This is a genomic window from Palleronia sp. LCG004 (assembly GCF_032931615.1).
In the GTDB taxonomy this organism is placed as follows: domain Bacteria; phylum Pseudomonadota; class Alphaproteobacteria; order Rhodobacterales; family Rhodobacteraceae; genus Palleronia.
Map to the genome: position 1 here is coordinate 449,353 of NZ_CP136759.1, position 230,686 is coordinate 680,038.

Here is a 230,686-nt window from a genome sequence, read left to right on the forward strand (position 1 = left end):
CGAGATCGCGCAGCGCGTCGTCCTCCATCGACCAGAGCCCGTCGCCTTCGTGGCAGAAATACTCCATCCCGATCGAGGCCGTCTCGGGATCGGCCAGCATCTCTTTGGACCAGGCCCGGAAATTCTGGATGCGCCCGACCTTCACGTCCGAGCTGTGGACGTAGATCCAGTTGTCGGGAAAGGGGTCCGCGTGATCGAGGCAGAGCGTCACGATCAGGAAGTCGCGGTATCTGAGCCGGGCGGCGGCCTCGCGCACCTCGGCGGGCGGCGGCGGATCGAAGGCCGCGATCAGGTCGTCGACGGCCATGGAATTGACGAAATCCGACCCGTCGATCCGCCGCGTCTCGCCCGGGCCGCCCTCCTCGGTCCAGGGGCGCACGTCCACACCCGTCACCCGCATGCCGTCGCGGTGGATCGCCGTGACCTCGGTCTGCATGTCGACGCGGCCGCCGCGCTCGGTCACGATCTCGCTCACCCGCTCCCACATCATGCCGGGCCCCAGGCGGGGATAGCGGAACTTCTCGATCAGCGAGGCGGTGTCGTTGGCCCCGGTCACGGCGTTGATGACCGCCTTCGGCAGCGAGAGGTTCTTGATCCTCTGCGCGGCCCAGTCGGCCTGGATCTGGTCGGGCGGAATGCCCCAGACCTTCTCGGTGTAGGTGCGGAAGAAATGCATGTAGAGCCGCCCGCCAAAGCGGTTGATGACCCATTCCTCGAAGGTCTCCTCGCGGCGGTGGGGGCGCATCTTCCACTTCACGTAGGACATTGCGATCCGCGACGCCTCGTAGGGGCCGAGATTGCCGAGCGCATTGAAGATCTTGAGCGGATAGTCGAAATACCGCCCCTTGTAGTAGATCCGGCTGGTGCGCGGCACGGTGATGAAATCGTCGCCCAGCACCTCGGTCCACATGTCCTCGACCTCGGACACCTTGGTGAAGAACCGGTGCCCTCCGATATCGAAGCGATAGCCGTTATGCGATTCGGTGCGCGAGATGCCGCCCACGATCCGCCCCGCCTCGAAGACATGGACCGGCCGCTCCGCCCCGCGTTTCTGCAGCTCGTAGGCCGCCGTCAGGCCGGCCGGACCGCCGCCGATCACGACGATCGGCGCATCCGGGGAAAGGGTCGATTGGGATGAGTTCGGCACTGGCAAGGACTTTCGGTCGGACATCGGTTTGGAGGCGGACACATGTCCCGGACGTCTTGTCCTTCCGGCACCGCGGCATGCAGAGGTCTGGCCCCGTCATTCTCGCGGATCCGGGACCGGGATCGGCCCTCGCAGGTGGTTCGCAGTTCGGTTAGCGTGCAGACTTCCCTATAGGGGCAGAACGCCCGCAATGGAAGGAGTGCGCGCGCGCGATGCATCGATCCCTCGCCACATCGTGGTCCGATCCGGCCCTGGCCGACGCGACGATCCTCTCCTGGCGCGCGGCGGCGGCGGCGTTCTGCCTGTCGGCGCTGCTCTGCTGGCCGATGCTCGTCTTCGGCGGTCCGATCGTCTTCTTCGATACGGGCCTCTATATCGGCAACGGGGCCGAGCTGTGGTCTCGGTTCGCGGACGCGCTCGGCTGGAGCGGTTCGGTCGGCGATGACGCGGCGCGCCCGGAAATCGGCCAGCTCCGGTCGGTCAGCTACGCGCTCTGGAGTTTCGTGACCTCGCGCACGTTCCTCTGGGCGCGCGCCCCGGCATTGCTCCAGACCTGGATGACGATCCTGATGCTCATGGTGCTGATCCCGCGCGGCACGCTCCGGCGGCCGCTCTGGATGATTCTGTCGGCCATGTGCCTCGCCGCCGTCACGACGCTGCCCTGGTACGCCTCCTACGCGATGCCCGACCTTCTCGCCGCGACGCTCGTCCTCTTCTACGCGGGGCTCGCGACGCGGCTCGACCGGGCGGGCTGGGGCTGGCGGGTCTTCCTTCTTGCCGTGGGAAGCTTCGCGGTCTCGTCGCATTACGGCAATATTCCGCTCGCCGCGGGCCTCGCCGTCATCGTCGTTGTCCTCAGGCTCGCGCGCGGGCGGCTCGCGGCATGGCATGTCGCCTGGGCCGTCCTGCCGATCCTCGCGACCCTCGCGCTCAATTCGGCCGGCAGCCAGGTTTCGGGCGGCGGCGGCTCCAGCATTGCCCCGAAGCGCCTGCCGATCCTGCTCGCCCGATCGGTCGCCGACGGACCCGCGCTCGACTATCTCTCCGGGGCCTGCCCGGCGGGGGCCGACCTCGCGATCTGCAGGCTCATGCCCGAGATCCCCGGTGACGTGGAGACGTTCCTCTGGTCCGATGCGGGCATACAGGGGCTCGATGCCGAGGGCCTCGCCGCGATCCGCGACGAGGAGATCGCGATCCTCTGGCATGCCTTCTTGGCCTATCCCGGCCGCCAGGCCGAGGCGCTTCTCGGAAACGCCACGCGGCAGCTCTTCGAGGTCGGCACCGACGATCTCTATCCCGCGCTCAGGGGCGATCAGGAAGAGATGCGCGCCTATCGCGACAGTTTCACGATCCTCGCGGTCTTCGATCCGGTCGTGAAACTCGGCACCTTTCTTCTTTGCGCATTCGCCCTCTGGCTCGCGCTCGCCCGGATCTATACGAGGGAGGAGGCGCTGGCGCTTGCCGTCTGCCTCGCGGGGATCCTCGGCAACGCGGCGATCTTCGGCGGGCTTTCGGCCCCGGTCGACCGCTACCAGTCGCGGCTGGTCTGGGTCGTGCCGGCGCTCGCGCTTCTCGCCTGGTCGCGTCACGCGGCCGGACGATCCATCCGACACCGAGGGAGATCCCCGTGAGCCGACTCTACGACAGCCGAAAGCGCATTCTCGTCACCGGGGGGGCGGGCTTCATCGGATCGCATCTCGTCGATCGCCTGCTGGGCGAGGGGCACGAGGTTCTCTGCGTCGACAACCTCTTCACCGGCACCAAGCGCAACATCGAACATCTGCACGACAACCCGCGATTCGAGTTCATGCGCCACGACGTGACCTTTCCGCTCTATGTCGAGGTCGACGAGATCTACAATCTCGCCTGCCCGGCCTCGCCGGTGCATTACCAGCACGATCCCGTCCAGACGACCAAGACCTCGGTCCACGGCGCGATCAACGTGCTGGGGCTCGCCAAGCGGCTCGGATGCAAGGTGCTGCAGGCCTCGACCTCCGAGGTCTACGGCGACCCCGAGGTGCACCCCCAGGTCGAGGGCTACTGGGGCCACGTCAATCCGGTCGGGCCGCGATCCTGCTACGACGAGGGCAAGCGCTGCGCCGAGACGCTGTTCTTCGACTATCACCGCCAGCACGGTGTCGAGATCAAGGTCGCGCGGATCTTCAATACCTACGGGCCGCGCATGCACCATGCCGACGGGCGCGTGGTGTCGAACTTCCTCGTCCAGGCGCTCAGGGGCGAGGACATCACCCTCTTCGGCGACGGACGTCAGACGCGGTCCTTCTGCTATGTCGACGATCTGGTCGAGGGGCTGGTTTCCCTGATGGCAACGGGGCCCGAGGTCACGGGGCCGGTCAATCTCGGCAATCCGCACGAATTCACGATGCGCGAACTGGCCGAGCGGGTCATCGCGCTGACCGGGTCCGGGGCCGAGATGTCCGAGCGTCCCCTGCCACTCGACGATCCGCGGCAGCGCCGGCCCGACATCACCCTTGCCCGCGATCTTCTGGACTGGACCCCGAGGGTCGAACTGGCCGAGGGGCTGGCCGAAACCATGCACTACATGAAGCGCCGCCTCGCCGAACTCGACGAGGTGACGCGGACATGAGGTCCGATCCTCCGATCGCCGTGGTCGTGCCCGCCCATCAGGCCGAGGGCGAGATCGGCGACTGCATCGCCGCGATCCTCGCCTCGGGCTTCACCCGCGAGGAGATCCTGGTCGTCGACGACGGGTCGCGCGACCGGACCGGAGAGATCGCGCGCGGGGCGGGCGTGCGGGTTCTGCGCAACGACACTGCCCTGCGCCCGGCGCGTGCGCGCAATGCCGGTGTCGCCGCGACGGCCTCGGACATCGTCGTCTTCGTCGATGCCGATGTCCTGATCGCGCCCGGCGCGCGGAACCGGATCGTGCGCTTCTTCGCGGACCATCCCGATCACGTGGCGATCTTCGGCTCCTACGACGCCGCGCCGCCGGCGCGCCAGCGCGCGGTCAGCCGGTATCGCAACATCCTGCATCACTGGGTGCATCAGACCTCGCGCCCCGAGGCCGCGACCTTCTGGACCGGCTTCGGCGCGGTCAGGCGCGCGGGGTTCGACGCGGCGGGCGGACTCGATCCCGATTGGGAGGATATCGAGGACGTGGAACTCGGCCTCAGGATGCGCGCGGCGGGCGGGCGCATCCTGCTCGACCGCGATCTCCTCGCCACCCATCTCAAGGACTGGACGATCCGCGGCATGATGCGCACCGACCGCAGGGGCCGCGCTGTGCCGTGGACACGGCTCCTCCGCTCGGGGCGGACGGGGACGGGCGATCTGAACCTGACGGGGCCGCGCCGCTTTTCCGCGCCGCTCGTGGCGCTACTGCCGTTCGCGCTGCTCGCGGGAATCGTCTGGACGCCCGCGCTCTGGATCGCGCTGGCGCTCTTCGCGGGCTATCTCGCTCTCAACGCACGGCTCTTCGCCTATCTCGCGCGGGTGGCGGGCCCGGGCCTCGCCCTCCGCTCGGTGGCCTACCACGCGCTCCATCTTGTGGCGGCGCTCGCCGGATACGTTCAGGTCCGTCTCTTCGAGCGATCGGGCCCCGCGCGCTGAGCGCGTGCCTGCCGGGCATATCCCGACACCATCGCGGCCTGCGACAGGAACAGGAGCGCCGATTGCGCGACCCGCGCGCGCCCCTCGCGCCCCAGCGGATACCGCACGAGATCGCCGTAGAACTTCAGCCGCTCGAATTTCGGCCGTGCGTCGCCGCGATCGTCCATGACGGTATGCAGGTGCCGCGCGCCGCGCCCGTAATTGCTGTGCTGGCGCAGGAAACTTCGCAGCGTCATCGCATGCGCATGCCCCACCACCGCATCCTCGGCGAAGACGAGCGTTCCGCCCGCCGCCCGCCAGCGCAGCCCGAAATCGCGATCCTCCGCCGCGGCGAGGGGAAAGCTCTCGTCGAAGCCGCCCATGGCCAGGAAATGCGCGCGGTCGCAGGCGATGTTGTTGGAGGTGAAGAACGGCATCTCGCCCGAGGCCGCATCGAAATACTCGTAGAGGAAATCGCAGAGCGACTGGCTCGCCGCCGCGTAGGTGTCGTCCTCCAGCAGGTTGACGACCCGCCCGCCCACGAGCCGTCCGGCCTCGCCGTCCTGCGCCCGTCGCATCGCGTCCACCCAGCCCCTCGCCGGGCGGCAATCGTCGTCGGTGAAGAGGACGAGCCGCCCGCCGCTTTCCGCCACGCCGCGGTTGCGCGCCGCGGCCGGTCCGCGATTGTCCTGCCGCAGACAGGTGACGCGCGGCCCGAACGGCGCGCAGACGGGCCCGAGCGGCTCGGGCGAGCCGTCATCCACGACGATCACGTCGAAGCTGTCGTCGGGATCGTCCATCAGCGCCTCGAGACAGGCGCGAAGCCTGTCGGGCCGGTTGAAGCTCGGGATCACGACGCTGGCGGTCAGATCGTCCATGACGCTCTCATTCATGCTGGGCTCGGCGCGCGGATGCGCGCGATCGGCGCGACAATCGCAGATGAGGGCCGGGCGTCAACGGTGACGGGGCGCGCGCGCCATCTTCCTTGAAATCCCGCCCTCGCCGCATGAAGGTGCTTCGACGTAAGGTCGGTCGAGGGAGGAAAGACCATGGCGACAGGCGCGCAGGACGCGGCCGCGATCCCGAACATGTCACTTGAGATGCGCGCGTGGAACATCCGCCGCAAGGCGCTCCGCATGGGCGAGGTTCAGGGACAGGGATATATCGGTCAGGCGCTCGGCATCGCGGACGTGCTGGCCGCGAGCTATTTTCACGCTCTGAACCACCGGCCGGACGATCCCGAATGGGAGGATCGCGACCGGTTCTGCCTGTCGATCGGCCATTACGCGATCGCGCTCTATGCCGCGCTGATGGAGGCGGGGATCCTGCCGGAGGAGGAGCTCGAGACCTACGGCATGGACGACAGCCGGATGCCCATGTCGGGCATGGCCTCCTACACGCCGGGGATGGAGATCACGGGCGGATCGCTGGGCCACGGGCTCGGCATCGCGGTCGGCATGGCGATGGGCCTCAAGCGCAAGCAGAGCGACGCCGTCGTCTACAACCTCATGTCCGACGGCGAATGCGGCGAGGGATCGACCTGGGAGGCCGTGGCCTCGGCCGTGCAGTGGAAGCTCGACAACCTGATCTGCCTCGTCGACTTCAACGACCAGCAGGCCGACGGCAAGGTGACCGACGCGCTCGCCCGCGTGCCGGAGGAGGGGAAATGGGCGGCCTTCGGCTGGCACGCGCAGCGGGTCGACGGCAACGACATGGAGGCGGTGGTCGCGGCCCTCGACACTGCGCGGAGCGCCGATCACGACGGGCCGCGCGTCGTCATCTTCGACACCACGATGTGCAAGGGCGTCGATTTCCTCGAGAGCCGCGAGATCACCCATTTCGTCCGGGTGGAGCCCGACGAATGGCAAAAGGCGCTCGACGTTCTGGAAGAAGGAAAGCCGCAATGACCGTCGATTCCATCAAGCGCAAGTACGAGCCGCGCCGCGTCATTCCCAAGGCGGAACGTCAGGCGACCTCGGCCATGATCGCCTCGCTCGACGCCGAGGGCTACGACACCGTCGCGGCGCCCTTCGGCCACGCGCTGGTCGAGGCGGCGAAAAAGGACGAACGCATCGTCGGCCTCTCGGCGGACCTTTCGAAATATACCGACCTGCACATCTTCGCGAACGAGATGCCCGACCGCTTTTACCAGATGGGCATGGCCGAACAGGTGCTCTTCTCGGCGGCGTCCGGGCTCGCGCGCGAGGGATTCATCCCCTTCGCCACGACCTATGCCGTCTTCGCCTCGCGCCGGGCCTACGATTTCATCGCCATGGCCATCGTCGAGGAGATGCTGCCGGTCAAGATGATCTGCGCGCTTCCGGGGCTCAGCACGGGCTACGGTCCCAGCCATCAGGCGACCGAGGATCTCGCCATCTTCCGCGGTCTGCCGCATCTGACGATCGTCGATCCGTGCGACGCCGACGACGTGCGGGGCATGGTGCCCCAGATCGCCGCCGATCCGGGCCCCGTCTATGCCCGCCTGCCGCGCGGCAAGGTCCCCTCGGTGCTGACGCGCCACAAGCCCGATTACAAATTCGAGCTCGGGCGCGCGCAGATGATCCGCGAGGGCCGAGACGTGCTGGTCGTCTCGACCGGTTTCATGACGATGCGCGCGCTCGACGCGGCCGAGGTGCTGGCCCGCGACGGCATCGACGTGGCCGTGCTGCACACGCCGACGATCAAGCCGCTCGATACCGAAACGATCCTTGCCGAGGCGCGCAAGGGCGGGCGGCTCGTCGTGACGGCCGAGAACCACACCATCATGGGGGGCCTGGGCGAGGCCGTCGCGCGCGAGCTGCTGACGGCGGGCGTGCACCCGACCTTCCGCTCCATCGCGCTGCCCGACCGGTTCCTCGAGGCGGGCGCGCTGCCGACGCTGCACGACATGTACGGGATCTCGAAGGACAAGGTCGTGGACCGGATCCGCGGCTGGGTATGAGGGAGGAACGAATGGCACTTCTCGATGGAAAATTCGCGATCTTGACGGGGGCCGCCTCGGCGAGGGGGCTCGGCCGCGCGACGGCCGCGATGTTCGCGGAACACGGGGCGACGGTCGCGATCCTCGATCTCGATGCGGCATCGGCCGAGGCCGCGGCGGCCGAACTCGGGGGCGATCACGTGGGTCTCGCCTGCGACGTCACCGACAAGGCCGCCTGCGAGCGCGTGGCCGCCGATCTGGCCGGGCGCTGGGGCCGGATCGACATCCTCGTCAACAATGCGGGCATCACCGAACCGCTCAGGATCATGGACGTGGAGCCCGCGAATTACGACGCGGTGCTCGACGTGAACCTGCGCGGCACGCTCTACATGACGCAGGCGGTCCTTCCGGGCATGCGCGCGGCGGGGACGGGCAGCATCGTCAACATCTCGTCCGTCTCGGCGCAGCGGGGCGGCGGCATCTTCGGCGGGCCGCATTACGCGGCCGCCAAGGCGGGGATCCTCGGTCTCACCAAGGCCGTCGCGCGCGAGGTGGCCCCCGACGGGGTGCGCGTCAACGCGATCTGTCCGGGCTTCATCGCGACCGACATCACCGCGGGCAAGCTCTCGGACGCGCAGAAAGCCCAGGTGCTGGCGGCCATTCCCGTCGGCCGCGCGGGCGAGGCACGCGACGTGGCGGGCTGCGCGCTCTTCCTCGCCTCGGACCTCTCGGCCTATTGCACGGGAACCGAGCTCGACGTGAACGGCGGCTCGCACATCCACTGAGGCCGGGTCCGGGCCGCCTCCCGCGGCCCGGACGCCCTCAGCAATCGAGGACGATGTCGCTCAGCGGGCGGCTCACGCAGGGCAGGATGAAGCCGCGGTCGATCTCGCGCTGGCGGATGCCGCCGTCATGGGCCATCCGCACCTCGCCCGAATGCTTGAACGTCTTGCAGGTCCCGCACATGCCGCGCGAGCAGGACGAGGGCAGGGGAAGCCCCGCCGCCTTCACCGCGCCCAGGATGGTCGAGGTCTCTGGGCAGTCGAAGGTCCTGCCGCTCTTGGCGAAGGTCACGGTCCTGACGGGCGTCTCGTCGGTGGCGACCCATTCCGTCTCGGCGGCCGAGAAATCGAAGCTCTCCTCGCCATAGCGGTCCTCGGGCACGCCCGCCTCGCGCGCGGCCGTCCGCACCATCGCCATGAACTCCACCGGCCCGCAGCAGAGCACGGTCCGCTCGGCGAAATCGGGCAGGATCCGCATGAGCATGCCCTCGTCGGGCCGCATCGCGCCCGGCCCCCGCGTGGGCACCTGCGTCACGACGAGCCGCGGCAGACGCCGCCTGAGCGCCGCGATCTCGTCCGCGGCGATCATGTCCTCGGGCGTGGGGGCCGCCTGGATCAGCACCGCGTCGAGGTCGATCCCCCGGTCGGCCGCCGTCCGCAGGATCGACAGCATCGGCGTCACGCCGCTTCCCGCCGCGATCAGCGCATAGGCCCCGTCGCCCCATTTGGCCGGTCCGAAGCTGCCCGAGGGCCCGTAGCCCTCGATCGTGCCGCCGACGGCGAGCGTGTCGTGCAGGATGTTCGAGCCGTGGCCCGCCTGCCGCTTGACCGTGATCTCGATCCCCGCATCCCGCGCGGCGGAGGACGCGATGGTATAGCACCGCTCGATCCGGCCGTCCGGCGCGTCGATGCGGAAGGTCATGAACTGGCCCGGATCATGTTCGATCCGGCTGCCATCCTCGGGGGTCAGCAGGAAGGTGCGCACGCCCGGAACCTCGTCCCAGGCGGCGCGGCAGACGAGCGTGCCCCAGCGGTCGGGGGGAAAGCGGCGGCGACGCCGCGCGCCCCAGGCGGCGAGGTCGGCCTGCGTCATGCGCGATGACCATGCGCCGCCATGCGGTCGACATACCATTGCGTGAAGTCGCTGAGCTGCCGCTCGGTGAACCTGGAATACGGGCCCGGGCGATAGCCGACCGACGAGGCCCCCTCATGCGCGATCTTGACGAGGGCCGCATCCTCGGCATTCGTCGCCGACCAGACCGAGATCAGGTTCTCGAGGTCGTAATCCTCGCCCTCGACCGCGTCGCGGTGGACCAGCCACTTGGTGCGCACCAGCGTCCGGTCGGGCCCCAGCGGATAGGCCGCGAAGACCACCGCGTGATCCGACATCACGTGGTTCCAGGAGTTGATCCCCCAGAGATGCACGTCCCCCATCCAGGGCTTGTCGGCCTGTCCCAGCGGCAGGCTGACCGCCGCGCGGGTATCGGGCGTCTGGCTTTCGCCCAGGCCCGCGATGATCAGCCGCTGGGTGCGGAAATTCGTGGGCCAGTCCAGCGTGTGCTCGACCGCCTCGTAGTCCAGCCCCTCGGCCTTCCAGTGCTCGCCGTAGCGCGCATAGGCATCGAGCAGCGCGTTGGCCTCGGCCTTCTCGGTATCGGTCATGCCCTCGGGGTCATAGCCGAAATCGGCGGCGTGGAAGGACAGGCTCAGCTCGGGGTGGTTCGACGCGCAATGATAGCATTCGCGGTTGTTCTCCATCACGAGCTTCCAGTTGCCCTCCTCGATGACGTCCTGCTCGAACGCGATCTTCGAGTTGCGCAGGTCGTAGGTGGCGAGCCGCGGCTCCATCACCTTCTCGAGCTCCGCGATATCCTCGGGCGGGTTCTCCGACAGGCAGGCATAGAGAATGCCGCCCACGTCGCGCAGCGCCACGGGACGCAGGTGGTGCAGGTCGCGCTCGAAATCGACGCCCATATGCGGCGCGAGGGCGAGCGCGCCGTCCAGGTCGTAGGTCCATTGGTGATAGGGGCAGACCAGCTTGCCGACCACGCTGCGTCCGGCCGGGACCAGCCGCGCGCCGCGATGGCTGCACACGTTGTGGAAGGCGCGGATCGCGTCGTCGTCGTCGCGCAGGATGACGATCGACGACGGCCCGATATCGACCGAGATCACGTCGCCCGGCTCGGGCACGTCGCACGACACGCCGACCGCGATCCAGTGCCGCGCGAAGATCGTGTCGCAATCGGCGTCGAAGGCTTCCTGCCCGGTATAGAGCGCCGCGGGAAGCGTGTATCCCGGCCGGTATTCCGAAAGGAGCGTGGCGACATCCGCGTGCTTGCGGGCTTGGAGCATATCGAGCATCTTGGCGTTCCCTCCTTGGAAAACAGGGCCAAGGTAGCTTGACGTGATTCTGTCACAACTGCACAAATGGGGTCGTGATCCATACGCGCAGGTTATGGATCGGGTCGTGAAAGCCCTCCGATGCACCGACTGAGACGCAAGATTCCGTCGCTCTCCGCCCTGATCTCGTTCGAGGCCGCGGCGCGCTGCGAAAGCTTTACGCGCGCAGCCGACGAATTGGGCGTCTCGCAGGCCGCCGTCAGCCGGAGAATCAAGACGCTCGAGGACGAGATCGGCGTCGCGCTCTTCACCCGCGCCAACCGCCATGCCTATCTGACCGAGGAGGGCGCGCGCCTCTACGCCGCCGTGATCGGGGCCTTCGACGGGCTCGCCGATGCGGTCGAGGCGACGCAGGCCCCGCGCGTCGATCTGACCGTCGCCGTCTCCGTGGCCTTCGGTCATTTCCGACTGCTGCCCGCGCTGTCGGCCTTTCGCGAAAGCGCGCCGTCGCTGGGCCTCAGGGTCATTTCCGAGGATATCTGGAACGCACCGCGCGATCGCCAGATCGACGTCGCGGTCCGCTACGGGCGCCCCCCCTTCGCGGGCATGACCGTGGTGGGATCGCTGCGCGAGGCCATCGTGCCGGTCTGTGCGCCCGATCTGGCGCGCCAGCTTGCGGGCATCACCTTTGCCGAACTCGCCGGGCAGGGCCGCGCCGCGCTCATCGACAGCGATGCGCCCGAGCCGAGCTGGCTCGACTGGACGCGGTTCCTCAAGCGCAGCGGCTGGTCCGGTCCGATGGCCAGTCCGCGTCTCAGGTTCAGCAGCTATTCCGATTCCGTCTTCGCCGCGATCAACGGGCAGGGCGTGGCGCTGGGCTGGACCGGGCTTCTCGAACGGCCCCTGTCGGACGGCCGGCTCGAACCGCTGGACCTGCCCGCGCTCTGGCCGGAGGAGCGGCAATACATCGTCGTGCCCGATCACGGCCGGCGCACCTACAACGCGGACGTTCTGATCGACTGGATGGAAAAGACCTTCCGCCTCAGCGACGGGCGTTGAGCGGCGGGCGGGCGGGCGGTTGCGCGCGGGGTGGCGGCTGCTAGGCTCCGCGCCACACGACGCAAGCAGGAGGTCCGCCCGCGTGGAGAAGCCCAACATCCTCATCCTCATGGTCGATCAGTTGACGGGAACGCTGTTTCCCGACGGGCCGGCCGAGTGGCTGCACGCGCCCAATCTGAAACGGCTGGCCGAACGCTCGCGCAGGTTCCGCAACTGCTATACCGCCTCGCCGCTCTGCGCGCCGGCCCGCGCGTCGTTCATGTCGGGGCTGCTGCCCAGCCGGACGCGCGTCTACGACAACGCCGCCGAATTCGCCTCCGACATCCCGACCTACGCGCATCACCTGCGCAGGGCGGGCTGGCGGACCTGCCTGTCGGGCAAGATGCATTTCGTGGGCCCCGACCAGCTCCACGGGTTCGAGGAACGTCTGACGACCGACATCTATCCGGCCGATTTCGGCTGGACCCCCGATTACCGCAAGCCCGGCGAGCGGATCGAATGGTGGTATCACAACATGGGGTCGGTGACGGGATCGGGCGTGGCCGAGATCACGAACCAGATGGAATACGACGACGACGTGGCCCATTGCGCGAAATCCTGGATCTACGACGCCGCGCGGGGGCAGGATTCGCGCCCCTGGTGCCTGACGGCCAGCTTCACCCATCCCCACGATCCTTACGTGGCGCGTCGGGAATTCTGGGATCTCTACGAGGATTGCGACCATCTGATGCCGCAGGTCCCCGAGATGCCCTACGAGGATCACGATCCCCATTCGCAGCGCATCCTCGACGCGAACGATCGCGGGAATTTCGACGTGACGCCCGAGGATGTCCGCCGCTCGCGGCGGGCCTACTTCGCCAATATCAGTTATCTCGACGGCAAGATCGGCGAGATCCTGAAGGTCCTCGACGATACGGAACAGGAGGCGATCGTGCTCTTCGTCTCCGACCACGGCGACATGCTGGGCGAGCGGGGGCTGTGGTACAAGATGAGCTTCCTCGAAGGCTCGTCGCGCGTGCCGCTGATGATCTCGGCACCGGGGATGGAGGCGGGGCTCGACGAGACGCCCGTCTCGACCATCGACGTCTGCGCGACGCTCTGCGATCTGGCGGGCATCGATATCTCCGAACTTTCCCCGTGGACGACGGGCGAGACGCTCGTCCCGCTCGGGCAGGGCGGCTCGCGCGACAGCCCGGTCGCGATGGAATACGCGGCCGAAGGGTCCTACGCGCCCCTCGTCGCACTGCGGCAGGGACGCTGGAAATACACCGCCTGCGCGCTCGACCCTGAACAACTTTTCGATCTGGTTGACGATCCGCACGAACTCATCAACCTCGCGGCCCGTCCGGAACACGCCGAAACGCTGGAGAGGTTTCGCCGCGAAACCTCCCGCCGGTGGACCCTCGACCGCTTCGACGCGGAAGTGCGCGAAAGCCAGGCGCGCCGCTGGGTCACCTACGAGGCGCTCCGGCAGGGCGGATACTACCCATGGGACTATCAACCGCTGCGCGTCGCGTCGGAGCGGTACATGCGCAACCATATGGATCTGAACGTTCTGGAGGAGACCAAGCGCTTTCCAAGGGGCGCGTGATTCCAAGGGAAACGGATTAATGTGCCGGAGGGCGCGGCGACGGGGGTCGCCGTGCCCTTTTTTATGTGGGGGGAGTGGTACGAACGTCGCGATTGACTTTCCGAGTATTTCGGTCAGGAATGGATCGAGCGATCCGACAGGCCCCATCCGAAGCGAGTTCCCCCATGATCCGAGCGACCTTTCCCGAGACAGAGACCGGCCATCCGCGCGGGGCCGCGCCCGTGGGGCAGCTGAGCGAGCTTCCCGCGCTGGAGAGGGTGGCGATCGGGCTCGACCGTGCGTGGTGCGATGGCGGGGAGGGCCGGGCCCTGATCGCGCGGGAGATCGCGCGGGTGCTGCCGCCGGCGGAGGTCTTTGCCGCGGTGGAAGAGTTCGACGACCTGATGCGGACGATGATCGCCGGTCAACGGCGCAGGATCATGCGCCACGGGCTCGAATGTCCGTGCTTCTGCGGGGACGAGGCGGCGTTCGCGCAGATGATCGCGGCGGCCGCCATGCGCGATCGCGACGATGCGATGCTGTTCGCGGCGACGCTGGTCTCGGGGCCCGCGGCCTTCAGGCTGGTCGCCATCGCCGAGGCGCTCGGTCAGGTGTTCCTGCGGCTCGCGCGGTCGGCGGGGCCCGCCGCGCCGCATGCGGGATGCGGCGCGACGCGGCACTGAAACGTCAGAGCGCCTTCAGAAGCTCGCGCGTGGGCCATGCATCGACGGGCATGCCGAGGCGGCTCTGTTCGGCACGGATCGCGGACCGCGTGCCCGCGCCCAGGATGCCGTCGATTTCTCCCACGTCATGGCCGCGTGCGGCCAGCCGCTCCTGAAGCGCGCGCATCTCGCCGTCGGACAGGGCGGGGGGAGGATTACCGGCATCGAAGACCGGCGCACCGTCGAGACGATTGGCGAAGTAGGCCGCCGTCAGCACATAGGTAAAGCTCTGGTTCCATTCAAAATAGACGTCGAAATTCGGATAGGCGACGAAGGCGGGGCCGAACCGTCCCTGAGGCAGGATGATCGAGCCCGGCAGGTCGGGCCGGTCGAATTCGCCATCGCGTGCCGCGACACCCAGCGAGCGCCATTCGGACACCGGGCGGGTCGTCTCGAGCCCCGTCGCGGCCCAGTCGAAATCCTGCGGCAGCGTGACTTCCTCGAGCCATGGCTCGTTCGGCCGCCAGCCCAGCGATTGCAGCATCTTGCCGCCGGACATCAAGGCGTCGGGCACCGATGTCTTGAGCAGGACATGACCGTCGCCATCGCCGTCCACGCCGTTTTCGAGGATGTCCTCGGGCAGCATCTGGACCATCCCGATTTCGCCCGCCCAGGCCCCGGTCGTGGTGTCCGGGTCGAGATCGCCATGCCGGAAGAGTTCGAGCGCCGCGAAGACCTGGGGCAGGAAGAGCTCGGGGCGTCGGCAATCATGGGCCAGCGTCATGAGCGAGTTGACCGTGTTGAAGTCGCCCTGCACAGCGCCGTAATCCGTCTCGAACGCCCAGAAGGCGAGAAGCACGCCGCGGGAGACGCCGTATTCGCGCTCCACCCGGTCGAACACGTCGTCGTGGCGCTGCGCGTTGGCGCGCCCGCGCTCGATCCGGTCGTTCGAGATCAGACGGCGCGCGAAATCGGTGAAGGGCAGGGTGAAGACCCCCTGCCGACGATCCGCGTCGATCGTGCGCTGGTCGAAGCGCGTGCCGTCGAAGAAGTCGCGCGCGACGCCCGGATCGGTGCCGCGGGCGACGGCCTCCTGTTCCATCGCCGCGCGGAAATCGTCGAAACTGCCGCCGCAGGAGACCTGCGCCGACGCCCCTCCGGCTGCGAGGGCGAGGGTCAGGGTGGCGAATGCGAGACGCATGGGCGAGGCTCCGGTCTGGGGATGTCGGCCGAGGAGTAGCATCCCGCGCGCCCGTCACAAGTCACGGGGCCGTCACGTCACCGGCAGCGCGACATCCCGCCCATGCGGCTCCCACCAGTCGAGGTCCGGATTGACCGGAATGATCCTGTTCGGATTGATGGTGTCGTGGCTGTAATGGTAGTGCCGAACGATATGGTCGAAATGCACCGTGTCGGCGATCGTGCCGCCATCGGGCGTCTGCCACTGATAGAGCTCGCGCGTGTAGGCCCAGAGATTCGGGTAGTCGATGATGCGCTTGCGGTTGCACTTGAAGTGCAGGTGATAGACCAGATCGAACCGCACCAGCGTCGAGAAAAGCCGCCAGTCGGCCTCGGTGATCCTGTCGCCCAGCAGGTAGCGCCGTTCGGCCAGGATCGATTCGAGCCAGTCGAGACTGTCGAAGAGCGGAAAGACCGCCGCCTCGTAGGCTTCCTGCGTGGTGGCGAAGCCGGCCTTGTAGACGCCGTTGTTGACCGTTTCGTAGACGCGGTCGTTGATCGGGTCGATCTCGTCCTGCAGATCCTCGGGCCAGTAATCGTCGGTATTGCCGGTGATCCCGTCGAAGGCCGAGTTCAGCATGCGGATGATGTCGGCCGATTCGTTCGACACGATCGTCTCGCGTTCGAGATCCCAGAGGATCGGCACGGTGACCCGGCCCGTCGTCTCCGGATCGGCCCGGAGGTAGATGTCGCGCGCGAAGGGCAGGCCGTAGACCTTGTCGCCGGTCGTGCCGTCGAAATCGGTATCGAAGGTCCAGCCGTCGCCCAGCATGTCGGGATGCACGACCGACACGTCGATGATGTCCTCGAGCTGCTTGAGCTTGAGGAAGAAGAGGGCACGGTTGGCCCAGGGACAGGCATAGGACACGTAGAGGTGATAGCGGTTCGGCGCGGCCTCGAACCCGCCTTCGCCCGTCGGGCCGGGGCTTCCGTCGGGGGTGATCCAGTTGCGGTAGTCGGAGGTCGATCTCTCGAACGCGCCGCCGGTGCTTTCGGTGTCGTACCAGACGTCCTTCCAGACGCCGTCGATCAGCTTGCCCATGCCAGGTCTCCATTCTTCGTCGCTGCGGGACCTAGCACGCCGGATGCGGGCGTCCCGCGCGCGATGAACCGGTCGTGATCGAATCGCACCCGATCGGTGCATCTTCCCCCTTGTCGAGACTTGATTTTTTGCCCGTTTGCGTCACCTTGGATCGCAACGGGGGAAGGGGGTCGAAATGGACGAATTCTGTCTCAGCGACATCGACATGTCGCTTGCACGCGATCGCAGGGCACCCCCCGTGACGATCGTCTCGAACGGCCATCGCATGCCCGTTCGCCGCCGCTGGCGGACCGGATTTTCGGTCGAAGGGCAGTATCTGCGTCATCTGCGCGGCCTCGTCGAGCTCTACGAGGGGGACCGGATGATCGGCTGGTGCCTCGTCTCCCATGATTCGAGCGACGGTAACGAGCACCGGTTCGAGTTCAAGCGCGTCACGTGGTGCGACGAGAGCCCTCCCGTCGATTTCGACGCGATGCCGGAGGATGTGGACGACGGCGGGATGCCCGTCCTCTAGCGCGGAAGCTCCATCAGGGCGTCCGAAAGGGTGCAGTCGCGGATCACGTCCGCCCCGCAGCGCCGCGGCGCGAGATCACGGTCGAGGCAGATCCGCACCTCCTGGATCCGGTCCGCGCGGCAGGTGACCGTCACGCCATCCGCAAAGAGCGCAGAATCGGCCGCGACGAAAGCCTCCTCCACCGCGCGGGCGGGGAGCCGGAGGGGGCGATCCGCATCCCGCAGGGCGGCGGGGCGGCGGACGGCCTCGAACGCGGCGCGGGAGGTGGCGAAATACGTCTCGGGCGGCAGGCCGGTGCACCGACCGTGCTTTTTCCACTGATGCCAGGCGGCTCCTCCGTCGCCCATGATATCGGCCATCGCCGCGGTCTCGCGCCGCGAGGGGTCGCGCGTCACGCGCTCGCAATATTCGGGGTAACCGGTCTCGTATTGCGGCCAGAGCCCGTGCAGCACCCAGCCGAACCCTGCCGCCTCGTCGCATTGCGGCGAGCCGCGCTCGCGCCCCGTCAGCGCGCACCACGTCGGCGACCACGAGAGCGACAGCACATAGTAGTCGAACCGCCCCGCGCGGTCCTGCGCGTGACCGGCCGGCGGAAGGACGAGCAGTGCGGCGAGAAGCATCCGGAACATTTGGGGTCTTTCCTTGGGAGGCACATTTCCCTATATGATTTTCCGAAGTTCCCCGACACTGCGAACTTGGGTCCCTTTCCGGGACCCGGCCCCTGGACCCGGGCCACGGGGAAGCCTTGTTTGAACGATGGAGCGCTCGCGATGTCCGATAAACCGATCATGGCAAAGGCCACGGCCGTCTGGCTGGTCGACAACACGACCCTCACATTCAAGCAGGTGGCCGATTTCTGCAGCCTGCACGAGCTCGAGGTGCAGGGCATCGCCGATGGCGACGTGGCCGCCGGCGTGAAGGGGTTCGATCCGGTGTCGAACAACCAGCTCACGCAGGACGAGATCGACCGCGCCGAGAAGGACCCGACCCACAGGCTCAAGCTCAAGTTCAACCCCGCCGCTGTCGGCGAGGAGAAGCGTCGCGGACCGCGCTACACGCCGCTGTCCAAGCGTCAGGACCGCCCCGCCTCGATCCTGTGGCTGGTGAAGTTCCACCCCGAGCTTGCCGATGCGCAGATCAGCCGTCTCGTCGGCACGACGAAGCCCACGATCCAGGCGATCCGCGAGCGCACGCACTGGAACATCAACAACATCGAGCCGATCGACCCCGTCGCGCTTGGCCTGTGCAAGCAGAGCGAACTCGACCAGCAGGTCCAGAAGGCCAATGCCAAGCGCGCGCGCGAAGGTCAGGTCATGTCGGACGATGAGCGCCGCAAGCTCGTCTCGACCGAGCAGAGCCTCGGCGGCGAGGCCGAGCCGAAGATGCCTTCCGCGATCTCGGGGCTCGAGACGTTCAGCCTGTCGAATACCGGCGAGGAGCTCGAGGAGACGGCGCATGACGTGCCCGACGCCGAGAGTTTCTTCAACCTGCCGAACGACGAGGCGGAGGACGAGACCGATACGGACGATGACGACCGCGGCGCTTGATCGGCGCGCGCGACCGCTCCTCTTTGCTTTTCCAAATACGCCGGCCGTCGCGCGGGGCAGGCACCGTCCTGCGGGCGGCGCACTGAGCGCGGGACGGTCGTCATGATCCTCGGGATCGGCACGGACCTTGCCAATATCGACCGGATCGCCGGAACGCTCGAGCGGTTCGGCGACCGGTTCCGCAACCGGGTCTTCACGCCCCGCGAACAGGCCAAGGCCGAGCGGCGCGCCGATGTCGCCGGCACCTATGCCAAGCGCTGGGCCGCGAAGGAGGCCTGTTCCAAGGCGCTGGGAACCGGCCTGCGGATGGGCATCGCCTGGAAGGACATGGCGGTCACCAATCTCGAGACCGGCCAGCCGGTGATGGAGGTCACGGGCTGGGCGGCGGATCGTCTCGCCGCCATGACGCCCGAGGGGTTCGAGGCGGTCATCCACGTGAGCCTCACCGACGATCACCCGTGGGCGCAGGCCTTCGTCGTGATCGAGGCGCGACGTCTGGACGCGCACCGGGGCTGATCGGAACCGGAACCGCGCAGGCCGGATCACGTTCGGGGCCAAGGTCGCCCGAGGACGAGAGGATCCCCCATGCCCCAGACGGAACCCACCGACGCCGAGAAGGGCACGCTTGCCCGCGCCATCACCCGCGCGCAGGGGCTGGCCGAGAAGGGCCACGACGCGCCGATCGTCGCCGCCGTCATGGAAGAGGACGACGTCCTCGCCTGGGGCGACAACGAGGTGCATCTGGATCACGACCCCTCCCGCCATGCCGAGATCGTCGCCATCGCCGCCGCCTGCGAGGCCCGCGAGAGCGCGGATCTGAAGGGATTGACGCTCGTCACGACGCTTCAGCCCTGCGAGATGTGCCTGGGCGCGATGCGTTTCGCGGGCATTTCGCGGATCGTCTTCGCCGCCGGGCGGCCGCATGTGGATGACCGGTATTTCGTCTATCACGGTCTTTCGCTGGAGGAATTCGACGCGGCCAGCGATGGCGGGATCGACTGGGCCGGTCACGTGATGGAGGAGGACGTGCTCAACCTCTACGGCAAGGGGGCGGCAGAGCCCGCCGCTTGACACGTCGGGCCGGGCCAACCATGAAGCGGCGATCTCCACGAAAGGACGCGCGCCGATGGCCAAGGCCGAAAAGAAGGAAGGCATCTTCGAGACGGTGAAGACCGTCGTCTATGCCCTGCTGATCGCCGGGATTTTCCGGACGCTCTTCTTTCAGCCCTTCTGGATCCCCTCGGGGTCCATGAAGGACACGCTTCTCGTGGGCGACTTCCTGTTCGTGAACAAGATGGCCTACGGCTATTCGCAATATTCGTGCCCCTTTGCCATGTGCACCTTCATCGATGGCCGCTGGTTCGGGTCCCAGCCCGAGCGCGGCGATGTCGTGGTGTTCCGCCATCCGGTCACGGGCAGCGATTTCATCAAGCGCCTGATCGGCCTTCCGGGCGACCGTGTGCAAGTGAGGGACGGCGTGCTCTTCATCAACGGCGAGGAGGCCCCGCAGGAGCCGGCCGGAGAGTTCATCGAGACGTTCGAGCAGCAGGGCCCGATCGGCAACCTGCCGCAATGCGCCAACCAGGGCGTGGGCATCGGCGGCGACTGCGTGAAGGAGCGGTTCATCGAGACGCTGCCCGGCACGGACGTATCGCACGATATCCTCAACATCCGCAATTCGCGCCTCGACAACACGGACGTCTACACCGTGCCCGCCGGGCATTTCTTCTTCATGGGCGACAATCGCGACAACTCGACCGACAGCCGGGTCAGCCCCAACGCGATGGGCGTGGGCTTCGTCCCGTTCGAGAACCTCATCGGCCGCGCGGATCGCGTGATCTTCTCGTCGGCGGGCCGCTCGATGCTGTTCTTCTGGACCTGGCGCGGCGACCGCTTCTTCGAGGAGATCGTGTGAAGCTTTCGGCCGAGCAGAAGGCCTTTGCCCTGCGGCTTGGCCACGAGTTCGACGACCCGGATCTCCTGATCCGTTCGCTGACGCACGGCTCGATCGCGTCCGCCTCGCGGCCCGACAACCAGCGGCTGGAATTCCTGGGCGACCGGGTTTTGGGCCTCGTCATGGCCGAGGCGCTGCTCGAGGCCGATCCGCATGCCCCCGAGGGGCATCTGGCTCCCCGCTACAACGCCCTCGTGCGGAAGGAGACCTGCGCCGAGGTGGCGCGCGACGCCGATCTGGGTGCCGTGCTGCGGCTCGGAAGGTCCGAGATGATGTCAGGCGGACGCCGGAAGGAGGCGCTGCTGGCCGATGCGATGGAAGCGGTCATCGCGGCGATCTATCGCGACGGCGGCTATCTGGCGGCGAAACGCGCCGTGCTGCGGCTCTGGGGCGACCGGATCGCCAAGGTCGATGCCGACAGCCGCGATGCGAAGACCGCGCTTCAGGAATGGGCGCAGGCGCGCGCGCTGAACCCGCCCCGCTATGTCGAGACGGCGCGCGAGGGGCCCGACCACGCCCCGCGCTTCACGATCGAGGTCCGCCTCGAGACCGGCGAGACCGAGCGCGCCGAGGGCACGAACAAGCGCGCGGCCGAACAGAAGGCGGCGCAGGCGCTGCTCGACCGGCTCGGGGGGTGAGCGGCACCCACGCGTCGGACAACCTGCGCGGCAGCCTCTTCATGGTGATCGCCATGCTCGCCTTCGCCGTGGAGGACGTGTTCTTCAAATCGGCGACCATGCGGGTCGCGCCCGGCCTCGCGACCCTGATCTTCGGGCTGTTCGGATTTTCGTGTTTCGCCGTGATGGTCACGCTTTCGGGCGGGCCGTTCCTGACGCGCGCGTTCCTGTCCCGGGCGATGTTCTGGCGGTCGGTCTGCGAGGTGGCGGGGCGGCTCTTCTATGCGTTGGCGCTGGCCTTCGTGCCGCTTTCGGCGACGGCCGCGATCCTGCAGGCCGCGCCGCTGGTCGTGACGCTCGGCGCGGTGGTCTTTCTGGGCGAACGGGTCGGGTGGGGGCGCTGGATCGCGATGGGCGTGGGGTTCGCGGGGGTCCTCGTGGTGCTCAAGCCGTTCGGGGCGGATTTCTCGCCCGCGCTGCTTTTCGCTGTGGCGGGGACGCTGGGCTTCGCGGCGCGCGACGTGGCGACCCGGGCGAGTTCGCCGACCCTCTCCACCGGGCATCTGGGGCTCGCGGGCTTCACCATGACGATCATCGCGGGGCTCGTCATCATGGCGGTGGAGCCTGCGGGGCCGGCGCCCGATGCGGGCGCGCTCTTCCGGCTCGTCTCGGCGGGGATCGCCGGAGTGGCGGCCTACTGGGCGCTGACGCGCGCGATGCGGCTTGGGGAGATCTCGGTGGTGGCGCCGTTCCGCTACTCGCGCCTGCTCTTCGCGATCGGATTGGCGGCTCTGGTCTTCGGCGAGCGTCCGGACCTCTCGACCCTCGCGGGCGGGGTGCTGATCGTCGGCAGCGGGATCTACACGCTGGTCCGGTCGGGCCGCGAAAAGAGGGCGTGATCGCCCAGATTCGCGCTCCCGCCGCTCTCGATCAGGCGGGCATAGTGATTCTCGAGACGCTCGGTCCCGTATTCGGGCGTCGCATCGGCATCGTAGCGGCAGGCGACCGGGTCCCAGACCAGCATCGAATGCGTGGCGTAATACTGACCGATCCGCGCAAGTTCGGCCTTCCGCGCCATGGCCGGGGAGACCCGTCCCGCGAGCGACAGGCCCGCGGCGATACGGCCGAGGAGCTGCGGAGGGACCCTGCGAAAGCGTGGCCTCCTCCCGGTGAGGCGGAAGAGGATCTCGGCCTGCGCGCGGGGCGTGAGGGCTGGGCCGGGCCCGCCGACGGGCAGGATGCGGTTCCGCCGGTCCGGATCGTCGAGGCAGCCTGCGAGGAACTCCGCCAAGTCGCGATCGCCGATCGGCTTGCAGGACGTCGCCTCGCCCGTGCCGAAGACGAGGAACGGCTTGCCGTCCCGGACGCGGTCGATCTGACCCGACAGCGACTTGAAGAAGGCGGTGGGGCGCACGATCGAATATGTCATCCCCGAGGCGATGAGATCCGCCTCGGCCGCGAGCTTGGCGTGCTGGAAGGCGAGACGCGGACGGGACACGCAGATCGCCGAGAGGAGCACGGCCTGGCCCGCGCCCGCGTTCCGCGCCGCGGCGATCGCGTCGCGTGTCGCGCGATGATCGATCTCCCACGCCTCGGCGGGTGCGCCGCTGCGCGAGGCGAGGCAGGAGATCACGGCGTCGATCCGCGCGCGCCCGATACCGTCGCGGGCGAGGGCATGCGGATCGGACGGATCGCAGTCCCGCCGGATCGCGCCCTCGGGCAGCGCGCGCGCACCGGGGCGGACGGGGCAGACGACCTCGTGCCCGCGCGCGAGCAGCGCATCGCAGGTCGCGCGCCCGATCGTGCCCGTGGCCCCGAGAAGAAGGATCCGTTTCGCCATCGCAGCGCCGAGCCTAACGGCGCGCGCGCCGTCTGGCCATGGGGCCCGCGATGGGCTAGATCGTTTCCCTGACTTCGCGAAAGGGACCGCCATGACCACACGCGCCGGATTCGTGGCCCTGCTGGGCGAGCCCAATGCGGGTAAATCCACGCTCATGAACCGCATGGTGGGGGCAAAGGTCTCGATCGTCACGCACAAGGTGCAGACGACGCGCGCGCGGATCCGCGGCGTGGCGATGGAAGGCGAGGCGCAGATCGTCTTTGTCGATACGCCCGGCCTCTTCGAGCCGCGCCGCAGGCTCGACCGGGCGATGGTCGCGGCCGCCTGGTCTGGCGCGGCCGATGCCGATATCGTCGTCATGCTGATCGAGGCGCATCGCGGCCTGACCGAGGGGGTCGCCCGGGTGCTTGCGGAACTGCGCGAGAAGACGCTGCCGGGGCCGGTCGTGCTCGCCATCAACAAGATCGACCGCGTGGCCGCGCCGGACCTCCTCGCCCTCACGAAGGAGCTGAACGAGGCCTACGAGTTTTCCGAGACCTTCCTGATCTCGGCCGAGAGGGGCCACGGGGTCGAGGACCTGAAGGCGTGGCTCGGTCAGGCGCTGCCCGAGGGGCCGTGGCTTTATCCCGAGGACCAGATCGCCGATTTGCCGATGCGGATGATCGCGGCCGAGATGACGCGCGAGAAGCTGACGCTGCGGCTGCACCAGGAGCTGCCCTACCAGATCACGGTCGAGACCGAGGGCTGGGAGGAGCGCAAGGACGGATCTGCGCGGGTCGATCAGGTGATCTATGTCGTGCGCGACGGCCACAAGGGCATCGTGCTGGGCAAGAAGGGCGAGACTGTGAAGGCGATCAGCCAGGCCGCCCGCACCGAGCTGGAGGAGTTCACGGGCCGCCGGATCCATCTTTTCCTGCAGGTGAAGGTGCGGCCCGGATGGCTCGACGAGGCCGAGCGCTATTCCGAGATCGGCCTGGATTTCGGCGATGGCGGGTAGGGCGGTCGCGACCGAGGGCGCGCCGTTCCGGGGTCGCTCGTGACGCGGCTGACCGCCGATTTTTGGGTCAGGGCCTATCTCAGGCGGCTCGAGGGGGAGGGGATCCCGGCCTACATCGCCGCGAAGGGCGATGCGACGGCGGGGGCCGTTCTGGTCGTGGTGGCGACGCTCGACGGATCGGCGCGGGCCTTTCAGCGCAGTTTCGACCTTTCGAGCGGGGAGCGCGTCTGGATGGAGCTCGTCTCGGGGACCGAGGCGGACGTGTCGGCCTCGGTGGCGGCGCAGAGACGGATGGATCCGGACCTCTGGGTCGTGGAACTCGAGGATCGCGGGGGACGGCATCTTCTGGGGGAGCCGGGGCTCGAGTGAGCCGCGCGAATGGCCCGCGTCGGGCCGGCGTATTTTGAAAAGCGAAGAGGGCGCGGTGCCGTGATCGAATGGAGCGAGGAAGGCGTCGTCCTTGCCGTTCGCAGGCACGGTGAGGGCAACGCGATCGTCGAGGCGATGACGCCCGCGCATGGACGGCATGCGGGAGTCGTGAGGGGAGGCGGGGGGCGCAGGCTCGGGCCGCTGATCCAGCCGGGCGCGCAGCTGAGTTTCACCTGGCGGGCGCGGCTGGAGGATCATCTCGGGGCCTTCACGGTGGAGCCGGTCCGCTCGCGCGCGGGCGCGCTCGGCGATCCGCTGGCGCTGGCAGGGCTCGCATCGGTGACGGCGCTCCTCGCGCATGTGCTGCCCGAGCGGGAGGCGCAGCCACGCCTCTACGCGGTCAGCATCGATCTTCTCGACCGGCTGATCGTCGATCCGGACTGGCCGCTTTTCTACCTGCGCTGGGAACTGGCGCTGCTGGAGGAGATGGGGTTCGGGCTCGATCTCGGGCGTTGCGCGGTCACGGGCGGGCAGGACGACCTTGCCTATGTCTCGCCCCGATCCGGGCGCGCGGTGTCGCGCGAGGGGGCGGGAGACTGGGCCAGCCGGCTGCTGCCCCTGCCACCCTGCCTCTTGTCGGGCGGTCCCGCCGGCGAGGCGCAGATCCTCGAGGGGCTGGCCGTCACGGGGCATTTCCTCGAGACCTGGCTCGCCCCGGCGCTGGGCGAGCGTCCTCTGCCGCCCGCGCGCGGGAGGCTGATGTCACGGCTCGAGCGGCGGTCGCGCTAGGATCATTTCGCGCTGGCGCGGAGCGCGGGAACCCGACATGGTCCGCGCCATGCACCTGCTGACCGATCTCCTGTCCCCGCATCTCCTGGCGTTCGCCTTCGCCGTGACCTTCGCCGCCGGATTCGTGAAGGGGGCGGTGGGCTTTGCCATGCCGCTCATCATGATCTCCGGGATCTCGGTCGCGATCGATCCACGGCTGGTCGTGGCGGGCATAATCCTGCCGATCGTCTTCTCCAATCTGCTCCAGGTCTGGCGCGCGGGATGGGCCGAGGCGCGAGACGCGTTGATCGAATATCGTCGTTTCGTTCTGGTGGTTTGCTCGACGATCCTGATCTCCGCGCAGTTTCTCACCATCATTCCCGCGCAGGCAATGTATGTCGTGCTGGGCGTTCCGGTGATCGCGCTGTCGCTGGTCCAGCTCGCGGGGGTCCGGTTTCGCGTCGCCGAGGAGCAGCGGCCGCGGTTCGACTGGGGGATCGGCATCGTGGCGGGTGTGCTGGGCGGGCTTGCGGGGACGTGGGGGCCGCCCACGATCCTCTATCTTCTGGCGCTCGACACACCGAAGGCGCGGCAGCTGGCGGTGCAGGGCGTGGTCTTCGGCCTCGGATCCGTGGCGCTTCTGGCGGGTCATCTGCGGTCGGGCGTGCTCGACGGCGAGACGCTGCCCTTCTCGGCATTCCTGCTCGTTCCGGCCGTGCTCGGGATGTGGGTGGGATTCCAGCTGGGCGATCGGCTCGATCAGGTGAAGTTCCGGCGTGCGACGCTCATCGTCCTGATCGTCGCGGGGGCCAACCTCGTCCGGCGGGGCGTGACCGGATGAGAAAGGGCCGGAGCGATCGCTCCGGCCCTCGGTCTCGGTTCAGTGCGCGTGAGGTTCAGCCACCGATTTCGACTTCGGCGTCGTCGGGAAGTTCCGCGTCGCTGTCGTAGTCGAAGTCCTCGGCGCTCTCGATCTCGCTCTCGGTGAAGTCGTCGACCATGAGCTGGCCGTCCTGCATGGTGACGCTGTCGAGCGCGACCGGCACTTCCTTTTCGCCGATGCCAAGGAAGCCGCCGCTCGACATCACGAGGTTCGGCTGGCCGTCGATCTCGACCACGGCGCTGGGATTGCCCAGATTGTCACCATTCGCGAGAACCACGTCCATGTCGAGCAGTTCGCCGACGGTCACCATCTGCATGTTAGCAGCCGGTGCTGCGTCTTCGCTCGGCATGTCGCCGCTATCGCTCTCGGAGGCAGCGCTTTCGGACGAGGTCGTCGCGTCCGGGGATTCGCTGGCATCACTGCTCTGCGCCCCTTCGGTGGCGGCGGCCGTCGTGGCACCCGATTGCTCGGCGCTGTCGGCGGTCGAAGCCTCGTCGGTCGATTCCGACTGGGCCTGCTCGTCGCCGCCGGCATCCGCATCGGACTGCGGTTGCTCTGCTTGCGGCTGCTCCTCTTGCGGCTGCTCTTCGCTGCCGGTCGCGGCATCCGACTGCGACTGTTCCTCGCCCTCGGCATTCGAGCCGGACTGGGCGTCCTCGGTCGGCTGGGCATTGCTCTGCGACTGGTCGGAACCACCGTTTTCCGATTGCTGGTTCGCGCGGCGCTGCTCACGCTCCTCGGCGGTTTCGAACGTGACGGAGGGCTCTCCGGTCTGTTCGATCTCGACCGTGGGGCTGTCGGTCATCGAGAACTGGACCTGCGGATCAGCGGATTGGTAGCTGACTTCGGGCTGGGCCTGTTCGATGTTGACCTGCGGCTCCTGATCGTCGCGGACGATCTCGACCTGCGGTTCGGGACTGGTCGTCTGCACGTCGCCTGACACGTCGGACGAGCTGTCGTCCCCCGATTGCGAGCTGTCGGACGAAGACTGGTCGGAGCCGTCCTCGTTCTGGGCGACGTCGAGGTTGATGTCCAGTTCGGGGTCGGGCTGCGTGACGTTCACGACGGGATCGCCCTGTTCCACCTCGACCTCGGGGTCCTCGCTCGAAACGCTCACATCCGGGTCCTGCGACAGGACGTAAATGTTCGGGGCAGGGATCTGCACGCGCACGACGATCTCGGGGATCTCGACGCTGATCGTGGGCTGCTGCTGGTCAAGATCGATCTGCGCGGGGTTCTCGGTGATGTCGACCTGCGACTGGCCCGGATTCACGCGGACCGTCGGGCCGGGAACCTGCACATCGACGATGGGCTCGGGGATGCGGACGGTCGCCTCGCCTTCGATCGTGGCCTCCTCGGAGGATTCGACCGTCTCGGACGTCTCTTCGCTGTCGCTGTCGCTGGCGGATGCGTCCTGATCGCTCTGATCGGAGGGGTCCTGTTGATCGGAGGACTCCTGAGGATCCTCGCTGTCCTGCGACGATGATTCCTGCGTGTCCTGGGAAGAGGTATCCTGGCTCTCCTGCGACTGGTCGTCGCCCTGGGACTGGATCTCCTCGGCGTAGGTCGTGCATTCCTCGGCGGTATCGTCGTTGATGGCGGTGACGATCGCCTGGGGATCGACGTCGCCGGGCAACGTATCGGTTTCCATGACGACCATGCCGAGGTCACGGCATTCGGCGGTCTTGCCGCTCAGCTGTTCCTCGTTGATCTCGATCGTTTGTGCGTAGGCTCCCCCGGCCAATGGCAGCGTCAGTGCGGTGGTCAGCAAAAGCGACCGCATTTTCGTGGTATTGGTCATCTACCTCTCCTTGATGATCGAGACCCGCAGGCCCCGACCCCTCAAGAAGCTGTGAAAGAGCAATGTTCCGCCTATTGCCCGAAAAACCGAAAATACCGGTTTGCAATGTCCCACGACATAGGGGGTGGATCAGCCCAGGGCGATGGCGCGCACGTCGTCGTCGATATGCGTCTCGTACTGTGCGAAGTTCTCGGAGAACATGCGGACGAGCTTTTCGGCCTGCCGGTCGTAGGCGGCACTGTCCTCCCAGGTGCGACGCGGATTGAGAAGCACGTCGGCCACGCCGCGCACCGCGGTGGGTACGTCGAAGCCGAAATTGGGGTCCTTGCGGAACTGTGCCTTTTGCAGCGAACCGTCGAGCGCCGCGGTCAAAAGCGCGCGGGTCGCCTTGATGGGCATGCGCTGCCCCTCGCCGAAGGCACCGCCGGTCCAGCCCGTGTTGACGAGCCAGCAGGTCGCGCCGTGCTTGGCGATCTTCTTTTTCAGCAGCTCGCCATAGACCTCGGGGCGGCGCGGCATGAAGGGGGCCCCGAAGCAGGTCGAGAAGGTCGGCTGAGGCTCCGTCACGCCGCGCTCGGTTCCCGCGACCTTGGCGGTGAAGCCAGACAGGAAGTGGTACATGGCCTGTGCGGGCGTCAGCCGCGCGATGGGGGGCAGCACGCCGAAGGCGTCGCAGGTCAGCATGATGATGTTCTTGGGATGGCCGCCCATCGCCGTCTCGGAGGCGTTCGAGATGTAGTCGAGCGGGTAGGCGCAGCGCATGTTGGCGGTGAGGCTGTCGTCGTTGAAGTCGAGCTCGCGCGTCGCCTCGTCGTAGACCATGTTCTCGATCACGGTCGCGAAGCGCTTGGTGGTGGCGAAGATCTCGGGCTCGGCGTCGGGGTCGAGGCCGATCGTCTTGGCGTAGCACCCGCCCTCGAAGTTGAACGTGCCGCGATCGGACCAGCCGTGTTCGTCGTCACCGATCAGGACGCGCGAGGGATCGGCAGAGAGCGTCGTCTTGCCCGTGCCCGACAGCCCGAAGAAGACGGCGGTGTCGACGGGATTGCCGGGCGCGTGGTTGGCCGAGCAATGCATCGGCATGATGTCCTTCTCGGGCAGGATGTAGTTCAGCAGGGTGAAGACCGACTTCTTGTTCTCGCCCGCATATTCGGTGCCGCCGATGAGGATCAGCTTCGCGTCCATGTTGATCGCGATCACCGTCTCGGACCGGCAGCCATGCCGTTCGGGGTCGGCCTTGAAGGACGGGCAGTTGATGATGGTGAAATCGGGCGTGAATTCGGCCAGTGCCGAACGGTCGGGGCGGCGCAGGAGGTGCCGGATGAAGAGCCCGTGCCAGGCGAGTTCGGTCACGACGCGCACGTCGAGGCGATGCGCCGGATCCGCCCCGCCGAAGAGATCCTGCACGAAATAGTCGCCGCCCTTCATGTGGGCGAGCATGTCGGCGTGCAGGGTGTCGAACTTCGCGGGCTCCATCGGGGCGTTGTTGTCCCACCAGATCGTGTCCTCGACCGATGGGGTGCGGACGACGAACTTGTCCTTGGGCGAGCGGCCGGTATGCTTGCCGGTCGAGACGAGGAGGGTCCCGCCCTGGCCGATCCGGCCTTCACCCCGCGCGAGAGCGGCTTCGACCAGCTGGGGCTCGGTCAGGTTGTAATGCGCGGCCCCGAGGCCGGTGATGCCCTGATGCTCGAGCGTGTGGTTCGCGTTGCAGGTTCCGTCGGTCATGTTCTCGCCCTCCCATGGAGTGAATCGACGCCCTCCGCGCCAGTCCGATGCGTATCGTTAGCATAACAAAATTCGAAAAGAACAACGTTTTCTATATGTTAGCGCAATCATTCGGGGTTAGCGCAATCGGGGTCGGCTTTCGGAAATGCGGAACAATTCAGCCGACCTTAAGAAGTTTGCCCCCAGATCGTGAACAGTGATTCGAAGATTGCGCCGGTCCCGCCACGGAGATCCGGCCAGTGCGGGAGAGGACTTCATGGCCAAGATCGCCCTCGTCGACGACGACCGGAACATCCTGACCTCGGTGTCGCTGACGCTCGAGGCCGAGGGCTTCGAGGTCGAGACCTACCACGACGGGCAACAGGCGCTCGAGGCGTTCGAGCGCAGGTTTCCCGACATCGCCGTCTTCGACATCAAGATGCCGCGGATGGACGGCATGGATCTGCTGCAGCACGTGCGTCGCAAGACGAGCATGCCGGTGATCTTCCTCACCTCCAAGGACGACGAGATCGACGAGGTGCTTGGCCTTAGGATGGGGGCGGACGATTACGTGAAGAAGCCCTTCTCGCAGCGCTTGCTTGTCGAGCGGATCCGGACGCTCCTGCGGCGTCAGGACGTGCTGTCGGGCGATGCGGGCGGCAAGGTCGAGCCGAGCCAGACCCTCGTGCGCGGGACGCTGACGATGGATCCCGCCCGCCATACCGTCACCTGGAAGGGGCGCGACGTGACCCTGACCGTGACCGAGTTCCTCCTTCTTCAGGCGCTCGCGCAGCGGCCGGGCTTCGTGAAGTCGCGCGATCAGCTGATGGACGTGGCCTATGACGATCAGGTCTATGTCGACGACCGCACCATCGACAGCCACATCAAGAGACTTCGCAAGAAGATGCGGAGCGTCGATGACGAGTTCTCGGCGATCGAGACGCTCTACGGCATCGGCTACCGTTACAATCAGGACTGACCCGGTGGCGACCGCAACACGGGATGCGGGCCTTCTGGCGACGGGACCGGACATGCCGCGCCGCCGGGGCATCGTATCGATCACACGTTCGCCGCTGGCCCGGAGGATCGTGGCGTTCAACCTCGTGGCGATGCTGTCGCTGGTGGCGGGCGTGATGATCGCATCGCCGTTCGACACCGCGTCCCTGAGGCAACGCGAGGCTGACCTTGTCCGCGAGGCCGCGCTCATCACCGGGGCGTTCGAGGCGCAGATGCGCCATGCGTCGGAGCGGGGGATCGAGGCGGACACGCTCGACCTTCTGAAGCTCAACATGGCGGGCGAGGTCTTTGTGTTCGACGCAGGCGGGCGCATCGTGGCGTCCGACCGCGCGCCGAGCGCTGCCTTTCCGGCGGTCCTCGAAAGCGTGCCCGCGACACCCATCAGCGACACGGTCGAGCGCATCATCGCCTCCGTCGCGGGCTTCGCCCGGCCGGAGACGGTGCCCGTCGCAGCCGATGACGTCCGGGAAACCCTTCGTGAACTCGGGAAAGGCCTGGCACCCACGGGCTTCGCCCTCGACTATCTCGTGGATGCCGAGGGCGGGCCAATCGTCGCCGTGTCGGTGCCCATCGTCCATGAAGGGCGGGTCGTGGGGACCGTGGGCCTGACTTCCGGCAAGGGCGAGATCGATCACCTGCTGCGGTTCGGGCGCGAGCAGATCCTGCAGATCTTCCTCGTGGCGGTCGCGATCTCGATCGGGTTGAGCCTGATCCTCGCCTCGAACATCGCCAATCCGCTCGCCGATCTCGCCGCCGCGGTGGAGATCGGGCGCGAGCGCAACACCCGCAGCATCACGTCCGGCCGCGTCAGGATCCCCGACCTGACCAGCCGCCCGGACGAGATCGGCAGGCTTTCGGGCGCGTTGCGCGGCATGGTCGCGGCGCTCTACGACCGGATCGAGGCGAACGAGCAGTTCGCGGCCGATGTCGCGCACGAGATCAAGAACCCGCTGGCATCGCTGCGCTCGGCGATCGGATCGCTGCGCGTCGTCGAGCGGGAGGATCTCCGGACGCGCCTTCTCGACGTGATCGAGCATGACGTGCGCAGGCTCGACCGGCTGGTTAGCGACATCTCGAACGCGTCGCGGCTCGATTGCGAGCTTGTCATGGACGAGGAGAGGCGTTTCGATCTGCTGGCCATGCTGAACGGACTTACCACATATCTGGGCGACGCCGCGCGCGAGAAGGGGATCGACTTCATCGTCAGCCTGCCGTCGCAGCCGATCTGGCTTGACGGGCTCGAAAGCCGTCTGGCGCAGGTCTTCGTGAACCTCATCTCCAACGCGACCTCGTTCTGCGGGCCGGGCGACGCGATCCGCATCTGGGCGCGCCAGCGCGAGAACCGCGTCCTCGTGGTGGTCGAGGATACCGGCCCGGGCATCCCCGAAAGCGCGCTTGGCAAGGTGTTCGAGCGATTCTACTCCGAACGCCCGGAGGCGCAGTTCGGGAACAATTCCGGCCTTGGCCTTGCGATCTCGAAACAGATCGTCGAGGCGCATGGCGGCGTCATCTGGGCCGAGAACATCCAGCCCAACGACGAAATGCCGGGCGCGTTGCCTGCCGGCGCGCGGCTGGTCGTTGGCCTGCCCGTATGAGCGATCCGACGATCCTGCACGCAAGCTGCGTCGCGGTGAGGGAGCGGGGAGTGCTCATCCTCGGCGCATCCGGGCGCGGCAAGTCGGCGCTGGCGCTCGAGCTTCTTGCGCTGGGCGGCGCGCTGGTCGCCGACGACCGCACCTGCCTCGCGCGGCGGGGTGCGGACCTGCTTGCCTGGTCGCCGCCCGCCATTCTCGGGCGGATCGAGGCGCGCGGTATCGGCATCCTCGCGGCCGATCCCGCGCCGCCCACGCGGATGGCCCTCGTCGTCGACCTCGACCGCGCGGAGGAGGCGCGTCTGCCGACCGCACGTCACTGGTCGCATATGGGGTGGTCCGGGCCCTTGATCCTCGGGGCGGATCACCCCCATCTTGCAGTCTCCGTCCTTCAGTATCTAAAGGGCGGAAGAACGGATCTGGAGGACGCGTGACGACCGGGCAGACGCATCTCGTGCTGGTGACGGGGCCCTCGGGGGCCGGGCGGTCGACCGCGATCAACGCGCTCGAGGATATGGGCTTCGAGGCGATCGACAACCTGCCCCTGTCGCTCATCGACCGGCTGGTCGTCCCGGGCGAGACGCGGCGGCTCGCGCTGGGTGTCGATGCGCGCAATCGCGACTTCTCGACCGATGCGATGGTCGCGCTCATCGCGCGGCTGACGCGATCGCCCGAGCTGCATGCCGAGATCCTCTATCTCGACGCGAATGCAGATATCCTGCAGCGTCGCTATTCCGAGACGCGTCGCCGCCATCCTCTCGCCCCGCAGGAGACGCCCGCGGCCGGTATCGCGCGGGAGGCCGATCTGCTGACGGCGGTGCGTGAACGTGCCGAGATCCTGATCGATACCTCGGAGATGAGCCCGCATGACCTGCGCGCCGAGCTCGCGAGGCTCTTCGATCACGGCGACGCGCCGGGCCTTGCGCTGTCGGTGCAGTCCTTCTCCTACAAGCGTGGATTGCCGCGCGGCGTCGATCTGGTCTTCGATCTGAGGTTCCTCAGAAACCCCCATTGGGAGCCGGGGCTGAGGGCGCTCGACGGGCGCGACGCGGCGGTCGCCGAATACGTCGCAAGCGATCCGCGCTTCGACGGTTTCGCGGCGAAACTGATCGATCTGATCCTCACCACGCTGCCCGCGTACCGCGATGAGGGAAAGACGCATCTCGCGATCGCGCTGGGGTGTACGGGGGGCCAACACAGATCCGTGGCGGTGGCCGAATATCTGGCAAAAGCGCTTGCGGAACATGGGTGGCGAGTGTCAACTCGCCACAGGGAGCTCGAACGCCATGCCGCCCTGCAGCGTGGTCAGGCAGGGGAATCTACGCCGTGATCGGCATCGTCATCGTCGCCCATGGGGGGCTCGCGCAGGAATTGCTGGCCGCCGTCGAACACGTCGTCGGTCCGCAACCCGGAATGTGTGCAATCTCGATCGAGCCCGAATGCGACCGTGTCGCCAAGAAGGCCGAGATCCGGGCCGCCGCCGACGCGGTCGATACCGGCGCGGGCGTCGTCGTGGCGACCGACATGTTCGGCGGATCGCCCTCCAATCTCAGCCTCGAGGCCTGCGCGCCCGAGGACCGGCGGATCGTCTACGGGGCGAACCTTCCGCTGCTCATCAAGCTGGCGAAGTCACGCCATCTCCCGGTGCACGACGCGGTCCATGCGGCCCTCATGGCGGGGCGCAAATATCTCGACGCGATGTCGGATCCCGCCTCGAACCTCCGTCTCGCCGGAGCAAAAGGATAGATCATGGCCAATCGCACGCTCGAAATCGTCAACGAGAAGGGCCTGCACGCCCGTGCGTCGGCCAAGCTCGTCGAGACGGTGGAGCGGTTCGACGCCCATGCCGAGATCAGCCGCGACGGCCAGACGGCATCCGGCGACAGCATCATGGGCCTTCTGATGCTCGCCGCATCGCGCGGGACCGAGATCGAGGTCGAGACAGGCGGCCCCGAGGCCGATGCCCTCGCCGACGCGATCGAGGAGCTGGTCCGGGAGAAGTTCGGCGAGGGGATGTAGCCCCCGCCGACCGTCGGATCAGCGCGTCGGAACCGGGTCGTCCCCCCGGTAATCGTAGAAGCCGCGCCCGGTCTTGCGGCCGAGCCAGCCCGCCTCGACATATTTCGTGAGAAGCGGACAGGGGCGGTACTTGGTATCGGCAAGCCCGTCATGGAGCACGTTCATGATCGCGAGGCAGGTGTCGAGGCCGATGAAGTCGGCGAGTTCGAGCGGCCCCATCGGATGGTTGGTGCCGAGCTTCATCGCCTTGTCGATCGAGCGCACATCGCCGACGCCTTCGTAGAGGACGTAGACCGCTTCGTTGATCATCGGCATGAGGATGCGATTGACGATGAAGGCCGGGAAGTCCTCGGCCACGGCCGCCGTCTTGCCGAGCCGTTCGACCACGCCCATCGCCGTCTCGAACGTCGCCTCGTCGGTGGCGATGCCGCGGATCAGTTCCACGAGGCTCATCACCGGGACAGGGTTCATGAAGTGGAAGCCCAGGAACTTCTCGGGCCGATCCGTTTTCGAGGCCAACCGCGTGATCGAGATCGACGAGGTGTTGGAGGTCAGGATCGTCTCGGGCTTGAGCGTGGGGACGAGCTCCGCGAAGATCTTGTCCTTGATCTCCTCGCGCTCGGTCGCGGCCTCGATCACGAGGTCGCAGTTGCCGAGATCGGCGAGCGTCGAGGTCGTCGAAAGGCGGTTCATCGCCTCGTTGCGATCTGCGTCCGAGATCTTCTCGCGGCTGACCTGCCGGTCGAGATTCTTCTCGATCGTCTCGCGCCCCTTCTCGAGCGCCTCAGCGTCGATATCGGTCAGAAGCACCTCGTAGCCTGCCAGGGCACAGACATGCGCAATGCCATTTCCCATCTGTCCCGCGCCAACGACGCCAACGATCTGGATCACCATTTCATAACTCCGATAGTAGAAGGCCGAGCTGACTTCCCCACGATTTCGTGCGATCGTAAACGTTCTCCCGGCTCGTAAGAGTACCCCGACGCAGTCCCTGGTAGGCGTTCTCGTCTTCGATCAGCTTCTGCACCGCTTCATGGATCGCATCTGCGCTGTTCGGCGTGAAGACGACGCAGCCGTCCTTGAGGAATTCTCGAGCCGGTACGACGGTGCTCATCGCCGAGGGGACGCCGTGTGCCGCGGCCTCGAGACCCACGACGGCGAGGCCTTCGTTGAATTCTCTGTTCGTTGGGCAGAGCAGCAGATCGGTGTTTCCAAGTTCGGCATGAACCTCTTCCGCACCGAGACGGCCTAGAATGGAAACGTTCTCGATCGCATTCGTGCGTTCCGACAACAGATCGAGTGCCCCACCATCGCCGATGAAGGTCAAATGAAGTTCGGGGTAGGACGATCGCAGCTTTGTGAAGGCATCGAGAAGCTCGAAGACACCTTTCGCACGCTCGACCCGCCCGAGATAAAGGAGCCGTTGGACTTTGGTCAGCTCCCGCAGAGGATACCGCTTCAGGACCTGAGGATACGGGACACGTATTTTCCTTCCCGCGCCGACCATTCCGGAAACTTGCCGGGCGCTTTCGTGAGATACGCAGATCGCCCCGTCGAGCGCCCGTGAACGGAACGCAAGAACCTTGCGCTTAAGCTTCCAGACGATTGTTTCGGGATTCTCGTCCATTGCCCAAAACGTGTTGTGCGCCGTGAGAACAAGCTTTCGTTCCTTTGCCAGGCGCGCCCAAGCTGAGTTCGGAGCATCGGAGCTGACAATGACGACATCCGGGTCAAACACGGCAACCGCTTCGACCAATGCGGTCGCGTAATTTGCCTGCCCACGAAAATAGGCAAGCCGACCTTTCGCCAGTCGCGGCCTCTCGACCGTCTTGAAGGTAAACTGACCGGTCTCGCCCTTGGGTACTTCGCGCGCAGTGATCACTTGGGCCGAGGCACCCAGCTTTTCTACGAGTTCGTAGAACATCGCCGAATAGGTTGCGATCGGAACGCGCCGGTCATGATGACCGGCGCGCCACTCAGTGTATGTCCCGCCGACATCTCCGGGGCCGGCGAGATAGCTGATCCTGAGCGGCCGGCTCGGGTCGCGGCTCAACTTGCCGATCGCCTCCGAGACGTCTTGCGGCAGTTCGACCACCGGCACGTAGGTCTCGGATGCGGTCATGTCAGAGCTTCTCCGTCAGCTCCGGAACAGCCTCGAAGATGTCGGCCACGAGGCCGTAATCCGCGACCTGGAAGATCGGCGCTTCCTCATCCTTGTTGATCGCGACGATCACCTTGCTGTCCTTCATGCCGGCGAGGTGCTGGATCGCGCCGGAGATGCCGAGAGCGATGTAGAGGTCAGGTGCCACGACCTTGCCGGTCTGTCCGACCTGCCAGTCGTTCGGCGCGTAGCCCGAATCGACCGCCGCCCGCGATGCCCCGACCGCCGCGCCGAGCTTGTCGGCGAGCTTTTCGACCATCGCGAAGTTCTCCTCCGACCCGATGCCGCGGCCGCCCGAGACGACGATGCCCGCGCTGGTGAGGTCGGGCCGGTCCGACTCGGCCACGTGGTCCTCGACCCATTCCGACAGGCCGGGTGCCTCGGCGGCAGGGATCTCGGAGACCTCGACATTTCCGCCAGTGGGGGCGGCGTCGAAGGTCGAGGTGCGGATCGACAGCACCTTCTTGGGATCCTTCGACTTGACGGTCTGGATCGCGTTGCCGGCATAGACCGGACGCTCGAACGTATCGGCATCGACGATGCCGGAGACGTCGGTGATCACCATGACGTCGAGAAGGGCCGCCACGCGCGGCAGGATGTTCTTGGCATCGGTCGTCGCGGGCGCGGCGATATGGTCGTAATCGCCGGCGAGCGAGTGGAGGAGTGCTGCGGTCGGTTCGGCAAGGCGATGCCCGTAGAGCGCGTCCTCGGCGACCAAGACCTTCGCGGCGCCCTCGATGGTGGCGGCCTCGCGACCGGCATCGGCGGCGCTTTCGCCGGCACAGAGAATGGTCACGTCGCCGAGCGGGGCGAGGGCGGTCACGGCCTTCGCAGTCGCATCCATGTTGAGTTTGCCGCCATCGACTTCGGCCAGGAGAAGAACGGCCATCAGAGCACCCCCGCTTCGTTTTTCAGCTTGTCGACCAGTTCGTCGACCGACTCGACGCGGATCCCGCCCTTGCGTTCCGCGGGCTCCGCGGTCTTCACGATCTCGAGCCGCGGCGTGACGTCGACGCCGTAATCCTCGGCCGTCTTCTCCTCAAGCGGCTTCTTCTTCGCCTTCATGATGTTCGGGAGCGAGGCGTAGCGCGGCTCGTTCAGCCGCAGGTCGACCGACACGATCGCGGGCATCTTCACGCGGATCGATTGCATGCCGCCGTCGACCTCGCGCTTGACGAGCGCATGTTCGCCCTCGATGTCGATCTTCGAGGCGAAGGTCGCCTGGCTCCAGCCCATCAGCGCGGCGAGCATCTGGCCGGTCGCGTTCATGTCGTTGTCGATGGCCTGCTTGCCGCAGAGGACGAGACCGGGCTGCTCTTCGTCGATCACGGCCTTGAGCAGCTTCGCGACGGCGAGCGGTTCGATATCCTTGTGGACATCGTCAGAGGCCACGATCAGGATCGCGCGGTCCGCGCCCATGGCGAGGGCCGTGCGCAGCGTTTCCTGGGATTGCTTGACGCCGATCGAGACGGCGACGACCTCGTCGGCGGTGCCGGCTTCCTTCATGCGGATCGCCTCTTCGACGGCGATCTCGTCGAAGGGGTTCATGCTCATCTTGACGTTGGCAAGATCGACGCCCGATCCGTCGCCCTTCACGCGAACCTTGACGTTATAATCGATCACCCTCTTGACGGGGACGAGTATCTTCATCGGCCATCTCCTTTGGTATTCATTTCAGGCCATAACGCGCCTTTCGGCGCGACGACAGCGTAAAACGCAGCACTTATTCCGGATCGCCCTACCGGTTCGCGCCCGGCTGCCAGAGGATGTCCGCACGGCCGTCGTCGTTGGCGAGGCGGGCAGCGCAGAAGCACCAGTCGCTCAGCCGGTTGAGATAGTGCAGCGCGGCCGGATTGACGTCCTCGAGCGTCGCCAGCTCCATCGCCAGCCGCTCCGCCCGGCGCGACACGGTCCGGCAGAGATGGAGCGCGGCCGAAAGCGCGCTGCCGCCGGGCAGAACGAAGCTGCGCAGGGGTTCGAGCCTCTCGTTCATCGCGTCGATCTCGGCCTCGAGCCGCTCGGTCTGGGCGGGAACCATGCGCAGCGGCGTGTATTCGGCCTCGTCGTCGCGATCCATGCCGGGCCGCGACAGGTCGGCTCCCAGATCGAAGAGGTCATTCTGGATTCGCGCGATGCGCTCGGCGATCTCGCCGGTTGCATGAACCCGTGCCATGCCGAAGCAGGCATTGGCCTCGTCCACTGTGCCGTAGGTGGTCACCCGGACCGAGTGTTTCGCCACGCGCGACCCGTCGCTGAGCGCGGTCTCGCCGCCATCGCCGGTGCGGGTGTAGATCCTGTTCAGTACGACCATGGCTCAGCCTCCCATGCGGCGGAAATAGACGAAGATCAGGATCACGACCACGGCAAGCGCCTGCGCGTAGATCCGCCACCGCATGTACTTGTTCGACGTCTTGGCGTTGTCCTCGCCCCCGCGCCCGAAGGACGAGATCCCGAGAATGAGGATCGCCAGGACCGCGAGCACGGCCACGACGACAAGGAGAAAGAGCGGATCGCTGGTCATGAGCCCTCCAATCGAGCGGTGCGGCAGGACCTAGCGGCTTCGCGCACGATTGCGAAGGGGGCGGCCGGCGTCCTGCGTCGCTCAGCCGCGCGCGAGAAGCGCGTCGAGCGCGCGGGAAGGCAGGATCCTCCGGGCGAACGCCATCAGTCGGGCGGGCGTGGTCACGCGGTAATAGGGGCGGGGGTTCTCCGCCTCGAGTGCGCGGATCAGCGTTCTCGTGGCGGCGGATGCGGGAAGCTGGAACCGGTCCGTTCCGGGCGGATCGTAGAGGCGTTTCAGAAGGGTCGCCTCGTACTGCGCGCGCCGGGGCGACGCCTTCCAGTCGATCCAGCGTTCGAAATGTGGAATGGAGTTCGCGCGGATCCGCGAGGCGATCGGGCCGGGTTGCAGCGTGACAACCTTGATGGGCGTGTCGCGCATCTCCAGCCTGAGCGTGTCGGTAAGTCCCTCGAGCGCGAATTTGGACGCGACATAGGCCCCGCGCCAGCGCATCGGCACGTATCCCAGGACGGACGAGCATTGCACGATCCGTCCGTGACCCTGCGCCCGCATGACCGGGATGACCCGCCTCGTCAGTTCATGAAGGCCGAAGACGTTGGTTTCGAAGACCGCGCGCAATGCGTCCGTCGGCAGGTCCTCGACCGCGCCGGGGCAGGCGAAGGCCGCGTTCGAATAGAGCGCGTCCAGCGTTCCATCGGTCTGCGAAAGGACGTCGGACAGGCCGCGCGCGATGCTGTCCGCATCCGACATCTCCATATTGACCGGAGTCACACCGGACGCCGCGAGGCGCGTGGACGTGTCGTCGTCGCGGCAGGTGGCGAAGACTCGCCACCCCCTGAGCGACAGGGTCATCGCGGCATCGAGGCCGATGCCGCTCGAACAGCCGGTGATGAGGATGGAGCGCGCCATGAGGACCTCGGATGGGATCTTCGGGTCCTCATAGGGCAAATGTTCCGCGCGCGAAACATTCCCGGTCGCATCCTCAGCCGGCGGCGGGCCCCACGAAACGGCCGAAGATATAGGCTTCCTGTCCGGTATCCTCCACGCGGATATGCATCCAGCCATTCGCGGTCTCGTCGAGCACTTCGACACGCTGGTCGAGGACGACCTGATCGACGACCTCATCGGCGGTCGACGGCCCCCGGCGGATGTTCACGCGGTTCCCGGTAATGACGTGGTACTGCACCATGGGTGCCGGATCCGCGGTCTGCGGGGTTTCGGTCACGGCCTGTGCGGGTTCGGCGATGATGCCGCCCGCGGCCTGTCCGGTCGCGGCGAGGGCCCGCGCGATCGCGCCGGCCTCGTCATCGAGCGCGAGACGGTTGGGATTGGCGGGCGCGACGTCCGTCGGGGTCGCCGACGCCCGCGCGACGTAGTCACGCCCGGTGCCGTCGCCGTCAAGATCGCGACCGGCCACGGCCATGGTAACGCCGATCATGGCCAGAAGCGCCAATGTCATCCGGATCATGATAGGGGTGCCTCGCAAGTTCGTTTCGGTGGAATCTTGCCGATTGAACCCCGAAACCTCCTAAAAGTTCGTTTGCGTCCTGGAATAAAACTGTTCTTGCCGGTCCCTTCACGCGCCGGTATCCCCGCAACCATGAGTGATGACAGCGTCGAGACAGACGATCCCGCAGGCCCCCTTTCGTCGACCGAATCGCTCGGACGGGCGATCGGCGAGCGGTATCTGACCTATGCCCTCTCGACGATCATGCACCGCGCGCTGCCCGATGCGCGCGACGGGCTGAAGCCTGTCCACCGTCGCATCCTGTTCGCGATGCGCGAACTCAGGCTCGGCTCCAACGGCGGATTCCGGAAATCCGCCAAGATCAGCGGCGACGTGATGGGCAATTACCATCCGCATGGCGACGCGGCGATCTACGACGCGATGGCGCGGCTCGCGCAGGATTTCGCGGTGCGCTATCCGCTGGTCGACGGGCAGGGGAACTTCGGCAATATCGACGGCGATAATCCCGCCGCCTCGCGCTATACCGAGGCGCGGATGACCGAGGCCGCCGAGGCTCTGCTCGAAGGGCTGAACGAGGACGCGGTCGATTTCCGGGAGAATTACGACGGCACGCTGACCGAGCCCGTCGTGCTGCCGGCCTCGTTCCCGAACCTTCTGGCAAACGGTGCTTCGGGCATCGCCGTCGGAATGGCCACCAATATCCCGCCGCACAATATCAGCGAGCTTTGCGACGCGGCCATCCACCTCGTCCGCACGCCCGACGCCCGCGACGAGACGCTCCTCAACTATGTGAAAGGGCCCGACTTCCCGACGGGCGGCGTGATCGTCGAGAGCCCCGAGAGCATGGCCGAGACCTATCGCACCGGACGGGGCGGGTTCAGGCTGAGATGCAAGTGGGAGATCGAGGATCTGGGTCGCGGCCAGTGGCAGATCGTCGTGACCGAGATCCCGTACCAGGTGCAGAAATCGAAGCTGATCGAAAAGATCGCCGAGCTTCTGCAACTCAAGAAGCTGCCGCTTCTGGCGGATATCCGCGACGAATCGGCCGAGGACGTTCGCGTGATCCTCGAGCCGCGCGCACGGTCGGTCGATCCCGACCTGCTGATGAACATGCTCTACAAGAGCTCGGATCTCGAGACGCGGTTCTCGATGAACATGAACGTCTTGATCGACGGACGCACGCCGATGGTCTGTTCGCTGAAGGAGGTGCTGCGCGCGTTCCTCGACCACCGTCGCGACGTGCTGGTCCGGCGCACGCGGCACAGACTGGACAAGATCGACCACCGGCTCGAGGTGCTCGAAGGCTTCATCACGGCGTTCCTCAATCTCGACCGGGTGATCGACATCATCCGCTACGACGACGATCCGAAGCGCGCGCTGATGTTCGAGGATTGGGGGCGCGACCACGTCCGCGCTACGGACGAGAGCGACTATGTCTCGCCGCTGCCCGCAAAGAGCGAGGAGCCCGACCTGTCGGAAGTGCAGGCCGAGGCGATCCTCAACATGCGGCTGAGGGCGTTGAGACGGCTGGAGGAGATGGAGCTCCGTCGCGAACGCGATGCCCTGATCGAGGAACGCGCGGAGCTGTCCGAACTCGTCGCGACGCCCGAAACGCAGTGGGCGCGGATCATCGACCAGCTGAAGGCGACCAAGCAGCAGTTCGGCCGCCTCTATGCGCGGGGCCAGCGCCTCACCCAGTTCGCGGAGCCGGGGGTGGTCGAGGACGTGCCGCTCGAGGCGATGATCGACCGTGAACCGGTGACGGTCGTCTGTTCGCAGATGGGCTGGATCCGGGCGATGACGGGCCATATCGACCTCGGTCGCGAGCTCAAGTTCAAGGATGGCGACGGTCCGCGTTTCATCTTCCACGCCGAGACAACCGACCGGCTGTTGCTGATGGGGTCGAACGGACGGTTCTACACCATCTCGGCAGGCAATCTTCCGGGCGGGCGGGGCATGGGAGAGCCCGTGCGCCTGATGATCGACTTGCCGAACGATGCCGAGATCGTCGAACTCAGGATCCACAGGCCCGGTGCGCGACTGATCGTGGCCTCGACCGCTGGTGACGGCTTCGTCCTGCCGGAGGACGAGGCGGTCGCGCAGACCCGCGCCGGCAAGCAGGTGCTGAATGTCCGCGCGCCGGTGCGTGCGCTGCTCGCCAAGCCCGTCTCGGGCGATCACGTGGCGAGCGTCGGAGAGAACCGGAAGGTGCTGGTCTTCGCGCTGGAGGAGTTGCCCGAGATGGGGCGCGGCAAGGGCGTGCGCATGCAGAAATTCAAGGATGGCGGCCTCAGCGACGCGACGACCTTCACGCTCGCCGACGGTCTTTCCTGGCGCGATCCGGCCGGACGCACCCGGACCGAGAGCAATCTTGCCGAATGGACCGGCAAGCGTGCGGGTTCGGGACGCATGGCACCGCGCGGCTTTCCGCGCGACAATCGGTTCAACTGATGGTGAGCGCGCGTTTCATCGCCGTGCTGGCCCTTGTCGGTCTCGTCTCCTGCGGTGCGCGTGCCCCCGAGACGGAGCGGGCGGAGCTGGGGGATTTCCGGCTCGGCTACAACATCGTGCAGGCCCGCGACGTGGAACGGGGCCCGTTCTCTCGTGCGGCGACCGCTGCGGAGCTGACCGGCGCGATCGAGGCAGCGGTGGAGCGGCGGCTCGCCCGGTATGACGGCGACGGGCTTTATCACATCGGCGTCGCGATCGCGGCCTACGTGCTGGCGCAGCCGGGGTTGCCGGTGATCTACACGCCGCGCTCGGTGCTGTTTCTCGACGTGAATGTCTACGACAACGCGACCGGGCAGCGGCTCAACTCCGAGCCCCATCGCATCACCGTCTTCGAAGGCATGCGCAATGCGACGCCGATCATCGGATCGGGCCTCGTGCGCGGCAAGGACGAGCAGCTCGCGAACCTCGCCGAGGAGGGCGCGCGCGCCATCGAGGCATGGCTCGCGCGCAATCCCGACTGGTTCGTGCCCGACCCGGCGAGCCCGCGGGTCGAGTTCGACCGCGAAGCTCTCGATGCGCGGGCCCAGGCGGCGATTTCCGCCCTGGAATGAGGTCCGGACAGGTCCCGCTTGCGTTTCCGGCATCCGCTTTGTAATCAGCGCGCGTCATGGAAACCGGGCCGGAAGGTTTGCTTTAGGCCCCTTTGAACAGATGAGGCGCTGACCGCGATGGCGAAGGCAAAGTTCGAACGCAACAAACCGCACGTGAACATCGGGACGATCGGTCACGTCGATCACGGCAAGACGACGCTGACGGCGGCGATCACGAAGTATTTCGGCGATTTCCGTGCCTATGACCAGATCGACGGCGCGCCGGAAGAGAAGGCGCGCGGGATCACGATCTCGACGGCGCATGTCGAGTACGAGACCGAGAACCGTCACTACGCGCATGTGGACTGCCCGGGCCACGCCGACTACGTGAAGAACATGATCACGGGTGCGGCGCAGATGGACGGCGCGATCCTGGTGGTGAACGCGGCCGACGGCCCGATGCCGCAGACGCGCGAGCACATCCTGCTGGGCCGTCAGGTCGGCATTCCGGCGATCGTGGTCTACATGAACAAGGTCGACCAGGTCGATGACGAGGAGCTTCTCGAGCTCGTCGAGATGGAGATCCGCGAGCTTCTGTCGAGCTACGACTACCCGGGCGACGATCTTCCGATCGTGAAGGGCTCGGCGCTGGCCGCGATGAACGGCGAGAACCCCGAGATCGGCGAGAACTCGATCCGCGAGCTGATGGCTGCGGTCGACGACTACATCCCGACGCCGGAGCGCGCCGTGGACCAGCCGTTCCTGATGCCGGTCGAGGACGTGTTCTCGATCTCGGGTCGCGGTACGGTCGTGACGGGTCGCGTCGAGCGCGGCGTGATCAACGTGGGCGACGAGATCGAGATCGTGGGCATCCGCGACACGAAGAAGACGACCTGCACGGGCGTCGAGATGTTCCGCAAGCTGCTCGACCGCGGCGAGGCCGGCGACAATATCGGCGCGCTGCTGCGCGGTGTCGACCGCGAGGGCGTCCAGCGTGGCCAGGTTCTCTGCAAGCCGGGTTCGGTGAAGCCGCACACGAAGTTCGAGGCCGAAGCCTACATCCTGACGAAGGAAGAGGGCGGGCGTCACACGCCGTTCTTCGCGAACTACCGTCCGCAGTTCTACTTCCGCACGACGGACGTGACCGGCACGGTTCAGCTTGCCGAGGGCACCGAGATGGTCATGCCGGGCGACAACGTGTCGTTCGGCGTCGAGCTGATCGCGCCGATCGCGATGGAAGAGAAGCTCCGCTTCGCCATCCGCGAAGGCGGCCGCACCGTGGGCGCGGGCGTCGTCTCGAAGATCATCGAGTAAGGTCCGCGCGGGCCTCCGGGGGCAAATCCCCCGGAGACCTGTTCGGCCCCACCGGGCGGCGTATGTCGGGCGAATGGGGATTTGAGTTCGAAAGGGTCCGGGCGCGGCGATGCGCCCGGACCCTTTTTCAATTTTGCAGCAGTTCCTTCATCGGGTCGGCCCGCGTGTATCTCTGTTCGCGACCTAGGCCATCATACCCCGCGGCCGACCGACGTGAAGCCAAGAGCCTGATGGATGCTGGCCAATCCATCGATAGAGCCGTCCCGGAGGCAGGCGATCCCAGATCGGGCTCATGGCATGGACGCCGATGACCGGGGCATTACAAGTTGCCCGGAACGGCCCGGCAAGCAGGAGGAGTCCCGATGACACGCCACATCATCTTCGCCCATCACCTGAGCGGCGATCAGAGAGGCGTGACGATCGCGCCAGACGACATCGTCGCGGCGCTGCGTGATCCTGCGCCGGCATGGCTGCACCTTCAGGCCGACGCTCCGGAGAGCGTCAGCTGGATCGACGAACATCTGCATTACCTCGACCCGGCGATCCGCGCGGCCCTGACAGAACCCGAGACACGGCCCCGGGCGGTGAAGGCCGGAAAGGGAGTCCTGCTGTTCCTGAGGGGGATCAACCTCAATGCGGGGGCCGATCCCGAGGATATGGTCTCGCTTAGGATCTATGCCGACAGCGCGCAGATCGTGTCCCTCTCGCGACGGTCGCTGCGGACGGTCGACACGCTCGCGCGGCGGATCGAGGAGGGCGAGGGCCCCGAAACCGCAGGCGGCCTGATCGCGGATTTTATCGAGGAACTGACGTCCCGGATCGAGACCCAGGTCACCGATCTCGAGAATCGCACCGAGGTGCTGGAGGCGGCCGTGATCGAGGCACCGCTGGCGGAGCATTCGAGCGAGGTCACGGATCAGCGGTTGGAGCTCGCGGATCTGCGGCGTTTTCTGCCGGCCCAGCGGGACGCGGTGAAGGATATGGTCAGGATGGACACCGATCTTCTCGGCACTGCGCAGAGGGTCAGCATCGATGAACAGCAGCATCAGCTCGTCCGGGTGGTCGAGACGCTCGACGCGCTGCGCGAGCAGCTGAGCGCGATCCGTTCGGAGATAGACGGAGCGCGCGACGAGCGGCTGAACCGCAATCTCTATGTGCTGTCCGTGATCTCGGCGGTGTTCCTGCCGCTCGGGTTCATGACGGGGCTTATGGGGATCAACGTCGCCGGCATGCCCGGCGAGCATTGGCCGCCGGCCTTCTGGGTGTTCTCCTTCGGGATGGCGGTGCTCGGGGCGGGCGTGCTCGTCATCCTGAAGTTCCTCAGAATCCTTTAAAGCGGCACGCAAAAAAAAAGAACCCCCGGAGGCAATACTCCGGAGGTTCGGACGGCTCATGCGGCCCGAGATCCGCATGACAGGCTACCTTAGGCAGCAGCCGCGTTAACGCCGCCCTTCGTCGCGATTTCGGTCATGTGGCGATCGCCCTGGTAGGTCTCGTCGAGACATTCCTGGAGCACCGCCGCGTCACCGTCGAGTTCGAGGCGGTTGGCAAACGCCACGAGGCAACCGTAACCTGCGAGGGCGTAATGCACCATGCGCTGATATTGCGTGATGATCATCGCGTCGCGCACGTCATCATCGCCGAATTCCTCTTCGAGCGCGTGCGAGCGCGCTTCCTTCACGAGGCCCTGCATTCCCTTGCAGAATTCCCCGTCGGGGTTGATCCCGTGATCCGAGCAGAGCTTCGAGATCTTCTCCATCCCTTCGGCGATCCCCTTGCCACCGGCGGCAAGCGCTTCGGAAAGCTCCTGATGGGTGGCTGCGTTTCCGAGTTCGGTGGTCGCGTCGAGGGATTGCTGGCAGGCCGAGTAAAGGTCCTGCATTTGATCGAGATAGACGTCTTTGAGGCTGTTGAGGGCCATGGTTCAGGTCTCCCTTCTGCATTCGTTCATATTCGGACTGCGAACAAGGCGGCGGCGGGATTTGTTCCCCCGATCCGGTCTTGACCCCCGGGCGGGGCTGGATTACCCACGCGACCGGATAGGGGTATAGCTCAGCTGGTAGAGCGACGGTCTCCAAAACCGTAGGTCGCGGGTTCGAAACCTGCTGCCCCTGCCAGACCGCTCAGGACGCGCAGCCGTCTTCCTTGAGCGGATCGTGGCCCCAGTTCATCAGCGAATAGCGCCAGGTCGTGTCCTCGACATCGCCTTTCGGTACCTGCGAGCAGTGCCGGTTGATGTATCCGACCACCTTCTGCATCCAGTCCCATTGATCGTCGCTCAGGTCGTCCTTGTTGGTGCGCTTGATGTCGACGATCTTCCGGCCCGATTCGTGTCCTGTCGATTCACCCTTGTCGCTGTCGCCGACGGATTTGCTCTCGTCGGTCTCGAGCCAGTCCTCGAGCTCCTTCGGGGCCATGTTGACGCGGTCGCGCCATTCGTCCCAGATCTCGTCACGTGATTTTGCCATGATGCGTCTCCTTCGACGCTTCAAAGGCAGAGGCGGGGAAGGGGTTCCCCGGGCACCTTGTCGCGGGCAGGCTAGCCGTCGGCCCAGTCCCATGCACCCGGATAGAGATCCATTATGCGGGTGACCTCGTCACGGTCCGACGGATCGTCGGTCGCGATCCGCGCGGCGAGACCGTGCTTCTTGTCCTCGACGACGCCTGCCACGCGAGCGGAAAGCCCGGCCTCGGAGAAGGCGCGGTCGTAGACGCGGGCGATGGCGCGGCGGCGCAGATCCGGTTTGAAGACCTTGCCGACGGCGGTTTTCGGCAGTTCGTCGAGGATCTCGATATATTTGGGCCAGGCGGCGCGCTCGTGGATATGCTCGCGGGAATGGGCCATCAGTTCGTCGACGCTGGCGGTGGCACCGCTGCAAAGCTCGACATAGGCGCAGGGCAGCTCTCCGGAATGGGCATCGGGCTGGCCGATCGCGCCCACCATGGCGACGGCCTCGTGGCCGGCGAGCGCCTCCTCGATCTCGGCGGGATCAATGTTGTGGCCACCCCGGATGATGAGATCCTTGGCGCGGCCGGTGATCCAGAGATAGCCATCCTCGTCGATGCGGCCGAGATCGCCCGTCCGGAGATGCTTGCCGTAGAAGAGATCACGATTGGCATTCGGGTCGGCATATGTGCTGCCGTGATGGACGCCCGGATTGTCGACGCAGATTTCGCCGATACTGTCGACCGGGCAGGGCTCGGGGCCGTCCGGGCCGTTGCGGAAGATCTTGACGTCGGTATGGGGGAAGGCCAGGCCGATGGAGCCGATCTTCTTGCGGCCCTCAGGAGGGTTGCAGGAGACGAGGCAGGTGGCCTCGGTCAGACCGTACCCCTCGCAGATCGTGACATTGGCTGCGGTCTCGAACCGACGGTAGAGTTCGACCGGCAATGGCGCGGAGCCGCAGAAGGCGATCTTGAGCTTCGAGATGTCGGCATCGACCTTCTGCTGCATGAGCGCCGACATGGCGGTCGGCACCGTGATCATGAAGGTGATGCCGTGACGCTCGCAGAGCTTCCAGAAGTTCTTGATGACCCCGTCGCCGCGATAGCCCGCAGGCGTCGGAAAGACGACATGCGCGCCCGAGGCGAGCGACGATCCCATCACGACGATGGCCGCGAAGACGTGGAACATCGGCAGCGGACAGATCATCGTGTCCGTCTCGTCGAAGAGGAGCCTCTGGCCGATCCACCCGTTGTAGATGATGCCGGAATGCTTGTGCTGCGCGAGCTTGGGCATTCCCGTCGTGCCGCCGGTATGGAAATTCGTGCAGATCCGGTCGACCGCGCGATCCTCGAAGTCGAGCGTCTCGTTCTGGCGATCGAGGGCGGCGTCGAAGGCATGGACCTTCGCGTCGTGCCGTCTGTCGAGCTTCGGTCGCAGGAACGGGATGACCAGCTTCTTCACGCCGCTCAGGTAATGGCGAAGGTCGATCTCGATCACGTGGCGGACATTCGGTGCCTCGGCGACGGCGGCCGCGGCCTTCTGCGCGAGGTCGGACCGGGGGAAGCTGCGCAACGTCACCAGAACGCGCGCACCCGTCTGGTTCAGCAGCGACGTGATCTGCGCCGGCTCGAGCATGGGGTTGATCGGCGCCACGATGCCCGCGACCATTCCGCCGAGATAGGTCACGACCGCTTCGTTGCAGTTCGGCAGCAGATACGCGACCTTCTCGTCTTCTGCGACGCCGAGTTCGCGCAGCAGGTTCGCCATCTGAGCGGTACGGGCGCGAAGGTCGTTCCAGCTGAGCGTCTCGCTCTTGTCGTCTGGGCCCGAGGTGAGCTGGAACGTGATCGCGGGGCGGGGGCCGTGCGCATCGGCCGTGCGGTTCAGCATCTGCCAGACGGTTCGCGGCAGGTCGCGTTCCGCCCAGGGGCCTTCGGCCTCGATCGCGCGGCGATCCTCGATGGTCGCAAAGGCCATGATGGTCTTCTCCCCCTTAACCGGCATTCTTGCGAAATGCCGCGTACGTCAGTGAAATCAGAAACGTTTCGTCATGCAAGCGCATCGCGACGGCGGCCACGGCACGGGCATGGCCATCGATGCTATTCCGCGGCGAGATCGGCGGTGAATTGCAGTCGGGCGAGACGGGCATAGAGGCCGCCATCGGCCACCAGCTCGTCGTGGCGGCCCGATGCCACGATGCGGCCGCGTTCGAAGACGAGGATGCGATCGGCCTTCTTCACGGTGGCCAGGCGATGCGCGACGACGAGCGTGGTCCGTCCGGTCGACAACCTGTCGACGGCCCGCTGGACGAGATATTCTGATTCCGCGTCGAGCGCGCTCGTCGCTTCGTCGAGAAGCAGGATCGGCGCGTCGCGCAGGATGGCACGCGCGATGGCGATGCGCTGCTTCTGCCCGCCCGACAGCATCACGCCTCGCTCGCCCACATAGGTGTTGTAACCGTCAGGCAGGGCGGTGAGGAAATCGTGCGCGGCGGCGGCGCGGGCGGCGGCCTCGACCTCGGCATCGGTGGCGTCGGGCCGGCCGAAGCGGATGTTCTCGCGCGCCGAGCTCGCGAAGATCACGGGGTCCTGAGGGACCAGTGCGATGCGGCGGCGGAAATCGCGTCGCGACATCTCTGAAAGCGGCATCCCGTCGAGCGTGATGCGGCCGCTCTGCGGATCGTAGAACCTCAGCAGGAGTTGGATGATCGTTGTCTTGCCTGCGCCGGACGGGCCGACCAGCGCCACGGTTTCTCCCGGTGCCACGTCGAAGGACACGTCGTCGAGCGCGCTCGCGGTGGGCCGCGCGGGGTAGGCGAAGCGGACGTTCTGGAACCCGATGGACCCGGCCGGGGCGGGCAGGGCGGCGGGCGCGGCCGGATCGACGACGGTGTCAGTCGCGGTCAGAAGCTCGACCAGGCGTTCCGTCGCACCGGCGGCGCGTTGCAGCTCGCCCCAGATCTCGCTCAGCGCGGCGACGCTGCCCGCGACCATCACCGCGTAGATCACGAACTGGACGAGTTCGCCCACGCTCATCGCTTCGGCACGAACGTCGCGCGCGCCGACCCAGAGAACGCCCACGATGCCCGAGAAGACCAGCAGGATGACGAGCACCGTCATCACGGCACGCACCGCGATCCGCGTCCGCGCCGATCGGAAGGATTCCTCGGTAACATCGGCGAAGCGGGCGCGGGAAACGCCCTCGTGAGTGAAGGCCTGCACGGTCTGCACCGAACTCAGCGCCTCGGACGCCTCGCCGGAGGAGCGGGCGATCCAGTCCTGGTTCTCGCGGCCGAGACGGCGCAGACGCCGGCCGAGCGTGATGATCGGCACGATCACCAGCGGCACGATCATCAGCACGAGGAGCGAAAGCTTGAACGACGTGAAGAAAAGGAGCGCCAGGCCGCCCAGGAGGATCAGCAGGTTCCGGAGCGCGATCGAGACGGAGGAGCCGATGACCGACAGGATCAGCGTCGTGTCGGTGGTGATGCGGCTGAGGACCTCGCCCGTCATGATCCGTTCGTAGAAGGCGGGCGACATGCCGATGACCCGGTCGAAGACCGCCTTGCGCAGGTCGGCCACGACACGCTCGCCCAGGCGGGTCACGAAATAGTATCTGAGCCCCGTACCGACGGCCATCAGCGCGGCGAGCAGGAAAGCGGCGAGAAAATATTCGTCGAGCAGCCGTTCGGCCGAGGTCTCGAACCCGTCGACGACGCGGCGCGCGGCGATCGGCAGCAGAAGCGACACGCAGGCCGTGAGGACGAGCGCCATGATCGCGACGCTGAGGAGGCCGCGATAGGGTCTGAGAAAGGGCCAGAGCGCGCCCAGGGCACCGATCTTGCGGGATCGTGCGCGGTCTTCGGTGCTTCGGGCGGCCAAGATGTGCCTCGTCTCGGGAAAGGAATGTCGATCTTCTAGGCAAAGGCGCGCTGTGCAGCAAGCGACGGCTGGTCGCGCATCGCTCGCACCGTGTCTCCGGTCCGGCGACGCGATAGTGCCGGGGTCTCAATCGGGTCGTAGCTGGCCCGTGGCGCGACAGGAGGCTGCAGCCGCTCCTATCCGCCGGGGTCGTGTGCGCCCAGGGGAAGCGAGGAGCGCGCGGCGTTGGGAAGCTGACAAATATGTAAGGTTGCCGAAAGTCTGGTGCAGGAGTGCGGTCCTAGATGTCCTGCATCGACACGGAATGCAGCTTTGAAGGAACGACCGCCATGGCCTCAGCCGAACTGAATGCACTGGTCCTGCAGGGCGGCGGAGCACTCGGTGCCTATCAGGCCGGCACGTACTCGGCCCTTGAAAGGGCGGGGTATTCCTTCGACTGGATCGCCGGAATCTCGATCGGTGCCATCAATGCCGCGCTGATCTGCGGCAACCGCAAGGAAGACCGTGTCGCCGCACTCAAGGCATTCTGGAACAGGATCACGTCCAACCTGCCGGTCTCTTCGCCCGTCTGGACGGTCGCCGGTCGCCGGGCGTTTTCGGAACTGGCCGCGACGGAGGTTACCATGGCCGGTGCTCCGGGCTTTTTCCGGCCGCGGCTGCCCATCGCGTTCTGGCCTTTCGGCCCCGAGCGGGCGCTCGGCTTCTACGACACCACGCCGCTTGCGGCGACGCTGAACGAACTGGTCGATTTCGACCTTCTCAACGACAGTGGTCCGCGGCTCTGCGTCGGTGCGACCGACGTGGAGACCGGGAACTTCGTCTATTTCGACAGTCGGACGACGCGGATCGACGCGCGCCACATCATGGCCAGCGGAGCGTTGCCCCCGGGTTTTCCCCCTGTCGAGATCGACGGTCGCCGGTACTGGGATGGCGGCCTCGTGTCGAACACGCCGCTGCAATACGTCATGGAAGAGGCCGAGGGCGATCAGCCGATCTGCGTCCTCCAGGTCGATCTCTTCAATGCGCGGGGCGGGCTTCCGGTCGATGTGATCGACGTGCAGCAGCGCGAGAAGGACATCCGCTATTCCAGCCGGACCCGGCTGACCACCGACCGCTACCGCCAGCTGCACGCGCTCAGCGCCGCGGCCGAGCGGCTGGCCGAAAGATTGCCCGACGCCCTCAAGGACGATCCCGATCTGGCGCTGCTGCGCGGAGCCGGCCCGTCCTGCCCGGTCACGCTGGTCCATCTGATCCATCGCAAGGAAGGCTTCGAAGGCAACGCCAAGGATTACGAGTTCTCGCGGCAGTCGATGTCCGACCACTGGCACTCGGGCCTCGAGGACGTCGAGCGAACGCTGTCCTCCAAGACGTGGAAGTCGCGTGTCCCCGGGGCGGACGGCTTGCAGATTTTCGATCTCGGAACACGCGAACAATAGGGAGATTGCCCAATGAACACGTCCGACCTCGTCTCGCAGGCCTTCGCGATGCCTGTGACCAGCCCGTCCTATCCCAAGGGACCATACCGGTTCGTCAACCGCGAATTCCTGACGATCACCTACCGCACCGACATGGAGGCCCTGCGGAGGGTCGTGCCGGAGCCGCTCGAGATCCCCGAGCCGCTGGTGAAGTACGAGTTCATCCGCATGCCCGATTCGACAGGCTTCGGCGATTACACCGAAAGCGGCCAGGTGATCCCGGTCACGCTGGACGGTGTCGCGGGTGGCTATGTGCATTCGATGTTCCTGAACGACGATGCGCCGATCGCCGGCGGACGCGAGATCTGGGGCTTTCCGAAAAAGCTCGCCGATCCGTCGCTTCGGGTGGAGAAGGACACTCTGGTAGGGACGCTGGATGTGGGGTCCGTGCGGGTGGCGACCGGGACCATGGGCTACAAGCATCGCACCCTCGACCACGACACCGTGCTCAAGGGCTTCGACGCGCCGAACTTCATGCTCAAGGTCATCCCGCACGTCGATTGCACGCCGCGGATCTGCGAGCTCGTCCGCTACTATACCGAGGACGTGACGTTGAAGGGGGCCTGGGAGGGTCCGGCGGGCCTCGAACTGCACCAGCACGCGCTGGCAACGGTCGCGGAACTGCCCGTTCGCGAGGTCGTATCGGCCGTCCATCTGCTCACGGATCTGACGCTCGGCCTCGGCGACGTCGTCCACGACTATCTACGACAGGAAGGATGACGGTCATGCAGACCGAAGAGCATCAGACCCCGATCGCCGCGACCTCGCGCCACAATCTGCCGACACGGCTGGTCCATGCCGGACTCGCGCTGGCCGTCGTCACACAGCTTCTCACCAGCCTCGTGCTGCAACCGGCCGAGGACGGTCACGCGGGAAACTTCTGGTTCGAGATCCACGAATATGGCGGCCTGAGCGCCTTTGCCCTGATCGTGCTGTTCTGGATCGTGCTGACGGCCCGCCGACGCGGGACGCCCGCGGGCCTGCTGTTTCCATGGGTCTCGGGCGAGCGATTGTCGGCACTCTGGTCCGACATCGTGCGGTACGCAGGCGCGCTTCGCCGTCTGCGACTGCCCCCACATGACGATGCGAGCCCGCTGGCCAGCGCGGTGCATGGGCTGGGCATCCTGCTCATCACCGCGATGGCGACGTCCGGCACGCTCTATTACTTCATCGGGAACGGTAATCCCGATGCCGGCGGGCTGGTGGGTGCCACGATGTTCGTTCACCGGACGCTCGCGAACCTCGCCTGGGCGTACCTGATCGGCCACGCGAGCATGGCCGTCCTCCAGCATCTCTTCACCGATTTCAATCTGCGCGGGATGTGGTCCCTCCACACCGCGCCAAAGAAGGAAGCCACGAAATGATGACCCTCAAGGAAAAGGTCTGCATCATCACGGGTGCCGCCAGCGGCATCGGCCACGGGATCGCCAAACGATATGTCGCCGACGGGGCGAGGGTCGTGATCGCCGATCTGAAACTCGACGCGGCGCAAAGGGCCGCGGACGAGCTGACCGCCCAGGGGCCCGGCGAAGCCATGGCCGTGGAGATGAACGTCACCGACGAGGATCAGGTCAATGCCGGCATCGCGAAGGTCGTCGATGCCTGGGGCAGGATCGATGTCCTGGTCTCCAATGCCGGGGTGCAGATCGTCCATCCGATCGAGGATTTCCCGTTCGACGAATGGAAGAAACTGCTGTCGATCCACCTTGACGGCGCGTTCCTGACCTCGAAGGCGGTGATACCGCACATGCAGAAGACCGGCGGGGGCGCGATCATCTTCATGGGCTCCGTCCATTCCAAGGAAGCCAGTGCTTTGAAATCCGCCTACGTGACCGCGAAGCACGGTCTGCTGGGGCTCGCCCGCGTCATTTCAAAGGAAGGCGCGAAGCATGGGATCCGCGCCAATGTCATCTGCCCGGGTTTCGTGAAGACGCCGCTGGTCGAGAAGCAGATTCCGGAACAGGCACGCGATCTTGGCATCTCCGAGGAGGAGGTCGTCAACAGGATCATGCTGGGCGAGACGGTCGATCAGGAATTCACCACGATCGAGGACGTGGCCGAGGTCGCGCATGTCTTCGCGGCCTTCCCGACGAATGCGCTGACCGGCCAGTCGCTGGTGGTCAGTCACGGCTGGTACATGAACTGACCCTGGGCGGAAAAGGAGACACGCCATGGAAAACGAGGACCTTCACGACCGTCTCGAGCTGCTCCGGCGGAAGATCGAAGCCGCCGAGGAAAGGCTGCACGAGCGGGACAATCCACCTCATGACGAGGCGCACCTGACCGCGAGAGAGCTGAAGGAGCGCTACAGGAGATTGCAGGCGCGTGTGAGCGACGAGGTCGCCGATGCCGAAGCGCACGGGCACCACGTGAGCAATCTCGAACGCTCCGTGAGACAGTGGGTCGACAGCTTCGATACCGCGCATACCGCGTCCGACTAGAAAGCAATCACGGACTGAAAAGGAGACCGTCATGTCCGAACTGACCGTCATCGAGGACGATACACCCGAACACGCCAAGACGGCCCGCGCCGACCTTGTGGCCATGCCACGCGAATGCCCGATCGATCTGGCCGGTACCGCGGCATTGCCGGGTGCGCCGACCGGTTGCGGGCTCGGCACCGATGACTTGCATCGCCCGATGCGGGTCTTCGCGGTGTCCCATGGGACGGAGGTCGGCGCATCCGCACCGGAGCAGGCATGACGTCCGTGCTTGTCGTACAGCCGCTTCTGGCTCTGATCGCGGGCATCCTGATCCTGGTGTTCCCGAGGCTCCTCAACTACCTGATCGCCGCGTATCTGATCCTCTTCGGGTTGGCAGGGCTCTTCCCCCATCTCTTCGGCGCCTGAGCGCTCGACCCAACCGGGCGCGAGTCCTAGAAAGGGACCCGCACCCGTTCCATCAGGCCAAGCATGAAACACCTCAAACCGATCATTCTCGTTCTCGCTCTTGTCGCCGTGGGTGGCGGATTGTGGCTGTGGTGGCAGCACGAACGAGTTCATCCGTCCACGGATGACGCCTATCTTCAGGCGAACGTGCTGACCGTCGCCCCACAGGTCGGCGGCGCGATCGAGACGGTCGAGGTCTCCGAGAACCAGCATGTCGAAGCGGGGGATCTGCTGTTCCAGATCGAGACCGACGATCTGGAGGCGGCGGTCGAATCCGCGCAGGCCACCTATGACGATGCACGGATGCAGAACAGCTCGGCGATCACCGAGCTGTCTTCGGTCTCGGCGCAGGTCGACAGCGCGAGGGCCGCGCTGACCGATGCGCAGGATGCCTATGACAGGACGTCAAGGTTGTTCGAACTGGGCGACGTGGCACAGGCTGCGCTGGATCAGGCCACCTCGACCCGCGATCAGGCAAGGGCCGCACTGGACAGTGCGCAATCCGCGCTGACATCGGCGCGCGAGCGGACGGGCGAGGCCGGAGACGACAACCCCGCCGTGCGTGCGGCGGAGGCGCAACTGACCCTCGCGCGGATCAACCTGGAGCGGGCGCGGGTGACGGCCCCCGTCTCGGGCTGGATCGCCAATCTCGATCTCAGGCCCGGCGCGCTGGTGGCTCCGAACATGCCGCTCTTCTCGCTGGTCGAGGACGGGGACTGGTGGATCGACGCGAACTTCAAGGAAACCGATCTCGCGCGTCTGCGCCCCGGTCAGCCGGTGACGATCGAAATCGACATGTATCCGGGCCTGACGCTCGATGGCATGGTCGAGAGCCTCGGTGCTGGGTCGGGGGCGGTCTTCTCGCTGTTGCCGCCGCAGAACGCGAGCGGAAACTGGGTCAAGGTCACGCAGCGCTTTCCGGTCCGCATCGGTCTCGACACCCGCCCCGACGATCCGGCGATGCAGTTGCGCGTCGGCGCAAGCACGAGCGTCACCGTCGATACGTCGGAACTGGACGACGGGCGATGAGCTCCGCCGAGGCGTCGGACGAGGCGGCACCTGCGCCGCGCGGCGGGGCAGGCAAAGCGGTTCGCTGGACGATCGTGCTGGCCGTCGTGCTGACGGCGGTGCTCGAAGTGCTCGACAGCACCATCGTCAACGTGGCGCTGCCGCAGATCCAGGCGGCCTTCGGCATCACCAACGACCAGACGGTCTGGATCCTCACCAGCTATATCGTGGCCTCGGTCGTGGTCATGCCGCTCACCGGGTTCTTCGTCCGGCGGGTGGGGCGGCGGCGACTGATCATCTCAGCCATCGTCGGCTTTGCCACCTTCTCGGCGCTCTGCGGTCTGTCGTGGAGCGTCGAGATCATGGTCGCCTGCCGCCTCGGGCAAGGTATCTTCGGTGCCTTCCTGATCCCGCTGTCGCAATCGATCCTCTTCGACAGCTTTCCCAAGGAAAAACGCGGGCAGGCCATGGCGTTCTTCGGACTAGGCGTCGTGGTGGCCCCCGTGCTGGGGCCCACGCTGGGGGCTCTCCTGACCGAGTACTTCTCGTGGCGGGCGGTCTTCTACGTCAACCTGCCCATCGCAGCCTTTGCCCTGACCATGATGTCGGGAGAGCTGAAATCCGAGGACACCCATGCGATCAGGGTCGACTGGGTCGGTCTCGCGCTCATGGTGGGGGCCATCGCGTCGCTGCAGCTGATGCTGGACCTCGGTCAAAGCCGCGACTGGTTCGCCTCGAAGCTGATCCAGATCGCCGCGATCGCGATGATCGGCTGCGGCGTCGCGTTCGTGGTGCGGGGCCGGGGAAAGGCCGACAACATCATCGATTTCTCGCTGTTCCGCGATCGCAGCTTTGCCGGTGCGAACGTCGCGATCATGGGCTTCGGCGTGGCGATGTTCGGTTCGATCGCGATCCTGCCGCTCTTCGTGCAGGGTCTTCTGGGCTATCCGGTGCTCGATGCGGGGTTCCTGTTCATCCCGCGCGGGATCGCGGCGGGCTTTTCGATGGTGCTGACCGGATCGGTGCTGGTCACGCGGTTCGATCCGCGCAAGCTTCTGGTGCTGGGACTGGTCCTGACGGGGACGGGCAACATGATGCTGGGTCTTCTGAACCTCGATGCGGGTTTCTGGAACCTCGCATGGCCTGGCGTCGTCTCGGGCCTCGGAATGGGGCTGTTCTTCGTTCCGATGTCGACCCTTGCGTTCCAGAATATCGGTTCGGACCGTCAGGACGAAGCCTCGGGCATCTATGGCGTGACGCGGTCGCTGGGCTCGTCGGTCGGCATTGCACTGGTCGGCTGGCAGGTCGCGAGCCGGATGCAGTTCCATTATGCAACGCTGGCATCCGGCATCACGCCTTTCGACGCAGCCGCGAGGGACTGGCTCGCGCCGCTGAACCTCGATCCCGGCTCGGCCGAGGGGGCCGCACGGATCGCCGCGCAGATCCAGCAGCAGGCCAGCTTGCTGGCGTTCCAGGATGCCTTTCTCCTGACGGGGGCCGCGGCATTCCTGATGTTGCCCGTAGTGCTGATACTGCAGCGCCCGAAAGCGCAGGCCGCCCCGGCGATCACGCATTGACGACGCGACCTGCGGCCTAGCCGGATGCCATGATCCGAACGGGGCTCTGCACTGCAATTGTGCAGGCCGGGGCCTCGATCCGGATTGCGGTCAGGTGCTAATCGTCCAGGCGAACGGATTGCTCTGGGTGATGATCCGGTAGCGGATCGCTGGTCGCCGGACGGACAACGGACAATCCGATGGAAAAGCCGATGATCAGGGCGATGACATGACCCGCATCGGCGAGCCGTTCCGGTGCCAGAGCGTATTTCCCCGCCACCATTCCGAGGATCGCGATCAGTTCGTAAGCGCGCTTGCCGTGCGCGGCGATCAGGACTCCGATCAGGCCGAAACCGCCCATGGACATGCCGACATCCGTGATCTTCGACAATGCAGCGAGGCCGGGGATCAGCGCGACCGCCGCCAGCAGGACCAGGGTTGCCGTGAGGTCGATCCCGAAGAACAGCCCGGCAGCACGCGGACTGCCCCAGAGCCATTCCGTGATGCCGATCGCGCTTGCCGCGAAGAGAAGTTGGCGCAGCAGCATGGCCGGATCGTGCGACAGGAATATGGCCGTTACGAATCGGGAGACGTCACCGTCGCGGATCGCATCGACGCCGATCCCCCTGGCCGTGAGCACAGTCCCATCGATATGACCCGAAAAGGTCCCGGCAACGGCATTGGCCGCCAGCATCACAGCGAGGAATGCCAGCGTGAACGGCACCCTCCGCATGCCGGTAGAAGCTATCTGCCCGAGCCGCGGATCAAGGCGCGACATGGACGACAAAGCTCCCAAGCAGCAGGAACAGGGCCATCACGAGCAAGAGCAGAAAGGCTTCGGCCGGGCCGTCATCGTCGGGCAGCCGCTCCTTCAGGTCGATCCGCCTGCGCACGTGCCGCATCCGAAGCCATGCGATGACCACGACGGCACCGCCCGCTGCAAAGAGCAGATAGGTCGACCAATGCGGCACCGAACGCTCGCCCAGCCGGGCGGCGGCAAGTCCGAAACCGACGATCGCAACGGCGGTGCGCACCCATGCGAGGAACGTCCGCTCGTTCGCGGCATGGGTCTGGAAATTGACGATCATCGAAGGCCCTTCCTATTTCATCAATCCGCGCAGCCCGCCCGAGACCAGCACGTTGACCTCATAGAGGATGCGGGGCGCGGCCAAACCGCCGGGGCAGGCGATATAGTTCGGCGACCAGACGGGATCGAACTTCTCCTTGAAGGCGCGCAACCCTTCGAAGTGATAGAAATGTTCGCCATGTTCGTAGATGAACCCGCCGATCCGGTTCCACATGGGTGCGAGCTGGCGGTTCTCGACCCCGGCAAACGGGGCAGCCCCCAGTGACATCCAGCGATAGCCCTCGGCCGCCCCCCTGAGCATCATTTCGGCAAAGAGCGCATCCATGGCAAAATGCGGAGCGTCGGGGAGATAGCGCATGAGGTCGAGCGACAGCTCGTGTCGGCCCGCGCCCTGGAAGAGGTTGGCGAATGCGATGATCCGCCCTTCGGGATCGCGCAGCACGGCCACGTCGAAATTACGAATGTATTCTTCGGTAAAGGCCCCGAGGGCAAAGCCCTTTTCCTCGCCCTGCTTCCGCGCGAGCCATGCGTCGGAGATGTGCCGCAACTCCGGCAGGACAGCGTCCAGTTCTGTACGCGGGACGACCCCATAGGTGAAACCGTCGCGGAGGGCCCGGCCGCGCGCCTGCCGGAGGCCCTTGCGCCTTGAGCCGTCGAGCGTGAAGCCCTGCAGATCGACGCGTGCAACCTCGCCGATCTTCAGGATGGAGAGCCCGAGATCGAGGTAGGTCGGCAGATATGCCGGTGACACCGCGTAGAACGCCACGCGCTTGCCTGCCCGATAGGCGCGTTCGCGCAATGCCCATATCAGGTCCTGTCCGGCCTTCGGGTCGCCCACGGGATCCCCCTTGGCGATCAGCGAAGTCCCGGTATCCGCATAGGTGATGAACGCGGTTTCGTCGTCGGAGACGAGGAACAGCTTGTCACCCGTCAGCGCGATGTTCGCCTCGGTATCCTCGCTTTCCGCCACGAGTTTTCGTACGATATCGGGGATCTCGGGCAGCTCGCGAACCGGAGGGCGGTAGCTGATGAGCGAGTTGACGATGACCGCCGCAAGTACGATGGCAAGGATCAGGCTGGCACGAAGGAAGCGCGATGCATCGCCGTTCCAGCTGAATTGCCACCACAGGGCGTTCCGGTAATCGACGTGATCATAGGCGAACAGTCCGATCCAGAAGATCGCAGCGGCCAGCACGACGATGCTGATGATCCACCGCCGGTCGAGGCGGAACAGGGAAATGCTTTCGGCGCGGTAGAATGCGGGGCGCAGCAATCCAAGCGCGATGAGCGTCGCGGCCATGGTAAGCGCCTCGATCCAGTCAAGCCCCTTGGCAAGCGAGACGACCGAGCCGACAGCGATGAGCGCCATGGCAAAGAGCCATGCGCGGTAGAGCTTTCGGTAAAGCCCCGCCGCCACGACGATCAGCAGGGCACCCGCGAGGCTTCCGGCGAGATGGGAGGCTTCGACGACGCCCAATGGAAAGACATCGCGCAGAAGATCGAGCCGCGTGCCTTCGGCGGGCAGGTTGCCCGAGACGAGCAGGATGATGCCGGCGAGCATGGCAAGCGCCGCGGCAAGGACCGGCACCACGGGTTTGGTCGCGCGCCAGACGACGCCTGACATGGCGTGTAGTTTTCCTCGATTGGCCAAGGCGGCCGCGACGGCCAGCCCGATCGCCGCGATCGCGAAGGGCAAAAGGGTATAGATGAGGCGATAGAGCAGCAGCGACGCCAGAACGTCGGGTCGGCCCGTGGCCCCGAGCCCGGCGATGATGGTCGCCTCGAACGCGCCCAACCCTCCGGGCGCGTGGCTGAGGATGCCGAGCCCGACTGCCGCGAGGAAGACCGTCGCGAAGACGGCGATGTTCGGTGCGATGTCGGGTGGCAGCAGCACGTAGAGGGTCAGGGCGGTGCCTGCGACATCCATGATACCCGCAAGCGTCAAGCTCGCCGCCTGTGCCGGTCCTGGAAGGTCGACGACGTACTCGTCCGATCTGACGCGCCTCCTGCCGGTGGCCAGCCAAAGCATATACGCGGCGAAACCGGCTAGAAGGACCGCGCCGATCGACGTCTCGACGACGGGCGGGATATCGACGACCGCGCCCAATCCCGCGGGATGCAGGGTCAACAGCGCGCCGAAGGCCAGAAGAAGCGCGGATACGAAACCCGACCACGAGATCCCGACGATCGCGGTGACCTTGACGAAGTCGAGGCCGAAGGCGGAATAGACCCTGTATCTGACGGCCGTACCGGTCAGATACGACACCCCGAGGAGGTTCGATATCGCGTAGCCCGCGGCCCCGGTGACCATCGGTACCGCTGCAGGCATTCTGTTCGGTGCGACGATCCGCGTTGAGAGGAAGTCGTAGGCCGCGATTCCGGCAAAGCTCAACAATGTGCAGGCGAATGCCACGAGGAGCAGTTCGGGCCGTGCCGACGCGAGATCGGCCTTCACCTCTGTCCATCGCACGTGACCGGCGAGTTCGTGCAGCACGATGACGGCGATCATACCGATGACGACGGGGATCAGGATCTTTGTTGCCGGGTGTTCGATCAGCCGGATCGCCCGCTTGACGAATGTCGGGGTCTTGATGGTCGCCATCCATGCCTTCCTTGAAAGAATCGGTTCGGTCATTCCTGAATATGCGGAAATGAGTTCTGCCAGCTCGGGAAATCTGGTGGGACCGGCGGGGAGGTCGCCATCGGTTCGCCGAATGTTCAGGACGAGGGCCAGCAGGGGGCCGACGGGACCGTACCCGGAACGAGTTCGCTCATCCCCACCATGTCAGCGCATGTTTCTTGCCGGTTTTGCCAGCATGACCAGCGACAGGCCGGTCGACAGAAAGTTGAGACCCATCATCAGGCCCAATGTCCAGCTTGCGGTCCATGGCCATCCGAACAGGATAACGACACCCGCGGCAAAGGAACAGAGACCGCTGAACACGAGCCATCCCCAGTTCGACACATGCGCGCTGCTGCGAAGCCCGAAGAGGATCGAGAGGATGCCCTCCATCAGGAACGAAAGCATCATCAGCACTGTCAGTGCGGCGATTCCCGCAAGCGGAAAGAGGATGAGGGCGACCCCCACGAGGAACAGGAACCCGAAGGCGGCGAAGCCATAGCGCCATTCCGGCGCGGGCCGGATCGACCGGGAGAACCAGAGGCCAACGGCCCCCCACAGGGTCAGCATCCATGCCACGAGCAACTCGGCCTCGAAAGTCGCCACCCTAGGCAAGAAGATGGCGAGGATGCCGAACGCGGCAAGGATACAGCCGACAACTCTCAGGTTCCTAAAACCGTTCCTTTTCGCGGTCGGGCGCGTCGGCGATCGAGGATGAGTCTGCATTGGAAAAGCTCCCACGGGCCCGAGGGGATCTGTCGGGCACGAGAGAAGACTAGGCGCGGGTCATCGCCCGGATCTCGCTCGAATCTTACTTCGATGCAAAGAAGCCCGTTTCGCTGGCACCGAGGGGCAGGGTCTCGTTAGATGGCGGCAAGGAGATGGATGCAAATGAAGATCATGCTCGCGGAAGACGATGCCAAGGTGGCCGACTACATCGTCGCCGGATTGTCGGAACATGGCCATTCCGTGGATCGGTTCGACGATGGTCGCGATGCGCTCAGCTATTGCCTCTACAACGACTGTGATCTGGCGATCCTCGATCGGATGTTGCCGGGGATGGACGGATTGTCGGTGCTCAAAGCGCTCAGGGCGTCGAACAAGTCCCTGCCGGTCCTTTTCCTGACTGCGCTAGGACAGGTCGACGATCGCGTCGAAGGGCTGGCAGCGGGGAGCGACGACTACCTTACGAAGCCCTTCCATTTCTCGGAGCTCGTCGCCCGCATCGACGCGATCGTCCGCCGCAAGACCGAGACCAGCGTCCAGCCCGTCCTGACCGTGCACGATCTGACGCTCGATCTGATGTCCCGCACCGCGACGAGGCAGGGAAACGTCATCGAATTGCACAGCAAGGAATTCAGCATCCTCGAGGTCCTGATGCGAAATTGCGGGCGTGTCGTCACCCGGACGTTGCTGCTGGAGCGGGTCTGGAACTTCAATTTCGAACCAAACACCACCGTGGTCGAGACGCATATGAGCCGGCTGCGCGCCAAGGTCGACAAGCCGTTCGACACGCCCCTGATTCACACGATCCGAAATACCGGGTATTCCATGCATGGACCGCGGTGACGTCCTTTCGGGTGCCGCCTTCTCGGCAGTCCTGCGCTCGGCTTTCGCGTTCGTCATCGTCCTCGTGCTGTTCGGCTGGGCCGCACTGATCTACGTGGAACGCAGCCTGGTGGCGGAGCTGGGCGACGATGTGGAGCAGCGCTGGCACATCATCGCCACGGACCATGCGAACGAAGGAGAAGACCACGTCGTCGACACGATCACCGAGGTGTCGCGTGTCAGGTCGGGCGGGCACCACGCCGTCGCGATCTTCGGGGCAGCTGACGACCTCCTCGCAGGGAACATCGTGACCCCGCCGGGGGGCGAGGGGCTGCAAGTCGGCCCGCTCGATCATGTCGATGCGATGCCGGGCGACGTCACGCGTGACTACGTCTATTTCTCCGGCCCGTTGCAAGGTGGCACACTGGTTGTCGGTCAGCGGCTGGACCTGCTTTTCCACACGCAAGTTCTCGTCTTTCGAGCGCTCACCCTGAGCGGCTTCCTCGTCGTTCTGACGATACTGGCCGTCGGCTACTATCTGAGCGGCAAGAGCCTGCGGCGATTGCGGGAGATCGAGGCCGCCCTGTCGAAAACCAGCGAGGGGGACATGGCGGTGCGCATTGCGGAAAGCGGCGGCACGACGCAGATCGATCGGATCGCAAGGCAGATGAATCACCATCTCGACCGGTTGTCGCGAATGGTCGCGACCACGCGCAATACCGCCGCCGCCGCGGCACATGATCTGAAGTCGCCGCTCGGCCGCGCCTATCTCTCGCTGGGCAAAGCCACCGAGTTGGTGGAGCGGGGCGAAGATCCCGCCGGTGCGCTCGCCGACACGCAGGACGAACTCGAGAACATGCGTGTCATCTTCGATTCCTACCTTCAGCTTTCCCGCATTGAGGCTGCCGGAGAAGATCACCTGACCAGGCAAGTCGATTTGCGCGCTTTGATCGCCGAACTGGTCGAGACCTTTGCCTTGATCGCCGAGGATGAAAAACAGGGGCTGTCCTTCGAGGTGGAAGAAGGGGAGTACGGGGTCATGGGCGATGGTCAGATGCTGCAGCAATTGGCGGTAAATCTTCTGCAGAATGCGGTCACCCATGGTGGCGATGGCAACATGATCACGGTGGGATTGAGCCGCGCGCCGGGGTGTATCCGGTTCACTGTCGCGGATACCGGGCCCGGAATTCCCGAGGCATCCAGAGATCGTGTCTTCGAGCCGTTCCACCGTCTCGATCCCAGCCGGTCAAAACCGGGAAGCGGCCTCGGGTTGGCACTCGTCCGTGCGATCGCCGAGAAACACAATGGGACGGTCACGTTCGGGGACAATCGTCCGGGGCTGATCGTCGAAGTCGACCTTCCCGCAGTCCTCCATCGCTGACCAATCGCCGCGTGAGGCTTTGCAGCTTGCTTTGGCTCGGCCTAGCCGTGGCCCTGTCGGGGGCGATAACCAAACCTGCATCAAGGCCGTCCACGCGGTTACCCGAATCGGACGATTGTCGCAGCCGAGTGACTGTGATCCGAACTTAAGCAGGCCGGCACGTTCGATCTTGAGGGATCAGTAATAACGTCGCAAGAGTATCCGCCTGTCATCCTCCGATCATCTACCTGTCACCCTTTTGCCGGTTCTGACCCCGCCATTCGCGCAAGGTTGAAGCGGCCAAGGATCGGCCGGTGATCCGACGCGATGCGTGTCAGGTGAGTATCCACCACACGGCTCTCGACGAGGTCGGCCCCATTCGACCAGGCAAATCGATCGAGACTCAGGAACGGGCGGCCCGCCGGAAAGCTGGGTCCGGGGCTCGCTTGCCGCATCGTGTGGCGAAGGGGCTCCAACCCCCGATGGGCGGACCATTCATTGAAATCTCCCGCCAGAATGGTCGGGCAGGGAGGCATCTCGCGGACCCTCTCCTGCAGGAAATGAAGTTGCGCGCGACGATTGCGCCGCAGCAAACCGAGATGGACGCCCGACAACCGAAATCGCGTGTTCGCGATGTGTGCCGTCACCACGACGGCTCCCCGAGGCTCCAATGCGGGCAGGTCGAAACGGAGCGTCTCCTCGATAGTGACGCTGGGCGAAAACAGGATCGCGATCCCATGCCAGCCGATGCCGACACCCGAGCCGGAGATCGGCAGGACATTGTAACCGGCGATCTGCCAGTCGGAGCTCGGAAGAGCGGACGGGCGTGGATGACGACGAAAATCGGCTTCCTGCAGGACGATGACATCGGCCCCGAGCTCCGAAATCACCTCGATCGTGCGCTCCGGCCGGCGCTTCAGATCCCGCCCGAGGCCGGCGCGTACGTTCCAGCTGGCGACCGTCAATCCGACGTCGTCATCTTTCTTCATTCCGAAGCCGCCTCCGAAGACAAGGGTGGGCCGGTTTTTGCCCCGTGGGAAAAATTCTATTTCTGGCTATCATGAACCGGATCGACCGCACCAGCAGGGTCAATTGCCAGACGTTGTGGCGAAACCTTCACGTCGGACATGACTGCTTCTCACCTCCTGACGTTATGCCATCCGGGCGATCGCGAAATTGCCGGGAGCCGCGACATGCTTGCGAGCATCCGAGCCGTTTGGCGAAGCGTCGAGTTGAACGGGAGCTAGATCTACAAGCAGTGTCGTATGTTCGAACTGGAGGACGCCCGCGGCGCTTTCTATGCGGCGTGCCAGATCATCTCGCAATCCGTTCAGCTCAGCGGCGACCACTGGTTCGCGTAGCGAGGTGTTGCGATGGGAATTGGTCGTTATGCGATGCAGGACCTGAGCTGCTGACGCGGACATTGATGATATCGAACTTCGTCAAGTGGATGGCTGCGCCCCAACCAAAGCGGTAGATCCGGAATGGCACCGGAACGCGACGAGAATTTCGATCGGATGAGCGATAGGCGCTTAAAATCTAACGCATCAGCGTTCGATTGATGCTTCAACAATCCGCAGATTGGGGGGTGGAGCGGGCGACGGGAATCGAACCCGTATCATCAGCTTGGAAGGCTGAGGTCTTACCATTACACAACGCCCGCGTCGGAACAGCTTCTACCATCGGGCGGTCAGGGGCTGCAAGACGGAATACGACGATGGAGGTTCGCTTTCGCCTTGCAGGATTTTGCATTGCAATATCCGACAATAATAATCAGAAATGGTGAAGGTCCAGCTAATCCGCATCTCTAGCGGGTCAGCCCGATCCTGTGACTGAATGACCAAGAGGGCGAGATGACCCATATGTTCGAACTGGCCGCAGCACATTTCGATCGACCCGGCCGGGGTCGGCGCGACCTGCGCAGGGCTACCCGGCCCTTCGGAGGATGGAGAATGGGATCACAACCCGCTCTGAATGGAATCCGGCCTGATGGCCCTGTGGAGGGCCCGGCATGAATGCGCACGGGCAAAGTTCAGGCGCGGCAATTCCCGTTCTCCGCGCGGATGACATCCTGAAGGGTGGCAAGGACGCACGGATCGTGCTGGGCGATCAGATCTATTGCCTGCATCTGACCAAGGCGGGAAAACTGATTCTTACGAAATGACAGGCGACCCCCCGTTTCACGATGGAGAGATCGCCCAAGCAGGAATGCTGGACGCGTGGGAGAACCCGGCCCATCTTTCACCGAAAGGCGTCGTGGGTCTGGCGACACGCGGCGCGACATTCGGAGCGAGATCATGGCCAAGACCGCGACCCCCTGCATCGATGTCTGCAAGTTCCGGCGAGATGGTGCGGCCGGCAAGCATTGCATCGGATGCTCGATGACCGAGGCGCAGAAAAAGATAAGCAAGAAACAGAAAAAGCCGCGGGAGGCCGCGGCTTTCGTAGCGCTCGTCGTGGCGCAGCAAAACGTTATGGGAGGCTACACGCATTGGCGCGACGCGTTTGTGAAACGATGCGTCAAGAAGGGCCGCCCGGTGCCCGATTGCGTGGGCGGCCCCGCTTCGAAGGGATGATTCAGGCGAGGTGGGCGCGGAGCATCCAGGCGAACTTGTCGTGGATGCGGCCACGTTCGATGGCGAGATCCTCGCTGCGGATGTCACCGTGCTTGGCGGCGATCTCCGACAGACCCGCGAGCGTTGCTCCGATCGTCTCCTGCGCTTCGGCAAGATGGCGGATCATCTCCTTGTCGGAGGCGGATTCGTCGCCTTCGGAAACCTTGGACCGTTCCAGATGCCCGGCAAGCTTGCCTTGCGCCGTCTGACCGATGGCGCGGACGCGCTCGGCCAGATCGTCCTGACCGACGAAATGATCTTCGTAGATCTCCTGGAACAGCGCATGCAGCGGGCCAAAGGCCATGCCGGTGACGTTCCAGTGATAATTCTGGGCGAGCATCGTGGTCACGACCGTCTCGGCGACAGCCTGATTCAGTGCATCGGCGATTTCGGCGCTGGCATCGGGTGTGAGATCGGAAGCGGTTTCGGCCATGTTTCTACCTTCCTGTGACGTGAGGGAGGGGATGGCTCGCGGTGAGCTGGCTGCCCCTTAGGGACCCCAAGATATTGTCCGCTCAGTAAATGTCCAGTGATCCGACCATGCCACGCATCAGCAGCATCAGTGTCGGGGCGGCCTGGGCATGGACGCGGCTCCTCACGAGAAAGCGCGCGCTCGAATGATCGCCATGCGCGATCGCGCGGGCAAGGGCCAGCAGCCATTCCTCGTCGAAGGACCGTCCCGATGCCCCGGGTCGCCAGAATACCGGCCGATGCCTCAGCATCTGCGGCAGCGTCCGGGTGAGCAGGGCTGCATGCGCCTCGGCCCCGGCATCGGGATCGAGCAGTTCGCAGGCCTTGAGGGAGCTGCGGGGGGCCGCGCGGCAATCGAGCGCCGCCATGCGGAGGCATGACACAAAACCCGGCTGAGGTTCCTCGGGGAGGGGAAGATGTTTGCGGAGTGCGGTCATCCCGGGCCTTTCGGTCGAAACGGCATCATCGTTCCTGACCAAGTTAGTCGGAATCATCGGCCGTGGGAAGAGCCCTTTGCGAAATGCGCGTCACGGAGCCGCGACGGAAGCATGCGCCTGGCGAAAGTCGCCGGGCGTCATGCCGTGCCGTTTGCGAAAGGCACGGATAAGATGCGGCACGTCGCAGAAACCGCAGGCCAGCGCGATATCCGTGACCGAGCGCGTCGAACCGGCGAGAAGGCGGGCCGCGTGATCGAGCCGCAGATCCATCGCGATCCGCGACGGGGGCGCACCGAGATCATCGCGGAACCGACGTTCGAGCGTCTTGCGGCCCACCCCGAGTTGCCGGGCGAGATCCGGGATTGATTCGGGCTCGTCTATCGACTGCTGCATCCTGATCAGCGCCTTGCGCACGACAGGATCGCGTGCGGGAGGTGTCTCGGGCAGGGCGGGTTGTGGACGTTCGCCGCTTTGCGCGCCGTCGATCATCAGGATGCTGAGGCTCTTGGCCGCGGCGACCTGACCCAGATGTCGCTCTACCACGAAAGCCGCGAGGTGGGCGGCCGAATGTCCGCCTGAACAGGTCAGGCGGTCGCGGTCGACGACGAAGATCTGGTTCGACACGGGCGTGGCCCCTGCGAAACGATCGGTGAAGTCGCGATGGTGGAACCAGCTCACGCAGGCGCGATAGCCTTCGAGAAGGCCGGCCGCGTAGAGCTGGAACACGCCCGTGCAGAGCCCGACCAGCGGCACGCCGGCTTCGGCATTCTCCCGCAGATAGGTGACGAGTTCCGGCGTCAGCGTTTCGCCCCGGCCGATGAGGCCGCCGACAACGACGATGTAGTCGAAGCGTCCGGCCAAGCGGAGCCGGGTGTCGGGCTGGATCCTGACGCCCGCGCTGGAGACGATGGGGTTCATGTCGGCGGACAGGACCTGCCAGTCGCAATGGATGCGTCGCGAGCGATCGCCTTCATCCGCCGCCAGCCTGAGCACGTCCACGAAATTCGCGAAGGCAGAGAGCGTGAAGTCCCGCGTCAGCACGAAGCCGACGCTGAGCCGGTTCGGCGGTACCGCATGCGTGATGTCCATGTCGCAATCGTACAGTCGCAAAGGGGCAATCGTCCAGTGCGTTGGTTGCCCCGCCTGATAGCTGTCGACAAATTCCCGAAAGGTGCCGCGATGACCAAATTCTCCGCCTTCTCGCTTCTGAAGAATGCCGTCACCGGGAATACGGGCTGGACCGAGCAATGGCCGAGCGCCGAGCCCAAGAAGGAATACGACGTCATCATCATCGGCGCGGGCGGCCACGGGCTGGGCGCGGCGTATTACCTCGCCAAGGAGCACGGGATCACCAATGTCGCCGTGATCGAGAAGGGATGGCTCGGCGGTGGCAATACTGGCCGCAACACGACGATCATTCGCTCCAACTATCTCTACGACGAGAGTGCGCGGCTCTACGATCATGCGCTCGACCTCTGGGAGGGGTTGAGCCAGGAGCTGAACTACAACGTCATGTTCTCTCGTCGGGGCGTGATGATGCTGGCCCACAACGTCCACGACGTTCAGAGCTTTCAGCGTCATGTGCATTCCAACCGGCTGAACGGCGTCGACAACGTCTGGCTGACGCGAGAGCAGGCGAAGACCTACTGCCCGCCGCTGAACATCTCGCCCGATGCGCGCTATCCGGTGATGGGCGCGGCGCTGCAGAAGCGAGCGGGAACCGCGCGCCACGACGCCGTCGCCTGGGGCTATGCGCGTGCGGCGGCGGCGCGAGGGGTCGACATCATCCAGAACTGCCCCGTCACCGCGATCCGGCGCGGGCCCGATGGCGCGGTCGAGGGTGTCGAGACCGGCAAGGGTCTCATTCGGGCGAAGAAGGTCGCGGTGTCGGCCGCGGGGCATACGAGCGTCGTAATGGAGACCGCGGGCGTGCGGATGCCGCTCGAAAGTTATCCGCTGCAAGCCTTGGTGAGCGAGCCGGTGAAGCCGATCTTTCCCTGCGTCGTGATGTCGAACACGGTCCATGCCTATATCAGTCAGTCCGACAAGGGAGAGCTGGTGATCGGCTCGGGCACGGACCAGTACACGAGCTATTCGCAACGCGGCGGCCTGCCACTGATCGAGCATACGGTCGCGGCCATCTGCGAGGTCTTTCCCATCTTCAACCGCATGCGGATGTTGCGGAAATGGGCCGGCATCGTGGATGTGACGCCCGACCGGTCGGCCATCCTCGGCAAGACGCCGGTGAAAGGGCTCTACGTCAATTGCGGCTGGGGCACGGGGGGGTTCAAGGCAACGCCAGGGGCTGCACACACGCTCGCCTGGACGGTCGCCAAGGACGAGCCGCACGAGATCAATGCACCCTTCACGCTTGAGCGGTTCACCACCGGCCGCCTGATCGACGAGGCGGCTGCCGCCGCCGTCGCACATTGAGGAGAGAGCGATGCTCCTGATCCATTGCCCCTATTGCGACGAGACGCTGCCCGAGCTTGAATTCGCGTATGCGGGCGAGGCGCATATCGTCCGTGCACCGGATCCATCCGGAACGAGCGATGAGGAATGGCGCGATTTCCTCTTCATCCGTTCGAATGCCAAGGGGCCGCATTACGAACGCTGGCGTCATATCCATGGCTGCGGGCGGTTCTTCAACGCGGTCCGCGACACGGTGAGCGACCGGTTCCTCGCGACCTACAAGGCGGGTGCCGCAAAGCCGGATCTCGCAAGCTTGACGGGGGGCGATCAATGAACCTCTTCCGCGTTCCGGGACGGGGCCGCGTCCGTCACGACCGCCCCGTGACCTTCACCTTCGACGGCCGCGAGGTCGCGGGGTGCGAGGGCGATACAGTCGCCTCGGCTCTCCTCGCAAATGGTCGTCATCTGATGGGGCGGTCCTTCAAGTACCACCGTCCGCGCGGTCCCGTGGCCGCCGGGTCGGAGGAGCCAAACGCGCTGATCGGCACGCGGCGCGGCCCGGGGCGGTCCGAGCCGAACACCCGCGCCACGATGCAGGAGATCTGGTCCGGCCTCGAGACGCTGAGCCAGAACACCTTTCCAGACCTGCGGTTCGACCTCGGCGCGGTGAACGACCGGGCGCACCGGCTGCTGTCGGCGGGATTTTACTACAAGACCTTCATGTGGCCGAAGAGCTTTTGGGACAAGGTCTACGAGCCCTTCATCCGTGCGGCCGCCGGCTTGGGCGTATCGCCCACCGAGGAAGATCCCGACAGCTACGCCTCCCGCTATCTGCATACAGACATACTGGTCGTGGGCGGCGGTCCCGCGGGGCTGGAAGCTGCGCGCGCAGCGGCGCAATCGGGGCTGCGCGTGACACTCGTCGACGAGCATGCCGAACTGGGAGGGACGCTGCTGAGCGAGCCGCAGGCGCGGATCGACGGGCGTCCCGCCTGGGACTGGCTTGCCGCCACGGTCGAGGCGCTCGAGGCGATGGGCGTGCGGATCATGACCCGCACCACTGCCATCGGCTACTACCACCAGAACATGATCGGCCTGTGCGAGCGGCTGACCGACCATCTGCCCGAGCTTCCGAAGGACACCCCGCGCGAGCGTCTCTGGCGCGTGCGGGCGGGGCAGGTGATCCTTGCGCAGGGCGCGCTCGAGAAGCCGCTGGTCTTCGACGGAAACGACCGTCCGGGCGTGATGCTGGCCGGCGCGGCGCAGACTTATCTCAACCGGTTCGGAGTGCGGGTGGGGAATCGCGTGGCGATCGTCACGAGCCACGACAGTGCCTATTGGGCGGCCTTCGACCTTGCCGATACCGGTAGCCAGATCGTGGCCCTTGTCGATACGCGGGACGCGCCGGGCCCCGATGTCGCGGCAGAGGCAAGGCGGCGCGGCATTCCGGTCCTGACGGGACAGACGGTGACCGGCACCCGCGGGCGGCTGCGGATCAACGGCGTCTTCATCGCGCCGGTGACGGGGGGCGATGTCGGCAAGTCGCGGCGTGTTCCCTGCGATGCGCTTCTGATGTCGGGTGGATGGACGCCGTCGCTACACCTCTTCTCGCATACGAAGGGCAGTCTCGCCTGGGATGCCGACCGGCAGACGTTCCTGCCCGACCGCGTCACCGAAGCCTGCCATATCGCAGGTGCGGGCCGTGGCCTCTGGGGGATCACCGCGGCGCTCCATGACGGGGCCGAGATGGGATCCGCGGCGGCGCGCGCGATGGGGCTCGACGCCGATCCGCGCCGTATCGACGTCTCGCAGGATCGCGGTGGAAAGGGCGTCAGCGTCACCGAACTGCCAAGCGGCAAATCCGCCGCCAGCACGCGCGCCTTCGTGGACTTCCAGAACGACGTGACCGCCAAGGACCTGCGCCTTGCCGTAAAGGAGGGGATGCGCTCCATCGAGCACGTCAAGCGGTACACCACGAACGGTATGGCGACCGATCAGGGCAAGATGTCGAACATCAACGGGCTCAACATCGCGGCAGAGGCGCTGGGCAAGCCCGCACCCGAGGTCGGCCTCACCACCTTCCGCCCGCCCTATACGCCGACGACCTTCGGGGCGTTCGCGGGCTATCACCGCGGTGCCCATTTCGAGGTGACGCGACGGACCCCGATCGACGCCTGGGCCGACGAAAACGGCGCGGTGTTCGAGCCGGTCGGCCATTGGCGGCGCGCGCGATATTTCCCGAAGCCGTGCGAGGACATGGATGCGGCCGTCGGTCGCGAATGCCGTGCCACGCGCGCCTCTCTGGGGATCTTCGACGCTTCGACCCTGGGCAAGATCGAGGTGGTCGGGCCCGATGCGGCCGAGTTCATGAACCGCATGTACACGAATCCCTGGACGAAGCTTGCGCCGGGGCGTGCGCGCTACGGTCTGCTGCTCGGCGATGACGGTTTCATCCGCGATGACGGCGTGATCGGACGGCTGGCCGACGATCGCTTTCACGTCACGACCACGACCGGCGGGGCGGCGCGCGTGCTGAACATGATGGAGGATTACCTTCAGACGGAATGGCCGGACCTGAAGGTCTGGCTCACCTCGACGACAGAGCAATGGGCCGTGATCGCGGTGAACGGCCCCAACGCCCGGAAGCTGATCGAACCCTTCGTCGAGGGGGCCGACATCTCGCCCGATGCCTTGCCGCACATGTCGGTCGTCGAATGCAGCTTCGACAATCTGCCCTGCCGTCTCTTCCGGCTGAGCTTTACCGGCGAACTGGGCTTCGAGATCAATGTGCCTGCGCGTCACGGCCGGGCCGTCTGGGAGAAGCTGATGGAAGCGGGCAAGCCGTTCGACATCACCCCATACGGAACCGAGACGATGCACGTCCTGCGGGCCGAAAAGGGGTTCATCATCGTCGGTCAGGATACAGACGGCACCGTCACGCCCTACGATGCGGGAATGGGATGGGCCGTCGGCAAGCAGAAGGCCGATTTCGTCGGCATGCGCGCGCTGATGCGCCACGATCTCGTTGCCGCGAACCGCAAGCAGCTGGTGGGTCTTCTGACCGAGGACGGCGAGACGAAGCTGGAGGAAGGCGCGCAGATCGTGTTCGATCCGAACCAGCAGACGCCGATGATCATGGCCGGCCATGTCACCTCGTCCTATCACTCGGACGCGGTCGGTCAGCCCATCGCGCTTGCCGTGATCGAGGGGGGGCGCGAACGGATGGGCGAAACAGTCCATATCCCCATGCCCGATCGCACCGTGACCGCCAAGATCACCGCACCGATATTCTATGACCCCAACAACGACCGCGTGAAGGTCTGATCCCATGCTGAATATTCCCCCCAAGGATTTCACAACCGGCATCGTCGCCGAAAATGCTGCCGCTCGAGTCACGGCGCTCGATCCGGTCGCGCGCTTTTCACTTCGCGCGCATAAGGGCGATCGCGAGGCTGTGGGCTCGGCCCTCGGGCTCGATCTGCCGATGCGGGTCGGGCAGGTCGCCGGCGAGGAAATGCGCGCGCTCTGCATCGGGCCCGACGAATGGCTGGTCCACCTGCCCGAAGCTGCGGCAGATCGCGTGCGGGAGGTTCGGATCGACGCGCCGCACAGCCTGACCGAGATCACCGACCGGGAGCTTTCGTTCCGCATCGACGGGCCGCGTGCGACCGAACTCCTGACGCTGGGCTGGCCACGCGATCCCGCGAGCATCGCGGTGGGAGAGGGGCGTCGCACGGTCTTCGACGGGGCGAGCGTGATCCTCTGGCGCGACGGCGAGGAGGATTGGCGCATGGACATCTGGCGGTCCTTCGCGCCGCATGTCGTCTCGCTCCTCGTCACGGGTTGCACGGAACTCGCTGCCGGGTGACACTCCGCCGTCCCTAGCCAAGGTCCACCGATGTTCCTGTCCGTCTTCGACATCTTCAAGATAGGGATCGGTCCGTCATCGTCGCACACGATGGGTCCGATGAGCGCGGCGGCCCGGTTCCTCGACGATCTGCGGCGCGGCGTCGATCCGGTGCCGGGGGCGGGCGCGCTCGCCGGGCTTGGGGCGGTCCTTCACGGATCCCTGGCATTCACCGGCAAGGGACACGCGACCGACCGGGCAGTCCTTCTGGGCTTCTGCGGGCTGAAGCCCGACACGCTCGATCCGGACGAGGCCGAACGGCGCGAGGCGGAGGTCCACCGGACGTGCGAGGTGATGCCCGAGGGGCTCGGACCGCTGCGCTTCGACCCGGAAACGGATCTCGTCTTCGATTACGGCCCACCGCTCCCATTGCATGCGAACGGAATGGTCCTCAGGGCCTTCGATGCCCGCGGCAACCTCTATCATCGCGAAACCTATTACTCTGTCGGTGGCGGCTTCGTGCTGACGGAGGACGAGCTACTGGCTGAACGTGAGGGCAGGGGCGGCACAGAAGGCGGGCCCGTCTTTCCCTATCCGTTCCGAACCGCGCGCGAAATGCTCGAGATGGGCAAGAGGTCGGGGCTGACGATCGCCGCCATGAAGCGCGCCAACGAAGAGGTCCTGCATGGGCGCGATCTCGATCGCAGGATCGACCATGTCCTGACGGTTATGGACGAATGCATCGACCGGGGCCTGCGACAGGAGGGCGTCCTGCCAGGGGGTCTGAAGGTCCGTCGACGTGCCGCTGCCATTCATGACCGGCTGAAGGCCGAGGCGGGCCACAATCTTGCCCAGCCGCATGTCGCGAACGACTGGATGAGCGTCTATGCCATGGCCGTCAACGAGGAGAACGCCGCCGGCGGTCGTGTCGTGACCTCGCCCACAAACGGTGCGGCAGGCGTCGTGCCGGCAGTCATCCGCTATTACCGCGACCATTGCGTCGGAGCGTCCCGCGCGGGCGTCCACGAATTGATCCTGACGGCTGCCGCGATCGGGGGCCTGATCAAGCACAACGCGTCGATCTCGGGTGCCGAGGTTGGCTGTCAGGGCGAAGTCGGATCGGCCTCTGCCATGGCGGCGGGCGGGCTTTGCGCGGCGCTGGGCGGCACGAACGAACAGGTCGAGAACGCCGCCGAGATCGCGCTCGAGCATCACCTCGGCATGACATGCGATCCGGCCGCGGGTCTCGTTCAGGTGCCCTGTATCGAGCGCAACGCCATGGGGGCGATCAAGGCGGTTTCCGCTGCATCACTCGCGCTGAGGGGCGATGGCGCGCATTTCATGCCGCTCGACAATTGCGTGAAGGTCATGGCCGAAACGGGGCGTGACATGGATGTGAAGTACAAGGAAACTTCGACAGGCGGGATTGCGGTGAACATCCCGGAATGCTGATCTGGTACGATCTGCCCAGCTCATTCGGACCCCAAATGATCCTTCGCGCCGCTCTCCTCCTTCTCTGTTTCTCCATGCCTGCCGTTGCGCAGGACCGCGCCGGTGTGGAGCGTCATTTCCGGTCATGGCTCGACCAGACGATCTGGCCCCGTGCGGCGCAGCAAGGTGTCTCGCGTGCGACGTTCGAAAGCGCGCTGGGGCAGGTACGTCTTGATTGGGACTTGCCTGACCTTGTTCCCCCCGGCTCCGCCCCGGGACCGCGCGCACAGGAACAGGCCGAGTTCGGTGCGCCCGCTGGCTATTTCCGCTCGGTCGCAGGAGCCGCCTCCACAGGACGACAGCTGGCAGCGCGACATTCCGCGACCCTCGACCGCGTGACACGTGCCACCGGCGTCCCCGGTCATATAGTCCTCGCGATCTGGGGTCGCGAAAGCGGTTATGGTCGCGTCGACATTCCGCACGACGCCTTCCGCGTGCTTGGCACGAAGGGTTTCATGTCAACGCGGGCGGATTATTTCGCGGATGAGCTCGTGGCCGCGCTGCAGATCGCCGAAGCCCGCCATGCACCGCCCGGTGCCATGCGATCCAGCTGGGCCGGAGCGCTGGGGCAACCGCAGTTCATGCCGTCCTCGTTCCTCAGTTTCGCCGCCGACGGTGACGGCGACGGCCGGGCGGATATCTGGAGGTCGGAGCCCGATACGCTCGCATCGATCGGTACCTATCTCGCGCGTCATGGCTGGCAGGCGGGTCGCGACTGGGGCTTCGAGGTGGACGTCCCGGCCCATATCTCCTGCGCGCTCGAAGGTCCCGACAATGCAAGGCGGATCGCCGACTGGGTCGAGATGGGTATCACCCGTGTCTCGGGGCGCCCTTTTCCTGCCCACGAACTGGGACAATCGGGGTCCCTTCTCATGCCGGCAGGCCGCCTGGGTCCCGCATTCGTCGTTACGCCGAATTTCTATGTGCTAAAGGACTACAACATGAGCGATCTCTATGCGCTCTACGTGGGCCATGCCGGGGACCGCATCGCCTATGGCTCGGGCGATTTTGCGCGGCCCTGGCGGCCCGTCGACAGGCTGCTCCGCTCCGAGATAGCCGGGATGCAACGGGCCCTGCAGGCCATGGGGCATGATGTCGGGGGTGCCGACGGCCTCCCGGGGTTCAAGACCCGGCGATCCGTCGGTCTCTGGCAGGCGGCCACGGGGCAAGCGGCTACTTGCTTTCCGGCGTCGGAGATGACGAAAACCCTGCGGTAGTTTGGGCTCATCGTGATTTTCGCCTTGCACCCCGGTGCCGACACGATTATCCCGCCCCCAACGCGCTGGTAGCTCAGTTGGATAGAGTATCTGACTACGAATCAGAGGGTCGGGGGTTCGAATCCTCCCCAGCGCGCCACTGCCTTCCTGTCACACGCCAGATAGTTTTTCCTGTACCGACACAAAGGTTTACCTTTGGGTCCGGTTTGGCCAAATCGGTTGGGGTCTGATTCGCCTGCAGCCTCACATCCTGCCCCAGTCCAGCGGCCCCGGAAGCTCGAGGTCCGAGGTAAGAATCACGTCCCGCAGACCTGCTTTCGTATAGATGTGGCCGGTGTCCTTCGGGACCTGGCGCGGCAGGATTTTAAGTTTCGGCAGTTCGAAGCGTAGGCGCTGGAACGACAGGCCGGTGGCTTGCGACAGGCGACCGAGCGTCGTGTGATCCGTCAGGAAGCTGTCGATGGAGGCGCGGGTCACGGCCGGCATGGTATGGCCGCGCAGGGCCGGGCCCCGTTTCTCAAGTGCCAGCTCCCCGGTGGAGAGCAGGAAATCCACCATCCGCAGCGATCCGCCAAGGATCTTCGCAGTCTTCAGCTTCGGCACTGCGTCGAGCAATTCGCCGGTAACAGCCGTGCGGACCTCTTCAATATCGACGTGGATCGCAGCGAGGCCCTGCATTGTGGGGTCGATCGCCGAGGACGGAACCTTTCCGTCCTGGATGAGCGCTTGGACCGTAAGCAGTGGTGTTCCGATCTTCCGACACGCCTCAACGAGAGACATGCGGTCCGCACTTGGGTGGAACGACGCGCGGGTCGATATCGCTGACTTCACGTCAGACAGAAACGTCTCGATCTCGGCCGCGGCGTAGCGCGGTCGGCGGTCTGTAGGTTCGGTGTGACGTCGGATCAGATCCGCGAGCCGCAGTTGCCGGAAGATCGACTCGCTGGCTCCCAGCCGCGCCTTTGCCTCTTCGCGGCTCAGCAACCCAGCGGTCGGCGCCAGACGGGGCGCCAGGTCTTCGGCGCGGAGCGGCCGCAGGAGGGTGACGCGGTCCGGGCTGCCGTTCGGCGCGGCCAGCCCCGCCGCAACGAGCTTGGCGTTGAGCCGGGCGCGTGAGATCCGGAACGCCCTCTTGGCGCTGTTGATCGAGTAGACTTGCGTTCGCGGGCAGGCCTGTCCCAGAACCATTGTCCCTGCCTCGACGGGGTAATTGCGGAAGACGTGCTCGCGGACCACAGCGCGGAGCGCCGCCATGCCATCGCCATTCCCGCCACAGCGGAGCCAGACCCAGAAGGGTCCGAGATCGAGCTTGTGGCTGGCATTGCTTTGAAGGGGATCGATCTGCAGGCGGTGGAGCTCGGCGATGAAGGCCTCGTGCCCGTTCCTGAGCACGTCAAACCCCGCCGCCCCGGCCTCGTACAGCAGATCGTCGTCGGCATCCCGCGCGGCATCCCGGTACCAGATCCGCGTAAGCCCGAGCGCCTCGGCGAACCGTATGACGAATGCCAGCGGCATGGTGTCGAGGTAGGGGATAGCTTGCAGCCCGTGCAGGCGGTCGAGGATGTAGCGCTCGTAATCGGTGAACGGCCGTGCGTCGTCTTTTCCAGCAGCGTTCTCGATCAGCGGCATCGTCGCCTCGACACGAGCGACGATGTCGTAGTTGCCGAAAGTGTGCTCCAGCCATGGCAGTTTGAGGAGTGGCCGCCAGTGACGTTCGCACGTCCGGATGGCCTGCAGGTTCCAGTGCATACGCCGGTAAGCGCGCCTGAGCCCGCCTGACGCAAGATCCTCGAGGATACAGGCCGGACAGACGCGCAAGCGGCTCCGCAGGAGAGTCTTGTTCGGCACGACGTCACCGCCGATCCTGAAGCGCAGCGGGCCCATGGCGCGGATCGACCAGCGTTCAAGCACGTCCGCAGACGTTCCACCGCGAGCGGCGAGACGTCGGATTGAGATCGGATCGCCACGTACGACGGACTTCCAGTCGAGGCCGACATCGAGACAGAGATCGAACGGATCGGCGGCCCGCGCGAACCGCGCAAGGCGCGAGGCGTAGGAAGTCGCCGTCTCGTAGGGACATGCCGGGTGCGCGAGGTTCAGTGCAATTTCCCTCACCTTAGCCGGCCTCCGAGGGACGCCGGGGGTGCGACGGGTACCATATCGAAGAGCTGTCGTGGATCGATGCTCAGGTAATCATCGGTCAGGAACGGGTTCAGCCCGTCGATGCAGCCCGACCGTCGCCGGAACGCGGCCGCGAAGTGGGATCGGTCCAGCACGGAGGCGCCGCTCCGCAAGGCTTCCTCGATCGCCGCGATCACGGTTTCCACGATCAGCCCGAACTGCGTGGCCCCCGCATGGACGAGGCGCGCGACGAAGTCGTCTTGGACGAGGTCGGTATTCGGAGAGAGATTGGCCTTCTCTGCGTAGGTGGCGACAAGGGATCGGATCATCGGGCCGTCTGCCACCCAGGAGACCGGGGCGATCTCGATCGGGTAGGTGCGCCGGGCCAGCTGCGGATCGGCGTTCAGCATCGCCTTCACTTCCGGCATGCCAGTCAGGATCAGCCCGACCGGCCAGTCGCGGTTCTGCATCAGCGACTTCAGGGTATTGATCACTGATTGCTGCGCCCCGGCGCTGCGGGCGGTATAGAGGTCCTGCGCCTCATCGATATGCAGAAACAGCGTCTGCCGCTCGCGCAGGAAGTGGCGGACACGGTCCCAGATGATGCCCGACGGCTTGTCGCGCTCGAGCGGGTAGCCGAGCGCGGCCAGGGCGGCCATGCCCACGTCCTTCAAGGTCGCGGGCGACGGGACGAGGAAGCTCACGACGTCCGCCCGGAGCCGGTCCGGCGCCGGCAGGACGAGGTCCGGATGCGTGGCGATCAGCCGCTCGGCCGCGGTGGTCTTGCCGCAGCCCGAGGGGCCGATCAGGGCAATGCCGCGGGCCTCTCCGCGCAAACCCTCGGCCACCTCGACCTGCCTGCGTCTAAGCAGGCGATCGAACTGGTCGAAGAGAAGCCGGTGCTGCGGGTGGCGGAAGAACAGCGTCCGGAGGCGCGCTACGGTCAGGTCGATGTCGTCTCGATCTCGCATCAGTCTTCCTCCAGGCCCCAGTCGTCGTTCGGCTGCTCCTCACCCGGCGAGCCGTTCGGCGAATGCGCGGTTTGAGGCTCCTCGACACCATTGATCGAGAACAGGTCTGGCGGGGTATCGCCGAGCGGGACAACCTGCCCGAAGCCGTCTTCTGCGTTCGGGAGGTCGATTTCGGGTGCGGCGTCGACGTCGATGGTCAGGCCCAGGCCAAGCTGGCGCTCCTCCCGCTTCAGGTCCTCAGCGGAAAGATACGGCAAGCGCACCCGCATAGTCTCGAGCTGCGCCGCGTTGATCTCCCTGATCTTCTGCAATGTACGCACGATCAGGTCTTCGTGGAGTGCCGCGTTGCGTCTGTGTCTGGACCGAAGTTCCAGGACGGTGAGGCGCCAATCGGCAAGGCTGACACCGTTCATCACCGATCGTAGCGCATCGGCGACATGCCATATGCCGTCGACCCGAACCATGATCCAGCCGAGTTCGGCCGGGTCGACCCGGATCGTAACCTGTGTGTCGTGGCTGTGCCGAAGCATCTCCCGCAGGGCATCGCAGGCGTAGTCGTTGCCGAGGACCGTGACGCCCTTGCGAGTGACCTTACGGGTCAGCTCGATCCCCAGGGCGCGGCAGCGGGTTTGCGGCACCGGTGGCGGAACTATGCTGCGCGACTTCTCGAGGCGCTTCCAGCAGTCGGCCGGTGTCTCGTCGCCGAGCCCGGCATGCGGCTTGTGGTGGTAGATGTCGACGACGTAGAGCGTGAGGATCTGAAGGAGCGTCTCGCGCGAATGCACCGCGAGGTCCTCGGACGGGTAATCCCCCCGGTCGATCGGATTCGAGAACGTTCTCCCGGCAAGAAGTGCCATCAGCTCGGTGCCGAACGAACGGAACAGGCGCTCAATTCGACCGCGAAGCGATGCGATGCCAGCCGGCGGTCTCTCGGGACCCCCTCCTAGGGCGTGGATCGCGTTCACGAACGGAATGCTGGTGAACGCGGCGCCGTTGTCGGTCACCACGGCCGCGAGACCGCCATGCTGCGTCCAAGCGTTTACACAGCCAGCTTGTTTCGACAGATCGCTTTTGTCCCTCGTGGCATCCGCCAGGGTCAGCACCGCGTCGTCGGCATTCGGCGTTGAGGCGAGGCGCAGTGCCAGAATGCACCGGGTGGCGCAGTCGATGGCGACGTAGAGCCAGAGGCGCTCGTGAATGAGGCCCGCCCGCTGTTCTTCGGACATTGTGTCGAGTGCGCCGATCTCCGTGATCAGCGTCAGCACATCGACGTTCCACTCGTCGATCTCGATCCGCTCCATCGGGTATCCGGCCTTGATGCCGAGCTCGATCGCGGCGAATTTCTTGTTCGCGGCCGCAACGCCATAGCGACCGGCGTAGGTCTGGTAGGGATCGAGTTTCCCGATCTTGCGCTCGATGCATCGCTTGGATGGCTCTGAGATCGGAGGAATGCCAAGTGCCTTTCGTTCCTTGTTGAGCTTCCTGAAAGCATCAACGCAGTCCCTGGCGACTTCGCGCTTTGTCGGGCGCTGGATGGTCGCGTATTTCCCAAGCTCCTTCGCAATCAGTTTCGCGCCCTCGATGCAGAACCGGGAGACCGCGTTGCCGGACCGATGGGTGCCGGGAACGAGCGAGAGAGGGTCTCGCCCGGAGTTCTCGAATCTCCTGACCCACTCCAACACCGACCTCGGGCAAGGCGCGTCCTGGATGGTCGATTTGCGACCCGCGCGCTTCTTTCGGTTGCCGCGCTGGCGAATGACGTCGATCGTGTCGACCTCCTTCTGGAGGTCGTACATCGCGCAAGAGATCGACGTCTCGGTGCGTTTGATGAGCGACCGTTCATAGAGCGCCAGGAAGGCTTCGACGTATCCCCATCGCCAGAGAACGATGTGCTGCGTCTTCTTGGGCAGGTCTCGGAGGCATTCGACTCCAGCGTCGATCCGCGCTCTCGACCTGCCTGGATCGAAGTAGCCACGCTCGAACAGGCTGTCACGGTCCATTAACCGCTCGGCGAGTTCGTCGGACGAGAGGCCTAGGGTGACACCAGGATCGTCGACGGCCTCAAACACGTACCCGGCGCCTGTTGCCGTGCCGAGACGCCAGTGACGTTTGTTGAGGAACAGCCGGTCGCTATTGGAGATGAGGAAGCGGCTCATGCCTTGTACTCCGCGTTGACGGGCAAGGACAGACGGGTGCTTTCAGAGATTTCCGCGCTCGTCTCCGCATGGAGGTAGCCGTCGTAGATGCCCACCACGATCGCCTGGAACCCGACGCCACCCATATCGAGATGCGCCACTAGATCACCGACGGTAATCGGGAACGCGGCCGTGGCGAAGCGGCCGTAAGCCGTGACGAGGACCTCCGGCGACAGATTGCGGCGGAATTGATGCAACCTCTCGACGTTAAGCGCCTCGTCCCGGGTGAAGTGAGCGTCGGTGATGAGGCGTAGCTCGTCGGCGTAGTCCTTGCGCAGTCCAGCACGGATCGCGGCGAGTTCTTTCTGGAACTCGGGTCGAGCGGCGCGGATCTGCGGCTTCACGACGACGGCCCACCGGCGTCCGGTCGTGAAGGTGACGAGGAAGTCGAACGTATGGTGACGGGTTCGTCCGTCCGGCGCGATATAAGCGATGGCCGGAGGCTGATCCCAAATGTCCCATAGGTCACGACGGGCGAGGAGCAGGAACAGCACGCGCTGCTCGAGCTTGCTCTCGAACTGGATTATGCGGTCCCGGCCGCCCGATCCGGGCGGACTTGCTGTGATCGCGCCTCGCGAACTCGCTTTCGATCGCATGGATATGGTGCGCGTAGCGCGGCTGGGCAGCGGTGGCTGCGTCGTGTCGTCGGTGGTTTCGTCCATGATATGTACAGGGGCTGAGCACGGCGTGCTCTGCGCACACCGGACCACCCCATTCCCTCGAGAATTGGTGCAAGATTGGCCAAGCGGACCCGTCGCATCCGGAGGATCCGTTCTTGACTTCGATCGGTTCTCAGGGGAAAGTTCGTCTGATCCACCAAGATCAAAGACTTCCAGAGGGCCCTGCTTTTGTGGTGATTGCAGGGCCTTCGTCTTTCCCAAGATGTAGAATCTTATGTCATGGCTGAGTCTCCTTGCAGTACGAGGTGATCGGCCTGCAAAGACGCTGGTAACACGCCATTTTGAGAAGGCCGCCCATCAGCTTTGCGATCCTGTTTGGTCAGGATAGCGATCCGGCCACAAAAGCGAAGGACACGTTCCGAGTTCCCGCGCGATTGCGGCCTCGATCCGTTTCGATGTTCGGTGTCCCTGGCAGACCGTCGTCACGCTGGTGGCGCCGACGCCGAGTTCACGACTGATCTCTCGAAGAGAGCTCCCGCAGATTCGCAGATCACACTTGATACGCTCGTGGCGAGCCAGATCGACGTTCGGCACCGGCGATCCCCTTATCGATTCGAAGTAGCTCTGAAGAAAGCACACCAAAAGTGCGTTTGCGAGTCATTTAGCGAACAATTTCCGATGCTTACACTTCGAAAGCATTTTGCAAGAATTATAAATTTGCCAGATAGCGATGTTTGTGAAAAATGATGTCGAAATGAAAGAGTCCGGCTTCATCTTCTCGACCTGGCACTATCCAAAACGTGCTAAGTCGTTGTTTCATGGTTGGAACGATGGCCTTGCGACGATATCCGTCCCGGATGACGATTATCCGGGAAGCTTCACCTTCACCTACCGAAGCGAAGAAGAGGCGCGAGAAGTGTTCTTACGGCGCCGAAGCATTGCTGATCTCGACGATGTGTTTAACCTGACCCGTCCGGGAATGAGACGGTTTCTTGCTGGGATGCAGATAAATCGCGAGGACGAGATCTGTCGGAACCGCGCGGAGGGAATGTCGCTCGCAAAGATAGCGAAGCTGCATCGAACCGGCGCTGCGACTGTAAAGGGGATCCTTGAACACCGAGGGTTTGAAATCCGTCCTGGAAATACTCTGAAGCGTGAACCGTCTACCGATGATCTTTTACGCGCCAAAGCGGAGGGGAAATCTATCAACGCCATAGCAAAACAGTTCGGCGTTCATTGGATGACAATTAAGAGGCGACTCGATGACCTCGACTAGCAAGCATCCGAACTCGTTGCCTGTACCAGACGCACGTCAACTCGTTTGTCGGTTAGGAGCGGTACCGCTATGGGACTGGGCCTGAGCGTTGGGGCACTTTGCGCGGTCTTTCGCGCGGCGGTCGTTTACCGCGAAAATCTGCTGTCTGAGGGTGGCCGATTCTGACGCCTTTCGGGCCCTGAGCGGACATTCGCCCCTCGGTCCAGATGCTGCAGTCGCGCTCCGCATTGCGGACATTGCATCATGAGAGCAGCATTTCCCTATCCTGGATGACGGCATCGCGGACGAAGCTGCGGTTCGCGTCACCAATTTGACTGTCCGCTTCGGCAATGCCAATGCCAATACTGTCCTCGCCAATGCGCAGCCGGCTCAGGAAAAGAAGATCATGGCGACAACAAGATCCCAGGCTCGTCCCTTTGCCCCTCCTTGAGATCCGACAGGACGACGAATATCCAGGCTGGGTCAAAGAGGGGCGGCGAAATGTGCTGCCTTGTTCTCGCGAATTTGGAAATCTGACATCTCTGAGACGGCAACTTCTCGGGCCCGAACCCTTCGGGTCCAATCACGCAGGTTGTCAGCGTGATGTCGCCCGAACAGCGCTGTCGGACAAATTGGAATTGGTCCGACAGCGCCATTTTCGTCTAGGCGCTTCAGTAGCTACCTAAGAGTGAAAACCGCTCCAAAAATCCGCGACCAGCTCTCAGCTTGGCGGGACGACCGCGTTACATGTGCTGCCATTCTTCTGGAACCCAAGCGTAGGCCCCGTCTTTTTCTTCGACATGACCGATACCAGGGAACGGCAAATGGGTGCCCGCAACGGCAATCTCGTCGGCAACCACCATATCCAGAACACGGCGGCGCGTCTCGGCGGCCTGCGCGCTATCTGCGTCAAAGGCGATACCGGCATCGGGGTGGCTGAACTGCAGCGACGCCACAGCTGTGCTGTCTCCCCATATGATCAACTGATCAGAGCCATCCGACACACGGAGCCCGCTGTGTCCTGGGGTATGCCCCGGCATTGCCAAAGTGGTGAGCCCGCCACCAAGATCCGTATTGTCGCCAAACATCTCAGTCCGCTGGGTGTAGGCCTCGCTGACAGCACGTGCCAGGGCAAAAAAACCTTGCGACGATTCCGGCGCACCCGACGCGATCGTCTCGTCCGTCCAGAAGGCATGATCGGTTTCGCTGACATGCAACGATGCATTCGGGAAGACCGGGCCATTATCTCCCATGAGTCCCCCGATGTGATCCGGGTGCATGTGAGTCAACACAATGCGCGTGACGTCTTCAGGTGCAACGCCAAGCGATTCCAGCAATGTGCGCAACCGGCCTGCCGTTGGTCCAAAGGAACCGCCCGCACCAGCATCGACCAAGCTGACCTGGTCCCCCTGACGAATGACGTGAGTACTGATCGCTAGCGGAATCGGGTTTGCGGGGTCAAGATAAGCCGCCTTTAGTGCTTCCTCGATTTGCTCCTCCCCGAGGTTCGTAACAAGGTTCTGTTCGAGTCCAAAATACCCGTCTAGCAATGTCGTCACGCGCAGATTGCCGACCATACGGTCATAGAAGGTTGGAAGTGGTGCCATCGTATGGGCCGCGGCCTGCAGGACCTGTGGGCGTCCGGCTGCAAGAAGAGCAGCCCCACCCGCGGCGCCGAGGATCATTCCACGGCGCGAAAGATCGAAAGAAGTCATGAGTTATTCCCTGTTTCAAATGCAGAACTTCAATTCTGCGAATTGTATGCGTTTATTCAAATAGGTCTGAATTTCAGTTGACCAACCGCTGAGAGCATAGACAGACCAAAGGCCCTCGAACGAACAGCGGACATCTTGCGGATTTGCGGCATTCCACAACTCGGGCTCGGAGCGGACGTGGGATGCAGGGCAGAAACCTGTGATATAATTGCATAGTCAACGTCGGGTTGTCGTTGTGGAGGGCATGGCGGATCGGAGGATCAGTCATGGAAACACCAAACCTACCAGCCATTCGCGCACTTCGCCCTGCATGGAACAAGGGCCGCATCGTCGGGCAGAAACGACCACTGAAGCCAAAGCATGTTTGGGCAATCCGCGTTCGACTTGAACTGGCCGAGAACCATCGCGACCTCGCGCTGTTCAATATGGCCATCGACAGTAAACTTCGAGGCTGTGACCTGGTGAAGATGAAAGTCGTCGACGTCATGGCGTCTGGTCAGATCAAGGAGCGTGCCACGGTGCTGCAAAGCAAGACGCAGAAACCGGTACGCTTCGAGATTTCCGAAGGCACCCGGACCTCAGTCGCGGAGTGGATGGAGGATGAACTCATGGTCGGCTCAGAGTACCTTTGGCCGGGCCGCTTCCATGAGCGTCTTCATATCTCGACCCGCCAGTACGCGCGGATCGTCCGCGATTGGGTCACTTCGATCGGTTTAGAGGCGAGTGCCTACGGCACGCATTCGATGAGGCGAACAAAGGTAACCCAGATCTACAAGAAGACCGGCAACTTGCGTGCGGTCCAGCTTCTGCTTGGACACACCAAGATGGACAGCACCGTCAGATATCTGGGTGTTGAACTCGAAGATGCCTTGGCGATTGCTGAAGCAATTGAGATCTAAACCGAAGGGCCGTTCGCGAGGACGGCCCTTTGCGGACATTCGCAAGTGGGTCAGCTGCCGCGGCGTAGCTTCACCGAAGCGGTCGTTCGTGCGTAGCGCAGCATTTTTCGACGGCAGACATCGGCTGAGCGGGACCTTCCTGCCGTTCGCCACATCTGCTCAGTATTTGCTGCGCCTGCAATCGCGTTTCGTATTAGGGCGAGCTAAGGACCTTCGCCGCGAAGACCGGATGGTTTCGAAAAACCTGCGAAACCAGACTTTGTCGGCTCCGTGGCATCCAGTTATATGAACCGCGCCGGGTTTGCCGGAGACCGTTTGCTTCACTTTATGCGACCATATCGAGCGCGGCACGCTGCGCATAGTAGTTGGCTTCGGCCTCGACAGGCGGGATGTTCCCGATGGGTTCAAGCAGCCGGCGGTTGTTGAACCAGTCCACCCATTCGAGGGTCGCCATCTCAACAGCCTCGAGGTTTTTCCAAGGACCGCGACGGCGAATGACCTCGGTCTTGTAGAGGCCATTGATCGTTTCGGCCAATGCGTTGTCGTAGCTGTCTCCGACGCTTCCTACTGAGGGCTCGATGCCAGCGTCGGCCAAGCGCTCGGTGTAGCGGATGGAAACGTATTGGGACCCGCGATCGCTGTGATGCACCAGGCTGCCGTCACCATCGGGGCGTCGTTTGTAGAGTGCCTGCTCCAGCGCATCCAGAACGAAGTCCGTCTTAGCCGACCCTGACACCCGCCAGCCCACGATGTGGTTGGCGAATGTGTCGATCACGAAGGCCACGTAAACGAAGCCGGCCCAGGTCGAGACGTAGGTGAAGTCGCTCACCCACAGCACGTTCGGTGCCGGGGCCCGGAACTGGCGGTTCACCTTGTCTTGCGGACATGGTGCCGACATATCGCCTTGCGTGGTCTTGATGACCTTGCCACGCACGGCCCCACGCAGCCCGATCTGGGTCATCAGCCGCGCCACCGTGCAACGGGCGACATCAAAGCCTTCCCGTCTGAGCTGGTGCCAGGCTTTGCGCACGCCGTAGACTTTGAAGTTGGCGTCCCAGATCCGCTGAATCTCGGGACGCAATGCTGCATCCCTTTGTTGTCGCGCCGACGCCTTGGATGGATCGGCACGGATGGCCAGGTGCGCATAATACGTCGATGGGGCGATCGGCAGAACCCGGCAGATCGGCTCGACCCCATAGACGACACGATGATCGTCGATAAACCCGATCATCGCTTCAACGGGCGGTCGAGCTCCGCCTGAGCGAAATAAGCTGATGCTTTGCGGAGGATCTCGTTCGCCTGACGCAGCTCACGGTTCTCGCGTTCAAGCAGCTTGATCCGATCGCGCTCGTCGCTACTCGTGCCACCCGCAGCACCGGCGTCCTTGGCGGCCTTCCTCAGCCAGACTGCAAGCGTCTGCGGAATACAGCCGATCTTCGGTGCAATCGCCGCTATCGCGGCGCCCTGCGTTTCATAGGAACTCTGGTGTTCCAGCACCATCCGCACCGCGCGGGCGCGAACCTCAGGTGAATAGCGGTTGGCCATCTTGCTCTTTTCCATGACTCTCATCCTTCTCAGGTTTCAAGTCTCCGGCAAACCCGGCGCGGTTCAATATGCTGCGCGCCGCGCGACCGCTCCGCGCCCAGAGCGACCGAGGTGCGCCAGCTCCAGTTTGCATTTGCAGCGACCTGACGTGAGATATGAAGGGCCCGAAGCGGAAGCATCGCGCTGGCGCGGAACTGCGAAAAGTAACCTTAGCCGCGCGCGACACTTTTTGGTAAAATACGTACGGAGTTGCTATTCGCTTTGGGGGCCGAGCTTACGCTGCGACCGCGAAGCCATCCACAGGGTTGGCGGGAAGCGGATCTTTGCTGCGAACCGAACGAAGGTTAGCTTTGCGGTTTACCTCCAATGAACAGGGGGAATTACACCCAAGGAGTTTTTTCGGAGCATTGTCTTGGCTGGTTTTCTCTTCAAGGATCGGGAGTATTCGACCCCCATCCAGTTCACCATCGACCTCTTCGGCGCTGTGGTGGCGATCTGGGCGGTGCTGCAGATTGGCATCTTCATCGAACCCAAGGTGCTGCTCGGGGCGCAGGTTCTGCAATACCTTCTGCCAGCCGTTGCGCTTGCGGTCGTGCTCATTCATATGGGCCTGCGCGCGCTGCGGATAGGCCGGGCGCTGCGCTCCGGCTTGCGGCTTCCTCGGTGGCGGATCACCGGTAGGCTGGCGATCCTGTGGGCGGGGCTATTTCCCGCGACCTGGGCAGAACGGTCCGCCGACCGCGTCTTTCGCGGCGAATGGCATTACCTCGCAGCCTTAACCTTCTGCATCAGCGGGTTCTATGGCTTCGCGTCTGTCAACATCTCGGACCGGCTCGACGTCCAACAGATCGCGCAGGAAGAGATCGGACAGCGTGGGATGCGGTTCTCGACTGAGAGCTACCGCAACGCATTCTATTTCCAGAACGCCAAGTCGCTCGACCTTTTCCACGAGGCCTTTGGCGTGGACCAAGACCGGATGAGATGGGACATGTTCGAGCTCACCCTGAGCCGCCCGGCCCCCTTCACCGGCCGCCCGATGTTGCACGAGTTGATCGACCGCGCCGATTGCGACGACCTTGCGGAGGACGCAACACTGACCGCGGACCAGAGTCGGCGGCGCTGCGACGCGCGGGTCGACGCTTTCCTCGACATCTTCGACGCCGAGGTGCGGCGCGGGCCGCCATGGCACGCGGCGGCGCTCGGCTGGATCGGGATCGCCCGGGCGGAGCGCGAGGAGCCGGAGGCGCTTAAGTATCTCGACCCCGGGGCGCTCGACTTCCGCTTCGCGCTTCTCAACGAGCGCGGCGCTTCGGATTTCGACTGGGATGGCGAGGCGGGCAATTTCGACGGCGACAGCGAGGCTCAGCGTTTGGCGGTGTCCGTGCTCGCCCATGCGCTGAGCCGCCGCGCCGGGCACCTGAGCGCGCGGCTTGCCCAAGACTACGGCCTCACGCTCGACGCCGACGGCTTACTGCCCGCGGGCGCGGCCCCGCCGGACACGCCGGATTTCGACGAGCTGCACAACCTCGCCGTCGCCGACCCGCTGACGGCGCTGCAGATCCTGCACGAGCGCAATGGCCGCGTAACCGCCGCGCGGCTGGCGTGGACGGTCGAGGAACTCGACGCGATGTACGCCGCCATCTGCGCGGCTACGCCCGGACGGGTCGCGCACTTCGCTGCCCGCGCGGCGGGTCCGGTGCGCGACTGCGACCTCTCGCGTGCTGACCCCCAGATCGGACCGCGCGCCCTTGGTGGCTGGACGGCGGCGCTAGTCCTCGAGCCCCTGGACGACGAACCCGACACGATGCTGGCGCATTGGGGCCGCCTTACCAGCCTGGTGGATGACGGTACGACGCGCTCGGCGCGGATCAGGGGGCTAGGCGCGGTGGCGCTCCGGGACGAGCGGCTGCTCTGGGTGCCCGAGGATGCCGAGCTTCCGCTCATCGCGGCCGTGGGCACGCGACCCGGCCTCTTCGCGGGCCAGGGCCACATCTTCCTTCTGCACGACGGGGCCGCGACCGCCGCAATCAAGTTGAAGAAAGGCGGGAAGGGCGCGGCGAGTTTCGAGATCGTGCCTCCGTTGCAGGAGGTCACGGCGGCGATCCCCACGGACCTGCTCGAGTTGCGCCTGCCTCTGCAAGTCCGCGCCCGCGCCGAGGGCGCGGAGGTTCTGCTCGGCGTCTCGGGTGCCACAAGCGATGCGCCCTTCCGGATGCGGTCCATGGCCGAGAACTGGCGCGACATCCCGATCCCGCCCGGTGCGAAGCAGGTGACGCTGGTCGTTCTGGTTCCAAAGGGGGGCGCGCGAGACACTGTCCTGAGCTTCTCGATCGAGGAAAAGACCGGCCTCACCTGCCGGCCGGGCCCGGCGGGGCTAGTCGGTCCGGGCATAGAAAGCGAAACGCGACTCATGCCCGAGGCCGATGCGCTCGGGGCGTGCCGTTTCGCCGTTCGCGAGGCGGTGGATACGGAATTCGAAGCGTCAGGCTTCGCGCCGCTCGACGTGGATTACTCCATCTTGCGCACTGGCCCTTACAAACCCGGCTCCACCGATTGCACGACCCTGGCGGAGGCGGGGGCGACCGAGAGCGTTTTAACGGCGTTCGGGGTCGAGGACGATGTCGAGCGGGTGTCGGGCGCGCTCGATCCTGGCTGTTATGCGGTCGAGTGGAACACCGCCGCCGCCGAAGTCGCAGCGCCCTTCACCATGCGCATCGCCGCCACCGCAACCGTGCCCGGCGCGACAAGCGGATCAGCGATCCCGATTGCGCAAAGCGGGCGTTTCGAGATGAACCGAGGCGACCCACTCGCGGACCGCGCGGAGATGTGGGTCGACGTCTCAGACGTGAGCCGGCCGGCGCGCATCGTGGTCGAAGGCTTCGAGGGAGACATCGACCTAACGGTCTTCGATGCCGACAACGTCGAGATCGACAGGGCCCTCAGCGTCGAGACGCCGGAGATCTTGGAGACCGACCTGACAGATGCGACGCGGATCAAGGTAACGCAAGTTGCGGGCGAACCAGCAGCGCTCGGGGCGTTCACGTTGCGCATCGACTGAACCTGAGCCGGTAGAGGCGCGCTTTCTGCGGTCACTGACCTTATCGGGCTCCTTGATCCCGAATACGGAAAATTCCGTGAGCCATTCCGCTTCTACTTGTTTGACAAACAGCGATTATTCACCACGGCCTTCTTGAGCTTTTCATCGCTCGCCCAGTGATCAAACTCAGCCGTTCGGCGTAGTAAGCTGGCCGGAAGCCATTGCGGTATTCGATTTGACGCGCCTTCGACCTTTGCGACGAGATGCACAAGCAGACGGTTAGTCGTTGGCTTAGTTTGCTACGGAGGCCAAGTTGCTACGGCATGTATCCACGGCAGCTTTGACCCGAGGCAACGCAGCATCCTAGCGCTCGGTGAGGGGCCTGGAAGGGCCTCGTAACGCCCCGCGCGCAGCTGCACCTGCAAAACTCAACTGGCGCAACTGGGTCACTCTGGGCTCGAAGCCGACTTTCGCCGCGGATTTGTGGTATGGTGATGCGTCGGCGAAGTGTCGAAGACGTGGCGGGACCGGTGGAGCGGAGGAACCACCATGTCTACCGCCAACCTACCAGCAATCCGCGCCTGCCGTCCCGCTTGGAACAAGGGACGCATCGTCGGCCAGAAACGTCCGCTGCAACCGAAGCAGGTCTGGGCGATCCGGGTCCGCCTCGAGATCGCGGAGCGGACTCGCGAGCTGGCGCTCTTCAACCTCGCCATCGATAGCAAGTTGCGAGGCTGCGATTTGGTGCGCCTCAAGGTCGCTGACGTCTATGCGGCGGGTCAGGTCAAGCATCGCGCCGCGATCGTTCAGAGCAAGACAAGGCGGCCGGTCAGCTTCGAGATCACCGAAGGAACCCGGAAAGCAATCGGAGCATGGCTCGAGGCACCGCTGATGGTCGGATCGGAGCATCTCTGGCCCGGAAGGTTCCATGAGCGGCGGCACATCTCGACCCGCGATGGTGTCCCGTGCCGTGGTGTAGCTCACGATGGGCCTAGCGCTTCTGGGCGGGCCGAGCTGGTCAGTTGCACTGTGCTGCAGGCAGGCTGACGGTGAGATCATCGCAGAGAGGGGCGAGCGTTTCCAGCGTCATGTATCGACCACGCTGCACAGTCCATTCTTCGGTCTGTTCCATGAGGATCGCGCCGACGAGACGGCGTATCGAGGCCTCGTTGGGAAAGATTCCGACGACATCGGTGCGCCGCTTGATCTCGCCGTTCAGGCGCTCGATGGGGTTTGTCGAGTGCAGCTTGGTGCGGTGTTGCGGGGGAAAGGTCATGTAGGCCAAGACGTCCTCCTCGGCTCCATCCATGAGCGTTGCGAGCTTCGGCAGCTTGGGCCGCATCTGGTCAGCGACCAGGCGCCACTGCACTTTGGCCGCCGCGTGGTCCGGTTGAGCAAAGGCCGTGGCGATGAATGCTGAAACGACCCGTCGGCTGTTCTTGCCAGCGTGAGCCAGGGCATTGCGCTGGAAGTGAACGCGGCAGCGCTGCCAGGTCGTGGACAACACACGCGCCGTCGCGGCCTTGATGCCTTCGTGTGCGTCCGAGATGACGAGCTTCACGCCGTTCAGACCGCGACGGACAAGGTCGCGAAGGAACTCGGTCCAGAACGGTTCGGCTTCCGAAGCGCCAATCGCCATACCCAGGACCTCTCGGCGTCCGTCGGTGTTTACGCCCACCGCCAGGGTCACCGCGACGCTGACGATGCGACCTCCCTGACGAACCTTGAGGTAGGTGGCGTCAATCCAGAGGTAGGGCCATTCGCCATCGATCGGCCGGGTCAAAAATGCATCGACCCGCTCGTCGATTTCTTCGCAGAGCCGACTGACCTGGCTCTTGGAAATGCCTGTGCCGCCCATGGCCTGCACCAGATCATCCATAGACCGTGTCGAGACACCGTGGACGTAGGCTTCTTGTATCACGGCTGTCAGCGCCTTCTCTGCGGCCCGCCGCGGCTCGAGGAAGGACGGAAAGTAGGAGCCCGTGCGCAGTCGGGGGATGCGCAGCTCGACGCTGCCCGCCCGGGTCTGCCAATCCCGGTCGCGGTAACCATTACGTTGCGCCAAACGCTCAACGCTTTTCTCGCCATAGTCGGCGCCCGTCTTGGCGCCAACCTCAAGGTCCATAAGCCGTTCGGCTGCAAAGCCGATCATCTCGCGGAGTAAATCGGCATCGGCGCTCTTTTCCACGAGTGCGCGCAGGTCCATCATCTGTTTGGTCATCGGGTTCAATCCTCGGTTCAGGTTGGTGGTCACAACCCGACCCTACCGAAAAACCCGATGGCCACCGTAAGCTACACCACCTCCGGGGACGTCACCCGACCCGCCAGTATGCTCGACTCGTCCGAGACTGGGTGACATCCATCGGCCTTGAGCCGAGCGGTTATGGCACCCATTCTATGCGGCGCACTAAAGTCGCGCAGATTTACCAAAAAACCGGCAACCTGCGGGCGGTGCAACTCCTCCTTGGACACACGAAGATGGACAGCACGGTGCGTTACCTGGGCGTCGAGTTGGAAGATGCGCTCGCGATTGCCGAGGCGGTAGAAATCTGAACTGAGCGGGCCGGCTGTCGCGGCCGGCCCTGAGCCGACCTTGAGGCAACACAAAATCTCTGCGATGCAGCTTTCCGAAAGCGGACATGGAGGATAGTGGGTTCTAACAGGCTGGTTTGGAAGCAAGGCTCTGCGTTCCTGATACTATTTCATGCTTTATGCTACCAAAAAAGGTGAGAATGCTGGATTGGAATCAAATGGGATCACGGCCAACGGCCGTCGACTTGTTCGCCGGCGCGGGTGGGTTTTCTCTTGGTGCAATCAGATCAGGCTTCGAGGTTAGGTTTGCCGTCGAGAACGATAAATTCGCTGTTCAGACTTATAAACGGAACATTTTGAATGCCTTCGGCAAGACCAATCCTGTTGTACTTGACGGTAGTATACTTGAGTACGTCCCTACAGAACTCGCGGGCGTACATTTCCAAGATAGGTCGTGCGATTTGGTGTTGGGCGGCCCTCCATGTCAGGGATTTTCCACACACAGAATTCTGAATGCTGGCGTCAACGACCCACGCAATGAGCTAGTTCATGCATACTTTGATTTCGTTAAAGCACTGAAGCCCAGGGTTTTTCTTATGGAGAACGTTCCTGGCATTTTATGGAACCGTCACAAGCCTTACCTGGACAAGTTCTATGCGGAGGGCGAAAGGGCTGGCTACGATGTTCGCCAGCCAATTGTTCTTGATGCGCGTGATTTCGGTATTCCACAAAGGAGAAAGCGCGTTTTCATCTTGGGTGTTCGACGCGATGTGCATGTCCCGCCAAAATTTTCTTGGCCGCCACGGCAAACGCACTGCGATCCAGCGAAAGTGATCGGTAGTTTGGAGCCTTGGATAACTTGTAGCCGCGTCTTCGATCCGACGTCTGAAAACGATGCAAACAACATGCACATGAACCATGGCGTCGAACTCATCCAAGCTTTCAAGAACACACCAGTTAATGGCGGTAGCAGAAAAGATTCAGGAAGGCTGCTAGCATGTCACAAGGGCCACGATGGTCATAAGGACGTCTACGGTCGAATAGATCCTAGCAAACCCGCGCCCACGATGACCACCGCGTGCATCAACCCGTCGAAAGGCCGATTTGTACACCCAACTGAGCATCATGGAATTACCGTAAGGCAGGCCGCGAGAATCCAAACATTTCCTGATCACTTTGTGTTCGAAGGCGGCCTGACCGCAGCAGGGCGTCAAATTGGCAATGCTGTACCCGTCGAACTGGGCAGAGTTCTGACCAGTGAAATCATAAAACATTTGATTGTGAGCGATTCACGCAAACTGGGTGTTGCCCGAAAATATTTCGAGCCAGCTGAAAGAAGTGAATTTCAATGATTGAAACACAAGCATTTCGAACCCAAGCGCGGACAGTCGACCATTTGGGTCGAGAGCAAATTGCAGATTGCCCCACCGCCGTTTCAGAGTTGTGGAAGAATGCATATGACGCATATGCCCGGAACGTAAGTCTCCACATATTTGATGACCCTGAACCTGTGGCAGCTATTTTCGATGATGGCCACGGCATGAGCTACGAAGAGTTTCTCAACCGGTGGCTAGTGATTGGTACCGACTCGAAGTTCGATAAAGATGTGTCCGACGAGAAAGACAGGGACGGCCTAAAAAAACGCTCCAAACAGGGACAAAAAGGCATCGGACGTTTGTCCTCGGCCAATCTTGGACCTTTGCTATTGGTTGTAAGCAAGCGGAAAGATAAGAGCTTTGTTGCAGCACTCCTAGATTGGAGAATATTCGAGAACCCCTATTTAGTTCTATCAGACATCCAAATTCCAGTAACAGTTTTCGAAAAAAAGAGTGAGCTTCGTCAACTGCTTCCTGCGCTTTTTGATAGCCTTACAGACAACCTATGGGGATCACCTGCTGAGCCAGATAGGGCTAAGCGCTTGAAGGTTGCTTGGGAAACATATGACCGGGTCATGCAGGAGGCTGATCCAAAAATCAAAGCTCCATCCAACCAGATAGCCGGTACCATCATCAACGCTGTATTCGAGGATAAGCACTTCGAACCTTGGTCGGTTTGGAAGGGCGAGAAAGAGCATGGAACTGCGCTTATCGTTTCTGAGATCAACTATGATCTTCGAGCTCAGCTACCTTCGATTGATCCAGAAGGAAATGTAAAAAAAATTAGGGAGTCATTCTTCGCAACGCTGTCGGCTTTTACCGATCCTTATGTTGATCCAGAGGCTTATGAACACAACGCTTTCGACCCTGATTTCACCTATGAGGTCAAAACTTGGGTCGGTGAAATTGGAAAGCCTGTCGTTGAAGACGAAAGAGAAGTTATAAATCGGGCCGTTACACAAGAACTAGAGCATGTCCTGTCGGGAAATGTGGATTCTCACGGGATCTTTCGTGGCCAGGTAAAAGCCTTTGGGGAATGGCGCAAACTCGGTTCTGAATATGTCATCTACCCACCGAAAGACTTCAAACTGCCCCAGGGTCCCACAACTTATGTGGGACCATTTAGTATTCACGTCGCGACATATGAACGAAGCAGAACCAACTCGAATCTGTCTGATGCAGACTGGGCTCGGTTCGAGTCCCTTGCAGAGCAACACGGTGGCTTCCTGCTGTTTCGAAATGGCCTTAGGGTGCTACCTTATGGACGCATCGACAATGATTTCTTTCAAATCGAAACCAATCGCAGCATTAACGCTGGCCGGGAATACTGGAATGCACGCCGGATGTTTGGTCGCGTGGCGATTTCGAGAGAGAATAATCCAAATCTTCGAGACAAGGCGGGCCGAGAAGGGTTTATCGACAACCGCAGTGCGAAAGCTTTGCGGACTTTGGTAATGAATATTCTGAAGCGCGCCGCCTATGAATATTTCGGGAGCAACTCGAGCCTACGCAAGGAACTACTGCCAGAAATACAAGCGAGAAACTTCGCTGAAAAAGCTGAGGCCGCACGACGGGAGCTTGCGAAGACGAACGCTCGGAAGTTTCGTGGCCGGCTAAAGAAAAACTTGCCATCTCTCATGGACTTCTATGAGAGCACAAGCCAAATTGTGATTGAAACATCGATTGCAAACCAACAAGAGCTAGAGGATGCCCAAGCAACAATAGACAGTTTGAGCGAGCGCTTAAGTGATCTTAGGTTATCGGGAGCTCCCTCTAGACTTGGTTCGGTAGAGGAGGACTACCGACGTTTCAGAACGCTGTATGCCGAAATGCAAGAACGTCTCAAATTGTTAGAGGGCAAGCGCGCGGCGGCAATTGAGACAATAAATCCTAAAAAGCCTGAGGAGCTTGCGCAAAAGCAGTTAAACAGTTATGCGAGCCGGCTTCAATCGCGACTTAGGAGTTGGCGCAAATCAATCGACCAGTTGCAAGAGTCAGAAAGAGGTCGTGTGGATGCTCTTTTTGACGAGCGCAACAAGATCTTTCATTCGCTGGCGATGCCACTTGTTGAGCAAGTTCGATTGAAGCGCCTTGGTCTAGACGAAGCGCTCGAACAAATGAAACTATTGCAGGCGAAGCTAGACACGGAAAACGAAGACACCTTTCAATCCTATCTGGACACACTCGAGGTCATGAGTGAGAACATCAACATTGAGCTCATTGCACGACAAGGGATAGCGGACAACGCTGCGCTTCGCGACGACCTTAATCAGCTAAATCAGGTAGCACAGTTGGGCGTAACAGTCGAAATTTTGGGGCATGAATTCAATAGTAATGAGCGCATGGTCCGGGAAGGCATTCGACAAATAAAAGCAGCTGGAGATGTATCTGGAACTCAATTAGTTGAAGACGGCTTTGAGGCGCTCAGTCAACAACTCGACTTCCTCTCGCCGCTCAAAGTGTCGGGCTCGCGTACTAGACGAACTCTAACAGGCCAAGAAATCATAGACTATTTGAAGCGCTTCTTCGGGGTTGTTTCAGAAAGCCGAGGGATCAAAATCCATGCGTCTGAGGGTTTTAAGTCCCTGTCTCTGGAGGAACAACCCTCTAGAATTCTGCCGGTCTTTGTCAATTTGGTGAACAACAGCGTTTATTGGTTGGTAAATTCTCTTACTGAAAATCCAGAAGTGTTTTTCTCGTCTAACGATGGAAAAGTTATTGTGTCTGACAATGGGCCGGGGATTGATCCATTGGATCAAGAGAGTCTCTTCAAGATGTTCTTCACACGCAAATCGAGCGGCGGACGTGGCATTGGCCTCTATCTATGCCGCGTAAACTTGATGGCAGGTGGCCACTCCATTCGGCACTTGAATGAGCTTGAACAAAAAGTTCTTAGTGGCGCAAATTTCTTAATCGATTTCAAAGGAGTTCGCTTTGACTGAAGCGGCCACTTTTTCAAGCTTGATCCACGAAGCATTCATTGAACCACTGCGGTCGGTCCTGATAGTGGATGATCAGTATCCGACTTGGGAAGAAATCTTGAATTCGAAGATGGAGGGCGGCGCTCAGAACAAAGCCTTAGAGGAGCGTTCAGTTGGCAAGGAATGGGTTAAGAAAAACCCGAGCGAGCCGTTGGCGATAATCAAGGAATTTAGAGACCAGAAGCCAGGGTTTGTTATTGACATACACGATGCTCTGGCCCCTACGCCTGCTGAAGTAGTGTCAGGCACAAGCCCTCAAGAAAGTGCGTCTGAATTAGCCAGTCATCTTCACCAGTCAGACTTGCTTGTCTTGGACTATAACTTGGAAGGCGATGCCGGTGGATTGGGTGGCGCGAAAGCAAGAGAAATTCTACGCATGGTGCTCGCGAACAAGCACTTTAACCTAGTTCTTCTGCATACTGGAGAAGATGATCTAGACAAAGTGATGACTGAGTGCCTTATTTCATTGATGCAGAGCTGCACATCGCTGTTTGACGAAAAAGTTCAGCAAGGGCTAGCTGGACTGGATGAAACGCTCGATGAGCTCGAAGTTGAGGGTACTTTCGACCGTTCCAAGCTGAGGGAATTTTTTCCTGATGATTTATATTTAGCCATCAGAAACCCAAAACTGGCTTCCCGCGACGTTTTTGGTGAGTTCATGCAGGGAAAGGGTCTGCTTGCCGATCTGCACGGTTGGGGTGATGGCATTGGGTTGAAGGGCGGGCAACTGCGCTCGTTCGTAGATTGGGCAATCCGTGAAAGTGAAAGGCCGCGGCTCGATGAGTTCAATGGTGCTACCGTTGAGGGACTAAGCTGGAACGCGAATGCAGACCAAAAGTGGCTGCGTACGTCGAAGGGTTTTGTCGCATTTGTGAAGAAAGGACCCGGTGACTTGTTGAAGGAGCTGCAGGAAGCATTGGAAGACTGGAAGCCGACACCATCGAGACTGCTTTCTGCTAAGTATCGATATGAGCTCAACAGCGTCGGTGTTGCTGCAGAAGACAAGTCACTGGCTAAGGCTAGCGTGTTTGCTCAATTTTATGACGGCATCCGGGAGCCAACGAGAGACGGAGTTCTTCCAGAACAAGCAAAACTATCCCGCGAATTTAAGCTGAAGGAGCATGTCGCTCGTCAATCCGAAGCTATTGCCTTCCTCATCGAGGATGAGATTGTGAATTTTGGTGAGAAAATCGTGCAGGCTGACGAAGCCACTGACGATACCTTTGCATCCCATTATGGAGTTGATTTGAAAGATGAAGGTATAAAACGCGATGCAGTGAATCAATATAACAGCTACGTTTCAACACTTCCACAAAAGGCAGGCGATGCACAGTTGGACAGCGGGCATATACTAAAGCAAGCAAATGGGGATTGGTGGATTTGCGCTACCCCTGCATGTGATCTTCAGCCCGGCCAAAACACAATCGCCTTCGGCGGAGATGGCCGAAGCCTGCGCCCCTTTACTGCTATGCGCCTCGTTCCGATCAAGGCGGATGATATGGACAGCGACCACATCAACAGTGGCTCCTATTGCTTCATAGAAGATCTGGAAGCCAAAAAAGTCCTTTGTTTGGGGCTCCGGACGACCGCTGATGAGACAAAGCCAGCCACGCAGAAAGTTACTTGGCGAACTTTTGTGGCAAAGAATCAAGGCTTGATCACTGGCGGCAAATGCACGGTAATTCTACCACGATTGGGCGACACCAAGATTGAGTTGCCGGAAGAAGATCTCACTTTAGTGGCGAAGCTCAGATATGAATATGCTCTCAACTTTATTCAACGGGTTGGGTCTAGCGTATCACGAATAGGCCTTGGTTACGCGTCTTATCCAAACAAACCTGCCACGGAATAATCACTTCAATGCCTTACTCCCCGCTCCGTATCCGCTTTCAGGGCTTACCTTAAATTCAATGTTCGCATGGTCATGGCGTCCGTTCCCTTCTGCAGAAATCGTACGAAAAACTCTAGCGACAGGCGTAGCGAATGTCAGTTCTAGCGAATCATTTAAGACTACCGCGCACCTGCAGCGAATGGTTCCTTCCCGCCCACATTGCTCATCGCTGCATCTGCAGCATCCATCTACCACAGATCGTCGAATCGATGCGCCGCGGTCCGCGTGTAGTGCGCTGTGTGGCGGGGATCCCGGTGCCCGAGGTAATCCTGGATCAGACGCAAGTCACGACCCTTGTTCGCAAGCGCAAAGCCGCAGGAATGGCGCAGCATGTGGGGATGGACGCGGCCGAGGCCGGCGCGATCACCAGCCTTTCCAATGATATAATTGACCGCCTGCCGCGTGAGGGGCTGCTTCCGCTCGGAGACGAACAGCCAAGGGAGCGCATCCTCCCGCCGAGCAAGCCATCGCCTGATCGCGCGCAACTCGTCGCCGGCAATGGGCTGCTCCACGTTCAGCCCATTCTTCAGCCGTGCTACCCAGACCCGTGACTGGGCGAGGTCAACGTCCTGCCGACGCAACGCGATCGCTTCGGACACGCGCAGCCCGTGGCGGAACATCATCAGGATCAGGACGTAGTTGCGGATCCCGTGCCGGCCGTTCTTGGTTGCGGCGAGGAGCCGGTCTACATCCGGCTGACCAAGGTAGTCCCGTGCCCGGACATGAGCATCGGCTGCACGGTCGTCGACACTCTTGACACTTCGCCGGTCGGACATCAGTTGATCACCCCTCGCAAGTCTTTTGGCTGGCTAGCTTGGACCGCAGCAGCTCTTTACACTATGCACGTTGTGTAAAGAGTTCTCGGCGCAGCGCTGAACTGTTGGTCGCATACGTATGAGCAGCTATCTCGCCGACGCGCGGCAAATGTCTGTTTTCACGTAACAGCCTTGAAGAGCTTCGAGCGATGCCAAGCAAGATTTGTACGGTGCTTATCGGTCAACAAAATCGATTGGTCCCAGCGAAGCTCTGCACGTGCCATGTCGCTTAGGGCAGGAGAAAAAAGGGGCTGGCCACCGTCGTCGAAGCTCACGAGCCCACGGTCGAACGCGGCGTCCCAGAGTGCCGAGAGCAGCAATCCGTTGTGGATATCCATGCGTTCGGCGTCGCTTTCGCAATCCTTCCAGGGAATAATGTGCGACGCACGAAGAAGGGGCTCGTCTAAGATGCCCGTCAGTGGACAGCGGCCCTGCCAATACTCGAGCAGTCCCGACCGGAACACGTCCTGCCCGATGCGCTGAACGACCAGCCGTTCGGCCTCGGTGCTCGTCGGCAGATCCTTCACCTTGGCGTGGAACTTCGCGAGCGGCGCGTCGGGAAGGCTGGCCGCAAGCTGATAGACCCGGGGCATCTGGGCGTAGAGTTCGCCGAGTGTCGCGAAGGCGTAGCGGGCCAATCCGGGCCCGCCGGCGACAACCCCGGCAAGCCCTAGTTCCTCGATCACCCCCCCGTGGTCGATGGCGAGCAGCCAGCCGTCGGCAGCGTCACGCGCCAGCCAGATCGAGCCCTGAGCCGTCGTTGAGCTGTAGTGTCGCCACCCATCGGTCTCGCCATGCGTCCGGCGGAACCCGTTCTGGAACGCGACCTTGTCGCATTCCTGGCGGGTGACGAAAGACTGGGGCGCCTCGACAACGGCCATGGTCAACCGTCCAGCCGGTCAAGCAGCCCGGCCCGCATATCTTCAAGGGACGGCAGCACGTCCTTGTCTCGGACCAGCGCGCGCACGTCGTCTTCAAAGCGCTCGAGGAAGACCGAGAATACCTCGCCCTCGTCGTCTTCGGCCGATGCTGCCATAAAGGCCTCGACCATCTCGTCAGCCAGATTGGATAGGTCGCCCGCCGGGTCGATCAGCGCGTAGCAATGGCTGGCGATGAGGTCCACCGCTTCGCCCCTGTCCGACAGTACGGACCAGATTATCCCCGAGCCTTCAACTTCGTAGCCGATCACGTCGCCGCGGTGCGGACCGATGAGGTCGAGGGTCCGGCGTGACGCGCGGCTGTTCACCTCGTCGAGGACGAGGGACACGATCCCGTCAATCCAGATGCTGCCGAGGCTTTCCTCCTCGTCGCTGTCGTCTTCCTCCTCGAAGGCTTGCGCGCTCAGAAAGACGAGCGCGTGCCTGGGAAGCTTCTCCACCTCGGTCTGGATCGATACGCGCACAACGTCTTCGAATGCGCCCGACAGCGAGCCGAGGCGAACGTCGTCCCAGCCCATGTCGTCTTCGAACGGCCCCTCCTGCAGCGACCAGCAGTACTCGTCCCACAGGTGGCGGGCCGCGACATCGCCGAAGGTGTCGTTGGCCGATTGAGAGCGCAGATCGTTGATGACTACCCCGGCGATCCGGGCGACTTCGGTGCGGGCAAAAGCCTCCGCGGCCGACTGCAAGCGCGAGAGCCCGTCCCGGCTGACCTCAACACGATCCTCTGCCATTCTAGATCGCCATGGCGCTGGACTCGCTGTTCGCCTCCAGGCGGTCCCAGGCTTCGAGGATTAGGCGTTGAGTGCGGAATTCGTCGAACTCGCGTATCTCGCGGTTACGAAGCGCCTTGAAGGTTTCGACCCCGCAGTCCTCGCCGAGCACGTTGGCGGGGTCGAGAATGTAGGCCAGCTCGTCTTTGCTCAGTTCATATACGTCGCGCGCAACGAGGACATCGATCTCAGCCGCCACGATTGCTCGTCGCTCGGGATCATCAATCACGTCCTCAACTGTGGAAAGAATCTCTGCATCGACAGCAGTCTGACGGAAGCCGGCCATCTCAGGTCCAACTGCGCAGAGTGAACAAACTCGGCGGGCGATTTCCCTCGCTGACTCTGTCGACGCAAAATCGCGAGGAAAAGGCAGGCTGTCCATGATCGTATATGACATGGTTAATGAAACCTTCTTCCGAACGAGATAGTCCATCGTCAGAGAATTCGCGATGCCAAGCCAGAGCAGTGTGTATAAGTTATCACCATTTATGAATTCTATAGTTGGAACCTTATGCCCGCTTACACAAGCCGCTGGCAGAAGGGCCGCTATTAAACCACGTTGGTTCGTCGGGCTTGCCACGTCACCGAAACCAATCCGGCATCGATCGATGCGTCCTGCGAGCTTATCAGGGGTCTTTTCGCGCAATATGCGCCACTGGGACTGAATGCGCTTGTCCGGATTACCGAAGGAATAGTCTTCCCATACGGCAGACCGGCCGCGACCGGAGACGTAGCCCTTTGCGCGGTAGTCGTAGGCGTCGATCATCCTGCCTTCAAAGACTGGCAGTCCCTCGTCGCCCTCTGAGAACAATCCCCGATCCGTTCCCATATCGACCTCGCGCATGTAATGCCGATAGGGCAAGCCTTCGATCTCCTCGCCGAATTTCTGATAGAGGCCATACATCCTGGAGCAGACGTCCACTTCGTACTGCGACGCGAACTCCATGACGGCCACAGCGTCCGACGAGAACTCCGATACCAGGCTGACTGGAATCTCCAGCCCGCGCCCGGAGACCACCTTTTCCAGTTTCTCCAGCGTGTTTACGCGGAACCATGCTGGGAACCGCTCCGTCTCGCCGTCCTTCCACGCGACGTAGAGACAGAACTTCATTCGCGTATCGATTGAGGGGAACCAGATGCCTCGCGTGTTCTCAAAGCCGGCCAGTCGGTCCAGCCGGAATGCCGAAAAGAGTTCCTGGCGGATCGCGGTGGCGTTGGCGCCGTTGTAAAGCCCTTCCGGCACGAATTGCGCCGCCACGCAGCCATGGCGCGTTGCCGAGAGCGCGGTCTCGACAAACATGCGGTAGACGTTGAAGTCCCCTTTTCCAAGGTTGCCTTTGGCGAACAGGCGATAACGCCCGCTCGACTTCATGAAATGGACCGCGGAATAGAGATCTGCGCAGTACTTGTCCCACTTCTGCGCGATCACCGGGTCAGAAAGTAGTTCCGCATATGCGACCTTCTGTTCGTCCGGCGAGAGATGGCGCACGTTCGGATCGTACACCGAAAAGAATTCTTTGTAGTCGGGACTCATCGTGTCCCACGGCGGATTCCCGAGCACGAGATCAAATCCGCCGTTGGCCATGATGTCAGGGAATTCCAACGGCCAGTGGAAGGCTCTCGCATCGCGGGCGGCATCAATGGCCTGCGCAAACAATGGACCGAAGGGCTGAACGCCCCGCAGCCACTCCCACAGTGTGCCGCTGGTCGGAATGGTCTCCGCACCGCGGCGCGGCAACCCATCAGGGCCGGCGTGAGGTCCGCCCTTTAGCTTCGGAAGCAGGAACGCGGACACATAGAGGTCACAGGACATCTCTAGCTGCCACGCGTCTGCCCCCTTGGCCGTGATCGCTCTGAGTCTTGCGGATTTTGCTTCGACCTCTTCGACGGTGTCCTCAGGCATCGCTCGAAGGGCCTGGAAATCGCTCAACAGGTCGCGGGCCCTGCTGAACCCAAAGCCCGCAGCTATTCTGGACTTTTCATCGCGCTCGCGCTTGTTTTTCTGCGAGTAGTATCTCGCTACGTCCTTGTCGTCGTTTCCAATGGCCTTGTAGGCGTCGTCGGGGATGCCTTCTTCCAATACATTCAGATCGAAGACGCCCAGCAGTGCGTCGCCGCACCGAATCTGCGCGTCGAAGAAGCCAAGAGGAAGGCCGGGATCCACCGTTTCGATCCAGAGTGCGACCTTGGTCAACTCAACCGCCATCGGATTGCGGTCCACCCCAAAAAGGCAGGAACGCGCCACGTCTCGCAGCGCATGACGGAAGTCAGCCAGAGAGGGTGTCCCGTCCGCACGTATCCTCGCTAGACGGGTCGCTAATCGCCTCGCTGCGGCAAGTAGAAAATGCCCGGAGCCGCAGGCGGGATCGATGATTGATAGCCCTACAAGCGCGCTCGCCGGATCTTCTGCTGCCGCTTCGGTCTTATCCAGCAAGGGATCGAGTGCGGTTTCGAGCAGTGCTTCGACCAAGCTGTCGGACGTATAGAACGAGCTTGTTGTTTTCCGCTGATTTCCCATCTGCTCGGCCGCCTCGGAGGCGAAAACCAGCGTCTTGCCGTCATCCCCCAACTGTGGCTGGAGTTCGAGCAGAGACTCGTAGACGGAGCCCAGTTCCTCGGTCTCCATCGCGCGCCAGTTGACGGGGACCATGCCGGTTTTGTCGGCGAGCCAGGAGAGGCGGTAGAGCGCCTCCATGAAAGCGCGGTTCCGCAGGCGGGCGGTTTCGAGGTGGGGCAGCATGTCATCGGCGAAAAGGCCGCCGAGCGCCGGGAGGGCGAGCGCCTCCTGTCCGTGGGCGAGCGCGCGGAAGACGATCTTGATCCCCTCGTAGCGGTCGTGGTGCTTGTCCCAGGTGGCGGCGCGGTAGCACTGCTTGCGCAGCGCGGCGAGACTGTAGCCCTCGGCGTAGAGCGCCCGGGCCTCGGCCTTCGACGTCGCCGGGTGGAGCAGGTTCCGGTCCTCGGCGACCATCAGGAAGATCAGCCGGTAAACGAGGCGGAGGAGTTCGTTGAACCAGGTTGTGAGGTTCACCTCACCGGATTTCAGTTTGGCCGCGAGCTCGGGGTTGGCCTCGAGGAAGCCCGAGCCCAGCACCTTGAGCGCGATCTGGACCTGGTCAGCCAGGCGGTCACGCGCGGCCTCTCCCTCGCGCGAGCCAGCCTCGCGCCACCGCTCGAGCGGGCAGTCGGTGGCCGGGGTGTCAGCGGCGCCGAAGCGTGACCGGTGGATGATGAGCCAGAGCGCGGCAAAGGACGCAATGTCCTCGGTCGAGAAGATCTGGGCGAGGTCGGCTTCGATGTAGGCGGGGCGCGTCAGGGACGCGTTGTCCCGCATGAGGCGAAGGTGGGTGCCGTTGGTGACGATGCCCCATAAAGCTTCCTCGGTGTCGTTGAGGTAGTCTTGAAGCGCGAAGGCGGGCGAGCGGGAGCGGTCGACGGACAGGGTCGGGCTGCGGCGGTCCAGCGTCTCGCTCGGCGGCACAACGACCAGAGGCACCCGGCCGCTAGCTATCATGGCGAGCGGCGCAGTGGCTGGCGCCATGTCGTCAAAACCGAATGTCTCCTTGAAGAAGCCGGCCACAAAGCGACGTGTTGCGTCCTGGGAGGGCGCCTCGAGCTTTTCGAAGGCATCGAAGTGGGATTGGCCGACGCGGAACGCCGTCGAGATTTCCTCGCGGATCGTGAGGCCCTTGCGGACAGCATAGTCCTCCGGCGCCTGTTCCGGTGCGTCCCGCTGGTCGATCTTGGCGATCATCGCGGGCGCGATCAGGTTGCCCTCGAGGCTGAGCGAAGGCCAGGCGGACATGTCGGAGATCGGTTTGCGCGCCATGATCACACCTCGCCCGGCATGAGGACGAACAAGCCGATCACGTCAGGCGGGAGAACCGCGTCGACGCTGACGCGGGAGATGGATCCGGCCGCGGCACGCAGCCGAGCGTGATCCTTGACGAGTTCCACTGCCCTCTGCTTGACAAAGTCCGCCAAAGGTCCAGCAAGCAGGACGGGCAGGTCCGCCCTAGCAGCATTGATCATCCGATCTCGTGCGATCGCCGCGAGGTCGGCAGTGGCCGGCGTACTGAGCATGTTGCGGACGTCTTCACCGGACGTCACGACGCCCTTGCCCTGAAGGGCAACCAGCGCGGCTTCTTCGGCTAGGAGTAACCGCTCCTTTCTGGCGTGGATCGTGAGCTTGTACCGGACTCGCAGGAGGGCGACGCGCGTCATCGCCGTGACCGCTGTTGTCGGCCATGCACCCACGCGGCCAATGCCGAGGTCCGGAAGCGCCTCCTGATCCAACGACGCCTCGACAAGGCTTTCGGCGAGCGATGCCGTCAGCGGATGTGTTCTCGTTAGGAGAGACGTTCCAGAGGGAGCCGGCTCTGCGGTGGCGAGCTTGACGGATTTCTCAAGGCCGCGCTGTTCAAGCTTCTCCTTTAGGGTCTGCTGGAGCGCGTGGACATGAGCTACGTAGAGGTTCCGCTTTTTCTCTAGTGGGACACCGAACCGCGACATCGCGCGCTCAATGAAAAGCTTCGTATCCTCGGGCGAGCCGAGCAGGCTTCTGACCTTGTCCCACTCCGGCGCTACTTCAGCAGGCTTCATCGCGTTCTGGGCGAACCTGGCGCGCGATTTCTTCTCGTTCTCGCTGGCATCGCGCCAGCGCGCTTCCATGACCTTCGTGCCCTCCTCGAGGCGAAGGTCGAGAGAGAGCTGCTTGTGCCCACCACGCCGGAGCATCATTGCGGACATCAATGCGTCTGTGACCGGTCCACGCTCATCAGGTAGCGGAACAGTTACACCAGTGGCCTTTCTAATTTCCTCGGCCTTTCGCAGGATCACATCGAGGACCGCGCCATCGATGGCGCTGTCAGGCGAAAACATCATGATCGAGCGAACCAGCTCGGCCGGTTGGCCGAAACGGTCCACCCTTCCTTCACGCTGTTGATGTCGGGTCGGATTCCACGAGAGATCGTAATGAATGACCGTGTCGAAAAGCTGCTGCAAGTTGATGCCTTCCGAGAGGCAGTCGGTCGCCACCAGGATTCTCTGCGCACCTTCTTCCGCATCCTCCAGCGCCATTACGGCAACACGATCGCGGCGTTCGTCCGGGGTCAGCTCTCCAGTTACCGACTCGATGATGAGCTTTGGGAAAGCTCTCCGCAGGCCTGACTTCACGTGTTCGGCGGTGGCCAAGTACCGGCAGAAGACGACCGGGTTGGCACCAGCCTTGATCAGCGGTTTGAGTGCACCCACGAGGGCATCGAGTTTCGGATCTTTCGCTTCAACCAGATCGCCAGCCTGATCGATGAGCGCACGGAGTGCGGGATCATCCGAGAATGCCGTGCTCGGTTCGATGTCCACGGCATCTTCGTCGTCGCCGTCTTCGTCATAGATCTGAGGTTCGAGACGGTCTGCTTCGTTGGCGGCGCGATTTCTCAGCGCACTCAACGCCGCGGCGGGCGAGGAACCGACGCAGCGCATGAGAGCTAGGGTGCCCCAGAACGCCAGGCGCTGATCCCTCTTTTGCTCTCCGGCTTTCGAGACCACCTCGAGGCAATAGTCCAGAACGGCTTCCTGGAACGCCAAGTGCTCGGACGAGAGGCGGTAAGCGTGCTCCGTCGTTTCATGTTTCGGGAATGATCGTTCCTCGTGCCAATCGCCCTCTACAAGGTCCACGCGACGCCGCTGGACAAAGTGCCTCGCTAGGCGCTCTCGATATTTGGCGCTGTCGAAGTCCAGCGTGGCGAACTCCTGGTCAATCAGTGAGAGCAGTCGTGCAAATGCTTCCTCGTCGCCCGAATGCGGTGTGGCCGTGAGCATGACGAGCCGGCGCTCGGCGTCTTTCGCGAGCCCCTGTAACAACTCGAAACGCTGCTGTTTGCCTTTGTGGGTGCCTACACAAGCGTGGGCTTCATCAACGATCACGAAGTCGGGACAGGCCCGCCCGAACCCCTCCCGTCGCTTCTCGGCTTTGATGTAATCGAGGCTAACGACCGTGTGGGGGTAAGCGTCGAAAAGGGTCTGAGCGAGCGGCAGATTTCGCTCGAGGCGTGCCGCTGTGCCGGAAGTCACCGCGACTGCGTCGATTCCGAACCGATCCTTAAGCTCGATGATCCACTGATCCACGAGGTGGGGTGGGCAGAGAACCGAGAATGCATCGACTTCGCCACGGTCCATGAACTCCCGCAGGATCAACCCCGCTTCGATGGTCTTGCCGATCCCGACATCGTCAGCGATCAGCAGACGCGGCACTTGAAGCCTGAGTGCCATGAGAAGCGGCACAAGCTGATACGTCCGTGGTTCAAAGGCGAGTTGCGCGGCGGATCGGAAAGGCCCGGCGCCGCGACGAAGCGTGAGCCGGAGTGCGTCCGCTAAGAGCGCAGCCTTGGCTTGCACTGTATTGCGCGAGTCTTCTGGGAGATCGAACCGCGCTGCTTCGACCGACGCGATTTCCAGCGTGGGGTCCAGGACAATGATATCGTTCTCGTTTCCCGACAGCGGTCGAAGCGCAAGAATCCCTGCGCGTGGGGCTGGGAGCGCCACCCATTCGCGACCTCGGGCCCGAACCAAATCGCCAGGTGAGAAACTCAGCACAAGGATTACCCTTTCAATAGATCAAGTAACTGTTTGGGGACGCCAGCCTCGGCCGATGCTGGAAGAGCGACCAATTCCCAGCCTTTGTTGGCTGCTTCATTGGCCATGTCTGCGGAAACCGCCTGGCTCGTTGCGGCGACATAGTGCCCGCGCCATACGAATTCGGCTTCCGCACCGGCAAAGCTGAGGCCGATGGTGTCGACCTGCGGGAGACTAGCAGCCTCAAACGCTTTCAGCCACGGTGACGACGCGCCGTTTGGCGTCGCCCTCCGCTCAAGGAACGTGCGACCGCGCGCAAGGTCAACCAACAGCTGGGTAACCTCATCGCTGCCGCGGTCGATCTGCTCATGGTCCGGCTGGTTAAAGTACGACAACAGGCAGCGGTAGCACCCTCTAACGCAGGCATCGTCTGCCTTCTCGGTCAGCAGGCTTGCGTCTCCGCTTGCAACCGCCGCGTCGATGTTTTCGAAGTGCATGAGCCCGAGGGCTGTCCGAGCGACCTCGCTGATCGCTTCTGGATTATCCATCAGGCGCGTAAGAACACCGGCCCCTCCCTCCGTGGCTTCGTAGGCAAGGATGGCGCGGCGGTTATCGCGAGCTGGAAGCGGCTCGCTTAGGATCTCGCCTTCTTCAAGCTGATAGACGACCTCGATCCCCCGCAAGAGCGCATGTTGAACGGTGGTGATCGTGCTTGGGTCAAAGTTTTCCGGTTTCTTGAAGCGGAACAGAAGCGCGTTCTTGCGGTCCCTGACGATCGGCACGATCCGGACTGGCTTGACTACATCGGGCGGAGCGTCGGTCTCCGCATCCTCGTCCTCAGATTTTGCCCAGTAGCCTGTACGGGGATCGATATTGAAGCCGAAAACCGTCTGGTCCTTTCGGCGCTTCAGACCCTTGTTCAGACGACTGATCTCGGCGCTGTTGGCGTATTGCAGTGCGAGCAGAGAAGTCTCGCCACATTTGAATTCCGCGTTCGTGACCTGCAATTGATCGTCCTTCTTCGGCCACGAAAATACGGTCTGGATGTCGAAGCCCTGTCGCACGCGCTCTTCATCGTTCGCGGTGATGCGTTCAGTGGGGGCGGCTTCCACATTGTCGATGCGGAGCGTGCGCTTGATGGGCACCTCGCCTGCCATGTGTGCGTCGCAGCCATGGCAGCGCTCGACTTCTCCTTCGTGGCAGGCTCCGCAGTTGGCGCAGATGTAAATGTCTTTGGTCGCGAGTTCCGATCCGTCGCCCTCGCGAACCTCTGGAGGGAGCTTCGCTTTTATTACGCGATAGGCGCGACCTTCGTGGTAGATCAGGCTTCGCGGTCCAAATTCCGATATCGCAAGAAAGCGCGCGCGAGAGAGGAACGAGCCGGTCTTTCCCTCGCCGGGAACGAAGGCGTAGAGCGGCAGGCGTGGGAAATTGTAGCCGGGCAGGAAGCCCTCCGTCGCGAGGTAGCGATACGAATAGAAATCTGATCCGTTCGATGCCTTTCCTTGCTCGAGGATCGCAATCTGGTCGCTGGCCTGCATCTGTGCCGCCTTGATCTTGCGCCGGTCGCCGGCCGAGAGACCTGTGATTTCCGAACGGGCGTTGGCTTCGGCCAGCTGCGTGCGTGCTGAATTGTAAAGCTCGCGCCAGCGATCGAATGCGCGGCCAAATTCCTTCGGAGCGTTCATTGCTACTTGAAGCACGAACTCTTCCGGGTCCTCCATCCAAACGGGTAGCGCGCCTTGATCAGCTGTCAGGATCTGTTCGAGTACTCTTTGCATTGGAGCGCGCGCCCGGGAGACAAGATCGGATTTGGAAATGGTGGTGAGGATCTCTTCCTTCAGCGGATATCGGTCGCCACCAAGGTCGAGGATATCCGGGATATCCGGTTTAAGAGCGAGACGGCTCTCAGCAAGCCAGACCGCATGCAGGTGCGAACGCACCAGTTCTTCGTTCGTGATATCCAGCGCAGGCGGGCGCACGACACCCGCCACCATGTCATTGCGGCGCTCGAAGAAGTACTGATCGTGGGGAGAACCCGATGCGCAGTACGTCACCACTACCGCTGCCTGGCCAGAGCGGCCCGAGCGGCCAGCACGCTGTGCGTAGTTGGCGGGCGTTGGGGGGACGTTCCTGAGATAAACCGCATTGAGCGCCGAGATGTCTACCCCAAGCTCCATTGTCGGCGAGCAGAACAGCGCTGGAAGGAACTGTTCGGATTCACCGGTGGTCTTGATTTCGGTCCGATATTCTGAGGTGCTGAGGTTTTTGAGGTCGTCGTCTTCGTACCTGAACCGCCACTCACGCCATTCGCGCTGCCTTTGGGAAACCTGCGCGGTGTGCTCGCGTCCCTCCAACCCCCAATAGGCGCTGTGACCCGATGCCAGATCGTCCGCAATCGATGCGTAAAGGTCGTGGAAGTATCGGTTTCCCCGCTGGCTCTCGTCGGAAAGCGCGGGGCCGGGCACAAGGCGGACGGCAGAGGGCGTCAGCCGCCAGCCTACGAGATCAGCGTCGAGCTCAACTGGGACAATTAAGCCCTCATCGGCGAATAGCTCGAGCAGGCGCGAGAAGAACTCGAGGTAGTCGTCCCTCCCGAGCTTCGTGCCCAACACGCTCTTTTTGTTAATGAGGCGCGCAATCCGCGAGTTGTGGCCAGCGCGCAGGAGGGTCTGTTCCTCCCGAAGTCCCACGGCGTTCTTTCCAGGCGCGCGTAGGAGCAGCGAAGATCGTCCGCGCGGGTTCTCCTTGACATCTATCGCCCACGGAGCGCGCAACAGCGACCGTGATTTCTGCGCGACACCGTCCAGGACAGTCAGGTCGAGGGCTTCCGTATTAACGGCCAACCCTTCGAGCATTGCGCCCAGAACGGCCTTTAGCAGGGTGGCTATCTGCTCTTCGGATTGATCGCTGAGTTCGGGCAGGACTGTCATCAGCCTTTCCCGGTCTGATGCCATGTCGGCGACTCCGACGAACTCAACATCGAGAAGTTTCAGAACAGAGAGACTGGGGTTCGTGTAGCGCCAACCCCTGCGGAGGTCAGTCCAAACTCGGTGAGCCAAGACCTTTGCAAGCGCACGCTGAGCGTCTTCTCGGATAACGGCACCAGCCGATGGATCGAGCATCCAGTTGGCACGTGCCTCTTTGTTTGCGGACGTAAAGCCAAGGGCCTTGACGACGCAGAGACCAAACTCATCCTCGGTCAGGCCCTCGGGCCCTGCTGCAGTTATGGCCCGCAGAATGGCCCCACGCAGAAGGCTCACGAACAGAAAGTCGTTGAAGTGGCCGGACTGAAGGGCAGCGTCTTGCCGATTGTCCGTGAACCCAAGCAGTTTCCGCTTGGTCTTTGGAACACCGCTCGTCGGCTTGTTCATCCACTCGAGAGCGCTGGACACGAGAAGGGTCGTCGCGGAGCTCCTACCTTCGCCAGAGAGGCCCGCCAGCTTACTTCGCTCACGCATCCCCTGGTTGGGCTCGTCCTTGCAGCAGAGGCAGAATGCAAACTTTCCGGGGATGAACCAGAACTCTCTCCCACCAGCGCCATGCCGGCCGTCTGGCGTCACGACATAGGAGACGGGCGCGCGCTTCTTGCGATAGGACCGCAGCCGCTCGACCCCGTTGCGCTCTTCAAGCCAGCTCTCAGGGTAGCCGCTCAATTCGCCATCGAAGGCAAAATCGAGATCATTGTCCGGAACTGGACAAAGATATCCCGCCACATCCTCGTCGTCGTCGGTTTCCAGCGGCGTATCGTCGATGTTGCGGGGGAGAACCCCGATGTGTCCGTCATCCTCGGTCTTGGTGACGACGTGGTATTCGTGTCCGCAGTTCCTGCAGAAGCGTGTTGGGTAAAGCCGGTTACCCGGAGCATTGGGATCCTCAAGCTGGCCCTCGAAAAGAACGGTGCGCGGCTTGTCCGTAAGCGTGGTAAAGATCTCACCAGCGCCGGAGATGAACCTATGCAATTTGAATGCGAGAAACGCTCCGTCCCCCGTCCCACCGCGCTGATCTTCGGGAAGGCTTACCAGTGTCAGGAAGCCTTCTAGCTGCGTCCGACACTGCCCTGCTTCAATCCCGCTGTCGTCGGCTAGTCGTTTGACGGCCTCCTCGAAGGGAACAGGCTTCTTTCGCTTCAGCTCCAGCCCGTCATCGAGTCCGAGCGCAAGTTCCGCCCATACCGCGAGCGGGTGCTTCCTGAGCTGCTCGTCGTCCAATTTTGTCGGGAGAGGCTGTCGCACTACATCAGCGAGTGCGGCTGTTGCATGCGCAAGACTGATGGTGTCGTCAGTAGCTCGCTGTAAGGATTCATCTATTACAGCATCCGGACCGATCTCAGAGCCGAAGAGCCTGGTCGCGACTTTGGCCACGGCGACCGCTCGGCTTTCTTCGGTGCCTTCTGAAGCCATCGTTGCCGAGGTGCCTATGCAGATCGGAGCCTTGTCAGGGGAGCAGCGGTCGCGCAGCCGCCGAACGAGCACCGCCACATCCGCGCCTTGACGCCCTCTGTAGGTGTGGAGTTCGTCGAGGATGATAAATTCAAGACCGGTCGCGTTCTTGACCACCTGGGCGTCTAGGTCGTCTTGTCGGGTCAGCAGAAGCTCCGCCATCATGTAGTTCGTGAGAAGGATATCTGGCGGATTGGCCGCGATCCGCTGACGCTCCTCCTGGCTCTCTTGCCCCGTGTAGCGTTTCACAACTGGCTTTAGGGCGTCAGGAAGCCCTGACTGTCCGATGAACTTATCGATCTCCTTCATCTGGCTGTTCGCCAGAGCATTCATTGGATAGACGATGATCGCGCGTGTAGTCCGAGGCTTCCCGGCGCGTAGAGCGCGAATGATGGAATCGACCACTGGCACGAAGAAGCATAGCGATTTGCCAGAGCCCGTGCCTGTGGTGACCACATAGCTTTTGTGCGACTTCGCCTTGGCGATCGATTCCGCTTGGTGTCGATGAAATCGTAGAGGTGTTTCGCCAAAGCGGAATACCTTGCCGGTTCCCTCGTCTAAGTCGCCGGAGAAGACGAGATCGTCCACCGTGGGGCCTGAAAGATATCGCGGGTTCAATGAAAGGAGAGCGTCCGGCCAGAACCGCCCAGCATCGTACTGCTCATCTATTGCCCGGCTTAAGTCATCCGAACGTATAGCGCTGAAAGATCTTGAAAAACGTTCGTACGAATTAACAAGAAAATGATTGAATTCGAATGCTTTCATGCGCGGTCCTTCGCTTCAGCGTGGGTATTTATTGCGAACTGCAGCTGAGGTTCGCGCCGGCGGGGGCTACGCTGAAAGCCCAAGCACTCTCGAAAATCACTATATGCTGCATAATACCTGCTCTTATTTCTCAATTTCACCGAGAACAGTCGGGTACTCTCCGTCAGCGGTGGAACGAAGCTTCTCGTATGCTTCGATAGACATCACCACGACGACGGTGCGCCCATGCTTCGCCACGGCCACTGGTTCAGTCCGCGCAAGATCAATCAGTCGACCGAAGCCATACTTCGCCTCTTTCGCACTGAGGACATGCATACGGAGGTTACCTCAGGACCATGGATAGCGGCCAATTCGGCCACAAATGTGTCCACCGTTCAATGACACAGGAGGTAAACCAAAGGTAAACTTTTGCTACGCAAAAGGTAAGATCGATGCGCTTACTGGATCTTGCCGCAAGCAATTTCAAAGACTTATCTATGCGGCAGAGGAAAAACTATCTGGCGTTTGACACTTCCACAAAGCACTGATATCACTGGCTTCTTGGTCGGTTTTGTCTAAGGCAGATTGGGCCTTAGACAATTTGCGGCGTCCCGAAAGATGCTTCCCAGTCGCTTCTCTCCTTATGCCCCTGTGAAATCTCGTTGAGGTGTCGCCGAAGTGACACGCGGCAGAAAGCAAGAGGGCCGCAGCGAGTGCGGCCCTCTTCGGATGTTTGGACGCTCATTCTTTCAAAAACCTGCCGGTCTCCAACACAGAGGGTTCAGGGCTGAGAAGCCGCCGCCTTTCGGCGCGCTTCGTGTAGCGCTCGATTTCCTTCAGCGTCTCATGTCCGCTCCACGCAGCGATCTGATGAATGTTCGCGCCACGCTCGGCATGAAGAATCATCCGGCTCTTCCGTAGCCCGTGAGACGTTTTCCCCGCGGGGACGTTGGCCATTTAAGCCCTTTCCGAGAACCACTGCGAGGCGCCCTTGCGGGAGCGAGCTTTGCCATGCACCGTCAACATGAAGGTTCCGCTGCGTTCTCCCATATGAACCCGCGCCGGGTTTGCCGGAGACCGTTTGCTTCACTTTATGCGACCATATCGAGCGCGGCACGCTGCGCATAGTAGTTGGCTTCGGCCTCGACAGGCGGGATGTTCCCGATGGGTTCAAGCAGCCGGCGGTTGTTGAACCAGTCCACCCATTCGAGGGTCGCCATCTCAACAGCCTCGAGGTTTTTCCAAGGACCGCGACGGCGAATGACCTCGGTCTTGTAGAGGCCATTGATCGTTTCGGCCAATGCGTTGTCGTAGCTGTCTCCGACGCTTCCTACTGAGGGCTCGATGCCAGCGTCGGCCAAGCGCTCGGTGTAGCGGATGGAAACGTATTGGGACCCGCGATCGCTGTGATGCACCAGGCTGCCGTCACCATCGGGGCGTCGTTTGTAGAGTGCCTGCTCCAGCGCATCCAGAACGAAGTCCGTCTTAGCCGACCCTGACACCCGCCAGCCCACGATGTGGTTGGCGAATGTGTCGATCACGAAGGCCACGTAAACGAAGCCGGCCCAGGTCGAGACGTAGGTGAAGTCGCTCACCCACAGCACGTTCGGTGCCGGGGCCCGGAACTGGCGGTTCACCTTGTCTTGCGGACATGGTGCCGACATATCGCCTTGCGTGGTCTTGATGACCTTGCCACGCACGGCCCCACGCAGCCCGATCTGGGTCATCAGCCGCGCCACCGTGCAACGGGCGACATCAAAGCCTTCCCGTCTGAGCTGGTGCCAGGCTTTGCGCACCGCCGTAGACTTTGAAGTTGGCGTCCCAGATCCGCTGAATCTCGGGACGCAATGCTGCATCCCTTTGTTGTCGCGCCGACGCCTTGGATGGATCGGCACGGATGGCCAGGTGCGCATAATACGTCGATGGGGCGATCGGCAGAACCCGGCAGATCGGCTCGACCCCATAGACGACACGATGATCGTCGATAAACCCGATCATCGCTTCAACGGGCGGTCGAGCTCCGCCTGAGCGAAATAAGCTGATGCTTTGCGGAGGATCTCGTTCGCCTGACGCAGCTCACGGTTCTCGCGTTCATGCAGCTTGATCCGATCGCGCTCGTCGCTACTCGTGCCACCCGCCGCAGCACCGGCGTCCTTGGCGGCCTTCCTCAGCCAGACTGCAAGCGTCTGCGGAATACAGCCGATCTTCGGTGCAATCGCCGCTATCGCGGCGCCCTGCGTTTCATAGGAACTCTGGTGTTCCAGCAACCATCCGCACCGCGCGGGCGCGAACCTCAGGATGAATAGCGGTTGGCCATCTTGCTCTTTTCCATGACTCTCATCCTTCTCAGGTTTCAAGTCTCCGGCAAACCGGCGCGGTTCAATGGCCGCGATGGCGAGGCGAAGATGCTCGAGATCTTCGGCTACCGCGAACGCCGGCAAGCCTCTGTCGAATGGCACCGAGACTTCACTCCCGGTTTTCTTCTGATGAAGACAAGCCAACCATCATCATCGACATTCTCGGGGCCAAGACCGACGGAGTCCGAGATCCGGCAGCGGCCCAGTATTGCAGCTCGAAGGCCATGCGTTCTTCGGTGCCATACTCCCAACGAGAGCGGTACTTGGAGATGTCCGAGAAAGTCCACGGAGGGTAGCCCGGCGTGGCATCTACTTTGAGCTTCTTCACCCCTTCGGTGGGCTTCGTGATGATCAGACGCCGTCCGAGAGCGAAGTCTCCGAGAGCGCTCCAAGACTTCAGACGCTCGTTGGCGGGATTTCGCTACCATGCTATCCATCTGGTGTCGGATGTGTTCGGGGCGCACGCTTGCGAAAGCGACCCTGCCGACGGCGCCATCGTTCACCCGCCAGAAGTCGCTTCATGTCACGGCGTCGGACATCCTGATAGGACTCAGAAAGGCCCCGGAAGTCGTGCGAGCGCAGGTACCGGGCAACGATATCGGCAACAGAATTTGGCTTTACCAGCTCTACGACCTTCGCCCGGCTTGGCTACCCCTTGATTGCAGGCCGCGAGGTAGGCGGCCGGGAAGTCTGGGTGGTCCTCGGGAAGATGGGCTGGCAACTGGATTCCCGTGCGCGGTGGTAGACGTACTTGATGCCGCTGCTTTCGTAGCGCTTCAGGCCTTTCAGTTTCATGCCGCTGCCTGTTCTGGTGGCCATCCGGAATGCCACCGCCGCTTCGTCGATTTCGTTCTCGCATGTCTTTTCTCCATCGTATTCGAGGCGATCGGCGTAATCGTCGAGATCGCGGAGGTCCCAGAGGCGGTTTCCGCCGGACCTTTTCGATTGCAGGTCAAGGCTGCGAAACTTGCTCTCGGACACGGCCGAGGTATCTTGCAGCTTCACGTGCCTGCATCAGGCGCGGCGCATAGCCGTAGCTCTGGGACATCAGCACTCTCCCCGGGGGGGCGATGATGCGCGACAAGCAAGGAAGGCGATCGAAGCTTTCGGCCCGACAGCTTTCTATGCGCTCCATTTTCCCCTCCACGATCGGGTTGGTTGGTTGGTCGAGAGCGGCTTGCCGCTCTCGGGAGGGAGATCGGTTCAGCGGCAGATAGCGGATGGATTTTTCTTCTTGGGGTACACCCCCGTTATCGGTGGCAGATCTCTGTCAAGATGCGTGTCGATGGAGCAGCAGCAAGGAGATGGGTGTCGACACGCCCGCTCACGGTGATCCAGCCATGAGCTTGGGTCTTGCGACCCTCAAGACGCGGCACCCCACGTGGTGCACCGCGGATCTTTTATCGGTGAATCAGGTTTTCAGCCTCTCGCGTGGCGTCGAGCGCAGAGATGGTCGCGAGGACGAGGTTTGACAGAAGGTCGAGCTCTCCGATCACTTTGCCGAGCTTTCGCGCGGCGGGATCGACATGAAGCAACTCGTAGCCCGCCTCGTACGTGATCTGCGTCGCCGTGCCAGGATGTGTAGGTGCCCGCGTCTACCCGATCTTGGAGCGTTGTCCTGAGTGCGTCGAGCTCGTCCAGAATGCTCAGCGAAAAGAGCCGCGGCGATCGAGCCGACCGACAAAGGTTCGGGCGATGGCGCGCCGTTCTGGCGGCAGATGCGGGATCACGACGTCGTGGACCTGTGTCGTGACGATATGGGCCTGCATCAAAGCGATGGCTGCTATCCGCGAAACGAGATTTCGGTCATCTCCGTATCTGCGATGAGATTGACCAGCGGCGGGAAGTTCTTGAGAGGACTCGGCATCATGCGGCGGCCCTCCCCGTATCGAGCAACGTCTCGGCGACGACGGCCTCTTGGCAGGACGTCAGAGCCGCTTCGAGACCGTCCGCGAGCAAGCAGATGTCTTCGACGACAGGGCTTGCTGGATCGATCAGCGCGAACTGGGCAGCTTCGATCCGCGACGGATCTTGAACGTGCTCGAGCATGAGCAGGTCGAGCAGACCGGCGAGCGCTCTCATCGTGCTGCGCGTCGGTAGCTGCGGCGCGGCCACGCCGTCCAGCGCCGCTTGAGCGAGGCGCAGACCGGGTGTGGCACCCAGCAATTCCGCGGCCGTGAGGAGGCCTTCGCGATGCTCCTCGACGAAGCCTCTAAGCTCGTCGAAGGCGTCCGATGACGCAAGACCGGTGTGCTCGGATGGTGGGATGAAATCGAACATGAGAGGATCTCCCTCGGGGTTTCCGGATCAGGTCCGGGTCAAGAAGCGTTCGATCTTCCCTCTTCGTCTTCCGTCTTTCTCCCCGGTGCGTCTTTCCGTTTCGGCTCTCGCAGAGAGGAGCCGAAACGGAAAGACGCACCGAGGGACCATGCCACTGCGCGCGTCACTCCCGCCAATTTGCGATCTCGGCCGAAGGCATCGCGATGTGGTCCTGGCGCTCGGCGCCGTCATGTCGGGAGAGGTCGGGGAGAGGGCTTGCCCCCTCCTCGCCGGGGCCGGGGAGGCCCGAGCAGCGGGGGGCCGGGGGGAGAGTGCGGAACGACTCCCCCCCCGGCCGCCGGAGGCGCGGGAGTGCGCGCAGCGAGCTTCCGTTGGCCGTCCGCCCAGGACCGCCTCCCCGGCGCAAGGGGCCCTCGGAGAGCCGCGCGTAGTGAGCCCCCCCGGAGGGGAGCGTCTCGCACTACGCATAGTCGGACACTATGCCTGATACGCGCGCCTGCGGCGCGCGTCGCAGACATTCCCGGAGGGGCACCCTTTTTACCTATTTCCCCGTCGCCTCGAACAAAGGAGATGGCGATGGAAGGATATCAATTTGCGCGCCTGGAGACATTTTCCGTCCAGGGCGCACCCGGCAGCAAGCCGACGAAGATACGTAAGAACGGCGCGCGGGCATGGACCGCCGAGGAGGTTCTTAGGGAAGCGGAGCGTCATCCCATGGCCTCACTGCACGTGAACCCCGGTTGCCCCCCGCCGCAGATACTTCCGGGCACGGTGGGATCGTTCGCAGCTGTGCGGGCCGAACATGACAAGGCTGCGGCTGTAAAGGAATCCTACATGCGGAAGGGCAAAGACGGGAAAAAGAAGAAGGCCTGGCGGAAGCTGCGATCAGATGCCCGGACGCTCTATTCCTCCGTCGTCTCGCTTCCGACACTTACGCGCGACGCACTCGTTGATCCGGCTCTCGCCGCCGACTGCGTCGCGCTTCTCACTGAGGCGATGCAGCACGAGCAGAAGACCTTGGCAGCTCGCGGAGGTGTGCTCCTGATGGGGGTGATCCACTGGGATGAGAAACATGTCCATGCGCACTATCTCGCCGTCGCCCCGCAGGCTGGACGGGCCGACGGCCTGCATCCTGGACATGCTGCGAAGGCCGCCTTCAATGCCGCCCATGTCGACGCCGGTGACACAGATAGGAAAGCTGTCGGACATGGGGCGAACAGGGCTTACTGCGAGGCCATGCGCGGCTGGCAGGACTCGTTTCATGCGGAGGTCTTCGACGGGGCCGGACTTCTCCGGTATGGGCCGAAGCGCCATCGGTTGAGCCGGGCGGACTACCAGAAGGCGAAGGCCGCGAAAGCCCAGCAGGCTGAAGACGCTAAGCGCAGCAAGATCTTGGCGATTGAAATCTCTGGCCAGGAAAAGCAGCTCGCCGCAATTGTGAAAGAAGCCGCCGAGAGCGCGCGACACCTCGCGCGCGAGAAGGCCTCGATGGCTGGAGACAAGGTAGACCTCTTGGTCCGCGAGCATGAAGTCGCGTCGTTGGCCGTTCAAGCACGCGAGGAGATCTCGCGCGGCCAGTCGGTCGCTTCGACCGCAGAGGCACGGATCAGGGCGCTGACTGTCGGGACACGGGCGATCGAGGAGCGCCAGATAGATTACCGGCCAGGGGATCGGGACCGCCGGGAGGGCCTTACTTTCGGACCCGCAGCGCCTGCCGACAAGAAGGAGCGTGGCAAGCTCAAGGACGCGATCCGGCCCGCCTTCGACGTGTTGGTCGGCTTTGCCAGACGGGTTTTCCGTCTCCGTCAGCGAGAGGAAGCCCATGCAGAACTGGAAGCGGAGAGCGAGCGACGGGCTTGCAAACGGGACCATCAGGATGCCGAGACGCGACGCCGCGCCGGGGTCGTTGCGGCGGCCCTCAGAGCCAAGCAGAAGCCGGTGCCGGAGCCGCTCGAGGCAGTAACGGCCGGAACGCCACCTACAATGACCGAGGCGAGCTTTCCTGATGCATGGTCGATCTCATCGGGGGCGAAGCCAGATGAGATCCGGGAGCGCCTCAACAAAACAACCAACCTTCAGCTGCGAACGGCGTGGATGGCGACCCGGGACGCCGTCCAACTCGCTGACGGAAACGGGTCTCTCCGGGATCGCTTCGCGCTCGGCCTGCGTGTGATCGAAGCGAATGCCGAAGATCGAGGCTTCAATCTCGAAAGTGGTCGGCAGACTCTCGATACGGCGAAACGCCCCGAGGTCGCGGCATTGCACCGCGACGAGTTCACTGGGCCTGTAAAGGTCGCCAATGCGGCCAAGGAGCGCCAGCGGGTTCGCGGATCATGACGAGAGATGCCGAGACGGTGGCGCCTCGGCATCTTCATATTACGCTGCGTCCTGTTCGCCGTCGGGATCATCTACTCGCTTCGCGCCGCCGTCATCGTCTTGCCCGACGACCCGGTCGTCGCCGGAGTCGGGAAATAGAGGCATTTGATTGTCGTCCTCCACGGCATGCGCTGCGGAGCTGTCTTCGTTGGATGCGTGACTATTGCCCTGCGAGGCGAAATCCTCCCGCCCAAGGAGACGACCTTCGAGTTTCGCGATGAGGACCTTGGCCTCCATGAGCTCTGCCGTAAGCGAAGCGACCCTCTCCTCAGCCTGTTGCGCGCGTTCCACGGCAGCCTCTGCCTCGGCGACGGCACCGTCACGCTCGTCTTCGACCAGTCCGATGTTGTCGAGGGCTTCCGCTTTCTCCTCCTCGACCTCGGCGAGCTGGCTGGCGTGCGCACGCCGTTCGGCAGCTGCGGCCTCGTCGGCGCAGCGCCACGCCGCCTCCCAAGCGGACGCGTAGAGGTCGAGAACCTCTTCGGGCATGTCGGGTGCCGCGCGCGACGCTTCGGCCGCGGCCTTCTGTTCGGCAAGGACGATCTTCACGATCGGCCCGATGTCGCGGAACGATCCCTTTGTGATCTCCCGCACGGCGGCGTTGGTGGGCTTTTCGCCCTTCGTTTGGATGTCAGCGACCGCCTTGCGTACTTTCTTCTCGAGGGCGGCGTTGGTCTTCTTGATAGCTTCGGTCATTCTTGGCACCTGCTCGGGTAATGGTAAGCGCCGGTAATACCGTCTCGGCGCTACCACCCCGTACCGAGGTGGCAGGAAGAATGTCGGATCGTCGGTCGAAGGTCGGAAACGCGACCGTCAGAAAAATTGGTATTATGCGCTCAGACGCTGTCGAACCATGTGCCGTCGATGCGAACCCGCTCGACCATCTCCGTCCCGACCCCGAGCCCGTTCTCCTTGAGCAGGTCGCACAAACGGTCTCCGTCGATGAGGTCGATAGCGATGGCGCCGTCCCTGGTCGCCTCGTCGGTCGCGGCCGGGGTGTAGTGGCTCGTGGTGATAAAAAGCCCCTTGTCGGCCCGGCCCTGGAGCGCTCCGCGGAAGTCGCGGATTTCCTTTGCGCCGACGCTGCCTCTCCAGCGCTTGCATTGGAAGTAGACCTGGAACGAGACGAGGTTCACGCGCAGGACGCCGAGCCCGTCGATGCCGCCGTCGCCGGTCTTTCCGCGGACCTCGACCTTGGTGAAGCCAGCCTCGCGCAGAAGCCGCTGTGACAGCCTCTCGAAGGCATCTGGCGCCATGGACCCGAGGACGGTGAGCAGCGCGGCTTTCCAGTCCTCTTCGTCCGCCGGCCCAGCATCCGCGTCTGCGATAACGACATCCGCATCGCCGGAAACTTCGGCCGCTTCCTTGGCCTTGCGCTTTTGACGCGCCTTCTCGCGCTCCTCAGCCTGAACGGTCTCGACGATGGCAGCCGCGGGTGCGCGATCGTGGATGGCGCTGCCGGCCTCGGTGATGGCCCAGACACCACGTGCCGAGTTCTCGACGGCACCGCCTCGCCGAAGGTAGGTGCGCGCCCAGGCGAGGTAGTAGTTCACCTTCAGGCGTTGATCATTGTTCGGCATCGGGATCGCCTGTTCGGCTTCGGAGAGCCCCTCGAGCTCGATGACGGTCTCGTCGATCTCCTGGATGCTGCCCGACCCGCCGAGGTGCCGAAGGGCGTCGAGCGTGGCGACCATCATGCCAGCGAGATCCGGCAACCCCTCTGGCTCGATGATGAAGAGGCGGTCAGATGGCATAGCGGCCCTCATCGGTCATTTCGGCCATGCCGAGGCCTGCCAGGGTCTCAAGTAGCGGGGCGACAGTGGTGGCGCGGCCGCGGGTGAAGGTGCGGGCGACGGTTTCGGCGTCGGCCTCTCCGAGATCCTCCAACGCCTCGCGGACGGCGGCGATCTGGGCCGGAAGCGACTTCGGCCATGGGGCCTTGCCGGTCTTGGCGGCGGCGGCGATCTCCAGCTTGCCTTGCTTCGCCTCGGCGGCGCGGCCGTCGGGGTTCTGGTAGTCGGGGCGGAGCCAGCGGACATGGCCGCGCGCTTCCTCGGCGGCGCGTTCGTGGTTGAGGGCGACGAGGTTCATCAGGATGTCGTTTTCGGACAGGTCGGCGGGCCAGCCGTAGGCCGCAGTTACGGCGGCATCGATCCGGTCGTGGATGTCCTTCAACAGGCCGACCAGCCCGTCCTCGTAGACCTGCTTGTCCTTCCCCTCGATCACCTCGCCGGCGCGGAGCTTTTCGAGGACATTATACATCTGGGTCAGCGTCAGCTTCGGGTGCTGCGCCTGCCGCTCCTTGCGATGCGCGTCGAGCTCCTCGCCGAGCTGGCGGAGGGTGGTGCGCTGGGAGGGGGTGAGGTCCGGGAAGGGGAAGGGGTCGAAGCAGCGGGACTTGTTGTAGCGGGGATCGTTGCCGACTCCGAGGCGGCCGCCGGCGGCGAGGGCCCATGTAACATGGATGCGGCTGGATAGCGTGGCGAGTGCGGCCGCGTCGTCGAGAGAGATCGCGATGAGCATATTGTCGGGGATGACATCTGCTTCGAGGAACTGGAAGCTCCGGTGTTTCGTCGTCTCAACGGTCGCGACATATCGGGTGAGCCCTTCTAAAGCCGGTCGCATAGCGCGACGAGCTTCTCCGAAGATCCACCAGTTCTTCCGATATCCGTCGCGCCTGTTTTGGTCTCGTTCTGGCTTTACGTTATCAATGACGTGCTGGAAGACGGCCGGATACTGCGTGCGCACGTCCTGCTCAGACAAGCCGAACAGGTCGATCACCATGACGCCGCGCGGTGAAGCCGTCAGGTCGCGGCCGTTGCGATATGGGCGAATGTGCCGCTCCAATCCAGGCGATGAGCCAAGCCCGAGAGCTTCGGCCTGAGGCGGCGAGACGATAAAGCCCGCGCCATGCAGCTTCATTCCCGGTGACGAAAGACCATCGTTTGCAAGCAATGCATTCGTGCCACCGACATCCGCCCCTATCCGCAGATTTGAGAACACCAGTCCCATCTCGGCCTTCAACTCGACCTGCCGCCCCTCGGCCTCGTTCCGCTCACCGCTTTCGGACACCACAGTCACCAGCCGCCCCGGTCGGCTGCCGGCCGCTGCCACAGTCATTCCGATCCGCACCGCCGCGCCGTCCACCGTATCCACCCAAGGATGGTCCGGGATTGCAAAAAGCAGCGACAGGGGACGCTTGGAATCGCCCAGATGCGGCTCCAACACCCGTCGGTTAAATGTCTGGCGCAGCGAGTTCGTGGTAATCAGGCCGAACCTCCGCAACCCGGTCTGGCCGTCGAACGCACGGGCCTTCAGCGCCGCTTTCTCCCACCAGAACATCACCAGATCAGCGCTCTGCGGCATCTTCGGATAGGCGTTCCACAGCGCCTCGACATAGCCGTCGCCCAGCGCCTCGCGCATCCGGCTCGCCCCGATGAAGGGCGGGTTGCCGACGATGAAGGTGGCCTCGGGCCACACAGCCGGGCGGGGGTCGGCGTAGTCGTAGATCTGCATCCGCGCCGCGGGGTCCGGCACCTCCTCCCCCGTCGCCGGGTGGCGCATGGTTGTCGTGCCGTCCCAGCGGGTCACCGGCGCGCCGTTGTCGTCCATCCGGGGCGTGCGGTCCGTCCATGTGAGCACGGCGTCGCGATGTTCGATGTTCTTGAAGTCGCGCAGGATCGGCTCTGAAGGCGCCGCCTTTCCGTGGGTGCGGTAGTGCCATTGCAGGTAGCCGATCCACAGCACCAGCTCGGCCACGTTGGCGGCCCAGGGGTTCAGCTCGATCCCGAGGAACTGGTGCGGGTCGACGGTATATCCCGCAAGGCCAAGGTTGGCCTGCGTCTCGCCCAGCTCCTCCATGGTGGCGACCACCTCGCCTTCGAGTCGCTTCATCAGCTCGAGCGCGACGTAGAGGAAATTTCCGCTACCACATGCGGGGTCGAGGACCGTGACCTCGCAGAGCTTGCGGTGGAAGCTCTGCACCTCGCGCAGCGCCTCCTTATCCTTGCCCTGGCTGCGCAGCAGGTCGGCGGCGGCCTGCACGCTGCGCCAGTCGGCGCGCAGGGGCTCGATGATCGTCGGCATCACCAGCCGTTCGACATAAGCCCGCGGCGTGTAGTGGGCGCCCAGTTTGTGCCGGCTTTTCTTGTCGAGAGCGCGTTCCAGCAGCGTGCCGAAGATCGCCGGTTCGACCTGCTTCCAGTCGGCCTCGGCTGCCTCGATCAGCAGGCTCAGCTGAACCTCGGACAGGGGCAGCGCCGAGGCATCGCGGAAGAGTCCGCCGTTGAAACGGAGGAGCTTCGCCATGAGGACCGTCGAGGTGCCGCCGGTGTTCATCGTCTCCCAAAGCGATTGGAGCACCGGCGCGGCCATCTCGGGCTTGCCTCGCAGTTCCCGCAGCTTGTCGCGGAAGGAATCCTTCGGCAGCAGTTCGACGTCCTCGGCGAACATGGTGAAGAGGCATCGCATGAGGAAACGGGCGACATCCTCTCCCTCATGGCCCTGGCCCTCGAAGCTGCGTCCAAGCTGAGCCAGGTGGTCGGCGATTTCGCGGGTGACCCGTGCCGCGGTGCGCGAGGGATCGAGCGAAATGGGATCGGACCAGATGGTCTTCAGACGCTCGCGGACCTCGTCATCCCGGAGATCTTCCAGGGTGATGCGGTAGCGGTTGCCATCGGGGAACTGGGTGTAGCCCTGTCCTTGGCCGGAGAAGTCGGCGTAGACCTCGATGACATGTGCAACGTCGACGACCAGCAGGAATGGTGGCCATCCGTCCTCCTTCGAGATTGCTCGGGCATAGCCGTCCGCCTGGTTTCGGGCGCGTAGCATCGTATCTTCGAAGCCTCGCGTGCCTCGGCGACCATGCCCCAGTTGACCCTGGGGGGCGTCCTCAGCCGACAGGAGGCTGAGCTGCTCGGATTCAGCCTTCGGGCCAGCGCCCTGCTTCGCCTCCATGACGAAACACTGTCGGCGGTAGAGATCTATCCGCCGCCGTCGGCGTGTCCCAGTGTGGGTTTCGGTGACTGGGCGTTCGAAGCGGTAGTCGTTTGTCTGGCCATCGCTCTGGGCAGGTTTCGGGCGGTCGACCCCGAGTATGTCGCAGAGCTCGGACGCGAAGGTCTGAAAATTCGCGATCTCGCTTCCGCCGGATGCACGCCACCGCGTAATGAAATCTTCAACTTGCAATACCCGTCTCCCCACTGGAGAGCAGATTGCACGCAAGGGCTTGAATCAACAATGCCATCTCGAGGGCAATTTGCACGGGGAATGCGAATGTCATGCGTTTCCGCTTCGTCGTCGGACGGTTGCGGCGGCGTGGCTGGTGGCTGGTGCGGGGGCAGAATAGCTGAGGAGCGGGGCTCCTCAGCTTGCGCCTTCGGCAAGGCATAGCCCCCCTGTAGCGGGCACGGACCAGTCTCATCGTACCGGCTCGATTCTTGGCTATCAGCAACGATGCCGGCCCGTTTCCGTCTGAAGAAAGTGCTCCGGGAAATTCCGAGCGCGACCCAAGGCTGCCGCCGTTCCTGGTCGTTCTTCTCCAGCCACTCATTGCGGGCGGCGGCTCCGGCATCATGCCGACGCGCGCGCTGTCTTCGCGCTTTGCGACTCGCCCGCTCTTCCGGAGGCATAATCTGTTCCAGCCCGAGAGCTTCGGATGTCCGCCCGGAGATGCCGAGCAGTTCTGCGATCATAGCTCCGGAGTAGTGATAGCGGCCGTCGCGTAGGGGGGCGGTGGATCTCGGAAGTCCCGCCTGGCGACTGGCGAGCTTCGCCACGGCCCTCACCTCCGCGGCCGGCAGGAACGGTGTCGCCGAGGCGGCTGCTGCCATGACCCTCTGCTCGACTTCGGCCGGCGTCGAAGTATGCGACAGGCTCGTAGCGAAGAGGTGCAGCCAAGTGTTTCGGAAGCCCTCAGGGACTCTGCCGCCCCAGGCGTAACAAATGCGCTCGAGATCGCGCTGAACGGTACGAAATTTGGCCCGCGGCGTCAGGCCGCCGGGTGTCTGTTTGATCCCGGCTTTCTTCTTATTCTTGGTCGCTTCCTTGCTGGATCGTAGCTGCTCACGCGTTGGTCGTCCTGCGGCAAGATAAATCGCATCTGCCAATGCGTCGAAGCAGTAACGTCTCAGGGAGCCGCCGATAACTGCGGCCTCCTTCCCGCTCTTCGAATTGATCGACCCGGGCAGACGCGTGACACGAGCGGCGTCCCGGCACGACGGGTCTGCACCGTAGGCACGGAAAAGCGCGATCAGGGCATCTTGCGCTGCTTGCCAGCGAGGTAGCGCTCGGGCCGGCATCTCATCGATCAGCCAGATCGCTCCCAGCCCTCGCCCGGTGAACAGCAGGATACTCGGTTCCGGCAGGCCAAATTCAGAAGCCCTGGCACTGATTGCGGAAGCCCAACGACCTGTGTCCGCCAGTCGACTCGGAACGCGATCAATGTCGAGATCGAGGAAGAGGCCGTTGAGAGCTGCAAGTCGATGTTCTGAGCGTGGTCCGTGGAAGCGATGCAACGTGATGTAGGCGTCGTGGTCGAGCAAGGGTTCGATCCATTGCGGCGCATCCTCGACCGAGTAGGTCTTCGTAAAGATCCGGTCTCGGCAAGCCTTTACCATGATCGAAGTCTTGCCGACGGAACCAGGCGTATGAAGAAGCCGCACGTAGTCCGCTGGTGAAAGGGTCTTGGTGACGGGAGTGTTTAGATCGAGACTTGAAGGCGCGAGGTGTTCCATTGGAAGGAACTGGTTCCACGCGGTTCCTCCTCAAAACGCGTTGCGTAAACCCCCTTGGTCTATCAGTTTTAGCCTACTTCACACATGCAGATTGCCCGGTGATCGCGGATCGCGGAAACCGAAAATTTGACGCTCTGTCGAGGGCCAACAGATCCGATAAGAGCGCATTATTCGGCATGGGCGGATGCGGAAAGTTCGCCGCGGGTGTGACAATGCTCTTTCCGGCGAGGTCATGTCCGTGGAGGTGAAGTATTCGGAACCTTTGAGTTTCTGTAAGTGGACGAAGGAGGCTTGAACGAGAACGATGCGCACCCAACTGCTTGAAGTGAATAAGGGAACGAAGCATGATCAAAGAGGTGGATATTAGGCAGTGGGCCGACCGAACCGAGGCCAGAGCGCTACTTCCTGTTCTCGTACGCAAGATCATCCGCGAAACGACCCCGACGCTCACCTCCATTCGGTTTCCCGGAAACGATGCTATCGCGTTGCCCGGCTTGGATGGAGAGACGATGGCAGATCTGGCAACGCTCTGGGTGCCTAAGGGCACCGCTCTCTGGGAAATGGGGTGTAATCAAAACCCAAGCGCTAAGGCTAACGGTGACTACGACAAGCGCACCGCAGAAGTCGCTGCGGAGGTTCGGCACACGAGCCATTTCGCCTTCGTCACACCACGTCGGTGGTCCGGCAAGGCCGCTTGGCTGCGGGAGAAGCGCGATCGAGGCGAATGGGGTGGGGTGCTTGCTTGGGATGCGGTCGATCTCGAGACTTGGCTCGACGAAGCACCAACTACGCGTCTCTGGCTGGCAGAACAGCTCGGGTTCACTCAACATGGCTTGGCCACGCCGGAGGACTGGTTTCGGGGATGGGCCAGCGCTGCCACGCCGAACATCTCCGTTGGTCTCGTTGCGGGAGGACGCAGCGCACAGCGAGATACATTGGTGGAGAAGCTGCGCGCCGGTGACCGCATAGTCCCCGTCGTCGCCGACGGCAGGCAGGAAGCCGTCGCGTTCTGCATCGCGGCGCTGCTGGAAGCGGATGCTGTCGATCTTCTTGACCGGATGACGATCGTGACCTCGCCCGAGGCTGTGCCCGGCGCGGGGATCGGCGCGAAGCCCATTTTAGTCCTCGACCTCCCCGGCGGGGAGAGCCCGGCGGCGTTTGACCGGGACCGGTTTCAAGTCATCCGCCCGATGGCTCGCGGCGAGGTGCCTGAGCGGGAGCCGCTCGAACTGCGCCATGTTGGTGCCGACGCCTTTCGCACAGCCCTCGAAAAGATGGGACTGCCAGAGGATACAGCGCGGAGCCGGGCGCTTGAAGTAGGCCATTCCGTAACGGTTCTTCGGCGACGCTTGGCAGATGATCCCGCTGTCCGGCAGCCGCACTGGTCTTCGAAACCTTCGAAAGCCCGCCTCCTGATCCCCCACGCCCTCGTGGGCGGCTGGGTCGATGGCAAAACGTACGATGACGCTTCCTTCTTGTCCCTATTGGGCGAGACATCTGAGGCAGAAGCTATCCGCGCATCCGCAACGCTCTCGCAAGGAGAGGACGCCCCGCTTGTAAGGATCGGCGCCGTCACGACCACTGTCTCTCAAGTTGATGCCTTGTTCGCGATCGGCAGGCACGTTGAGCGAGCGGACCTCGATCGGTTCTTCGTGCTGGTCGCTGACGCCGTGGGCGAACGCGATCCGAAGCTGGACCTGCCCGAGGATCAGTGGTGGTGCGCCAACATCCACGGCAAGTCGCGAACCTACTCCGGTGCGCTCCTCTCGGGCTTAGGCGATACGCTTGGCATTCTCTCGGCATTCGGGAATGTCATCTGCGGCGACAGGCTCCAGATCGATCTGCGCGGCCGGATCGACCGCCTCGTTCGCGACCTGATGTCCGACATGACCCCAGACGCTTGGATCAGCATTCGGCCGCACCTCCGGGCCTTGGCCGAAGCTGCACCTCATGCATTCCTGGATTGCGTCGAGGCAGATTTGGACCGTCCCGCCCAACCGATCTCAGCGATCATGCGCTGCGTCGGTACGCCGGGCCTCTCCCAAGAGTGTCTGCGGACCGAACTGCTGTGGTCGCTCGAGGCGCTCGCTTGGTCGCCGCAGCACTTCGCGCGTGCAGCCGAGATCGTGCTGCGGCTCTGCACTTTCGAGGCGGAGGACAACTACGCGAATACCGCTCCGAATACAGCAGCTGCGCTGTTCAGGGACTGGCTGCCCTCTACGCTGCTGGACGTAGAGGCGCGGATGGATGTGCTACAGCGGATCGCACCTCGTCACCGTTTGGCGGCCATCGGGGTCTGCGCCTCGCTTCTGCCTTCCAGACAACGCTCGGGCAGCCGCACGGCGATGCCCCGTTGGCCGAACGCGGTGGAAGCGCCAAGGTGGGGCACCAATCGGGACTGCTGGATCGCGCAGCGGGTCGCAAGCGGGCTGATGCTCGACCTCGCGCCGCTGGCGGAGGCAGAGTTGGGGAGGGTCCTCGAGGTCTGCGAAAACCTCCACCCCGACGACCTTGTGCGGCTTGCGGCTGAGGTAGGGCGCTGGGCCGAAGCGGCGAATGACGGGGCGCGGGCGGCGATGGCCAAGGTTCTCCACTCGGCACAGAGCCGATTGCGGTTCGCGCTCCGCCGCGTAGGGGACGACCCAGAGGGGGTCGCGCATGTAGAAACGACGGGCGAGGCTCTGAAGCGCATGACGGCCTCGGTCCGTCCTGTCGATCCTCGCGAGCGGCACCGCTGGCTCTTCGAGAACCACCATGTCGGCTGGGTTCAGCTCGACGACGATGAGATCGAAGGTCGAATCGATTGGCGCGAGCGGGAGGCAAGGGTCGAGACCCGCCGCCGTGACGCCTTGGAGGAGATAGAAGCGGGGCATGGCCGGAACGCCCTGTATCCCTTTGCGCTTAGTTTCGATGATCCGACCGTCGTAGCGCGGACGCTCGCGGGATACGACGCGCCGGATGACCACAAGGTCAACTGGGCGGCCTTGGCGCTGGAAGACAATGAGAGTGATCGGAGCAATCAGTTCTTGGCGCAGATACTCTTCATCCCGGACGATGAGGAACGGTTGGCCCGCATCGTCTCATCGCTCGAGGACGGCGATCAACTCGCAACAGAGGCTTCCCGCCGACGACTCGGGCGGGTGCTTCCGAATGCTCGCGCGGGATGGCGCCTCGCCGAGCGGATCGGCGGACCTGTGCGTATGGAGTACTGGGCTACGGCAAGCATTACCCTTTTTCGGGAGGATGGGGCGGCCGAGGGCAAGTTCGTTGCTCGCCGTCTCCTCGAGGCAGGACGCGCCCGCTCCGCTTTTTCGGCTACCCACTACGAGGTGGATGCACTCGCGCCGGAAACTTGGTTGGAGATCTTGGAAGCCATTCTGCGTGGCGATGAACCCGACGGTCCCATCCCTCAACGCCACGAGCTGGAGAACGTGTTCAAGTTGCTCGACGACGCGCCGAACGTCTCCGACACCCAGATCGCCAGTCTCGAATGGCCATTCGCGAAGCTCTTGGAGAACTACGGTGCCGGCTCGGGCCGACCAGCGTGGGCAATGCACCGTCTGATGATGGCGGACCCGTCGGAATACGTTGGGCTCTTGCGATGGGCGTATCCGCGCAACGACGATCTGCCGGAGCCGGAATTCGACGTGATCGATCCCGATCAGAGAGAGATGCGTGCGACGACAGCCTACCATGTACTGGCGAGTTGGTCCCAGATTCCCGGCACCCGCCCTGATGGCGCGTTCGACGGAGACGAATTTCGCAACTGGTTTGCGCGCATGAGAGAATTGGCCACGGAACACGGCCGTCTGGGCGTAGCTTGCGTGCGCCTCGCCGACTGCCTCGCCCGCGTGGCCAAGCTGCGGGGCTTCGACGATTGGCTGCCCGAGGTCGTTTTTGACGTCTTGGACCAGCCGTCGGCCGCGCAGCTGCGCGAGGCTATGTGGTTGGCCGTTCACAACGCCCGCGGCGTGACGAGCCGCGGTCCTTACGACGGAGGCGCCCAAGAACGAGAGCTCGCGAAGCGGTACCGTACCCTGAGCACGCGATGCTGTAATTCACATCCCCGCGTTGCCGCCATGCTGGAGGAAATCGCCAAGAGCTTCGACCGCGATGCCGAGCGGGAAGATCAGCAGGCGCAGTTGTCAGAGCGGTGGCACCCGTGACCACCTGCGGTCACAACTCGTTCCCCATCTCGAAGTCCGCTTCGGGGAAGCTGGGGCATAGCATTTGAAGGACTTGCAAAAGTCCGCGATGGGCCGGGAACGGGCCTTCGGCGTGCCAGATTCCATTGGTCGGACTGGGGCGAATGCGTACGAATTCGGTTGCAAGTCGAGCGGCTACGGTCGCCGCGGGCTGACATCCCGTGGGCTTTTTTGGCCGTCATCGGCAAGTCTCTCGCGACCTTGCGTGACGTGCTCAGAAGCTTCTTGAGAACTCTTCTTACTCTGCACAATTGCAATCAGTCGGTCCACGGCCTCAGGATCGTGTGGCCTTTTGCGCACGTAGACTCGCAGCACGTAGGCTACGAAAACGAGGCCGATAACACTTGAGACCACGTAGAGCGAAAGGAAGGCGATTTCGAACGAGGTCATGACCGAAGATTCCAGACGTAAGAAAGGTGTCATCTCTCGACCCGTCGGGGCAAGCGTTAAACTCAATGCGCCCTTCGCGGTCACGCGAACTGAGGCTGGCGAGGCCTCCGCGATCCTTGGCCATGGCACCGACAGTCTGCGATCGAACTCTCGTCATGGTCCAGATAAGCCTTGACTGCTTTCATGCCCCGGATGATTAGACATCGGCCTAACTAAACCATTGGAAAGCATAGAGCCTGAATTTTGTCTAAGATCCTGTAAGGCGCTGAAATTGCTGATTTTGGGCAGTCCTCCCCAGCGCGAATTGGATTCGCCAATACCAAATTAGGTGCAGCGCGTCTTTCGCGTGCATTCAGCCTTGCCAAGCCTTTTCGTCTCTTCCTACGCTGGGAAGATAGGATCGACGGGTATCTTGGGGAAACTCCTTCATGCGATTTTGTGGCCGCGCCGATGAGATGGCGCAGATCGTCGACCGCTGGCATCGTGCGAGCAAGGTCGAGGCGCCGGAACCACAGCTCGTTATCCTGAAGGCCGAACGCGGGGTGGGGAAGACCCGGCTGGCGCTGAAGTTCTATCGCTGGCTCAGCGAGACCGTGGATGGGGTCGGACGCGAGGGCTACTGGCCCGACGGTGTCGAACTCCTCGGCCGCAGTATCGACGTCAATCCTGATCCCGATGAGTGCCGCTACGACGTGCCGATCCCATATCTGTGGTGGGGACTGAGGGCATCTGACAAGACGGTCGAGAACGGCATCGCCGGCGATGCGATTGCAACCTACGACAAGTTCCTCGCCCCGCATCTCGTCGCTCTGACGATGCGCGCACGGATGATGCAGTCCGGGAAAGCTCTTTTCGATGTCTGGCGTAATGTCGCAAAGGGCGAAGCTGCCAGTTGGAGCGGATACGACACCGTAATCTCGGTCGGTGAAGGTCTGCTGAAAACGGTGGGTATTCTCCGAGGCACCCTCGGGTCATCCGGCGGCGGCGCACGCGAAGAGGCGGGCAAGCGGTCGATGAGCCGTGTCGACGCGGTGATGGAAGATCTCGAGAGCATCTTCAATCCGCGGTCCTATACCTACGCAAAGACACCGGGCGTGATCTTGATCGACGACGCACAGTTTTCGACTGGTGATCCGGGTCTGGCGGTATTCGCGGAGCGCTTGCTGCATTCCGCCATGACGCAGTCCTGGCCGGTCTTGATTCTGGTCACGCATTGGAGGCGTGACCTTGCGCCGGAGTTCATGAAGAACGAGCGATCCTTCGCAGGCATTCTGCATCACGGGCGCGCGCGAACGCAGGCGGACAATGGCCCGGCGGCTGGTCTGCCAGGTGGCTTTCTGACTGCCAAGAACACCCTCGAGATCGATCTGCCGGTCGTCCCGGACTTGTCAGAGGCGTTACAGGATGCCTTTCCGGGGCTCCTGCCGGAGCAGGCAGCAGCCTTGCTCGACCACGCAGGTGGCAACCCGCGTCACCTCGAACAGATCATCGCCTTCCTACGGGAGAACGAAGACTTTTTCGAGGATTTCGATCCGCAGGCGGCACTGACCGAGGAAGGTCTTGCCGAGGCGCTGACCGAGACCCAGGACATCTTCAAGGTCGTCATGCGGCGGCTGCGAGATGCGCCTCAGGACGTGCAGGAAGCGATTTGCCTTGCGAGCCTGAATGGCGTGCGCTTCGTTTCCGAAACGGTCGACGAACTCGCCCGTCTGCACCTCGGCGAAGCGCGCGGCGAGGCCCTCGCGAAAGCCAGCAACCCATACAGCATGGTATCGGCAAGGCGTCGAGAGAAGGTCTCGGAGTTCTCCGAGCGGCTGTTCTACATGGTGGCCGAGCGTCGGCGTAGATCTTTGAAAGCGCTGGCGGATGAAGATGCCCTACGGTTCTCACTGAAGGCAACACTGCGTGCTCGGCTCGAGAACGACAGCGTGGAGGGGCGTTGTTGCAGAACTCTGTCTGCGGGCGATTCACAGCGTGAATCCAGTTGGTTAGACGGGCTGCATGAGCAAGCCTTCCCCCGCCCGCTACCGCACGACGAACTGGTCCAGCTACAACGCTGCCTTGCGCAAGCGCGGCTCAATGCTGATCTGGATAGACCGGGAGATGGCTTGGCTGGCGCCGCATAAAGGTCGGCTCGGACGTCCACCCGTCTTCTCAGATGCCGCTATCCAGTTTTGTCTGTCGGTCAAAGTTCTCTTCAAGCTGCCCTTGCGACAGACCGCCGGTATGGTGGCCAGCCTGCTCCGGTTGGCGGGGCTGAACTGGTCCGTCCCCGACTTCAGCACCCTGTGCCGCAGGCAAAAGACCTTGGCGGTCCAGATCCCGTATCGCTGCTCCGATGGCCCGCTCAACTTGCTCGTGGATAGCACGGGCATCAAGTTCCTCGGCGACGGTGAGTGGCAGGCGCGCAAGCATGGCGCCCAAGGCCGTCGTCAGTGGCGCAAGGTGCATCTCGCCATGGATACGGCCACTTCCGACATCCGGGCCGTCGAGTTCACTCCAAGCCGCGATGGCGACAGCCCGATCCTACCCGAGCTACTCGGCCAGATCCCCGAGGACGAGCAGATCGGCACGGTGACCGCCGACGGTGCCTACGACACACGTCGCTGCCATGCTGCTATCGCCGACCGGCAAGCCACACCGATCATCCCGATCCGGAGAAACGGGCGCGCCTGGAAGGAAGACGGCCCGGCAGCGAAGGCGCGGAACGAGACGCTGCGCGCCACGAAGCATTACGGCAGAGCATTCTGGAAGTACTGGACCGGATACCACGCACGCAGCCGCGTGGAGGCGAAAATGCGATGCCTCAAAGCATTCGGCGAACGCATAGCCGCAAGAGACCCTGACCGCCAAACCGCCGAGATCCACATTCGCGTCGCACTCATGAACCGCTTCAATGCCCTCGGCACTGCCGAGATCGTTCGCGTCGCATAACCTCAGCGGGGGAAGGGGAAGTCATGCCTCAAGCGTGAGTTCTGCAACAATGCCAATACCGATCCTCCCCGCGCTAGCGCCGCTGTGCCGCTTGGATGCGCTCATAATCGGCGTCGCCCTTGTCCTGCACGCGATTGCGGTTGTCATCGCGTACCCACACCTTGCGCCACAAACGAGCCGAGAGGGACGGGCGACGCTCTTCGGCGGGGCGTACAGACTCTTGGTGCCGCGAGTGCTCGCACGCGTCAGCAATGGCGTCCTGTGCGCGGGCAGTAACCGCCGTTTCCGGCGTCGGTGTTCTCGAGGGTCATACTGCACCGCGGATCGCGACGTGGTCCACCCGGCTTGCAAGCCGTTAATATAAATTGCCATTCTTGTCCGAATTCGTGGGGCACATCGGCATTGATCTGACAGAATTTATTGTGGTTTTTGGCGGGCCGGTAGGGACTTGGATCCGGTGATTGGTCTTCGGGCTGGGATCTGGATCTTCTCGGTGGTCGAAGGGGGGAAAGCGCACTTTCGCTACAAGCAAACGGGACCCCACGGCCCGTTAAGCGTCAGTGCTGGGGTAGTAATCCGTTAGAAATGGACGGAAACATTAAATGCGAAGACTGATCGCGGACCGCGCAGACTGGAGAAATCTTACGTTTCATTTGTCGAGCGACAGCCTATCTTGCTTCGTGAGATTTAAGTTGTAGAGAGAACTTTCTCGCCCAACCTTGAATCGCCGGGGGTTGAAAAAGAATAGATAGTCCAAGATATTTAGTTATTCGTTCGGCAAGTATGGATCCGCAAAGTGCAAAGCCTGAAATGAAAAACAGCGCAAGAGTTCCGGACGTGATGCCTAATTCTACCAGCATCGCAAAGCCAACGGCAATAAATATCTGGTGAAATAGAAATACCTCCAGGGTACGCTTACCTAGCCAGCTAAGTTTATTTGCTCCCCATGTCCATTCGCAGATCAACCTCGCGAGACCGAGTGCCATAAAGATCATGGGGATCGAATAGATGAACCTGATAAGATTCACATTAGTGGTTGCGATTAAGGTGTCAATCAGATTTACCGCGAACCAGCACGTTACCCCAATCCCAAATGAAACGAATGCATTCCGAAGTCTTTCAAGAGATGAGACAACATTTGGTGCGAAAAGATATCCAGTGAAGAAGCTTAGAAGTGCGTAGTCAGGTAACTGCTGAACGAAAGAGTTTGCGATAACAGTAGGTCCGAACTGAACCAGTATCATTAAACCGATGTTGATTCCCGCAACAATGGAGACCTGATGCCTTCGCCGAAAGCTCGATACTAAACGTATTATGAGTGAAATGATTAAAATGGCATATACGAACCATAGATTGCTTATGGGGTCCCAAAAAAGTCGACTCCAATGATGCAAGCCATCATACTGTGGATATAAATCGATCAGGCGTTCAAGTCCAAAACTTATTAGCGTCCAGGCAAATATAATCCAAATAAGGACCCTAAACCGGCTTACGGCGACCGTTCTCCAAGGCTTCCTCAAACCCCAATAACCTAAAACCCCTGAGCAGAAAAAGAACAGAGGCATTCTTAAGTCTAGTAAAAGGTTTGTATTCAGCCACCTAACAGTTTCGTTGATAGGACCAATAACGGATGCAGTATGCGAGGAATGTAGAAATACAACCAAGATAATTGTTGCACCTCGTGCTAAGTCTAGCCATTCGACTCTTTTGTTTACTTTTCGCTCAAGGTGAGCGCTGGTACTGTCATGGTTGGACACAGATTGGCTCAATAATCATTGTAAAATGCAATCGGTTACATTTTATAGACTTTGAGTTGATCTGTTGGTCAACAGCTAACTAGCGTTATAGTAAATTACTATGTACGGATGTGTTGTGGGATTAAATACAACCGTAAGATAATCAGTTAGGTAATTCGCGGGGGTAGAAGGTCTACCGGCAAGTCTGTCGAGCGACATAAGGCCGGATAATCAGTTCCGGCCCGAACTGCAATTGTGAGTAGGATAGACTGGGTTGAGGTCAAAGCAGACAATTACAACCCGGTTCGGGCTGCAAGAGAGCGAATCATGCTGGGCCGTCGATGGCGAAATCTTCCACTTAGCTTGTGAGCCAGTGATATGCATTGCGTTCCTTGTCCGCTTTACCGGGACATATGGGCCTGTATTTTTAAAGTATTTTCGGTTTTGTAGATCCCGGCTCTGTTGCGCAAATGGCGTGAATGGCGAACATCCCCTTTCCCCCGACGCACTTATCCTACAGGCTCGGTGATGGGTATGCCGAGCGCGGTGTAACCGTTCAGCACGGCGGCGCGGACCTTGAGATCCGCGACTTGGGAATCGAAGTCGCGTGCCATGAGGCTCTGCCCCAGCAGCTTCACGCAATGCATCTTCGTCTCGGCGCGGCTTCGGCGGTGGTATCCGCTCCATTTTCGCCAGATGGCGCGGCCAAGGTATTTCGACGCGCGCAGGGCCCGTTCCGGGCGATGGCTTCCATGGCTTGGCGTTCTTGTGCGGCGGTATCACGGCGTTTGCGCCCCGGTCCGCGACCGCGTCGTGGCATCTGCGGGTATCGTGGGCACCGTTCGCGGTGACCGACCCGATCTCCACGTCAGCAGGGATCTGGCCGAGCAGTTCGGGCAGCATGGGCGCATCAGCAACGATGCTACCGGTGACCTCCCTCTCGGCAGATTTGCTTTGAAAATTGCCTGTCGGGCAGTGGATGGCCCGAATTTCCAGTGTGTGCTCGTCGACGCCGATGTGGATCTTGCGCCAGAGACGGCGCTTCGCGCCACCATGCTTGAGGGCGTGCCACTCGCCTTCACCTTCGGCCTTGATGCCATTCGGCATTGTCCTTGGACCAATGGCGGTCAATGCCTCATTGTCGATCAACATGTTCAACGGGCCTTGAGAGCCACGGTCGGGAATGGCCACGGCCAAGGTCTTCTGACGCTTGCTCAGCGTACTGAAAGAAGGCACCGTCCAGGTAAGCCCGACCAGTTGTAAGAAGGTTTCAACGAACCCGGTCTTCTGCCGAAGGGCTATGCCGAAGAGCACCCTCATCGTGAGGCATATCTGAATTGCGGCGTCGCAATATAACGGCTGTCTGCCTCGCTTGCCGGTCGGCGGAGGCACCCAGGCCATGTCCGGATCGAACCAGATGGTCAGGGAGCCACGCTGCTTCAGCGCTTCATCGCAGGTTGGCAAGTTCTTGGTCTTGTAGCTCGGCGGGGTTGGTCTGCTCATGCGGCCCAGCTACTATGCTGGTTCGCAAGATGAATCCCTCACCCCAGCCTTTGCGCAACAAAGCCGTTCGATCCCAAGGCAGCGATCCGCCGATTAGGGTTTCAATTCTCGGCTCCATTGGAACGCGGTTGCCGACAAAGCTATAGTACTAGGCTGACGATTAAACTGCGGGACCAAATAAATCTGCTTTCTACCGAAAAATAAACCGAATGCCGTATAAGGGCTGAATCACAACCACCATTCACCTGATATGCAGTTCGCATTCCGGTTTTCTTCCCGTAGAAAAGTGTGATGCTACCACGCTCGTCGCGCGATCAGCCGACAAGGCGCGGGAACCGGCGGAGACGATCGTCCTAGGGCACGTTGAGAATTGCCTCAGGCGGACCCTGCTCGACGATGCGGCCGCCCTCCATAAAGAGAATACGGTCGGCAATCTCACGGGCGAATTGCATCTCGTGGGTGACGATCAGCATCGTCTGGCGGCGCTCGGCGACGCGCCGCATGAGGTCCAGAACCTCGCCCACCCATTTGAGATCGAGCGCCGAAGTCGGCTCGTCGAAGAGCATCAGGTTCGCGCCGATCGCCATCGTCCGGCCGATCCCGACGCGCTGTTGCTGCCCGCCCGACAGCGCCGCGGGATAGCTGTCGGCCTTGTCGGCTAGTCCCGTCGAGCGCCCGACGTTCCGCGTCAGCCTTGGGGTGGCCCTGTACGGTCACGAGGGCCTCCATGATGTTCTGCTTCGCTGTCATGTTGGCGAAGAGCGCGTAATTCTGGAATACGAACGAGGTCGCGCGCTGCAGGGAGAGGATCTAGCGACGACCGGCACGGGCCGCGTCGATCTATACCTCGCCTACCGCGATCTTGCCCGCGTCGGGACGATCGAGGAAGTTAAGGCAGCGCAAGAGCGTGAATTTGCCCGTCCCAGAGGGGCCAATGACGACTACGAGTTCGCCTTCGGAGATGTCGAGGTTGATCCCGCCGAGTACCGTTGTCTCGCCGAAGCGCTTGGTAAGGCCGTGCACCGCTATCATCGCGCATAGGCCCTGTTGAGGCCAAGCTCAAGTTGCTTCTGGCCCTGGTTCAATGTCTCGACGGTGACCCAGTAGAGGATCGCCACAACGAGGAACGCCTTGAAGTAGAGGAAGTTGCCACACGCCTCCTTCTGGGTCGCGCCCATCACCTCGGCTACGCCAAGCGTAAAGGCCAGCGACGTTCCCTTGATCATGTCGATGAAGTAATTGACGAGCGTGAGAGCGGCGATGCGACCGGCCTGGGGCAAAACGATGCGGCGCATCATCCGGCCCTGCGTCATGCCGATGGAATGGGCGGCCTCCCATTGCGAGCGATCAACGCCGCTAATGGCGGCCCTGATCGCCTCGGCCATGTAGGCAGAGAAATGCCGCGTCAGCCGCATAATCGCCGCCGTCACGCCGTTAATCTTCGTTAGGAAGGAAAGCATCTGCGGCAATCCATAATAGAAGAGGAATAGCTGAACGAGAAGCGGCGTGGCCCGAAAGAAGCTGATGAAAAGCACGACCAGCCAATCGAGCCCCGGCACGCGGATCACACGCTCGACGGCAAGGAGCGATGCCAACACCATCGCTACCACCGCCATGAACAGAGTCAGCGGCACATAGCCCAGGATGACGGGCAACAGCCCCAGCATGTAGTCGAAGTCGAGCGGGCGCATCGTTCAGTTCAATTCGAAAGTGAGATCGTGATGTCGCTGTCGAACCACTTCTGGGAAATCTGCGACAATGTGCCGTCTTCCTTAAGCGTGCTCAGCGCCTCTTCGACGCGGTCGCGGAGTGCGCGTCTGGCCTCGTCGTTACGGAATGGCACGGCATTACGGAATGGCACGGCATTGCGGATTTCGGAGAACGGCTGGCCGGCATGGTGAAAGGGGCAGGGGGCTTTGCTGAATGACCTGGGTGGACGAGACGCAATCCATGACAAAGGCAGCTACGCGCCCGACTGCCGTGTCCTGTTCGATATTTAGTTCGTAAGTCCTTATGTCAATCTCATCCGCGAAGAGCAGATCGCGTAGAAGCTGCTCGAAATTCGAACCGAGATTAACCGCCACAGTCTTGCCGCGCAGGTCTTCGACGCTTCCGATCTCGTCGTTGCCTTCACGGGTCACAACCTGCGCGCCGTCGATGACATAGGGCTACGTGAATGCATACGCCGCTTCGCGTTCAGGGGTGATCGTGATCTGGTTGGCGATTGTGTCGATCCGTCCGGCCTCGAGTGCGCCGATCAGGCCGGACAAGGTCATCGTTTCGAACGCGATGTCGAGTCCGGCTTCTCCGCCCACAGCATTCATCACGCCGACCTCGAAGCCCTGCAACTCGTCCTGGCGCACGAAGGTAAAAGGAAAATACCCCCCGGACAAGCCACCGCGAAGCGTGTCGTCCTGCGCGAGCGCGGCACCTGCCTAGCCTGCTGCAAGTATCGACGTGACGGCAAGCGTTCTCAGCATGGTGAAGCTCCTTGATGTTTGAAAGACGGAAGTGCGCCACCGTGCCGCGAGTTCAACTCGCCGCGTCAAGATATGTGCGTATGTCCGTGGGGCGAGCGCGCGACCCGAACAGCTTTCGCATCGCGGGCCATGGAGGCGACTGAATTTGCTTTGAAGGCCAGCCGGTCAGAAGGCTGTTCGGAAGTCGGGCAACGTTCCGCTACTTGCTTCCGCACTCGAGATGCGCGGCGGTTCGCGGGGTCGGGTGTCCGTTTCCCGCTCATCCGGTCGACGAAATGAGACTGTCGCACGGATGCGCTAGCGAACCCGATCAGCAACCGATAAGAGGATCCCGGCACACGATCCCGAAGCGGGTGCCGCGACGCGTCGATCGTTCGGGATGGAGAGACGGGATCGTGGCCGGACAAATATGTCTTGATTGGCGAAGCGTCCGCCGCGTCGATCCGCAAGGATGGCGCGCTTGGTATCTATACGATGCCGGGCGGGATACGAAATTCGCGAATCGCCCTAATATTGGGACGCCACGTGCCGCCATATGGCAAACCGGCAAGTTCGTGCCGTTTTCTCGGTCGGAAATTTGAACTCATCGGCTCGATCCACACTTTAACCCCCATTGAAACAGCACACCGTTCGTAGATTCATGAAGAAGCGCACCGCGCCCCTATCCCGAAGGCATTTCCTTGCGACGGCATCGTCCCTTGCGATCTGGCCTGCCATGTCCACGCTTCCTGCCATGGCGCAGGATGCGCCCTCAGATGAGCGCGAAAGCTTCAGCTTCGCCGCGCTGACAGACAGTATGCGCGAGGCCGCCAAGGCTCCCTACGAGCCACCCGCGCCGATCGAAGGTCCATGGGCCGCGCTCGATTACGATGCGTACCGGCGCATAAACTTCGACACCGACCGGGCCGTCTGGGCCGGCGACGATGCCGTCTTCCAGCTGCATGCCTATCCTATGGGCTGGCTCTTCCGCGAGCCGCTCCGGATATTTGAGGTGACGGACGGAACCGCGCGGCCGATCGAGTTCACCTTGGACGATTTCCGCGTCGATCCCGGCGTGGCCGCGGATCTGTCGGGTGAGAACGGCCCCTCGCTTCCGGGCGTGGCAGGATTCCGAATCAACACCCCGCTCAACGATCCTTCGCGGTACGACGAGGTCGTATCGTTCCTCGGGGCGAGCTATTTCCGCGCGCTTGGTCGCGGTAATACATATGGGATCAGTGCGAGGGGTCTTGCCGTCAACACCGCGACCGGTCGAGACGAAGAGTTTCCCCGGTTCAGCGCGGCATGGCTCGAGCGGCCGGCACCGGGCGCGGAACAGATCGTGTTCTACACGGCTCTCGAAAGCGCATCCGTAACCGGTGCCTTCCGCTTCGTTCTTAGGCCTGGCGAGACGACCGTGATCGACGTCACCACACGTCTCTTCATGCGGCAGGATGTCCGGCAACTCGGCATCGCGCCGCTGACGTCGATGTATCTCTTCGGTCCGTCCGATCGTGGGGGATTTGACGATTACCGCCCCGCCGTTCACGACAGCGAGGCGTTGATCCTGACAAGTGCGGGACAGACGAGCTTCCGTCAGCTTGCAAACCCTCCCCGGCTTGCCAACTCCTACCTCGCCGCCCGAAACCCCCAATCCTTCGGTCTGGTCCAGCGCAGCCGCGAATTCGATCAGTACCTCGATTCCGGAGCGCATTACGAGCGCCGTCCCTCCCTTATCGTGGAACCGGTCGGCGAATGGGGGGCAGGCAATGTACGCCTGATCGAAATTCCCTCCGAGCTAGAGGTAAACGACAACATCGTTGCTTTCTGGGTGCCCGAAGCAGAAGCACGCGCGGGTGACGAACTGTCGTTCGACTACAGGCTTTACTGGGGAATGGACCCTGCCGGAGCACGATCCGACAAGGCGTGCGTTCTTCGGACGACGACCGGTGAGGGAGGTGTGTCTGGCGTCGCGAACGCGAACGGTCACCGTAAGTTCGTCATCGATTTCCAGGGCGGCACGCTCGGAGAGATCGATGACCCCGAGGCGGTCACTCCATCGGCATCCGCAACGAACGGAGAAATTGCAGAGGCGGTCTTGTCGCGGATCGACGGCACCGACATTTGGCGTCTCGTACTCGAGGTCGACGCGACCTCGGGGCAGGCAGTCGAACTTCGAGCCGATCTCCGGGCGAACGATGTGCCCCTGAGCGAAACATGGTTGTACCAATGGCAGACAGAATGACTCCCGAGGATTGGAATATACCCGTCGCGGATCCGGCCGAATGGCTTCCGGCGGACGCGCCACGCGAAATGAGGCTTCAGGTTCTGGAGCCCGCCGACAAGCGCGGTGCACCATTGCTTTCGCGCCTGCTCGAGCGGCGTGCCGATGCCTGAATCGGTGCGCGATGACCGGGCCACAGCATTGTGTCGCGGTCTCGCACTCGGCTTCAGTTTACTGAGCGCGGTCGTCGCCGCGGCGCTTCTGGCACAGTCGGTCGCGGTAGATGGCTTGCAGCCGCTCGACTTCGCGGCGATTCTGCTGATCCTTCTTACGACCGCCTGGCTTTCATGGGGTGCCGCGCAATCCTTCGTGGGATTGTTACCGCACCGCGCGGGGCGGGCGGCATCGCCGCGCCCGGGACCGATGCCGCCGACCGTTGTCCTGCTGCCGATCTGTAACGAGGATCCGGTTGCGGCGATGACCCGGATTTCGGTCATGGATGCATCCTGCCACGCCGCAGGTCTCGATGTGCATTTCGCCGTTCTTTCGGACACGAGGGATCCGGCTGCGCTCGAACGCGAAGCCCGCGAATTCGCGCGTCTGCGGCAGCGTGATGGCGCGTCCGAGCGCTTTTTCTACCGCAACCGGACCGATAACCGCGGAAGGAAGGCCGGAAACATTGAAGATTTCGTTCGCCGACATGGCGCGGCTTACGAATTCGCCATCATGCTCGATGCGGATAGCCTGATGGAAGGCCAGACGATCGCGACGCTGATCTCGCGCATGCGCGACGAGCCCGACTTGGGTCTTTTGCAGACATTGCCGGTCGTGGTCGGAGCGCGGTCTCTCTTCGGCCGCGCTATGCAATTCGCGGCCTCATTCCATTCTCCAGTCTTCGCGCGTGGCCTCGCGCGGATGCAGGGGCGGACCGGACCGTTCTGGGGCCACAATGCGATCGTCAGGCTTCGCGCACTCGCCGAATGCTGCGCCTTGCCGGAGCTGTCCGGTCGCCCGCCATTCGGCGGCACGATCATGAGCCACGATTACGTCGAGGCCGCGCTGCTCGCCCGCGGAGGCTGGCGTGTCACGCTTGACGAGACACTATCCGGTTCCTTCGAAGAGGGCCCCGACAATCTTCTGAGCCACGTTCGCCGCGACCGTCGCTGGTGCCAGGGCAATTTGCAGTATCTGCGCCTTCTGAACGTGCCCGACCTGAGAAAGTGGAGCCGATTTGTTTTCGTTCAGGGCATTGCGTCTTACCTGATCTCCCTCTTCTGGGGCGTGTTCCTCGTCGTATCTGTATTGGCCACGATTACCGCGCCGCTGCCGAATTACTTCCCAGAGCCGAACCAGCTCTTCCCTGTCTTCCCTGATGATCGCACACGCGAATTCGTGGCGCTCTGCATTGGGATTGGCGGCCTGTTGCTACTGCCGAAAATCGCGATCTTCGCCGAGGCGGTCGCGACGCGGCGCGTGGCGTGCTTCGGAGGTGCGGCGCGGGCATTCGCGTCGGTTCTGTCGGAAATCTTGCTGTCTTCGCTCATCGCGCCGGTCCTGCTCATGTACCAGTCGCGCAGCGTGATCGAGGTCCTCTCGGGCCATGACGGTGGTTGGCCGGCCAATCAGCGGGGAGAGGGTCGTCTCACCCTAGCGGAAGGATGGATCGCGGGACGCTGGATCGCGCTTACGGGACTCGCAGTGGCGACGGCCGTCGGTTGGTTGGCACCGGCATTGATCTGGTGGCTTCTGCCGGTCTGTGTGCCGATGATGGCGGCCCCAATTCTCATCTGGGCGACGTCACAGCCGCGGGCGAGGTCTCTTTTCCGTGTTCCGGACGAAATCGACCCTGCACCGGTCGTGGCGGCCTATCGTTCGGAGATGGCCAAGCGCGAGGCGCATGCGGATAAGCCTGACCAAGTTTCTACGAAAGCCTCGGATGTCGTCCGGTCCTGACACGGAGCGACGCAAGATCGTCGCCTTTCCCTCGAAGCTGCCGCAACGCACCATCCGCGATCCGCGGATCGATGTGTTCCGTGGCCTTGCGCTTATCATGATCGTGATCGACCACATTCCGGGGAACCCCTACGAACGGTTCACGCTCAGGGCTTTCGGGTTTTCCGACGCGGCCGAGGCATTCTTCCTCATGTCCGGGATCGCGGCAGGTATCGCCTATTCCGGCGGCTTTCTGAAGCTGCGACAAGGGGCGGGAACGATCGGCGCCGCAGTCCTGCCACTCTGGCGTCGGGCCTGGACGCTCTATCTGGTCCAGCTGTTTTTGACGATATGCGTGCTCGGGATGTATGCGTGGGCGGCCGACACGTTCCTCCGGTCGGAGTTCCGTATCCAGCACAATCTCGGCCTCATCTACAGCGAAACCGGCTCGGCTCTGACGGGGCTGGCGACGCTGAGTTACCAGATCGGCTACGTCAATATCCTGCCGGTCTACATCGTCTTGCTGCTTTTCGCGCCGATCGCGCTTTGGGGGGCGATGCGCGCGCCATTCGTGACGCTGGCCCTGTCCGGTGCGCTCTGGCTCGCGGGTGGATGGAACAGGTGGAACATCCCGAACGATCCCGGCGGGGGCGGATGGTTCTTCAGTCCTTTCGCCTGGCAGGCGATCTTTGTTCTGGGTCTGGTGATCGGCGTCAGGCACCGTGCTGGTCGTCGGCTCGTGCCCATATCCCGGCCGCTCTTGTGGACTGCGATTACATTTCTTGTGCTTGTGCTCGCCTGGAGGAACATCCCGGCGCTCGGAATATATCTCAATCACAAGATGGCGCAGCTTGGCGCGATGGGCGTGCCATTCAACGTGGTCTCGCACAACAAGACCTATCTGGCGGCTCCGCGGTTCCTGCACATGCTCGCATTGGCTTATGTGGTGTCCTGTCTGCCATGGATCACGCGCGCTTGCGCATCGCGCGGGGCGGCGGCCTTTCGCCTCCTAGGGCGGCAGGGGCTCGTCGTGTTTGCTGGCGGCACGATCCTCGCCATGGCGTCGCAAATCCTCATGGACGTTGAACCCGACGTTGCGTGGCTGGGACTGGTCCTGCCAGTCGCCGCTGTCGCGATGCTGTTCGTGATCGCCGGACTGAAGGACGGATGGACGATCTTTCGCGCGCGAAAAGCCCCGCCGGAGGAAGAGCGCGAGAGCAGTGTCGCCGTCTCGAAGTAAGAGAAGACGCTCAGCCGTCCGGTGCAAGCAATCCGAGGCCGCGAAGATAGATCCCTATTCCCGTTTCGAGCAAATCCTCGGGCGGGTAGGGTACGTTCGTCCCCGGAGAATTCCGGGCAAAGAGCTCGACGACACCGTGTGACATCGCCCAGATATGTGCGCTGAACATCTGCGCAGGAGGGCGATGTGAGGCGGGGATATGCTGTGACAGATCACCCGCGGCCCGTTCGAGAACGGCATTCGCGCGCGTTGCGATCTGGTGTAGGTCGGCATTCCGTTGGACGTTCACCCCGGATTCGAACATCGCGACGTAATGTCCGGGGTGCTGCCGCGCGAAGGCGAGATAGGCGCGACCGGTGGCCTCGAAGGAGGCAAGCGCCGAGGGCTGACCGGTCTCGTATGCGCGTTCCATTTCCTCGGCAAAGATCTCGTAGCCTTGGCGGGCGCATTCCGCGATGATGTCCTCGCGCCCTTGGAAATGACGATAGACCGCAGCCGGCGTCACACCGGCTGCCTTGGCAGCCTCGCTCAGGGTAAATCCCGTCGGCCCCTTTTCCTCGATCAGTTCGAGTGCCGCATTGACGAGGGCCTGAGCCAGATTTCCGTGATGGTATCCGCGCTTAGCCATCGTCGTTGACAGGCCGGGGGCGCGTCGCGCGGCGGCAAAGGGGCATGATGGGAACCTTCGATGCGGGTGCCGACATACCTATGGCGATCGGGATCTCAGCGCAATCCGGCGCGCTCTGCGGCGCGGTCGATCGCAGCGACCACCTCTCCCCGGGCTACCTGGTGCGGCATGTGACCGATCCCTTCGAGCCGCGTCAACCGCGCGTTCGGCAATTGCCTCGCAAGCGGTTCGGCATGGACATCGAGCGGAACGATGTCGTCGGCAGTGCCATGCACGATCTCGACCGGAATCGTGATGTCGGGATAATACTTGGACATGGCCACGACCTGCGGCCTGAGCGTGTTGACCTGCCTGATATTGGCCCGGAACGAAACCCGACGCAGGACGAGCGGCGTGCCGATATAGTCGAGATACCCGTTGGGGGCGTCCTGCGGACGGAAGACATCGGCCACGCGGCTTTTGACCATTGCTGGCGTCACGAAGGCTGAGATCAGCGGGACCGCTACCGTTCCACCGACCCGCGAGCCGTTGACACTGTAGAACGGACCGAGTTCTCCCTCCCACGGTTGGGATGCACCGGAAACCACGACAAGGGCCGCGGGATCGTGCTCGATCCCCCAAGCGAGTGCCACGGCACCGCCATACGAATGGCCGAGGACGATTGGATTCGAGACCCCGATCTTCTCTGCCGCCTCGGAGAGAAGCGCGGCCTGGGATTGCGGCGGTTCGCCCTGGTTCTCCCAAGCATCGGCGAATGTCGATTTCACGTCGGTATAGCCGAGGCCGGGGCGGTCGAAGGCCGTAACGCGATACCGGTCCTTGACCATGTCGATGAAGCGGAAGGTGAATTCCCTGAGATTGGCGGACGCCCCGTGGAGAAGGACGAGATCGGGGCCCGATCCCGCCTGAATGTAATGGACACGCCGTCCCGCCACCTCGACAAAGGAACCGATCGGGGGAAATGCCCGCTCTGCCTGTTCCTCGCGCGCATCCGCGCGACGATCGACGACTCCGCAGCCACCGGCGACGAGAAGTCCCGCGAAGGCGAGTCTAGCAGCCAATCTCTGAAGCATCATACGGCACCGATTGATAAATTTCGTTGATCCAGTTGCCATATAGAAGATGGGCATGTGACCGCCACCGGTTGAGCGGTGGCATCAACGGGTTGTCATCCGGGTAGTAATTTCCTGGGACCGTGACGGGAATGCCGGCTGCAACGTCGCGGTCGTATTCCTGTTTCAGCGTGTCGTCGTCATATTCGAAGTGGTTGAAGATATAGGTCGCGCGGTGGCTCGGGTCGGCGACGAGCGCGGGGCCTGCCTCCTCGCTTTCCAGAAGGGTGGTCAGCCCCGGAGCGCGGTCGATATCTTCCTGCCGCATCTCGGTCCAGCGGCTCACCGGAATGACGCAATCGTCCGAGAATCCACGCAGTAACGGCGAGGTCGGGTCGAGATTGCGGTGCCGATAGCAACCGAAAAGCTTGGAGCCGAGAAGATGCTTTGGCACGCCGTGGAAATGATTGATCATCGCCATCCCGCCCCAGCAGACGCCGAAGGTCGCGTGCACGTTGGTCTGCGTCCAGTCCATGACCTCGCGCAGCTCGTCCCAGTAGGAAACCTGATCGAAATCCAGATGCTCGATCGGCGCGCCGGTTATGATGAGACCGTCGAACTTTTCGTTCCGGACGTCGCGGAAGGGCCGGTAGAAAGCCTCCATGTGCGATACAGCGGTGTTGCGGGTCTGATGCTCGGACATGCGGATGAGCCGCAGGTCGATCTGGATCGGTCCCGCTCCGATCAGCCGGGCGAATTGGTTCTCGGTCTGGATCTTCATCGGCATGAGGTTCAGCAGACCGATCTTAAGCGGACGGATATCCTGCCGCATCGCTTCGGCCTCTCCCATGACCATGACACCCTCGTTCCTGAGGACGCTGAAGGCGGGAAGATCCGAGGGAAGTTTGATGGGCATGATCGGTCAGGGCTCCGAGAACCGGGGAGGGCCTGAAATAGACCCGCCCGGAAGCGATCTCAAGCGGTGGCGTCGATCCGGTCCGCGACGAGCGCCTCAAGCTCGGCTGCAGAGTTCACGCGGGCCACGTCGTCGGCCTCGATCGTCACGCCGTGCCGGGCCATCGCGGCATAGCGCGGCTGGCGGCGGGCGAGCGCACGCGCATAGGTCCATCGGACGAATTCGTCCGGTTGGATCCGCTCAGGGGGCAGGTCGGTCTCGACCAGATAGTCCCGCCAAGCCGTTTCGAGAAAATCCGGCTGGTAGTACATGGGCTTCGGGGCACGATCGAATCGGCGGACGAGTTCGGCGGTATGCGCCTCGCCCCCCTTGAGCCAGATCGGCAGTAGGTTCCTGCTTACGAGGTGCAAGGTCGGATCATCGGGATCGTCGGGATCGACGATCTCGCAAATCGAACCGGACGTGTCGCAGACGAAGTTGCGGTACCCGTAGATCCGTTCGGATCGTTCGATGAAGGGAACGGTATCGGCCATCGCGGCAAGTTCGGCCTGCCGGTGCTGGTTCTGACGCAGCATGTACTCGTCGAAAGGCAGCCCGCCAAGATCCGCGTCGCCGGGCTTACCGAGATAGGTCGAGAGTGGCGCGAGATTGTCGAAGGTGATGTTGCTTGCCACGTAGATCGAGTCGCTCAGCAAAAGCTCGCGCAACAGGGGGACCTTCATAGCTTCGCGTTTAAAATTGTCGGCAATATGCTCGCCCATGTAGCGAGTGCCGATGCGGTAATCGACGGAGTAGTGAAACCAGCCACCGCTCTCGCGGAGGATGTTCGAAAGCCGCGTCTTGCCGAGGCCCGACATGCCGAAGAGCATGATGCGCTTGTCTGGGGCGTCGAGCCAGTCACGTCCGGAAGCATAGATCATGACCGGCCTTCTAGCGCGGAGGTGCGGGGCTGCCTAGGGCACGCGGAGACACGCGGGGGTCAGAACCTGAAGCCGACGTTCAGCCCGAGCGAAATCGCACTGTTGTCGTCGAAATCCGCGATCTGCAGCCCGTTGATCTGGGTTCCCACATCCGCGTCGGTGATCCAGTCGTAACGCAGGCCGCCCGTTACCGTCACGCGGTCGGTCGGCTCAAAACTGCCTCCGATCGTCAGGGATTTGGTGCCATCGGTCGGAGCCAGGGGCGAGATCAGCGTATCTGTCAATCGCTCATATCCGAATGAGGCGAAACCGGCGAAGCGGTCGGTGATCTGACGGCCGATGCCGATGTTGAATTCGTAATTGTCCTCGATCGTGGTGAGCGAATCGAAGTTGCGCACACCATCGGGGGCCACGTCATAGAAAGCGGGCGACACGATCGTGTCACCGTACCACGCATAGCGGATATCGCCGAACAGGAGCGTACCGGGGGCGATGCCGGTCTGAAAGTCGAGATGGATCGCCTCGGGCGTGTCGACTTCGGTAACGGTGGCGGTGGTGAAGGGATTGACGGGCAATCCGAAGGCTGCGGCGGGCAACTCGCCCACACCGATGCCGTTGACCGTCTCGCGTGTGTCGAGATCGTGCGTCGTGCTGCTGATATAGGTAAGCGCTACGCGCAGGGCGATCTCGGGCCGCTCGTAGGCTGCGCCGATCACGTAACCAAGATCTCCGTCGGATTCGAACGAGCCTCGGTACCCCGAAAGTGCGCCGGTCGCGGCACCGGCCAAGCGCACATCGGCCTGGATTTCCTGGTACCGCAAACCGCCATGTACGCTGATGCCGTTGTCGAACTCGTAACGGCCAAGCGCCTGCAGCGCGCGGCTGTCGATGGTAACTGCAGTTCCACCGAGAGCGAGAGAGCCCTCTCCGCCGGGCGTTCCGATCGGGTAGGTGATGTTTGCGCCGTAGGGCTGATCGAAGGAAAGCGACGCCGAAATTCGATCGGTGAACTGGTACTTTACCCCCAGGCCAACCTGGCTGTAATTTTCCGCGACCGAGCCGCTGGATTGTCCGCCAAAGAGCGCGATGTCCTTGCCATCGATGCTTGGGAATATACGTCCGAAGCTGAGTTCGGCATAATTGCCATCTTCGAAGAGAAGCGTGACGGGCTGGCCCGAGCGGTCGAGCCCGATAGCATCGGCCGCAAGCGGCGCGAGCATCAGTGACGTTGCGGTCAGGACGAGCGTCTTCATCTTCTTCACCTATAAGTTGTCGGCGTGCCCATCACGTTACGTTTGGCGCGACGAATGCGGCAATGCCTAAACCCGCGTCACTTAATGCAAAGTGAAATTGCCCTGCAATCTGGCAACACTTGCTCGGGCTAGCGTCGGCTCTCGTACCAAAGGTTGAGGTAGTTCGCCCCGAAGATGATCGCTGCACCCACGAGGACGTAGATGTCGAAGGGTTCGGCATAGAACAGCATTCCGATCAACGCGATGAGGGGTAACCTCGCGAAGTCCATAGGAACGACAAGCGTGGCCGGCGCGACCGACAGGGCAGTCGTCAAGCAGAAATGGGCGGAGAGACCCGCGCAACCGATGAGGACAAGCCAAGGCGCGGTCGTGGCCGAGGGCAGCGCCATCCGCCCGTCATGGGCGGCGCAGATCAAACCGAAGATCGTCTGCGTCACCGCCAGCCAGAAGAGAATGCAGGTGATGCTTTCTGTACGGGTGAGGATCTTCGTGAAGACGATCGATCCCGCGAAGCCGATGGCCGCGGCGGCCGCGGCAATCTGGCCCGTGCCCACCCCGTCGATCATCGGGCGCGCAACGACGAGGACACCCACGAAGCCCAGGATCGCAGCGACGATCCGCATCCGTGTCAGCCGTTCGGCCAAGAGCAGCGGCGCGGCCAGCGCCACCCAGATCGGCGAGGTGAATTCGAGCGCGAAAACCTGCGCGAGCGGGATCGTTGCGATTGCGAAGAACCATAGATTCTGACCGGTAAAGTGAAAGAGGTTGCGGACGATATGCAGCCCCAGCCGGTCGACGCGAACCTGACCGAGCGTCCCGGCGGCACCGGCGATGGTGAGAACGAGCAAGACGCCGATCATCGAACGGTAGGTCATCAACTCGAACGTATCGAGTTCGAGCGAAACGGCTCGCCCGGCAACGGCCATCGAGATGAACGAGACGACCGCCCCGGTCATCCAGAGTGCCGCGCGGCGAACCTGTGCATCCGGGGTAGAAGTGGCCCGAGGTGGGGACGGGGTCCTTGTTCGCGAGGCGTTCATGCCACGCATCTGCTGTCAAAAGTGGCGGATTTGCAAGCTGCGCCGCGTCTGCGGCATGGTTGTCACTCCCATTCGATCGTGCCCGGCGGTTTCGACGTGATGTCGTAAGTGACACGATTGATGCCGCGCACCTCGTTGATGATGCGGGTCGCCGTCTCGCCAAGGAATTCGTGGGTGAATGGATAGAAGTCCGCGGTCATTCCATCGACGGAGGTCACGGCGCGCAGCGCGCAAGCATAGTCATATGTGCGCCCGTCGCCCATGACGCCTACGGTACGGACGGGCAGGATGGCGCAGAACGCCTGCCAGATCTCGTCGTAGAGGCCGTGCTTGCGGATCTGATCGATATAGACCGCGTCGGCTTCGCGCAGGATGGCGAGCTTCGGGCGAGTGATCTCCCCCGGACAGCGGATAGCGAGGCCGGGACCGGGAAAGGGGTGCCGCCCGATGAAGGACGGCGGCAAGCCGAGCTCCACGCCGAGCGCTCGTACCTCGTCCTTGAAGAGCTCGCGCAGAGGTTCGACGAGCTTCAGGCCCATCTTTTCGGGCAGGCCGCCCACATTGTGGTGGGACTTGATCGTCACCGACGGGCCGCCGCTGAACGAGACGCTCTCGATCACGTCGGGATAAAGCGTACCCTGCGCCAGGAACTCCGCTCCGCCGATCTCGCCCGCATGCTTGTCGAAGACGTCGATGAAAAGACCGCCGATGATCTTCCGCTTGGTCTCTGGGTCCGAGACGCCGTCGAGTTTCTCAAGGAACAGTTCCGATTCGTCGGCATGGATAAGCGGCAGGTTGTAATTGTCGCGGAACATGCCGACCACTTCTTCGGCCTCTCCCTTCCGCAATAGGCCGTGATCGACGAACACGCAGGTGAGTTGATCGCCGACGGCCTCGTGGATCAGCATGGCCGCGACCGACGAGTCGACGCCCCCGGATAGCGCACAGATCACGCGGCCGTCGCCGACCTGTTCGCGGATCGCCGCGACCGCCTGTTCGCGATAGGCCCCCATGGTCCAATCGCCCGTGAACCCCGCGATGCGCACGAAATTCTCGAAGATCGTCCGCCCGTTCGGCGTGTGATGCACCTCCGGGTGGAATTGCACCGCATAGAACCGACGGTCGGTATCCGCGATGACCGCAAAGGGGGCGTGGGGCGAGGTCCCGCAGACCTCGAAGCCGGGTGCCATCTCGGCAACATGGTCGCCGTGGCTCATCCAGACCTGCTCGCGACCGTCGTCGAACCAGCCATCGAAGAGGTCGGTACGCGTTTCGGTCGGCGACACGAAGGCCCTGCCGAACTCGGCCGTGCCTTCTCCCCGCTCGATACGGCCGCCGAGCATCTGCATCATCACCTGCTGTCCGTAGCAGATGCCAAGCACTGGTACCCCAAGCTCGAAGATCCGCTTGGGCGGGCGGGGTGCCCCCTCGTCACGGACGCTGGCTGGGCCGCCCGACAGGATCACCGCGCGCGGCGCGTATTCCTCTAGGAAGGCGTCGGTCACGTTCTGGAAAGGATGGATCTCGCAGTAGACGTTCACCTCGCGCAGGCGGCGTGCGATGAGCTGCGTGACCTGACTGCCGAAATCCACGATGAGAAGTTTCTCGTGGTCGGCCTGATGGGCGGGGGCGATGACGTCGTCGTTCATGCTGGAGGCTCGTAGTCCAGCGAAGGCGGTCGCGCAAGCGTGGCCGCGCGCATGCGGGGGGGGGGCGGCTGCAGGGCTTGCGCCGCCCCCGAGATCCTAGCCAGTGGCAGCCTCACTGGCGCAGGCGCGTTCGCCGAGAAGCGCCACGAGCACCTCGACATGCCGCGCGAAGCTGTAGCTCGCCTCGCGTGCCTTGCGCTGTTCGTTCAATCGGTCCTCCAGCACCAGGAGCGTGTCAAGATAGGTCTGCCCGTCGACCGGCGCATGTGCGCCGACGATACGGGAGAGAGCGGCGTCACGGTCGTAGTCGACGAGCCCGAAACGCGCCGCGCTGAGAAGCAGGCGAGGACGGCGCAGGGTCGCGAGCCGGGTTTGGATGTCGGACATGCAGGTGCTCCTTCGCTGTGATGCGACGAGCTTTGACACAACCAAAAGATGTGTTGCGTCCAGGTGACGCGTTGCGAACGGCGGTCACGATTTGCGTTAAATATTTGTAAGCAATGGTTTGTAAGCAGCCATCCTGTTAACCTACTGCTAACCAATGCAACCGAGGGTTGTATAGTGTGCAGAAGGCCATGGGGAGCCCATGGAATAAAGCCGAATGGCTGTGCTGAACTGGGGGAACGGACACATGACGACGAGCGCTAGCGACCAGTTACCGGATTGGGTACCCGATACGGCACGACTGTATCTCAAGCATACGGTGGGTGGCGAATCAATCCGGGCGCTGGCGCGGCAATCGAATTGTCATGCCTCGACGGTACTGAGGCAGATTCGGCGCTGCGAGCAGCTTCGGGACGATCCCCTTATTGACCATGCGCTGCAGCGTCTCGGACGGCAGCGAGCGGGTGCTTCGGCATCCCGCGGGACAAGTGGAGCCGTTCCAATGAAACATACGAAGTTCGAAGACACGCCGAGCGAGGAGCTGATCGCCAGCGAAGCCCGTCGCATCCTGCGCCGGCTGAGCGAGCCCGGTGCCTGCCTCGCCGTGGCGCAGGGCATGGAAAAGGCCGTCGTCGTTCGCGAGAACAAGGACGGACAGACAGTGCGCACTGGCACCGTCGATGCTGAGATCGCCGAGGCCATGGCGCTCAAGGGATGGATCGGCACGACCGGTTCGGGCCGCGTCGCGCGTTATCATATCAAGCCGTCCGGCCGTGTCGCTCTCAAGGACATGCTGAGCGAGATCGAGGTGCCGGCCTCCGAGGCCGAGGAGGCGGACCCGCGCGGCCTTCGCTACGGCACCGTCGAAAGCCCGGTGATGATGCTGGCGCGGCGGCGAGACAAGAATGGCGAGGTGTTCCTTACGGAAGACCTCGTTCGGGCCGCCGAACGGCTGCGCGAGGATTTCGAGCTCGCCCGGATGGGCGATGGTGGCGGTGAGCAGAACTGGGAAGAGATGATGGCGCAGGCCGATGCGCCCGAACTCGATCCGGGAGTGTTCCACGGGCCGGGCGTCGAGGCTGCGCGTTCCCGCGTTCAGGCAGCCATGCAGGATCTCGGTCCGGGCCTCGGCGATGTGGTGCTGAGAGCCTGCTGCCACCTCGAGGGGATGGAATCGATCGAGGCACGCATGGGCTGGGCCGCGCGGTCGGGCAAGATCGTGCTCCGGATCGGCCTGCAGCGGCTCAAGCGGCATTTCAAGCTCACGCAGGGATCGCTCTCGCCGATGATAGGGTGAGCGCCAGAATTTCCGTTTCCACCATCGGTGACAGGCCCGCCCGGAGCGATCCCGGCGGGCCTCTTTCGTATTGGGCAGGGATTCGGCCGGGATTGTGCGGGGGCCCGTTCGTCATGCCAGCTTGCCCCCGGGGACGCCCTTTCAGCGTCATCGGTAGTATTGAATCAGGCCGAACATATCCGTGCCTGCAGTAGAAGTGGATCGGCGCACGGCCCGGCAGTTGATTGCCTGGCGAGAGCGGTGCCCCGTCCTTACCCTCGCGTTCTCGCAAAATCCGGCCAATGTCGGTCGTCGATCAGGTTCGCGCTGGATTGTTTGAGCGCAGACTGCCAAGAAGCCCTATGGCCGATGGTGGATCTATGTACGAGTCTGACTGGAATGAGCGCGAACGCCGCGCGACGCTTCACAGCTATGGGCTGACACCCAACGACGATACCACGTCGCTGGATGAGATCGTTCGTCTGACCGCACGGATCCTCGACAAGCCGATGGCCTTCATCTCGCTGGTCGAGGCCGATCGCCAATGGTTCCTGTCCCGCCACGGCGTCGAGGTCGACGGTGCACCGATCGCCATGTCGATATGTCGTCTCATCATGGAAACGCCCGGCGTGACCGTCATCCGCGACACGTTCGCGGACGACCGGACCCGCGACAACCCGCTCTGTCATGGCGATGGGGGCTTTCGCTTTTACGCGGGAACGCCGCTGATCGCGCGCAACGGTCGCAGCCTTGGTGCGCTCGCGGTTCTGGGAACGGAGCCTTCCGATCTCGATGCGCTCGGGATCGAGGTTCTCGAATCGCAGGGCCGGCAGGTGATGGCGCAGCTCAACCTGCGAAAGGCTCTGCGCCGCGCCGATATCATGCGGCGCGAGGTGGATCACCGGGTCAAGAACTCGCTGCAATCGGTGGCGTCGCTTACCCGGATCCAGGCCCGTCAGGTACATTCCGACGAGGCACGCGAGGCGCTCGAAAATGTGGGTCGTCGGATCAACACCGTCGCTGCCCTGAATCAGCAGCTCTATGCCTCCGACAGCGACCGGACGGTACAGCTCAAGCCCTTCCTGCGCTCGATCGTGGATCTGATCCGCGAGAGCATTGCCGACGAGATTAACATCGACCTTGAGGCACAGGATCTCGCGATAGATGCGGGCATGGCGGGTGCCATAGCGATCATTGTCAACGAATTCACCACGAACTCTGCTAAGCACGCCTTCGAAGAGGGTCAGTCGGGGACGGTAACGATCACGGCGCGGCTTGCCGCACCGGGACGCTTCACGCTGATTTGCCGCGACGACGGACGGGGGCTCGATCCCGAACGGATGGGCACGGGGCTCGGCATCTCGATCCTCGACAGCGCGATCGACCAGCTGAGCGGAGAGAAGGTTCTTCTCGACCGGCCCGGTCATGGAATTCAGGTGACCTGCAGGCTCTGATTGCCATGATCCGCGCGCAAGGCCGCCATGTCTCGCTGCGCGCCATCTTGGACAAGTCGGGGGCGATGCCTTAGATGATCGGCAAGGAGGAGTGTGCCCATGCCCCGCGACTTGAAGATCCCCGAGCAGCGCCACCCGGAAAAAGCCCGCCGCGCCGAGACGCCGCGCCTCAAGAAGCCGGACTGGATCCGCGTGAAGGCCCCGAGCGGCGATGGCTACAAGGCGACGCGCGACATCATGCGCGAACACAAGCTTGTCACCGTCTGCGAAGAAGCGGGCTGCCCAAATGTGGGCGAGTGCTGGTCGCAGGGTCATGCCACGATGATGATCATGGGCGAGATCTGTACCCGCGGTTGCACCTTCTGCAACGTGGCAACGGGCCGCCCGGATGCGCTCGATGTGTTCGAGCCGGGACGCGTCGCCGACGCGGTCAAGAAGCTCGGCCTCAATCACGTGGTCATTACATCCGTCGATCGGGACGACGTTGATGACGGCGGGGCTGCCCACATCGCCCAGACAATCCGCGCGACGCGCCGGCAAAGCCCCGGCACGACGATCGAGGTCTTGACGCCGGATTTCCTGCGTTGCGGTCCCGATGCGCTCGAGACGGTGGTCGATGCAAGGCCCGATGTATTCAACCATAATCTCGAAACCGTTCCGGGTCTTTATCCTGAGGTACGGCCCGGCGCGCGGTACTTCCATTCGTTGCGGCTCCTGCAGCGGGTGAAGGAGCTCGATCCGTCGATGTTCACGAAGTCCGGTATCATGGTGGGCTTGGGCGAGGACCGTCAGGCCGTGATGCAGGTGATGGATGACATGCGTGCGGCCGACGTCGATTTCATCACGATCGGCCAGTATCTCCAGCCGACCTCGCGTCACCATGCGGTCAACCGCTTCGTTACGCCCGAGGAATTCGCAAGCTACGAGAAAGCCGCCTGGGGCAAGGGATTCCTGATGGTCTCTGCCACGCCGCTTACACGGTCGAGCTATCATGCAGGAGACGATTTTGCCCGCCTGAAGGATGCACGGGAAAAGTCACTGGCCTGAGCGGTCCTCCGTATAGCGCCCTGCATGAAGAAAAGCCCGCGGTCCTTTCGGACGCGCGGGCTTTTTCAGGCCTGAGGCTCGGAAGGGGGGCTCAGCGGCCCCAACTGCGGACCGGGCCACAATCCATATGAACAAAGTTCGAGGACGAATACCGTCCGACGCCGCCTGCCGCACAGGCCGAGGCCGCGCTGAACATCTGGGCAACCGAACGCGAATTCATCCGCAGATCGGCGGCTTCGCCGCTCAGATGACGCGAATTTTTCGCCACGCCCGACGACCGGCTGCGAAGCATATTGTTGGTCTGCGGGGAGCGGTACCCCGAGATCAGCGTGTAGGCCTCGCTCGTATCCATCATGTTGTGGGCGGCTGCCATGATGTCGATCGTTCGGGTGTCGATCGACTTAACCTGTCCGTTGCGCCAATCGCGCATGAAGTGATTCACTTCGGCCAGGGCATCCTTGATGTAGTTTCCCTCGACCCAGTAGACGGTATCAAGGCTCTCGCCCGTGCGTCCGTTATACATCTTGATCCGGCGCACATCGCCAGCGCCACGCAAGAACCCGAAGGCTTGTGCGTATGTGGGCGCAGCGGTCACTGCCGTCGCTGCGAAGGCTCCCAGAAGGGCACGCCGTGTCAGACCCGTCGAGCGTGATTGTTCCATGAGATTCTGTCCCGTTTCCGTTTTTACCTGCCGATCGCGTTGATCGCGATTTTCGTTTGGCCTCATCGTCCGATTTTTATGACACGCCTTTGGCGATGCACCAAGGGGCGCGTGCAGCGAAACCGAATTTGGTTCCACAACCTCGGCGGGTTATCGCTCAAGATCCCTTGAGGTGCGGAGACTTGCGTTTCGGGGGCGACCTGTTGCGTGAAGGGCACGGTGGGCATCGTGATCAATCAGAGCGGTCTTGTTACGAGAATGTTCGTTGGCAAGTGGCAAGGCTGGTCCGAAGATCCGGGCAAAGGACGCCGACTCAGGCCAAGGATGATTGCGATGCTACCTAAAGGAACCCTCCGCATCGTCGGTATGACGCTCGCCTTCGTAACCGGGATCGGCGGCATGCCTGCCGCCGGTGCGACCGAGATCACGGCGTTCAAGCAAGCGGTCGCGATCGGCGCGGCCGAGGATCCGGCGCTCTCCGATTTCTACCGCGAGATCAACTATAGGGCGATCTGGACCGGCTCCTCCCCCGAGGATCGAGAGCGCCGCGCGGCCTTCCTGTCCATCGTGGGAGAGGCGGATGTCCACGGTCTACCCCAGGGCATCTATGACGAGGCGATCCTGCGCGACTTGATGGGCGGGGCCCGCAACGATCGCGATCGCGGCCGGGTGGAGGCCGAGCTCAGCCGTCTCCTGCTGACCTTCGTACGTCATCTCGAAACGGGTATCCTGGTGCCGTCCGAGGTCGACCGCGATATCAAGCGCGAGGTTCCTCGACGCGACGGGGCAACCATCCTGCGCGAGTTCGCCCGGGCAGAACCCTACGCCTATCTGACCTCGCTTGCACCGCGCACGGCTGAATATGCGGGCCTCGTGCGCGAGAAAGCGAAGCTCGAAAGAATTGTCGCCGCGGGTGGATACGGGCCAACCGTTCCGGCGGGACGTCTCGAGTTGGGTGCCAGCGGGATGGGCGTCCTCGCACTCCGCGACAGGCTGATCTCGCTCGGCTATCTGCCAAGAACCGAAACAGCGCAATTCGACGCCGGGATGGAACTCGCCGTCGAAGCATTTCAAGCCGATCACGGGCTGAACAACGATGGCATCGTCGGGGGCGCGACGCTCGCGGCGCTCAATCGCAGTGCGGCGGAGAGGCTTGGGCAGGTCCTCGTCGCAATGGAGCGTGAACGCTGGATGAACCGCGATCTGGGCGACCGCCACATCCTCGTCAATCTCACTGATTTCAGAACCAGGATCGTCGTAGAGGGCGAAACGATCTTCGAGACGAGATCGGTCATCGGGGCTGACAAGGATGGTCAGCGCACGCCCGAATTCTCGGACGAGATGGATCACATTGTCATCAATCCGAGCTGGTACGTCCCGCGCTCCATCGTCGTAAATGAGTATTTGCCGGCGCTCCGGCGCAACCCCTACGCGCTCGGTTACATGGAAATCACCGACCGCCAAGGACGCGTGGTGAACCGCGGACATGGTTTTGCGCAATACAGTGCCGGCACTTTTCCGTTTGCCATGCGTCAACCACCGGGGCCGCGCAATGCGCTTGGGCTCGTGAAGTTCATGTTTCCTAATAGATACAACATATATCTGCATGATACTCCTGCGAAAAACCTTTTCTCCAGCGAGGTTCGCGCTTTCTCGCACGGCTGTATCCGGTTGGGTGATCCATTTGATTTCGCCTACGCACTGCTCGGCATGCAGAGCGATGATCCAGAGGGTGAATTTCAGCGGCATCTGCGCTCCGGGCGCGAGACGCGCGTCAACCTCGAGACGCCGGTTCCCGTTCACCTGATCTACCGAACGGCGATCGCGAAGCCCGGGGGCGGTGTCGAATATCGCGGCGACATCTATGGGCGCGATGCCCGAATTCTCGCCGCGCTTGGGGCCGCAGGGGTGGCGTTGCCCGGCCCGGGGAGCTAGCTTTCGGCACTGGTCCACGCACAATCGGGAAGCTCGACATGCCCCTCACGCTCGGCGACATCGCGAAGGGTCTGAATGGCCGGTTGATGGGTGATCCCGATCTGCCCATCACGGGTGCGGCGGAGCCGGCGGATGCAGGCCCGATGGATCTGGCTCTCGCCATGAGCCCGAAATACGCCGACCGCCTGGGCGAGGGACGCGCCCGTGCCGCAATCCTCTGGGAAGGTGCCGACTGGCGTGCGCTGGGTCTCGACGGCGCGCTTCACGTTCAGCGTCCGCGGCTCGCCATGGCGCATCTCAGCGCGATGATAGATCCCGGCCCCGAGATCGCGCCCGGCATCCACCCGACAGCCATAGTCGACCCCGGTGCCGAGATCGGTGCCGACCCCGCGATCGGTCCGTTCGTCGTCATCGGGCGCGGTGCCAAGATTGGCGATCGGGCAAGAATCGTCGCGCATTGCACGGTCGGCCCGGATGCGCAGCTTGGCGACGATGCGCTTCTTCATCCGAACGTCACGATCCAGCACGGCGTGGTCATCGGCCACCGGTTCATCGCCCAGCCCGGCGCCGTGATCGGCGGCGACGGCCTGTCCTTCGTCACGCCGGAGGCGTCCGGCGTCGAAAAGGCGCGCGCCTCTCTCGTCGATCAGGGCGAGATCGTCGATCAATCCTGGACCCGCATCCACTCGCTCGGCACCGTTGTGATCGGCGACGATGTCGAGGTCGGTGCGAACACGACGATCGACCGTGGCACCATCCGCGCGACGCGCATCGGCAATGGCTGCAAGCTCGATAACCTCGTCCAGATCGCCCACAACGTCGTTATGGGACGCGATTGCCTCGCCGCGGCGCTGACTGGGATCGCGGGCTCCACCGTGATCGGTGACCGCTGCGTCTTCGGCGGCAATACCGGTGTCGCCGACAACATCCTGATCGGCGACGACGTAATCCTGACGGGCGGAACCAAGGTCGTTTCGAACGTTCCCGCCGGGCGGGTGATGATGGGATACCCGGCCGTCCGCCTCGATCAGCATGTCGACATCTACAAGGCATTGCGTCGATTGCCGCGCTTCATGCGCAGGTTCGCTGCGGAGCAGAAATAGGTTTCAAACTTGGTAATGGCCGACTAAATCAGCCGCGAGACACGGGGAGGCGGCAGGCACGAGGGGGCGACATGTCCGAGAACGTGAAGGCGAAGGTGATCGAGATCCTCGCCCAGCAGGCGATGGTCGATCCGTCGGACGTCGAGATGACGCAGACGCTCGACGATCTCGGGATCGACAGCATGGGCGTGGTCGAATCCATCTTCGCGATCGAGGAGGAATTCGACATTTCCGTACCGTTCAACGCCAACGATCCGGGGGCGGGCGAATTCGACATTTCCTCGGTCGCCTCCATCGTCGGTGCCGTGGAGGGTCTGGTCGCGGCGCAGAAGGCGTGAGGCGCGTTGTCATCACCGGTGCGGGTACGATCAACGCACTCGGTGGATCGGTTCCGGAAACGCTCGAGGCAATGCGAGAGGGGCGTTGCGGAATCGGAAGGCTCGACATCCGCGATCTCGAGCGACTTTCGGTGCAGATCGGCGGTCAGGTCACCGGCTACGACGAGAACGACCATTTCAATCGCCAGCAGATCGCGCTTTACGACCGGTTCACCCAATTTGCGCTCTTGGCCGCTGGCGAAGCCATCGCTCAGTCCGGTGTGGTCTTCACAGACGAGATCGCGGCACGCTCGGGCGTGGTGATGGGGACGTCGGGCGGCGGGCTCAACACCCAGGACGAGAATTACCGCGCCGTCTATGAGGAGGGGAAGAACCGTGTTCACCCCTTTGTCGTGCCGAAACTCATGAACAACGCGGCGACCAGCCACGTGTCGATGCAGCACAATCTGCAGGGGCCGAGCTTCACGGTCTCGACTGCCTGTGCATCCTCGAACCATGCGATCGGGCAAGCCTTCCAGATGGTCCGGACGGGCATGGCGGACGTGATGGTCACGGGCGGGACCGAAGCGATGCTTTGCTTCGGCGGGGTCAAGGCCTGGGAGGGCCTGCGCGTCATGTCCAAGGATGCCTGTCGTCCGTTCTCGGCGACCCGCAATGGCATGGTGCAAGGCGAGGGCGCAGGCATGTTCGTGCTCGAGGAATACGAGCATGCGAAAGCCCGAGGGGCCGAGATCCTGGCCGAGATCGCTGGCTTTGCCATGTCCTCGGACGCCGCAGATATCGTCATGCCCTCGAAACAGGGCGCGGCGCGGGCGATCCGCGGTGCAGTGGTCGACGCTCAGCTTCCGCTCGATGCAATCGGATACATCAATGCGCATGGCACCGGGACTGCAGCCAACGACAAGACCGAATGCGCGGCTGTCGCAGACGTGTTCGGTCACCACGCGAACGACCTGATGATCTCGAGCACCAAGTCCATGCACGGCCATCTCATCGGCGGAACGGGCGCGGTGGAACTCCTCGCCTGCATCATGGCGTTGCGAGACGGGGTCGTCGCTCCGACGATCGGTTACGAGGAACCCGACCCGGAATGCGCGCTCGACGTCGTACCCAATACTGCGCGCGAGGCACGGATCGATGTGGCGTTGTCGAACGCCTTTGCGTTCGGGGGACTCAACGCGGTACTGGCCCTGCGGCGGATCTGAACCTCTATCTGCCTTTCGAGATTGGGGTATTCCAATACCATAATTGTAAGGCATTCATTTCGCTGTATTTTATGGGGAAGGTCAGCATTGACTGCGCGCGCGCGATCATTAGAAAGCGTCCATCCGAATTGACCGGGTCTTTGAGGCCCGCGAACGAACAGGAAAAGCCATGAAAACCTTTACCGCTAAACCGGCGGATATCGAGAAGAAGTGGATCGTGATCGACGCCGACGGCCTCGTTCTCGGCCGTCTCGCATCGATCGTCGCCATGCGTCTGCGCGGCAAGCACAAGCCGTCCTTCACGCCGCACATGGATATGGGCGACAACGTCATCGTCATCAACGCCGAGAAGGTGCAGCTGACGGGCAAGAAGCGTGACAAGCCGAACTACTGGCACACGGGCTATCCGGGCGGGATCAAGTCGCGCACGACGCGCCAGATCCTCGAAGGCGCACATCCCGAGCGTGTCGTGATGCAAGCCGTCAAGCGGATGCTGCCCGGCGGCCCGCTCAGCCGTCAGCAGATGACCCATCTGCGCGTCTATGCCGGCACCGAGCATGGTCACGAGGCCCAGAGCCCCGAGGCGCTCGATGTCAAATCCATGAACAAGAAGAACACGCGGGAGGCTTACTGATGGCCGAAGAAGTCACCTCTCTTGAAGAGCTGAACCAGGCGGTCTCCGGCACCAGCGTCGGGACCGAACTCGAAGCCCCGCGCGAGCCCGTCCGCGACGAGCTCGGCCGTGCCTACGCGACCGGCAAGCGGAAGGACGCGACTGCTCGCGTCTGGATCCGTCCCGGTTCCGGCAAGGTCACCGTCAACGGCAAAGACGTGAACGACTACTTCGCGCGTCCCGTTCTTCAGATGATCCTCAAGCAGCCCTTCACCATCGCGGGCGTCGAGGGTCAGTTCGACGTCATGGCGACGGTCAAGGGTGGCGGTCTTTCCGGTCAGGCCGGTGCGGTGAAGCACGGCGTCAGCAAGGCGCTTCAGCTCTACGATCCGTCCCTGCGCGGTCCCTTAAAGGCTGCCGGCTTCCTGACCCGCGACAGCCGCGTGGTCGAGCGCAAGAAGTACGGCAAGGCCAAGGCCCGCCGCAGCTTCCAGTTCTCGAAGCGCTGATCGGGGCAGGCCGGGGCATCCTGGCTGCTTCTCAAGACATTGCGCCATCGCGACGTTTTCGTCGCGGTGGCGTTTCTCGTATCGGCAGGCATCTCGATCACGGGGCGTTCCGGTTATCAGACCGGCTCGGCCGATCGTATGCACTAGTTACCGACTGCGAGGCACAGACAGAAGTATATGCACCGATTTTCAAAGCATTCCCAAAACTCGCGTTATAAATTAGAAAGTTACGAGGCGAAGTTAATAGCTTCCGTAAAGTCTTTGGCGCGCACGGCGAATGCGGGCGCGTTCAAGGCTCGTTTCTAGCACATGAATGCGTTGACCCGTGGCGCAACCCTGAGCATCGGATCCCGATCGGGAAACGGATTGTTCTAGCCGTCTTCGGGCGCTAAGGAAATTGCCGGGTCCCGACGGGTTCCCGACGCGCCGTGCGGGCGTGGTGGAATGGTAGACACAAGCGACTTAAAATCGCTCGGGCATGGCCCATGCGGGTTCGAGTCCCGCCGCCCGCACCAATCCGACTGTCGCAATGCGAAAGGGTCTCAGGGTTCCTCTCGTGGGACCGACCGGCGAAGCTCCTCCCGCCAGAGCGCGGCGCTCGCATCGGATGGCGCGCGCCAGTCTCCACGGGGGGAGAGAGCACCGCCGCTCGACACTTTCGGACCGTTCGGCATGGCCGACCGTTTGAACTGGCTGAACCCGAAGAAGCGCGAGACGAACACGTCGAGCCACTTCGCAATCTCTTCCAGTTCGTAGCGGCGTTTCTTCTCTTCGGGAAAACCGATGGGCCAGGACCCCGCATCGACGTCGCGCCAGGCATGCCAGGCGAGGAAAGCGACCTTAGATGGCGGCAGCCCGTAACGCAGAATGTGGAAGAGGAAGAAATCGTGCAGCTCGTAAGGGCCGATCTTCTCTTCGGTGGACTGGATTTCCTCTTGTTCGGTAGCGGGGACGAGTTCGGGTGATATCTTCGTCGCAAGGATCGCCTCGAGCACGGCATCGGTATTGGGGTCGAACTGATCCGTCGCGACTGTCCAGCGGACAAGATACTGGATCAGCGTCTTCGGGATGCCCGGATTGACCGCGTAATGGCTCATCTGGTCACCCACTCCATAGGTGCACCAGCCCAGCGCCAGCTCCGAAAGGTCCCCGGTGCCGATGACGAAACCCCCGTGCTGGTTCGCAAGCCGGAACAGGTAGTCGGTCCTGAGCCCCGCTTGCACGTTCTCGAACGTCACGTCGTAGACCGGTTCCCCGTTAGCGAAAGGGTGGCCCATATCGGCGAGCATCTGCCGTGCGGCGGGCCGGATGTCGATCTCTGCCGCCTCGATCCCCAGCGCGCGCATGAGGGTCCAGGCGTTGCGTTTCGTCTCCTCGCCCGTCGCGAAGCCCGGCATGGTGTAGCCAAGGATCGTGCTGCGGGGCAGGCCGAGCTTGTCGCAGGTCTTGGCCGCCACGATCAGCGCATGTGTCGAATCGAGCCCGCCCGACACGCCGATGACCATTCGGCCGCCGCCGGTCGATTCGAACCTTCGGCGCAAGCCCTCGACCTGGATGTTGAACGCCTCGTAGCAGTCGCGGTCGAGATGGGTTTGCCGGTTCGGCACGTAGGGAAAACGTCTGATCGGCCGGACGAGGCCCGCATCGGTCCAATGCGGCCGATGCTCGAACGCGACCCGGCGAAAACTTCGCCGCATGTCTTCGCCCGAATCGGCGAAGGTTCCGGTCCTCAGCCGCTCGTTCTCGATCCGCTGCGTGTCGATATCCGCGATGCAGAGCTCTGGCTCGAGGGAGAAGCGCTCCGATTCCGCCATGAGGTCGCCGAGCTCGTAGATCGCGCCCTGTCCGTCCCAGGCGAGGTCAGTGGTACTTTCGCCCGGTCCGGCCGCCGAATAGGCATAGGCCGCCATTGCGCGGCTCGATTGCGCGCGGCAAAGCATGTGCCGCTCGTCCGACTTGCCGATCGTGATGTTCGAGGCCGAGAGGTTCGCGAGGATCAGCGCCCCCGACAATGCCGCTTCGGAGGAGGGCGGGATTGTCGCCCAGTAATCCTCGCAAATTTCCACGTGGAAGACGAAGTTCCTGAGGTCCCGCGCCTGAAAGATCAGATCGCTGCCGAAGGGCACCTCGGCCCCGCCGAGGCGCATCGTCGTATCGCGCATCTTCCGGCCATGCGCGAACCACCGCTTCTCGTAATATTCGCGGTAGTTCGGAAGGTAGGATTTGGGCACGACGCCGAGGATCTTACCGCGCGAGATCACGATGGCGCAATTGTAGAGCCGCCCCTCGTGGCGGAGTGGTGCGCCGATCAGGAGGACGGGGGCGAGCTCACGGGTCTCGACCACGATTTCGGAAAGCGCTGCTTCGACGGCGTCAAGTAGTGCGCTCTGCATGTGCAAGTCGTCGATCGCATAAGACGACAGGCAAAGCTCGGGGTAGACGAGCAGATCCACCCGCGCCTCGTCTCCGCGTCGCGCCTCGGTCACGATGGCGTCGCGGTTGAACTTAACATCCGCCACCCGCACGGAGGGCGTGCTGGTGGCCACGCGGACGAAGCCGTGCCGGTGCAGCGCCTTGAAATGCTCGGGTCCGGTCCGGTCGTTCATTCAGTCCTCCATCCGCAATACCCTGCGTTCCGTCCGGAACGTCCGGTACATGCCGTTTTCGTCATTGGCCCGAACGCGAGGTCGGCTCCGTCTGTTTCAATCTGGTTCACGCGTGATCCGTTCGGGATGGGCATAAAGGTCGAACCCCGTGCCTCGGGCCCCCGCAACCAGCGTAATGCCTGCGGCTTCGGCCGCGTCCACGGCTTGCGCCGTCGGGGCGGACACTGCGATCAGGATCGGAATGCCCGACATGGCGGCCTTCTGGACCAGCTCCAGCGACAGGCGGCTCGTCATCACGGCGGCACCGCTCGCCGGATCCACGCCGCTCCGCAAGAGCGCCCCCACGAGCTTGTCGAGTGCGTTGTGCCGACCGACATCCTCGCGAGCGAGGACGAGCCCGCGCCCCGGTACCAGGAACCCTGCCGCATGGCTTGCCCGCGTCACGTCCTGGAGCGGCTGCATCGCGCGCAGCGCTTCGGTTGCGCCTTCCGCCTCGCCGTGGCCAAGCCGCAGGTCCGACACGATCCGGGGCAGGGGGCGGGTCGCCTCCGAGAGACTGTCGATCCCGCAAAGTCCGCACCCCACAGGGCCCGCCATGCGCCTCCGCCGCGCTGCGAGGATGTCGGCCCGGCCCTCGTCCAGCCAGAACCGCGCCTCGATCCCGCTGTCGTGCGCAACGATCTCGCATTCCTCGACATCGTCTAATCCGCCGATGAAGCCCTCGGTCAGGGCGAATCCATGGGCGAAGTCCGTCAGGTCCTCGGGCGTCGCCATCATCACGGCCTGTGTCGTGCCGTTGCACACGATGGCGACGGGCACCTCGCGGGCGAGTGCTCGTGTCGTTCGCTCAGCGCCGTCTCGGCGCAAGTGCAGCGCATTTGTCTTTCGTATGGCGTCTTCGGTCATCGTCCTGCTTCCGGAATCCGTCCACCCCTTGGCCAGCAGCGGCACACAGTCAAGCCCAGAGACCGACACAGACGGGCTTGCGTGAAATGATATATGATATACGGTTTTACTTGGGGGAGGATGAATGGTGCAAATTTCACTATCTGGCGAAGGGGGCGAGCGGCAGAAATTATCGGCACGCGCCCACGACGCCATCCGCGAGCGCATCGTCTACGGGGAATTCGAGCTTGGCCGCGTACTGCGCGAGGCGGAGCTTTCGGACGCGCTCGGCATGAGCAAGAGCCCGATCCGCGAGGCGCTCGTCCAGCTTCAAAACGAAGGCCTCGTCGAGATGTCGGCGAACCGGTCTGCCCGCGTCTTCACGCTGGAACCCGGCGACATCACCGCATTGGGAGAAATGCGCGCGCTTCTCGAAGGGCAGGCGATCCGCCTCGCGGTAGAGAGCGACGGCGACGCGCTCGCTCGTGCGCTCGCTCCGCTGGTGCAGGAGGGGGCCGAGGCCGCCGCGGCCGGCAACCGGGAACTCTGCTCGCGCATCGACCAGAATTTTCATCAGGCCCTCTTCGAGGCCTGTGGCAATCGCTATCTCATGCAGACCTACCAAGTGCTTGCCTCGCGCATCCAGTCTCTGCGTGCGAGGCTCGCGCGCGAACGTGACCGCGTCGGCAAGGCGGTCGATGATCATCGCGCCGTGCTCGAGGCCGTGCGCGAGGGCGATGCCGACATGGCCGAGCGGATCCTGCGCCGACATATCGACGACAACACCGAAGCCTATATCGCCTGGGTAGGACGCCCCGCGGACGAGACTGCACCGCGACGCGTGGCGCTTGAGGAAATCGAGCGCTTCACCCGCGCCGCGACGGCCGCGATCGGAGCGGAAGACGCCACGGCCGAGGCGATGATCCGCGCGCTGGGCCACGCCTCACTGCACGGCGTCGACACCCACGGCTACCGATTGCTGCCGCATTATCTCGAAGGGCTCGAAAAGGGTCGGCTGAACCGTCACCCCGATCTGCGTCTCATCGCCGGAAAGGGAGCGGTCGCAGTTCTTGACGGGGGCGACGCGCAAGGGGCGCGTGCGACCTACGAAGCGGTCGATCGGGCGCTGGACCTTGCGCGCACACACGGGATCGGTGCCGTCGCGATCCGTGGATCGTCGCATTTCGGCGCGGCGGGTGCCTATGCCACGGCAATCGCCGAGGCCGGGATGGTAGGGCTCTGCGTGTGCAACTCGGACCCGTTCGTGCGCCTTCACGGCGGGGCGGAGCGGTTCCACGGCACGAACCCCATCGCCTTCGCCGCCCCCGCGGGCGAGGGGCAGCCGCCCTGGCTTCTCGATATGGCGACCAGCGCCATTCCCTTCAACAAGGTCCAGCTCAGCCGCGCGCTTGGCATCGAACTGCCCGAGGGCACGGCCTCGGACAGGAACGGGGTCGACGTGACCGCGCCCGCCCTGTCGGACATGCTGGCCCCGCTCGGGGCGGCCTTCGGCTACAAGGGCGCGGGCCTCGCAGGTGTCTCCGAGATCCTGTCGAGCGCTCTTTCGGATGCACCGCTCAGCCGCGAGATCGCCCCGATGATCTCCGATGACATGGCGACGCCGCGCGGGCTCGGGGCCTTCGTGCTGGCGCTCGATCCCGAGGCTTTCATGGGACGTGCCGCGTTCGAGGACGTCGTGCACCGCTATCGCGAGGGCATCCGCGGCTCGGCCACGGCTCCCGGCGGCACCGTCATGGCGGCGGGCGACCGCGAATGGGCCGAGGCGCGCAGGCGCAGACGCGCGGGCATCACGCTCGACCCCACGGCCGTTGCCGCACTCGCGGCCTTCGCGCAGAGATACGATATCGTGCCGCTCGATCACGGCCCGGGATAGGGTCCGGACGGCGAATTCAGGTCTGAAAATCAGGGAGGAGCAGACCATGACGACACCCACCACGCTCAGAATCGCGCTTGCAGCCACCACGGCCATCGGGCTCGCCACACCGCTAGCCGCGCAGGAGGCCGAGCGCACGCTCAGCTGGGCGCATGTCTACGAATCGAACGAGCCGTTCCAGACTTGCGCCGTGGAGGCCGGCAAGCAACTCGTCGATGCAACGGACGGACGCCTGGGGATCGAGGTCTTCCCGGCATCCTCGCTCGGCAAGGAGGTCGACATCAACGAGGGCCTCGGGCTCGGGACCGTCGACATCATCTGGACGGGCCAGCTCTTCGCCGGTCGCGCCTACGGTCCGATCGCCATCGGCGGCGCGCCCTACATGTTCCGCGATTATTCCCACTGGGAACAGTTCCGCGACAGCGATCTCTTTACGGAACTCGCGCAAGGCTACGAGGACGCGACCGGCAACCATCCGATCACGCTCGCCTATTACGGCGCGAGGCATGTCACGTCGAACAACGAGATCTCGACCCCAGAGGACATGCAGGGCATGAAGATCCGCGTGCCGAATGCACCGCTCTACATGATGTTCCCGCGCGCGGTCGGTGCGAACCCGACGCCCATCGCCTTCGCCGAGGTCTATCTCGCGCTGCAGCAGGGCACGGCCGACGGTCAGGAAAATCCCCTGCCGACGATCCAGGCCAAGAAGTTCTACGAGGTTCAGTCTTACATCAACCTTACGGGCCACATCATGGATTCGCTTCTCGCGATCGTGGGCGGTCCGACCTGGACCAGCCTCGACGAGGCCGACCAGCAAGAGCTCACGACCGTGATCGAGGGCGCGGCGGAATGCGCGACCGAGACCATCCTAAAATCCGAGGAAGAGCTCGCCGCCTGGTTCGAGGAGCAGGGCACGGCCGTCGTGGAGGTCGACATCACCCCCTTCCGCGAAGCCACGATGGAAATGCACAACGGTGACATGGCGACATGGGACCAGGAGACCTACGACCGTCTCCAGGCGATCGGTCAGGACGGCTGAACCTGCCCCGACGATGCCCGACCGGGACGCGACGTGAACGCGTTCCGGTCGATCCACGTCCTGTCCATGAGAGGTTCCGATGTCCCACGACCGTGCCGACGACCCGACGGAGACCCCTGTTGCGATCGAGGAGGACGAGATCGACCTCTCCGACATCAGCAGGCTAGACTATCTCGTCCTGACCATCTTCTGGGTGCTGGCCTTCGTGGTCTTCCTCCAGTTCTTCACCCGCTATGTGCTCAACAATTCCCTCGGCTGGACCGAGGAGATCGCGCGCTTCCTGCTTATCGTCGTGACCTTCACCGGCACGGTCATGGCCTCGCGCAAGAGCACGCATATCGCGGTCGAGTTTCTCTATCGCTGGGTGCCCTACACGATGCGACGGGTCGCGCAATTCGCCATCGACGTCATCTCGACCGCGTTCTTCGCGATGATGACGTGGCTCTGCGTGCAGCTTGCCGGACGTACGAACCAGCTCATGGTCTCGATCGAGGTCCCGAAAAGCGTCATCTACTACTACGTCGCCGCCTGCTTCGCGGGCATGACCTTATACACCGCATGGAACCTCGTCCTGCATCTCAGGACCGGCACCAGCCGCCTGATCGACCCAGAGGCCTATGCCGACGAATCGCGCACGATGGAATGACCACATGACAATCACGCTTCTCTTCGTCATCCTCTTCGTCTTGCTGTTCTTCGGGGTGCCGGTGGCGATCGCACTTGCCGGTGCTTCTATGCTCTTCATCATGGCGGGGCCGATCCCGCCGATGGTCGTCGCACATCGCGTCATCAACGGCGTGGACAGCTTCCCGCTCCTCGCGGTGCCGTTCTTCATCCTTGCGGGCAACCTCATGAACACCGCCGGCATCACCGAGAGGATCTTCGGCTTCGCGCTCAGCCTCGTGGGCTGGATGCGCGGCGGCCTCGGCCACGTGAATGTGGGCGCTTCGGTCATTTTCGCGGGCATGTCGGGCGCGGCCGTCGCCGATGCGGGCGGCCTCGGGGCGATCGAGATCAAGGCCATGCGCGACGCGAATTACGATCCGGGCTTCGCTGTAGGGATCACCGCGGCCAGCTCCACGATAGGCCCGATCATCCCGCCTTCGCTGCCCATGGTCATCTACGGCGTCGTCTCGGGGGCCTCGATCGGTCAGCTTTTTGCGGCCGGCTTCATTCCGGGCCTCGTCATGGCGGCATCGCTCATGATCATGATCGCGATCTTCGCCCGGCGACGCAACTTCCCGCGCGATCAACCATTCCAGGTTTCGCTGCTCGCCCAGTCGTTCAAGCGTGCTTTCCTGTCGCTGCTGACGCCCGTCATCATCGTGGGCGGCATCCTGTCGGGGGCGTTCACTCCGACGGAAGCCGCCGTTGCGGCCTGCGCCTACGCCCTGTTCCTCGGGCTCGTCGTCTATCGCACGCTCACGTGGAAGCGGTTCCTGAGGGTCAGCTTCGACACGATCGAAACGACGGCCGTCGTGCTTTTCGTGGTGGGGGCAGCCGCGATCTTTGCCTGGATCCTGACTTCCAACCGCGTACCCGAAGCGGCGGCGGGGCTGCTACTGGCGCTGTCGGACAGGCCCTGGGTGATCCTGCTCATGATCAACCTGATCCTGCTGGCCGTCGGCTGCTTCATGGAGACGGTCGCCGCGATCACCATTCTCGTGCCGGTGCTGCTGCCCGTTGCAGTCGAGCTCGGGGTCGATCCAGTGCATTTCGGGGTCATCATGGTGCTGAACCTGATGCTGGGGCTGCTGACGCCCCCCGTGGGAATGGTGCTGTACGTGCTCAGCCGCGTCTCGAACGTCCCGTTCGAGCGCTGCGTGGTCGCGACAGCACCTTTCCTGATCCCGCTGGTCCTCTGCCTGCTGCTGATGACCTTCGTGCCGGCAATCACGATGTGGCTGCCGACACTGATCTACCGCTAGGGACCTTTCGGGTCAGGTGAGGGTCTGCGTATCCCCGCAGATCGAGATCGCCTGACCCGAGATCCCGCGCCCCAGGCGGCTCGCGAGATAGAGCGCCTGGGTCGCGATCTCCTCCGGCTGGACATAGTCGCGCATCGACGTGTTCGAGAGCGCCTGTGCCTCAATCTCGTCGAAGCTGCGGCCCTGCCTCTGGGCCTTGGCCTCCAGCACGCGACGCTGCCGCTCGCCCGCCACGATGCCGGGAAGGATGGCGTTCACCCGCACCCCTTCGGGTCCCAGTTCGATGGCCAGCGACTTTGTAAGGCCCACGACCCCCCATTTCGCGGCCGCATAGGGGGTCCGCATTCCGAAGCCCAGCCGCCCGGCCAGCGACGACAGGTTGACGATGGAGGCGTTTTCGCTCTGCCTCAGCGCGGCGACGGCATGGCGCGTCGCGTGGAACTGGCTGGTCAGGCAGATATTCAGGCACGCATCCCAGTCGGCGGGATCGATATCGTCGACATTCCCCGTGGGCCCCGCGATGCCGGCATTGTTGACCAGGCAATCGAGCCCGCCCATCGTGTCGATCGCGCTCGTCACGAAGCGTTCGATTTCGGCCGGTTCGCCCATATCAGCGGGGGTGCCGGTGATGCCCTCGGGCAGGGAGGACAGGGCCGCCTCGTCCACGTCGCAGACATGCACGATCGCCCCTTCGGCGGCGAAGCTCTCCGCGATGATCCGCCCGATGCCGCCGCCACCGCCCGTCACGATGACGCGCGCGCCCTTCAATCCCAGTTCCATGTCTCTCTCCCGGTTTGGATCCGGGATCGAGCCTACCGCCGATGGGGTCGGGCCAAAAGTGCCCTCAGCTTGCGCCGCCTTCGGGCTGCCCGAGGCTGCGCGCGGTCGGGTCGGTGCAGATCGCCTCGGCCACATCCTGCGCCACGGCGGCGGGCCGCTCGACGGGCGTGTCGCCCAGACAGGTGACGCGCCCCTCGCTCGTTTCGATCCCGACCTGCGTCGCGTCGCCCTCCGCCATGCAGGCGGCCAGGGTGAGGGGGAGGAGCAGTAGAAGGGGTCTCATGGGCCGGATCTCCGCAAGGGGCCAAGAATGCGAAGGATAGCGGCTCTGCGGCAAAGAACGAGTGCACCGGGGATAAATGTTTCGCCCGCGAAACATTTCACGCAATCAACACGTGGCTTATCTCGACGCTGCTCAGATGGCACCGTTCAAAAAATTGGGAGATACAAAATGCTTACCAAGACTTTTCTGACGACTGCCACGTTCCTCGCCACTGCCGGGTTCGCTCTCGCGCAGGACAATCCGATGGTCGGCGGTGCCGAGATGTTCCCCGACAAGACCATCGCCGAGAATGCCAGCCAGGCCGAGAACCTGACCACGCTCGTCTCGCTCGTCTCGCAGGCCGGTCTGGTCGACACGCTGTCGGGCGAGGGGCCCTTCACCGTCTTCGCGCCGACAAACGCCGCGTTCGACAAGATCACCGACGACTCGCTCGAGAAGCTCGGCAACAACCCTGATCAGCTGTCGCAGGTCCTGACCTGCCACGTCGTCTCGGCGAATGCCGACTCGACCGCGATCATGGGCATGATCGCCGATGACGGCGGCCGCCACCCGGTGCCGACCGTGGGCGGCTGCACGCTGACCGCCTATATGGACGGCGATACGCTGATGCTCGAGGACGAGAACGGCCGCACGGCATCCGTCATTCAGGCCGACGTGACCCAGTCGAACGGTGTGGTCCACGTCATCGACCGCGTGATGTTGCCCGCCGGTCAGGGCGAAGCCGAGTAATCCTCAGGCTAATCAATCGGACGGAAGAGGCCGCCGAAAGGCGGCCTCTGTTGCTTTGGCGAGACGTCACACCACCGGCTCCGGGTATATCATACTCGTTCTGTGGCCAGATCTCTCTAAATCATCTCCGCCAATGATGCCGGCCGCTCGACCAGCGTGTCGCCCAGACAGATGAGACCACCCCTCGCTCGCCTTGAGTGGCATTGCATTCTTCTACTCAAGTGGCGAAGTGCGAGGGGGAATAAAAAATTTTATAGGAAGCAGTTTATTAGAATTAATGCTTTCCCTGATAACGTGACGCGCTGTACAGGCACCTTAGAAAAAAAGCACTGATATTGGCACGGCATTGTTGCAGAACTCACGCTTGAGGCATGACTTCCCCTTCCCCCGCTGAGGTTATGCGACGCGAACGATCTCGGCAGTGCCGAGGGCATTGAAGCGGTTCATGAGTGCGACGCGAATGTGGATCTCGGCGGTTTGGCGGTCAGGGTCTCTTGCGGCTATGCGTTCGCCGAATGCTTTGAGGCATCGCATTTTCGCCTCCACGCGGCTGCGTGCGTGGTATCCGGTCCAGTACTTCCAGAATGCTCTGCCGTAATGCTTCGTGGCGCGCAGCGTCTCGTTCCGCGCCTTCGCTGCCGGGCCGTCTTCCTTCCAGGCGCGCCCGTTTCTCCGGATCGGGATGATCGGTGTGGCTTGCCGGTCGGCGATAGCAGCATGGCAGCGACGTGTGTCGTAGGCACCGTCGGCGGTCACCGTGCCGATCTGCTCGTCCTCGGGGATCTGGCCGAGTAGCTCGGGTAGGATCGGGCTGTCGCCATCGCGGCTTGGAGTGAACTCGACGGCCCGGATGTCGGAAGTGGCCGTATCCATGGCGAGATGCACCTTGCGCCACTGACGACGGCCTTGGGCGCCATGCTTGCGCGCCTGCCACTCACCGTCGCCGAGGAACTTGATGCCCGTGCTATCCACGAGCAAGTTGAGCGGGCCATCGGAGCAGCGATACGGGATCTGGACCGCCAAGGTCTTTTGCCTGCGGCACAGGGTGCTGAAGTCGGGGACGGACCAGTTCAGCCCCGCCAACCGGAGCAGGCTGGCCACCATACCGGCGGTCTGTCGCAAGGGCAGCTTGAAGAGAACTTTGACCGACAGACAAAACTGGATAGCGGCATCTGAGAAGACGGGTGGACGTCCGAGCCGACCTTTATGCGGCGCCAGCCAAGCCATCTCCCGGTCTATCCAGATCAGCATTGAGCCGCGCTTGCGCAAGGCAGCGTTGTAGCTGGACCAGTTCGTCGTGCGGTAGCGGGCGGGGGAAGGCTTGCTCATGCAGCCCGTCTAACCAACTGGATTCACGCTGTGAATCGCCCGCAGACAGAGTTCTGCAACAACGCCTATTGGCACTATCAAGAAACCTAGCCTTAAATACCAATTCTCAGTAATTGGAAAAGTCTAGATAGGGTCTGAATAGTTCGTTTATTCTTATCTCAGCATCGTTCAAATCATTTTTAAGAGCGTCATGTCTCTCACGTGTTTTTAGATCATAAGCGCTTGTTGCACTAACACTATTCAACTCCAGATTAAGCTCGGATAGATTAAAGATCTGTCCGATAAGGTGCCGGAGCGCATTCACTAAGTGTTCGCTGAATAGAAACTTAGAATACTCAACTTTCCAGTAACTTTCATTAAGGAAATTTCTGTCTTCGTGGGTAAGGTCTTTTCCAATTAAAAGCACAACTTTATACATAATTAGGTATATTTCCATCCTCTCTCTGTATAAATTTTGGCGTATATTCTCCTTGGTAATTTTGTTCTGTTGATAAGCAAAATAAGCAATTGCGAGGGCAAGCAACCCTTCTAATAGAAACGATAGATCGCTGCCGAACAGGTTAAACACAGTTGAGAAAAAACGTTCTAAGCCGTTGAGGATAAAAATCCCCCCGCCTTCAAACATCCAACTCCTCCACGAACTTTGCATTCGCTTGAATGTACTCAAACCGCATTTCTGGTTTCTTGCCCATCAGACGCTCCACCAGGTCTCCGGTCTCACCGGGCATCTCGTCCTCGATCTTCACACGGATGAGGCGCCGGGTGGCGGGGTCCATCGTGGTGTCCTTGAGGTCCTTGGCATCCATCTCGCCCAGACCCTTGAAGCGCGAGACCTCGACCTTGCCCTTGCCGCCGAGGCCCGATTTCAGCAGCGCGTCCTTCTCCTCCTCCGTCAGGCAATAGGAACGGCGCGCCCCCTGCGTCAGCCGGAAGAGCGGCGGGCAGGCGAGATAGAGGTGCCCCGCATCGATCAACGGCCGCATCTGCGCGTAGAAGAACGTCATTAGCAGCGAGGCGATATGCGCCCCGTCCACGTCCGCGTCGCACATGATGATGATCTTGTCGTAGCGCAGATCGTCGAGGTTGAACTTCGTCCCCATGCCCACACCCAGAGCCTGGCAGATGTCGTTGATCTCGGCATTGGACCCGAGTTTCGACGACGCGGCCCCCAGCACGTTCAGCACCTTGCCCCTGAGCGGCAGAAGCGCCTGCGTCTTGCGCTCGCGCGCCATCTTGGCCGAACCGCCTGCCGAATCGCCCTCCACGATGAAGAGCTCGGTTCCTTCGCGCGCCGAGGTCGAGCAATCGACCAGCTTGCCGGGGAGGCGCAGCCGTTTGGTCGCGGATTTCCGCTGCGTCTCCTTCTCGGCGCGGCGGCGCAACCGCTCCTCAGCGCGCAGGATCAGGTAGTCGAGGATCGCGCCGGCCGCCTTTGTATCGGATGCCAGCCACGTGTCGAACCGGTCGCGCACCGCCCGCTCGACCAGCCCCTGCGCCGCCGAGGTGGCGAGCCGATCCTTGGTCTGCCCCACGAATTCCGGCTCGGCGATGAAGCAAGAGACGAGCGCGCATCCCCCCGCCAGTAGGTCCTCGCGCGTGATGTCCTTGGCCTTTTTCTGGCCCGCGCGTTCGCCATGCGCCTTGATGCCCTTGAGGATGGCCGCCCAGAACCCCGCCTCGTGGGTGCCGCCCTCGGGCGTCGGCACCGTGTTGCAGTAGGATTGCACGAAGCCGTCGCGCGCCGGCGTCCAGTTGATCGCCCATTCGACCTTGCCGGGCGCATCGCGGAAATCCACGTTTCCGGTAAAGGGCGCATCGGCATAGGTTGACGACCCGCCCAGCGTTTCCTTGAGGTAATCGGCGAGGCCGCCGGGAAAGTGGAACACCGCCTCCTGCGGCATGTCCCCGTCCGGAATTGCGGATTTCCAGCGGATCTCGACCCCGGAGAAGAGATAGGCCTTTGATCTCACCATCTTCATCAGCCGTGCGGGCTTGAATTTCAGCGGCCCGAAGATCTCGGCATCGGGGTGGAAGGTGACGGACGTTCCCTTGCGGTTCGGCGCGGCCCCCGCATCGAAGAGCGGTGCGACCGGCTTGCCGCGTGAGAATTCCTGCGCCACCAGCTTGCGGTCGCGCGCGACCTCGACCCGTACGTGATCGCTGAGCGCGTTGACGACCGAGATGCCCACGCCGTGCAGGCCTCCGCTCGTCTGGTAGGCCTTGCCCGAGAACTTTCCTCCCGCATGAAGCGTGCACAGAATGACCTCCAGCGCGGACTTGCCGGGGAACTTCGGATGCGGGTCCGTGGGAATGCCACGGCCGTTGTCGCGGATCGTCAGGCTCAGATCGGCATGCAGCTCGACTTCGATCCGGTTGGCGTGGCCGGCTACGGCCTCGTCCATCGAGTTGTCGAGCACCTCGGCCGCGAGATGGTGCAGCGCACGCTCGTCGGTGCCGCCGATATACATGCCCGGTCGCTTGCGCACCGGCTCGAGCCCCTCCAGCACCTCGATCGAGGAGGCGTCGTAGGCCTCGGGCTGCGCTGCCTGGGGGAGGAGATCGTCGGCCATGGGGCTGCTCGCCTTCTTGCGGGGAAATTTGGACGCGAGTTTCGCAACAAACGCGCGGCGGGGCAATGGCGGGCCGGAGGGCAGGGACCCGATGTCCCGCCCGCGGGATTGAGGGGCGACACCGAACTTACGGAGGCACCATGCGCATTCTCTTTACCGGCGGCAGCGGCAAGGCCGGACGCCACGTCATTCCCTACCTTCTCGAACGTGGTCATCGCGTGACCAACCTCGATCTGGTCGCGCTCGACGTCGAGGGGGTCGAGAACCTCAAGGCCGACATCACCGATCCGGGGCAGGTCTGGGGCGCGCTCACGCAGCCCTCGGACTGGCAGGATCTCGAAGGGGGCGGCGGTCCCGGACGCTATGACGCGGTCGTCCATTTCGCGGCGATCCCGCGCATCATGCTCAGGACCGACAACGAGACGTTCCGCATCAACACGATGGGCACCTATAACGTGATCGAGGCCGCGCTGGGCCAGGGCATCCGCAAGGTGATCTTCGCATCGAGCGAGACGACCTACGGGATCTGCTTCGCCGATGGCGAACGCAAGCCCGACTACATCCCCGTCGACGAGGAGCATCCCACCCTGCCCGGCGACAGCTATGCCATGTCGAAGGTCGTGAACGAGGCGACGGCGCGCAGTTTCCAGCATCGATCGGGCGCGGACATCTACGCGCTCAGGATCAACAACGTGATCGAGCCGCACGAATACGATGAGAAGTTCCGGGCCTTCGTCGAGGATCCCGGCCTGCGGCGGCGCAACATCTTCGCCTACATCGATGCGCGCGATCTGGGACAGATGGTCGATCGATGCCTTTCGACCGACGGGCTCGGATACGAGGTCTTCAACGTGGCGAACCGCAATCTTTCGGTCGCGATCCCGACGGAGGAGGTCATCTCGCGCTTCTATCAAGGAGTCGAACAACGGCGCGACATGCGCCCGGACGAGACGTTCTATTCCATCGACAAGGCCGAACGTTTGCTAGGCTATGCGCCCGAACACGACTGGACACCGCCGTCGCGCGGCTGAGACTTGCCGCGGCCCCCGCGCGGGCGTAGGGGCCGTGGCATGACCTATCTGCAGCATATCCGCCGGGTTCTCGTGCTCGGTCTGCCGCTTATCGGCAGCCATGTCGCGCAGATGAGCATCCAGCTCACCGATACGATCATGCTGGGCCGTTACGACGTGACGGTTCTGGCGGGGCAGGTTCTGGCAGGCACGATGTTCTTCATCCTGCTCATCATCGGATCGGGCTTCGCCTTCGCCGTAACGCCCCTCGTGGCCGAGGCCGATGCCCGTGGCGACAGCGCACCCGTCAGACGCGCGACGCGGATGGCGCTGTGGCTCACCGGGGCCTTCGGGGTGATCTGCCTGCCGCTCATGCTGGCGGCCGATCCGCTTCTCCGCGCATTGGGGCAGGAGCCGACGCTCGCCGATCTCGCGCGGCAATATCTCTGGATCCAGAGCTGGTCGATCTTTCCGGCACTCGCGGTCATGGTGCTGAAATCGACGCTCGCGGGAGTCAGCCGGACGCAGGTGGTTTTCTGGGCGACGGTACTGGCCGTGATCGTCAACATCGCCTGCAACTACCTGCTCATCTTCGGCAATCTCGGTTTCCCCGAGCTCGGCATCCGGGGCGCGGCGATCGCATCGCTCTTCTCGACGCTCGTCTCCTTCGCGATCATCTTCGTCTACTCCCTGCGCGCTTTGGCCGATCACCGGATCTTCGCCAAGTTCTGGCGGCCGGACGGCGAAGCGCTGGGACAGGTCTTCCGTCTCGGCTGGCCCATCGGGATCACGCTACTGGCCGAAGTCGGGCTCTTCTCCGCATCGTCGGTCATGATGGGCTGGCTTGGAACGATCCAGCTGGCCGCCCACGGGATTGCTCTGAACATCGTATCTCTGATCTTCATGGTGCATCTGGGCTTCGCCAATGCCGCGACGATCCGCGCGGGCAACGCGATGGGCGCGGGCGACGGTCCGCTCCTTCGGCGTGGCGCGCTCGTGGTCACGGCGCTGTCGCTTTCCGTGGCGGCGGCGGCGATCGTGCTTCTTCTCGTCTGGCCCGAAACGCTGGTCGCGGGATTCCTTGACCGCGACGATCCGGATTTCTCTGCGGTGATGACGCTCGGCGTGTCGCTGCTGGCGGCCGCCGCGCTCTTCCAGCTCGTCGATGCGGGACAGGTCCTGGCGCTGGGGCTGCTCAGAGGGCTGCAGGACACGCGGGTGCCGATGATCCACGCGGTGCTGAGCTATTGGGGCGTGGGGCTTCCTGCGGCTTACGTCCTCGGCTTCCCGATGGGCTACGGGGGCGTGGGGATCTGGGCCGGACTGGCGATGGGGCTTGCCGTGGCGGCGGTTCTCATGACCGCGCGTTTCCTCGGCCGCGGAGCCTACAGCGTCGAGCGGGCGAACGGATCCTCGGCGTAACCCACCGCCATGAGCGCGAGCCCTTCCGGCGGGGCCACGGGGCCGCAGGCGGCACGGTCGCGTGCGGCAAGGATCTCGGCCACCCGCGAAGGCTCCCACGCGCCGCACCCCACCCGTTCGAGCGTTCCGGCGAAGCTTCTCACCTGTGAATGGAGGAACGATCGCGCCTCGACATGCAGGCGGATCTCCTCTCCCCAGTCGTGGCGGCGCGTCTCCACCTCGAGCCGGTCGAGCGTTCGTACCGGCGACTTCGCCTGGCAGAGCGCGGCGCGGAAGGTCGTGAAGTCGTGTCGTCCCAGAAGGTGGCGTGCGCCCTCGGCCATCGCCCCGGCATCGAGCGGCCGCTTGACGTGCCAGGCCTGCATCCGGTCGAGCACGAGCGGCGCACGCCGCGTCACGATGCGAAAGAGATAACGGCGCGACACGGCGTCGAACCGTGCGTGCCAGTCGTCGGCGACCCGCGCGCAGGCGGTGATCGCGACAGGCGCGGGTTTCAGATGGTGGTTCAGCGCCTCGCTCAGCCGGAAGGGCTCCCAGTCGCGGGCGAGATCGGCATGCGCGACCTGTCCGCGCGCATGGACGCCCGCATCCGTCCGGCCCGCCGCGGCGATCGACGGCACGTCCCGTTCCAGCTTGGCAAGCGCTGCCTCGACCGCGGCCTGCACGCTCGGCCGGTCGGCCTGACGCTGCCAGCCCGAGAAGGGCGTGCCGTCATATTCGATCCTGAAGGCATAGCGGGGCATGGATCGCGGCCTAGCCTGCCGCGCGCGAAGGAACAAGCGGCCCACTGGCGATCCGGCGGCACGGGTCCTATGTTCGGGGGCGCGGACGCAGGAAAGGGCAGGGTCAACGTGATCATCGGAGATATCGCCGACGGGCTGACGCGGCAGGTCGAACGCGCCGGCGGCATGGTGTCGGGCGCATTCTTCGAGCCGGTGATCCGTCTGGGTGTGACGGGTCTCAGCCGCGCGGGCAAGACGGTGTTCATCACCTCGCTCGTCGCGAACATAATGAACCGCGCCCGGATGGGCGGCCTTCGCGCGGCGGGCGACGGGTCGATCCGCGCGGCCTATCTTCAGCCGCAGCCCGACGACACGCTGCCGCGCTTCGACTACGAGACGCATCTCGCGGCCCTCACCGGCCCCACGCCGCACTGGCCCGAGAGCACGCGTGCGATTTCGGAGTTGCGCCTGTCGCTGAGGGTTCAACCCACCGGCCTGATCGCGGGCATGCGGGGCGCGCGCAACGTGCATCTCGACATCGTGGATTACCCGGGCGAATGGCTGCTCGATCTGGGTCTCATGGAAAAGGACTATGCATCCTGGGCCGAAGACACGCTCGCCCGGATCGCCGATCGCCCGCAGGCCGCCGAATACCTCGCGCTGCTCTCCACGACCGATCCCGATGCGAAGCTCGACGAGCCGCAGGCGCAAAAGCTCGCCGCGGCGTTCACGCGCTATCTCGTTCAGGCGCGCGAGGACGGCTATTCCGACTGCACGCCCGGCCGCTTTCTGCTGCCCGGTGATCTTGCAGGATCGCCGGTCCTGACCTTCGCGCCGCTGCCGAGGGGGCACGATGCACGCGGATCTCTCGGACGGGAATTCGCCAGGCGCTTCGAGGCCTACAAGCGCGAAGTGGTAAAGCCTTTCTTCCGCGACCATTTCGCAAGGCTCGACCGTCAGGTCGTACTCGTCGATGCGCTGGGCGCGATCCATGCAGGGCCCCGCGCGGTCGAGGACATGCGCCGTGCGATGGGCGACATCCTCGGCGCGTTCCGTCCGGGGCGGAACAACTTCCTCAGCCAGATCCTGCGCGGCCGGCGGGTCGAACGGATCCTCTTCGCGGCGACCAAGGCCGACCATCTGCACCATTCGCAGCATGCCCGCCTGACCGCCATCATGGAGGCGCTTCTGGCCGATGCCCGCAGGCGCGCGGATTACGCAGGTGCCAGGACCGCCGCCATGTCGATCGCCGCATTGAGGGCCACGACCGAGGACCGCGTGAGCCATGGCGGTGCCGAGCTCGACGTCGTGCGGGGCGTGCTGCTCGAGACAGGCAAGCGGGCGGCCTTCCATCCGGGCCTTCTGCCCGAGGATCCCGCCCATCTTCTCGTGCCCGCGCGGGAGGGGGCAGAAGGATGGCTTGGCGAGGATTACGCGATCATGCGTTTCGCGCCGCAACCGATGAGCCTCAAGCCCGGCGAAGGGCCACCGCATATCCGGCTCGACCGGGCCGCTGAATTCCTGTTCGGGGACCGGCTGTGATGGCGTGTGCAGGGATCTGCCCGGTGCCCATGTTGGCGTTGCAGTGTAGAAACTCGAGGACAGTCGAAGCCGGTGAACATCACGGACCCGGAGGCATCCAGCATGGCTGAACGCCGGGGGCCGATCCTGATCGAGGAGGAGGAGGTCGAGGGGCCGCGCGCCTCGCCGGCCGAAGCTCCGCCCGTGCCCGACACGATCGAGAACGCGCCCGACGGGCAGGCGATGCGCACTATGGCGGCGCTGGCCGCGCGGCGGGGATCGCGGCTCGGTCGGTGGTTCCGTCGCGTGACGGGCGCGCTCGTGGCCTTCTTCGTGTCGGTCGCCACATGGTCCGCGATCGACGCTTTGCTGCTTGCCAATCCGGTGCTGGGCTGGATCGCGATGGTGCTCGTCGGGGCGTTCCTCATCGTCCTGTCGCTCATCTGCATACGGGAACTTGCGGCGCTGGCCCGGCTCGCGCGGGTGGGCGAGATCCATGCCGAGGCCGAGGCCGCCCTCGCGGGAGGTGGCGATCTGGCCCGGGCGCGCAAGGTCGCCGACCGGTTGTCTCATCTCTATGCGGGGCGCGAGGCTCTGCGCTGGGGCCATGAGCGGTTCGCCGAGCGACGGGGCGATGTCTTCGACGCCGATGCGCTGTTCCACCTTGCCGAGATCGAGCTTCTCGCGCCGCTCGACGCGGCCGCGCGGATCGAGGTGGAGGCCGCCGCGCGGCAGGTCGCGACCGTGACGGCGGTGGTGCCGCTGGCCTTCGCCGACGTCGCCGCGGCCCTGACGAGCAACCTGCGCATGATCCGGCGCATCGCCGAGATCTATGGCGGCCGGGCGGGAACGCTCGGTGCGTGGCGGCTCACCCGGGCGGTCTTCACTCATCTCGTCGCGACGGGTGCGGTCGCCGTTGGCGACGATCTCATCGGATCGGTCGCGGGTGGATCGGTGCTGACCCGGATCAGCCGGCGCTTCGGAGAGGGAATCGTCAACGGTGCCCTCACCGCGCGGGTCGGGATCGCCGCGATGGAGGTCTGCCGGCCGCTGCCCTTCGCCGCCGGTCGCAAGCCGCAGGTCCACAGCCTGATCGGCAGGGCGCTGGGCGGGCTCTTTCCCGGCCGCCGGGATGAAAGCTGATCGGCGGAACCTTGCCGGCCCACGCGTCGTTGGATCGCACTGACAACACGGGGAGGATGGGTGTCGCAATGTCGGAATCACCGGCCAGCGAACCACGGCATGAAGAAGTCCGCAGCGACGCGGAGCTTCGGGAAGAACACATCCGGCAACTCGTCAAGATCCGGCGCCTTCTCATCACGCTCGTCCTCTTCGCATCCGTTCTCGCGTGTTTCTTCGCCAAGGACGTTCTGCTTCCTGTAATCCTGGGATTAATGCTCGCTCTGACGCTGAGTCCGATCGTCCGTGGGGCGGGCCGGATCGGGGTGCCGGCCCCCGTCAGTGCAGCCTTGCTGGTCATCACGTTCGGCACGGCCATCGCGGCAGGCGGCTATGCCGCGAGCGGACCGGTCGGAAGCTGGCTCTCCGAAGCGCCCGAACTCGGACAGGAACTCCGCATCAAGTTGCGCGGTCTTCTCGCATCCGTAGAGCGCGTTAAACAGGCGAGCGAGGAGGTCGGTGGCATCGCCGAGCAAGCGGGTTCGGGAGAGGTGCAGCGCGTGGCGATCGAGCAGCCCGGTATTCTGAATTCAGCCGTCAGCAGCGCGGCAAGCGCAGGCACCACGCTTGTCGTGGCGCTGGTGCTCGCACTCTTCATCCTGTCGGCGGGAGACATGTTCCGCGTAAAGCTGGTCGAGACGATGCCCCGGCTGAGCGAGAAGAAGCGCGCGGTCAAGATCCTCTACGGTGTCGAACGGGCGATCTCGCAATACCTGCTGACGATCACCCTCATCAATGCCGGGCTCGGGCTCGCCGTGTGGGGTTTGATGGCGCTGGCGGGTCTGCCCAAGGCGTATATCTGGGGGATCGTCGCGTTCACGTTCAACTTCCTGCCCTTCATCGGCGCGGTCGCGGGCGTGATCCTCGTTGCGATGTATTCGATTCTGACCTTCGACATGCTGGGCCAGGCGATCATTCCGCCACTGCTCTATCTGGCTGCGACCTCGCTCGAAGGGCAGATCATCACGCCGTCGATCCTTGGCCGGAGGTTGGAGCTCAACACCGTGTCGGTCTTCGTGACCGTCGTCTTCTGGGGCTGGCTCTGGGGGATCGCGGGCGCGCTGATGGCGGTGCCGTTCCTCGTCATCGTCAAGGTCGCCTGCGACAATGTCGAGACGCTGCGGACACTGGGCAAATTCTTGGGCGGTGCCGACACGCAGGTCGCAGCGGCGCGCGAACCGGACGAGCCTGAAGAGCCAAAGGGCGACGAGCAATCGATCAAGGCGTGACGGCAGGTCGGGGCGATCGGTCGCGGGCTTCTTTACCGTCGGATTGCGCGGGCCTATAAGGCGGCGCATGGCATATGCGGCTCCAGAGACACGGCGAATTACGGGCCCGGAATCCTGACAGGTTCCGGGTTTTTCCACATCGCCACTTTCCCCAATTCGATCGATCCAGAGGACGCCCGAAAATGTGCGCCGACACCCCCGATTACAAAGACACCCTGAACCTGCCGCAGACAGACTTTCCGATGCGTGCGGGCCTTCCCAAGCGAGAGCCCGACTGGTTGGCCCGCTGGGAAAGGATCGGCGTCTACGACCGACTGCGCGAGAAGGAGGGACGGACGCCCTTCACTCTGCATGACGGACCGCCCTACGCGAACGGGCACCTGCATATCGGTCACGGGCTGAACAAGACGATCAAGGACATGATCGTGCGCTCGCGGCAGATGATGGGATACGACGCGCGCTATATCCCCGGCTGGGATTGCCACGGCCTTCCGATCGAGTGGAAGATCGAGGAACGGTATCGCGCCAAAGGCCGGGACAAGGATGCCGTCGACGTGGTGGAGTTCCGCCGCGAGTGTCGCGATTTCGCTGCGGAATGGGTCGATATCCAGCGCGACGAGTTCAAGCGTCTGGGCATCACCGGCAATTGGGCGAATCCGTATCTGACGATGGATTTCCACGCCGAGGCGGTGATCGCGGCCGAGTTCCAGAAGTTCCTGATGAACGGCACGCTCTATCAGGGGTCGAAGCCCGTGATGTGGTCGCCGGTCGAGAAGACCGCGCTGGCCGAGGCCGAGGTCGAGTATCACGACCGTCAGACGGATGCGATCTGGGTGAAGTTCGCAGCTGTGAACCTGTTGAGTTCGCAGGATTCATTTTCTGTCATCATCTGGACCACGACGCCATGGACGATCCCGCAGAATCGCGCGATCTGCTTCGGGCCGGGAATCTCCTACGGTCTTTACGAGGTGACGGGCACGCCCGAGGAATGCTGGGCCGAGACGGGCGAGACATATCTTCTGGCCGACGAGCTTGCCGAGGCGACGCTTGCCGCCGCGCGGCTGGAGCCGGGGATGTATCGCCGGATGCGCGACGTCACAACGGACGAGCTGTCGACCATCACCTGCGCGCATCCGCTGCGCGGGGTCGAGGGCGCGGACGGCGAGTGGGATTTCGACGTGCCGCTCCTGCCGGGCGATCACGTGACCGACGACGCGGGCACGGGCTTCGTGCATACCGCGCCGAGCCACGGTGACGACGACTACGCGATCGGGCGAAAGCACGACCTGCCGATGACCTACAACGTGCTCGACGATTCGAGCTATCGTGCGGATCTGCCGTTCTTTGCCGGAGAGCAGATCATCAAGTCGAACGGCAAGCCCGGCGGAGCGAGCAAGGCGGTGATCGCGAAGCTGCAGGAGGTGGGCGCGCTGCTGGCACGCGCGCGGGTCACGATCTCGGATGCGCATTCCTGGCGCTCGAAGGCCCCCGTGATCCGGCTCAACCGTCCGCAATGGTTCGCGGCGATCGACCGCGCGGTGGGCGACGGGCAGGATACGTACGGCACTACGATCCGCGAGCGCGCGCTGCGCTCGATCGACGAACTCGTCGCATGGACGCCGAAGCGAGGCCGCAACCGCCTCCATTCCATGATCGAGGCGCGGCCCGACTGGGTGCTGTCGCGGCAGCGCGCCTGGGGTGTGCCGATGACCTGCTTCGTCAAGCAGGGCACGATGCCCGACGACGCCGATTTCCTGCTGCGTGATGCGGACGTGAACGCCCGGATCCTCGAGGCGTTCGAGGCCGAGGGCGCGGATGCCTGGTACAAGCCCGGCGCGAAGGAGCGGTTCATCGGTGATGCGGCGAACCCCGACGAGTACGAGCAGGTCTTCGACATCCTCGACGTCTGGTTCGATTCGGGGTCGACCCATGCCTTCGTGCTGCGCGACCGCGCGGACGGCAGCGCGGACGGTATCGCCGATGTCTACATGGAAGGGACGGACCAGCATCGCGGGTGGTTCCACTCATCGATGCTTCAGGGCTGCGGCACGATCGGGCGTGCGCCCTATCGCGCGGTCGTCACGCATGGTTTCACGCTGGACGAGAAGGGCAACAAGATGTCCAAATCGCTCGGCAACACGATCGTGCCGGACGAGGTGGTCAAGCAATACGGAGCCGATATCCTGCGGCTCTGGGTGGCGCAGACCGATTATACCGCCGACCAGCGGATCGGACCCGAGATCCTGAAGGGCGTGGCCGACAGCTATCGCCGGCTCAGAAACACGATGCGCTTCGTGCTGGGCAACCTGCCGAAGGAGAGCCCCGGCGTCGCGGCCGACGATATGCCCGAACTGGAAGCATGGGTCCTTCACCGTCTGGCCGAACTCGACGAGACCGTGCGCGAGGGGTATGCCTCCTACGATTTCCAGGGGGTCTGGCAGGCGGTCTTCACCTTTGCGACGGTGGATCTGTCGGCGTTCTATTTCGACATCCGCAAGGACGCGCTCTATTGCGATCCTGCCGACAGCCCGCGGCGGCGGGCGGCAGAGACGGTGCTCGATCTGATCTTCCACCGGTTGACGACGTGGCTTGCGCCGATCCTGGTCTTCACGATGGAGGAGGTCTGGCTGGAGCGTTATCCGGGCGAGGACTCCTCGGTGCACCTGCAGGACATGCCGACAACGCCTGAAGGCTGGCGCGACGACGCGATCGCCGCGCGGTGGCAGGGCGTGCGCGCGGCACGGCGGGTCGTGACCGCCGCACTCGAGGTGCAGCGGCGTGACAAGGTCATCGGTGCCTCGCTCGAGGCCGCCCCGATCGTGCATGTCGCCGATGCGGATTTGGCGGCGACGCTTTCCGGGCTCGATTTCGCGGATCTCTGCATCACCAGCGATGTGACGATTTCGACCGATCCGGCCCCCGACGCGGCCTTCCGCCAGCCCGAGACGCCCGGAATTGCCGTGGTCTTCGCCATGGCCGATGGGTCCAAGTGCCAGCGCTGCTGGAAGGTGACGCCGGAGGTCGGGACAGGCACGCGGCCGGATCTCTGTGCCCGTTGCGAAGACGCGCTCGGGTGAGACGCGACGCGCAGATCGCCGAGGCGCTGATGCGCCTCGCGCGGGAGCGCGGCCCGGACAAGAGCTTCTGCCCCTCACAGGTCGCGCGTGCGCTCGATGACGACTGGCGTCCCCTGATGGACGAGGTGCGACGCGTGGCCTCGGGTCTGCCGCTCGTCGCGACGCAGGGCGGCGAGGTGGTGGACGCGAACCGCGCAAGGGGGCCGATCCGGCTGTCGCTCCGCCAATGAGCACGGGCGTCTTCCTTGCCGTGATGGGGTCCGCGTTCCTCCATGCCGCGTGGAACTCGGTGATCAAGACCGGCGCGAACAAGGTGACCGGCATGCTGGTCATGACGATCGTGCAGGGGGCGGCGGGAGCCGCGATCCTGCTGACCCGGCCCTGGCCGGAGGCGGATTGGGTGCCCTGGCTGATCGCGAGCGGCATCTTCCACGCGGGCTACAAGCTGTTCCTCGCCTTGGCCTACGAGCAGGGGGATCTGAGCCGCGTTTATCCGATCGCGCGCGGGACGGCCCCGCTCATCGTCCTCGCAGTGAGCGGACTGGTCCTGACGGACACGATCGCGGCCTGGGAATATGCCGGGATCGTGGTTCTGGGCCTCGGCATCGCCGGCATGGCGCGTGGGATCTTCGGCTCGGGCGAAGCGGTGGCGCTGCTGCCCTATGCGCTGGGTTCGGCCATGATGACGGCGGGCTATTCCATCGTCGACGGACTGGGCGCGCGGGTTGCAGGCGACGCGGTCGCCTTCGTTGCCTGGTTGTTCCTGCTCGACGCGCTGATCTTCACGCCACTTTGCCTCGGCCTCAGGGGGCGGGCCGTTCTGCGCGCGGATGCACGGGTGTGGTATCTCGGAACGCTGGCCGCGGCGGCGTCGTACGGGGCCTATGCGATCGCGGTCTGGGCGATGACGGTCGCGCCGATCGCACTGGTGGCGGCCCTTCGCGAGACGTCGATCCTATTCGCGGTGCTGATCGGGTGGATCGCGCTGGGCGAGCGGATGAATGCGGGCAAGGCCGTTGCGGCGATGCTGATCGTGGCGGGCGTAGCCCTGACGCGTCTCTGACCCGAGGCGATCAGCCGTCGGGGCCGTAGATCATCTGCTGCACGATGCCAACCAGAACCAGATAGACGGACGTGATGATAAGGCCCCATCCCGCCCAGCTCGTCGGGTCGAAGTCGATCCAAGCCGCCCATCCGGCGAAGAATACCCAGGCCATCGAAACGGGCAACGTCAGCCCGCGCCAGCGCCCCGTCCGGGTCGGGTGGACGAATTTCAGCGGCAGGAACATCGCGACCGTCAGCAGCGCGACGAGGATGAGAATGACGTAGAAGTTCGGCTCGACCGCGAAGAAGACCAGCACGGCCATGTTCCAGCAGCCCGGGAAGCCGGAAAAGGAATAGTCGCGCGTTTTCATTCGGGTATCGGCGAAATAGACGACACCTGCGAAGGTAATGACGATCATCGCGATCCAGCCCGTCCATCCCGGCAGCAGATCCGACGCGAAGAGCGCGTAGGCGGGGATGAAGACGTAGGTCAGGTAGTCGATGATGAGATCCATCAGCACGCCGTCATATTCCGGCGCGTTGGTGCTGACGTCGTATTTCCGGGCGAGGGGGCCATCGATCCCGTCGACGAAGAACGCGACGACCAGCCAGAGCCACATCATGTCCCATTGCTCGGCGGTGGCGGCCAGCATCGCGAGCATGGCGAAAACGGCGCCGGTCGCCGTGAGGAGGTGGACCGAAAGGGCCTTGAGATGCGTGCTCATAAGTCCGTGATGCCGCATCCAGCCCCCAAGCGCAATGAGACTTGGACCTAGAGCCGGCCTTGTTCTGCCCTGACGACGAGATCGTCGATGCGGTTCTCGATGGCCCGGGTGATCCGCGAACGTGCCAGTTTCATAGATTGCAGCAGGACCTTGCCCTTGAGTGTCGCCGCGAGGATCGTCGCGTCGAGCGTCATCCGCGTCGCCTCGCCCGACGTATCGGAGAGAACCGCGTCGAGCGTCAGGTCGAGACCGCTCGACCGCGCGGCGATGGCAAGCGCGTCGTCAGGGGCGATCCGGATGACATGTGCCTCGAGCGCACGACGCTTCTCCAGCAGGTCGAACTCCAACCGCCAGGCGGCCCCCGAGGGGCCCGCGCCGCCGTCGTCGACACGTTCGACCAGAGCGCCGCGCCCGCGCAGGCGGTTTTCGATCGTCTCGAAATCGCTCAGCGCGTCGAAGATTCGGGCGCGCGGGGCGCGGATATCGCGGGTCACTGAAATCCGCATGGGGGGCTGCCTATGCGGGCGGGCGGGTCCGCGTCAATCCAGCGTGTCGGCCAGCCAGTTGCGGATCAGGAAATGCGCGATGGCACCGGGCCGCGCGGCCGCGATCTCGGGGTGATCGCCGGCGAAGGCGCGGGCGACCTCCTCGCGCGGGACCCAGCGCGCGGATTCGATCTCGTTTTCGTCGACGGTGATCTCGCGGCTTGTCGCGTGGCCATGACATCCGAGCATGAGCGAGGCGGGAAAGGGCCAGGGCTGGCTTGCGAGATAATCGACATGCCCGACCCGCACGCGGGCCTCCTCGAAGACCTCGCGGCGCACCGCGGCCTCAAGCGTCTCGCCCGGCTCGACGAAGCCAGCAAGGAGCGAATACATCCGGTCGGGCCAGCCGGGGGAGCGACCGAGCAACAGGTCGTTTCCATGGGTGACGAGCATGATCGCCACGGGATCGGTGCGCGGGAAGTGATGCGCGCCGCAGGCGGGGCAATCGCGCTGCCAGCCGGCGCAGGCCGGAACGCTGCGTTCGCCGCATCGCGCGCAGAACGGATGGGTGCGGTGCCATTCGAGCAGGCCACGTGTCGTCGCGGCAAGCTCGGCCGCGCGCGGATCAAGCCCGGTCATCACCGACCGAAGCTCGTGAAAGCCGTGTTCGTCGGGCAGATCCGGATGGCGCTGCACCGAAGGGTCGGAGAAGGCGTTGAGCGTCTCGGGCATTTCGTGCGGGGCCCAGTCGCTCAGGTCGCGGCCGAAAAGGGGGCCGTCATCGTCCATCCCCAGAAAAATCGTGAGCCCCGAACCGGTCAGCCGATCCGTCTCTACGAGCCCGAGCGCATGGCCGCCGTCGCGGGCGACAAGGCCGGGTTTGCCACGCCACATCGGCAGCATTCGCGCGCCCGGTTCCCGCAACAGGGCATCCGCATCGCCGCGTCGATGTGCCGCGCGGTCGAGCCCCGAGCCCCCGAACGTCACCCGTTCCGCATTCCGCATCGCCTGTTCCCTCCGTGCCACGCATTCCGCATGGCGAGGTCAAAGCATTTGCCACACGACTGAATCACTGCTTACTGCAACCCTGGGTGGAGTGCTGAAAAATCCACCAAGGGTAGCAGAGTGTCGAAACGCTTGCAGGACAAAGACGACGCCCGCAAGGGCCCGAAGGCGCGCGGCCGTGCCGACCACAGCGAGATCGAGGTTTCGTTGCGCCTTCTGGCGACGAGCGATCTTCATGGCTGGGCCCGCCAGTTCGATTACGTCAGCGGCGAGGCCGCGCCGGGGCGGGGAATCGAATCGGTGCTTCCGGTCGTCGCCGCCCTGCGCGAGGAGAACCCCAATTCCCTGCTGTTCGACGTCGGGGATTTCCTGACCGGATCGACATTGGGCGATGTCGCGATGCAGGGGGCGGGGATCGGGCCCAATCCGATCGTGGCGGCGATGAACGTGGTGGGCTACGACGCCGCGACGCTCGGCAATCACGAATTCGACTATGGCTGCGCCGCGCTCGACCGGGCGCTGGAACACGCGGATTTCCCGGTCGTGACGACCAACATCCTGCGCGGACGGGGAGAGAGCCCGCTCACGGACTGCCCGCTGCGGGAGGGGGCGCTCCTGCTGCGCCGCCGTGTGCGCGATCGCGACGGAGACCATCACGACCTCAGGATCGGAATCGTCGCGTTTCTGCCCGAGACGACGCTCGAGCAGACACGGGCGAAACACGCCGACGTCGATGCGCTGGGCGCGCGCCCGATCGCCGAAGCTGCCCGAGGCTGGATTGCCCATCTGCGCGAGAGCGGTGCCGATCTGGTGATCGCGCTCTGCCACGACGGCGTGGAGGACGGCCGCGACGATCCCGTTGGATCGCCGCTCGATATCGCGCGGGCAGGCGGTGTCGATGCCATCTTCATGGGGCATTTTCATCAGGTCTTTCCATCGCCCGAGGCCACCGGCCCCGCGCGCCCAGGCATCGACGCGCGCAAGGGCTTCCTCGGGGGCGTTCCGGCAGCGATGCCGGGATGCTGGGGAAGGCACGTCGCGGTCGTGGATCTGACGCTCGTCCAGGATGCGACGGGCCGATGGCAGGCCGGATCGGAGGGGGGGCGGATCGTCGGGACCGCCACGCCGCCCCGCCGCAAGGTGCCAGCCGCGGTCCTGCAGGCGCGGAAGCTGCACGAGGTCACGTCGGACGCGCACGAGATGTGCCTGGTACGGGGCGGTACGCCGCTTGCCACGATGCCCGCCGCCGCGACGAGCTATTTCGCGCGGCTGGGACGCTGCCCGATCACGATGATCGTGGCGCGGGTCATGGCGAACGCGCTGAAGCGGCACATGCCGGATCGGCCCGCGCTGCCGGTGATCGGGATGGCCGCCCCCGCGCGGTCGGGAGGGGCGGGCGGTGCCGGGAATTACGCTGCGATCGCCCCCGGTGCGCTGAGGCGCAGCCATCTCGACCTGCTCGCCCCCTTTCCGGACAGGATCTGCGCGGTCGAGGTGACGGGGGCCGAGCTTCGCGACCTCTTTGAGCGCAGCGTCGCGGGATTCCGGAGAATCTCCTCCGGCAGCGGCAATGTCCAGCCGCTCGTCGATGCTCGGCTGCCGGGTCTGAGCTTCCTCATGAGTCCGGACGCCCATGCCGTCGTGGATCTCAGCCGCGAAGCGAAGTTCGACTGGCTCGGGCGGCGCGCGGGCGAGGGGCGGATCGCCTCGCTCGTCGTGCATGGGCGGGAGGTGCGGGCAGGCGATCGCTATCTTCTGGCCGTCAACGATTTCCGCGCGCATGGCGGAGGTGCGTTGCCGGGGTGCCGCGCGGAGAACATGCGTTGGCAAAGCGACGCGACAGTGCGCGATGTCGTGCTCGAAGAGATCGGCGAAGCGATTTCGGAGGATCTCTGGAATCCGGGCTTCACGCTCAGCTGCCCCGAGGACGTCGATCCGGTGTTTCGTACCGGACGCGGCGCGCAGGCGCATCTGTCGAACATCGCGGATCTCGGGCCCGTCAGACGGCCGGGCGGCGGGAACTGGCTGGATCTGCGCCTGACCGAGGTCGGATCGGCCCTTGAAATCGAGCGCTGAGCCGCGTATCTCGCCCCTCGAGAGGTTGGCGCGGGCAAGCACCTCGCCAACCCGGTCAGATCCGGAAGGAAGCAGCCGTAACGAGCCTCGCTTGGGTCGTTGTCCAGCCTCTCACCCACGCAAGGCCGTCCTCCGGGGCGGCCTTCGTCGTTCAAGCCTTCGATATGGCGTGCGACGGACGACGTGCTAGGGTCGCGGGATGAACGCCAAGAACAAGCTCGCGCAGGACCGCACCGACTGGGCCGAGGACCGAACGCTCCTCGCCTCCGAGCGGACCTTCGCCGGGTGGATCCGCACCGGTCTCACCAGTCTCGTCGTCGCGATCGGGCTTCAGGCGGTCTTCGGTCCGGCCGAACCCACCTGGGCCCCGAAAGCGGTGGCCTCGCTGTTTCTCGCCGCATCGCTCGGGATATTCATCGCAGCCTGGGTGGAGGCGCGTGCGAACCGTCGTGCCTTCGAGGCTCGCACCGCCGAGGCGCAGCCGATGCGCCGGATCACCGCGCTGTCGGCCCTGCTCAGCATGGCGACGCTTCTCTTGTGTCTGGTGCTCTGGCTGCTCTAGCCGCCGGGTGATGCCGGCGATACTCTGCCCACCGATCCCCTTTCCCGAATCCCGGCCGAAGGACACCATGCCCGACGACGCCACTGCCTATCAGGTCCTCGCCCGCAAGTACCGCCCCCAGACCTTCGCCGATCTGATCGGACAGGAGGCGATGGTGCGGACCCTCAAGAACGCGTTCCGCGCCGACCGCATCGCGCAGGCCTTCATGCTGACGGGCATCCGCGGCACCGGCAAGACCACGACCGCGCGCATCATTGCCAAGGGGATGAACTGCATCGGTCCCGACGGGCAGGGCGGCCCGACGACGAGCCCCTGCGGCGAATGCGATCCCTGCCGCGCCATCGCCAGGGGGCAGCATGTCGATGTGATGGAGATGGACGGCGCGTCGCAGACGGGCGTCAACGACATCCGCGAGAACGTGCTGAATTCCGTGCAGTACGCGCCCGGCTCGGCCCGCTACAAGATCTACATCATCGACGAGGTTCACATGCTTTCGACGGCGGCGTTCAACGCGCTGCTGAAGACGCTGGAGGAGCCGCCCGCACACGTGAAGTTCATCTTCGCCACGACCGAGATCCGCAAGGTCCCAGTCACGGTCCTGTCGCGTTGCCAGCGGTTCGACCTGCGCCGGATCGAGCCCGAGGTCATGCTGACCCATTTGCGCGCCATCGCCGGCCGCGAAGAGGCTGAGATCGGGGACGATGCGCTCGCGCTCATCGTGCGGTCTGCCGAAGGATCGGTGCGCGACGCGCTGTCGCTCATGGATCAGGCGATCAGCCACGGCGCGGGCGAGACGACGGCCGATCAGGTGCGCGCGATGCTCGGTCTCGCCGATCGGGGGCGCGTGCTCGACCTTTTCGACCAGATCATGAAGGGCGACGCGGCAGGGGCACTGACCGAGCTCTCGGCGCAATATGCGGACGGAGCCGATCCGCTGGCCGTGCTGCGGGACCTAGCCGAGATCACCCATTGGCTGAGTGTCATCAAGATCACGCCGGGCGCGGCCGAGGATCCGACCATCGGCCCGGACGAGCGCGATCGCGGGCGTCGCATGGCCGAGGCGCTGTCGATGCGGGTGCTGACGCGAAGCTGGCAGATGCTGCTGAAGGCGCTCGAGGAGGTGTCGCAGGCCCCGAACGCGATGATGGCGGCCGAGATGGCCGTGATCCGGCTGACCCACGTGGCCGACCTGCCGCCGCCCGAGGAGCTGATCCGCAAGCTTGGCGACGGGCCGCCCGCCGGTGCGCCCGCGCCGCAGGCCCCTTCGTCCTCGCCGTCGCCTGAGCGGGGCGGCGGAGCGCCGGTCGCGACCACGGGGCCGCAGGGGCCGGGCGGAGGGGCCACGGCACTGGCCCAGGAGCCCGACGCGCTGTCCCGTTTCGCACGGTTCGAGGATGTCGTGGCGCTCATCCGCTACAATCGCGATGCGAAGCTGCTCATCGATGTCGAAACGGGCGTGAGGCTCAAGCGCTATTCTCCCGGCCGGATCGAGTTCCAGCCGGCCGAGAGCGCCCCGTCGGACCTGGCGCAACGGCTGGCGCAACGGCTGCAGGCTTGGACCGGCGTGCGCTGGGCTGTCACGCTCGTCTCCGAAGGCGGCGCGCAGACCATCGCGGAGGAGCGTGACGCAGAGGATCGCGCGCTCAGGGCCCGTGCCGAGGAACATCCGCTGATGCAGGCGGTGCGCGCCACGTTTCCCGATGCGCGGATCGTCGAGATCCGATCGCTCGAGCAGATCGCGGCCGAGGCCGCGGCCGAGGCGCTGCCCGAGGTCGAGGATGAATGGGACCCGTTCGCCGACGAATGAGGACCCTCGCTTGCGAAGTCGGTTCGCGGTTCGTATCTGGAGACGAAGAGCGAAACAGGGGAGATCCGAAAGATGTTCAAGGGAATGGGCGGTCTTGGCGACATGACCAAGATGATGGCTGCCGCGAAGGACATGCAGGGCAAGATGGAAAGCCTGCAGGAGGAATTGCGCACGATCGAGGTGACTGGTGAATCCGGCGCGGGCCTCGTCAAGGCGACGGCGACGGCCAAGGGCGAGCTCATCGGCCTCGACATCGATCCGTCGATCTTCAATCCCGACGAGAAGGAAGTCGTCGAGGATCTGATCCTCGCCGCGATCAAGGACGCGCAGCTCAAGGCATCGTCCCGGTCGCAGGAAGAGATGCAGAAGCTGACCGAAGGGCTCGGTCTGCCGCCCGGCATGAAGCTGCCGTTCTAAGCACATGGCGAATGCCGGCGACGAGGTTCAGGCGCTGATCGACCTGATGGCGCGGCTGCCGGGGCTCGGGCCTCGATCTGCGCGGCGTGCCGTGCTGCACCTCGTCAAGAAGCGCGGGCAGCTCATGCGGCCGCTCGCGCAGGCACTCTCGGATGTGGCCGACAGGGTGAAGCCCTGCATCAATTGCGGCAATATCGGCACTTCCGAGATCTGCGACATCTGCGCATCCGAGAAACGCGCGACGGGCGAGATCTGCGTCGTCGAGGATGTCGCGGATCTCTGGGCGATGGAGCGGGCGGGGGTCTTTCGCGGGCGCTATCACGTCCTGGGCGGCACGCTTTCCGCGCTCGACAGCGTGGGTCCCGATGATCTTCGCATCCCGCATCTCGTCGAACGCGTCGCGCGCGACGGGGTGAGCGAGGTGATCCTCGCGCTCAACACCACCGTCGATGGCCAGACGACCGCTCACTACATCGCCGACGAGATGGAGGGGCGCGGTGTCAGCGTTACCTCGCTAGCCCAGGGCGTGCCGATCGGTGGCGAGCTCGACTATCTCGACGACGGCACGATCGGCGCGGCGCTCCGGGCGCGAAAGGCGCTGTAGCCCGACTTATACGCCGATTGTCCACATATTCCGTGCATTTGCAGTGAATAAGGGACTTTACAGGTTCGATGCGATCCCACACCATATGTTGTGAGGACGGCGCAGTCGTGTGCAGGTCCTAGAGCAGTCACCTAACCCTAGAGGCCGTGGAACGGTCCGGGCAGAAGAGCGAGGCCACGCATGGCGATGACCCAGCTTGCGTTCCAGACCGACGAACTGGACCCGATCGAGATCGTCGAGGATATCGCACAACACAATTCCTGGGAATTCGACCGCGTCGACGAGGATCAGATCGCGATGCTGGTCGAAGGCCAATGGCGCAGCTACGCGCTGACGCTCGCCTGGTCGCCCCAGGATGAAACGCTGCGCCTCGTCTGCACGTTCGAGATGGAGCCGCCGGAGGACCGTCTGCCTGCCATCTACGAGGTGGTGAACGCGGCGAACGACTATATCTGGTCGGGAACCTTCACGTACTGGCTCGAACCGAAGCTTATGGTCTATCGCTATGGCCTCGTCCTGTCGGGCGGCCAGATGGCGAGCGCGGAGCAGATCGACCGGATGATCGGCGATGCAGTCGCCGCCGCCGAGCGGTTCTATCCGGCGTTCCAGCTGGTCGGGTGGGGCGGACACAGCGCCACCGACGCGCTGCAGGTCGCGATCGCGGAGGCGTTCGGCCACGCCTGAGGCGTGGTGCGATTGCCAATCTCCCCTCGCCATGCTTGCATGCGCGCAAAATGACGAGGGGGCATCATGACATTGGACGATCTGCGCGCTCGGGGCCTCGTGCTGCTGGGATGCGGAAAGATGGGCTCCGCCATGCTCGAAGGGTGGCTCACGGGCGCACTGGAGCCCGGCCACGTCTGGGTACGCGATCCGAATCCATCGGACTGGCTGCAAGGGATCGACGGGCTGCATTTGAACGAGGATCTGCCGAGGGACCCGGCGATGGTGCTGGTCGCCGTGAAACCGCAGATGATGGGCGACGCTCTGCCCGAACTTCGCGACCTTGGGCAGGGGGGAACGCTGTTCGTCTCGGTCGCCGCGGGCACGCCGATCTCCGCATTCGAGGCCGCGTTGGGGAAAGGCACGCCCGTGATCCGGGCGATGCCCAACACCCCCGCCGCGATCGGCCGCGGGATCACGGCCCTTGTCGCGAACACTGAAGGCGCGCCGTCGCTCGACCTGGCAGAGGAGCTTCTGAGCGCCGTGGGCCAGACCGTCCGGCTGGAGAGCGAGGATCAGATGGATGCCGTGACGGCCGTTTCAGGGTCGGGCCCGGCATATGTCTTTCACCTGATCGACTGTCTCGCCCGTGCGGCGGAGGCGCAGGGTCTGTCGTCGGATCTGGCCATGGCGCTTGCCAAGGCGACGGTGGGCGGCGCGGGGCAGCTGGCCGAGGACAGCCCGAAGGACCCTGCAACGCTGCGCGAGGACGTGACCTCGCCCGGCGGAACGACGAAGGCGGGGCTCGACGTGCTGATGGGCGAATTGCCGGATCTGATGATACGAACGGTCGCGGCGGCCGCCGACCGATCGAGGGAGCTTGGTCGATGAGCGCGACATTCGACGATTTCATGAAGCTCGATATCCGGGTGGGGACGATCACGCGGGCCGAGCCCTTTCCCGAGGCGCGCAAGCCCGCGATCAAGCTGTGGGTCGATTTCGGCGGGGAACTCGGCGAAAAGCGTAGCTCGGCGCAGATCACCGCGCATTACGATCCCGAGACGCTGGTCGGCCGGCAGGTGATGGCGGTCGTCAACTTTCCGCCCCGCCAGATCGGGCCCGTCCTGTCCGAAGTCCTGGTTCTGGGCGTGCCCGATCCCGACGGAGAGGTCGTGCTGATCGCGCCCGATCACGCCGTTCCCGACGGAGGACGCCTGCATTGAAAAGCCTCTTCATCTCCAGATGGATGCCCGACCCGACGATGGCGGAGCTCCACGAACTCTACGACGTGACCTTCGAGGACGCTCACCTGACAGCCGAGGCGGCGCGGGCGCGCATGGCAGATTACGATGCGATGCTCTGCACCATCGGCGACGATCTGAGCGCTGCGGCATTCGAGGGCGATCCGAAATGCGGTCTGATCGCCAATTACGCCGTCGGATATAACCATATCGACGTCGAGGCCGCGCGTGCGGCTGGCGTGGCGGTTACAAATACCCCCGGGGCCGTCACGGACGGGACGGCCGACATCGCCATGACACTGATCGCCATGGCGCGCCGCCGCGCGGGAGAGGGCGAGCGTCTGGTCCGCCGCGGCGAATGGACAGGCTGGCATCCGGGCGACCTGCTGGGCTGGTCGATCACCGGTGCGCATGTCGGTATCGTGGGCATGGGGCGGATCGGCAAGGCCATCGCCGCGCGGTGCCACCACGGCTTCGGGATGGAGGTGTCGTTCTTCAATCGCTCGAAGGTCGATGATCCGGGCATGCCCGCCACACAGGTCGAGGACCTCAAGACGCTGGCGGCCAAGGTCGACATCCTCGTCTTGGCCGTGCCGGCCTCGCCTCAGACGCGACACCTGATCGACGCGGAGATCCTGGGCGCGATGCGACCCGACGCGCATATCGTCAACATCGCCCGGGGCGACGTCATCGACGAGGCCGCGCTGATCGCGGCCTTGGAGGAGGGGCGTATCGCGGGGGCCGGGCTCGACGTCTATGAGAACGAGCCGGACGTGCCCGAGGCGCTCAGGGCGATGGAGCAGGTCGTCCTGCTGCCGCATATGGGCACATCGGTGATGGATGTAAGGCTGCTGATGGGCGAGGTCCTGCTGGAGGATCTTCGCGCCTATGCTGCCGGAAAACAGTTGCCGCACCAGCTCTGACAAAAGGTCCGGTCAGGCCGGGAGGCGGAGCGGCTCCGCTTCCCGGCATTGAATCGAATCAGTTCGCGACTTCGAGCGCGTCAAAGCCCGCGGTGAAGCCCGAAAGAGAGATGGGAAGCGTGATCGTCTGGTCGGGTGCCGCCGCCGGAACGATCGAGATCCGCGCCTCCGCACCGCGCCGGAAGGAGTTCACCTCGGCGTCGGTCAGGCCGATCCGCGCAAAACAGCCGGCATCGGCACAGAAATCGAACGGATAGCGCTTGGCCTGACCGTCATCGACCGCAAGGGTGAGCTGCCGGGTCAGCAGCGTCTCGAGCGGGGTGATGATGGTGGCCCCGGCCACGGCCTGCTGTCCCTCGGGCAGGGGGAAGATGCTGATCTCGGCGACGGCATTGCCGTCCTGATCGTAAAGCAGCTGGTAGAGCTGGCAGGGATCGCTCTCGTTCTCGGTCCGGATGCAGCGCTGCTGCCAGTCGGAGAATTCGGCCTCGGTATAGGTCCGTCCGATCTGGTTGTTCTGCACTTCCTCGCCCATCGACAGATCGCCGGGCGCACCTTCGGTTTCGCCCTCGGGCGTCTCGGCCCCGGTCTGCGCGTCGGTGCCTGCGGGTTCGGATGCCTCCGACTGCGCGTCGGGGGCGGTCTCTCCGGTCGCGTCCTGGTCCTGCGCGGCGAGCGGCGTCGCGATCGTCATCAGTGCGATCACGGAGAGCGTTTTCATCAGATGAGCCATTTTGGATCCGTCTTCGTCGGGAATGTCTGCGCGCGTTCCTATCAGGTCAGCAAAGTCCTGTCAGGCGGGATTTCGGGAATGCCGGATGCGAAAAAGGCCCTCACGATGAGGGCCTTTGACGTTCTGGAATTCTCCCCGTCGGACTGGCCGACTTGTTATTCACGTGACGCTAGAAGCAAAGCGGCGAACCGTCAATATTCATAATCGTCCGGAAATCGCGGAGATTTCGGGCATATCGTCGCGAAATCGGCGAATGAAAAAGGCCGCGCCGTAAGCGCGGCCAGTCCATCAGGGAGACGTCCTGCCCACCATGTCGAAAATGGGAGGGACCCCGCATTGATCGCAGAGGATGGTTAACGAAACGTGGATGTCCGCGGGTGGCGCGTCACTCTGCCGGTCGGAGTGTCGTGATCCCGACGGAGGCCGCGCGCGCCAGATCGGGATCGAGCGTCATGGGAATGTATTCGCCGCGCCGCCAGAGCTCTCCCAGATCGTCGTAATGCCGCGAAAGCGGATGACCCGATTGCCCGGTCGAAATGACGAAGACGGACGAGTCGGGGTCCGCGAAATCGTAGATCCCGCGATAGGTCGCGCCGTGGACGTTGCGGAACGGGTCGGGGCCCGTCCCGGCCGTCCTTCCGCGCAGGAGCGTATTGTCGCCGCCCGAGGTCGATTGCCGGATATTGACCAGCCACGACAGGCCCGCGATCTCGCCCAGAACGGGATGTTCGTGAACCGCCTCGTGGGCGTCGCCCCATCTGAGCGATTCGAGCGCGCGCCCGTAGCGTTCGGTGATCCAGATGAGCGCATCGTCGAGGGCGAGCCGCGCCATGTCGTTGCAGGTCTCGACCCGTGCGGATTGAACCACGTCGCACCATTCCGCCGCACCGTCGACATCGCGATAGACGCGCTCGATGAACAGCGGCTCGAGATGCGTGATGTCGTCTGCGAGGGGACCGAGTTCGTCGCGGACGAGCCGTTCCTGCAGGGCGCGCATCCACGCGGCATAGATCAGCGGCTCGGGCAGATGTTCGTTCATCTCTCCGTTCCAGCTGGCCAACAGCTCCAGCGCGCGCTGGCGCAGGCGTTCCGGCGTCCCCTCCGGCGCGGCCTCGCCGGTGAACCAGAGATCGGCACCGACGAGCGGCAGGAGCAGACGCGCCGTGAAGCTCACCGTGTCGAGCTGCGCCTCCATGAAGCTTTCGCGTGTATGGACCTCGCGCCCCTGCATGAGCCGCCGCCAGCGCTGGACCCGCTGCGTGTCGCCCCAGTGATACGAGACGTGGAGCGGGAAGGGCCGGTCGATCATCTTGTTGTTCGTGTTGCCGACGATGCCGCCCGGGGGATCGGTGAATTCGGGATTGGTGGAATAGGGCAGGGTGCCGTTCCAGCGGTTCGCCGCGATCCAGCCGGGTGTCGGCAGGCGGCCCTTCGATTGGTGGGCCATGTCGCGCTGCGGCACGTGGCCCACCATCTTCATCGCGATGCTCTCGCCATCGACGAGGGTCAGGTTCTGGCTCGGGGCGACGAAGCTTTCCATCGCGGCGAGGCCCTCCTCGATGCTGCCCGCGCGCATGAGGTCGAAGCTCGCGCTGGCGGAAGTGTCCTCGGCCGTGAGCGCGGTCCACGAGATCGAGGCGACATGTCCCGGCGGCGTGATCGAGGCGAGGTCGAAATGACTCCCCGGCAGGATCGGGCCGTTCTCGGACCATCTGAGCGTCAGTGTGATCGGATCGGCATCCTTGATCCGGACGATCGAGGTGCGGCTGCGCATCTTGCGATAGCCGTCGGGCGTGAGCACCTCGCTCGGGTCGTCGGGATTCAGCCGTTCGATATGGATGTCCGTGTCGTCGAGATAGGACGTGGTGAACCCCCAGCCGAGCCGGGCCGAGCGTCCCAGAAGGATCGTGGGCGTGCCCGGAAGCGTCGCACCGATCACACCGCCGGTCTCGAGTTCCAGCCGGGCCAGATACCAGATCGAGGGTGCGGTCAGCATCAGGTGGGGATCGTTCGCGAGCAGCGTGCCCCCCGTCGCGGCACGCGAGGGGGCGGCCGCCCAAATGTTGGAGGCCCCGGCCATGCCGGGTGCCTGCACGGGATACAGCGGATCCTCCTCCTCCGTCCGGGCGGCATAGCGCGTGCCCGGCGCATCGGGGAGGAGCGCGGCGTAATCAGGCAGGCTCGCGATACCATCGCCCAACGGGCTCGGCAGAATGTCGTTGACGCGTGCCTCGTCCTCGAGTTCGAGCGAAACGCGCGCCCTGAGAACCTCCTGCGAAAGGTGATCGTTGAGCTGCAGGGCCATCATCTTGCCGAGCGCCAGCGAATCCGCCGGCCGCCACGGCGCGATCTCGGGGGAGAAGAGGAAGAACTCGGGCGCGCCACGCCCCCGCGCCCCGTCGTTGATCTCTCCGAGCCAGGCATTGACGCCGCGGGAATAGGCCTCCAGCGCGGCGATGGCATAGGGGCTCTGAACCTCGACCGAACGCGCCGCGAGATTGTAGAGATCGAGCCTGCGCATCAATTCGTCGGTCCGCGCGGTCCGCGCGCCGAAGATCTCGCTGAGCCGTCCCTGCGCGGTGCGCCGCAACAGCATCATCTGCCAGAGCCGGTCCTGCGCATGCGCGAAGCCGAGCCCGTAATAGACGTCCTCGTCGCTCTCGCCGAACACATGGGGGACGTTGGCATTGTCGCGCACGATCTCGACCTCGCCATCGAGGCCGGCCAGCACGAAGCTCGCGTCGTAATCGGGCAGGCTGCGCGAGGCGAACCAGTAGAAGATCGTCAATGTGAGTGCCGTCAGGGCGAGGAGGCCCAGAAGGAGGCGCAGAGACCAGCGAAAGAGCGATGCCATGATGCCTCGAAGTCTAGGCGCGGCGTTGACCCGCATCCGGTATGGGATAGACAGGCCATAGACAATCTCGGTGCGGAGGTGAAGGCATGGCGAAGGTGGCGTTTCTCGGACTCGGCGTGATGGGGTATCCCATGGCGGGGCATCTCGTGGCCGCAGGCCATGAGGTGGTGGTCTACAACAGGACGCAATCGAAGGCGTCCTCGTGGGCCGAAGAGCATGGCGGACGGCACGAGGCGACCCCCCGCGCGGCAGCCGAGGGTGCCGAATTCGTGATGACCTGTGTCGGCAACGACGACGACCTGCGCAGCGTGTGTCTGGGTGATGACGGTGCCTTCGCCGGAATGGGGCCCGACGCGCTGCTCGTCGATCACACGACCGTTTCGGCGCGGGTGACGCGGGAGCTTTCCGAGGAGATCGGCGGCCGCTTCGTCGATGCGCCGATCTCGGGCGGACAGGCCGGGGCGGAGAACGGAAAGCTGTCGATCATGTGCGGCGGTCCCGAAGACGCCTTTGCCCGGGCCGAGCCGGTGATGGACGTCTATGCCAAGATCTGTCGGCGTATCGGCGACACGGGTGCCGGCCAGATGACCAAGATGTGCAACCAGATCGCCATTGCCGGCCTTGTCCAGGGCCTGTCCGAGGCGCTCAACTTCGCCGAAACCGCCGGTCTCGACGGCCGTGCGGTGGTCGAGGTCATCAGCCAGGGTGCCGCCGGCAGCTGGCAGATGGAGAACCGCTACGAGACCATGCTCGACGACGAGTTCGATCACGGCTTCGCCGTCGACTGGATGCGAAAGGACCTCGGCATCTGTCTCGACACGGCGGACGAGATCGGCGCGTCGCTGCCTGTCACCGCGCTCGTCGACCAGTTCTACAAGGACGTCCAGAAGATCGGTGGCGGGCGCTGGGATACCTCCGCCCTCATAAAACGGCTGCGCGCCCTGGGCTGACGGCCCACCATGCGTATTTGAAAAAGCAGAGAGTTGGGTCGGCGAGCAGAGCAGCCGCCTCGTCCCTCTTGCGCGCGAGGTCATGGGGTAAGCCCCGTTTCTCCCATGCCAGGACCGAAAGTACCGGGGCCGGCCCTCTTCGCTTTGCGGTCATCGGCGCGCCTGCCTGTACCGCCCGTCAGGCTTGTCACGGGACGAGTTAAGGGCGCGTCAACAGCTCTTTGCTTTCGAAAATACGCACGGCACTACGCTGGTCGTGCGAAGGCGGTCAGCCGTTCCGGGGCCTTCCGGCAAAGCGCGCGGCGTCCTCGGCCGCCCGACGGAGCGCTCGGGCCTTGTTGACGGTTTCTTCGTATTCGGCCTGCGGGTCGCTGTCGTGGACGACCCCGCCGCCCGACTGGATGTAGAGCACCTTGTCCTTGATGACGGCGGTGCGCAGCGCGATGCACATGTCCATGTCGCCGCCGGCTGAGAAATATCCCAGGCCCCCGCCGTAGATTCCGCGCTTTTCGGGTTCGAGCTCGTCGATGATCTCCATCGCGCGGACCTTGGGGGCACCCGAAACGGTGCCCGCGGGCAGGCCCGCCAGAAGCGCAGAGAGCGCGTCGTGTTCGTCGGACAATTCGCCGACCACGTTCGAAACGATGTGCATCACGTGGGAATAGCGCTCGATCACGAATTCCTCGGTCGGGCGGACCGTTCCGATCTTTGAGACGCGGCCGGTATCGTTTCGGCCGAGATCGAGCAGCATGAGATGTTCGGCCAGCTCCTTCTCGTCAGACAGGAGGTCGGCTTCGAGCCTGCGATCCTCCTCTGGCGTGGCACCTCGGGGCCGCGTCCCGGCGATGGGTCTGATCGTGACCTGCCCGTCCATGACCCGCACGAGGATCTCGGGGCTCGCGCCGACCACCTGGAAGCCGCCGAAATTGAAATAGAACATGAAAGGCGAGGGGTTCATCCGCCGCAGCGAACGGTAGAGCGCGAAGGACGGCAGGTCGAAATCGAGGCTCCATCGCTGCGATGGCACGACCTGGAAGATGTCACCGGCGGCGATGTAGTCCTTGGCCCGCGTCACCGCGGCGAGGTAGTCTTCGTGGCTGAAATTCGACCTCGGCTCGGAGGGTATGCCGGCGTCGCCCAGATCGCGCGCATCGCCCGGGGGCGCGCGGTCGAGGTCGCGCAGCGCGTCCATGACCCGCTCGGCCGCCTGGGCATAGGCCGCGCGCGCCGAGAGCCCGGACGCGACCCAGGCAGGCGCGACCACCGTCACCTCGCCCTTCACGCCGTCCAGCACGGCCACGACCGAGGGGCGCAGCATCATCGCGTCGGGCAGGTCGAGCGGGTCGGGATTGACGTTCGGCAGACGCTCGACCAGCCGGATCATGTCATAGCCCAAATAACCGAAGAGCCCCGCGGAGGAGGCGGGCAGATCGTCCGGCAGGTCGATCCGGCTTTCGGCGATGATCCGTCGGAGCGCGTCGAGAGGCGATCCGTCCATCGGCTCGAAGGCGGTTTCGTCGAACCGGGCCTCGCGGTTCACGCGGCTCGTCTCGCCGCGGCATTCCCAGACGAGGTCGGGTTTCATCCCGATGATGGAATAGCGCCCGCGCACCTCGCCGCCCGTGACGGATTCGAGGATGAACGTGTCGCGCCCTGCCTGGGCCAATTTCAGCATCAGCGAGACGGGCGTGTCGAGATCGGCCGCGATGCGGGCATGGACGATCTGGTTGCGGCCGGCCTCGTAACCTTCGGCAAAGCTCTCGTAATCGGGTGTGAGCCGCATCAGTTGAACTGCGAATTGACGGCCTGCACGGCCTGCTGGTTCAACTGGATGCCCTTCTCCGTCTCCAGCGCGCGGGTAAAGGCCTCTGTCACGTCCTGCGCGATCCCCTGTCCGATGGTGCGCGTGACGTTGCGACGGACCTCCTGTGCCTCCGGGGCTTCGGGGTCGGGCATCTCGATCGCGTCGACCCGCAGGAGAACGGCCCCGTCTGGCGCGGTCAGGACGCTGATCCCGCCTTCGTTCAGCGTGAAGGCGGCGGTCGCGAGTTCGCTCGGGAGATCCTCGAAGAAGGCGTCGCGCAGGACTCCGGTCTCGGTCCTGAGCGTTCCGTCCTGATCCTCGATCGCGGCACCCTCGGCGAGGGCCTCGCGGATCGCCTCGGCCTTGTCTGCGAGGCGGGTGCGCAGACGTTCGGCGCGCCAGGCTTCCAGTGCCTGATCGCGGACGTCTTCCAGAGGTTGCACTGTCGGTTCGACCACCTCGTCGACGCGGAGCGCGAAGAGGCCGCCATCTGCGAGTTCGTAGAGAGTCGGGAAATCCCCGATCTCGGTTTCGCCCGCGATCTCGCGGAAGGTCTCGTAGGCATCGATCTCCTGTCCGTTGACCGAGGCGAGCTCAGGCGAATAAAAGATCTCGTTCGTCTCGAACGGAGTTTCCTCGCCGATCTCCTCGAGCGTCGCGCCGCCCGCCAGCAGATCCTCGACCGGTTCGATCTCGGACTCCACGCGGCGCCGGGCGGCGGCGGATGCGAATTCGGCGCGCAGCTCTGGCTCGACATCCTCGAACGGGGTTTCGGTCGCGCGCAGGATCGCGTTCACGCGGTAGAGCGCGGCACCGAGATCGGATTCGACCGGGCCGACGATGCCTGTTTCCGTCGTGTCGAAGACCGCCTCCGCGGCAACGTCGCCGAGATCATCGCGCGAGACCTCGCCCAGATCGACGTCGTCGAGCGTCAATCCGCGATCGGCGACGAGGGTGTCGAAATCGGTCTCGCCGCTTTCGATGGCAGCTGCAGCCGCCTCGGCATCTGCGGGGTCGGAGAAGACCAGCCGTTCGGCCAGGCGGCGCTCGGGCTGATTGTATTCCGACGCGCGATCCTCGTAGAGCGCGCGCAGATCCTCCTCGGTCGGGCCGGTCTCGTCGAGGACCATCTCGGGGGTGAGCCAGGCATAGGTGATCCGCTTGCGCTCGGGCAGGGTGAAGAGATTCTGATTGGCGTCGTAGAAATTCCTGAGCACGCCGTCCGACGGCTCGGGGATCGGGCTGTCGAGGTCGTCGGGCCCGAGCACGAGGATCGAGAGGTCTCGCATCTCGCGCGCATAGGTGTAGAGCGTGTCGACGAAGGCGGCAGGCGGCTGGATCCCCGCGACGAGCGCGCCTTGCAGAAGGCTGCGCGAGATCTCCTCGCGGAGGCCTTCCTCGTAGTCGGCGACCGAAATGCCGGCATTCCCGAGCGCGAATTCGTAGGCCTGGCGGTCGAAGGATCCGTCGGCCCCCTGGAAGGCACGGGTATTCATCACCTCGTTGCGAATCTCGCCGTCGCCAACCGAAAGACCAAGCTCGTCTGCCTCGTCCTCCAGCGCGGCGAGCGCGAGGAGGCGCTGCAGCACGCCCCCGTCGAGCCCGTATTGCTGTGCTTCCGCAAAGCTCAGCCGTTCGCCGGTCTGCTGCTCGATGCCGCGGATCTCCTGCTGGAGGGCGCGCGCATAGCTCTCGGTGTCGATCGAGGTGTCTCCGACACGTCCGACCTCGCGCACGGAGCCGCCGAAATTCGTCGCGCCGAAGCCCGCCAGCCCCACGATGAGCAGAAGAAGGACGACCCAGATGATGCCCTTGGAAATTGCGTTGCCCGCGCTTTTCGCCATGTCGTCAACTCCGCCCGAAATGCTGTCCCGGCGGGTCTATAGGGCCTTGCGCGTCGTCGCAAGATCGCCCCCTCTCAGGGAATGATGCGCGTGTACTTGGTCCCGGCGACGGTCGCGCCCGCAATGAGGCCCGCCTGGCCGAAGACGACGCCGATCACCGGGGTGAGGGAGGTCGTTGTCGTGGCCGATAGATTGCCGCCGCGATCGCGAACCGCGTATTCGATATCGGCACCCGCGGTGTACCCGCTCGAATTGCGGAAATCGTAGAGCGCGTCGTCGGTCATGAAGAACAGGACATGCGCATATTGCTGCGCGCCGATCTGCAGGCCGACATTGGCCGTCGTCGCGGAGTAGTAATCGATCGGCGTCCCGTCCACGAGAAGCGCGCCGCGTCCGTAACTGCCGCCCACGCCGAAGCCCGCCTGCGTGATCAGCGGCATGACGAGGATGCCCGACGCCTTGTCGCGCAGGTCCTGCGTCGAGGGATAATTGCCGTAGAGGTAGTCGAGCGTGGAGGCCACGCGCGCGTCGATGCTCTGGCTCCCGCGGCTCGAGATGCCGTTCGCGCAACCTGCGGCGGCGAGGAACGCCGCGCTGCCGCCTGCAAGAACCGCGCGGCGGGTGAGGATTGTCATGGATCTGCCCCTTGTGACTGCCGATTGCCTGGCTGGAATGGCGATCTTTCACGACCGCTCTCGGCGTTGTTATATCGACCGCGGCCTTGCCTGTCATCCGCCGTCGGACTGCGCGGGCGGTGATTCGCCGCTGCTGGATCTCAGTTCTGGAGGTGTCGCGCGACGTCGCGGGCGAAATAGGTCAGGATTCCGTCGCAACCCGCGCGCTTGAATGCCGCGAGACTCTCGAACATGACCGCCTCGCCGTCCAGCCAGCCGCGATCGGCAGCACCCCTCAGCATCGCGTATTCGCCGCTCACCTGATAGGCGAAGGTCGGCACGCCGAACTCGCCCTTCACGCGGGCGCAGATGTCGAGATAGGGCATGCCCGGCTTGACCATGACCATGTCGGCCCCTTCCGACAGGTCGCGCGCGACGAGGCGCATCGCCTCGTCCGCGTTGGCGGGGTCCATCTGATAGGTCTTCTTGTCGCCGGTCAGCGCGCCGGAGGCCCCGACCGCGTCACGGAAGGGCCCGTAGAAGGCCGAGGCGTATTTCGCGGCGTAGGACATGATGGTCACGTCCCGGAACCCCTCGGCCTCGAGCGCCGAGCGCATCGCGCCGATCCGGCCGTCCATCATGTCGGACGGTCCGAGAATGTCGGCCCCCGCACGCGCCTGTTCCAGTGCCATGCGAACGAGCGCCTCGACGCTCTCGTCGTTGAGGATGACGCCGTCGCGCACGATGCCGTCATGGCCATTCGCGTTATAGGGGTCGAGCGCCACGTCGGTCATCACCGCAATGTCGATGCCCGCCTCGCGGATCGCGCGCACCGCGCGGTTCGACAGGTTGTCGGGATTCCAGGCTTCCTCGCAGGCCTCGGTCTTCAGCGCGGCATCGGTATAGGGAAAGATGCAGATGGCCGGGATGCCGAGACCAGCGGCCTCGCGCGCGGCCTCGACCAGCAGGTCCACACTCAGCCGCTCGACGCCCGGCATCGAGGGCACGGCATCGCGCTCTCCCTCGCCGTCGCGCACGAAGAGCGGCCAGATCAAGTCGGCGGGCGAAAGCGTCGTCTCGCGCACGAGCCGGCGCAGCGGCTCGGTCCGGCGCAGCCTGCGAAACCTCGTGGCAGGGAAGGGCCCTTGGGTCATGCTCTGGTCCATTTGCAACGGCAGCGGTGTCGCCGTGCTGGGTTGCATGGATTTCCCGCACGCTCAAGTGTAAGTCGGGTCGCGCGACACAGGCCGGGGCCGTTCCGTTGAGTTTCTTCCAGACCATCTTCGAGACCATCGACATGCGCTCCTTCTCGAACCTCTGGTTCTGGATCGCACTGGCCGCCGTCTGGTCGATGGCGAGCCATTACGTGCTGGGCGTGCCCTACGACATGGTTCCGCGCGCCGCGCGCCATGGCGGCACGTCCGAGCGCGATCTGGAGGCGCTGGTGCGCATCCGGGTGCGCCGCCTGCTCTTCGTGGCGCAGGTCTCGGGGATCTGGCTGGTTGCGCTGGGGGCCGCGGCGCTTTCGACGCTGCTGGTGCTGGGGTTCTGGTACGGGGTCGAATTCGCGCAGGCCACGTTCCTGGTCTGCGCGCCGATGTCGCTGGTGTCGCTGCACGCGATATCGACCGCGCGGTTGATCGAGATGGCCGATCTCGACGGCGCGCAACTGCGCGCGCGTCTGGTGCTCCATCGCCGGGTGACGCAGACGATCGGCGTCGTGTCGATCTTCGTGACGGCGATGTGGGGAATGTACCGCAATCTGAGCGTCTGGCCGCTCGGCTGAGCGGCGGCTTAGGGGAGCCTGACGGTCCCGATGTAGGGCAGATTGCGGTCGCGCTGTGCGTAGTCGATCCCGTAGCCCACCACAAATTCGTCGGGGATCTCGAACCCGGTCCATGTCGCACGGACGTCGACCTGCCTGCGCGACGGCTTGTCGAGCAGGGCGATCGTCTCGAGCCGGGCGGGACGCCGCGACCGGAGCAGCCCCAGGACATGACGCAGGGTGAGGCCGGTATCGACGATATCCTCGACCAGCAGGACGTCGCGCCCCTCGATCGGGCCGCGCAGATCCTTGAGGATGCGGACATCGTGGCTGCTTTCCATCGCGTTGCCGTAGGACGAGGCTTCGATGAAATCGACCTCGACCGGCAGGTCCAGCTTGCGCACGAGATCCGCGATGAAGATGAAGGACCCCCGCAGGAGGCCCACAACGACGAGCTTTTCCGTGTCACCGAACGCGGCCTCGATCTCGGTCCCGAGGGCCCCGATGCGCGCCGCGATGGCTTCCGCGGATATCAGTTCGTCGATTTCGTAGTCGCGCCGCGCCATGGCGTCCCCTTGAATTTCTGGACGTGCTGTCGGAAAGGATGTTCAGACAATCGCGAAGGACGTTATGCCGACCCATCACGAAACCCGCAAGCTGCCCTATACCGCGCAGCAGATGTACGATCTGGTGGCAGACGTCGAGAGCTATCCCAAATTCCTGCCATGGACTGCGGCCGCGCGCGTGCGCGACCGGCGGCAGACCGAGGACGGCGAGGTGATGGAGGCCGATCTGGTCATCAGCTTCAAGGTCTTTCGCGAACGCTTTCGCAGCGAGGTCACGCTCCGCCCCGACGACATGAAGATCGACACCCGCTATGTCACGGGTCCGTTCCGGCACATGAATTCCACATGGACCTTCATGGAGCGTGAGAAGGGGTGCGAGGTCAAGTTCGACGTCGATTTCGAGTTCAAGAGCCGCATCCTCGGCTCGGCCGCGTCGATGTTCTTCAACGACGCGATGCAGCGGATCGTCAGGGCATTCGAGCGTCGCGCGGCCCAGCTCTACGGCTGAGATCACGCGTTAACGATATCGAAGGATTTTGCGGCAAGACACGATTCCGCCGCAATTCCGCCGCGAGGCGCTGTCATTCGACCTAGCAATCAAATGCTAAGGAATGGTTGAATGTTTGCCCTGAACAGTTTGACGAGTTCGCTCGGCTACAAGCCGAAGCCGACCGCCCCCCTAGAGCCTGTCGCCGAGACCTCCCCAAAGGCCGGAACCCAGTCATCGCTTTCGGAACAGCCCGCCGCGACGCCGCAATCCACGACAGAAGGTACGAGCGTTGCGCCGAATGCGGTCGCCCCGGCGGCACCCGTAAAAAGCACCGCCATCGTTCCGGCGGAATCGTCGGCGACCTCCGCCGAGCAGCGTCCGGCCGAAACCACCGCGATGCGGGCGAACGCTGCTGGGCGCGACGACGGCCTCGTGCGCGATCTGCCAGGCGCCATCGCCGCCGATCTCGGAGCGATCGCGATGGACGAGGATGCTTCCCGCGCGGCCGCCGAGTCCGCACGGACTGCCCTCCGCGTCAGCATGGTGGTCGAAGGAATGTCGAGCCCGGTCGTCGCAAACGGTGCCGAGCCGGTCGCACGCGACCCCGCCGCGCAGGAAGCCAGCGACCGCTATGACAGCGTTCGCCCCGCAATCGACACGGTGAAACCCGAGCGGCTACTGGCAAAGGTCGCCTGACACCTTTCCGGCCCCGTCCCGTTCGGGGCCGGATCCGATCTCAAGCTGTGCCGGTCCGGCCAGCAATCAGCATTCGGCAAGGTGGGACAGGATCAGTTCGAGCGCGTGATCGACGGTCGCACGTCGCACGCCGTCCCGGCCGATCGCACCGAATTCCCGCGTCTCCGAACGTGTTTCAGCCGGGCCGGAGACGGCAAAGCAGACGCGCCCCTCGGGCTTCGTCTCGCTTCCGCCGGGGCCGGCGATGCCCGTGACCGCCACGGCAAGCGTCGTGCCCGCCCGCGACCGCGCGCCATCCGCCATCTCGCGCGCGACCTCCTCGCTGACCGCGCCGAACGTTTCGAGCGTCGCGGGCGAGACGCCGAGCATCTGGGTCTTGGCCGCGTTGGAATAGGTGACGAAGCCGCGGTCGAAGACCGCCGAGGATCCGGGCGGGTCGGTCAGCGCGGCCGCGATCATGCCCGCCGTGCAGCTTTCCGCCGTCGCGATCGTTGCCCCTTTCCGCCGCCCATGCTCGAGGATCCGGTCCGCCGCGTTCACAGCAGCACCACATGGGCGAGGACCCCGAGGATGACGACGCCGACCGCGGCAATCGCGCCCGCGATGATATCGTCGAGCATCACGCCCATCGGATCGCCGCGCCGGTCGGCCCAGCCCACGGGGCCGGGCTTCGCGATGTCGAAAAGACGAAAGAGCAGGAAGGCCGCGACCCAGCCGGGCCAGAGATCCGTGATCGCCGCGTCGACGTGCCACGCCCCGAAGCTGACCGGAAAAAGCGCAAGCCACTGACCCGACACCTCGTCGATCACGATCTCCGAGGGGTCCTCCACGCCCGTGCGGGCGGTCTCGGCGCGCACGACCACGAGGCCGATGGCGAAGGTCGCGACGATCCCGATGGCGAGAGCGAGCGGGCCGCCAAGCATATGGAGCAGCCACGCCACCGGAAGGGCGGCCAGCGATCCCCACGTGCCCGGACCCGGCCGCAGGAGACCCGCATAGAAAAAGGTCGCGATGAAACGGTTCATCGTCCGACGAGGGTCACGGTCGCGATCGCGGCGATTCCCTCCTCCCGTCCGGTAAAGCCGAGCCGCTCGCTCGTCGTGGCCTTCACGCTCACGCGGTCTGCCGCGATCTCGAGGAATTCCGCTACACGGTCCGCCATGGCGATTGCGTAAGGTCCGATCTTCGGGCGCTCGCAGATGATCGTCAGGTCAACGTTCGAGATCCCGTATCCCCGCGACACCGCCAGATCGCGCGCGTGGACAAGGAAGATGTCGCTTTCGGCACCCTTCCACTTCGGATCGGAGGGCGGAAAGAACCTGCCGATATCGCCTGCGGCCAGCGCACCGTAGATCGCGTCGGTGATCGCGTGGAGCCCGACATCCGCATCGGAATGGCCAAGAAGCGTGCGGTCATGCGGCACCGAAACGCCGCAGAGCATGACGTCGCGCCCTTCGGTGAAGGCGTGGACGTCGTAGCCGTTGCCGAGACGGATATCTGGGGGAGGGGGCATCTGACGCTCCAGGATGGTTTCGGCGCGGGCGAAATCGTCCGGCCCGGTGATCTTGATGTTGTCCTCGTCGCCCTCGACGATCGTTACGGGAAGGCCGGCGGAATGGGCGACGCCCACATCGTCGGCCGCGTCGCTGTCATGCGTCCGGTGCGCGTCGAGGATGGCGTCGAAGTCGAAACCCTGCGGTGTCTGCGCTCGAAACAGCCCTTCCCGGTCGAGAAAGCCTGAGACGCGCCTGTCCTCCCCCCGCCAGAGCGCGTCGGTCACGCGCAGGGCGGGGGCCGCCGCCGGGTCCGTGCCGAGCGCGTCGATCACGCGCCGGATCAGTTCGGGCGTGACGAGCGGCCGCGCCACGTCGTGGATCAGCACGAGGTCGGGTGGGTCCGATGCAAGGCATTCGAGGCCCGCGCGCACCGATCGGGACCGCGACGTGCCGCCCGCGGCAACCCTCACGTCACCATGCGCGACATAGCCCGCGGCGAGGTCCATGTCGTCGGGATGCAGGACCAGAACGATGTCGGAAATCTCGTCCATGTCCCGAAACGTCTGCAGGCTCCGCGCAAGGACGGTCCGGCCGCCGATCGCGCGCCATTGTTTCGGAAGTCCCGGTCCCGCGCGCGTCCCGCGTCCCGCGGCCACGATGAGCGCCGCGGTGCGTTTCATGTCTGACATAGAGTTTCCCACCGTCTTTGTCCGATTTTCTAGGGTGACAGGCGGTTGGAAACAATCCCACGCTTTCGGCCGAACGGTTGCACAAATTTCAGGCGTTTCCGGTTTCGTGCCTGCTGGGTCAGCCGCCGGGTTTGAAGTCGCTGCCAGGCGGAGATACTGGTTTGGGCAGTTGCACATTGTTTACGCAAAGCCGCGCCCTTCATGAGATTGCTGCCACTCGGCATATCCCCGCCTGTCCTCTTGGCCCCGATGGCCGGGATCACCGATCTTCCGTTCCGCGAGATCGTCGCCGGATTCGGTGCCGGCCTCGTCGTGTCGGAAATGGTCGCCAGCGCCGAGATCCTGGGCGAAAGCCGGGCATCGCTCGCCCGGGCGATGCCGGGACGTGGGGCGTCGCAAGGCGCGGTGCAGATCGCCGGCCGCGATGCCCGCTGGATGGCCGAGGCCGCCCGGCGGATCGAGGGGGCCGGCGCGCGGCTCATCGACATCAACATGGGCTGTCCGGCGAAGAAGGTCGTCAACGGCTATTCCGGATCGGCCCTGATGCGCGAACCCGACCACGCGCTCGCGCTGATCGAGGCCGTCGTGGAGGCCGTCGATGTGCCCGTGACGCTCAAGACCCGCCTCGGCTGGGACGACGGAATGCTCAACGCGCCCGAGATCGCCTCCCGCGCCGAGGCGGCGGGCATCGCGATGATCACGATTCACGGCCGGACGCGTTGCCAGTTCTACAAGGGGCGCGCCGATTGGCGGGCGATCGCGAGGGTCCGCGAGGCGGTGTCGATCCCCGTCATCGCGAATGGCGACATCGTCGACGCGGCCACCGCGCGCGAGGCGCTGCGCCTTTCGGGGGCCGACGGCGTGATGATCGGTCGCGGCGCGCAGGGACGCCCCTGGAATCCTGCACAGATCGCCCATGCGATCGCGGGCACGCCGGCCCCAATCGTGCCCGAGGGGCGCGCGCTGGGCCGGCTCGCGGCGCACCACGTCGACGCGTCCTGCCAATTCTACGGTCGCGCGCTCGGCGCGCGCGTCGTGCGAAAGCATCTCGGATGGTACATGGACGGGGCCGGAGTGCCGCGCGCTCTGCGCCGCGACGTGCTGACCTGCGAGGATCCGAACCTTGTCATGCGGCGTCTCGAGACGGCCTTCGACGCTGTGGAGGTCGCGGCATGAGCGATCCCGGTACGCTTGTCTGGGCCGCGATGCCCGTGCCCGCAATCCTCGTCGATGCAAAGGATCGGATCACCGACGCCAATTCCGAGGCCGAGGATTTCCTGATGACCTCGATCCGGTCGCTGCGCGGCCAGCCGCTCTTCGACCGGATCGCCGTCGATGCACCGCTCGACGAGTCCTTCGCGCGGGTGCGCGAACATCGCGCGCCGCTCTTCATCAACAATGTCGACGTGAGCGGCGGCAACCGCCCGCCCGAAAGCTGCAACATCCAGATCGCGCGCCTTCTGGACGACAGCGACGGCCTCCTGATGATGATCACGCCGCGGCAGATGGCGGGACGCCTGTCCCAGGCTGGCACCGCGCGATCCTCGGCGCGCTCGGCCATCGGCATGTCCGAGATGCTGGTCCACGAGATCAAGAACCCGCTCGCCGGGATCACGGGCGCCGCGCAATTGCTGTCGATGGGCCTCTCCGGGGGCGATCTCGAGCTGACGGACCTGATCGTGGCCGAAAGCCGGCGGATCGTGGCGCTTCTCGACCAGGTCGAGCATTTCGGCAATCTCCGTCCGCCCGCACGCCAGCCGATCAACATCCATGACATCACCGACCGCGCGCTGAGGACGGCCGCGCTGGGCTTCGCCGCGCACATGAAGCTCAGGCAGGAATACGACCCCTCGCTGCCGATGACCTATGTCGACGACGACCAGATGCAGCAGGTGTTCCTCAACCTCATCCGCAACGCGACCGAGGCGGCCTCTGCCGAAGGGGGCACGATCACCGTGCGCACATTCTACGACCACGCGCTGCGGCTGCGCCGCAAGGACGGGTCGGGCGCGCGCCTGCCGCTGCAGGTCGAGGTGATCGACGACGGCAAGGGCCTGCCCCCCGACATCGTCGAATCGATCTTCGACCCGTTCGTTTCGGGCCGCGAGAACGGGACGGGGCTCGGCCTCGCGCTCGTCAGCAAGATCGTGAGCGAGCATGACGGCCTGATCTCGGTCGAATCCCATCCCGGCCGAACGGCGTTCCGCATCTCCCTGCCGCTCGCGCCGCAATCCACGCAGAAGGAATGATCAATGGATGGCACAGTCCTGGTCGCCGATGACGACCGAACGATCCGCACCGTACTGACCCAGGCGCTGACGCGCGCGGGATGCAAGGTGCACGCGACGAGCTCGATGGTGACGCTCATGCGCTGGATCGACGAGGGGAAGGGCGATCTGGTGATCTCGGACGTGATCATGCCCGACGGCAACGGCCTCGAGGCGCTGCCCACGATCGGCACCAAGCGGCCGGGGCTTCCGGTCATCGTGATTTCGGCCCAGAACACCATCATGACCGCGATCCAGGCGGCCGAGGCCGAGGCCTACGATTACCTGCCTAAGCCTTTCGACCTGCCGGACCTGATGAAGCGCGCCGCTCGCGCGCTCGACGCGCCGCGCCGGGCGGCACCGCCCCCGCCGCAGCGCGATTTCGAGACCGGCAGCGGCGATCTGCCGCTCGTCGGCCGGACGGCGGGCATGCAATCACTCTACCGGCTGGTGGCCCGGGTGATGAATACCGACCTTCCCGTGCTCGTCACCGGGGAATCGGGGACTGGCAAGTCGCTCATCGCGCGCGCGATCCACGATTTCTCGGACAGGCGCTCCCAACCTTTCGTGGTGGCCGGTGCCGCCGATCTGGCCTCGCCCGAGGGGCAGGCCACGATCGCGAGCCGCGCGCGCGGCGGCACGATCCTCTTCGAGGAAGTCGGCGATCTCGAGGACGACGCGCAGGCACGGATCGTGCGCATGCTCGACACCCTCGGAGAGGAGGATTCACCCCGGATCATGGCCACGAGCCAGAGCGATCTGGGCCAGCGGATCGAACTGGGACGGTTCCGCGCCGATCTTTTCTACCGTCTCGGGGGCGTGCAGATCCAGGTTCCCGCCCTGCGCGACCGGGTCGAGGACATCCCGCTTCTGACCGAGCATTTCCTTGCCCGCGCCGAACGCGAGGGCCTGAGCGCCCGGACCCTCAGCGACGATGCCATGTCGCTCGTTCGCCGGTATTCTTGGCCCGGCAACGTGCGCCAGCTCGAGAACACGATCCGGCGGCTTGTCCTGACCGGCGCGGACGAGACGATCACCCGCGAAGAGGCCGAGATGGTCCTGGGCTCGCAGCCCGCGATGGAGCCTTTGCGAAACGGCGGGCAGGGTGACAGGCTGCAAGCCTCCGTCGCCCAGCATCTGCGGCGGTATTTCGACCTGCATGGCGGCATGCTTCCGCCGCCGGGGCTCTACCAGCGAATTCTGCGCGAGGTTGAAACGCCGCTTATCGAGATCGCGCTCGACGCGACGGGCGGCAATCAGGCAAAATGCGCCGATCTGCTGGGAATCAACAGGAATACGCTCCGCAAAAAGATCACTGATCTCGATATCCGCGTGACACGGCGGCGCAAGTTGATGTAAAACCGCAACAGAAGCGTGGCGACGGGGCCTGACCCCGCAAGAGACCACGCCGGCAGAGCGGTCGGCGCGCAAGGCGCGCCACATCATCGGAGGTCTTGTCCATGGCGCATCCGGCCCGGATGCTCACTTGGGACACCATTGCCCGTCTGCGCCGCCTGCGTCGGTTGCAGAACGCGGCGACGGTGGGCCTCGGTATTCTCGGCCCCGCGCTGGCGCTGGCGACCTATCTGGTGCTGGGCCCGCTCAATCAGGGGCAATCCTCGAACCTGCTGCGGCTCGTCCTTCTGGCGGACCTGATCTACGTCATCGTGCTCGCCACGCTGGTGCTGAGCGCGCTGGTCCGGGTGATCGCGGCGCGGCGGGCGCAATCGGCGGGATCGCGGCTGCATCTGCGGCTCACGGGCGTCTTCGCGCTGATCGCGCTGGGCCCAACCGTCACCGTTGCCGTCTTCGCGGCACTGTCGATCAATTTCGGGCTCGAGGGCTGGTTTTCCGAACGGGTAAGCCGGGTCGTGGGTGCCTCGCTCGCCGCGGCCGAGGCCTACGAGGAAGAGCATCGCCGCGATCTCTCGACGGATGCCGAGGCACTGGCAAGCTTCCTCGTCGCCGCGCGGCCGAATTCCTTCCTCGTCTCCGACGGCGAGCTGCGCCAGATCCTCAGCCAGGGTCAGAGCCAGATCCAGCGCGGCCTGCGCGAGGCCTACATCATCAACAGCGCGGGCGAGATCCAGGCGCGGGGCGAACGCTCCTATCTCTTCGACTACGAGGAACCCACGCCCGAGGCCATCGACCGCGCGATCGCGGGCGAGACGGTGGTGATCGAAGATTGGGACATCAACGAATTCCGCGCGCTCGTGCCGCTTCCGGGTCTGGGCGACCGCTATCTCTATGTCAGCCGCGAGGTCGACGGAGAGCTGCTGGCCCTGCTCGACGACACGCAGGAATCCGTCCAGCTCTACAACCAGCTCGAAACCGATCGCGGGCGCATCCTCTTCGAGTTCGGCCTGCTCTATCTGGGCTTCGCCGTGATCCTGATCCTCGCCGCGATCTGGGTCGGCCTCTGGTTCGCCGAACGGCTGTCGCGCCCCGTCGGGCGTCTTGCCGGGGCCGCGCAGCGCGTGGGCGCGGGCGATCTCGACGTGCGCGTCCGCGAGGAGGAGGGCGACGACGAGATCTCGATGCTGGGCCGTCTCTTCAACCAGATGACCCAGCAGCTGAAGGCGCAGCGCGACACGCTGCTTGCCTCGAACGACCAGATCGAACGGCGCAGGAGGCTCTTCGATTCGGTGCTGGCCTCGGTCACGTCGGGTGTCGTCGGGCTCGATCCGGCGGGACGGGTGACCTTCGTCAACCGCTCGGCCGAGCGTCTGCTCCAGCTCGACGAGGGGACGGGGCAATCGGTGCCGATCAGCGTCGCGATCCCCGAATTCGGCGCGATGTTCGACAAGCTCGCAGGCGGTGCCGGAAGCGTCATTCAGGGCGAGATCAAGGTCAGCCGCGGCGGCACGGTCGAATCCCTGCTGGTCCGCATGTCGGTGCGCGAAAGCGAGGACGGAACGCTCGAAGGCTATGTCGTGGCCTTCGACGACGTGAGCGATCTGGTCGCGGCCCAGCGGATGGCCGCATGGGGCGACGTCGCGCGCCGCATCGCGCACGAGATCAAGAACCCGCTCACCCCGATCCAGCTCAGCGCCGGGCGCATCCGCCGTAAGTTCGCGGCCCAGGTCGAGGACCCCGAGGCGCTGTCGCAGATGACCGACGTCATCATCCGCCAGACCGACGGGCTCCGACGCATTGTCGACGAGTTCAGCCATTTCGCGCGGATGCCACAGCCCGACAGGCATTCCCATGACCTCGTCGCGCTGGTCCGCGAGGCTGTGCTTCTGCAGCAATCGGGTCAGGCCGGCGTCAGGATCACCACGCGGCTGCCCGAAGGGCCCGTTCATGCCGATGTTGACGAGGCGATGATCGGCCAGGCGCTCACCAACCTCATTAAGAACGCGGGCGAGGCCACGCAGACCCTGATCGGACGCGGTGCGCCGGACGATTACCGCCCCGAGATCCGTGTTGCGATGACGACCTCGGAGGAGGGCGTACTGCTCAGCATCTCCGACAACGGGGTGGGCCTTCCCGAGGATCGCGCGCGGCTCTTCGAGCCCTATGTCACGACGCGGGAGGAGGGGACCGGCCTCGGCCTTCCGATCGTGCGCAAGATCATCGAGGAACATGGCGGGACGCTCTCGCTCACGGATGCGGCGCGGTTCCGGCGCGGCGCGCATCGCGGCGCGCGGGCCGAGATCCGTCTGCCGCTGCAACCGGACACGCTTCCGGGCACAGACATAACCAAAACCGAAGACCGAGAGGACGCAGAGTGATGGGCGACATCCTGATCGTAGACGACGAACGCGATATCCGGGAGCTGATCTCGGACATCCTGAAGGACGAGGGATACACGACCCGTCTGGCCTCCAATTCCGGGGAGTGCATGTCCGAACTGGAATCCGCGCCTCCCGCTCTCATGATCCTCGACATCTGGCTCAAGGACAGCGACATGGACGGGATCGACATCCTGAAGATCGCCAAGCGCGATTATCCAGGCGTCCCCGTCATCATCATCTCGGGCCACGGCAATATCGAGATCGCGGTCGCCGCGATCAAGCAGGGGGCCTACGATTATATCGAGAAGCCCTTCAACATCGACCAGCTTATGGTCGTGATCGGCCGCGCGATGGAAACCTCGCGCCTCCGGCTCGAGAATGTCGCGCTGCGCCGCCGCGACGCCGAACCCGCGATCCTCGTGGGCCAGAGCGCGAGCTTCAAGACGCTGAAATCCTCACTCGACAAGGTCACCAAGTCGAATGGCCGCGTCATGCTGACGGGCGGTGCGGGCGTCGGCAAGGAACTCGCCGCGCGCTATATCCACGCCAATTCCGGCCGGTCCGACAAGCCTTTCATCACCGTCGGTGCCGCTAGCATCGAACCCGAGCGCATGGAGGAGGTCCTCTTCGGCCGCGAAAGCCGCGAGGGCGGCGTCGAGCCGGGACTGCTGGAGCAAGCCGATGGCGGTGTCCTCTATTTCGACGAGGTCGCCGACATGCCGCTCGGCACGCAGTCCAAGATCCTGCGCGTCCTCGTCGACCAGGCCTTCCAGCGCGTCGGCGGCACCGACAAGGTCAGCGTCGACATCCGCGTGATCAGTTCCACCACCCGCGACCTCACGGCCGAGATCGCGGCCGGTGCCTTCCGGCAGGAGCTCTATCACCGGCTCGCCGTCGTGCCGGTCGCGGTGCCCTCGCTCGACGACCGGCGCGAGGATATTCCGATCCTCGCCGACTTCTTCCTCGAGATGTTCAACAAGTCCCAGGGGCTACCGGCGCGCAGCCTCGGGGCCGAGGCGATCGCGCTCCTGCAGACGATGGTCTGGCCCGGCAATGTCCGCCAGCTCAAGAACATGATGGAACGCGTGCTCATCCTCGGCGACGGCAAGGGCGAGATTTCGGCCGCGGACCTCCCCGGTACCGACGCGCCCGATCCCGGCGAAAGCGATCGAGTCGTGCTGTCGGGCAGCCTTGCCACTCTGCCGCTGCGCGAGGCGCGCGAACTTTTCGAGCGGGAATACCTGCTGACGCAGATCAACCGTTTCGGCGGCAACATCTCGCGGACGGCGAATTTCGTGGGGATGGAGCGCAGTGCGCTGCACCGCAAGCTCAAGTCGCTCGGCGTCGTCACCTCCAACAAGCAGGGCGCGCGCCTCGCCCATATGGGGTCCGAGATGGAGTGAACGCCCCGTGCCCGGGCATCGCACACGTATCGAGGTCGAGGGGCGGGATGCCGCCTTCGTGGATTGCGGACCGGCGGGCGGTGTGCCGGTCGTGCTGCTGCACGGTGCCGGGTTCGACCATGCCCGGCTGACCTGGCGGCTCGCCACGCGGGATCTGGCGCGCGACCGCCGCGTAATCGTGCCGGACCTGCCGGGCTACGGCGCGACCGACGCCATTGCCGGGCCACACGACCTCGAAAGGCTGGGGCGCTGGCTCGTCGCGTTCCTCGACCGTCTCGGGCTCGGGCAGGTGGACATGGCGGGCCTGTCGATGGGCGGGGGCATGGCGCTCTGGCTAGCGCTTGAGCGACACGAGCGGATTCGTCGCCTCGTTCCGGTCGCGGCCTACGGGTTGATGGGACGGCTGCCGTTCCACCCGCTCGCGCATGCCGCGGCGGGTCTGGGCGCGATGGGGGCCGCCTATGGCGCGTCGCGAAGATCGGCCCTCGCCACCCGCCTCGGGCTTGCCGCGTCCTTCGCCGTGCCGAACCGCGTCACGCTCCGTACCGTCGCCGAGGTGATGGATGTCGCGCGCGACCAGTCGAACCGTCGCAGCTTCGATGCCTTTCTCGCCGCCGAACTTGGAACATGGGCGCTGAGGTCGGACCTGAGCGGCAGGCTGCCCGAGATCGGGCGCCGCACGCTGGTCATCCACGGTCGATCGGATCGCATCGTGCCCGTGCGTTACGCGCGCCGTGCCGCGCGGCTCATCCCGCATGCCGAGTATCTCGAACTGCCGACGGGCCACTGGCCGATGCGCGAATTGCCCGACCGCTTCAACGCCGCGTTGCGCGGCTTTCTCGACGCGTCCTAGGCGCAGGCGCTTTCCTCGGCCTCGGCAAAGGCCTCCGCCGCCGCCTCGATGGCCAGCAGGATCGACGCGTGGCGGTTCTTGTAGTCGCGCGCAGGGGTCAGTACCTCGAACCCATCGAAGGGCGCATCGGGCACGTCGCCGTCGGATTTCAGCATGTCGCGAAGCTGGTCGCGCGCGGTCTCGATCTGGGCGCGCGTGCAGCCGAGGATCGCATGCCCCACGACCGCCGCCGAGGCCTGCCCGAGCGCGCAGGCCTTCACGTCCTGACCGAACCGCGCGACGTGGCCGTCCTCGACGCCCAGATCGACCGTCACCGACGATCCGCAAAGCGGCGAGCGCTTGCGCACGGTCGCGTCCGGGTTCGCAAGCCTGTCCGTATGGGGGATATCGGCGGTCAATTCCAGGATCCGCCCGGAATAGAGCTTGATCATGTCGCTGTCGGCCATGGCTTTTCCTTTCGCGTCGTCCCCCCTAGATAGGGCGGACCTTGCCCGCCGGAAAGGAGCCCGTGATGCCCTTCGATCCCGAAAGTCTGGCCTTCGACGCGAAAGGCCTCGTTCCCGCGATCGCGCAGGATGCCGACACGCACGAGGTCCTGATGATGGCATGGATGAACGCGGAGGCGGTGGCGGAAACGCTCAGGACCGGTCGTGTGACATATTGGAGCCGGTCGCGCCAATCCTTCTGGATCAAGGGCGAGACGAGCGGCCACCTCCAGCACCTGGTCGAGATGCGCGTCGATTGCGACAGCGACTGCCTCCTCGTCCTCATCCGTCAGGAGGGGCCGGCCTGCCACACGAACCGGCGGTCCTGCTTTTACACGGCTATCCGCGACGGCGACCCTGTCGAGATCATGGAGCCCATGGAATAGCGGGCAGGGGCGGCAGCATCGCGCGCAGATCCTTGGGGCTCATCCCTTCGTCGCGGTATCGCGCGATGGCCTTCGACCTGTCCACCTTGGCAAGCCTGCGTCCCGTCTGGTCCGTCACCAGCTCGTGGTGGAAATAGTCGGGCACGGGCCAGTCCATGAGCGTCTGAATAAGCACGTGCAACGGCGTATTGGGCCAGAGATCTGCCCCGCGGATCACGTGGTTCACGCCGAGGGCCGCGTCGTCATGCGGGCAGGCGAGGTCGTAGGCGATGTCGCCGCTCTCCCGCCGGATCAGGACCGGATCGCCGATGTCACGGGTCAGATATGCAGGCTCCACCGCATGCTTCCCGGAATGAAGCGGCCCCCATTCGGTGAAGCCCGGCAGATCTCCCGCCACGGCGAGGGCCCTGCCGATATCGAGGCGAATGGCATCGCCCGGCCGCGCATCCTCCATGCTTCGCCCGCGACAGGTTCCGGGATAGACGAGACCCATCGCCCCGATCCGCGCCCCGGCATCGCCGATCTCGCGCCGGCTGCACGAACAGGGATAGGTGAGCCCCCGCGCCGAAAGCGAGGCAAGCGCCGCCTCGTGCTCTGCGCGATGCTCCGACTGCACGCGGATCGCACCGTCCCAGCGAAAGCCGATCCAGTGCAGGTCGTCCTCGATCTGCGCCGCGTGATGCGCGCGCGACCGTGTCCGGTCCACGTCCTCGATCCTCAGATGCACCCGACCGTCCGCGCCGAGGGTCTGGATCGTCAGTGCCGAATAGGCATGTCCCAGATGCAGCGGCCCCGTCGGCGAGGGCGCGAAGCGCGTGACGATCACTCCGCGGCGAGCCGGCCCTCGGCCGCACCGAGCCATCCGGTCCAGTCGGCCTTGGCCCGGTCGGTATAGGCCTTGTAGCGCGCGGGCCTGTTGCGCCGCCCGCCTTTCAGATCGACGGGCGGAAACAGGCCGAAATTCACGTTCATCGGCTGGAACGTCTTCGCATCCGCCCCGCCCGTGATGTGCGTGACAAGCGCGCCGGTCGCCGTTGTCTCGGGGACGCGCGGAAGGCTCCGTCCTTCGATCTCCGCCACCGCGAGCCGTGCAGCCAGAAGGCCCATCGACGCCGATTCCACATATCCCTCGACGCCGGTGATCTGGCCCGCAAAGCGCACGTTCGGGCGCGAGCGCAGCCTCAGCTGGTCGTCGAGAAGCGTGGGCGAGTTCAGGAACGTGTTGCGGTGGATCCCCCCGAGCCGTGCGAACCGCGCATTCTCGAGGCCGGGAATTGTTCTCAGAACAGATGTTTGCGCGCCGTACTTCATCTTAGTCTGGAAGCCCACGATGTTGTAGAGCGTCCCGAGCTTGTTGTCGCGGCGCAGCTGCACGATGGCATGCGCCTTCACTTCGGGCTGATGCGGATTGGTCAGGCCCACAGGTTTCATCGGACCGTGGCGCAGTGTCTCGCGGCCGCGCTCGGCCATGACCTCGATCGGCAGGCAACCATCGAAATACTTCGCCGTCTCGCCCTCGTGGAACTCGGTCTTCTCTGCGGCAAGCAGCGCGTCGATGAAGGCCTCGTATTGCTCGCGGTCCATCGGGCAGTTGAGATAGGCGGTCTTCTCCTCCTCCGTCTCGCCCTTGTCGTAGCGCGACTGCATCCACGCCTTCGACATGTCGATGCTGTCGTGATGCACGATCGGCGCGATCGCGTCGAAGAAGGCCAGCGCCTCCGCCCCGGTTTCCTCCCGGATCGCCTCGGCGAGGCTGCCGGAGGTCAGCGGCCCGGTCGCCACGATCCAGTGGCCGTCCTCGGGCAGGGCGGTGATCTCTCCCGGTTCGATCCGCACGTTCGGATGCGCGGTCAGCGCTTCGGTCACGCCGCGCGCGAAGGCCTCGCGATCGACGGCGAGCGCACCGCCCGCGGGCAGGCGATGCCGGTCGGCCATCTGCATGAGAAGCCCGCCGGCCGCCCGCATCTCCCAGTGCAGCAGCCCGACGGCGTTCTGTTCGTCGTCATCCGACCGGAACGAGTTCGAGCAGACCATCTCGGCCAGATCGCCGCTCTGATGGGCGAATGTCTCGACCATCGGCCGCATCTCGTGGATCACGACCTCTAGGCCGGCCTCGGCCGCTTGCCAGGCCGCTTCCGACCCGGCCATCCCGCCGCCGACGATGTGAAGGGTCTCGGTCATCTCGCATCTCCCGTGGAGCAAGGGATCATCGGCCGCGCCGATGCAGGTGCCGTACATAACGCCCCGACCCCCGACCCAGCAAGGGGCAGGGACGGGGCGCTGCGATCGGGCAAGGTCGGGTCCGGTCCGTCAGGGCCGCACGTCACAGACGCACGGCACCGGGGGCTCTCAGCTCTCTTCGCCGCCTTCGGCGCCGTCTTCGCCCTCGGCAATGTCCTCTTCGGCCTGTTCGGCGATCCAGGCGACCGAGACGACTTCCTCACCGGCACCGGTGTTGAAGACCCGCACGCCGCCGGCCCCGCGCGAGCGGAACGAGATCCCGTCGACCGGCACGCGGATCGACTGACCGCGAGAGGTGGCCAGCATGATCTGGTCGTCCATCTCGACCGGGAAGCTCGCGACGAGCGGTCCGCCCCGCATCGCCTTGTCCATCGCCATGACGCCCTGACCGCCGCGTCCGCGCACCGGGTAGTCGTGGCTCGACGACAGCTTGCCCGAACCCTTGGCGGTGACCGTCAGGATCAGGTCCTCGGCCGCCGACATCTCGGCATAGCGCTCCTGAGTGAAGTCGGTCGCCTCTCCGGCGGTCTCGTCCTCGTCGGCCTCGAGCTCCGCATCGTCGCCGAGCCCGGCCGTCGCGCGGCGCATCTTGAGATATGTCGTCCGCTCCTCCGGGGTCGCCTCGAAATGGCGGATGACGGCCATCGACACGACCTCGTCTTCCTTGGCGAGCCGGATGCCCCGTACCCCCACCGACGAGCGCGAGTTGAAGATCCGCACGTCCGACGACGGGAACCGGATGGCGCGCCCCTTGGCGGTGACGAGCATCACGTCCTCTTCCGGGGAGGCGATGCGCGCATTGATCAGACGCGTGCCCTCATGCTCGCCCTCGAACTTCATCGCGATCTTGCCCGAGCGGTTCACATTGGTGAAATCGCTGAGCTTGTTGCGCCGGACGGTGCCCGCCGAGGTCGCAAAGACGATCTGCAGCTCGTCCCAGTCGGTCTCGTCCCGGTCCACCGGCATGATCGCCGCGATCGACACGCCCTGCGGGATCGGCAGGATATTGACGATCGCCTTGCCCTTGGACGTGCGCCCGCCCAGCGGCAGTCGCCAGGTCTTGAGCTTGTAGGCCATGCCGTCGGTGGTGAAGAACAGAAGCTGCGTATGCGTGTTCGCGACGAAGAGCGTGGTGACCACGTCGTCGTCCTTGAGCCCCCCGCCCGAGACGCCCTTGCCCCCGCGCCGCTGCGCGCGGAAATCCGCGAGCGCCGTGCGCTTGATATAGCCGGACTGCGTGACGGTGACGACCATCTCCTCGCGCTCGATCAGGTCCTCGTCGTCCATGTCGCCGGCCCAGTCGACGATCTCGGTCCGGCGCGGCACGGCGAATTGCTCGCGCACCTCGCGCAGCTCGTTCGAGATGATCGCGAGGATCCGCTCGCGCGAGCGCAGGATGTCGAGATAGTCCTGGATCTTGCCGGCCAGATCCTCGAGCTCGTCTGTAACTTCCTTGACGCCCAGCTGCGTGAGCCGCTGGAGCCGCAGATCGAGGATCGCGCGCGCCTGCACCTCGGAGAGGTTGTAGGTGCCGTCCTCATTCATCTTGTGGCTCGGATCGTCGATCAGCCGGATGAAGGGCGCGATCTCCTCGGCGGGCCAGCGACGCTCCATGAGCTTGACGCGCGCCTCTGCCGCGTCGGCGGAGGCGCGGATCGTCGCCACGACCTCGTCCACGTTGGCGACCGCCACGGCATACCCGCAGAGGATATGCGACCGCTCGCGCGCCTTCCGCAGGTCGTAGGCCGTGCGCCGCGCGACGACTTCCTCGCGGAAGCTGATGAAATGCGTGAGGAAATCGCGCAAGGTCAGCTGTTCGGGCCGCCCGCCATGCAGCGCCAGCATGTTGCAGCCGAAGCTCGTTTGCATCGGCGTGAAGCGATAGAGCTGGTTCAGCACGACGTCGGGAGTCGCATCCTTCTTCAGTTCGACGACGACGCGGACGCCCACGCGGTCGCTCTCGTCCTGAACCGCGGAGATGCCTTCGAGCCGCCGCTCCTTGGCAAGCTCGGCGATCCGCTCGACCAGCGCGGCCTTGTTGACCTGATACGGGATCTCGTCGAGGACGAGTGCGAAGCGGTCCTTGCGGATCTCCTCAGTGCGGACCTTGGCGCGCAGGATCACCGATCCGCGCCCCTCGAGATAGGCCTTCCGCGCGCCCGACCGTCCGAGCATCACGCCGCCCGTCGGGAAATCGGGGCCCGGCACGATCTCGATCAGCCGCTCCGAGCTCAGGTCCGGGTCCTCGATCAGCGCAAGCGTCGCGTCCACGACCTCGCCCAGGTTATGCGGCGGGATGTTCGTCGCCATGCCGACCGCGATGCCGCCCGCCCCGTTGACGAGCATGTTGGGGAACCGCGCGGGCAGGACCGAAGGCTCCTGCTGCTTGCCGTCGTAATTGTCCTGGAAATCGACGGTTTCCTTCTCGATATCGGCGAGAAGGGCGCGCGCGGGGCGGTCCATCCGGACCTCGGTATAGCGCATGGCCGCCGCGTTGTCGCCGTCCATCGAGCCGAAATTGCCCTGTCCGTCGAGCAGCGGCAGCGACATGGAGAAGTCCTGCGCCATCCGCACGAGCGCCTCGTAGATCGCGCTGTCGCCATGCGGGTGGTACTGGCCCATCACGTCGCCCACGGGTCGCGCGGACTTGCGATAGGGCTTGTCATGCGTGTTGCCGGTCTCGTGCATCGCGAAGAGGATGCGGCGATGCACCGGTTTCAGCCCGTCGCGCAGATCGGGAATCGCGCGGCTGACGATGACCGACATGGCATAGTCGAGAAACGACGTGCGCATTTCCTCGGTGATGTCGATTCCCGGGCCGTCGTGGCGGGGCCTTTCGGGGCCGGTCTCGTCGATGTCCTGAGGGGGGTCCGTACGGTCGCTCACGCAATGGCCTTCCTGCGGTTGGGCACGCTATATCTTGTTGGCCTGAGTATACCAGCACGTGGATCTGGGGTGCAATGGGGGCCTCCACCCCGCTGGCAGCCACCACGCATCAGTGCCAACAGTTTGTTTCGTTTGCTTTTTTCCGGAATCGGTCCGAAGCTCGATCTACGAGGAGAGTGGCAGAGGCAAGGGGTGAACCATGTCCGAGACGGAAATGATGCTGAAGGGCTACGGATTGACGACGGCCGAGTTCTTCTACCGGATGCCCGATTACCGCAACGTGCTCAACAGCTATGTCTGGCAGGGCTACGATCTGGCCCCCGATCACCCGAAACTCTTCGGGTTCGTCGAGTTCTGGCAGCGCGAGATCGAGGGCCCGCTCCATTCGGTGCGCTTCACCCATCGCAGGATGATCGCGCCCGGCGAATGGCGCAACGTGACGGGCGAATTCACCCTCCACTGACACGTCAGGGAAGCAGGCGCTTCACGTAGCCGGGCAGGGCGAAGGCGGCCTTGTGGACCTCGGCGGTGTAATAGCCGAAATCGAGGCCGCTCTCGCGCACGCGCGTCTCGATCGTCTCGAGCGGGACGTGCCGCGCATCTCCGTCCGTGCCCCATCCGAAGGCCATCGGTCCGCCCGCATAGGTCGGCACCGTCGCGAGATAGCAACTCGCATCCGAGAAAAGCGTGCCGAACGCACGCAGCGTGCCGGTCAACTCGGATCCCTGCATGAACGGCACGCCGTTCTGCGTGACGAGGATCCCGCCCGGGGCCAGCGCGCGCTTCGCATGGCCGTAGAAATGGTCGGTGAAAAGCACCTCTCCCGGCCCGACGGGATCGGTCGAATCGACGATGATGACGTCGAACCCGCCCTCCGTGTCGCGCATGAACTCGGCCCCGTCGGCGATCCGCAGATCGAGCCGCGGATCGTCGAACGCCCCGTCCGAGATCGTGGGCAGGTATTCCTTCGAGAAATCGACGACGCCGCCGTCGATCTCGACCATCACCACCTCGTCGAGCGGATGGCGCAGGGCCTCGCGTGCCATGCCGCCGTCGCCGCCCCCGATGACGAGGACCCGCCGCGCCGCGCCATGGGCGAAGATCGGCACATGGGTCAGCATCTCGTGGTAGATGAAATTGTCGGCCTCGGTCACCTGCACCACACCGTCGAGCGTCAGGACCCGTCCGAACGTGCCGTTCTCGATCACCCGCAGCCGCTGGTGCTCCGTCTCGCTGTCGTAGAGCACGCGCTCCACGCGCAGCGCCTGCGAATGATGCGCGTGAAGGCGCTCCACGCTCCAGCCGTCCATCTCTCTCATGCGGGTTCTCCTAACGGTATTGTCGCGATCCGTTCCCACGGGCCGCCGCGATATGTCCAGAGGATCAGCCGGTCGAGCGTGCCCTCCCATGGCGTGAACTCGGCCCTCAGCGCGGCCTGCGTGGCCTTCGCCTCGTTGCGGCCGACCTTGTTCTGCACCGTCACGTGCAGCTTGCGCTTGCGGTCGTCGCTGTCGCTGAGGATGTCGCGCCAGCCGGCCCGCAGGCTCTCCTGCAACGCCACCCCCTCGGCACA

At 63.9% G+C, this 230,686-nt stretch carries 195 protein-coding genes, 4 tRNA genes, 1 other RNA gene, 6 pseudogenes and 2 other annotated features (2 of these 208 running past the window's edge); of the genes and pseudogenes, 112 read left to right on the forward strand and 94 right to left on the reverse strand.

Annotation, left to right across the window (positions count from 1 at the left end):
• A protein-coding gene (locus RVY76_RS02165) for an NAD(P)/FAD-dependent oxidoreductase (protein ID WP_317375521.1) crosses the window boundary here: on the reverse strand, positions 1–1,147 show its 5' portion. The gene continues 377 nt to the left of window position 1, outside the view; 1,147 of the gene's 1,524 nt are visible here — the first part of the coding sequence; the start codon lies at positions 1,145–1,147; its stop codon lies beyond the left edge, outside the window.
• A gap of 212 nt (positions 1,148–1,359) precedes the next feature.
• Here RVY76_RS02165 and RVY76_RS02170 point away from each other — a divergent pair, with 212 nt between their 5' ends.
• The 3 genes from RVY76_RS02170 to RVY76_RS02180 are packed head-to-tail and all read left to right on the forward strand — an operon-like array spanning position 1,360 to position 4,738.
• Positions 1,360–2,778: a hypothetical protein gene (locus tag RVY76_RS02170; RefSeq protein ID WP_317375523.1), complete on the forward strand. Its 1,419-nt coding sequence runs from the start codon at positions 1,360–1,362 to the stop codon at positions 2,776–2,778.
• Positions 2,775–3,755 carry a UDP-glucuronic acid decarboxylase family protein gene (locus RVY76_RS02175; RefSeq protein WP_317375525.1) on the forward strand — a complete coding sequence of 327 codons (981 nt, stop codon included), beginning with the start codon at positions 2,775–2,777 and terminating at the stop codon, positions 3,753–3,755. The genes RVY76_RS02170 and RVY76_RS02175 overlap by 4 nt, the downstream gene beginning before the upstream one ends.
• Positions 3,752–4,738 carry a glycosyltransferase family 2 protein gene (locus RVY76_RS02180; protein WP_317375526.1) on the forward strand — a complete coding sequence of 329 codons (987 nt, stop codon included), beginning with the start codon at positions 3,752–3,754 and terminating at the stop codon, positions 4,736–4,738. The genes RVY76_RS02175 and RVY76_RS02180 overlap by 4 nt, the downstream gene beginning before the upstream one ends.
• Here RVY76_RS02180 and RVY76_RS02185 read toward each other — a convergent pair.
• Positions 4,699–5,595 (reverse strand): glycosyltransferase family 2 protein, encoded by an 897-nt coding sequence (locus RVY76_RS02185; protein WP_317375527.1) that lies wholly within the window; start codon positions 5,593–5,595, stop codon positions 4,699–4,701. The two genes, RVY76_RS02180 and RVY76_RS02185, sit on opposite strands and share 40 nt — an antisense overlap.
• A gap of 171 nt (positions 5,596–5,766) precedes the next feature.
• Here RVY76_RS02185 and RVY76_RS02190 point away from each other — a divergent pair, with 171 nt between their 5' ends.
• From RVY76_RS02190 to RVY76_RS02200, 3 genes are read left to right on the forward strand one after another with little or no spacing between them, the layout of a single operon-like run.
• A complete protein-coding gene (locus RVY76_RS02190; RefSeq protein ID WP_317375529.1) occupies positions 5,767–6,624 on the forward strand; it encodes a transketolase in 858 nt (285 codons plus the stop codon).
• Positions 6,621–7,658 (forward strand): transketolase family protein, encoded by a 1,038-nt coding sequence (locus tag RVY76_RS02195; RefSeq protein WP_317375530.1) that lies wholly within the window; start codon positions 6,621–6,623, stop codon positions 7,656–7,658. Before RVY76_RS02190 ends, RVY76_RS02195 begins: the two co-directional genes overlap by 4 nt.
• An 11-nt stretch (positions 7,659–7,669) precedes the next feature.
• The gene (locus tag RVY76_RS02200) at positions 7,670–8,422 is read left to right on the forward strand and encodes an SDR family NAD(P)-dependent oxidoreductase (protein ID WP_317375531.1); all 753 of its coding nucleotides are present in this window, start codon (positions 7,670–7,672) and stop codon (positions 8,420–8,422) included.
• A gap of 37 nt (positions 8,423–8,459) precedes the next feature.
• On the opposite strand, the gene RVY76_RS02205 is transcribed toward RVY76_RS02200, so the two are convergent.
• Together RVY76_RS02205 and RVY76_RS02210 are read right to left on the reverse strand one after the other, a co-directional pair.
• The gene (locus tag RVY76_RS02205) at positions 8,460–9,512 is read right to left on the reverse strand and encodes an iron-sulfur cluster-binding domain-containing protein (protein ID WP_317375533.1); all 1,053 of its coding nucleotides are present in this window, start codon (positions 9,510–9,512) and stop codon (positions 8,460–8,462) included.
• The gene (locus RVY76_RS02210; RefSeq protein ID WP_317375534.1) at positions 9,509–10,780 is read right to left on the reverse strand and encodes an aromatic ring-hydroxylating dioxygenase subunit alpha; all 1,272 of its coding nucleotides are present in this window, start codon (positions 10,778–10,780) and stop codon (positions 9,509–9,511) included. Before RVY76_RS02210 ends, RVY76_RS02205 begins: the two co-directional genes overlap by 4 nt.
• A gap of 120 nt (positions 10,781–10,900) precedes the next feature.
• Here RVY76_RS02210 and RVY76_RS02215 point away from each other — a divergent pair, with 120 nt between their 5' ends.
• The 3 genes from RVY76_RS02215 to RVY76_RS02225 all read left to right on the forward strand — a co-directional run bounded on the left by RVY76_RS02215 (position 10,901) and on the right by RVY76_RS02225 (position 14,071).
• Positions 10,901–11,818: a LysR substrate-binding domain-containing protein gene (locus RVY76_RS02215; protein ID WP_317375536.1), complete on the forward strand. Its 918-nt coding sequence runs from the start codon at positions 10,901–10,903 to the stop codon at positions 11,816–11,818.
• A gap of 82 nt (positions 11,819–11,900) precedes the next feature.
• Complete coding sequence (betC, locus tag RVY76_RS02220; protein WP_317375537.1) at positions 11,901–13,409, forward strand: choline-sulfatase; 1,509 nt, start codon at positions 11,901–11,903, stop codon at positions 13,407–13,409.
• Positions 13,410–13,573: 164 nt separating this feature from the next.
• A complete protein-coding gene (locus RVY76_RS02225; RefSeq protein ID WP_317375539.1) occupies positions 13,574–14,071 on the forward strand; it encodes a hypothetical protein in 498 nt (165 codons plus the stop codon).
• Positions 14,072–14,075: 4 nt separating this feature from the next.
• Here the strand turns inward: RVY76_RS02225 and RVY76_RS02230 are convergent, their stop codons facing one another.
• The gene (locus tag RVY76_RS02230; RefSeq protein ID WP_317375540.1) at positions 14,076–15,251 is read right to left on the reverse strand and encodes a lytic murein transglycosylase; all 1,176 of its coding nucleotides are present in this window, start codon (positions 15,249–15,251) and stop codon (positions 14,076–14,078) included.
• Positions 15,252–15,323: 72 nt separating this feature from the next.
• Positions 15,324–16,331, reverse strand: coding sequence for a glutathione S-transferase family protein (locus tag RVY76_RS02235; RefSeq protein WP_317375541.1), 1,008 nt, complete (start codon positions 16,329–16,331; stop codon positions 15,324–15,326).
• Between the two features lie 175 nt (positions 16,332–16,506).
• Here RVY76_RS02235 and RVY76_RS02240 point away from each other — a divergent pair, with 175 nt between their 5' ends.
• On the forward strand, positions 16,507–16,845 hold the full coding sequence (locus RVY76_RS02240) for a hypothetical protein (RefSeq protein WP_317375543.1): 339 nt from the start codon (positions 16,507–16,509) through the stop codon (positions 16,843–16,845).
• Here the strand turns inward: RVY76_RS02240 and RVY76_RS02245 are convergent.
• Positions 16,842–17,474: a ribonuclease T2 family protein gene (locus RVY76_RS02245; RefSeq protein ID WP_410796003.1), complete on the reverse strand. Its 633-nt coding sequence runs from the start codon at positions 17,472–17,474 to the stop codon at positions 16,842–16,844. The two genes, RVY76_RS02240 and RVY76_RS02245, sit on opposite strands and share 4 nt — an antisense overlap.
• Positions 17,475–17,615: 141 nt before the next feature.
• On the opposite strand from RVY76_RS02245, the gene RVY76_RS02250 reads away from it, so the two are divergent.
• The 6 genes from RVY76_RS02250 to RVY76_RS02275 all read left to right on the forward strand — a co-directional run bounded on the left by RVY76_RS02250 (position 17,616) and on the right by RVY76_RS02275 (position 21,862).
• A complete protein-coding gene (locus RVY76_RS02250) occupies positions 17,616–18,392 on the forward strand; it encodes a DUF1013 domain-containing protein (RefSeq protein ID WP_317375545.1) in 777 nt (258 codons plus the stop codon).
• 102 nt (positions 18,393–18,494) lie between these two features.
• Positions 18,495–18,908 carry a holo-ACP synthase gene (gene acpS, locus RVY76_RS02255; protein ID WP_317375546.1) on the forward strand — a complete coding sequence of 138 codons (414 nt, stop codon included), beginning with the start codon at positions 18,495–18,497 and terminating at the stop codon, positions 18,906–18,908.
• A gap of 69 nt (positions 18,909–18,977) precedes the next feature.
• A complete protein-coding gene (locus tag RVY76_RS02260; protein ID WP_317375547.1) occupies positions 18,978–19,463 on the forward strand; it encodes a nucleoside deaminase in 486 nt (161 codons plus the stop codon).
• A 55-nt stretch (positions 19,464–19,518) separates the two neighbouring features.
• Complete coding sequence (lepB, locus tag RVY76_RS02265) at positions 19,519–20,307, forward strand: signal peptidase I (protein WP_317375549.1); 789 nt, start codon at positions 19,519–19,521, stop codon at positions 20,305–20,307.
• Complete coding sequence (rnc, locus tag RVY76_RS02270) at positions 20,304–20,984, forward strand: ribonuclease III (protein WP_317375551.1); 681 nt, start codon at positions 20,304–20,306, stop codon at positions 20,982–20,984. The genes lepB and rnc overlap by 4 nt, the downstream gene beginning before the upstream one ends.
• Entirely contained in the window at positions 20,981–21,862 is an 882-nt protein-coding gene (locus RVY76_RS02275) for a DMT family transporter (RefSeq protein ID WP_317375552.1), read from the forward strand. Before rnc ends, RVY76_RS02275 begins: the two co-directional genes overlap by 4 nt.
• Here RVY76_RS02275 and RVY76_RS02280 read toward each other — a convergent pair.
• Positions 21,823–22,803, reverse strand: a complete 981-nt coding sequence (locus RVY76_RS02280) for an NAD(P)H-binding protein (protein WP_317375554.1) — start codon at positions 22,801–22,803, stop codon at positions 21,823–21,825. The two genes, RVY76_RS02275 and RVY76_RS02280, sit on opposite strands and share 40 nt — an antisense overlap.
• Before the next feature lie 91 nt (positions 22,804–22,894).
• Between RVY76_RS02280 and era the strand changes: the two genes are divergently transcribed.
• The 4 genes from era (at position 22,895) to RVY76_RS02300 (ending at position 25,778) form a co-directional block, all read left to right on the forward strand.
• Positions 22,895–23,800, forward strand: coding sequence for a GTPase Era (gene era / locus RVY76_RS02285; RefSeq protein ID WP_317375556.1), 906 nt, complete (start codon positions 22,895–22,897; stop codon positions 23,798–23,800).
• A 39-nt stretch (positions 23,801–23,839) separates the two neighbouring features.
• Entirely contained in the window at positions 23,840–24,169 is a 330-nt protein-coding gene (locus RVY76_RS02290; RefSeq protein ID WP_317375557.1) for a DUF1491 family protein, read from the forward strand.
• A gap of 63 nt (positions 24,170–24,232) precedes the next feature.
• Complete coding sequence (recO, locus tag RVY76_RS02295; protein WP_317376697.1) at positions 24,233–24,958, forward strand: DNA repair protein RecO; 726 nt, start codon at positions 24,233–24,235, stop codon at positions 24,956–24,958.
• Positions 24,959–24,995: 37 nt separating this feature from the next.
• A complete protein-coding gene (locus tag RVY76_RS02300; RefSeq protein ID WP_317375558.1) occupies positions 24,996–25,778 on the forward strand; it encodes a sulfite exporter TauE/SafE family protein in 783 nt (260 codons plus the stop codon).
• Between the two features lie 55 nt (positions 25,779–25,833).
• On the opposite strand, the gene RVY76_RS02305 is transcribed toward RVY76_RS02300, so the two are convergent.
• Both RVY76_RS02305 and RVY76_RS02310 read right to left on the reverse strand, forming a co-directional pair.
• Positions 25,834–27,621 (reverse strand): hypothetical protein, encoded by a 1,788-nt coding sequence (locus tag RVY76_RS02305; RefSeq protein WP_317375559.1) that lies wholly within the window; start codon positions 27,619–27,621, stop codon positions 25,834–25,836.
• A 129-nt stretch (positions 27,622–27,750) separates the two neighbouring features.
• On the reverse strand, positions 27,751–29,349 hold the full coding sequence (locus tag RVY76_RS02310) for a phosphoenolpyruvate carboxykinase (protein WP_317375561.1): 1,599 nt from the start codon (positions 29,347–29,349) through the stop codon (positions 27,751–27,753).
• A 256-nt stretch (positions 29,350–29,605) separates the two neighbouring features.
• Here RVY76_RS02310 and RVY76_RS02315 point away from each other — a divergent pair, with 256 nt between their 5' ends.
• The 6 genes from RVY76_RS02315 to RVY76_RS02340 are packed head-to-tail and all read left to right on the forward strand — an operon-like array spanning position 29,606 to position 33,956.
• Positions 29,606–30,307 carry a response regulator transcription factor gene (locus tag RVY76_RS02315; RefSeq protein WP_317375562.1) on the forward strand — a complete coding sequence of 234 codons (702 nt, stop codon included), beginning with the start codon at positions 29,606–29,608 and terminating at the stop codon, positions 30,305–30,307.
• Between the two features lie 4 nt (positions 30,308–30,311).
• Complete coding sequence (locus RVY76_RS02320) at positions 30,312–31,940, forward strand: ATP-binding protein (RefSeq protein WP_317375563.1); 1,629 nt, start codon at positions 30,312–30,314, stop codon at positions 31,938–31,940.
• Positions 31,937–32,371 (forward strand): serine kinase, encoded by a 435-nt coding sequence (locus RVY76_RS02325; protein WP_317375564.1) that lies wholly within the window; start codon positions 31,937–31,939, stop codon positions 32,369–32,371. Before RVY76_RS02320 ends, RVY76_RS02325 begins: the two co-directional genes overlap by 4 nt.
• Complete coding sequence (gene rapZ / locus RVY76_RS02330) at positions 32,368–33,267, forward strand: RNase adapter RapZ (RefSeq protein WP_317375565.1); 900 nt, start codon at positions 32,368–32,370, stop codon at positions 33,265–33,267. Before RVY76_RS02325 ends, rapZ begins: the two co-directional genes overlap by 4 nt.
• Positions 33,264–33,683 (forward strand): PTS sugar transporter subunit IIA, encoded by a 420-nt coding sequence (locus tag RVY76_RS02335; RefSeq protein ID WP_317375567.1) that lies wholly within the window; start codon positions 33,264–33,266, stop codon positions 33,681–33,683. Before rapZ ends, RVY76_RS02335 begins: the two co-directional genes overlap by 4 nt.
• 3 nt (positions 33,684–33,686) lie before the next feature.
• Complete coding sequence (locus RVY76_RS02340) at positions 33,687–33,956, forward strand: HPr family phosphocarrier protein (RefSeq protein WP_317375569.1); 270 nt, start codon at positions 33,687–33,689, stop codon at positions 33,954–33,956.
• 18 nt (positions 33,957–33,974) lie between these two features.
• Here RVY76_RS02340 and RVY76_RS02345 read toward each other — a convergent pair whose 3' ends face one another.
• The 8 genes from RVY76_RS02345 to RVY76_RS02380 all read right to left on the reverse strand — a co-directional run bounded on the left by RVY76_RS02345 (position 33,975) and on the right by RVY76_RS02380 (position 40,106).
• A complete protein-coding gene (locus tag RVY76_RS02345; RefSeq protein ID WP_317375571.1) occupies positions 33,975–34,850 on the reverse strand; it encodes a 3-hydroxybutyryl-CoA dehydrogenase in 876 nt (291 codons plus the stop codon).
• 1 nt (position 34,851) lies between these two features.
• Complete coding sequence (locus RVY76_RS02350) at positions 34,852–36,078, reverse strand: glycosyltransferase family 4 protein (protein ID WP_317375572.1); 1,227 nt, start codon at positions 36,076–36,078, stop codon at positions 34,852–34,854.
• A gap of 1 nt (position 36,079) precedes the next feature.
• A complete protein-coding gene (locus RVY76_RS02355; protein WP_317375573.1) occupies positions 36,080–37,006 on the reverse strand; it encodes an electron transfer flavoprotein subunit alpha/FixB family protein in 927 nt (308 codons plus the stop codon).
• Positions 37,006–37,767 carry an electron transfer flavoprotein subunit beta/FixA family protein gene (locus tag RVY76_RS02360; protein WP_317375575.1) on the reverse strand — a complete coding sequence of 254 codons (762 nt, stop codon included), beginning with the start codon at positions 37,765–37,767 and terminating at the stop codon, positions 37,006–37,008. The genes RVY76_RS02355 and RVY76_RS02360 overlap by 1 nt, the downstream gene beginning before the upstream one ends.
• An 88-nt stretch (positions 37,768–37,855) precedes the next feature.
• A complete protein-coding gene (locus tag RVY76_RS02365; RefSeq protein WP_317375577.1) occupies positions 37,856–38,428 on the reverse strand; it encodes a cob(I)yrinic acid a,c-diamide adenosyltransferase in 573 nt (190 codons plus the stop codon).
• Between the two features lie 3 nt (positions 38,429–38,431).
• Entirely contained in the window at positions 38,432–38,638 is a 207-nt protein-coding gene (locus RVY76_RS02370; RefSeq protein ID WP_317375578.1) for a twin transmembrane helix small protein, read from the reverse strand.
• An 81-nt stretch (positions 38,639–38,719) separates the two neighbouring features.
• Entirely contained in the window at positions 38,720–39,547 is an 828-nt protein-coding gene (locus RVY76_RS02375; protein ID WP_317375579.1) for an SDR family NAD(P)-dependent oxidoreductase, read from the reverse strand.
• Between the two features lie 73 nt (positions 39,548–39,620).
• Positions 39,621–40,106 carry an SH3 domain-containing protein gene (locus tag RVY76_RS02380; RefSeq protein WP_317375581.1) on the reverse strand — a complete coding sequence of 162 codons (486 nt, stop codon included), beginning with the start codon at positions 40,104–40,106 and terminating at the stop codon, positions 39,621–39,623.
• 132 nt (positions 40,107–40,238) lie between these two features.
• On the opposite strand from RVY76_RS02380, the gene RVY76_RS02385 reads away from it, so the two are divergent.
• The 4 genes from RVY76_RS02385 to RVY76_RS02400 all read left to right on the forward strand — a co-directional run bounded on the left by RVY76_RS02385 (position 40,239) and on the right by RVY76_RS02400 (position 45,795).
• Positions 40,239–42,557 (forward strand): DNA topoisomerase IV subunit A, encoded by a 2,319-nt coding sequence (locus tag RVY76_RS02385; RefSeq protein WP_317375582.1) that lies wholly within the window; start codon positions 40,239–40,241, stop codon positions 42,555–42,557.
• Positions 42,557–43,168 (forward strand): hypothetical protein, encoded by a 612-nt coding sequence (locus tag RVY76_RS02390; RefSeq protein WP_317375584.1) that lies wholly within the window; start codon positions 42,557–42,559, stop codon positions 43,166–43,168. Before RVY76_RS02385 ends, RVY76_RS02390 begins: the two co-directional genes overlap by 1 nt.
• Positions 43,169–43,285: 117 nt before the next feature.
• On the forward strand, positions 43,286–44,461 hold the full coding sequence (gene tuf / locus RVY76_RS02395) for an elongation factor Tu (RefSeq protein ID WP_317375335.1): 1,176 nt from the start codon (positions 43,286–43,288) through the stop codon (positions 44,459–44,461).
• A gap of 362 nt (positions 44,462–44,823) precedes the next feature.
• The gene (locus tag RVY76_RS02400) at positions 44,824–45,795 is read left to right on the forward strand and encodes a zinc transporter ZntB (RefSeq protein WP_317375586.1); all 972 of its coding nucleotides are present in this window, start codon (positions 44,824–44,826) and stop codon (positions 45,793–45,795) included.
• A gap of 89 nt (positions 45,796–45,884) precedes the next feature.
• Here RVY76_RS02400 and RVY76_RS02405 read toward each other — a convergent pair whose 3' ends face one another.
• Complete coding sequence (locus RVY76_RS02405) at positions 45,885–46,382, reverse strand: ferritin-like domain-containing protein (protein WP_317375588.1); 498 nt, start codon at positions 46,380–46,382, stop codon at positions 45,885–45,887.
• A 120-nt stretch (positions 46,383–46,502) separates the two neighbouring features.
• Here RVY76_RS02405 and RVY76_RS02410 point away from each other — a divergent pair.
• Positions 46,503–46,578: transfer RNA gene (locus tag RVY76_RS02410), tRNA-Trp, on the forward strand.
• 6 nt (positions 46,579–46,584) lie between these two features.
• Here RVY76_RS02410 and RVY76_RS02415 read toward each other — a convergent pair.
• The 3 genes from RVY76_RS02415 to RVY76_RS02425 form a co-directional block, all read right to left on the reverse strand.
• A complete protein-coding gene (locus RVY76_RS02415; RefSeq protein WP_317375590.1) occupies positions 46,585–46,929 on the reverse strand; it encodes a DUF3140 domain-containing protein in 345 nt (114 codons plus the stop codon).
• Between the two features lie 71 nt (positions 46,930–47,000).
• On the reverse strand, positions 47,001–48,884 hold the full coding sequence (locus RVY76_RS02420) for an acyl-CoA synthetase (protein ID WP_317375592.1): 1,884 nt from the start codon (positions 48,882–48,884) through the stop codon (positions 47,001–47,003).
• Positions 48,885–49,006: 122 nt separating this feature from the next.
• Positions 49,007–50,788 (reverse strand): ABC transporter transmembrane domain-containing protein, encoded by a 1,782-nt coding sequence (locus RVY76_RS02425; protein ID WP_317375594.1) that lies wholly within the window; start codon positions 50,786–50,788, stop codon positions 49,007–49,009.
• A 329-nt stretch (positions 50,789–51,117) separates the two neighbouring features.
• Between RVY76_RS02425 and RVY76_RS02430 the strand changes: the two genes are divergently transcribed.
• The 9 genes from RVY76_RS02430 to RVY76_RS02470 all read left to right on the forward strand — a co-directional run bounded on the left by RVY76_RS02430 (position 51,118) and on the right by RVY76_RS02470 (position 57,736).
• On the forward strand, positions 51,118–52,224 hold the full coding sequence (locus RVY76_RS02430; protein ID WP_317375595.1) for a patatin-like phospholipase family protein: 1,107 nt from the start codon (positions 51,118–51,120) through the stop codon (positions 52,222–52,224).
• 12 nt (positions 52,225–52,236) lie between these two features.
• Entirely contained in the window at positions 52,237–52,983 is a 747-nt protein-coding gene (locus tag RVY76_RS02435; protein ID WP_317375597.1) for an acetoacetate decarboxylase, read from the forward strand.
• A gap of 5 nt (positions 52,984–52,988) precedes the next feature.
• On the forward strand, positions 52,989–53,627 hold the full coding sequence (locus RVY76_RS02440; RefSeq protein ID WP_317375599.1) for a cytochrome b/b6 domain-containing protein: 639 nt from the start codon (positions 52,989–52,991) through the stop codon (positions 53,625–53,627).
• A complete protein-coding gene (locus RVY76_RS02445; protein WP_317375600.1) occupies positions 53,624–54,409 on the forward strand; it encodes a 3-hydroxybutyrate dehydrogenase in 786 nt (261 codons plus the stop codon). Before RVY76_RS02440 ends, RVY76_RS02445 begins: the two co-directional genes overlap by 4 nt.
• Before the next feature lie 25 nt (positions 54,410–54,434).
• Entirely contained in the window at positions 54,435–54,704 is a 270-nt protein-coding gene (locus RVY76_RS02450; RefSeq protein WP_317375601.1) for a 3-ketoacyl-ACP reductase, read from the forward strand.
• A 31-nt stretch (positions 54,705–54,735) separates the two neighbouring features.
• Positions 54,736–54,966: a hypothetical protein gene (locus RVY76_RS02455; RefSeq protein ID WP_317375602.1), complete on the forward strand. Its 231-nt coding sequence runs from the start codon at positions 54,736–54,738 to the stop codon at positions 54,964–54,966.
• On the forward strand, positions 54,963–55,112 hold the full coding sequence (locus RVY76_RS02460; protein ID WP_317375604.1) for a DUF3096 domain-containing protein: 150 nt from the start codon (positions 54,963–54,965) through the stop codon (positions 55,110–55,112). Before RVY76_RS02455 ends, RVY76_RS02460 begins: the two co-directional genes overlap by 4 nt.
• A 63-nt stretch (positions 55,113–55,175) precedes the next feature.
• Positions 55,176–56,180 carry an HlyD family secretion protein gene (locus RVY76_RS02465; RefSeq protein ID WP_317375605.1) on the forward strand — a complete coding sequence of 335 codons (1,005 nt, stop codon included), beginning with the start codon at positions 55,176–55,178 and terminating at the stop codon, positions 56,178–56,180.
• The gene (locus RVY76_RS02470) at positions 56,177–57,736 is read left to right on the forward strand and encodes a DHA2 family efflux MFS transporter permease subunit (protein WP_317375606.1); all 1,560 of its coding nucleotides are present in this window, start codon (positions 56,177–56,179) and stop codon (positions 57,734–57,736) included. Before RVY76_RS02465 ends, RVY76_RS02470 begins: the two co-directional genes overlap by 4 nt.
• 97 nt (positions 57,737–57,833) lie before the next feature.
• Here RVY76_RS02470 and RVY76_RS02475 read toward each other — a convergent pair whose 3' ends face one another.
• The 4 genes from RVY76_RS02475 to RVY76_RS02490 form a co-directional block, all read right to left on the reverse strand.
• Complete coding sequence (locus tag RVY76_RS02475; RefSeq protein ID WP_317375608.1) at positions 57,834–58,493, reverse strand: hypothetical protein; 660 nt, start codon at positions 58,491–58,493, stop codon at positions 57,834–57,836.
• Complete coding sequence (locus RVY76_RS02480; protein WP_317375609.1) at positions 58,480–58,803, reverse strand: DUF202 domain-containing protein; 324 nt, start codon at positions 58,801–58,803, stop codon at positions 58,480–58,482. The genes RVY76_RS02475 and RVY76_RS02480 overlap by 14 nt, the downstream gene beginning before the upstream one ends.
• A 12-nt stretch (positions 58,804–58,815) precedes the next feature.
• Positions 58,816–61,404 carry a bifunctional lysylphosphatidylglycerol flippase/synthetase MprF gene (gene mprF, locus RVY76_RS02485; protein ID WP_317375610.1) on the reverse strand — a complete coding sequence of 863 codons (2,589 nt, stop codon included), beginning with the start codon at positions 61,402–61,404 and terminating at the stop codon, positions 58,816–58,818.
• Between the two features lie 183 nt (positions 61,405–61,587).
• On the reverse strand, positions 61,588–62,148 hold the full coding sequence (locus RVY76_RS02490; RefSeq protein ID WP_317375611.1) for an HdeD family acid-resistance protein: 561 nt from the start codon (positions 62,146–62,148) through the stop codon (positions 61,588–61,590).
• Between the two features lie 165 nt (positions 62,149–62,313).
• Between RVY76_RS02490 and RVY76_RS02495 the strand changes: the two genes are divergently transcribed.
• Both RVY76_RS02495 and RVY76_RS02500 read left to right on the forward strand, forming a co-directional pair.
• On the forward strand, positions 62,314–62,991 hold the full coding sequence (locus RVY76_RS02495) for a response regulator transcription factor (RefSeq protein ID WP_317376698.1): 678 nt from the start codon (positions 62,314–62,316) through the stop codon (positions 62,989–62,991).
• A 64-nt stretch (positions 62,992–63,055) separates the two neighbouring features.
• On the forward strand, positions 63,056–64,351 hold the full coding sequence (locus RVY76_RS02500; protein WP_317375613.1) for a HAMP domain-containing sensor histidine kinase: 1,296 nt from the start codon (positions 63,056–63,058) through the stop codon (positions 64,349–64,351).
• 230 nt (positions 64,352–64,581) lie between these two features.
• Here RVY76_RS02500 and RVY76_RS02505 read toward each other — a convergent pair whose 3' ends face one another.
• Together RVY76_RS02505 and RVY76_RS02510 are read right to left on the reverse strand one after the other, a co-directional pair.
• On the reverse strand, positions 64,582–65,319 hold the full coding sequence (locus RVY76_RS02505; protein WP_317375614.1) for an endonuclease/exonuclease/phosphatase family protein: 738 nt from the start codon (positions 65,317–65,319) through the stop codon (positions 64,582–64,584).
• A gap of 600 nt (positions 65,320–65,919) precedes the next feature.
• Positions 65,920–65,993: transfer RNA gene (locus RVY76_RS02510), tRNA-Gly, on the reverse strand.
• Between the two features lie 348 nt (positions 65,994–66,341).
• On the opposite strand from RVY76_RS02510, the gene hemP reads away from it, so the two are divergent.
• Both hemP and RVY76_RS02520 read left to right on the forward strand, forming a co-directional pair.
• A complete protein-coding gene (gene hemP / locus RVY76_RS02515; protein WP_317375615.1) occupies positions 66,342–66,494 on the forward strand; it encodes a hemin uptake protein HemP in 153 nt (50 codons plus the stop codon).
• Positions 66,495–66,627: 133 nt separating this feature from the next.
• Positions 66,628–66,906 (forward strand): DUF1289 domain-containing protein, encoded by a 279-nt coding sequence (locus tag RVY76_RS02520; protein WP_317375617.1) that lies wholly within the window; start codon positions 66,628–66,630, stop codon positions 66,904–66,906.
• A 1-nt stretch (position 66,907) separates the two neighbouring features.
• Here RVY76_RS02520 and RVY76_RS02525 read toward each other — a convergent pair whose 3' ends face one another.
• The 3 genes from RVY76_RS02525 to RVY76_RS02535 form a co-directional block, all read right to left on the reverse strand.
• Positions 66,908–67,378 (reverse strand): DNA starvation/stationary phase protection protein, encoded by a 471-nt coding sequence (locus RVY76_RS02525; protein ID WP_317375619.1) that lies wholly within the window; start codon positions 67,376–67,378, stop codon positions 66,908–66,910.
• Positions 67,379–67,460: 82 nt separating this feature from the next.
• A complete protein-coding gene (locus tag RVY76_RS02530; RefSeq protein ID WP_317375620.1) occupies positions 67,461–67,853 on the reverse strand; it encodes a hypothetical protein in 393 nt (130 codons plus the stop codon).
• Between the two features lie 90 nt (positions 67,854–67,943).
• On the reverse strand, positions 67,944–68,942 hold the full coding sequence (locus RVY76_RS02535) for a GlxA family transcriptional regulator (RefSeq protein ID WP_317375622.1): 999 nt from the start codon (positions 68,940–68,942) through the stop codon (positions 67,944–67,946).
• A 90-nt stretch (positions 68,943–69,032) separates the two neighbouring features.
• Between RVY76_RS02535 and RVY76_RS02540 the strand changes: the two genes are divergently transcribed.
• The 7 genes from RVY76_RS02540 to RVY76_RS02570 all read left to right on the forward strand — a co-directional run bounded on the left by RVY76_RS02540 (position 69,033) and on the right by RVY76_RS02570 (position 76,959).
• On the forward strand, positions 69,033–70,286 hold the full coding sequence (locus RVY76_RS02540; protein WP_317375623.1) for a sarcosine oxidase subunit beta family protein: 1,254 nt from the start codon (positions 69,033–69,035) through the stop codon (positions 70,284–70,286).
• A gap of 10 nt (positions 70,287–70,296) precedes the next feature.
• Positions 70,297–70,599, forward strand: a complete 303-nt coding sequence (locus RVY76_RS02545) for a sarcosine oxidase subunit delta (protein WP_317375624.1) — start codon at positions 70,297–70,299, stop codon at positions 70,597–70,599.
• On the forward strand, positions 70,596–73,589 hold the full coding sequence (locus RVY76_RS02550) for a sarcosine oxidase subunit alpha (protein ID WP_317375625.1): 2,994 nt from the start codon (positions 70,596–70,598) through the stop codon (positions 73,587–73,589). Before RVY76_RS02545 ends, RVY76_RS02550 begins: the two co-directional genes overlap by 4 nt.
• Before the next feature lie 4 nt (positions 73,590–73,593).
• Positions 73,594–74,133: a sarcosine oxidase subunit gamma gene (locus tag RVY76_RS02555; protein ID WP_317375627.1), complete on the forward strand. Its 540-nt coding sequence runs from the start codon at positions 73,594–73,596 to the stop codon at positions 74,131–74,133.
• A gap of 30 nt (positions 74,134–74,163) precedes the next feature.
• Entirely contained in the window at positions 74,164–75,564 is a 1,401-nt protein-coding gene (locus tag RVY76_RS02560; protein ID WP_317375628.1) for an L-serine ammonia-lyase, read from the forward strand.
• Between the two features lie 35 nt (positions 75,565–75,599).
• Positions 75,600–76,820 (forward strand): lytic murein transglycosylase, encoded by a 1,221-nt coding sequence (locus RVY76_RS02565; protein ID WP_317375629.1) that lies wholly within the window; start codon positions 75,600–75,602, stop codon positions 76,818–76,820.
• A gap of 62 nt (positions 76,821–76,882) precedes the next feature.
• A tRNA-Arg gene (locus RVY76_RS02570) sits at positions 76,883–76,959 on the forward strand.
• Positions 76,960–77,063: 104 nt separating this feature from the next.
• On the opposite strand, the gene RVY76_RS02575 is transcribed toward RVY76_RS02570, so the two are convergent.
• The 5 genes from RVY76_RS02575 to RVY76_RS18645 all read right to left on the reverse strand — a co-directional run bounded on the left by RVY76_RS02575 (position 77,064) and on the right by RVY76_RS18645 (position 83,366).
• Positions 77,064–78,935, reverse strand: coding sequence for a TniQ family protein (locus RVY76_RS02575; protein WP_317375630.1), 1,872 nt, complete (start codon positions 78,933–78,935; stop codon positions 77,064–77,066).
• Entirely contained in the window at positions 78,932–79,912 is a 981-nt protein-coding gene (locus RVY76_RS02580; protein ID WP_317375631.1) for a TniB family NTP-binding protein, read from the reverse strand. Before RVY76_RS02580 ends, RVY76_RS02575 begins: the two co-directional genes overlap by 4 nt.
• Positions 79,912–82,068, reverse strand: coding sequence for a Mu transposase C-terminal domain-containing protein (locus RVY76_RS02585; RefSeq protein ID WP_317375632.1), 2,157 nt, complete (start codon positions 82,066–82,068; stop codon positions 79,912–79,914). The genes RVY76_RS02580 and RVY76_RS02585 overlap by 1 nt, the downstream gene beginning before the upstream one ends.
• Positions 82,065–82,769 carry a hypothetical protein gene (locus tag RVY76_RS02590; protein ID WP_317375634.1) on the reverse strand — a complete coding sequence of 235 codons (705 nt, stop codon included), beginning with the start codon at positions 82,767–82,769 and terminating at the stop codon, positions 82,065–82,067. Before RVY76_RS02590 ends, RVY76_RS02585 begins: the two co-directional genes overlap by 4 nt.
• Before the next feature lie 315 nt (positions 82,770–83,084).
• Complete coding sequence (locus RVY76_RS18645) at positions 83,085–83,366, reverse strand: helix-turn-helix domain-containing protein (RefSeq protein ID WP_410796004.1); 282 nt, start codon at positions 83,364–83,366, stop codon at positions 83,085–83,087.
• A gap of 115 nt (positions 83,367–83,481) precedes the next feature.
• Here RVY76_RS18645 and RVY76_RS02595 point away from each other — a divergent pair, with 115 nt between their 5' ends.
• On the forward strand, positions 83,482–84,003 hold the full coding sequence (locus RVY76_RS02595) for a transposase family protein (RefSeq protein WP_317375635.1): 522 nt from the start codon (positions 83,482–83,484) through the stop codon (positions 84,001–84,003).
• A 722-nt stretch (positions 84,004–84,725) separates the two neighbouring features.
• Here the strand turns inward: RVY76_RS02595 and RVY76_RS02600 are convergent.
• A complete protein-coding gene (locus RVY76_RS02600; protein ID WP_317375637.1) occupies positions 84,726–85,697 on the reverse strand; it encodes an MBL fold metallo-hydrolase in 972 nt (323 codons plus the stop codon).
• A 266-nt stretch (positions 85,698–85,963) separates the two neighbouring features.
• Here RVY76_RS02600 and RVY76_RS02605 point away from each other — a divergent pair, with 266 nt between their 5' ends.
• The gene (locus RVY76_RS02605; protein WP_317375639.1) at positions 85,964–86,596 is read left to right on the forward strand and encodes a tyrosine-type recombinase/integrase; all 633 of its coding nucleotides are present in this window, start codon (positions 85,964–85,966) and stop codon (positions 86,594–86,596) included.
• Between the two features lie 325 nt (positions 86,597–86,921).
• Here the strand turns inward: RVY76_RS02605 and RVY76_RS02610 are convergent.
• A protein-coding gene (locus tag RVY76_RS02610) for an IS3 family transposase (RefSeq protein ID WP_317375641.1) occupies positions 86,922–88,156 on the reverse strand; the annotation gives its coding sequence in 2 pieces (ribosomal slippage) (positions 86,922–87,859 and positions 87,859–88,156; 1,236 coding nt in all).
• Positions 87,753–87,869 (reverse strand) — a sequence feature (AL1L pseudoknot). It overlaps the preceding gene by 117 nt.
• Before the next feature lie 397 nt (positions 88,157–88,553).
• Between RVY76_RS02610 and RVY76_RS02615 the strand changes: the two genes are divergently transcribed.
• Both RVY76_RS02615 and RVY76_RS02620 read left to right on the forward strand, forming a co-directional pair.
• Complete coding sequence (locus RVY76_RS02615; RefSeq protein ID WP_317375643.1) at positions 88,554–91,199, forward strand: hypothetical protein; 2,646 nt, start codon at positions 88,554–88,556, stop codon at positions 91,197–91,199.
• A gap of 528 nt (positions 91,200–91,727) precedes the next feature.
• Positions 91,728–92,132 (forward strand): annotated as a pseudogene (locus RVY76_RS02620) (integrase); the annotation flags it as partial.
• A gap of 64 nt (positions 92,133–92,196) precedes the next feature.
• On the opposite strand, the gene RVY76_RS02625 reads toward RVY76_RS02620, so the two are convergent.
• Positions 92,197–93,399: an IS256 family transposase gene (locus RVY76_RS02625; RefSeq protein WP_317375645.1), complete on the reverse strand. Its 1,203-nt coding sequence runs from the start codon at positions 93,397–93,399 to the stop codon at positions 92,197–92,199.
• A gap of 92 nt (positions 93,400–93,491) precedes the next feature.
• Here RVY76_RS02625 and RVY76_RS02630 point away from each other — a divergent pair.
• From RVY76_RS02630 to RVY76_RS02645, 4 genes and pseudogenes are all read left to right on the forward strand, one after another.
• Positions 93,492–93,731: pseudogene (locus RVY76_RS02630) on the forward strand (tyrosine-type recombinase/integrase); the annotation flags it as partial.
• 179 nt (positions 93,732–93,910) lie between these two features.
• Positions 93,911–95,062 (forward strand): DNA cytosine methyltransferase, encoded by a 1,152-nt coding sequence (locus tag RVY76_RS02635; protein WP_317375646.1) that lies wholly within the window; start codon positions 93,911–93,913, stop codon positions 95,060–95,062.
• Entirely contained in the window at positions 95,059–98,028 is a 2,970-nt protein-coding gene (locus tag RVY76_RS02640) for an ATP-binding protein (protein ID WP_317375648.1), read from the forward strand. The genes RVY76_RS02635 and RVY76_RS02640 overlap by 4 nt, the downstream gene beginning before the upstream one ends.
• Positions 98,021–99,919 carry a response regulator receiver domain gene (locus RVY76_RS02645; protein WP_317375649.1) on the forward strand — a complete coding sequence of 633 codons (1,899 nt, stop codon included), beginning with the start codon at positions 98,021–98,023 and terminating at the stop codon, positions 99,917–99,919. Before RVY76_RS02640 ends, RVY76_RS02645 begins: the two co-directional genes overlap by 8 nt.
• 227 nt (positions 99,920–100,146) lie before the next feature.
• Here the strand turns inward: RVY76_RS02645 and RVY76_RS02650 are convergent, their stop codons facing one another.
• The 11 genes and pseudogenes from RVY76_RS02650 to RVY76_RS02700 all read right to left on the reverse strand — a co-directional run bounded on the left by RVY76_RS02650 (position 100,147) and on the right by RVY76_RS02700 (position 118,880).
• Positions 100,147–100,734: a tyrosine-type recombinase/integrase gene (locus RVY76_RS02650; protein ID WP_317375651.1), complete on the reverse strand. Its 588-nt coding sequence runs from the start codon at positions 100,732–100,734 to the stop codon at positions 100,147–100,149.
• A 158-nt stretch (positions 100,735–100,892) separates the two neighbouring features.
• The gene (locus RVY76_RS02655) at positions 100,893–101,654 is read right to left on the reverse strand and encodes an HNH endonuclease (protein ID WP_317375653.1); all 762 of its coding nucleotides are present in this window, start codon (positions 101,652–101,654) and stop codon (positions 100,893–100,895) included.
• A gap of 2 nt (positions 101,655–101,656) precedes the next feature.
• Positions 101,657–102,445, reverse strand: a complete 789-nt coding sequence (locus RVY76_RS02660) for a hypothetical protein (RefSeq protein WP_317375655.1) — start codon at positions 102,443–102,445, stop codon at positions 101,657–101,659.
• Position 102,446: 1 nt separating this feature from the next.
• Positions 102,447–106,313 (reverse strand): Eco57I restriction-modification methylase domain-containing protein, encoded by a 3,867-nt coding sequence (locus RVY76_RS02665; RefSeq protein WP_317375657.1) that lies wholly within the window; start codon positions 106,311–106,313, stop codon positions 102,447–102,449.
• A gap of 2 nt (positions 106,314–106,315) precedes the next feature.
• Positions 106,316–109,027, reverse strand: coding sequence for a DEAD/DEAH box helicase (locus tag RVY76_RS02670; protein ID WP_317375659.1), 2,712 nt, complete (start codon positions 109,025–109,027; stop codon positions 106,316–106,318).
• A 56-nt stretch (positions 109,028–109,083) separates the two neighbouring features.
• On the reverse strand, positions 109,084–114,264 hold the full coding sequence (locus RVY76_RS02675; protein ID WP_317375660.1) for a DEAD/DEAH box helicase: 5,181 nt from the start codon (positions 114,262–114,264) through the stop codon (positions 109,084–109,086).
• A 123-nt stretch (positions 114,265–114,387) separates the two neighbouring features.
• On the reverse strand, positions 114,388–114,579 hold the full coding sequence (locus RVY76_RS02680; RefSeq protein WP_317375662.1) for a type II toxin-antitoxin system Phd/YefM family antitoxin: 192 nt from the start codon (positions 114,577–114,579) through the stop codon (positions 114,388–114,390).
• Between the two features lie 405 nt (positions 114,580–114,984).
• Complete coding sequence (locus tag RVY76_RS02685) at positions 114,985–115,149, reverse strand: hypothetical protein (RefSeq protein ID WP_317375664.1); 165 nt, start codon at positions 115,147–115,149, stop codon at positions 114,985–114,987.
• Positions 115,150–115,334: 185 nt separating this feature from the next.
• Positions 115,335–116,575 (reverse strand): annotated as a pseudogene (locus RVY76_RS02690) (IS3 family transposase).
• Positions 116,167–116,283, reverse strand: a sequence feature (AL1L pseudoknot). Its footprint overlaps the pseudogene before it by 117 nt.
• A 673-nt stretch (positions 116,576–117,248) precedes the next feature.
• A complete protein-coding gene (locus tag RVY76_RS02695) occupies positions 117,249–117,581 on the reverse strand; it encodes a hypothetical protein (protein WP_317375665.1) in 333 nt (110 codons plus the stop codon).
• 885 nt (positions 117,582–118,466) lie between these two features.
• Positions 118,467–118,880, reverse strand: a complete 414-nt coding sequence (locus RVY76_RS02700) for a hypothetical protein (RefSeq protein WP_317375667.1) — start codon at positions 118,878–118,880, stop codon at positions 118,467–118,469.
• A 576-nt stretch (positions 118,881–119,456) separates the two neighbouring features.
• Between RVY76_RS02700 and RVY76_RS02705 the strand changes: the two genes are divergently transcribed.
• Complete coding sequence (locus tag RVY76_RS02705; protein ID WP_317375668.1) at positions 119,457–121,217, forward strand: hypothetical protein; 1,761 nt, start codon at positions 119,457–119,459, stop codon at positions 121,215–121,217.
• 39 nt (positions 121,218–121,256) lie between these two features.
• On the opposite strand, the gene RVY76_RS02710 is transcribed toward RVY76_RS02705, so the two are convergent.
• The 3 genes from RVY76_RS02710 to RVY76_RS02720 form a co-directional block, all read right to left on the reverse strand.
• The gene (locus tag RVY76_RS02710) at positions 121,257–121,952 is read right to left on the reverse strand and encodes a DNA-binding protein (protein WP_317375669.1); all 696 of its coding nucleotides are present in this window, start codon (positions 121,950–121,952) and stop codon (positions 121,257–121,259) included.
• Positions 121,953–122,092: 140 nt separating this feature from the next.
• Positions 122,093–123,010, reverse strand: coding sequence for a restriction endonuclease (locus tag RVY76_RS02715; protein WP_317375671.1), 918 nt, complete (start codon positions 123,008–123,010; stop codon positions 122,093–122,095).
• Positions 123,000–126,458: a class I SAM-dependent DNA methyltransferase gene (locus RVY76_RS02720; protein WP_317375673.1), complete on the reverse strand. Its 3,459-nt coding sequence runs from the start codon at positions 126,456–126,458 to the stop codon at positions 123,000–123,002. Before RVY76_RS02720 ends, RVY76_RS02715 begins: the two co-directional genes overlap by 11 nt.
• A gap of 1,876 nt (positions 126,459–128,334) precedes the next feature.
• Between RVY76_RS02720 and RVY76_RS02725 the strand changes: the two genes are divergently transcribed.
• From RVY76_RS02725 to RVY76_RS02735, 3 genes are all read left to right on the forward strand, one after another.
• A complete protein-coding gene (locus tag RVY76_RS02725; RefSeq protein ID WP_317375674.1) occupies positions 128,335–132,156 on the forward strand; it encodes a hypothetical protein in 3,822 nt (1,273 codons plus the stop codon).
• Positions 132,157–133,040: 884 nt separating this feature from the next.
• Positions 133,041–134,711, forward strand: coding sequence for a hypothetical protein (locus RVY76_RS02730; RefSeq protein ID WP_317375676.1), 1,671 nt, complete (start codon positions 133,041–133,043; stop codon positions 134,709–134,711).
• Entirely contained in the window at positions 134,647–135,519 is an 873-nt protein-coding gene (locus RVY76_RS02735; RefSeq protein WP_317376699.1) for an IS5 family transposase, read from the forward strand. Before RVY76_RS02730 ends, RVY76_RS02735 begins: the two co-directional genes overlap by 65 nt.
• A 668-nt stretch (positions 135,520–136,187) precedes the next feature.
• On the opposite strand, the gene RVY76_RS18650 is transcribed toward RVY76_RS02735, so the two are convergent.
• From RVY76_RS18650 to RVY76_RS02755, 5 genes and pseudogenes are all read right to left on the reverse strand, one after another.
• Positions 136,188–137,276 carry an acyltransferase family protein gene (locus tag RVY76_RS18650; RefSeq protein WP_410796005.1) on the reverse strand — a complete coding sequence of 363 codons (1,089 nt, stop codon included), beginning with the start codon at positions 137,274–137,276 and terminating at the stop codon, positions 136,188–136,190.
• Positions 137,277–137,764: 488 nt separating this feature from the next.
• A pseudogene (locus RVY76_RS02740) lies at positions 137,765–138,758 on the reverse strand (IS5 family transposase).
• Between the two features lie 353 nt (positions 138,759–139,111).
• Positions 139,112–139,790, reverse strand: a pseudogene (locus tag RVY76_RS02745) (amino acid ABC transporter ATP-binding protein).
• Complete coding sequence (locus RVY76_RS02750; protein WP_317375678.1) at positions 139,787–140,449, reverse strand: amino acid ABC transporter permease; 663 nt, start codon at positions 140,447–140,449, stop codon at positions 139,787–139,789. The pseudogene RVY76_RS02745 and the gene RVY76_RS02750 overlap by 4 nt, the downstream one beginning before the upstream one ends.
• Before the next feature lie 8 nt (positions 140,450–140,457).
• Positions 140,458–141,178 (reverse strand): annotated as a pseudogene (locus tag RVY76_RS02755) (transporter substrate-binding domain-containing protein); the annotation flags it as partial.
• Between the two features lie 775 nt (positions 141,179–141,953).
• Here RVY76_RS02755 and RVY76_RS02760 point away from each other — a divergent pair.
• The 4 genes from RVY76_RS02760 to RVY76_RS02775 are packed head-to-tail and all read left to right on the forward strand — an operon-like array spanning position 141,954 to position 146,613.
• Complete coding sequence (locus tag RVY76_RS02760) at positions 141,954–143,462, forward strand: glucan biosynthesis protein G (protein WP_317375679.1); 1,509 nt, start codon at positions 141,954–141,956, stop codon at positions 143,460–143,462.
• Complete coding sequence (locus RVY76_RS02765; RefSeq protein ID WP_317375680.1) at positions 143,447–143,614, forward strand: hypothetical protein; 168 nt, start codon at positions 143,447–143,449, stop codon at positions 143,612–143,614. The genes RVY76_RS02760 and RVY76_RS02765 overlap by 16 nt, the downstream gene beginning before the upstream one ends.
• Entirely contained in the window at positions 143,607–145,394 is a 1,788-nt protein-coding gene (gene mdoH, locus RVY76_RS02770) for a glucans biosynthesis glucosyltransferase MdoH (RefSeq protein WP_317375681.1), read from the forward strand. Before RVY76_RS02765 ends, mdoH begins: the two co-directional genes overlap by 8 nt.
• Positions 145,378–146,613: an OpgC domain-containing protein gene (locus RVY76_RS02775; protein ID WP_317375683.1), complete on the forward strand. Its 1,236-nt coding sequence runs from the start codon at positions 145,378–145,380 to the stop codon at positions 146,611–146,613. Before mdoH ends, RVY76_RS02775 begins: the two co-directional genes overlap by 17 nt.
• Before the next feature lie 10 nt (positions 146,614–146,623).
• On the opposite strand, the gene RVY76_RS02780 is transcribed toward RVY76_RS02775, so the two are convergent.
• From RVY76_RS02780 to RVY76_RS02815, 8 genes are all read right to left on the reverse strand, one after another.
• Positions 146,624–147,241, reverse strand: a complete 618-nt coding sequence (locus tag RVY76_RS02780; RefSeq protein WP_317375684.1) for a TetR/AcrR family transcriptional regulator — start codon at positions 147,239–147,241, stop codon at positions 146,624–146,626.
• Positions 147,242–147,336: 95 nt separating this feature from the next.
• Entirely contained in the window at positions 147,337–148,302 is a 966-nt protein-coding gene (locus RVY76_RS02785) for an alpha/beta hydrolase (RefSeq protein WP_317375685.1), read from the reverse strand.
• Positions 148,292–149,209 carry a homoserine O-acetyltransferase/O-succinyltransferase family protein gene (gene metA, locus RVY76_RS02790; RefSeq protein WP_317375687.1) on the reverse strand — a complete coding sequence of 306 codons (918 nt, stop codon included), beginning with the start codon at positions 149,207–149,209 and terminating at the stop codon, positions 148,292–148,294. The genes RVY76_RS02785 and metA overlap by 11 nt, the downstream gene beginning before the upstream one ends.
• A gap of 59 nt (positions 149,210–149,268) precedes the next feature.
• A complete protein-coding gene (locus tag RVY76_RS02795) occupies positions 149,269–150,129 on the reverse strand; it encodes an ATPase (protein WP_317375688.1) in 861 nt (286 codons plus the stop codon).
• Positions 150,130–150,188: 59 nt separating this feature from the next.
• Positions 150,189–151,382, reverse strand: a complete 1,194-nt coding sequence (locus tag RVY76_RS02800) for a hypothetical protein (RefSeq protein WP_317375689.1) — start codon at positions 151,380–151,382, stop codon at positions 150,189–150,191.
• 128 nt (positions 151,383–151,510) lie between these two features.
• Positions 151,511–152,338, reverse strand: coding sequence for a DMT family transporter (locus RVY76_RS02805; protein ID WP_317375690.1), 828 nt, complete (start codon positions 152,336–152,338; stop codon positions 151,511–151,513).
• A 146-nt stretch (positions 152,339–152,484) separates the two neighbouring features.
• Positions 152,485–154,071, reverse strand: coding sequence for a glutamine-hydrolyzing GMP synthase (guaA, locus tag RVY76_RS02810; RefSeq protein ID WP_317375692.1), 1,587 nt, complete (start codon positions 154,069–154,071; stop codon positions 152,485–152,487).
• 96 nt (positions 154,072–154,167) lie between these two features.
• Positions 154,168–154,458: a DUF6477 family protein gene (locus tag RVY76_RS02815; RefSeq protein WP_317375694.1), complete on the reverse strand. Its 291-nt coding sequence runs from the start codon at positions 154,456–154,458 to the stop codon at positions 154,168–154,170.
• Between the two features lie 499 nt (positions 154,459–154,957).
• On the opposite strand from RVY76_RS02815, the gene RVY76_RS02820 reads away from it, so the two are divergent.
• The 3 genes from RVY76_RS02820 (at position 154,958) to lipA (ending at position 158,232) form a co-directional block, all read left to right on the forward strand.
• On the forward strand, positions 154,958–155,752 hold the full coding sequence (locus tag RVY76_RS02820; protein ID WP_317375695.1) for a DUF6456 domain-containing protein: 795 nt from the start codon (positions 154,958–154,960) through the stop codon (positions 155,750–155,752).
• A gap of 359 nt (positions 155,753–156,111) precedes the next feature.
• Positions 156,112–157,185, forward strand: coding sequence for a sensor histidine kinase (locus RVY76_RS02825; RefSeq protein WP_317375697.1), 1,074 nt, complete (start codon positions 156,112–156,114; stop codon positions 157,183–157,185).
• 99 nt (positions 157,186–157,284) lie between these two features.
• Positions 157,285–158,232 carry a lipoyl synthase gene (lipA, locus tag RVY76_RS02830; RefSeq protein WP_317375699.1) on the forward strand — a complete coding sequence of 316 codons (948 nt, stop codon included), beginning with the start codon at positions 157,285–157,287 and terminating at the stop codon, positions 158,230–158,232.
• Between the two features lie 91 nt (positions 158,233–158,323).
• On the opposite strand, the gene RVY76_RS02835 is transcribed toward lipA, so the two are convergent.
• Positions 158,324–158,893 (reverse strand): YcbK family protein, encoded by a 570-nt coding sequence (locus tag RVY76_RS02835; RefSeq protein WP_317375701.1) that lies wholly within the window; start codon positions 158,891–158,893, stop codon positions 158,324–158,326.
• A 219-nt stretch (positions 158,894–159,112) separates the two neighbouring features.
• Here RVY76_RS02835 and RVY76_RS02840 point away from each other — a divergent pair, with 219 nt between their 5' ends.
• The 7 genes from RVY76_RS02840 (at position 159,113) to RVY76_RS02870 (ending at position 165,111) form a co-directional block, all read left to right on the forward strand.
• Positions 159,113–160,828, forward strand: coding sequence for a murein L,D-transpeptidase (locus RVY76_RS02840; protein WP_317375702.1), 1,716 nt, complete (start codon positions 159,113–159,115; stop codon positions 160,826–160,828).
• 38 nt (positions 160,829–160,866) lie between these two features.
• Positions 160,867–161,931 (forward strand): UDP-3-O-(3-hydroxymyristoyl)glucosamine N-acyltransferase, encoded by a 1,065-nt coding sequence (locus RVY76_RS02845; RefSeq protein ID WP_317375703.1) that lies wholly within the window; start codon positions 160,867–160,869, stop codon positions 161,929–161,931.
• 71 nt (positions 161,932–162,002) lie between these two features.
• On the forward strand, positions 162,003–162,269 hold the full coding sequence (locus RVY76_RS02850; RefSeq protein ID WP_317375704.1) for an acyl carrier protein: 267 nt from the start codon (positions 162,003–162,005) through the stop codon (positions 162,267–162,269).
• A complete protein-coding gene (locus RVY76_RS02855) occupies positions 162,266–163,474 on the forward strand; it encodes a beta-ketoacyl-[acyl-carrier-protein] synthase family protein (RefSeq protein WP_317375705.1) in 1,209 nt (402 codons plus the stop codon). Before RVY76_RS02850 ends, RVY76_RS02855 begins: the two co-directional genes overlap by 4 nt.
• A gap of 169 nt (positions 163,475–163,643) precedes the next feature.
• Positions 163,644–164,108, forward strand: coding sequence for a 50S ribosomal protein L13 (gene rplM / locus RVY76_RS02860; protein ID WP_317375707.1), 465 nt, complete (start codon positions 163,644–163,646; stop codon positions 164,106–164,108).
• Positions 164,108–164,596, forward strand: coding sequence for a 30S ribosomal protein S9 (gene rpsI, locus RVY76_RS02865; protein WP_317375708.1), 489 nt, complete (start codon positions 164,108–164,110; stop codon positions 164,594–164,596). Before rplM ends, rpsI begins: the two co-directional genes overlap by 1 nt.
• A 430-nt stretch (positions 164,597–165,026) precedes the next feature.
• Positions 165,027–165,111, forward strand: a tRNA-Leu gene (locus RVY76_RS02870).
• A gap of 27 nt (positions 165,112–165,138) precedes the next feature.
• On the opposite strand, the gene RVY76_RS02875 is transcribed toward RVY76_RS02870, so the two are convergent.
• Together RVY76_RS02875 and fdhD are read right to left on the reverse strand one after the other, a co-directional pair.
• The gene (locus tag RVY76_RS02875) at positions 165,139–167,202 is read right to left on the reverse strand and encodes an NAD(+) synthase (protein WP_317375709.1); all 2,064 of its coding nucleotides are present in this window, start codon (positions 167,200–167,202) and stop codon (positions 165,139–165,141) included.
• A gap of 96 nt (positions 167,203–167,298) precedes the next feature.
• Entirely contained in the window at positions 167,299–168,108 is an 810-nt protein-coding gene (gene fdhD / locus RVY76_RS02880) for a formate dehydrogenase accessory sulfurtransferase FdhD (protein ID WP_317375710.1), read from the reverse strand.
• Positions 168,109–168,232: 124 nt separating this feature from the next.
• On the opposite strand from fdhD, the gene RVY76_RS02885 reads away from it, so the two are divergent.
• From RVY76_RS02885 to RVY76_RS02900, 4 genes are all read left to right on the forward strand, one after another.
• On the forward strand, positions 168,233–169,981 hold the full coding sequence (locus tag RVY76_RS02885) for an Ldh family oxidoreductase (RefSeq protein WP_317375712.1): 1,749 nt from the start codon (positions 168,233–168,235) through the stop codon (positions 169,979–169,981).
• Positions 169,982–170,027: 46 nt separating this feature from the next.
• Positions 170,028–171,023, forward strand: a complete 996-nt coding sequence (locus RVY76_RS02890; RefSeq protein WP_317375714.1) for a sialic acid TRAP transporter substrate-binding protein SiaP — start codon at positions 170,028–170,030, stop codon at positions 171,021–171,023.
• Between the two features lie 79 nt (positions 171,024–171,102).
• Positions 171,103–171,669 (forward strand): TRAP transporter small permease, encoded by a 567-nt coding sequence (locus RVY76_RS02895; protein WP_317375715.1) that lies wholly within the window; start codon positions 171,103–171,105, stop codon positions 171,667–171,669.
• 4 nt (positions 171,670–171,673) lie between these two features.
• The gene (locus tag RVY76_RS02900; RefSeq protein WP_317375716.1) at positions 171,674–172,951 is read left to right on the forward strand and encodes a TRAP transporter large permease; all 1,278 of its coding nucleotides are present in this window, start codon (positions 171,674–171,676) and stop codon (positions 172,949–172,951) included.
• Positions 172,952–172,963: 12 nt separating this feature from the next.
• Here RVY76_RS02900 and RVY76_RS02905 read toward each other — a convergent pair whose 3' ends face one another.
• Both RVY76_RS02905 and RVY76_RS02910 read right to left on the reverse strand, forming a co-directional pair.
• Positions 172,964–173,731, reverse strand: a complete 768-nt coding sequence (locus RVY76_RS02905; protein ID WP_317375717.1) for an SDR family oxidoreductase — start codon at positions 173,729–173,731, stop codon at positions 172,964–172,966.
• 64 nt (positions 173,732–173,795) lie between these two features.
• Entirely contained in the window at positions 173,796–174,014 is a 219-nt protein-coding gene (locus tag RVY76_RS02910) for a hypothetical protein (RefSeq protein ID WP_317375718.1), read from the reverse strand.
• Positions 174,015–174,182: 168 nt separating this feature from the next.
• Between RVY76_RS02910 and RVY76_RS02915 the strand changes: the two genes are divergently transcribed.
• Positions 174,183–174,743, forward strand: a complete 561-nt coding sequence (locus tag RVY76_RS02915) for a fasciclin domain-containing protein (protein WP_317375719.1) — start codon at positions 174,183–174,185, stop codon at positions 174,741–174,743.
• Positions 174,744–175,139: 396 nt separating this feature from the next.
• On the opposite strand, the gene RVY76_RS02920 is transcribed toward RVY76_RS02915, so the two are convergent.
• The 3 genes from RVY76_RS02920 to parE all read right to left on the reverse strand — a co-directional run bounded on the left by RVY76_RS02920 (position 175,140) and on the right by parE (position 178,642).
• Positions 175,140–176,072, reverse strand: a complete 933-nt coding sequence (locus tag RVY76_RS02920; RefSeq protein WP_317373939.1) for an IS5 family transposase — start codon at positions 176,070–176,072, stop codon at positions 175,140–175,142.
• A gap of 106 nt (positions 176,073–176,178) precedes the next feature.
• Positions 176,179–176,697, reverse strand: coding sequence for a hypothetical protein (locus RVY76_RS02925; protein WP_317375720.1), 519 nt, complete (start codon positions 176,695–176,697; stop codon positions 176,179–176,181).
• Positions 176,690–178,642, reverse strand: coding sequence for a DNA topoisomerase IV subunit B (parE, locus tag RVY76_RS02930; RefSeq protein WP_317375721.1), 1,953 nt, complete (start codon positions 178,640–178,642; stop codon positions 176,690–176,692). The genes RVY76_RS02925 and parE overlap by 8 nt, the downstream gene beginning before the upstream one ends.
• Before the next feature lie 140 nt (positions 178,643–178,782).
• On the opposite strand from parE, the gene RVY76_RS02935 reads away from it, so the two are divergent.
• A complete protein-coding gene (locus RVY76_RS02935; RefSeq protein WP_317375722.1) occupies positions 178,783–179,673 on the forward strand; it encodes an NAD(P)-dependent oxidoreductase in 891 nt (296 codons plus the stop codon).
• Positions 179,674–179,712: 39 nt separating this feature from the next.
• Positions 179,713–181,074 (forward strand): MATE family efflux transporter, encoded by a 1,362-nt coding sequence (locus RVY76_RS02940; protein ID WP_317375723.1) that lies wholly within the window; start codon positions 179,713–179,715, stop codon positions 181,072–181,074.
• Here RVY76_RS02940 and truA read toward each other — a convergent pair.
• Positions 181,038–181,817, reverse strand: coding sequence for a tRNA pseudouridine(38-40) synthase TruA (gene truA, locus RVY76_RS02945; protein WP_317375724.1), 780 nt, complete (start codon positions 181,815–181,817; stop codon positions 181,038–181,040). The genes RVY76_RS02940 and truA overlap by 37 nt on opposite strands.
• A gap of 108 nt (positions 181,818–181,925) precedes the next feature.
• Between truA and RVY76_RS02950 the strand changes: the two genes are divergently transcribed.
• The 6 genes from RVY76_RS02950 (at position 181,926) to RVY76_RS02975 (ending at position 189,865) form a co-directional block, all read left to right on the forward strand.
• Positions 181,926–183,338: a YcjX family protein gene (locus tag RVY76_RS02950; protein ID WP_317375725.1), complete on the forward strand. Its 1,413-nt coding sequence runs from the start codon at positions 181,926–181,928 to the stop codon at positions 183,336–183,338.
• Positions 183,339–183,440: 102 nt separating this feature from the next.
• A complete protein-coding gene (locus RVY76_RS02955; RefSeq protein ID WP_317375727.1) occupies positions 183,441–184,460 on the forward strand; it encodes a TIGR01620 family protein in 1,020 nt (339 codons plus the stop codon).
• A 68-nt stretch (positions 184,461–184,528) separates the two neighbouring features.
• Positions 184,529–185,725: an AI-2E family transporter gene (locus RVY76_RS02960; protein ID WP_317375728.1), complete on the forward strand. Its 1,197-nt coding sequence runs from the start codon at positions 184,529–184,531 to the stop codon at positions 185,723–185,725.
• Positions 185,726–185,907: 182 nt separating this feature from the next.
• Complete coding sequence (ileS, locus tag RVY76_RS02965; protein ID WP_317375729.1) at positions 185,908–188,802, forward strand: isoleucine--tRNA ligase; 2,895 nt, start codon at positions 185,908–185,910, stop codon at positions 188,800–188,802.
• A complete protein-coding gene (locus tag RVY76_RS02970) occupies positions 188,799–189,032 on the forward strand; it encodes a DUF3253 domain-containing protein (RefSeq protein ID WP_317375731.1) in 234 nt (77 codons plus the stop codon). The genes ileS and RVY76_RS02970 overlap by 4 nt, the downstream gene beginning before the upstream one ends.
• Complete coding sequence (locus RVY76_RS02975; protein ID WP_317375732.1) at positions 189,029–189,865, forward strand: DMT family transporter; 837 nt, start codon at positions 189,029–189,031, stop codon at positions 189,863–189,865. Before RVY76_RS02970 ends, RVY76_RS02975 begins: the two co-directional genes overlap by 4 nt.
• 10 nt (positions 189,866–189,875) lie before the next feature.
• Here the strand turns inward: RVY76_RS02975 and RVY76_RS02980 are convergent, their stop codons facing one another.
• Genes RVY76_RS02980 through nudC form a run of 3 tightly spaced genes read right to left on the reverse strand, consistent with a single transcriptional unit; the run spans position 189,876 to position 192,061 of the window.
• Positions 189,876–190,571: a CDP-alcohol phosphatidyltransferase family protein gene (locus RVY76_RS02980; protein WP_317375733.1), complete on the reverse strand. Its 696-nt coding sequence runs from the start codon at positions 190,569–190,571 to the stop codon at positions 189,876–189,878.
• 47 nt (positions 190,572–190,618) lie between these two features.
• A complete protein-coding gene (locus RVY76_RS02985; protein ID WP_317375735.1) occupies positions 190,619–191,065 on the reverse strand; it encodes an SRPBCC family protein in 447 nt (148 codons plus the stop codon).
• Positions 191,066–191,110: 45 nt separating this feature from the next.
• Positions 191,111–192,061 (reverse strand): NAD(+) diphosphatase, encoded by a 951-nt coding sequence (gene nudC, locus RVY76_RS02990; RefSeq protein ID WP_317375737.1) that lies wholly within the window; start codon positions 192,059–192,061, stop codon positions 191,111–191,113.
• 120 nt (positions 192,062–192,181) lie between these two features.
• Here nudC and RVY76_RS02995 point away from each other — a divergent pair, with 120 nt between their 5' ends.
• From RVY76_RS02995 to RVY76_RS03040, 10 genes are all read left to right on the forward strand, one after another.
• Positions 192,182–194,137 (forward strand): bifunctional metallophosphatase/5'-nucleotidase, encoded by a 1,956-nt coding sequence (locus tag RVY76_RS02995; protein WP_317375738.1) that lies wholly within the window; start codon positions 192,182–192,184, stop codon positions 194,135–194,137.
• Between the two features lie 18 nt (positions 194,138–194,155).
• Positions 194,156–194,254: signal recognition particle sRNA small type (ffs, locus tag RVY76_RS03000), an RNA gene on the forward strand.
• 82 nt (positions 194,255–194,336) lie between these two features.
• The gene (locus RVY76_RS03005; RefSeq protein WP_317375739.1) at positions 194,337–194,699 is read left to right on the forward strand and encodes a DUF202 domain-containing protein; all 363 of its coding nucleotides are present in this window, start codon (positions 194,337–194,339) and stop codon (positions 194,697–194,699) included.
• A 67-nt stretch (positions 194,700–194,766) separates the two neighbouring features.
• Positions 194,767–196,506 (forward strand): DNA polymerase III subunit gamma/tau, encoded by a 1,740-nt coding sequence (locus RVY76_RS03010; RefSeq protein WP_317375741.1) that lies wholly within the window; start codon positions 194,767–194,769, stop codon positions 196,504–196,506.
• A 72-nt stretch (positions 196,507–196,578) separates the two neighbouring features.
• Positions 196,579–196,923, forward strand: a complete 345-nt coding sequence (locus RVY76_RS03015) for a YbaB/EbfC family nucleoid-associated protein (RefSeq protein ID WP_317375743.1) — start codon at positions 196,579–196,581, stop codon at positions 196,921–196,923.
• Between the two features lie 4 nt (positions 196,924–196,927).
• Entirely contained in the window at positions 196,928–197,527 is a 600-nt protein-coding gene (gene recR, locus RVY76_RS03020; protein ID WP_317375744.1) for a recombination mediator RecR, read from the forward strand.
• Positions 197,528–197,707: 180 nt separating this feature from the next.
• A complete protein-coding gene (locus RVY76_RS03025) occupies positions 197,708–198,211 on the forward strand; it encodes a YbjN domain-containing protein (protein WP_317375746.1) in 504 nt (167 codons plus the stop codon).
• 66 nt (positions 198,212–198,277) lie between these two features.
• A complete protein-coding gene (gene proC / locus RVY76_RS03030) occupies positions 198,278–199,081 on the forward strand; it encodes a pyrroline-5-carboxylate reductase (RefSeq protein WP_317375747.1) in 804 nt (267 codons plus the stop codon).
• Positions 199,078–199,413: a tRNA-binding protein gene (locus RVY76_RS03035; protein ID WP_317375749.1), complete on the forward strand. Its 336-nt coding sequence runs from the start codon at positions 199,078–199,080 to the stop codon at positions 199,411–199,413. Before proC ends, RVY76_RS03035 begins: the two co-directional genes overlap by 4 nt.
• A 23-nt stretch (positions 199,414–199,436) precedes the next feature.
• Positions 199,437–200,354, forward strand: a complete 918-nt coding sequence (locus RVY76_RS03040; RefSeq protein WP_317376700.1) for a D-glycerate dehydrogenase — start codon at positions 199,437–199,439, stop codon at positions 200,352–200,354.
• A gap of 58 nt (positions 200,355–200,412) precedes the next feature.
• Here RVY76_RS03040 and RVY76_RS03045 read toward each other — a convergent pair whose 3' ends face one another.
• Both RVY76_RS03045 and RVY76_RS03050 read right to left on the reverse strand, forming a co-directional pair.
• Complete coding sequence (locus tag RVY76_RS03045; protein ID WP_317375751.1) at positions 200,413–201,075, reverse strand: invasion associated locus B family protein; 663 nt, start codon at positions 201,073–201,075, stop codon at positions 200,413–200,415.
• Between the two features lie 397 nt (positions 201,076–201,472).
• Positions 201,473–203,941 (reverse strand): penicillin acylase family protein, encoded by a 2,469-nt coding sequence (locus tag RVY76_RS03050; protein WP_317375753.1) that lies wholly within the window; start codon positions 203,939–203,941, stop codon positions 201,473–201,475.
• Between the two features lie 86 nt (positions 203,942–204,027).
• On the opposite strand from RVY76_RS03050, the gene RVY76_RS03055 reads away from it, so the two are divergent.
• Positions 204,028–204,891, forward strand: a complete 864-nt coding sequence (locus RVY76_RS03055) for an NAD(P)-dependent oxidoreductase (protein ID WP_317375754.1) — start codon at positions 204,028–204,030, stop codon at positions 204,889–204,891.
• Between the two features lie 268 nt (positions 204,892–205,159).
• Here the strand turns inward: RVY76_RS03055 and trpE are convergent, their stop codons facing one another.
• The 4 genes from trpE to hemB all read right to left on the reverse strand — a co-directional run bounded on the left by trpE (position 205,160) and on the right by hemB (position 210,307).
• Positions 205,160–206,674, reverse strand: a complete 1,515-nt coding sequence (gene trpE, locus RVY76_RS03060; protein WP_317375755.1) for an anthranilate synthase component I — start codon at positions 206,672–206,674, stop codon at positions 205,160–205,162.
• Positions 206,674–208,539 carry a peptidylprolyl isomerase gene (locus RVY76_RS03065; RefSeq protein ID WP_317375756.1) on the reverse strand — a complete coding sequence of 622 codons (1,866 nt, stop codon included), beginning with the start codon at positions 208,537–208,539 and terminating at the stop codon, positions 206,674–206,676. The genes trpE and RVY76_RS03065 overlap by 1 nt, the downstream gene beginning before the upstream one ends.
• Before the next feature lie 74 nt (positions 208,540–208,613).
• Entirely contained in the window at positions 208,614–209,174 is a 561-nt protein-coding gene (locus tag RVY76_RS03070; RefSeq protein ID WP_317375758.1) for a YSC84-related protein, read from the reverse strand.
• A 140-nt stretch (positions 209,175–209,314) separates the two neighbouring features.
• The gene (gene hemB, locus RVY76_RS03075; RefSeq protein WP_317375760.1) at positions 209,315–210,307 is read right to left on the reverse strand and encodes a porphobilinogen synthase; all 993 of its coding nucleotides are present in this window, start codon (positions 210,305–210,307) and stop codon (positions 209,315–209,317) included.
• Positions 210,308–210,414: 107 nt separating this feature from the next.
• On the opposite strand from hemB, the gene RVY76_RS03080 reads away from it, so the two are divergent.
• Positions 210,415–210,939 (forward strand): component of SufBCD complex, encoded by a 525-nt coding sequence (locus tag RVY76_RS03080; protein ID WP_317375761.1) that lies wholly within the window; start codon positions 210,415–210,417, stop codon positions 210,937–210,939.
• A gap of 8 nt (positions 210,940–210,947) precedes the next feature.
• Here the strand turns inward: RVY76_RS03080 and hpt are convergent, their stop codons facing one another.
• Positions 210,948–211,484, reverse strand: coding sequence for a hypoxanthine phosphoribosyltransferase (gene hpt, locus RVY76_RS03085; RefSeq protein ID WP_317375762.1), 537 nt, complete (start codon positions 211,482–211,484; stop codon positions 210,948–210,950).
• 64 nt (positions 211,485–211,548) lie between these two features.
• On the opposite strand from hpt, the gene RVY76_RS03090 reads away from it, so the two are divergent.
• Both RVY76_RS03090 and RVY76_RS03095 read left to right on the forward strand, forming a co-directional pair.
• Positions 211,549–211,992, forward strand: coding sequence for a type II toxin-antitoxin system RatA family toxin (locus tag RVY76_RS03090; protein WP_317375763.1), 444 nt, complete (start codon positions 211,549–211,551; stop codon positions 211,990–211,992).
• A 111-nt stretch (positions 211,993–212,103) separates the two neighbouring features.
• The gene (locus tag RVY76_RS03095) at positions 212,104–212,670 is read left to right on the forward strand and encodes a hypothetical protein (protein ID WP_317375764.1); all 567 of its coding nucleotides are present in this window, start codon (positions 212,104–212,106) and stop codon (positions 212,668–212,670) included.
• 66 nt (positions 212,671–212,736) lie between these two features.
• Here the strand turns inward: RVY76_RS03095 and RVY76_RS03100 are convergent, their stop codons facing one another.
• From RVY76_RS03100 to RVY76_RS03110, 3 genes are read right to left on the reverse strand one after another with little or no spacing between them, the layout of a single operon-like run.
• Positions 212,737–213,210 carry a CinA family protein gene (locus RVY76_RS03100; RefSeq protein ID WP_317375766.1) on the reverse strand — a complete coding sequence of 158 codons (474 nt, stop codon included), beginning with the start codon at positions 213,208–213,210 and terminating at the stop codon, positions 212,737–212,739.
• Positions 213,207–213,695, reverse strand: a complete 489-nt coding sequence (locus RVY76_RS03105) for a phosphatidylglycerophosphatase A (protein WP_317375767.1) — start codon at positions 213,693–213,695, stop codon at positions 213,207–213,209. Before RVY76_RS03105 ends, RVY76_RS03100 begins: the two co-directional genes overlap by 4 nt.
• On the reverse strand, positions 213,692–214,855 hold the full coding sequence (locus RVY76_RS03110) for a bifunctional 2-C-methyl-D-erythritol 4-phosphate cytidylyltransferase/2-C-methyl-D-erythritol 2,4-cyclodiphosphate synthase (protein WP_317375768.1): 1,164 nt from the start codon (positions 214,853–214,855) through the stop codon (positions 213,692–213,694). The genes RVY76_RS03105 and RVY76_RS03110 overlap by 4 nt, the downstream gene beginning before the upstream one ends.
• Positions 214,856–215,056: 201 nt before the next feature.
• Between RVY76_RS03110 and dusB the strand changes: the two genes are divergently transcribed.
• The 6 genes from dusB (at position 215,057) to RVY76_RS03140 (ending at position 223,115) form a co-directional block, all read left to right on the forward strand.
• Complete coding sequence (gene dusB / locus RVY76_RS03115) at positions 215,057–216,031, forward strand: tRNA dihydrouridine synthase DusB (protein ID WP_317375770.1); 975 nt, start codon at positions 215,057–215,059, stop codon at positions 216,029–216,031.
• A complete protein-coding gene (locus RVY76_RS03120) occupies positions 216,028–217,104 on the forward strand; it encodes a two-component system sensor histidine kinase NtrB (RefSeq protein ID WP_317375772.1) in 1,077 nt (358 codons plus the stop codon). Before dusB ends, RVY76_RS03120 begins: the two co-directional genes overlap by 4 nt.
• Positions 217,105–217,107: 3 nt before the next feature.
• A complete protein-coding gene (locus RVY76_RS03125; protein ID WP_317375774.1) occupies positions 217,108–218,481 on the forward strand; it encodes a response regulator in 1,374 nt (457 codons plus the stop codon).
• A gap of 101 nt (positions 218,482–218,582) precedes the next feature.
• Positions 218,583–220,856 carry a PAS domain-containing sensor histidine kinase gene (locus tag RVY76_RS03130; protein WP_317375776.1) on the forward strand — a complete coding sequence of 758 codons (2,274 nt, stop codon included), beginning with the start codon at positions 218,583–218,585 and terminating at the stop codon, positions 220,854–220,856.
• The gene (locus RVY76_RS03135; RefSeq protein ID WP_317375778.1) at positions 220,856–222,262 is read left to right on the forward strand and encodes a sigma-54 dependent transcriptional regulator; all 1,407 of its coding nucleotides are present in this window, start codon (positions 220,856–220,858) and stop codon (positions 222,260–222,262) included. Before RVY76_RS03130 ends, RVY76_RS03135 begins: the two co-directional genes overlap by 1 nt.
• 7 nt (positions 222,263–222,269) lie before the next feature.
• A complete protein-coding gene (locus RVY76_RS03140) occupies positions 222,270–223,115 on the forward strand; it encodes an alpha/beta fold hydrolase (protein WP_317375780.1) in 846 nt (281 codons plus the stop codon).
• Here the strand turns inward: RVY76_RS03140 and RVY76_RS03145 are convergent.
• Positions 223,112–223,561, reverse strand: coding sequence for an iron-sulfur cluster assembly scaffold protein (locus tag RVY76_RS03145; protein ID WP_317375782.1), 450 nt, complete (start codon positions 223,559–223,561; stop codon positions 223,112–223,114). The genes RVY76_RS03140 and RVY76_RS03145 overlap by 4 nt on opposite strands.
• Positions 223,562–223,626: 65 nt before the next feature.
• Here RVY76_RS03145 and hisI point away from each other — a divergent pair, with 65 nt between their 5' ends.
• Entirely contained in the window at positions 223,627–223,986 is a 360-nt protein-coding gene (gene hisI / locus RVY76_RS03150) for a phosphoribosyl-AMP cyclohydrolase (protein WP_317375783.1), read from the forward strand.
• Here hisI and gluQRS read toward each other — a convergent pair.
• From gluQRS to gyrA, 3 genes are all read right to left on the reverse strand, one after another.
• Positions 223,967–224,809, reverse strand: coding sequence for a tRNA glutamyl-Q(34) synthetase GluQRS (gene gluQRS / locus RVY76_RS03155; protein WP_317376701.1), 843 nt, complete (start codon positions 224,807–224,809; stop codon positions 223,967–223,969). The genes hisI and gluQRS overlap by 20 nt on opposite strands.
• Positions 224,809–226,167, reverse strand: a complete 1,359-nt coding sequence (gene trmFO, locus RVY76_RS03160) for a methylenetetrahydrofolate--tRNA-(uracil(54)-C(5))-methyltransferase (FADH(2)-oxidizing) TrmFO (protein WP_317375784.1) — start codon at positions 226,165–226,167, stop codon at positions 224,809–224,811. Before trmFO ends, gluQRS begins: the two co-directional genes overlap by 1 nt.
• Before the next feature lie 168 nt (positions 226,168–226,335).
• Positions 226,336–229,113, reverse strand: a complete 2,778-nt coding sequence (gyrA, locus tag RVY76_RS03165; protein WP_317375786.1) for a DNA gyrase subunit A — start codon at positions 229,111–229,113, stop codon at positions 226,336–226,338.
• 199 nt (positions 229,114–229,312) lie between these two features.
• On the opposite strand from gyrA, the gene RVY76_RS03170 reads away from it, so the two are divergent.
• Positions 229,313–229,576 carry an usg protein gene (locus RVY76_RS03170; RefSeq protein ID WP_317375788.1) on the forward strand — a complete coding sequence of 88 codons (264 nt, stop codon included), beginning with the start codon at positions 229,313–229,315 and terminating at the stop codon, positions 229,574–229,576.
• A 4-nt stretch (positions 229,577–229,580) separates the two neighbouring features.
• On the opposite strand, the gene speE is transcribed toward RVY76_RS03170, so the two are convergent.
• Together speE and RVY76_RS03180 are read right to left on the reverse strand one after the other, a co-directional pair.
• Positions 229,581–230,432 carry a polyamine aminopropyltransferase gene (gene speE, locus RVY76_RS03175; protein ID WP_317375790.1) on the reverse strand — a complete coding sequence of 284 codons (852 nt, stop codon included), beginning with the start codon at positions 230,430–230,432 and terminating at the stop codon, positions 229,581–229,583.
• On the reverse strand, positions 230,429–230,686 hold the 3' portion of the coding sequence (locus RVY76_RS03180) for a 2'-5' RNA ligase family protein (RefSeq protein ID WP_317375792.1). Its footprint extends 246 nt past the window's final position; only the last 258 of its 504 coding nucleotides appear in the window; its start codon lies off the right edge, out of view; it ends in the stop codon at positions 230,429–230,431. The genes speE and RVY76_RS03180 overlap by 4 nt, the downstream gene beginning before the upstream one ends.

Excerpts from the sequence above, each read along its gene's own strand:
- nudC (WP_317375737.1), bottom strand. The coding sequence starts at position 192,061 with ATGCGGAATGCGGAACGGGTGACGTTCGGGGGCTCGGGGCTCGACCGC.
- RVY76_RS02715 (WP_317375671.1), bottom strand. The coding sequence starts at position 123,010 with ATGCCATCTGACCGCCTCTTCATCATCGAGCCAGAGGGGTTGCCGGAT.
- RVY76_RS02640 (WP_317375648.1), top strand. The coding sequence starts at position 95,059 with ATGATTGAAACACAAGCATTTCGAACCCAAGCGCGGACAGTCGACCAT.
- recR (WP_317375744.1), top strand. The coding sequence starts at position 196,928 with ATGGCGAATGCCGGCGACGAGGTTCAGGCGCTGATCGACCTGATGGCG.
- tuf (WP_317375335.1), top strand. The coding sequence starts at position 43,286 with ATGGCGAAGGCAAAGTTCGAACGCAACAAACCGCACGTGAACATCGGG.
- metA (WP_317375687.1), bottom strand. The coding sequence starts at position 149,209 with ATGCCCATCAAACTTCCCTCGGATCTTCCCGCCTTCAGCGTCCTCAGG.
- RVY76_RS02460 (WP_317375604.1), top strand. The coding sequence starts at position 54,963 with ATGACGTCCGTGCTTGTCGTACAGCCGCTTCTGGCTCTGATCGCGGGC.
- RVY76_RS02565 (WP_317375629.1), top strand. The coding sequence starts at position 75,600 with ATGATCCTTCGCGCCGCTCTCCTCCTTCTCTGTTTCTCCATGCCTGCC.
- RVY76_RS02710 (WP_317375669.1), bottom strand. The coding sequence starts at position 121,952 with ATGACCGAAGCTATCAAGAAGACCAACGCCGCCCTCGAGAAGAAAGTA.
- RVY76_RS02240 (WP_317375543.1), top strand. The coding sequence starts at position 16,507 with ATGGACGAATTCTGTCTCAGCGACATCGACATGTCGCTTGCACGCGAT.
- RVY76_RS02310 (WP_317375561.1), bottom strand. The coding sequence starts at position 29,349 with ATGACCGACGGAACCTGCAACGCGAACCACACGCTCGAGCATCAGGGC.
- RVY76_RS02555 (WP_317375627.1), top strand. The coding sequence starts at position 73,594 with ATGCTGAATATTCCCCCCAAGGATTTCACAACCGGCATCGTCGCCGAA.
- RVY76_RS02655 (WP_317375653.1), bottom strand. The coding sequence starts at position 101,654 with ATGGCCGTTGTCGAGGCGCCCCAGTCTTTCGTCACCCGCCAGGAATGC.
- RVY76_RS02445 (WP_317375600.1), top strand. The coding sequence starts at position 53,624 with ATGATGACCCTCAAGGAAAAGGTCTGCATCATCACGGGTGCCGCCAGC.
- RVY76_RS02665 (WP_317375657.1), bottom strand. The coding sequence starts at position 106,313 with ATGGCGCGCAAACCGATCTCCGACATGTCCGCCTGGCCTTCGCTCAGC.
- parE (WP_317375721.1), bottom strand. The coding sequence starts at position 178,642 with ATGGCCGACGATCTCCTCCCCCAGGCAGCGCAGCCCGAGGCCTACGAC.
- RVY76_RS02190 (WP_317375529.1), top strand. The coding sequence starts at position 5,767 with ATGGCGACAGGCGCGCAGGACGCGGCCGCGATCCCGAACATGTCACTT.
- RVY76_RS02835 (WP_317375701.1), bottom strand. The coding sequence starts at position 158,893 with ATGGAACAATCACGCTCGACGGGTCTGACACGGCGTGCCCTTCTGGGA.
- RVY76_RS02700 (WP_317375667.1), bottom strand. The coding sequence starts at position 118,880 with ATGTTCGATTTCATCCCACCATCCGAGCACACCGGTCTTGCGTCATCG.
- RVY76_RS02350 (WP_317375572.1), bottom strand. The coding sequence starts at position 36,078 with ATGACCGCATCCGAGACCTACGTGCCGGTGGTCGAACTGCCGCAAGAC.
- RVY76_RS02935 (WP_317375722.1), top strand. The coding sequence starts at position 178,783 with ATGCGCATTCTCTTTACCGGCGGCAGCGGCAAGGCCGGACGCCACGTC.
- speE (WP_317375790.1), bottom strand. The coding sequence starts at position 230,432 with ATGAGAGAGATGGACGGCTGGAGCGTGGAGCGCCTTCACGCGCATCAT.
- RVY76_RS02400 (WP_317375586.1), top strand. The coding sequence starts at position 44,824 with ATGACACGCCACATCATCTTCGCCCATCACCTGAGCGGCGATCAGAGA.
- RVY76_RS03050 (WP_317375753.1), bottom strand. The coding sequence starts at position 203,941 with ATGGCATCGCTCTTTCGCTGGTCTCTGCGCCTCCTTCTGGGCCTCCTC.
- RVY76_RS02960 (WP_317375728.1), top strand. The coding sequence starts at position 184,529 with ATGTCGGAATCACCGGCCAGCGAACCACGGCATGAAGAAGTCCGCAGC.
- guaA (WP_317375692.1), bottom strand. The coding sequence starts at position 154,071 with ATGAACGACGACGTCATCGCCCCCGCCCATCAGGCCGACCACGAGAAA.
- RVY76_RS02535 (WP_317375622.1), bottom strand. The coding sequence starts at position 68,942 with ATGGACATCACGCATGCGGTACCGCCGAACCGGCTCAGCGTCGGCTTC.
- RVY76_RS03135 (WP_317375778.1), top strand. The coding sequence starts at position 220,856 with ATGGGCGACATCCTGATCGTAGACGACGAACGCGATATCCGGGAGCTG.
- RVY76_RS02780 (WP_317375684.1), bottom strand. The coding sequence starts at position 147,241 with ATGGCTAAGCGCGGATACCATCACGGAAATCTGGCTCAGGCCCTCGTC.
- RVY76_RS02520 (WP_317375617.1), top strand. The coding sequence starts at position 66,628 with ATGGCCAAGACCGCGACCCCCTGCATCGATGTCTGCAAGTTCCGGCGA.
- truA (WP_317375724.1), bottom strand. The coding sequence starts at position 181,817 with ATGCCCCGCTATGCCTTCAGGATCGAATATGACGGCACGCCCTTCTCG.
- RVY76_RS02325 (WP_317375564.1), top strand. The coding sequence starts at position 31,937 with ATGAGCGATCCGACGATCCTGCACGCAAGCTGCGTCGCGGTGAGGGAG.
- RVY76_RS02210 (WP_317375534.1), bottom strand. The coding sequence starts at position 10,780 with ATGCTCGATATGCTCCAAGCCCGCAAGCACGCGGATGTCGCCACGCTC.
- RVY76_RS03035 (WP_317375749.1), top strand. The coding sequence starts at position 199,078 with ATGAGCGCGACATTCGACGATTTCATGAAGCTCGATATCCGGGTGGGG.
- RVY76_RS02650 (WP_317375651.1), bottom strand. The coding sequence starts at position 100,734 with ATGTCCGACCGGCGAAGTGTCAAGAGTGTCGACGACCGTGCAGCCGAT.
- RVY76_RS02530 (WP_317375620.1), bottom strand. The coding sequence starts at position 67,853 with ATGACCGCACTCCGCAAACATCTTCCCCTCCCCGAGGAACCTCAGCCG.
- RVY76_RS02680 (WP_317375662.1), bottom strand. The coding sequence starts at position 114,579 with ATGCATGTCCTCAGTGCGAAAGAGGCGAAGTATGGCTTCGGTCGACTG.
- ileS (WP_317375729.1), top strand. The coding sequence starts at position 185,908 with ATGTGCGCCGACACCCCCGATTACAAAGACACCCTGAACCTGCCGCAG.
- RVY76_RS02205 (WP_317375533.1), bottom strand. The coding sequence starts at position 9,512 with ATGACGCAGGCCGACCTCGCCGCCTGGGGCGCGCGGCGTCGCCGCCGC.
- dusB (WP_317375770.1), top strand. The coding sequence starts at position 215,057 with ATGAGATTGCTGCCACTCGGCATATCCCCGCCTGTCCTCTTGGCCCCG.
- RVY76_RS02415 (WP_317375590.1), bottom strand. The coding sequence starts at position 46,929 with ATGGCAAAATCACGTGACGAGATCTGGGACGAATGGCGCGACCGCGTC.
- lipA (WP_317375699.1), top strand. The coding sequence starts at position 157,285 with ATGCCCCGCGACTTGAAGATCCCCGAGCAGCGCCACCCGGAAAAAGCC.
- RVY76_RS02370 (WP_317375578.1), bottom strand. The coding sequence starts at position 38,638 with ATGACCAGCGATCCGCTCTTTCTCCTTGTCGTCGTGGCCGTGCTCGCG.
- RVY76_RS02360 (WP_317375575.1), bottom strand. The coding sequence starts at position 37,767 with ATGAAGATACTCGTCCCCGTCAAGAGGGTGATCGATTATAACGTCAAG.
- fdhD (WP_317375710.1), bottom strand. The coding sequence starts at position 168,108 with ATGACCGAAGACGCCATACGAAAGACAAATGCGCTGCACTTGCGCCGA.
- RVY76_RS03010 (WP_317375741.1), top strand. The coding sequence starts at position 194,767 with ATGCCCGACGACGCCACTGCCTATCAGGTCCTCGCCCGCAAGTACCGC.
- RVY76_RS02345 (WP_317375571.1), bottom strand. The coding sequence starts at position 34,850 with ATGGTGATCCAGATCGTTGGCGTCGTTGGCGCGGGACAGATGGGAAAT.
- RVY76_RS03090 (WP_317375763.1), top strand. The coding sequence starts at position 211,549 with ATGCCGACCCATCACGAAACCCGCAAGCTGCCCTATACCGCGCAGCAG.
- RVY76_RS02185 (WP_317375527.1), bottom strand. The coding sequence starts at position 5,595 with ATGGACGATCTGACCGCCAGCGTCGTGATCCCGAGCTTCAACCGGCCC.
- RVY76_RS02845 (WP_317375703.1), top strand. The coding sequence starts at position 160,867 with ATGCCCCTCACGCTCGGCGACATCGCGAAGGGTCTGAATGGCCGGTTG.
- RVY76_RS03005 (WP_317375739.1), top strand. The coding sequence starts at position 194,337 with ATGAACGCCAAGAACAAGCTCGCGCAGGACCGCACCGACTGGGCCGAG.
- RVY76_RS02915 (WP_317375719.1), top strand. The coding sequence starts at position 174,183 with ATGCTTACCAAGACTTTTCTGACGACTGCCACGTTCCTCGCCACTGCC.
- RVY76_RS02250 (WP_317375545.1), top strand. The coding sequence starts at position 17,616 with ATGTCCGATAAACCGATCATGGCAAAGGCCACGGCCGTCTGGCTGGTC.
- RVY76_RS02910 (WP_317375718.1), bottom strand. The coding sequence starts at position 174,014 with ATGAGACCCCTTCTACTGCTCCTCCCCCTCACCCTGGCCGCCTGCATG.
- RVY76_RS02420 (WP_317375592.1), bottom strand. The coding sequence starts at position 48,884 with ATGGCCTTTGCGACCATCGAGGATCGCCGCGCGATCGAGGCCGAAGGC.
- RVY76_RS03070 (WP_317375758.1), bottom strand. The coding sequence starts at position 209,174 with ATGACAATCCTCACCCGCCGCGCGGTTCTTGCAGGCGGCAGCGCGGCG.
- hpt (WP_317375762.1), bottom strand. The coding sequence starts at position 211,484 with ATGGCGCGGCGCGACTACGAAATCGACGAACTGATATCCGCGGAAGCC.
- hemB (WP_317375760.1), bottom strand. The coding sequence starts at position 210,307 with ATGACCCAAGGGCCCTTCCCTGCCACGAGGTTTCGCAGGCTGCGCCGG.
- RVY76_RS02455 (WP_317375602.1), top strand. The coding sequence starts at position 54,736 with ATGTCCGAACTGACCGTCATCGAGGACGATACACCCGAACACGCCAAG.
- RVY76_RS02180 (WP_317375526.1), top strand. The coding sequence starts at position 3,752 with ATGAGGTCCGATCCTCCGATCGCCGTGGTCGTGCCCGCCCATCAGGCC.
- RVY76_RS03095 (WP_317375764.1), top strand. The coding sequence starts at position 212,104 with ATGTTTGCCCTGAACAGTTTGACGAGTTCGCTCGGCTACAAGCCGAAG.
- RVY76_RS02405 (WP_317375588.1), bottom strand. The coding sequence starts at position 46,382 with ATGGCCCTCAACAGCCTCAAAGACGTCTATCTCGATCAAATGCAGGAC.
- acpS (WP_317375546.1), top strand. The coding sequence starts at position 18,495 with ATGATCCTCGGGATCGGCACGGACCTTGCCAATATCGACCGGATCGCC.
- RVY76_RS02805 (WP_317375690.1), bottom strand. The coding sequence starts at position 152,338 with ATGACCGGGGCGGTCGTCTCGTTCATCTCGATGGCCGTTGCCGGGCGA.
- RVY76_RS02595 (WP_317375635.1), top strand. The coding sequence starts at position 83,482 with ATGAAAGAGTCCGGCTTCATCTTCTCGACCTGGCACTATCCAAAACGT.
- RVY76_RS02230 (WP_317375540.1), bottom strand. The coding sequence starts at position 15,251 with ATGCGTCTCGCATTCGCCACCCTGACCCTCGCCCTCGCAGCCGGAGGG.
- RVY76_RS02685 (WP_317375664.1), bottom strand. The coding sequence starts at position 115,149 with ATGATTCTTCATGCCGAGCGTGGCGCGAACATTCATCAGATCGCTGCG.
- RVY76_RS02450 (WP_317375601.1), top strand. The coding sequence starts at position 54,435 with ATGGAAAACGAGGACCTTCACGACCGTCTCGAGCTGCTCCGGCGGAAG.
- RVY76_RS02795 (WP_317375688.1), bottom strand. The coding sequence starts at position 150,129 with ATGATCTATGCTTCCGGACGTGACTGGCTCGACGCCCCAGACAAGCGC.
- RVY76_RS02170 (WP_317375523.1), top strand. The coding sequence starts at position 1,360 with ATGCATCGATCCCTCGCCACATCGTGGTCCGATCCGGCCCTGGCCGAC.
- RVY76_RS02885 (WP_317375712.1), top strand. The coding sequence starts at position 168,233 with ATGGTGCAAATTTCACTATCTGGCGAAGGGGGCGAGCGGCAGAAATTA.
- RVY76_RS02825 (WP_317375697.1), top strand. The coding sequence starts at position 156,112 with ATGTACGAGTCTGACTGGAATGAGCGCGAACGCCGCGCGACGCTTCAC.
- RVY76_RS02635 (WP_317375646.1), top strand. The coding sequence starts at position 93,911 with ATGCTGGATTGGAATCAAATGGGATCACGGCCAACGGCCGTCGACTTG.
- RVY76_RS02355 (WP_317375573.1), bottom strand. The coding sequence starts at position 37,006 with ATGGCCGTTCTTCTCCTGGCCGAAGTCGATGGCGGCAAACTCAACATG.
- RVY76_RS02315 (WP_317375562.1), top strand. The coding sequence starts at position 29,606 with ATGGCCAAGATCGCCCTCGTCGACGACGACCGGAACATCCTGACCTCG.
- RVY76_RS02905 (WP_317375717.1), bottom strand. The coding sequence starts at position 173,731 with ATGGAACTGGGATTGAAGGGCGCGCGCGTCATCGTGACGGGCGGTGGC.
- hisI (WP_317375783.1), top strand. The coding sequence starts at position 223,627 with ATGCCCTTCGATCCCGAAAGTCTGGCCTTCGACGCGAAAGGCCTCGTT.
- RVY76_RS02955 (WP_317375727.1), top strand. The coding sequence starts at position 183,441 with ATGGCTGAACGCCGGGGGCCGATCCTGATCGAGGAGGAGGAGGTCGAG.
- RVY76_RS02470 (WP_317375606.1), top strand. The coding sequence starts at position 56,177 with ATGAGCTCCGCCGAGGCGTCGGACGAGGCGGCACCTGCGCCGCGCGGC.
- RVY76_RS02980 (WP_317375733.1), bottom strand. The coding sequence starts at position 190,571 with ATGAGCACGCATCTCAAGGCCCTTTCGGTCCACCTCCTCACGGCGACC.
- RVY76_RS02550 (WP_317375625.1), top strand. The coding sequence starts at position 70,596 with ATGAACCTCTTCCGCGTTCCGGGACGGGGCCGCGTCCGTCACGACCGC.
- RVY76_RS02895 (WP_317375715.1), top strand. The coding sequence starts at position 171,103 with ATGTCCCACGACCGTGCCGACGACCCGACGGAGACCCCTGTTGCGATC.
- RVY76_RS02820 (WP_317375695.1), top strand. The coding sequence starts at position 154,958 with ATGAAACATACGAAGTTCGAAGACACGCCGAGCGAGGAGCTGATCGCC.
- RVY76_RS02625 (WP_317375645.1), bottom strand. The coding sequence starts at position 93,399 with ATGACCAAACAGATGATGGACCTGCGCGCACTCGTGGAAAAGAGCGCC.
- trpE (WP_317375755.1), bottom strand. The coding sequence starts at position 206,674 with ATGCGGCTCACACCCGATTACGAGAGCTTTGCCGAAGGTTACGAGGCC.
- mprF (WP_317375610.1), bottom strand. The coding sequence starts at position 61,404 with ATGGCGACCATCAAGACCCCGACATTCGTCAAGCGGGCGATCCGGCTG.
- RVY76_RS03170 (WP_317375788.1), top strand. The coding sequence starts at position 229,313 with ATGTCCGAGACGGAAATGATGCTGAAGGGCTACGGATTGACGACGGCC.
- rplM (WP_317375707.1), top strand. The coding sequence starts at position 163,644 with ATGAAAACCTTTACCGCTAAACCGGCGGATATCGAGAAGAAGTGGATC.
- era (WP_317375556.1), top strand. The coding sequence starts at position 22,895 with ATGACCACACGCGCCGGATTCGTGGCCCTGCTGGGCGAGCCCAATGCG.
- trmFO (WP_317375784.1), bottom strand. The coding sequence starts at position 226,167 with ATGACCGAGACCCTTCACATCGTCGGCGGCGGGATGGCCGGGTCGGAA.
- RVY76_RS02280 (WP_317375554.1), bottom strand. The coding sequence starts at position 22,803 with ATGGCGAAACGGATCCTTCTTCTCGGGGCCACGGGCACGATCGGGCGC.
- RVY76_RS02925 (WP_317375720.1), bottom strand. The coding sequence starts at position 176,697 with ATGTTTGAAGGCGGGGGGATTTTTATCCTCAACGGCTTAGAACGTTTT.
- RVY76_RS02900 (WP_317375716.1), top strand. The coding sequence starts at position 171,674 with ATGACAATCACGCTTCTCTTCGTCATCCTCTTCGTCTTGCTGTTCTTC.
- RVY76_RS02585 (WP_317375632.1), bottom strand. The coding sequence starts at position 82,068 with ATGAGCCGCTTCCTCATCTCCAATAGCGACCGGCTGTTCCTCAACAAA.
- RVY76_RS02850 (WP_317375704.1), top strand. The coding sequence starts at position 162,003 with ATGTCCGAGAACGTGAAGGCGAAGGTGATCGAGATCCTCGCCCAGCAG.
- RVY76_RS02260 (WP_317375547.1), top strand. The coding sequence starts at position 18,978 with ATGCCCCAGACGGAACCCACCGACGCCGAGAAGGGCACGCTTGCCCGC.
- RVY76_RS03045 (WP_317375751.1), bottom strand. The coding sequence starts at position 201,075 with ATGAAAACGCTCTCCGTGATCGCACTGATGACGATCGCGACGCCGCTC.
- mdoH (WP_317375681.1), top strand. The coding sequence starts at position 143,607 with ATGCCTGAATCGGTGCGCGATGACCGGGCCACAGCATTGTGTCGCGGT.
- RVY76_RS03120 (WP_317375772.1), top strand. The coding sequence starts at position 216,028 with ATGAGCGATCCCGGTACGCTTGTCTGGGCCGCGATGCCCGTGCCCGCA.
- RVY76_RS02235 (WP_317375541.1), bottom strand. The coding sequence starts at position 16,331 with ATGGGCAAGCTGATCGACGGCGTCTGGAAGGACGTCTGGTACGACACC.
- RVY76_RS02875 (WP_317375709.1), bottom strand. The coding sequence starts at position 167,202 with ATGAACGACCGGACCGGACCCGAGCATTTCAAGGCGCTGCACCGGCAC.
- proC (WP_317375747.1), top strand. The coding sequence starts at position 198,278 with ATGACATTGGACGATCTGCGCGCTCGGGGCCTCGTGCTGCTGGGATGC.
- RVY76_RS02340 (WP_317375569.1), top strand. The coding sequence starts at position 33,687 with ATGGCCAATCGCACGCTCGAAATCGTCAACGAGAAGGGCCTGCACGCC.
- RVY76_RS02730 (WP_317375676.1), top strand. The coding sequence starts at position 133,041 with ATGGCGCAGATCGTCGACCGCTGGCATCGTGCGAGCAAGGTCGAGGCG.
- RVY76_RS02365 (WP_317375577.1), bottom strand. The coding sequence starts at position 38,428 with ATGGTCGTACTGAACAGGATCTACACCCGCACCGGCGATGGCGGCGAG.
- RVY76_RS02600 (WP_317375637.1), bottom strand. The coding sequence starts at position 85,697 with ATGACTTCTTTCGATCTTTCGCGCCGTGGAATGATCCTCGGCGCCGCG.
- hemP (WP_317375615.1), top strand. The coding sequence starts at position 66,342 with ATGAATGCGCACGGGCAAAGTTCAGGCGCGGCAATTCCCGTTCTCCGC.
- RVY76_RS02300 (WP_317375558.1), top strand. The coding sequence starts at position 24,996 with ATGGTCCGCGCCATGCACCTGCTGACCGATCTCCTGTCCCCGCATCTC.
- RVY76_RS02440 (WP_317375599.1), top strand. The coding sequence starts at position 52,989 with ATGCAGACCGAAGAGCATCAGACCCCGATCGCCGCGACCTCGCGCCAC.
- RVY76_RS03025 (WP_317375746.1), top strand. The coding sequence starts at position 197,708 with ATGGCGATGACCCAGCTTGCGTTCCAGACCGACGAACTGGACCCGATC.
- RVY76_RS02775 (WP_317375683.1), top strand. The coding sequence starts at position 145,378 with ATGTCGTCCGGTCCTGACACGGAGCGACGCAAGATCGTCGCCTTTCCC.
- RVY76_RS02225 (WP_317375539.1), top strand. The coding sequence starts at position 13,574 with ATGATCCGAGCGACCTTTCCCGAGACAGAGACCGGCCATCCGCGCGGG.
- RVY76_RS02385 (WP_317375582.1), top strand. The coding sequence starts at position 40,239 with ATGAGTGATGACAGCGTCGAGACAGACGATCCCGCAGGCCCCCTTTCG.
- RVY76_RS03105 (WP_317375767.1), bottom strand. The coding sequence starts at position 213,695 with ATGAACCGTTTCATCGCGACCTTTTTCTATGCGGGTCTCCTGCGGCCG.
- RVY76_RS02590 (WP_317375634.1), bottom strand. The coding sequence starts at position 82,769 with ATGGACGAAACCACCGACGACACGACGCAGCCACCGCTGCCCAGCCGC.
- RVY76_RS02540 (WP_317375623.1), top strand. The coding sequence starts at position 69,033 with ATGACCAAATTCTCCGCCTTCTCGCTTCTGAAGAATGCCGTCACCGGG.
- RVY76_RS02975 (WP_317375732.1), top strand. The coding sequence starts at position 189,029 with ATGAGCACGGGCGTCTTCCTTGCCGTGATGGGGTCCGCGTTCCTCCAT.
- RVY76_RS02890 (WP_317375714.1), top strand. The coding sequence starts at position 170,028 with ATGACGACACCCACCACGCTCAGAATCGCGCTTGCAGCCACCACGGCC.
- RVY76_RS02560 (WP_317375628.1), top strand. The coding sequence starts at position 74,164 with ATGTTCCTGTCCGTCTTCGACATCTTCAAGATAGGGATCGGTCCGTCA.
- RVY76_RS02375 (WP_317375579.1), bottom strand. The coding sequence starts at position 39,547 with ATGGCGCGCTCCATCCTCATCACCGGCTGTTCGAGCGGCATCGGCCTC.
- RVY76_RS02245 (WP_410796003.1), bottom strand. The coding sequence starts at position 17,474 with ATGTTCCGGATGCTTCTCGCCGCACTGCTCGTCCTTCCGCCGGCCGGT.
- RVY76_RS02725 (WP_317375674.1), top strand. The coding sequence starts at position 128,335 with ATGATCAAAGAGGTGGATATTAGGCAGTGGGCCGACCGAACCGAGGCC.
- RVY76_RS03110 (WP_317375768.1), bottom strand. The coding sequence starts at position 214,855 with ATGTCAGACATGAAACGCACCGCGGCGCTCATCGTGGCCGCGGGACGC.
- RVY76_RS02200 (WP_317375531.1), top strand. The coding sequence starts at position 7,670 with ATGGCACTTCTCGATGGAAAATTCGCGATCTTGACGGGGGCCGCCTCG.
- RVY76_RS02800 (WP_317375689.1), bottom strand. The coding sequence starts at position 151,382 with ATGAAGACGCTCGTCCTGACCGCAACGTCACTGATGCTCGCGCCGCTT.
- RVY76_RS03015 (WP_317375743.1), top strand. The coding sequence starts at position 196,579 with ATGTTCAAGGGAATGGGCGGTCTTGGCGACATGACCAAGATGATGGCT.
- RVY76_RS02750 (WP_317375678.1), bottom strand. The coding sequence starts at position 140,449 with ATGCGCCCGCTCGACTTCGACTACATGCTGGGGCTGTTGCCCGTCATC.
- RVY76_RS02435 (WP_317375597.1), top strand. The coding sequence starts at position 52,237 with ATGAACACGTCCGACCTCGTCTCGCAGGCCTTCGCGATGCCTGTGACC.
- RVY76_RS02475 (WP_317375608.1), bottom strand. The coding sequence starts at position 58,493 with ATGTCGCGCCTTGATCCGCGGCTCGGGCAGATAGCTTCTACCGGCATG.
- RVY76_RS02765 (WP_317375680.1), top strand. The coding sequence starts at position 143,447 with ATGGCAGACAGAATGACTCCCGAGGATTGGAATATACCCGTCGCGGAT.
- lepB (WP_317375549.1), top strand. The coding sequence starts at position 19,519 with ATGGCCAAGGCCGAAAAGAAGGAAGGCATCTTCGAGACGGTGAAGACC.
- RVY76_RS02465 (WP_317375605.1), top strand. The coding sequence starts at position 55,176 with ATGAAACACCTCAAACCGATCATTCTCGTTCTCGCTCTTGTCGCCGTG.
- RVY76_RS03125 (WP_317375774.1), top strand. The coding sequence starts at position 217,108 with ATGGATGGCACAGTCCTGGTCGCCGATGACGACCGAACGATCCGCACC.
- RVY76_RS02430 (WP_317375595.1), top strand. The coding sequence starts at position 51,118 with ATGGCCTCAGCCGAACTGAATGCACTGGTCCTGCAGGGCGGCGGAGCA.
- RVY76_RS02675 (WP_317375660.1), bottom strand. The coding sequence starts at position 114,264 with ATGAAAGCATTCGAATTCAATCATTTTCTTGTTAATTCGTACGAACGT.
- RVY76_RS02215 (WP_317375536.1), top strand. The coding sequence starts at position 10,901 with ATGCACCGACTGAGACGCAAGATTCCGTCGCTCTCCGCCCTGATCTCG.
- RVY76_RS03040 (WP_317376700.1), top strand. The coding sequence starts at position 199,437 with ATGCCCGACCCGACGATGGCGGAGCTCCACGAACTCTACGACGTGACC.
- RVY76_RS02760 (WP_317375679.1), top strand. The coding sequence starts at position 141,954 with ATGTCCACGCTTCCTGCCATGGCGCAGGATGCGCCCTCAGATGAGCGC.
- RVY76_RS02305 (WP_317375559.1), bottom strand. The coding sequence starts at position 27,621 with ATGACCAATACCACGAAAATGCGGTCGCTTTTGCTGACCACCGCACTG.
- RVY76_RS02505 (WP_317375614.1), bottom strand. The coding sequence starts at position 65,319 with ATGAAGAAAGATGACGACGTCGGATTGACGGTCGCCAGCTGGAACGTA.
- RVY76_RS02380 (WP_317375581.1), bottom strand. The coding sequence starts at position 40,106 with ATGATCCGGATGACATTGGCGCTTCTGGCCATGATCGGCGTTACCATG.
- RVY76_RS02940 (WP_317375723.1), top strand. The coding sequence starts at position 179,713 with ATGACCTATCTGCAGCATATCCGCCGGGTTCTCGTGCTCGGTCTGCCG.
- RVY76_RS02525 (WP_317375619.1), bottom strand. The coding sequence starts at position 67,378 with ATGGCCGAAACCGCTTCCGATCTCACACCCGATGCCAGCGCCGAAATC.
- RVY76_RS02545 (WP_317375624.1), top strand. The coding sequence starts at position 70,297 with ATGCTCCTGATCCATTGCCCCTATTGCGACGAGACGCTGCCCGAGCTT.
- RVY76_RS02490 (WP_317375611.1), bottom strand. The coding sequence starts at position 62,148 with ATGCAGACTCATCCTCGATCGCCGACGCGCCCGACCGCGAAAAGGAAC.
- RVY76_RS03055 (WP_317375754.1), top strand. The coding sequence starts at position 204,028 with ATGGCGAAGGTGGCGTTTCTCGGACTCGGCGTGATGGGGTATCCCATG.
- RVY76_RS02580 (WP_317375631.1), bottom strand. The coding sequence starts at position 79,912 with ATGCGAGATCGAGACGACATCGACCTGACCGTAGCGCGCCTCCGGACG.
- RVY76_RS03065 (WP_317375756.1), bottom strand. The coding sequence starts at position 208,539 with ATGGCGAAAAGCGCGGGCAACGCAATTTCCAAGGGCATCATCTGGGTC.
- rpsI (WP_317375708.1), top strand. The coding sequence starts at position 164,108 with ATGGCCGAAGAAGTCACCTCTCTTGAAGAGCTGAACCAGGCGGTCTCC.
- RVY76_RS02495 (WP_317376698.1), top strand. The coding sequence starts at position 62,314 with ATGAAGATCATGCTCGCGGAAGACGATGCCAAGGTGGCCGACTACATC.
- RVY76_RS02920 (WP_317373939.1), bottom strand. The coding sequence starts at position 176,072 with ATGAGCAAGCCTTCCCCCGCCCGCTACCGCACGACGAACTGGTCCAGC.
- RVY76_RS03145 (WP_317375782.1), bottom strand. The coding sequence starts at position 223,561 with ATGGCCGACAGCGACATGATCAAGCTCTATTCCGGGCGGATCCTGGAA.
- RVY76_RS02660 (WP_317375655.1), bottom strand. The coding sequence starts at position 102,445 with ATGGCAGAGGATCGTGTTGAGGTCAGCCGGGACGGGCTCTCGCGCTTG.
- RVY76_RS02480 (WP_317375609.1), bottom strand. The coding sequence starts at position 58,803 with ATGATCGTCAATTTCCAGACCCATGCCGCGAACGAGCGGACGTTCCTC.
- RVY76_RS03130 (WP_317375776.1), top strand. The coding sequence starts at position 218,583 with ATGGCGCATCCGGCCCGGATGCTCACTTGGGACACCATTGCCCGTCTG.
- RVY76_RS02390 (WP_317375584.1), top strand. The coding sequence starts at position 42,557 with ATGGTGAGCGCGCGTTTCATCGCCGTGCTGGCCCTTGTCGGTCTCGTC.
- RVY76_RS02815 (WP_317375694.1), bottom strand. The coding sequence starts at position 154,458 with ATGTCCGACATCCAAACCCGGCTCGCGACCCTGCGCCGTCCTCGCCTG.
- RVY76_RS02705 (WP_317375668.1), top strand. The coding sequence starts at position 119,457 with ATGGAAGGATATCAATTTGCGCGCCTGGAGACATTTTCCGTCCAGGGC.
- RVY76_RS02605 (WP_317375639.1), top strand. The coding sequence starts at position 85,964 with ATGGAAACACCAAACCTACCAGCCATTCGCGCACTTCGCCCTGCATGG.
- RVY76_RS02195 (WP_317375530.1), top strand. The coding sequence starts at position 6,621 with ATGACCGTCGATTCCATCAAGCGCAAGTACGAGCCGCGCCGCGTCATT.